The organism is Kosakonia oryziphila, assembly GCF_900094795.1.
Taxonomy (GTDB): domain Bacteria; phylum Pseudomonadota; class Gammaproteobacteria; order Enterobacterales; family Enterobacteriaceae; genus Kosakonia; species Kosakonia oryziphila.
The window spans coordinates 56311-276900 of the sequence record NZ_FMBC01000001.1 but is presented as its reverse complement, the minus strand read 5'-3'; the positions used below and the strand labels follow the sequence as shown (position 1 = coordinate 276900).

The 220590-nt window shown below is 53.3% G+C and carries 194 protein-coding genes, 1 rRNA gene, 2 pseudogenes, 1 riboswitch and 1 other annotated feature (1 of these 199 only partly in view); of the genes and pseudogenes, 72 read left to right on the top strand and 125 right to left on the bottom strand.

Annotated elements, in window-relative coordinates:
* Nucleotides 1–97: ribosomal RNA gene (locus GA0061070_RS01330) — 16S ribosomal RNA — on the bottom strand; the annotation flags it as partial.
* Between the two features lie 369 nt (nucleotides 98–466).
* Nucleotides 467–1033, bottom strand: a complete 567-nt coding sequence (gmhB, locus tag GA0061070_RS01325) for a D-glycero-beta-D-manno-heptose 1,7-bisphosphate 7-phosphatase (protein ID WP_090132971.1) — start codon at nucleotides 1031–1033, stop codon at nucleotides 467–469.
* Between the two features lie 187 nt (nucleotides 1034–1220).
* On the opposite strand from gmhB, the gene metN reads away from it, so the two are divergent.
* The 6 genes from metN (at nucleotide 1221) to proS (ending at nucleotide 6806) form a co-directional block, all read left to right on the top strand.
* Nucleotides 1221–2252, top strand: coding sequence for a methionine ABC transporter ATP-binding protein MetN (gene metN, locus GA0061070_RS01320; RefSeq protein WP_090132969.1), 1032 nt, complete (start codon nucleotides 1221–1223; stop codon nucleotides 2250–2252).
* On the top strand, nucleotides 2245–2898 hold the full coding sequence (locus GA0061070_RS01315) for a methionine ABC transporter permease MetI (protein WP_090132968.1): 654 nt from the start codon (nucleotides 2245–2247) through the stop codon (nucleotides 2896–2898). Before metN ends, GA0061070_RS01315 begins: the two co-directional genes overlap by 8 nt.
* A gap of 39 nt (nucleotides 2899–2937) precedes the next feature.
* Nucleotides 2938–3753 carry a methionine ABC transporter substrate-binding lipoprotein MetQ gene (gene metQ, locus GA0061070_RS01310; protein WP_090132966.1) on the top strand — a complete coding sequence of 272 codons (816 nt, stop codon included), beginning with the start codon at nucleotides 2938–2940 and terminating at the stop codon, nucleotides 3751–3753.
* A 108-nt stretch (nucleotides 3754–3861) separates the two neighbouring features.
* Entirely contained in the window at nucleotides 3862–4269 is a 408-nt protein-coding gene (gene rcsF / locus GA0061070_RS01305; protein ID WP_090132964.1) for an Rcs stress response system protein RcsF, read from the top strand.
* Complete coding sequence (tsaA, locus tag GA0061070_RS01300) at nucleotides 4266–4976, top strand: tRNA (N6-threonylcarbamoyladenosine(37)-N6)-methyltransferase TrmO (RefSeq protein WP_090132962.1); 711 nt, start codon at nucleotides 4266–4268, stop codon at nucleotides 4974–4976. Before rcsF ends, tsaA begins: the two co-directional genes overlap by 4 nt.
* Nucleotides 4977–5087: 111 nt before the next feature.
* On the top strand, nucleotides 5088–6806 hold the full coding sequence (gene proS, locus GA0061070_RS01295; protein WP_090132960.1) for a proline--tRNA ligase: 1719 nt from the start codon (nucleotides 5088–5090) through the stop codon (nucleotides 6804–6806).
* An 85-nt stretch (nucleotides 6807–6891) separates the two neighbouring features.
* Here proS and nlpE read toward each other — a convergent pair whose 3' ends face one another.
* The 3 genes from nlpE to GA0061070_RS01280 are packed head-to-tail and all read right to left on the bottom strand — an operon-like array spanning nucleotide 6892 to nucleotide 8587.
* The gene (gene nlpE, locus GA0061070_RS01290; RefSeq protein WP_090132958.1) at nucleotides 6892–7587 is read right to left on the bottom strand and encodes an envelope stress response activation lipoprotein NlpE; all 696 of its coding nucleotides are present in this window, start codon (nucleotides 7585–7587) and stop codon (nucleotides 6892–6894) included.
* A gap of 35 nt (nucleotides 7588–7622) precedes the next feature.
* Nucleotides 7623–8045, bottom strand: coding sequence for an alternative ribosome rescue aminoacyl-tRNA hydrolase ArfB (gene arfB, locus GA0061070_RS01285; protein WP_090132956.1), 423 nt, complete (start codon nucleotides 8043–8045; stop codon nucleotides 7623–7625).
* Nucleotides 8042–8587: a YaeQ family protein gene (locus GA0061070_RS01280; RefSeq protein WP_090132954.1), complete on the bottom strand. Its 546-nt coding sequence runs from the start codon at nucleotides 8585–8587 to the stop codon at nucleotides 8042–8044. Before GA0061070_RS01280 ends, arfB begins: the two co-directional genes overlap by 4 nt.
* A gap of 195 nt (nucleotides 8588–8782) precedes the next feature.
* Here GA0061070_RS01280 and GA0061070_RS01275 point away from each other — a divergent pair, with 195 nt between their 5' ends.
* Together GA0061070_RS01275 and rof are read left to right on the top strand one after the other, a co-directional pair.
* Nucleotides 8783–8983, top strand: a complete 201-nt coding sequence (locus tag GA0061070_RS01275) for a YaeP family protein (protein ID WP_007373244.1) — start codon at nucleotides 8783–8785, stop codon at nucleotides 8981–8983.
* Nucleotides 8970–9230: a Rho-binding antiterminator gene (gene rof, locus GA0061070_RS01270; protein WP_007373243.1), complete on the top strand. Its 261-nt coding sequence runs from the start codon at nucleotides 8970–8972 to the stop codon at nucleotides 9228–9230. Before GA0061070_RS01275 ends, rof begins: the two co-directional genes overlap by 14 nt.
* A gap of 27 nt (nucleotides 9231–9257) precedes the next feature.
* On the opposite strand, the gene tilS is transcribed toward rof, so the two are convergent.
* From tilS to rpsB, 20 genes are all read right to left on the bottom strand, one after another.
* Nucleotides 9258–10553 (bottom strand): tRNA lysidine(34) synthetase TilS, encoded by a 1296-nt coding sequence (tilS, locus tag GA0061070_RS01265; RefSeq protein ID WP_090132999.1) that lies wholly within the window; start codon nucleotides 10551–10553, stop codon nucleotides 9258–9260.
* Nucleotides 10554–10616: 63 nt separating this feature from the next.
* Nucleotides 10617–11006: a VOC family protein gene (locus tag GA0061070_RS01260; RefSeq protein ID WP_090132953.1), complete on the bottom strand. Its 390-nt coding sequence runs from the start codon at nucleotides 11004–11006 to the stop codon at nucleotides 10617–10619.
* Nucleotides 11007–11064: 58 nt separating this feature from the next.
* Nucleotides 11065–13203 carry a lysine decarboxylase LdcC gene (locus GA0061070_RS01255; RefSeq protein WP_090132951.1) on the bottom strand — a complete coding sequence of 713 codons (2139 nt, stop codon included), beginning with the start codon at nucleotides 13201–13203 and terminating at the stop codon, nucleotides 11065–11067.
* Between the two features lie 112 nt (nucleotides 13204–13315).
* On the bottom strand, nucleotides 13316–14275 hold the full coding sequence (gene accA, locus GA0061070_RS01250; RefSeq protein ID WP_090132949.1) for an acetyl-CoA carboxylase carboxyl transferase subunit alpha: 960 nt from the start codon (nucleotides 14273–14275) through the stop codon (nucleotides 13316–13318).
* A 12-nt stretch (nucleotides 14276–14287) separates the two neighbouring features.
* On the bottom strand, nucleotides 14288–17770 hold the full coding sequence (gene dnaE, locus GA0061070_RS01245) for a DNA polymerase III subunit alpha (protein WP_090132947.1): 3483 nt from the start codon (nucleotides 17768–17770) through the stop codon (nucleotides 14288–14290).
* Nucleotides 17771–17808: 38 nt separating this feature from the next.
* Nucleotides 17809–18405, bottom strand: a complete 597-nt coding sequence (gene rnhB, locus GA0061070_RS01240) for a ribonuclease HII (protein ID WP_090132945.1) — start codon at nucleotides 18403–18405, stop codon at nucleotides 17809–17811.
* A complete protein-coding gene (lpxB, locus tag GA0061070_RS01235; protein WP_090132943.1) occupies nucleotides 18402–19550 on the bottom strand; it encodes a lipid-A-disaccharide synthase in 1149 nt (382 codons plus the stop codon). The genes rnhB and lpxB overlap by 4 nt, the downstream gene beginning before the upstream one ends.
* Complete coding sequence (lpxA, locus tag GA0061070_RS01230; protein WP_090132941.1) at nucleotides 19550–20338, bottom strand: acyl-ACP--UDP-N-acetylglucosamine O-acyltransferase; 789 nt, start codon at nucleotides 20336–20338, stop codon at nucleotides 19550–19552. Before lpxA ends, lpxB begins: the two co-directional genes overlap by 1 nt.
* Before the next feature lie 3 nt (nucleotides 20339–20341).
* Nucleotides 20342–20797, bottom strand: a complete 456-nt coding sequence (fabZ, locus tag GA0061070_RS01225; protein WP_090132939.1) for a 3-hydroxyacyl-ACP dehydratase FabZ — start codon at nucleotides 20795–20797, stop codon at nucleotides 20342–20344.
* A 170-nt stretch (nucleotides 20798–20967) separates the two neighbouring features.
* On the bottom strand, nucleotides 20968–21996 hold the full coding sequence (gene lpxD / locus GA0061070_RS01220) for a UDP-3-O-(3-hydroxymyristoyl)glucosamine N-acyltransferase (protein ID WP_090132937.1): 1029 nt from the start codon (nucleotides 21994–21996) through the stop codon (nucleotides 20968–20970).
* A gap of 3 nt (nucleotides 21997–21999) precedes the next feature.
* Nucleotides 22000–22494: a molecular chaperone Skp gene (gene skp / locus GA0061070_RS01215; protein WP_090132935.1), complete on the bottom strand. Its 495-nt coding sequence runs from the start codon at nucleotides 22492–22494 to the stop codon at nucleotides 22000–22002.
* A 117-nt stretch (nucleotides 22495–22611) separates the two neighbouring features.
* On the bottom strand, nucleotides 22612–25026 hold the full coding sequence (gene bamA / locus GA0061070_RS01210) for an outer membrane protein assembly factor BamA (protein WP_090132933.1): 2415 nt from the start codon (nucleotides 25024–25026) through the stop codon (nucleotides 22612–22614).
* A 31-nt stretch (nucleotides 25027–25057) separates the two neighbouring features.
* A complete protein-coding gene (gene rseP / locus GA0061070_RS01205; protein WP_090132930.1) occupies nucleotides 25058–26407 on the bottom strand; it encodes a sigma E protease regulator RseP in 1350 nt (449 codons plus the stop codon).
* An 11-nt stretch (nucleotides 26408–26418) separates the two neighbouring features.
* Nucleotides 26419–27276, bottom strand: coding sequence for a phosphatidate cytidylyltransferase (gene cdsA, locus GA0061070_RS01200; RefSeq protein ID WP_090132929.1), 858 nt, complete (start codon nucleotides 27274–27276; stop codon nucleotides 26419–26421).
* 12 nt (nucleotides 27277–27288) lie between these two features.
* Nucleotides 27289–28047: a (2E,6E)-farnesyl-diphosphate-specific ditrans,polycis-undecaprenyl-diphosphate synthase gene (ispU, locus tag GA0061070_RS01195; RefSeq protein WP_090132927.1), complete on the bottom strand. Its 759-nt coding sequence runs from the start codon at nucleotides 28045–28047 to the stop codon at nucleotides 27289–27291.
* 182 nt (nucleotides 28048–28229) lie between these two features.
* Complete coding sequence (gene ispC, locus GA0061070_RS01190; RefSeq protein ID WP_090132925.1) at nucleotides 28230–29429, bottom strand: 1-deoxy-D-xylulose-5-phosphate reductoisomerase; 1200 nt, start codon at nucleotides 29427–29429, stop codon at nucleotides 28230–28232.
* 95 nt (nucleotides 29430–29524) lie between these two features.
* Nucleotides 29525–30082 carry a ribosome recycling factor gene (gene frr / locus GA0061070_RS01185; RefSeq protein ID WP_090122655.1) on the bottom strand — a complete coding sequence of 186 codons (558 nt, stop codon included), beginning with the start codon at nucleotides 30080–30082 and terminating at the stop codon, nucleotides 29525–29527.
* 149 nt (nucleotides 30083–30231) lie between these two features.
* Nucleotides 30232–30957, bottom strand: coding sequence for a UMP kinase (pyrH, locus tag GA0061070_RS01180; protein WP_090122653.1), 726 nt, complete (start codon nucleotides 30955–30957; stop codon nucleotides 30232–30234).
* A gap of 145 nt (nucleotides 30958–31102) precedes the next feature.
* Nucleotides 31103–31954 carry a translation elongation factor Ts gene (gene tsf / locus GA0061070_RS01175; RefSeq protein WP_090132923.1) on the bottom strand — a complete coding sequence of 284 codons (852 nt, stop codon included), beginning with the start codon at nucleotides 31952–31954 and terminating at the stop codon, nucleotides 31103–31105.
* 140 nt (nucleotides 31955–32094) lie between these two features.
* Complete coding sequence (rpsB, locus tag GA0061070_RS01170) at nucleotides 32095–32820, bottom strand: 30S ribosomal protein S2 (RefSeq protein WP_043954939.1); 726 nt, start codon at nucleotides 32818–32820, stop codon at nucleotides 32095–32097.
* A gap of 309 nt (nucleotides 32821–33129) precedes the next feature.
* Here rpsB and map point away from each other — a divergent pair, with 309 nt between their 5' ends.
* The 4 genes from map to GA0061070_RS01150 all read left to right on the top strand — a co-directional run bounded on the left by map (nucleotide 33130) and on the right by GA0061070_RS01150 (nucleotide 38118).
* Nucleotides 33130–33921, top strand: a complete 792-nt coding sequence (gene map / locus GA0061070_RS01165; protein WP_090132921.1) for a type I methionyl aminopeptidase — start codon at nucleotides 33130–33132, stop codon at nucleotides 33919–33921.
* Between the two features lie 153 nt (nucleotides 33922–34074).
* Nucleotides 34075–36750: a bifunctional uridylyltransferase/uridylyl-removing protein GlnD gene (gene glnD / locus GA0061070_RS01160; protein ID WP_090132919.1), complete on the top strand. Its 2676-nt coding sequence runs from the start codon at nucleotides 34075–34077 to the stop codon at nucleotides 36748–36750.
* A 32-nt stretch (nucleotides 36751–36782) separates the two neighbouring features.
* A complete protein-coding gene (gene dapD, locus GA0061070_RS01155; protein WP_090132917.1) occupies nucleotides 36783–37607 on the top strand; it encodes a 2,3,4,5-tetrahydropyridine-2,6-dicarboxylate N-succinyltransferase in 825 nt (274 codons plus the stop codon).
* Nucleotides 37608–37728: 121 nt separating this feature from the next.
* Nucleotides 37729–38118: a DUF3461 family protein gene (locus GA0061070_RS01150; RefSeq protein WP_090122642.1), complete on the top strand. Its 390-nt coding sequence runs from the start codon at nucleotides 37729–37731 to the stop codon at nucleotides 38116–38118.
* Between the two features lie 42 nt (nucleotides 38119–38160).
* Here the strand turns inward: GA0061070_RS01150 and cdaR are convergent, their stop codons facing one another.
* The 3 genes from cdaR to dgt form a co-directional block, all read right to left on the bottom strand.
* Nucleotides 38161–39318: a DNA-binding transcriptional regulator CdaR gene (cdaR, locus tag GA0061070_RS01145; protein WP_007373218.1), complete on the bottom strand. Its 1158-nt coding sequence runs from the start codon at nucleotides 39316–39318 to the stop codon at nucleotides 38161–38163.
* 159 nt (nucleotides 39319–39477) lie between these two features.
* Complete coding sequence (degP, locus tag GA0061070_RS01135) at nucleotides 39478–40911, bottom strand: serine endoprotease DegP (protein WP_090132913.1); 1434 nt, start codon at nucleotides 40909–40911, stop codon at nucleotides 39478–39480.
* Nucleotides 40912–41046: 135 nt separating this feature from the next.
* Nucleotides 41047–42561, bottom strand: coding sequence for a dGTPase (gene dgt / locus GA0061070_RS01125; RefSeq protein WP_090132911.1), 1515 nt, complete (start codon nucleotides 42559–42561; stop codon nucleotides 41047–41049).
* Between the two features lie 107 nt (nucleotides 42562–42668).
* Between dgt and mtnN the strand changes: the two genes are divergently transcribed.
* Genes mtnN through GA0061070_RS01110 form a run of 3 tightly spaced genes read left to right on the top strand, consistent with a single transcriptional unit; the run spans nucleotide 42669 to nucleotide 44798 of the window.
* The gene (gene mtnN / locus GA0061070_RS01120; protein ID WP_090132909.1) at nucleotides 42669–43367 is read left to right on the top strand and encodes a 5'-methylthioadenosine/S-adenosylhomocysteine nucleosidase; all 699 of its coding nucleotides are present in this window, start codon (nucleotides 42669–42671) and stop codon (nucleotides 43365–43367) included.
* Nucleotides 43360–44160, top strand: coding sequence for a vitamin B12 ABC transporter substrate-binding protein BtuF (btuF, locus tag GA0061070_RS01115; protein ID WP_090132907.1), 801 nt, complete (start codon nucleotides 43360–43362; stop codon nucleotides 44158–44160). Before mtnN ends, btuF begins: the two co-directional genes overlap by 8 nt.
* Before the next feature lie 14 nt (nucleotides 44161–44174).
* Entirely contained in the window at nucleotides 44175–44798 is a 624-nt protein-coding gene (locus GA0061070_RS01110) for a TRIC cation channel family protein (RefSeq protein WP_090132905.1), read from the top strand.
* Between the two features lie 159 nt (nucleotides 44799–44957).
* On the opposite strand, the gene erpA is transcribed toward GA0061070_RS01110, so the two are convergent.
* Together erpA and clcA are read right to left on the bottom strand one after the other, a co-directional pair.
* A complete protein-coding gene (gene erpA, locus GA0061070_RS01105; protein ID WP_007373210.1) occupies nucleotides 44958–45302 on the bottom strand; it encodes an iron-sulfur cluster insertion protein ErpA in 345 nt (114 codons plus the stop codon).
* Between the two features lie 82 nt (nucleotides 45303–45384).
* The gene (clcA, locus tag GA0061070_RS01100) at nucleotides 45385–46791 is read right to left on the bottom strand and encodes a H(+)/Cl(-) exchange transporter ClcA (protein WP_090132903.1); all 1407 of its coding nucleotides are present in this window, start codon (nucleotides 46789–46791) and stop codon (nucleotides 45385–45387) included.
* 169 nt (nucleotides 46792–46960) lie between these two features.
* Between clcA and hemL the strand changes: the two genes are divergently transcribed.
* Nucleotides 46961–48241 carry a glutamate-1-semialdehyde 2,1-aminomutase gene (hemL, locus tag GA0061070_RS01095; RefSeq protein ID WP_090132901.1) on the top strand — a complete coding sequence of 427 codons (1281 nt, stop codon included), beginning with the start codon at nucleotides 46961–46963 and terminating at the stop codon, nucleotides 48239–48241.
* Between the two features lie 74 nt (nucleotides 48242–48315).
* Here hemL and fhuB read toward each other — a convergent pair whose 3' ends face one another.
* The 6 genes and pseudogenes from fhuB to hrpB form a co-directional block, all read right to left on the bottom strand.
* Nucleotides 48316–50292 carry a Fe(3+)-hydroxamate ABC transporter permease FhuB gene (gene fhuB / locus GA0061070_RS01090; protein ID WP_090132899.1) on the bottom strand — a complete coding sequence of 659 codons (1977 nt, stop codon included), beginning with the start codon at nucleotides 50290–50292 and terminating at the stop codon, nucleotides 48316–48318.
* Nucleotides 50289–51179 (bottom strand): Fe(3+)-hydroxamate ABC transporter substrate-binding protein FhuD, encoded by an 891-nt coding sequence (gene fhuD / locus GA0061070_RS01085; protein WP_090132897.1) that lies wholly within the window; start codon nucleotides 51177–51179, stop codon nucleotides 50289–50291. The genes fhuB and fhuD overlap by 4 nt, the downstream gene beginning before the upstream one ends.
* Nucleotides 51179–51976 carry a Fe3+-hydroxamate ABC transporter ATP-binding protein FhuC gene (gene fhuC / locus GA0061070_RS01080; protein ID WP_090132998.1) on the bottom strand — a complete coding sequence of 266 codons (798 nt, stop codon included), beginning with the start codon at nucleotides 51974–51976 and terminating at the stop codon, nucleotides 51179–51181. Before fhuC ends, fhuD begins: the two co-directional genes overlap by 1 nt.
* A 47-nt stretch (nucleotides 51977–52023) precedes the next feature.
* Nucleotides 52024–52359 (bottom strand): annotated as a pseudogene (locus GA0061070_RS01075) (TonB-dependent receptor domain-containing protein); the annotation flags it as partial.
* A 270-nt stretch (nucleotides 52360–52629) separates the two neighbouring features.
* Nucleotides 52630–55161 carry a bifunctional glycosyl transferase/transpeptidase gene (gene mrcB / locus GA0061070_RS01070; RefSeq protein WP_090132895.1) on the bottom strand — a complete coding sequence of 844 codons (2532 nt, stop codon included), beginning with the start codon at nucleotides 55159–55161 and terminating at the stop codon, nucleotides 52630–52632.
* Between the two features lie 110 nt (nucleotides 55162–55271).
* A complete protein-coding gene (gene hrpB / locus GA0061070_RS01060; RefSeq protein WP_090132893.1) occupies nucleotides 55272–57701 on the bottom strand; it encodes an ATP-dependent helicase HrpB in 2430 nt (809 codons plus the stop codon).
* 73 nt (nucleotides 57702–57774) lie between these two features.
* Between hrpB and thpR the strand changes: the two genes are divergently transcribed.
* The 9 genes from thpR to panD all read left to right on the top strand — a co-directional run bounded on the left by thpR (nucleotide 57775) and on the right by panD (nucleotide 64852).
* On the top strand, nucleotides 57775–58308 hold the full coding sequence (gene thpR, locus GA0061070_RS01055) for an RNA 2',3'-cyclic phosphodiesterase (RefSeq protein WP_090132891.1): 534 nt from the start codon (nucleotides 57775–57777) through the stop codon (nucleotides 58306–58308).
* A gap of 12 nt (nucleotides 58309–58320) precedes the next feature.
* Nucleotides 58321–59025 carry a DNA/RNA nuclease SfsA gene (gene sfsA, locus GA0061070_RS01050; protein WP_090132888.1) on the top strand — a complete coding sequence of 235 codons (705 nt, stop codon included), beginning with the start codon at nucleotides 58321–58323 and terminating at the stop codon, nucleotides 59023–59025.
* A 174-nt stretch (nucleotides 59026–59199) separates the two neighbouring features.
* The gene (gene dksA, locus GA0061070_RS01045) at nucleotides 59200–59655 is read left to right on the top strand and encodes an RNA polymerase-binding protein DksA (protein ID WP_007373199.1); all 456 of its coding nucleotides are present in this window, start codon (nucleotides 59200–59202) and stop codon (nucleotides 59653–59655) included.
* A gap of 91 nt (nucleotides 59656–59746) precedes the next feature.
* Entirely contained in the window at nucleotides 59747–60649 is a 903-nt protein-coding gene (gluQRS, locus tag GA0061070_RS01040; protein ID WP_139109717.1) for a tRNA glutamyl-Q(34) synthetase GluQRS, read from the top strand.
* A gap of 48 nt (nucleotides 60650–60697) precedes the next feature.
* Entirely contained in the window at nucleotides 60698–62095 is a 1398-nt protein-coding gene (gene pcnB, locus GA0061070_RS01035; RefSeq protein WP_208598142.1) for a polynucleotide adenylyltransferase PcnB, read from the top strand.
* Nucleotides 62092–62571, top strand: coding sequence for a 2-amino-4-hydroxy-6-hydroxymethyldihydropteridine diphosphokinase (gene folK / locus GA0061070_RS01030; protein WP_090132885.1), 480 nt, complete (start codon nucleotides 62092–62094; stop codon nucleotides 62569–62571). Before pcnB ends, folK begins: the two co-directional genes overlap by 4 nt.
* A 100-nt stretch (nucleotides 62572–62671) precedes the next feature.
* Complete coding sequence (gene panB / locus GA0061070_RS01025) at nucleotides 62672–63463, top strand: 3-methyl-2-oxobutanoate hydroxymethyltransferase (RefSeq protein WP_090132883.1); 792 nt, start codon at nucleotides 62672–62674, stop codon at nucleotides 63461–63463.
* 11 nt (nucleotides 63464–63474) lie between these two features.
* Nucleotides 63475–64338 carry a pantoate--beta-alanine ligase gene (gene panC / locus GA0061070_RS01020; RefSeq protein ID WP_090132881.1) on the top strand — a complete coding sequence of 288 codons (864 nt, stop codon included), beginning with the start codon at nucleotides 63475–63477 and terminating at the stop codon, nucleotides 64336–64338.
* 133 nt (nucleotides 64339–64471) lie between these two features.
* Nucleotides 64472–64852 (top strand): aspartate 1-decarboxylase, encoded by a 381-nt coding sequence (gene panD / locus GA0061070_RS01015; protein WP_020456583.1) that lies wholly within the window; start codon nucleotides 64472–64474, stop codon nucleotides 64850–64852.
* Between the two features lie 5 nt (nucleotides 64853–64857).
* On the opposite strand, the gene GA0061070_RS01010 is transcribed toward panD, so the two are convergent.
* From GA0061070_RS01010 to GA0061070_RS01000, 3 genes are all read right to left on the bottom strand, one after another.
* The gene (locus tag GA0061070_RS01010; RefSeq protein ID WP_090132880.1) at nucleotides 64858–66102 is read right to left on the bottom strand and encodes a polysaccharide deacetylase family protein; all 1245 of its coding nucleotides are present in this window, start codon (nucleotides 66100–66102) and stop codon (nucleotides 64858–64860) included.
* 129 nt (nucleotides 66103–66231) lie between these two features.
* A complete protein-coding gene (locus GA0061070_RS01005; RefSeq protein ID WP_090132878.1) occupies nucleotides 66232–67002 on the bottom strand; it encodes an ABC transporter permease in 771 nt (256 codons plus the stop codon).
* Nucleotides 66999–67925 (bottom strand): ABC transporter ATP-binding protein, encoded by a 927-nt coding sequence (locus tag GA0061070_RS01000; RefSeq protein WP_090132876.1) that lies wholly within the window; start codon nucleotides 67923–67925, stop codon nucleotides 66999–67001. The genes GA0061070_RS01005 and GA0061070_RS01000 overlap by 4 nt, the downstream gene beginning before the upstream one ends.
* Nucleotides 67926–68027: 102 nt before the next feature.
* On the opposite strand from GA0061070_RS01000, the gene can reads away from it, so the two are divergent.
* Nucleotides 68028–68690, top strand: a complete 663-nt coding sequence (can, locus tag GA0061070_RS00995) for a carbonate dehydratase (RefSeq protein WP_090132874.1) — start codon at nucleotides 68028–68030, stop codon at nucleotides 68688–68690.
* Nucleotides 68691–68717: 27 nt separating this feature from the next.
* Here the strand turns inward: can and hpt are convergent, their stop codons facing one another.
* Nucleotides 68718–69254 carry a hypoxanthine phosphoribosyltransferase gene (gene hpt, locus GA0061070_RS00990; protein WP_051643997.1) on the bottom strand — a complete coding sequence of 179 codons (537 nt, stop codon included), beginning with the start codon at nucleotides 69252–69254 and terminating at the stop codon, nucleotides 68718–68720.
* A 204-nt stretch (nucleotides 69255–69458) separates the two neighbouring features.
* Here hpt and GA0061070_RS00985 point away from each other — a divergent pair, with 204 nt between their 5' ends.
* Nucleotides 69459–71849, top strand: coding sequence for a glucose/quinate/shikimate family membrane-bound PQQ-dependent dehydrogenase (locus GA0061070_RS00985; RefSeq protein WP_090132872.1), 2391 nt, complete (start codon nucleotides 69459–69461; stop codon nucleotides 71847–71849).
* Between the two features lie 136 nt (nucleotides 71850–71985).
* Here the strand turns inward: GA0061070_RS00985 and cueO are convergent, their stop codons facing one another.
* Nucleotides 71986–73572, bottom strand: coding sequence for a multicopper oxidase CueO (gene cueO / locus GA0061070_RS00980; RefSeq protein ID WP_090132871.1), 1587 nt, complete (start codon nucleotides 73570–73572; stop codon nucleotides 71986–71988).
* 140 nt (nucleotides 73573–73712) lie between these two features.
* On the opposite strand from cueO, the gene GA0061070_RS00975 reads away from it, so the two are divergent.
* The 3 genes from GA0061070_RS00975 (at nucleotide 73713) to speD (ending at nucleotide 75830) form a co-directional block, all read left to right on the top strand.
* A complete protein-coding gene (locus GA0061070_RS00975; protein ID WP_090132996.1) occupies nucleotides 73713–74060 on the top strand; it encodes a YacC family pilotin-like protein in 348 nt (115 codons plus the stop codon).
* A 94-nt stretch (nucleotides 74061–74154) separates the two neighbouring features.
* Nucleotides 74155–75015 carry a polyamine aminopropyltransferase gene (speE, locus tag GA0061070_RS00970; protein WP_090132869.1) on the top strand — a complete coding sequence of 287 codons (861 nt, stop codon included), beginning with the start codon at nucleotides 74155–74157 and terminating at the stop codon, nucleotides 75013–75015.
* A gap of 20 nt (nucleotides 75016–75035) precedes the next feature.
* Entirely contained in the window at nucleotides 75036–75830 is a 795-nt protein-coding gene (gene speD, locus GA0061070_RS00965; RefSeq protein WP_090132867.1) for an adenosylmethionine decarboxylase, read from the top strand.
* A 28-nt stretch (nucleotides 75831–75858) separates the two neighbouring features.
* Here the strand turns inward: speD and yacL are convergent, their stop codons facing one another.
* From yacL to pdhR, 7 genes are all read right to left on the bottom strand, one after another.
* Nucleotides 75859–76221, bottom strand: a complete 363-nt coding sequence (yacL, locus tag GA0061070_RS00960; RefSeq protein WP_090132865.1) for a protein YacL — start codon at nucleotides 76219–76221, stop codon at nucleotides 75859–75861.
* Between the two features lie 316 nt (nucleotides 76222–76537).
* Nucleotides 76538–79135, bottom strand: coding sequence for a bifunctional aconitate hydratase 2/2-methylisocitrate dehydratase (gene acnB, locus GA0061070_RS00955; protein ID WP_090132863.1), 2598 nt, complete (start codon nucleotides 79133–79135; stop codon nucleotides 76538–76540).
* 272 nt (nucleotides 79136–79407) lie between these two features.
* Nucleotides 79408–80820, bottom strand: coding sequence for a hypothetical protein (locus GA0061070_RS00945; RefSeq protein ID WP_244153020.1), 1413 nt, complete (start codon nucleotides 80818–80820; stop codon nucleotides 79408–79410).
* 157 nt (nucleotides 80821–80977) lie between these two features.
* Entirely contained in the window at nucleotides 80978–82402 is a 1425-nt protein-coding gene (gene lpdA, locus GA0061070_RS00940) for a dihydrolipoyl dehydrogenase (protein WP_090132993.1), read from the bottom strand.
* A gap of 203 nt (nucleotides 82403–82605) precedes the next feature.
* Nucleotides 82606–84495, bottom strand: a complete 1890-nt coding sequence (gene aceF, locus GA0061070_RS00935; RefSeq protein ID WP_090132861.1) for a pyruvate dehydrogenase complex dihydrolipoyllysine-residue acetyltransferase — start codon at nucleotides 84493–84495, stop codon at nucleotides 82606–82608.
* Nucleotides 84496–84509: 14 nt separating this feature from the next.
* The gene (gene aceE / locus GA0061070_RS00930) at nucleotides 84510–87173 is read right to left on the bottom strand and encodes a pyruvate dehydrogenase (acetyl-transferring), homodimeric type (RefSeq protein ID WP_090132859.1); all 2664 of its coding nucleotides are present in this window, start codon (nucleotides 87171–87173) and stop codon (nucleotides 84510–84512) included.
* A 162-nt stretch (nucleotides 87174–87335) separates the two neighbouring features.
* Nucleotides 87336–88100 (bottom strand): pyruvate dehydrogenase complex transcriptional repressor PdhR, encoded by a 765-nt coding sequence (gene pdhR / locus GA0061070_RS00925; RefSeq protein WP_090132857.1) that lies wholly within the window; start codon nucleotides 88098–88100, stop codon nucleotides 87336–87338.
* A gap of 531 nt (nucleotides 88101–88631) precedes the next feature.
* Between pdhR and aroP the strand changes: the two genes are divergently transcribed.
* Entirely contained in the window at nucleotides 88632–90005 is a 1374-nt protein-coding gene (gene aroP, locus GA0061070_RS00920) for an aromatic amino acid transporter AroP (protein ID WP_090132991.1), read from the top strand.
* A gap of 224 nt (nucleotides 90006–90229) precedes the next feature.
* Here the strand turns inward: aroP and ampE are convergent, their stop codons facing one another.
* Nucleotides 90230–91084, bottom strand: coding sequence for a beta-lactamase regulator AmpE (ampE, locus tag GA0061070_RS00915; protein ID WP_090132856.1), 855 nt, complete (start codon nucleotides 91082–91084; stop codon nucleotides 90230–90232).
* Entirely contained in the window at nucleotides 91081–91644 is a 564-nt protein-coding gene (ampD, locus tag GA0061070_RS00910) for a 1,6-anhydro-N-acetylmuramyl-L-alanine amidase AmpD (RefSeq protein ID WP_090132854.1), read from the bottom strand. The genes ampE and ampD overlap by 4 nt, the downstream gene beginning before the upstream one ends.
* Nucleotides 91645–91773: 129 nt before the next feature.
* On the opposite strand from ampD, the gene nadC reads away from it, so the two are divergent.
* From nadC to hofC, 4 genes are all read left to right on the top strand, one after another.
* Complete coding sequence (nadC, locus tag GA0061070_RS00905) at nucleotides 91774–92667, top strand: carboxylating nicotinate-nucleotide diphosphorylase (RefSeq protein WP_090132852.1); 894 nt, start codon at nucleotides 91774–91776, stop codon at nucleotides 92665–92667.
* A gap of 179 nt (nucleotides 92668–92846) precedes the next feature.
* Nucleotides 92847–93281: a prepilin peptidase-dependent pilin gene (gene ppdD, locus GA0061070_RS00900; RefSeq protein WP_090132850.1), complete on the top strand. Its 435-nt coding sequence runs from the start codon at nucleotides 92847–92849 to the stop codon at nucleotides 93279–93281.
* A 9-nt stretch (nucleotides 93282–93290) separates the two neighbouring features.
* The gene (gene gspE / locus GA0061070_RS00895; RefSeq protein ID WP_090132847.1) at nucleotides 93291–94679 is read left to right on the top strand and encodes a type II secretion system protein GspE; all 1389 of its coding nucleotides are present in this window, start codon (nucleotides 93291–93293) and stop codon (nucleotides 94677–94679) included.
* Nucleotides 94669–95871 carry a protein transport protein HofC gene (gene hofC / locus GA0061070_RS00890; protein WP_090132845.1) on the top strand — a complete coding sequence of 401 codons (1203 nt, stop codon included), beginning with the start codon at nucleotides 94669–94671 and terminating at the stop codon, nucleotides 95869–95871. The genes gspE and hofC overlap by 11 nt, the downstream gene beginning before the upstream one ends.
* Nucleotides 95872–95907: 36 nt before the next feature.
* On the opposite strand, the gene GA0061070_RS00885 is transcribed toward hofC, so the two are convergent.
* Entirely contained in the window at nucleotides 95908–96951 is a 1044-nt protein-coding gene (locus tag GA0061070_RS00885) for a GMP reductase (RefSeq protein WP_090132843.1), read from the bottom strand.
* A gap of 323 nt (nucleotides 96952–97274) precedes the next feature.
* Here GA0061070_RS00885 and coaE point away from each other — a divergent pair, with 323 nt between their 5' ends.
* Genes coaE through yacG form a run of 3 tightly spaced genes read left to right on the top strand, consistent with a single transcriptional unit; the run spans nucleotide 97275 to nucleotide 98842 of the window.
* The gene (coaE, locus tag GA0061070_RS00880; protein WP_090132841.1) at nucleotides 97275–97895 is read left to right on the top strand and encodes a dephospho-CoA kinase; all 621 of its coding nucleotides are present in this window, start codon (nucleotides 97275–97277) and stop codon (nucleotides 97893–97895) included.
* A complete protein-coding gene (gene zapD, locus GA0061070_RS00875) occupies nucleotides 97895–98638 on the top strand; it encodes a cell division protein ZapD (protein ID WP_090132839.1) in 744 nt (247 codons plus the stop codon). The genes coaE and zapD overlap by 1 nt, the downstream gene beginning before the upstream one ends.
* A gap of 9 nt (nucleotides 98639–98647) precedes the next feature.
* Nucleotides 98648–98842, top strand: a complete 195-nt coding sequence (gene yacG / locus GA0061070_RS00870) for a DNA gyrase inhibitor YacG (protein WP_090132838.1) — start codon at nucleotides 98648–98650, stop codon at nucleotides 98840–98842.
* A gap of 28 nt (nucleotides 98843–98870) precedes the next feature.
* On the opposite strand, the gene mutT is transcribed toward yacG, so the two are convergent.
* The 23 genes from mutT to leuO form a co-directional block, all read right to left on the bottom strand.
* Complete coding sequence (mutT, locus tag GA0061070_RS00865) at nucleotides 98871–99260, bottom strand: 8-oxo-dGTP diphosphatase MutT (protein ID WP_090132837.1); 390 nt, start codon at nucleotides 99258–99260, stop codon at nucleotides 98871–98873.
* Nucleotides 99261–99319: 59 nt separating this feature from the next.
* Nucleotides 99320–102025 carry a preprotein translocase subunit SecA gene (gene secA, locus GA0061070_RS00860; RefSeq protein WP_090132836.1) on the bottom strand — a complete coding sequence of 902 codons (2706 nt, stop codon included), beginning with the start codon at nucleotides 102023–102025 and terminating at the stop codon, nucleotides 99320–99322.
* 60 nt (nucleotides 102026–102085) lie between these two features.
* Complete coding sequence (gene secM / locus GA0061070_RS00855) at nucleotides 102086–102592, bottom strand: secA translation cis-regulator SecM (protein ID WP_167353517.1); 507 nt, start codon at nucleotides 102590–102592, stop codon at nucleotides 102086–102088.
* 279 nt (nucleotides 102593–102871) lie between these two features.
* The gene (gene lpxC, locus GA0061070_RS00845; protein WP_090132833.1) at nucleotides 102872–103789 is read right to left on the bottom strand and encodes a UDP-3-O-acyl-N-acetylglucosamine deacetylase; all 918 of its coding nucleotides are present in this window, start codon (nucleotides 103787–103789) and stop codon (nucleotides 102872–102874) included.
* 100 nt (nucleotides 103790–103889) lie between these two features.
* The gene (gene ftsZ / locus GA0061070_RS00840; RefSeq protein ID WP_090132831.1) at nucleotides 103890–105038 is read right to left on the bottom strand and encodes a cell division protein FtsZ; all 1149 of its coding nucleotides are present in this window, start codon (nucleotides 105036–105038) and stop codon (nucleotides 103890–103892) included.
* Nucleotides 105039–105101: 63 nt separating this feature from the next.
* Nucleotides 105102–106358, bottom strand: a complete 1257-nt coding sequence (gene ftsA, locus GA0061070_RS00835) for a cell division protein FtsA (RefSeq protein ID WP_007373152.1) — start codon at nucleotides 106356–106358, stop codon at nucleotides 105102–105104.
* The gene (gene ftsQ, locus GA0061070_RS00830) at nucleotides 106355–107203 is read right to left on the bottom strand and encodes a cell division protein FtsQ (RefSeq protein ID WP_090132829.1); all 849 of its coding nucleotides are present in this window, start codon (nucleotides 107201–107203) and stop codon (nucleotides 106355–106357) included. The genes ftsA and ftsQ overlap by 4 nt, the downstream gene beginning before the upstream one ends.
* 1 nt (nucleotide 107204) lies before the next feature.
* Nucleotides 107205–108125 carry a D-alanine--D-alanine ligase gene (locus GA0061070_RS00825; RefSeq protein WP_090132827.1) on the bottom strand — a complete coding sequence of 307 codons (921 nt, stop codon included), beginning with the start codon at nucleotides 108123–108125 and terminating at the stop codon, nucleotides 107205–107207.
* On the bottom strand, nucleotides 108118–109593 hold the full coding sequence (gene murC / locus GA0061070_RS00820) for a UDP-N-acetylmuramate--L-alanine ligase (protein ID WP_090132825.1): 1476 nt from the start codon (nucleotides 109591–109593) through the stop codon (nucleotides 108118–108120). Before murC ends, GA0061070_RS00825 begins: the two co-directional genes overlap by 8 nt.
* 54 nt (nucleotides 109594–109647) lie before the next feature.
* The gene (gene murG / locus GA0061070_RS00815; protein WP_090132824.1) at nucleotides 109648–110715 is read right to left on the bottom strand and encodes an undecaprenyldiphospho-muramoylpentapeptide beta-N-acetylglucosaminyltransferase; all 1068 of its coding nucleotides are present in this window, start codon (nucleotides 110713–110715) and stop codon (nucleotides 109648–109650) included.
* Nucleotides 110715–111956, bottom strand: coding sequence for a cell division protein FtsW (ftsW, locus tag GA0061070_RS00810; protein ID WP_090132822.1), 1242 nt, complete (start codon nucleotides 111954–111956; stop codon nucleotides 110715–110717). Before ftsW ends, murG begins: the two co-directional genes overlap by 1 nt.
* Nucleotides 111956–113272 carry a UDP-N-acetylmuramoyl-L-alanine--D-glutamate ligase gene (gene murD / locus GA0061070_RS00805; RefSeq protein ID WP_090132820.1) on the bottom strand — a complete coding sequence of 439 codons (1317 nt, stop codon included), beginning with the start codon at nucleotides 113270–113272 and terminating at the stop codon, nucleotides 111956–111958. Before murD ends, ftsW begins: the two co-directional genes overlap by 1 nt.
* A 2-nt stretch (nucleotides 113273–113274) precedes the next feature.
* A complete protein-coding gene (gene mraY, locus GA0061070_RS00800; RefSeq protein WP_090132818.1) occupies nucleotides 113275–114357 on the bottom strand; it encodes a phospho-N-acetylmuramoyl-pentapeptide-transferase in 1083 nt (360 codons plus the stop codon).
* Nucleotides 114351–115709 carry a UDP-N-acetylmuramoyl-tripeptide--D-alanyl-D-alanine ligase gene (murF, locus tag GA0061070_RS00795; protein ID WP_090132816.1) on the bottom strand — a complete coding sequence of 453 codons (1359 nt, stop codon included), beginning with the start codon at nucleotides 115707–115709 and terminating at the stop codon, nucleotides 114351–114353. Before murF ends, mraY begins: the two co-directional genes overlap by 7 nt.
* Nucleotides 115706–117193 (bottom strand): UDP-N-acetylmuramoyl-L-alanyl-D-glutamate--2,6-diaminopimelate ligase, encoded by a 1488-nt coding sequence (gene murE, locus GA0061070_RS00790; protein ID WP_090132815.1) that lies wholly within the window; start codon nucleotides 117191–117193, stop codon nucleotides 115706–115708. The genes murF and murE overlap by 4 nt, the downstream gene beginning before the upstream one ends.
* Nucleotides 117180–118946, bottom strand: a complete 1767-nt coding sequence (locus GA0061070_RS00785) for a peptidoglycan glycosyltransferase FtsI (protein ID WP_090132813.1) — start codon at nucleotides 118944–118946, stop codon at nucleotides 117180–117182. Before GA0061070_RS00785 ends, murE begins: the two co-directional genes overlap by 14 nt.
* A gap of 25 nt (nucleotides 118947–118971) precedes the next feature.
* Nucleotides 118972–119337, bottom strand: coding sequence for a cell division protein FtsL (ftsL, locus tag GA0061070_RS00780; protein WP_007373141.1), 366 nt, complete (start codon nucleotides 119335–119337; stop codon nucleotides 118972–118974).
* Nucleotides 119334–120275 carry a 16S rRNA (cytosine(1402)-N(4))-methyltransferase RsmH gene (rsmH, locus tag GA0061070_RS00775; protein ID WP_090132987.1) on the bottom strand — a complete coding sequence of 314 codons (942 nt, stop codon included), beginning with the start codon at nucleotides 120273–120275 and terminating at the stop codon, nucleotides 119334–119336. The genes ftsL and rsmH overlap by 4 nt, the downstream gene beginning before the upstream one ends.
* Before the next feature lie 2 nt (nucleotides 120276–120277).
* Nucleotides 120278–120736: a division/cell wall cluster transcriptional repressor MraZ gene (gene mraZ, locus GA0061070_RS00770; RefSeq protein ID WP_090132811.1), complete on the bottom strand. Its 459-nt coding sequence runs from the start codon at nucleotides 120734–120736 to the stop codon at nucleotides 120278–120280.
* Nucleotides 120737–121355: 619 nt separating this feature from the next.
* On the bottom strand, nucleotides 121356–122360 hold the full coding sequence (cra, locus tag GA0061070_RS00765; RefSeq protein ID WP_090132809.1) for a catabolite repressor/activator: 1005 nt from the start codon (nucleotides 122358–122360) through the stop codon (nucleotides 121356–121358).
* Between the two features lie 180 nt (nucleotides 122361–122540).
* Nucleotides 122541–123032: an acetolactate synthase small subunit gene (ilvN, locus tag GA0061070_RS00760; RefSeq protein ID WP_007373137.1), complete on the bottom strand. Its 492-nt coding sequence runs from the start codon at nucleotides 123030–123032 to the stop codon at nucleotides 122541–122543.
* A gap of 2 nt (nucleotides 123033–123034) precedes the next feature.
* Nucleotides 123035–124759, bottom strand: a complete 1725-nt coding sequence (gene ilvI, locus GA0061070_RS00755; protein WP_090132807.1) for an acetolactate synthase 3 large subunit — start codon at nucleotides 124757–124759, stop codon at nucleotides 123035–123037.
* A 384-nt stretch (nucleotides 124760–125143) separates the two neighbouring features.
* A complete protein-coding gene (gene leuO, locus GA0061070_RS00750) occupies nucleotides 125144–126106 on the bottom strand; it encodes a transcriptional regulator LeuO (RefSeq protein ID WP_090132806.1) in 963 nt (320 codons plus the stop codon).
* A 462-nt stretch (nucleotides 126107–126568) separates the two neighbouring features.
* Here leuO and leuL point away from each other — a divergent pair, with 462 nt between their 5' ends.
* The 5 genes from leuL (at nucleotide 126569) to leuD (ending at nucleotide 131426) form a co-directional block, all read left to right on the top strand.
* Nucleotides 126569–126655 carry a leu operon leader peptide gene (gene leuL / locus GA0061070_RS25915; RefSeq protein ID WP_139109718.1) on the top strand — a complete coding sequence of 29 codons (87 nt, stop codon included), beginning with the start codon at nucleotides 126569–126571 and terminating at the stop codon, nucleotides 126653–126655.
* Between the two features lie 92 nt (nucleotides 126656–126747).
* Nucleotides 126748–128319: a 2-isopropylmalate synthase gene (leuA, locus tag GA0061070_RS00745; protein ID WP_090132804.1), complete on the top strand. Its 1572-nt coding sequence runs from the start codon at nucleotides 126748–126750 to the stop codon at nucleotides 128317–128319.
* Entirely contained in the window at nucleotides 128319–129410 is a 1092-nt protein-coding gene (leuB, locus tag GA0061070_RS00740; protein ID WP_090132802.1) for a 3-isopropylmalate dehydrogenase, read from the top strand. Before leuA ends, leuB begins: the two co-directional genes overlap by 1 nt.
* 2 nt (nucleotides 129411–129412) lie before the next feature.
* On the top strand, nucleotides 129413–130810 hold the full coding sequence (gene leuC, locus GA0061070_RS00735; protein WP_090132800.1) for a 3-isopropylmalate dehydratase large subunit: 1398 nt from the start codon (nucleotides 129413–129415) through the stop codon (nucleotides 130808–130810).
* 10 nt (nucleotides 130811–130820) lie between these two features.
* A complete protein-coding gene (leuD, locus tag GA0061070_RS00730; RefSeq protein ID WP_090132798.1) occupies nucleotides 130821–131426 on the top strand; it encodes a 3-isopropylmalate dehydratase small subunit in 606 nt (201 codons plus the stop codon).
* 88 nt (nucleotides 131427–131514) lie between these two features.
* On the opposite strand, the gene GA0061070_RS00725 is transcribed toward leuD, so the two are convergent.
* Nucleotides 131515–132690, bottom strand: a complete 1176-nt coding sequence (locus GA0061070_RS00725; protein ID WP_090132796.1) for a sugar efflux transporter — start codon at nucleotides 132688–132690, stop codon at nucleotides 131515–131517.
* Nucleotides 132691–132813: 123 nt separating this feature from the next.
* On the bottom strand, nucleotides 132814–132966 hold the full coding sequence (gene sgrT, locus GA0061070_RS00720) for a glucose uptake inhibitor SgrT (protein ID WP_090132794.1): 153 nt from the start codon (nucleotides 132964–132966) through the stop codon (nucleotides 132814–132816).
* An 87-nt stretch (nucleotides 132967–133053) separates the two neighbouring features.
* Here sgrT and sgrR point away from each other — a divergent pair, with 87 nt between their 5' ends.
* The 4 genes from sgrR (at nucleotide 133054) to thiQ (ending at nucleotide 138133) form a co-directional block, all read left to right on the top strand.
* On the top strand, nucleotides 133054–134709 hold the full coding sequence (sgrR, locus tag GA0061070_RS00715; protein ID WP_090132792.1) for an HTH-type transcriptional regulator SgrR: 1656 nt from the start codon (nucleotides 133054–133056) through the stop codon (nucleotides 134707–134709).
* Between the two features lie 36 nt (nucleotides 134710–134745).
* A riboswitch (TPP riboswitch) is annotated at nucleotides 134746–134846 on the top strand.
* Nucleotides 134847–134878: 32 nt separating this feature from the next.
* Complete coding sequence (thiB, locus tag GA0061070_RS00710; RefSeq protein WP_090132790.1) at nucleotides 134879–135862, top strand: thiamine ABC transporter substrate binding subunit; 984 nt, start codon at nucleotides 134879–134881, stop codon at nucleotides 135860–135862.
* The gene (gene thiP, locus GA0061070_RS00705) at nucleotides 135838–137448 is read left to right on the top strand and encodes a thiamine/thiamine pyrophosphate ABC transporter permease ThiP (RefSeq protein ID WP_090132788.1); all 1611 of its coding nucleotides are present in this window, start codon (nucleotides 135838–135840) and stop codon (nucleotides 137446–137448) included. Before thiB ends, thiP begins: the two co-directional genes overlap by 25 nt.
* A complete protein-coding gene (gene thiQ / locus GA0061070_RS00700) occupies nucleotides 137432–138133 on the top strand; it encodes a thiamine ABC transporter ATP-binding protein ThiQ (RefSeq protein WP_090132786.1) in 702 nt (233 codons plus the stop codon). Before thiP ends, thiQ begins: the two co-directional genes overlap by 17 nt.
* 7 nt (nucleotides 138134–138140) lie before the next feature.
* On the opposite strand, the gene GA0061070_RS00695 is transcribed toward thiQ, so the two are convergent.
* Together GA0061070_RS00695 and araC are read right to left on the bottom strand one after the other, a co-directional pair.
* A complete protein-coding gene (locus GA0061070_RS00695) occupies nucleotides 138141–138899 on the bottom strand; it encodes a DedA family protein (RefSeq protein WP_090132784.1) in 759 nt (252 codons plus the stop codon).
* Between the two features lie 252 nt (nucleotides 138900–139151).
* Complete coding sequence (gene araC, locus GA0061070_RS00685) at nucleotides 139152–139997, bottom strand: arabinose operon transcriptional regulator AraC (RefSeq protein WP_090132782.1); 846 nt, start codon at nucleotides 139995–139997, stop codon at nucleotides 139152–139154.
* 338 nt (nucleotides 139998–140335) lie between these two features.
* On the opposite strand from araC, the gene araB reads away from it, so the two are divergent.
* The 6 genes from araB to rluA all read left to right on the top strand — a co-directional run bounded on the left by araB (nucleotide 140336) and on the right by rluA (nucleotide 150770).
* Complete coding sequence (araB, locus tag GA0061070_RS00680) at nucleotides 140336–142027, top strand: ribulokinase (RefSeq protein ID WP_090132780.1); 1692 nt, start codon at nucleotides 140336–140338, stop codon at nucleotides 142025–142027.
* 10 nt (nucleotides 142028–142037) lie between these two features.
* Nucleotides 142038–143540 (top strand): L-arabinose isomerase, encoded by a 1503-nt coding sequence (araA, locus tag GA0061070_RS00675; protein WP_090132778.1) that lies wholly within the window; start codon nucleotides 142038–142040, stop codon nucleotides 143538–143540.
* Between the two features lie 99 nt (nucleotides 143541–143639).
* A complete protein-coding gene (araD, locus tag GA0061070_RS00670; protein ID WP_090132776.1) occupies nucleotides 143640–144335 on the top strand; it encodes an L-ribulose-5-phosphate 4-epimerase in 696 nt (231 codons plus the stop codon).
* A gap of 80 nt (nucleotides 144336–144415) precedes the next feature.
* Entirely contained in the window at nucleotides 144416–146773 is a 2358-nt protein-coding gene (gene polB / locus GA0061070_RS00665; RefSeq protein WP_090132774.1) for a DNA polymerase II, read from the top strand.
* A gap of 419 nt (nucleotides 146774–147192) precedes the next feature.
* Nucleotides 147193–150099: an RNA polymerase-associated protein RapA gene (gene rapA / locus GA0061070_RS00660; RefSeq protein WP_090132772.1), complete on the top strand. Its 2907-nt coding sequence runs from the start codon at nucleotides 147193–147195 to the stop codon at nucleotides 150097–150099.
* Nucleotides 150100–150110: 11 nt separating this feature from the next.
* Nucleotides 150111–150770 (top strand): bifunctional tRNA pseudouridine(32) synthase/23S rRNA pseudouridine(746) synthase RluA, encoded by a 660-nt coding sequence (gene rluA / locus GA0061070_RS00655; protein WP_090132770.1) that lies wholly within the window; start codon nucleotides 150111–150113, stop codon nucleotides 150768–150770.
* A 37-nt stretch (nucleotides 150771–150807) separates the two neighbouring features.
* On the opposite strand, the gene djlA is transcribed toward rluA, so the two are convergent.
* Nucleotides 150808–151632, bottom strand: coding sequence for a co-chaperone DjlA (gene djlA, locus GA0061070_RS00650; RefSeq protein WP_090132768.1), 825 nt, complete (start codon nucleotides 151630–151632; stop codon nucleotides 150808–150810).
* Nucleotides 151633–151828: 196 nt separating this feature from the next.
* On the opposite strand from djlA, the gene lptD reads away from it, so the two are divergent.
* The 6 genes from lptD to apaH are packed head-to-tail and all read left to right on the top strand — an operon-like array spanning nucleotide 151829 to nucleotide 158550.
* On the top strand, nucleotides 151829–154171 hold the full coding sequence (lptD, locus tag GA0061070_RS00645; RefSeq protein ID WP_090132766.1) for an LPS assembly protein LptD: 2343 nt from the start codon (nucleotides 151829–151831) through the stop codon (nucleotides 154169–154171).
* Between the two features lie 53 nt (nucleotides 154172–154224).
* On the top strand, nucleotides 154225–155511 hold the full coding sequence (gene surA, locus GA0061070_RS00640) for a peptidylprolyl isomerase SurA (protein WP_090132764.1): 1287 nt from the start codon (nucleotides 154225–154227) through the stop codon (nucleotides 155509–155511).
* Complete coding sequence (pdxA, locus tag GA0061070_RS00635; protein ID WP_090132762.1) at nucleotides 155512–156498, top strand: 4-hydroxythreonine-4-phosphate dehydrogenase PdxA; 987 nt, start codon at nucleotides 155512–155514, stop codon at nucleotides 156496–156498.
* Nucleotides 156495–157316: a 16S rRNA (adenine(1518)-N(6)/adenine(1519)-N(6))-dimethyltransferase RsmA gene (gene rsmA / locus GA0061070_RS00630; RefSeq protein WP_090132760.1), complete on the top strand. Its 822-nt coding sequence runs from the start codon at nucleotides 156495–156497 to the stop codon at nucleotides 157314–157316. Before pdxA ends, rsmA begins: the two co-directional genes overlap by 4 nt.
* A gap of 3 nt (nucleotides 157317–157319) precedes the next feature.
* Nucleotides 157320–157697, top strand: a complete 378-nt coding sequence (gene apaG / locus GA0061070_RS00625) for a Co2+/Mg2+ efflux protein ApaG (protein WP_035886540.1) — start codon at nucleotides 157320–157322, stop codon at nucleotides 157695–157697.
* Between the two features lie 4 nt (nucleotides 157698–157701).
* A complete protein-coding gene (apaH, locus tag GA0061070_RS00620) occupies nucleotides 157702–158550 on the top strand; it encodes a bis(5'-nucleosyl)-tetraphosphatase (symmetrical) ApaH (RefSeq protein WP_090132758.1) in 849 nt (282 codons plus the stop codon).
* Nucleotides 158551–158584: 34 nt separating this feature from the next.
* On the opposite strand, the gene folA is transcribed toward apaH, so the two are convergent.
* The 13 genes from folA to ribF form a co-directional block, all read right to left on the bottom strand.
* Nucleotides 158585–159064 carry a type 3 dihydrofolate reductase gene (folA, locus tag GA0061070_RS00615; RefSeq protein ID WP_064568456.1) on the bottom strand — a complete coding sequence of 160 codons (480 nt, stop codon included), beginning with the start codon at nucleotides 159062–159064 and terminating at the stop codon, nucleotides 158585–158587.
* A gap of 188 nt (nucleotides 159065–159252) precedes the next feature.
* Nucleotides 159253–161115 (bottom strand): glutathione-regulated potassium-efflux system protein KefC, encoded by a 1863-nt coding sequence (kefC, locus tag GA0061070_RS00610; RefSeq protein ID WP_090132756.1) that lies wholly within the window; start codon nucleotides 161113–161115, stop codon nucleotides 159253–159255.
* On the bottom strand, nucleotides 161108–161638 hold the full coding sequence (kefF, locus tag GA0061070_RS00605) for a glutathione-regulated potassium-efflux system oxidoreductase KefF (protein WP_090132753.1): 531 nt from the start codon (nucleotides 161636–161638) through the stop codon (nucleotides 161108–161110). The genes kefC and kefF overlap by 8 nt, the downstream gene beginning before the upstream one ends.
* Before the next feature lie 195 nt (nucleotides 161639–161833).
* Nucleotides 161834–162064 (bottom strand): YgdI/YgdR family lipoprotein, encoded by a 231-nt coding sequence (locus GA0061070_RS00600; protein ID WP_090132985.1) that lies wholly within the window; start codon nucleotides 162062–162064, stop codon nucleotides 161834–161836.
* Nucleotides 162065–162335: 271 nt separating this feature from the next.
* Entirely contained in the window at nucleotides 162336–165560 is a 3225-nt protein-coding gene (carB, locus tag GA0061070_RS00595; protein WP_090132750.1) for a carbamoyl-phosphate synthase large subunit, read from the bottom strand.
* Between the two features lie 17 nt (nucleotides 165561–165577).
* On the bottom strand, nucleotides 165578–166726 hold the full coding sequence (carA, locus tag GA0061070_RS00590) for a glutamine-hydrolyzing carbamoyl-phosphate synthase small subunit (RefSeq protein ID WP_090132748.1): 1149 nt from the start codon (nucleotides 166724–166726) through the stop codon (nucleotides 165578–165580).
* Between the two features lie 455 nt (nucleotides 166727–167181).
* On the bottom strand, nucleotides 167182–168003 hold the full coding sequence (dapB, locus tag GA0061070_RS00580) for a 4-hydroxy-tetrahydrodipicolinate reductase (RefSeq protein ID WP_090132744.1): 822 nt from the start codon (nucleotides 168001–168003) through the stop codon (nucleotides 167182–167184).
* 138 nt (nucleotides 168004–168141) lie between these two features.
* A complete protein-coding gene (gene rihC / locus GA0061070_RS00575) occupies nucleotides 168142–169056 on the bottom strand; it encodes a ribonucleoside hydrolase RihC (RefSeq protein WP_090132742.1) in 915 nt (304 codons plus the stop codon).
* A gap of 76 nt (nucleotides 169057–169132) precedes the next feature.
* Nucleotides 169133–170083, bottom strand: coding sequence for a 4-hydroxy-3-methylbut-2-enyl diphosphate reductase (ispH, locus tag GA0061070_RS00570; RefSeq protein WP_090132739.1), 951 nt, complete (start codon nucleotides 170081–170083; stop codon nucleotides 169133–169135).
* Nucleotides 170064–170534: an FKBP-type peptidyl-prolyl cis-trans isomerase gene (gene fkpB, locus GA0061070_RS00565; protein ID WP_043955073.1), complete on the bottom strand. Its 471-nt coding sequence runs from the start codon at nucleotides 170532–170534 to the stop codon at nucleotides 170064–170066. The genes ispH and fkpB overlap by 20 nt, the downstream gene beginning before the upstream one ends.
* A 117-nt stretch (nucleotides 170535–170651) precedes the next feature.
* Nucleotides 170652–171152: a signal peptidase II gene (lspA, locus tag GA0061070_RS00560; protein WP_090132738.1), complete on the bottom strand. Its 501-nt coding sequence runs from the start codon at nucleotides 171150–171152 to the stop codon at nucleotides 170652–170654.
* A complete protein-coding gene (ileS, locus tag GA0061070_RS00555) occupies nucleotides 171152–174010 on the bottom strand; it encodes an isoleucine--tRNA ligase (protein WP_090132737.1) in 2859 nt (952 codons plus the stop codon). The genes lspA and ileS overlap by 1 nt, the downstream gene beginning before the upstream one ends.
* 45 nt (nucleotides 174011–174055) lie before the next feature.
* Nucleotides 174056–174997 carry a bifunctional riboflavin kinase/FAD synthetase gene (gene ribF / locus GA0061070_RS00550; protein WP_090132736.1) on the bottom strand — a complete coding sequence of 314 codons (942 nt, stop codon included), beginning with the start codon at nucleotides 174995–174997 and terminating at the stop codon, nucleotides 174056–174058.
* Between the two features lie 327 nt (nucleotides 174998–175324).
* Here ribF and rpsT point away from each other — a divergent pair, with 327 nt between their 5' ends.
* Entirely contained in the window at nucleotides 175325–175588 is a 264-nt protein-coding gene (gene rpsT, locus GA0061070_RS00540; RefSeq protein ID WP_044182016.1) for a 30S ribosomal protein S20, read from the top strand.
* Between the two features lie 48 nt (nucleotides 175589–175636).
* Here rpsT and nhaR read toward each other — a convergent pair whose 3' ends face one another.
* From nhaR to dnaK, 4 genes are all read right to left on the bottom strand, one after another.
* Entirely contained in the window at nucleotides 175637–176536 is a 900-nt protein-coding gene (gene nhaR / locus GA0061070_RS00535; RefSeq protein ID WP_090132735.1) for a transcriptional activator NhaR, read from the bottom strand.
* A 21-nt stretch (nucleotides 176537–176557) separates the two neighbouring features.
* On the bottom strand, nucleotides 176558–177721 hold the full coding sequence (nhaA, locus tag GA0061070_RS00530; protein WP_090132733.1) for a Na+/H+ antiporter NhaA: 1164 nt from the start codon (nucleotides 177719–177721) through the stop codon (nucleotides 176558–176560).
* Nucleotides 177722–177887: 166 nt separating this feature from the next.
* Entirely contained in the window at nucleotides 177888–179033 is a 1146-nt protein-coding gene (gene dnaJ / locus GA0061070_RS00525) for a molecular chaperone DnaJ (protein ID WP_090132731.1), read from the bottom strand.
* A gap of 85 nt (nucleotides 179034–179118) precedes the next feature.
* Complete coding sequence (dnaK, locus tag GA0061070_RS00520; protein ID WP_090132728.1) at nucleotides 179119–181032, bottom strand: molecular chaperone DnaK; 1914 nt, start codon at nucleotides 181030–181032, stop codon at nucleotides 179119–179121.
* A gap of 635 nt (nucleotides 181033–181667) precedes the next feature.
* Here dnaK and GA0061070_RS00515 point away from each other — a divergent pair.
* Complete coding sequence (locus GA0061070_RS00515; RefSeq protein WP_090132726.1) at nucleotides 181668–182462, top strand: DUF4225 domain-containing protein; 795 nt, start codon at nucleotides 181668–181670, stop codon at nucleotides 182460–182462.
* On the opposite strand, the gene GA0061070_RS00510 is transcribed toward GA0061070_RS00515, so the two are convergent.
* The 3 genes from GA0061070_RS00510 to GA0061070_RS25410 all read right to left on the bottom strand — a co-directional run bounded on the left by GA0061070_RS00510 (nucleotide 182459) and on the right by GA0061070_RS25410 (nucleotide 183856).
* Nucleotides 182459–182773 carry a hypothetical protein gene (locus GA0061070_RS00510; protein WP_090132725.1) on the bottom strand — a complete coding sequence of 105 codons (315 nt, stop codon included), beginning with the start codon at nucleotides 182771–182773 and terminating at the stop codon, nucleotides 182459–182461. The genes GA0061070_RS00515 and GA0061070_RS00510 overlap by 4 nt on opposite strands.
* A gap of 502 nt (nucleotides 182774–183275) precedes the next feature.
* Nucleotides 183276–183560: a hypothetical protein gene (locus tag GA0061070_RS25415; RefSeq protein ID WP_244153019.1), complete on the bottom strand. Its 285-nt coding sequence runs from the start codon at nucleotides 183558–183560 to the stop codon at nucleotides 183276–183278.
* A gap of 14 nt (nucleotides 183561–183574) precedes the next feature.
* Nucleotides 183575–183856, bottom strand: a complete 282-nt coding sequence (locus GA0061070_RS25410; protein WP_244153018.1) for a recombinase family protein — start codon at nucleotides 183854–183856, stop codon at nucleotides 183575–183577.
* Nucleotides 183857–183880: 24 nt separating this feature from the next.
* Here GA0061070_RS25410 and satP point away from each other — a divergent pair, with 24 nt between their 5' ends.
* Nucleotides 183881–184447, top strand: coding sequence for an acetate uptake transporter (satP, locus tag GA0061070_RS00500; RefSeq protein ID WP_090132983.1), 567 nt, complete (start codon nucleotides 183881–183883; stop codon nucleotides 184445–184447).
* 185 nt (nucleotides 184448–184632) lie between these two features.
* Here satP and GA0061070_RS00495 read toward each other — a convergent pair whose 3' ends face one another.
* The 3 genes from GA0061070_RS00495 to tal all read right to left on the bottom strand — a co-directional run bounded on the left by GA0061070_RS00495 (nucleotide 184633) and on the right by tal (nucleotide 187715).
* The gene (locus GA0061070_RS00495) at nucleotides 184633–185940 is read right to left on the bottom strand and encodes an MFS transporter (protein ID WP_090132723.1); all 1308 of its coding nucleotides are present in this window, start codon (nucleotides 185938–185940) and stop codon (nucleotides 184633–184635) included.
* Between the two features lie 126 nt (nucleotides 185941–186066).
* Nucleotides 186067–186654: a molybdopterin adenylyltransferase gene (gene mog, locus GA0061070_RS00490; RefSeq protein WP_007373070.1), complete on the bottom strand. Its 588-nt coding sequence runs from the start codon at nucleotides 186652–186654 to the stop codon at nucleotides 186067–186069.
* Nucleotides 186655–186761: 107 nt separating this feature from the next.
* Nucleotides 186762–187715, bottom strand: coding sequence for a transaldolase (tal, locus tag GA0061070_RS00485; RefSeq protein WP_090132721.1), 954 nt, complete (start codon nucleotides 187713–187715; stop codon nucleotides 186762–186764).
* A 296-nt stretch (nucleotides 187716–188011) separates the two neighbouring features.
* On the opposite strand from tal, the gene GA0061070_RS00480 reads away from it, so the two are divergent.
* Together GA0061070_RS00480 and yaaA are read left to right on the top strand one after the other, a co-directional pair.
* Nucleotides 188012–189442: an alanine/glycine:cation symporter family protein gene (locus GA0061070_RS00480; protein ID WP_090132719.1), complete on the top strand. Its 1431-nt coding sequence runs from the start codon at nucleotides 188012–188014 to the stop codon at nucleotides 189440–189442.
* Nucleotides 189443–189522: 80 nt separating this feature from the next.
* Nucleotides 189523–190296, top strand: coding sequence for a peroxide stress protein YaaA (yaaA, locus tag GA0061070_RS00475; RefSeq protein ID WP_090132717.1), 774 nt, complete (start codon nucleotides 189523–189525; stop codon nucleotides 190294–190296).
* Nucleotides 190297–190333: 37 nt separating this feature from the next.
* Here yaaA and GA0061070_RS00470 read toward each other — a convergent pair whose 3' ends face one another.
* From GA0061070_RS00470 to yjjY, 7 genes are all read right to left on the bottom strand, one after another.
* Nucleotides 190334–190621 (bottom strand): DUF2502 domain-containing protein, encoded by a 288-nt coding sequence (locus GA0061070_RS00470; RefSeq protein ID WP_090132715.1) that lies wholly within the window; start codon nucleotides 190619–190621, stop codon nucleotides 190334–190336.
* 195 nt (nucleotides 190622–190816) lie between these two features.
* Nucleotides 190817–192103: a threonine synthase gene (gene thrC / locus GA0061070_RS00465; RefSeq protein WP_090132713.1), complete on the bottom strand. Its 1287-nt coding sequence runs from the start codon at nucleotides 192101–192103 to the stop codon at nucleotides 190817–190819.
* Nucleotides 192104–192106: 3 nt separating this feature from the next.
* Nucleotides 192107–193036 (bottom strand): homoserine kinase, encoded by a 930-nt coding sequence (gene thrB, locus GA0061070_RS00460; protein ID WP_090132711.1) that lies wholly within the window; start codon nucleotides 193034–193036, stop codon nucleotides 192107–192109.
* Nucleotide 193037: 1 nt separating this feature from the next.
* Complete coding sequence (gene thrA / locus GA0061070_RS00455) at nucleotides 193038–195500, bottom strand: bifunctional aspartate kinase/homoserine dehydrogenase I (RefSeq protein ID WP_090132709.1); 2463 nt, start codon at nucleotides 195498–195500, stop codon at nucleotides 193038–193040.
* A 24-nt stretch (nucleotides 195501–195524) separates the two neighbouring features.
* Nucleotides 195525–195642: a sequence feature (Thr leader region), on the bottom strand.
* A complete protein-coding gene (thrL, locus tag GA0061070_RS24530; protein ID WP_071532065.1) occupies nucleotides 195581–195649 on the bottom strand; it encodes a thr operon leader peptide in 69 nt (22 codons plus the stop codon). It overlaps the preceding feature by 62 nt.
* 210 nt (nucleotides 195650–195859) lie before the next feature.
* Nucleotides 195860–196546 carry a tRNA/rRNA methyltransferase gene (locus GA0061070_RS00445; protein WP_090132707.1) on the bottom strand — a complete coding sequence of 229 codons (687 nt, stop codon included), beginning with the start codon at nucleotides 196544–196546 and terminating at the stop codon, nucleotides 195860–195862.
* Between the two features lie 397 nt (nucleotides 196547–196943).
* The gene (gene yjjY / locus GA0061070_RS00440; RefSeq protein ID WP_086870418.1) at nucleotides 196944–197084 is read right to left on the bottom strand and encodes a YjjY family protein; all 141 of its coding nucleotides are present in this window, start codon (nucleotides 197082–197084) and stop codon (nucleotides 196944–196946) included.
* 94 nt (nucleotides 197085–197178) lie between these two features.
* Here yjjY and arcA point away from each other — a divergent pair, with 94 nt between their 5' ends.
* Entirely contained in the window at nucleotides 197179–197895 is a 717-nt protein-coding gene (gene arcA / locus GA0061070_RS00435) for a two-component system response regulator ArcA (protein ID WP_090122438.1), read from the top strand.
* 59 nt (nucleotides 197896–197954) lie between these two features.
* On the opposite strand, the gene creA is transcribed toward arcA, so the two are convergent.
* Entirely contained in the window at nucleotides 197955–198428 is a 474-nt protein-coding gene (gene creA / locus GA0061070_RS00430) for a protein CreA (protein ID WP_090132705.1), read from the bottom strand.
* Between the two features lie 215 nt (nucleotides 198429–198643).
* Here creA and robA point away from each other — a divergent pair, with 215 nt between their 5' ends.
* Nucleotides 198644–199516, top strand: coding sequence for an MDR efflux pump AcrAB transcriptional activator RobA (robA, locus tag GA0061070_RS00425; protein ID WP_090132703.1), 873 nt, complete (start codon nucleotides 198644–198646; stop codon nucleotides 199514–199516).
* On the opposite strand, the gene gpmB is transcribed toward robA, so the two are convergent.
* Nucleotides 199513–200160, bottom strand: a complete 648-nt coding sequence (gene gpmB / locus GA0061070_RS00420; RefSeq protein WP_090132701.1) for a 2,3-diphosphoglycerate-dependent phosphoglycerate mutase GpmB — start codon at nucleotides 200158–200160, stop codon at nucleotides 199513–199515. The genes robA and gpmB overlap by 4 nt on opposite strands.
* 100 nt (nucleotides 200161–200260) lie before the next feature.
* Here gpmB and yjjX point away from each other — a divergent pair, with 100 nt between their 5' ends.
* On the top strand, nucleotides 200261–200776 hold the full coding sequence (gene yjjX / locus GA0061070_RS00415) for an inosine/xanthosine triphosphatase (protein ID WP_090132698.1): 516 nt from the start codon (nucleotides 200261–200263) through the stop codon (nucleotides 200774–200776).
* Here yjjX and trpR read toward each other — a convergent pair.
* Both trpR and sltY read right to left on the bottom strand, forming a co-directional pair.
* A complete protein-coding gene (gene trpR, locus GA0061070_RS00410) occupies nucleotides 200767–201096 on the bottom strand; it encodes a trp operon repressor (RefSeq protein WP_090132694.1) in 330 nt (109 codons plus the stop codon). The genes yjjX and trpR overlap by 10 nt on opposite strands.
* Before the next feature lie 97 nt (nucleotides 201097–201193).
* Nucleotides 201194–203134, bottom strand: coding sequence for a murein transglycosylase (sltY, locus tag GA0061070_RS00405; protein ID WP_090132691.1), 1941 nt, complete (start codon nucleotides 203132–203134; stop codon nucleotides 201194–201196).
* Nucleotides 203135–203348: 214 nt separating this feature from the next.
* Between sltY and ettA the strand changes: the two genes are divergently transcribed.
* Together ettA and GA0061070_RS25065 are read left to right on the top strand one after the other, a co-directional pair.
* On the top strand, nucleotides 203349–205016 hold the full coding sequence (gene ettA / locus GA0061070_RS00395) for an energy-dependent translational throttle protein EttA (protein ID WP_090122423.1): 1668 nt from the start codon (nucleotides 203349–203351) through the stop codon (nucleotides 205014–205016).
* A gap of 134 nt (nucleotides 205017–205150) precedes the next feature.
* Entirely contained in the window at nucleotides 205151–205327 is a 177-nt protein-coding gene (locus tag GA0061070_RS25065; RefSeq protein ID WP_167353516.1) for a hypothetical protein, read from the top strand.
* 28 nt (nucleotides 205328–205355) lie between these two features.
* On the opposite strand, the gene nadR is transcribed toward GA0061070_RS25065, so the two are convergent.
* From nadR to serB, 3 genes are read right to left on the bottom strand one after another with little or no spacing between them, the layout of a single operon-like run.
* The gene (gene nadR / locus GA0061070_RS00390; RefSeq protein ID WP_090122422.1) at nucleotides 205356–206582 is read right to left on the bottom strand and encodes a multifunctional transcriptional regulator/nicotinamide-nucleotide adenylyltransferase/ribosylnicotinamide kinase NadR; all 1227 of its coding nucleotides are present in this window, start codon (nucleotides 206580–206582) and stop codon (nucleotides 205356–205358) included.
* Nucleotides 206583–206611: 29 nt separating this feature from the next.
* Entirely contained in the window at nucleotides 206612–207994 is a 1383-nt protein-coding gene (gene radA, locus GA0061070_RS00385) for a DNA repair protein RadA (RefSeq protein WP_090132981.1), read from the bottom strand.
* Between the two features lie 8 nt (nucleotides 207995–208002).
* Nucleotides 208003–208974, bottom strand: coding sequence for a phosphoserine phosphatase (gene serB, locus GA0061070_RS00380; RefSeq protein ID WP_090132688.1), 972 nt, complete (start codon nucleotides 208972–208974; stop codon nucleotides 208003–208005).
* 118 nt (nucleotides 208975–209092) lie between these two features.
* On the opposite strand from serB, the gene GA0061070_RS24525 reads away from it, so the two are divergent.
* Nucleotides 209093–209737, top strand: a complete 645-nt coding sequence (locus GA0061070_RS24525) for a YtjB family periplasmic protein (protein WP_139109715.1) — start codon at nucleotides 209093–209095, stop codon at nucleotides 209735–209737.
* Nucleotides 209738–209788: 51 nt separating this feature from the next.
* A complete protein-coding gene (gene lplA, locus GA0061070_RS24520) occupies nucleotides 209789–210805 on the top strand; it encodes a lipoate--protein ligase (RefSeq protein ID WP_139109714.1) in 1017 nt (338 codons plus the stop codon).
* Nucleotides 210806–210890: 85 nt separating this feature from the next.
* Here the strand turns inward: lplA and deoD are convergent, their stop codons facing one another.
* The 4 genes from deoD to deoC form a co-directional block, all read right to left on the bottom strand.
* Entirely contained in the window at nucleotides 210891–211610 is a 720-nt protein-coding gene (gene deoD, locus GA0061070_RS00370; protein ID WP_090132685.1) for a purine-nucleoside phosphorylase, read from the bottom strand.
* Between the two features lie 57 nt (nucleotides 211611–211667).
* Nucleotides 211668–212891, bottom strand: coding sequence for a phosphopentomutase (gene deoB, locus GA0061070_RS00365; protein ID WP_090132682.1), 1224 nt, complete (start codon nucleotides 212889–212891; stop codon nucleotides 211668–211670).
* A 51-nt stretch (nucleotides 212892–212942) separates the two neighbouring features.
* Nucleotides 212943–214265: a thymidine phosphorylase gene (gene deoA / locus GA0061070_RS00360; RefSeq protein WP_090132679.1), complete on the bottom strand. Its 1323-nt coding sequence runs from the start codon at nucleotides 214263–214265 to the stop codon at nucleotides 212943–212945.
* A 138-nt stretch (nucleotides 214266–214403) separates the two neighbouring features.
* Complete coding sequence (gene deoC / locus GA0061070_RS00355; protein WP_072440101.1) at nucleotides 214404–215183, bottom strand: deoxyribose-phosphate aldolase; 780 nt, start codon at nucleotides 215181–215183, stop codon at nucleotides 214404–214406.
* A gap of 222 nt (nucleotides 215184–215405) precedes the next feature.
* Between deoC and GA0061070_RS00350 the strand changes: the two are divergent.
* Nucleotides 215406–216381 (top strand): annotated as a pseudogene (locus GA0061070_RS00350) (glycyl radical enzyme domain-containing protein); the annotation flags it as partial.
* A 62-nt stretch (nucleotides 216382–216443) separates the two neighbouring features.
* Here the strand turns inward: GA0061070_RS00350 and GA0061070_RS00345 are convergent.
* The 5 genes from GA0061070_RS00345 to prfC all read right to left on the bottom strand — a co-directional run.
* Nucleotides 216444–217226: a TatD family hydrolase gene (locus GA0061070_RS00345; protein WP_090132676.1), complete on the bottom strand. Its 783-nt coding sequence runs from the start codon at nucleotides 217224–217226 to the stop codon at nucleotides 216444–216446.
* The gene (locus GA0061070_RS00340) at nucleotides 217223–218332 is read right to left on the bottom strand and encodes a patatin-like phospholipase family protein (RefSeq protein ID WP_090132673.1); all 1110 of its coding nucleotides are present in this window, start codon (nucleotides 218330–218332) and stop codon (nucleotides 217223–217225) included. The genes GA0061070_RS00345 and GA0061070_RS00340 overlap by 4 nt, the downstream gene beginning before the upstream one ends.
* A 119-nt stretch (nucleotides 218333–218451) precedes the next feature.
* Entirely contained in the window at nucleotides 218452–218613 is a 162-nt protein-coding gene (locus GA0061070_RS00335) for a DUF1328 domain-containing protein (RefSeq protein ID WP_023480205.1), read from the bottom strand.
* Nucleotides 218614–218740: 127 nt separating this feature from the next.
* Nucleotides 218741–219358, bottom strand: a complete 618-nt coding sequence (gene osmY, locus GA0061070_RS00330; RefSeq protein WP_090132668.1) for a molecular chaperone OsmY — start codon at nucleotides 219356–219358, stop codon at nucleotides 218741–218743.
* A gap of 385 nt (nucleotides 219359–219743) precedes the next feature.
* On the bottom strand, nucleotides 219744–220590 hold the 3' portion of the coding sequence (gene prfC, locus GA0061070_RS00325; protein ID WP_090132666.1) for a peptide chain release factor 3. Its footprint extends 743 nt past the window's final position; only the last 847 of its 1590 coding nucleotides appear in the window; its start codon lies beyond the right edge, outside the window; the stop codon is at nucleotides 219744–219746.

The following is a 220590-nucleotide window of genomic DNA, read 5'->3' as shown; positions in this document are numbered from 1 at the left end:
GTCACCCGAGAGCAAGCTCTCTGTGCTACCGTTCGACTTGCATGTGTTAGGCCTGCCGCCAGCGTTCAATCTGAGCCATGATCAAACTCTTCAATTTAAAGTTTGATGCTCATCGAATTAAACTTCGTAATGAATTACGTGTTCACCCGAGAGACCTGGTATTCATTTTTTGTCCGAAGACATCAAGAATCCATGTCACCTGAGTGCCCACACAGATTGTCTGATAAATTGTTAAAGAGCAGTTGCGACGCGGCTTTCAGCGCTTCGTCGCGAGGTGGCGTATATTACGCTTTCCTCTTTCAGAGTCAACCCTGATTTTCAGGATTTTTTCTCTTTCGTCGCTAGACTATCTCGTGAAGTGATTCACGTTGTCGTGTCAACGGAGGCGCATTATAGGGAGCCGGAGAGGAATGACAAGCGGAAAAATGCATTTTTATTTCAACCGCTCATCTTTTCGTCATAACGGTTATTTTTGGTGCTTTTTGATAGCTAAAGGCAGATCCGCAAGGCTATTAATCACCCAATCAGCGCTTTTTTCCGCTTCCGGTGTGATCGGTTTTCCCGTGCGTACTAAAACTTTCGTTCCTACTTGAGCAGCCTGTGCCGCCTGCATGTCTTCTATTTTATCGCCTACCATATAAGAAGCAGACATATCGATGTGCAGGAAATCGCGGGCAGAGATCAACATCCCCGGATGCGGCTTACGGCAATCACACACCTGACGAAACTCTTCAACGGTTCCCTGCGGGTGATGCGGACAATAATAGATGCCGTCCAGATCCACACCACGATCGGCCAGCGACCAGTCCATCCACTCGGTCAGCGTTTCAAACTGCGCTTCGGTAAATTTACCGCGAGCAATACCAGACTGGTTCGTTACCAACACCAGCGCATAACCCATCTCTTTAAGTTCGCGCATGGCCTCAATAACGCCATCAATAAATTCGAAGTTATCGATCTCATGCACGTAGCCATGATCAACATTAATCGTGCCATCACGATCGAGGAAAATAGCAGGTACTGACTTTGCCACGGGTTTACTCCTGAAAAAGGCATAGAAGCTTAGTATCTCATGTTTCGCAACGCAGGAAAGTGCTCATCATTGCGAGCGACATTGATTTAGACGTCTGGATGCCTTACCATCCGCTCTGTTTACGGGTACGCCCGTAACCGGCAGAACAAAATGCCACGGCTAACTCTTATACGATAAAAATAATCTAATGATTAAACTTTCGAATATTACCAAAGTGTTCCAGCAGGGGAACCGTAGTATACAGGCGCTGAATAACGTCAGCCTGCATGTTCCCGCTGGTCAAATTTATGGCGTTATTGGCGCATCAGGTGCGGGGAAAAGTACGCTTATCCGTTGCGTTAACCTGCTTGAGCGTCCGACGCAAGGCAGTGTGCTGGTCGATAGCCAGGAACTGACCAAACTCTCTGAAGCGGAATTAACTAAAGCTCGCCGCCAAATTGGCATGATCTTCCAGCACTTTAATCTGCTGGCATCGCGCACCGTTTTCGGTAACGTCGCGTTACCGCTGGAGCTGGATAATACCCCGCGTGACGAGATCAATCGTCGGGTAAAAGAACTGCTTGATCTGGTCGGTCTTGGCGATAAACATGACAGCTATCCGGCCAACCTCTCCGGAGGGCAAAAACAGCGAGTGGCGATCGCCCGTGCGCTGGCCAGCAACCCGAAAGTGCTGCTGTGCGATGAAGCCACCAGCGCACTGGATCCGGCAACAACCCGTTCCATTCTTGAATTGCTGAAAGATATCAACCGTCGCCTTGGTCTGACTATTCTGCTGATCACCCACGAGATGGATGTGGTTAAGCGCATTTGCGACTGCGTGGCCGTTATCAGCAATGGTGAATTGATTGAGCAGGATACAGTGAGCGAAGTCTTTTCCCATCCGAAAACGCCGCTTGCGCAGCAGTTTATTCAGTCCACGCTGCATCTCGATATTCCGGAAGATTATGCACAACGCTTGCAGCAGAAACCGCAGGCTGACAGCGTACCTATGCTACGTATGGAGTTTACCGGTCAGTCGGTGGATGCACCGCTGTTGTCTGAAACCGCGCGTCGTTTCAACGTGAACAACAATATTATTAGCGCGCAGATGGATTACGCGGGCGGCGTGAAGTTCGGCATTATGCTGACGGAAATGCACGGCACTCAGCAGGATACCCAGGCAGCCATCGCCTGGTTGCAGGAACACCATGTAAAAATAGAGGTACTCGGTTATGTCTGAGGCAATGATGTGGCTCTTTGCCCGCAGCATCTGGGAAACACTGTTTATGACCTTTGCCTCCGGTCTGCTGGGGTTTGTCGTGGGTCTGCCGTTTGGCGTGCTGCTGTATGTCACCCGCCCGGGTCAGATCATGCAGAACCCGAGCCTGTATCGGGTGATTTCTGCGCTGGTAAACATTTTCCGTTCCATACCGTTTATTATTTTGCTGGTCTGGATGATTCCTTTCACACGCGTGATCGTCGGCACTTCAATTGGTCTGTACGCCGTCATTGTGCCGCTGACGGTTGGTGCCGCGCCGTTTATCGCCCGTATGGTGGAAAACACCCTGCTGGAGTTGCCGGCAGGCTTGATTGAAGCGTCCCGTGCGATGGGCGCAACCCCGATGCAGATCATCCGCAAAGTGCTGTTGCCGGAAGCGCTACCGGGACTCATTAATGCAGCGACCATTACGCTAATTACCCTCGTTGGTTATTCCGCAATGGGCGGTGCCGTCGGCGCCGGCGGTCTGGGGCAATTGGGGATCCAGTATGGCTATGTGACCTATAACCCATTAGTGATGAATACCGTACTGATATTACTCGTGGTTCTGGTTTACTTAATTCAGTTCGCGGGCGATCGTATCGTCCGGGCTGTGACGCACAAATAACGTTACACAACATAACGACTCTGAGAGAAGGGAAATAACATGGCTTTTAAATTCAAGACCTTTGCAGCCGTAGGTGCTCTGCTTGGTTCTCTGGCGCTGGTTGGATGCGGCCAGGATGAAAAGGATCCAAATCACATCAAAGTCGGTGTGATTGTTGGTGCTGAACAGCAGGTTGCAGAAGTCGCACAGAAAGTGGCGAAAGAGAAATATGGCCTCAACGTGGAGCTGGTGACTTTTAACGACTACGTACTGCCAAACGAAGCACTGAGCAAAGGCGATATCGATGCAAACGCCTTCCAGCACAAACCATACCTTGATCAGCAGATCAAAGATCGCGGTTTCAAACTGGTTCCGGTCGGCAACACTTTTGTTTATCCGATTGCGGGCTACTCCAAAAAAATCAAATCGCTGTCTGAATTGCAGGATGGTTCTCAGGTTGCCGTACCAAACGATCCGACTAACCTTGGCCGTTCCCTGCTGCTGTTGCAGAAACAGGGTCTGATCAAACTGAAAGACGGCGTGGGCTTGATGCCGACCGTACTGGATATCACCGAAAACCCGAAAAACCTGAAAATTGTTGAGCTGGAAGCGCCGCAGTTGCCGCGCTCTCTGGATGACGCACAGATTGCACTGGCAGTGATCAACACCACTTACGCCAGCCAGATCGGCCTGACCCCGGCCAAAGACGGTATCTTCGTTGAAGATAAAGACTCTCCATATGTGAACCTGATCGTTGCCCGTGAAGATAATAAAGACGCGGAAAATGTGAAAAAATTCGTTCAGGCTTACCAGTCAGATGAAGTGAACGAAGCAGCGAACAAAGTCTTCAATGGCGGCGCGGTTAAAGGCTGGTAATCTCCTCAGTCTGTAATATCATTCAGGGCGGGCGAAAGCCCGCCTTGTCATTTGTGCACGTCCCTGATTCAATAAGCGGCATTAAGAAAATCACTTTGAGGAAAGATTATGCGTGCTTTACCGATCTGTTTATTAGCACTCATGTTGAGCGGTTGCTCCCTGCTAAGCAGATCCCCTGTCGAACCGGTACAAAGTAGCGCTGTCACGCCAAAATCAGAGCCGGTAAAACCGAAAGTGACACACCCAGCCCCGGTACGCATCATCACTGATGCACAAGATTTAGTGGGTAAACCGTTCCGCGATCTGGGTGAAGTAACCGGTGAATCCTGCCAGGCCAGCAACCAGGATTCCCCACCGAACATTCCGACCGCCCGCAAACGCATGCAGATTAATGCTGCGAAAAAAGCCAGAGCCAATGCCGTTCTACTGCATAGCTGTGAAGTGACCAGCGGTACGCCAGGCTGCTACCGCCAGGCCATTTGTGTGGGTTCCGCCCTCGACGTTTCGACAAAATGAGTAGCACCTTTGCTTTCGAGCAAATAGGTGTCATCCATTCACCGTATAAAGAGAAGTTTGCCGTGCCGCGCCAGCCGGGTCTGGTGAAGCATGGTGACGGCGAACTTCACTTGCTTCCTCCCTATAACCAACCCGATGCAGTGCGCGGCCTTGAAGGGTTCAGCCATTTGTGGGTGCTTTTCGTTTTTCATCAAACGATGGAAGGCGGATGGCGTCCTACCGTGCGCCCGCCGCGGCTCGGGGGCAATGCAAGAATGGGCGTGTTCGCCACACGATCAACGTTTCGCCCCAATCCGATCGGCATGTCGCTGGTCGAATTAAAAGGGATCCGCTGCCATAAAGATCAGGTGATTTTACAGCTCGGTAGCCTGGACCTGGTCGATGGCACACCAGTGGTGGATATCAAACCTTATCTGCCCTTTGCCGAAGCCGTGCCCAATGCACAGGCCAGCTATGCGCAGCAGGCGCCGGTTGCCAGTATCCCGGTTAGCTTTACACCCGAGGTGGAGTCACAGCTTGGCGGGCTAGAAAAGCGTTATCCCCATTTCAAAGCCTTTTTACTGGAAGTGCTGGCACAGGATCCGCGTCCGGCCTACCGGAAAGAGGAAGAGCAAGGGAAAACTTATGCCGTCTGGCTGCTGGATTTTAATGTGCGCTGGCGCGTAACGGCGGCGGGATTTGAAGTCTTTGCGCTGGAAGCGCGCTAATTTTATTCCCCTCTCTTTTGGCATCTCTGCCAGGCTGATAAACTAAACCACTTTTTTGTGTCAGGCCTGATTTCGGGCCTGTTCCGATTGTCCAAATGGAACCGTAACAACATGCGTACTAGCCAATACTTGCTCTCCACACTGAAGGAGACGCCTGCCGACGCCGAAGTCATCAGCCACCAGCTGATGCTGCGCGCCGGGATGATCCGCAAACTGGCCTCCGGGTTATACACCTGGCTGCCGACCGGTCTGCGCGTCCTGAAAAAAGTCGAAAATATCGTGCGTGAAGAGATGAATAACGCCGGTGCGATTGAGGTGTCCATGCCAGTGGTGCAGCCAGCCGATCTGTGGCAGGAAAGCGGCCGCTGGGAGCAGTATGGCCCGGAACTGCTGCGTTTTGTTGATCGCGGCGATCGCCCGTTCGTCCTTGGCCCGACTCACGAAGAAGTCATCACCGATCTGATCCGTAACGAACTGAATTCCTACAAACAGTTACCACTGAACTTCTTCCAGATCCAGACTAAGTTTCGCGATGAAGTGCGCCCGCGCTTTGGCGTTATGCGTTCCCGCGAATTCCTGATGAAAGATGCTTATTCTTTCCATACCTCTCAGGAATCTTTGCAGGAAACCTATGATGCAATGTACGCCGCCTACAGCAAAATTTTCAGCCGTATGGGGCTGGATTTCCGCGCTGTACAGGCCGATACCGGTTCGATCGGCGGTAGCGCATCCCATGAATTCCAGGTGCTGGCGCAGAGCGGTGAAGATGATGTTATTTTCTCTGACTCCTCCGATTTCGCCGCCAACATCGAGTTTGCCGAAGCGCTGGCACCAAAAGAACCGCGCGCTGCCGCCACGCAGGAAATGACGCTGGTTGATACGCCAAACGCTAAAACCATCGCCGAGCTGGTTGAACAGTTCAATCTGCCAATTGAGAAAACGGTAAAAACGCTGCTGGTGAAAGCCGTGGAAGGCAGCAGCTACCCGCTGGTCGCGCTACTAGTACGTGGCGACCACGAGCTGAACGAAGTGAAAGCGGAAAAACTGCCGCAGGTTGCTGCACCGTTAACTTTCGCCACCGAAGCGGAAATTCGCGCCGTGGTCAACGCTGGCCCAGGCTCCCTTGGCCCGGTTAATATGCCAATTCCGCTGGTGATCGACCGTACCGTTGCCGCGATGAGCGACTTCTCTGCAGGTGCGAATATCGACGGTAAACACTACTTCGGCATCAACTGGGATCGCGATGTAGTAACGCCGGAAGTGGCGGATATCCGTAACGTCGTCGCTGGCGATCCTAGCCCGGACGGTAAAGGTACGCTGCTGATTAAACGCGGTATCGAAGTGGGTCATATTTTCCAGCTCGGCACCAAATATTCCCAGGCGCTGAACGCGGCGGTACAGGGTGAAGATGGCCGCAACCAGATCCTGACCATGGGCTGCTACGGTATCGGTGTAACGCGCGTGGTAGCAGCAGCGATTGAGCAAAACAACGACGAGCGCGGGATCATCTGGCCTGACGCTATTGCGCCGTTCCAGGTTGCGCTGCTGCCGATGAATATGCACAAATCCTACCGAGTGCAGGAGCTGGCGGAAAAACTCTACGCCGAACTACGCGCGCAGGGCATTGAAGTGCTGATGGATGACCGTAAAGAGCGTCCGGGTGTGATGTTTGCTGATATGGAACTGATCGGTATCCCGCACACGGTGGTGATCGGCGATCGCAACCTCGACAACGACGATATTGAATACAAATATCGTCGCAACGGCGAGAAGCAACTCATCAAAACCGGCGACATCCTTGATTACCTGGTGAAAGCCATTAAAGGCTAAGCCGACAAAAAGCTCCGCTCATGGACTGCACCCCAAAAGTTGGATACCAACTGAGTAAGGTGCAGTTTTTTATGGTGCCGGTGGTTTAATCATCACAGTCTTTATTGGCGCTGAACCGCCCTTTCTTATTAATAACCAGCACTTTCTGTGGTGCACCGGTATCGGGGTTCGGTTCAAAGGCAAAGTGCCCTTCCACCACCAGAAGAATCGGTTTACTTTCGGTACCGCGCGCAACTGCATAATCACGCTCAAGCTGAGCATTGCTTGCCACAGCGACCTGCTTCCCGGTTACACAGTCCGTAAAGACTGCCGCATCGGCCATATACCTGTACATACCGCGCATCGCCATCGGCGTAGCCGGAAGCGACGCGTTCACCGGTTGCAGCGTGTAGTTCAGTTGAGAGTGAATCGGATTACCTTCCCGATCCAGCATCTCCAGTGCATCGCCTTTCGCACGGAACCAGGTTTTTTCACCCTGCGTGTCAGTAAGAATCAGTTTATCGGCCGTGCGCGCCCAGTTACCGTAAGAGCCAAAGGCCACCGGGCCTTTTCCGCCCAGGTAGCGCTGATTCATCACCCAACTGCCATCCTTTTCCAGAAACAGCGACGTTTCGATACCTTCACAATCGGCACAGGGTAAAACGCCGCGCCAGCTCTGATGCATCGGTTTCAGCTCTTCAATTTGCGTCGGCTGCACCATCTCGGTGTCACCCCGATTATTACAGCCGAAAAGGGCAAACAGCGTACACCCGGCCAACAGAGATAAAATCGCTTTTTTCACACTCGATTCCTTATGCACAATTCTATTGTTGACCGTCAGCCATCATGGCGACGGACTTTCCCACGCAACGCTTTTACCGATGACGTTTGCGCCTTACTCGTTAACCGCCGCTCTTTCGATGCGCGGGTCGGGCGCGTTGCACGACGGCTTTTTGGCACTGCGGTCAATTCTTTGATCAATGCCACCAGACGCGCGATCGCCGCTTCACGGTTCATCTCCTGGCTGCGATATTCCTGCGCTTTTATCACAATCCAGCCATCACTACTGATCAGATGATGCGAAGCCTCCAGTAAATGCGTCTTATAATACTCAGGCAGGCTTGACGCCCGAATATCAAAACGCAGGTGGATAGCAGTCGAACTTTTATTCACATGTTGGCCACCCGCACCCTGCGCCCGCACAGCAGTGATCTCCAGTTCATGCTCAGCAATGGAGACAGTGCGGGAGATCGTAATCATGGCTGCTGCCAGGCTTCAAGGTGAATTTCCCGATTCTGCGTATCATCGGAAAGCCAGATGGCGCCATCTTGCAAGGTAGCCTGTAGCGTCATAGTGCGATCGTTGGCAAACGCGCTGAGCGCCGCCAGTTGCTCATCATCCAGGTACCAGATGCTTAAGTTACCGAAGCTTGCACAGCGGTTTTGATTCTGCTGCCACCAGATCTGCGCCGCCCGGGAATTATAGGCAAATAACGCCACGTCTTTCGCCTGTGTACAGGCTTTCTTCAACCGTTTTTCGTCCGGCAACCCCAGCTCGATCCACAAATCAATTCCCAGATAATCATTACGCAACCAGGCTTCCGGCTCATCTTCAGCGCTCAGGCCGCGGGTGAATTGCAGCCGCTCATCGGCGTATTTTATCCACGCCAGCAGGCGCAACATCATGCGTTCCTGGGTTTCGGAAGGATGGCGAGCCAGCGTCAGCGTCGCATCTAAAAACTGATTACGATCCAGATCGGCAACATTCACCATCGCTTTATAAATAGTCGCTTTTAACGCCATAACACCACTCCTGCATAAAATGGTCGCTATTGTAGCGAATTCAGGGTTAAAGCGCTGTTATCTCTTGTGCGCATCATTCGCCATCACGCTGATAATGACGGGTAAGCTATGTTATAGTCGCCTTGCTAAACAGTATTAATCTTCGTAGGCTTAGTGTTATCTCACAGTAAAGTCAGGTAGCTGACAGGAGGAGATGTGAACAATTATTGTGAGTTAGTACGCAAACGGTATGCGGAAATCGCCAGCGGAGATTTGGGGTATATCCCGGATGCGCTGGGGTGCGTGTTGAAAGTGCTGAATGAAATGGCGTCGGATGACACCCTTTCAGAGTCGGTCAGGGAAAAGGCGGCATATGCGGCCGCGAACTTACTGGTGAGCGATTATGTCAATGAATGATGCCTATCAACCCATCAACTGTGATGACTATGACAATCTTGAACTCGCCTGCCAGCATCATCTTTTATTGGCGCTGGAATTGAAAGACGGCGAGGTGCTCAGCGCCAAAGCCAATGATTTAGTCTCACGTAAAAACGTGGAGTATCTGGTAGTTGATGTCGCAGGCGTCTCACGCGAAGTGCGTCTCGATAAAATTGCCAGCTTCAGCCATCCTGAAATCGGCACCGTCGTGGTGAGCGAGTCCTGATATTCAACGGGCAGCACTGGCTGCCCTCTACTTTTTCCACAACAACTTCACACCTTCCTGTCCGGTCGTTTCAAGCCCTTGCTGTGTAGCAAAAACGCCCGCCGCTGCAATTAACGTTTCGCCATAAAACAGCAGCGGCGTCGTGTCGCGCCGCCAGGGCGCCACGCCAAGCTCCTGCCAGATTTTTTTCAGTTTACGTCCGCCATGACGACCAGCGATATATAACAAACCAGACGCCTGAAAACGCACAGAAACCCTCTCTTCCGCAGATGGCACCCGTAATTCTCCCCCGGCGATCAGCGACAGTTCTCCCAGCCCGTCCGGTAACAACAGCGGTGCAAAAGGTGCTGGCCAGTTCAGTTGTGTATTGCGCTGGCTGAACTGCGTTTTAATCCAGTAGAGATTGCCCTGAAAACGACGCACTTCATACTCGCCCAGCCGCAAGCAGGGCTCCGCATCGTCACGCGCCAGCGCCACTTCAAGCCACAAGCGGTTAAGCATTGCGCGGGATGGCATCACCGCACCCTGCTGCGCCAGCCAGCGGCGTAGCAGGGCGTTACGTCGAACTTCGCTCAACGTCTGCAATGCCGCAATGTTCAGCGCGCCTTCCTCTGTGGTCGCCGCAGCCAGTTCGCCAGCCAGCAGTTCATCCAGCAATTGCTCCTGCTCCCCACAAAGCGCAGCGCTACGCGCGACGGCATCGGCGAAATGCGGCCAGCGCACCGTCAGTAGCGGCAGCACCTGCAAGCGCAAAAAGTTGCGGTCAAAACGGACATCAGCATTACTTTCATCCTCAATCCAGCGTAAATCATGCAGTTGCGCCCATTGATGCAGGGTGTCACGCGAAAAGTTGAGCAGCGGACGGATAAGCTGCGTTCCGGCAAAGGGTAAGCTTTGCGGCATCGCGGCAAGCCCGGCCGGCCCACTGCCGCGCTTAAGCGCCAGCAGCATGGTTTCGCACTGATCATCCAGATGCTGCGCGGTAAGCAGCACTTCGCCAGGCTTCAATGCCAGACGAAATGCCTGATAGCGCGCTTTCCGCGCCTGAGCTTCAATACCCTCGCCATTATCGACCAGCGTCACGTATTGCACTATTAGCGGAATCTGCCAGAGCTCGCAAAGCGACTGGCAATGCTCAGCCCACGTATTCGCATGCGGACTAAGCCCATGATGGATATGGATTGCCCGGAGCCGGATGTCAGGCTGTTGCTCGCGCCAGAGCATCATTTGGTGCAGCAGCACGGTCGAATCCAGCCCACCGCTGAAGGCCACCAGAAAATGGCGTGATGCAGTGGGTAATGGCGCGAAAAGTGGCATGGTCATAGTAGTTTTCAAAACGGAAGCGATGCCCGGCACGTTACCGGGCATCATATTGTGTGGCAAGTATTACTGCTGGTAAAGCTCCAGCGGCAGGCCATCGGGATCGTTAAAGAAGGTGAAACGTTTATCGGTGCAGGGATCAACACGTATCGCTTCACACTCCACGCCGTGCGATTCCAGATGCGCTACCGCCTGGTCGATGTCATCAACGCTGAACGCCAGATGGCGCAGGCCGCAAGCTTCCGGGCGGCTGGGACGCGCAGGCGGAAACGGAAAGGAGAACAGTTCAATCACATACTGCCCGTTCAGTGCAAGATCGCCTTTCCACGAATCGCGCGCCTCGCGATAAACTTCATTCTGTAGCGTAAAACCAAGGATATCGCAGTAGAACGCTTTACTTGCAGAATAATCCGTGGCGATGATCGCAATGTGATGTACCTGTTTTAAACCCAGCATAGTTTCTCCTTTTCTCAATGCCTGAACGTTACCCCCGCCCACAGCAGGCCGCAACAGATTAGCGGGCTTTTAGGACTCGTACCCGATAAGTGCCCTCTTCATCCCGTTTCGCACCGTGAATATCGGTTTCAAAGCCCGGATAGTGGCGACCAATCGCGCATAGCATCAGCAGGAAATCAAGCACTGGTCGGCTGGCGTCAGTAATCATTTCACCGGGCATCACCAACGGTACACCAGGCGGGTAAGGCAGGATCATATTGGCTGAGATCCGCCCGATCAGTTTTTCCAGTTCTACCGTTTCCACTTCGCCCTGGATTTGCCGCTGCCATGCCTGATGCGGTGTCAACTTCATATCCGGCAGCACATCGAAAGCTTGCAACATCAAACGCGGTAGATCGTGCTGGCAAATAAGCTTATGGATCCCCTGCGCAAGATCCTGAATCCGCATATTGCGATAGAAATCAGGATCTTCGGCGTAGAGATCCGGTAACATGTTCTTCACCCGCAGATTAAGATCGTAGGCACGTTTGAACTCCATCAGCCCACGTAACAACCCCATTGCCCGGGTTTTATCGATGCCGATACTGAACAGGAACAGTAGGTTATACGGCCCGGTTTTTTCCACCACCACGCCGCGTTCATCAAGAAACTTCGCCACCAGCGCCGCCGGGATCCCTTCCTCGCTCATATTTCCCTGCTCGTCCATACCGGGCGTCAGGATGGTCACTTTGACCGGGTCAAGGAACATATGATTGGCATCCGCATCGCGAAAACCATGCCATGCTTCACCCGGTGCGACCGGCCAACAGTCAGCTTCATCAATCTCTTCCGGCTGCCAGATATCAAAGAACCAGCCGTCGGCTTCATCCTTCAACCGTTGCACCTCTTTACGAAAATACAACGCCCGTTCAACCGAGCGGTTAATTAAGCGCTTACCAGGGTTCCCACGTAGCATCGCTGCGGCCGTTTCGATCGATGCCACTAGCGGATAGCTCGGCGATGTGGTGGTGTGCATCATATAGGCTTCGTTAAACGTGTCCTCATCATATTCACCTTTAATATGAATCAACGATGCCTGCGATAATGCCGCCAACATTTTATGTGTCGACTGTGTTTCAAAGAAGACTTTCCCCGGCACCCGCTCGCCGCTCATGCCGCTTTTTCCAGCATAAATAGGGTGAAAATTGGTGTATGGCACCCAGGCAGAATCAAAATGGATCGACGGCACATCCAGCGTCTTTTTAATCCAGTCGGTGTTGTACAGCAATCCATCATATGTAGAGTTAGTAATTACCGCGTGTACTGGCCAGTGAGCTCCCGCTGTGGCCGCAACTTTTTGTTCTATGCTGGCATGGGTAAACTCACGGCGCGGTATTCCGCCCAGAATCCCCAGTGCGTTACGTCCCGGCTTCAGCCACAGCGGCGTGACATCGCTCATCATCAACAGATGCGCCAGCGATTTATGACAGTTACGGTCAATCAGCAGGGTGCTGCCCGCTGGGGCGGCATACATACCGACAATTTTGTTGGAGGTCGATGTGCCGTTGGTTACCATATAGCTCTGCTCGGCACCAAACGTACGGGCGATATACTCTTCAGCCTCCAGATGTGGGCCGGTATGATCCAGTAGCGATCCCAGCTCGGTCACAGAAATAGAAACATCCGCTTTCAGCGTATTGCCGCCGAAGAAATCGTAAAACAAACAGCCTACCGGACTTTTCTGGTACGCCGTTCCGGCCATATGTCCTGGCGTGCAGAAGGTGTATTTTCCCTCTTTTACATAGGTGAACAGTGCCCGGGTAAATGGCGGCGTGATGTTTTCCAGATACTCTTTGGTGTACTGGACAATTCGTGTGGCAATCTCATCCGCCACACTAAGGGCGTATTCAAAAAACCACAGCGCCATGCGCATATCCTGCGCGCTAACATCCATGGTGGAGTGGGTATTGATAAACGCATACAGCGGAAGATATTCATTTAGCTGATTAATCTCGCTGCACAGATCGAGAGAGTACTCATCCCAGTCAAAGATTACGCCGCAAATACGCGGGTTATGTTCGATAAACTTCAGTAAGTCGGTACTGTTTCGGGGCCAGATAATATGAAACCCTTGCGCCTGTAGCGCCTGTTCCAGTTCCTTGATGGGCTCATCTTTGTAGAAAACGCCATGGGGTCCCATGATGGCAATAATATTCACAGCTACCTCCGTTAAAAATCTAAGCTAAGCATAGCTGAGGTAAACCGCAGGTATAAAAAAAGCCGCACAACAATGCGGCTTTTCATAAATGTGATGAAAAATGCAATGAAACTCAGGCGTAGCCGTAGCTCATCAGACGTTGGTAACGGCGATTACGCAGGTCGTCTTTGCTCAGTACATCCAGATCGGCGAGATCGGCCAGCAGTTGCGCTTTCAGCGAAGCCGCCATCGCTTGCGGGTTGCGATGCGCACCACCCAGCGGTTCCGGAACGATCGAGTCGATCAGCTTCAGTTCTTTTAGGCGCGGCGCGATGATGCCCATCGCTTCTGCGGCCAGCGGCGCTTTGTCGGCGCTTTTCCACAGAATAGAAGCACACCCTTCCGGCGAGATAACAGAATAGGTGCTGTATTGCAGCATATTCACTTTATCGCCCACGCCAATCGCCAGCGCGCCGCCTGAGCCGCCTTCGCCGATCACGGTACAGATAACCGGTACGCTCAGGCGAGACATTTCACGCAGGTTGCGGGCGATCGCTTCCGACTGACCACGCTCTTCGGCACCCACGCCCGGGTAGGCACCGGGGGTGTCGATAAAGGTGATAATCGGCATGTTGAAACGTTCTGCCATTTCCATCAGACGCAGCGCTTTGCGATAACCTTCCGGCGCCGGCATACCAAAGTTACGGCGAATTTTCTCTTTGGTTTCACGGCCTTTCTGGTGGCCGATGATCATTACCGGACGACCGTCGAGACGCGCGATACCGCCAACAATGGCTTTATCGTCGGCATAAGCACGATCACCAGCCAGTTCGTCGAATTCATCGAACGCCAGGCGGACATAATCCAGGGTGTAAGGACGCAGCGGATGTCGCGCCAGTTGGGCTACCTGCCATGCGCCAAGATCAGCGAAAATTTTGCGCGTCAACTCTACGCTTTTTTCGCGCAGACGATGCACTTCTTCGTCGATATTTATATCCAGTTTTTCATCCTGACGGCCAACGGCAGTCAGGGAATCGATTTTCGCTTCCAGCTCAGCAATCGGCTGTTCGAAATCAAGGAAATTCAGACTCATAGTATTCCTGTATTAGTCAAACTCCAGTTCCACCTGCTCCGAACCTATGAGGCCACGCAGATCGTTGAGTAAACGATCGCTCGGAGAGACACGCCACGTTGCGCCGAAGCGTAACCGTGCGCGCGCATCCGCCCTCTGATAGTAGAGATGTACTGGAATAGTTCCCGAACGGTGGGGTTCCAGAGACTGACGGAGTCGGTTTAAAAGCTGGTCATCAATTTGCCTGTCTGTCAGCGAGATAGCAAGCCCACGGGCATATTTTTCCCGGGCTTCGTCAATGTCCATAACTTCGCGGGCGGTCATTTTAAGTCCCCCGCTAAAGTCATCAAAGCTGACCTGTCCGCTGACAATAAGTATGCGGTCTTTTTCCAGCAACTGCTGGTATTTATCCAGGGCATCAGTAAATAACATCACTTCCAGACGCCCGGAACGGTCATCTAACGTACAGATGCCAATACGATTGCCGCGCTTGGTGACCATAACCCGCGCGGCAATGACGAGCCCCGCCGCCGTGGTAACTTTCCCACGTTCAGTCGGATGCATGTCTTTCAGCCGGTAACCTCCGACATAGCGCTCAATTTCTTTCAAATACTGATTAATCGGATGACCCGTAAGGTAGAGACCTAACGTTTCACGCTCACCATCCAGCACCACCTGCTCCGGCCACGGCTGGCAACTGGCGTAAGACTGCTCTATCTGCTCTGGCTCTTCGGCCAGCACGCCGAACATATCGGCCTGACCAATCGCTTCTGCTTTCGAATGTTGATCGGCGGCTTTAAGCGCATCGCCCAGCGAGTTCATCAGCGCCGCACGATGCGGCCCAAGGCGATCAAATGCCCCGGACATAATCAGTTTTTCCAGCACCCGGCGATTAAGCTTTTTAATGTCGGTACGCGCGCACAGATCAAACAGTTCGCGGAAGTAACCGCCGTTATTACGCGCTTCGATGATCGCCTCAATCGGACCTTCACCGACGCCTTTAATCGCCCCGATGCCGTAAACAATTTCACCGTCATCGTTGACGTGAAAATGGTACAACCCGGAGTTAATATCCGGTGGCAGGATTTTCAGCCCCATGCGCCAGCACTCATCCACCAGACCGACGACTTTTTCGGTGTTGTCCATATCGGCAGTCATCACCGCCGCCATAAACTCAGCCGGATAGTGCGCTTTCAACCACAGCGTCTGGTATGAAACCAAAGCATAGGCGGCAGAGTGCGATTTATTAAATCCGTACCCGGCGAATTTTTCTACCAGGTCAAAGATTTTCATCGCCAGTTCGCCGTCGACACCATTTTTCTTCGCGCCCTCTTCAAAGGTGCCGCGCTGCTTGGCCATCTCTTCCGGCTTTTTCTTACCCATCGCACGACGCAGCATGTCCGCGCCGCCAAGGGTATAACCCGAAAGTACCTGGGCAATCTGCATCACCTGTTCCTGGTAGAGGATAATGCCGTAGGTCGGCTCCAGTACTGGTTTCAGACTTTCATGCTGCCACTGTACATCGGGATAGGAGATCTCTTCGCGCCCGTGTTTACGGTCGATGAAGTTATCTACCATGCCTGACTGCAACGGCCCCGGACGGAACAGGGCCACCAGCGCGATCATATCTTCGAAGCAGTCGGGTTGCAGGCGCTTAATCAAATCTTTCATGCCGCGGGATTCAAGCTGGAACACCGCAGTGGTCTCCGAGCGTTGCAGCATGTCGAAACTTTTCTTGTCATCCAGCGGAATAGCAGCGATATCCAGTGGAGGCTCGCCGTTCTTCTCGCGCCGGGCGTTGATCATCTCCAGCGCCCAGTTAATAATGGTCAGCGTGCGCAAACCAAGGAAGTCAAACTTCACCAGCCCGGCATATTCAACATCGTTTTTATCGAACTGGGTAACCGGGTGCTGACCGGCTTCATCGCAGTACAGCGGGGCAAAGTCGGTAATTTTGGTGGGTGCAATTACCACGCCGCCAGCGTGTTTACCCGCATTTCGCGTCACACCTTCCAGCTTACGCGCCATATCGATCAGCGCTTTAACTTCTTCGTCTGCTTCGTAGATTTCCGGCAACTGCGGCTCGGCCTCAAACGCTTTTGCCAGCGTCATGCCTGGATCCGGCGGCACCAGTTTAGAAATGCGGTCGACAAAACCGTACGGGTGACCCAGTACGCGACCCACATCGCGGATAACCGCTTTCGCCGCCATGGTTCCGAAGGTGATGATCTGCGATACCGCATCGCGCCCGTACATGTCCGCCACGTGCTCAATCACCTGGTCGCGCTTCTCCATACAGAAGTCAACATCAAAGTCGGGCATCGATACACGTTCCGGGTTAAGGAAACGTTCAAAGAGCAGGTCAAAGGCCAGCGGATCGAGGTCAGTAATTTTCAGCGCATAAGCCACCAGCGATCCAGCGCCCGAACCACGCCCCGGCCCTACCGGCACGCCGTTATCTTTAGACCACTGAATAAACTCCATCACGATCAGAAAGTAACCGGGGAACCCCATCTGGTTGATAACTTGCAGCTCGATATCAAGACGCTCGTCGTATGGCGGACGTCTCTCTGCACGCTCTTGCTCATCCGGGAAGAGGAACGCAAGGCGTTCTTCGAGGCCCACTTTCGATTTCTCAACGAGGAAGTCTTCAGTGGTCATATCACCGGTCGGGAACTGCGGCAGGAAGTATTCACCAAGGCGCACGGTCACATTGCAGCGTTTGGCGATTTCGACAGTGTTTTCCAGCGCTTCCGGGATATCGGAGAAGAGTTCGCACATCTCCTCTTCGCTGCGCATATATTGCTGCGCGGAGTAGTTGCGCGGACGTTTGGGATCGTCCAGGGTGAAACCGTCGTGGATGGCGACACGGATCTCATGTGCGTCAAAGTCGCCTGCATCAATAAAGCGCACATCGTTGGTCGCCACAACAGGCAAACCGTGCTCTTCCGCCAGTTGTACGGCTTCATGCAGGTAAGACTCTTCATCAGCGCGACCCGTGCGGATCAACTCAAGGTAGTAGCGATCGGGAAAATGCTCTTTGTAGAAATCAAGACACTGTTCAACCAGCACGCTGTTGCCACGCAACAGGCTTTTACCCACGTCGCCCATGCGTCCGCCGGAGAGCAGGATCAACCCTTCGCTGAACTCCTGCAGCCAGTCGCGATCGATCCACGGGCCCAGTGCGCCGTAGCCACGCTGGTAGGCACGCGAAATCAGCAATGTCAGGTTCTGGTAACCGATATTATTAGCCGCAAGAACGGTGAGCTGCGTCAGTTCGTCGCCTAACAGATCGCTCTGTACATGCAGATCGGCGCCAACGATCGGTTTCATCCCGGCTCCGTGCGCCGTTCCGTAGAACTTCACCAGACCACAGAGGTTCGTGAAATCGGTGATCGCCAGCGCAGGCATGCCGAGCGCGGCCGCCTTTTTTACCAGCGGCCCGGTTTTCGCCAACCCGTCAATCATGGAGTAGTCGCTATGCACCCGTAGGTGTACGAAACGTGGTTCAGCCATTTTCAGATCCCAGCCTGGTTATTTCACGTTCACAAAAATCAGGACACAAGGTCCAGCGCGCGTTTAACCGGCGCAAAGCTACGCCGATGATGCGCAGTTGCGCCATGTTCCGCCAGCTTCGCCAGATGGAAAGCCGTTGGGTAGCCTTTATGTTGCGCAAAACCATATTGCGGAAAAAGAAGATCAAGCTCAGCCATTTCAGCATCTCGCGTAACTTTCGCGATAATCGATGCCGCACTGATTTCCGCCACCCGGCTATCACCTTTTACTACTGCCAGAGAGGGCATTGGCAAGGCTGGGCAACGGTTGCCATCAATCAGTACAAATTCCGGGACGATAGAGAGCCCGGCAATTGCACGCTGCATCGCCAGCATAGTGGCATGCAGAATATTCAGTTTGTCAATTTCATGCGGTTCAGCGCGCCCCAGACTCCAGCACAGCGCTTTCTCTTTGATCTCTTCACTCAGCGCCAGTCGGCGTTTTTCGGAGAGTTTTTTCGAATCGTTCAGACCAATGATTGGACGCTCAGGATCGAGGATCACCGCCGCCGTCACTACCGCGCCAACTAAAGGCCCGCGCCCTACCTCATCCACACCGGCAACCAAATGCGTGTGTGGATAAATAAACTCCATCATTGTGCTAATTCCAGTACTGCGTCAGCCGCCTGTTCATCGGCATTACAGCGAATCTGCTGGTGCAGTTCGCGGAAAATGTCATGCATTTCGTGGCTGGTTTTACCGTTAGCCAACAGCGGCGCTAGTGCACCGGCCAGTGCATGCGGCTGGCACTCATCCTGCAATAATTCTTTCACCAGTTCACGTCCAGCCAGCAAATTTGGCAGCGAAACATAAGGCGTTTTCACCAGCCGCCTGGCCAGCCAGAACGTGAATGGCTTCATGCGATATCCCACGACCATTGGGCATTTCGCCAGCATGCACTCCAGCGCAGCGGTACCGGAAGCCAGCAAGGCCGCATCTGCGGCGATCATCGCCTCACGCGCCATACCATCCAGCATATGCACAGGCAGATCGGGAGCAACTTCCGTCTTAATCCGCTCAAACTGTTCGCGCCGTTTGGCGTTGACCAACGGTACAACCACTTCAAGATCGGGGTAGCGTTCACGCAGCAACTGCGCGGTACGCAGGAAATCGGCGCTCAGCATTTCCACCTCAGCGCCACGGCTACCTGGCAGTAACGCCAGACAGTGAACATCATGGGCAATTCCCAGATGGTTGCGCGCTGCGCCTTTATCCGGATCCAGCGGCATCGCATCCGCCATGGTATGACCGATAAAACGGCACGGCACGTTAAATTTGTCATAAAACGCTTTTTCGAAAGGCAGAAATGCAAGCACCAGATCGGTAGCTCTGCCAATTTTGAAAACGCGTTTTTGTCGCCATGCCCAGACGGACGGACTGACATAATGGATGGTTTTGATACCCTGCTTTTTCAGATTGCCTTCGAGGGTAATGTTGAAATCCGGCGCATCGATACCGACAAAGACATCCGGTCGCAGCTCACTAAAGCGATGTGTTAAATCAGCGCGGATATGCAACAGACGGCGCAGACGGCCCAGTACCTCAACGATACCCATCACCGCAAGCTCTTCCATCTCATACCAGGCTTCACACCCTTCAGCCTGCATACGCGGCCCTGCAACACCGACAAAACGGGCGTTGGGGACTCGCGATCTCAGCGCACGGATAAGACCAGCACCAAGAATATCGCCGGAGGTTTCTCCGGCGACGAGGGCTATCGTAAGAGGACGATTATCGATCATTACCGAATCAGGCCGCGCGTTGAGCGTTCGAAGAATTGCATAAACGCATCAACTTCCGGATACTTCGCAGCAAGCTCAGCAATCTCCGGTTTCGCCTCTTCCAGCGTTTTACCGCTGCGGTACAATAGTTTGTACGCATTGCGGATAGCCACTAACGCTTCTTTGCTGAAACCGCGACGTTTCAGGCCTTCAATGTTCACACCAAACGGTGTGGCATGGTTACCCTGAGCAATCACATAAGGCGGTACATCCTGCGCCACGCCGGAGCAGCCGCCAACCATCACGTGCGCGCCGATAATGCAGAACTGATGCACTGCGGTCATGCCACCGATGATAGCAAAGTCGTCGACGGAGACATGCCCCCCCAGCGTTGCGTTATTTGCAAGAATGCAGCGATCGCCAACAGTACAGTCATGCGCAATATGCGCATTGATCATCAGCAGGTTATCGCTGCCCACCTTCGTCAACCCTCCGCCCTGTACTGTGCCACGGTGGATAGTGACGCTTTCGCGGATGCGGTTGCGATCGCCAATTTCCACATGAGTCGGCTCGCCAGCATATTTCAGATCCTGGTTAACCTCGCCGATGGATGCGAACTGATAGATCTCGTTGTCGCGGCCAATCGTCGTATGACCATTCACCACAACGTGAGATTTCAGAACCGTACCCTCACCAATTTCAACGTGAGGGCCAACAATACAAAACGGGCCAATGTGAGCGTTGGCACCAATAACGGCACCGTCTTCAACAATAGCAGTTGGATGAATAAAGGCGGTTTTATCAATCACGTATCAGGCCTCCCGGCTACGTGCACACATCATAGTAGCTTCACAAACAACTTTACCGTCTACTAGCGCAACGCCTTTAAAGCGAGTCAGGCCGCGACGGGTTTTCTCGAAAGTGACTTCCATGATCATTTGATCGCCTGGCACAACGGGACGCTTAAAACGCGCTTCGTCGATACCGGCGAAGTAGTACAGCTCACCCGGTTCCAGTTTACCAACGCTTTTAAACGCCAGAATACCGGTAGCCTGCGCCATTGCTTCCAGAATCAGCACGCCCGGGAAAATCGGTTTGCCAGGGAAATGACCCTGGAAAAACGGCTCGTTTACCGAAACATTTTTTACTGCGCGCAGAAAATGACCTTCTTCAAAATCCAGCACACGGTCTACCAGTAAGAACGGGAAACGGTGCGGCAGAAGTTCCAGAATCTCTTCAATGTGCAGAGTATGAGTGTCAGTAGTCAAAATACTCTTCCTGTCTAAATATACTAAAAGGCAATAATAACACGGCCCGCGGCAATCATCAGAAAGCCAACAGGCCGGGAAGTATATACACTTTAGGCTTCTCGCCGCAGAGGCGTTTTGTCGCTTCTCTGACGCCGGGAGGCTTTGTGTACAAGCGTTATGCAGGTGAATTATTCGTCTTGTTGATTAACCTTGCGCTCGACGGCTTTCAGGCGCTTGCTCATATCATCAATATTCATCACCAGGGCTGCGGTTTTTCGCCACACTTTATTTGGCTGTAGTGGGATACCTGAGGAGTAGACTCCTGGCTCAGTGATAGGACGCATGACCATCCCCATCCCCGTTACGGTAACCTTGTCGCAAATTTCCATATGCCCATTGATTACGCTGGCGCCGCCGATCATGCAATAGCGGCCAATTTTCAAACTGCCCGCCATGATTACGCCACCGGCAACCGCCGTATTGTCGCCAATCACAACGTTATGTGCAATCTGACACTGGTTATCAATGATCACGCCGTTACCGATGCGGGTATCGTCAAGCGCGCCGCGATCAATTGTAGTACAGGCGCCAATCTCAACGTTGTTACCAATGATAACGCGGCCAAGTTGTGGGATTTTAACCCAATTTCCGCGGTCGTTGGCGTAACCGAAGCCATCAGAACCGATCACCGAACCCGATTGCACCAGGCAATTTTCGCCGATCTCAATCTCATGGTAAACGGTCACATTTGCCCACAAACGCGAACCCGCACCAATTTTTGTTTTTTTCCCAACAAAGCAACCCGCGCCAATAATAACGTTATCGCCCAGGATAACGCCGGATTCGATCACCGCATTCGCGCCGATTGCTACATTGCTACCCAGAGTGGCCGTCGCATCAATCACCGCACCAGGCGCGATGCTGCTCGCCGGCTGCGGCGTGGTATCAAGAATTTGGGCCATACGCGCGTAAGTCAGGTACGGATTTTTTACGACCAGCACTGCGCTTTTGGCAAAAGGAAGATCGTCTTGCGTCATGACGACAGCAGACGCCTGACATCCAGCCAGGTGTTCACGGTACTTAGGATTGACCATGAAAGTGATTTGGCCTGCTTCGGCAGATTGCATGGACGCAACGCCGGTGATGACGATATCGCCATCACCGTGTAACTCTGCATCCAACTGCTGAGCTAAATCAGCCAGTCGAATTGAAGGCATTACTTATTTAACCTGTTTCAGTACATCAGCAGTGATGTCTTTTACATCGTTGCTGTTGTAAATAACGGCGTTGGAAGGAAGAACCAGATCAACACCCTGATCGGCAGCGACTTTTTTCACTGCAGTCTGGATGCGAGTCACCAGCTTGCCACGTTCTTCATTAGAACGACGAGCCTGATCCTGCTCGAAAGCCTGAGCTTTCTGAGCAAACGCCTGACGACCTGACGTGATGTCTTTTTCCAGCTTGCTGCGATCGCTCGCCTTCATGGTAGAGCCATCACGTTGCAGACGCTGGGCTTTGGCTTGCAGGTCGGATTCCATGCTCTGCAGTTCGCTCGCGCGACCGCCGAATTCGTTTTTCATTGTCTGAGAAACGCCGGAACTCTGCGCAACCTGTTGCAACAGGCTACCCATGTCAACAATTGCAACCTTGTCAGCAGCTTGCGCTGACGCTGCCATTGCTAAACCGAAACCTGCAGCTAATAACAACTTTTTCACAATTAACTCCTTACCATCCCGTTCGTACCCGGAGGTACAGCTCTTTGCGTGGCCTGGCTTCCAGTTGAAAGCCACAGCCATCACTACACTGCGAATGCATTCCATTGCCACGCGGAATTACCAGGTTTTACCAATGTTAAACTGGAACTGTTCCGCTTTGTCTCCATCGTACTTTTTAAACGGCTGGGCGTAGGAGAATACCAACGGCCCTAATGGGGACATCCATTGTAATGCAATCCCAGCAGACATGCGGATATTACTCGGATCGCTATAATCCGGAATACCCAGCGCTTTCATTTCTGTGGTATTTTGCCAATTTGTATCCCATACGCTACCTGCATCCCAGAAGAATGAGGTACGTACAGAGTTAGCATATTTGTCGCTGATAAACGGCGTCGGCGTGATGAACTCAAGGCTGGCCACGCCCATAGCATTACCACCTACGGCATCACTGGACTTACAATATGCCAAAGCCGTTGTATTACAGTTGCTCAACCCACTACCGCCGTAATAAACAGCTTTCGGACCAATGTTGTTGGACCGGAAGCCACGAACAGTACTGGAACCACCGGCGTAGAAGTTCTCATAGAATGGCATCTCCTTGCCACCTAAACCGTCACCATAGCCCCAACGAGTACGACCCAGAATTACCCATTTGTGATCATCGTCAATCGGGAAGTAGGAAGCGGTATCTACCGTCACTTTGTAGAACTCGTTATTGGAGCCAGGAACCGTAACTTTGCCGTTCAGGTTGACGCGCGAGCCCTTCGTCGGGAAGTAGCCACGGTCGAGGTTGCTATACGTCCAACCATAGTTGAAGGTGAAGTCGTCCGCCGAGTAACCATTGTTATCATTAGTGGTGCTGGCGTTCTGACCTACAGAATCCAGATAACGCCACATCGCTATCTGAGGTTCCATTTTCGACAGGCTGTTATGGACATAACCTAAGCCCGCACGCAAGGTGTTGTACTCGTTGATCGGGAACCCGAGGGTACCATCCAGACCGTAACTCTTGTTGGTATAAGAAGAAAGGTCTGCATTGTCAGCTTTAAAGTCGTTATAGAAAATACGACCGCCGAGGCTAACGCCGTCAACCGTGAAGTACGGGTTGGTAACGGAGAATTCAGAGTAGGTCTGGTAGTTGTTTTTAGTCCCGCTGATACCCACAGAGTAGCCGGTACCTAACCAGTTATCCTGCTGGACGCCAACCTGGAAGCTTACGCCGCTCTCAGTACCATAGCCAACACCGAAGTTGAAGCTACCGGTATTACGCTCTTTCACCTTATAGACAACATCAACTTGATCCGGGCTGCCCGGAACACGCTGCGTTTCGGTATCAACCGTCTCGAAATAGCCCAGACGGTTCAGACGCTCTTTACCTTGATCTACCAGATCGCTACCCAACCACGCCCCTTCCATCTGGCGCATTTCGCGACGCAGAACGGCATCTTTCGAGGTGTCATTGCCTTCAAAGCGGATCTTGCGAACATAAAAACGGTTGCCAGCATCCACATTGATATGCAGCTTAACCGTTTTGTCCGTATCGTTGATTTCAGGTTGAGACTGTACACGCGGATAAGCGTAACCATAGCGACCGAGAAGCTTTTTAATATTATCTTCCATTTTGGTTACTTTGGTGCCGTTGTATAGTTCGCCCGGCTCGATCTTCGTCAGGCTCTCAATTTCTGCAGAGTGGCCAGCAAGGTTACCACTTACCTGTACGCTGGAGAGCTTGTACTGCTCGCCCTCGGTCACGTTGATGGTAATGTAAATACCTTTTTTATCCGGCGTCAGGCTAACCTGAGTCGAATCAATGTTAAAGCGGGCATAACCGCGATCCAGATAGTAGCTGCGTAAACTTTCCAGGTCGCCAGCCAGTTTCTGTTTCTGGTATTTGCGATCGCCAATCACGTTCCACCATGGCACCTCATCGCGCAGCTGGAAGCTGGAGATGAGCTGTTCGGTAGTAAAAGCGTGATTACCGACGATATTGATCTGTTGGATTTGCGCGGAAACGCCTTCCTGGAATACCAGTTTTAGGTCAACGCGGTTGCGCGGCAGCGGGGTCACAACAGCTTTAACGCTGGCGCTGTATTTACCCACGCTGTAGTAGAAATCTTCCAGTCCCTTTTCGATATCGGATAGAGTGGTGCGGTCCAGTGATTCACCGACACGCACGCCAGAAGCTTCAAGGTTCTGTTTCAGCATGTCATCTTTCACCGACTTGTTGCCGGAAAAAGTAATGCTGGCGATTGTCGGGCGTTCTTTTACCTGGACGAGCAGGGTATCACCATCACGTAGGACGCGAACATCCTCGAAGTTGCCGGTGGCAAACAACGCGCGAATGGTGTTACTGATATCTTCATCATTCACCGTATCACCAGGACGAACTGGCATACTGAGGAGGGCCGCACCAACGGCGACACGCTGCAGGCCTTCGAAATGAATGTCCTTCACTACGAACCCTTCAGCACCGTATACGGTGGCGCTGCTAAACAGCAGCGACGCTATGAGCAACTTTTTCATCGCCATCGTTATTATGCGTTCTTCCTAACAAACTCTCTTACAACCGAGAGAAATCATTGAAAAGTGCAAGCCCCATTAACAGCACCAGCAAAATAGAGCCAATGCGATAACTAAAGTCTTGAACTCGCTCGGATACCGGTCCGCCCTTCAGCTTCTCAATCGCCAAAAACAGCAGATGCCCACCATCAAGAACGGGTAATGGGAACAGGTTAATAATGCCTAAGTTCACGCTTATCAATGCGAGGAACATCAGGTAGTAAATCAACCCGAACTCCGCTGACATCCCAGCCCCCTGAGCAATTGAGATTGGCCCACTGAGGTTGTTCAGTTTTACATCACCGGTGATCAATTTCCCCAACATACTGACCGTCAGCTTCATCAATTGCCACGTTTTATCCGTGGCTTCAACGATGGCGCTAAATGGCCCGTACTGGCGTACTGTCTTATATTCATCTGGCAGTGGAATAACTTTAGGCACGACGCCCGCGAAACCCTCTGCTTTGCTACCGGGTTTTGTATCCGGTATCAGAGTCAAAGACAAGGGAACCCCCTGCCTTTCTACTTCCAACGCTAACGGTGTTCCCGGATTATCCCGCACCAGAGTAACGAACGTCATCCACTGAGTTAACTGCTGACCATCGACTTTAACGATCCTGTCGCCAGCTTGCAAACCTGCTTTACTGGCCGCTGATCCTACCTGCACCTCCGCGAGGACAGGCTCAAGCTGCGCAGCACGAGGCTGAATACCCAGCGCGGCTATCGGATCGTCTTTATCAGGTTGAAAAGCCCAGTGACGTAAATCTACGACCTTTTCCTGGCGATTGTTGCTGCCAAAAGGCGCTACGCTGACGGTCATCTGGCTATCGCCGATTTTTGACACCAACTGTAAGCGCACAGCATCCCAATCAGGCGTTTCGATGCCATCAATCGATTTAAGTTCCATCCCGGGCGCAATTTGCGCGTTTGCGGCAATGGAATTGGGTGTTATTTCACCAACCACCGGGCGAACACCGGGAACGCCGATGATAAACACCAACCAGTAGGCGAAGATGGCAAAGATAAAGTTAGCAATTGGACCTGCGGCAATAACAGCGGCACGCTGGCCAACTGTTTTATTGTTGAAGGCGTAGTGACGCATTTCCGGAGCAACCGGTTCGACGCGCTCATCCAGCATTTTGACGTAACCGCCCAGGGGAATCAGGGCAATCACAAATTCGGTACCGTGTTTGTCTGTACGACGACAAAGTGCTTTGCCAAAGCCAATGGAAAAACGCTCTACCCGTACGCCACAGCGGCGAGCAACCCAGAAATGGCCAAATTCATGCACGGTGATCAACACACCCAGCGCAACGACGAACGCCGCCAAATTCCAGAGAATGCTCAGCATAAAACCTTCCGTCAAATCGTCCTGAAAACCAGCAATAACAGGCAGGCAAATACGGGTACTGCCGCTGTCAGACTGTCAATGCGATCCAGTATACCGCCATGACCGGGAATAAGATGACCACTATCTTTAATACCGGCTTCACGCTTGAACATACTTTCGGTTAAATCACCCAGTACGGAGGCCAATGCAGCCACCACAGAGCAAATCAGCAAAGTAGATGGCGCTATCTCAAGATTCGCCCAGGCGCCGTAACCCCAGGATATTACCCCGGCAGTCAGCAGGCCACCGAAAAAGCCTTGCCAGGTTTTTCCGGGAGAGACTTTTGGCGCCAGTTTATGCTTGCCGAATAATTTACCAAACATGTACGCGCCGGAATCAGCACCCCAGACGAGGATCATGACATACAGCAACCACAGCGCGCCATCATAGTGGTTATCGTTATAGTGCCAGGCACGCAACACCAGCATGCCCCAAAAAAAAGGCACAATCGTTAATATGCCAAACACAAGACGCAAGACTCTGGAGTTGCGCCACAGCACAGCAGATGCCGGATAGCTCAGTACCAACAACAGAGCGCCTACCCACCAGGCCAGCGAGGCCCAAAGCGAGAATTTCACCAGCGGTTGATGGATATTATTATGATATTGTGGCAACAACAGCAACATGAGCGCCAATAGCAGCCCGCACAATACCGCCAGCCAAACCCGCTGAGAACGGTACGAAAAACCGCTTAGTTGCCCCCACTCCCACGCAGCAAGCATACAAACAGCGAGCGTAACGATCGCAAAACCCACCAGCGGCAACCAAAAAAGAGCTGCGATAACTATGGGAATTAATACAAAAGCAGAAATCAGGCGATACTTCAGCAAAAGCTACCCCCATCAGGCGTTTTCGCCACCAGGCTCGGTGCCGCCGAAACGACGCTCTCGATTAGCAAAGGCATGCAGCGCACCTTCAAAGTCTTGTTCATCAAAATCGGGCCAAAGAACATCAGTAAAGTAAAGTTCGGCATAGGCAATTTGCCAAAGTAAAAAGTTACTTATGCGATGTTCTCCACCAGTCCTAATCACTAAATCAACGGGAGCCAGCTCATGCATGCAGATTTGCTTATTAAGCGTTCCTTCATCAATTTGATCCGGGCGTAACAGCCCTTCCTGCACTTGCACGGCTAATTGCCGGACTCCCTGAACAATATCCCAGCGACCACCATAGTTCGCTGCGATATTCAGCGTCAGCCCAGTATTCTGGGCGGTCAACGCTTCTGCTTTGCGGATACGCTCCTGCAAACGCATATTAAAACGACTGGTATCACCAATGATACGCAAGCGCACATTGTGGCGGTGCAGGCTTTTTACTTCACTATCCAGCGCCCACACAAACAGCTCCATCAGCGCGCTCACTTCCTGCGCCGGGCGATTCCAGTTTTCACTACTAAAAGCATAAAGCGTCAGTGCATCGATACCATTGTTGGCGGCAAATGAGACAGCGCGGCGAACAGACTTTGCTCCAGCCCTGTGACCAAAGGCACGAAGTTTCCCCTGTCTTTTTGCCCAGCGACCATTGCCATCCATGATTATCGCAACATGGCGGCAGCCATGTGTTGGCAAATTTTCGCTTGTCGGTTGGTTGGCTGACAACATAACGCGTTTTAGTCCCTGAAAAGGATTTAGCGGCACTCAGGAATACAAAGCCCTTACGCAAAAAAGCCGCGTAAACCACGGCTTACTCAATCAGCCATATCGTAAACTGGCAATTTTGTGGCGCAGACTATATCACCGAAGCCCAACGCTAACAAATAGCACCGTTACTCATGACTGTAATATCACTTGCTTGCGAGGCGCATCACTTGTTTTTGCGCAACCTCACGAGCTTGCGCATCCACAGCAAGTACATCATCAATACTCTGCGGCTCTCGCAAATCCATCTGCTCAAGCACAGACAGATTAAGGGTAGCGATATCTGTAAAACAGATGGCAGATGCCAGGAATGCCGAGACAGTCACCTCGTTTGCTGCGTTCAGCACCGTTGTCGCAGCCTGCCCTTCATCGGAGGCATCAATAGCCAGTTTCAGACAAGGATAGCGATCGAAATCAGGCTCCGCGAAACTCAATGAACTCAGTTTGCAAAAATCGAGGGCATTGACGCCAGACAGCACACGCTCAGGCCACGCCATTGTATGCGCAATGGGTGTACGCATATCCGGCTCACCCAACTGCGCCAAAACACTGCCATCCTGATAGCGGACCATGGAGTGGATCACTGATTGCGGGTGAATCAGCACTTCCATCTGGCGGGCAGCGGCATTAAACAACCAGCGTGCTTCAATGTATTCCAGACCTTTATTCATCATGGTGGCGGAATCAACGGAGATTTTACGTCCCATTGACCAGTTCGGATGACGACATGCCTGATCCGGCGTCATTGCTGCCAAATCAGACAGCGGCGTCTCCCGGAACGGGCCACCAGACCCGGTAAGCAGAATAGACGAAACTCCATTCAACTCAAGATCAGCGTACCCCAGGTTCTGCTGAATTGTTTCCGGTAAACTCTGAAAAATCGCGTTATGCTCGCTATCAACCGGCAAAAGCCGCGCACCGCTCGCTTTCACCGCCTCCATAAACAGACGCCCGCAGGTAACCAGCGCCTCTTTATTGGCCAGTAACACGGTTTTACCGGCACGAATAGCGGCCAGTGTAGGCACCAGTCCGGCTGCGCCTACAATCGCTGCCATTACTTGATCGACGCCATTTAGCGCGGCCATTTCGCAGGCTGCTTGCTGACCACTGAGCAATTCAGTACGGCAACCATGCTCACGCAATGCCAGCTTCACTTGTTGTGCACTATGCGCGTCGTCCATTACGGCGAAACGAGGAGAGAATTCAAGACACTGCTCAATCATACGGGCAACGTTCTTACCCGCGACAAGCGCAGTAACCGAAAAGCGTTCAGGGTTATGGCGTACCACATCAAGTGTGCTGCAACCAATAGACCCCGTTGAGCCCAGAAGGGTTAAATGCTTCATTAAACGCTCACAATGTTGCGAGGATAAAAAGCAAAACGCCGCCAGCAAAGCCACCGGATTGGCTCTCTGTACGGCGTTTTAGTCGGTTTTTCGAATCAGAACTGCATCAGTTCTGCTTCTTTGTCCGCCAGCGCCGCTTCCACTTTTTTGATCGCAGCGTCGGTCAACTTCTGCACGTCATCCTGTGAACGACGATCGTCATCTTCACTGATTTCTTTATCTTTCAGCAACGCTTTTACTTTATCGTTCGCGTCACGGCGGACGTTACGTACTGCAACACGCGCCTGCTCAGCTTCACCGCGTACAACTTTAATCAGATCTTTACGACGTTCTTCCGTCAGCGCGGGCAGCGGAACACGGATATCGCTACCTGCGGAGCTTGGGTTCAGGCCAAGGTCAGAAGTCAGAATCGCTTTCTCAACAGCCGGGCTCATGGAACGATCGAACACGTTGATTTTCAGAGTACGGGAATCTTCCACCGTTACGCTGGCCAGCTGACGCAGCGGAGTCGGCGTACCGTAATATTCCACAACGATGCCATCCAGCAGGCTCGGGGAAGCGCGGCCAGTGCGCACTTTGCTGATTTGGGTTTTGAACGCTTCAACGCATTTTTCCATGCGTACTTCAGCATCTTTTCTGATATCACTAATCACGTTACGGATCCTTGAAATCTTGTCGCAGACAGGCCATACGGCGGGTGTGCTAAGTATAGTCTGTTCAATTAATGGCACCGCAAAGATGCCAGAAAGGACTGCTTAATAAATTAAAGCGGAATCTTACCTTTATTTATTGCTTACGGGAATTACTCCGTAATCAATGTGCCTTCTTTTTCGCCCATGACAACGCGACGCAGCGCGCCAGGTTTGTTCATGTTAAATACGCGAATAGGCAATTTGTGGTCGCGAGCCAGCGTAAAGGCTGCCAGATCCATCACTTTCAGTTCTTTGTCCAGCACTTCGGTATAGGTCAGTTGCTCACACAGGGTGGCAGTCGGATCCTGTACCGGATCGGCAGTGTACACACCGTCAACTTTCGTTGCTTTCAATACCACATCGGCTTCGATTTCGATGCCGCGCAGACACGCTGCGGAATCGGTAGTGAAGAACGGGTTACCAGTACCTGCACTAAAAATCACTACGCGATTATTACGCAACAGGCTGATCGCTTCTGCCCAACTGTAGTTATCACAGACGCCATTCAGCGGAAAAGCAGACATCAAACGCGCGTTCACATAGGCGCGATGTAACGCATCACGCATTGCCAGGCCATTCATAACCGTCGCCAGCATACCCATGTGGTCGCCCACAACACGGTTCATCCCCGCTTTCGCCAGACCAGCCCCACGAAACAGGTTACCACCACCAATCACTACACCAACCTGAATACCCAGTTCAACCAGCTCTTTAATTTCCTGCGCCATACGGTCGAGAATACTTGCGTCAATACCGAAGCCTTCTGCTCCCTGGAGCGCTTCGCCGCTAAGCTTAAGCAGAATGCGTTTGTAGACGGGTTTTGCATTGGTAGCCATGTTTCTTTCCTGAGACTGTCAACAATTGGACGGGTTTAATACTGGCGTATGATACGTCGCCTGCCAGCGCAAACACTAGTGTGCTGGCTGATTTTCAGATGAAGGGCATAAAAAGAAGCCGCCCTCAGGCGGCTCCTTTTTATGATTAAGACTGCCTGGACATGGCAGCAACTTCTGCTGCAAAGTCAGTCTCAACTTTCTCGATGCCTTCACCCACTTCGAAGCGAATGAAGCCAGTCACGTCAGCATTGTGCTCTTTCAGCAGCTGACCAACGGTTTTGCTCGGCTCCATAACAAAAGGCTGGCCAGTCAGAGAAACTTCGCCGGTGAATTTCTTCATGCGGCCTTCAACCATTTTCTCTGCGATTTCTTTCGGCTTGCCAGACTGCATGGCGATATCCAACTGAACCTGGTACTCTTTCTCTACCACTTCTGCGGACACGTCTTCCGGTTTAACGAATTCCGGCTTGCTTGCAGCGATGTGCATAGCCAGCTGTTTAACCAGCTCGTCGTCAGCGTTTTTAGCCGCAACCAGAACACCGATACGCGCGCCGTGCTGGTAAGAACCCAGAACATCACCTTCCAGAGAAGATACGCGACGGATGTTGATGTTCTCACCGATTTTAGCAACCAGCGCTACACGCTCTTCTTCGAACTGTGCTTTCAGAACTTCAACGTCAGTGATTTTGCCAGCAACAGCTGTGTCCAGAACTTTGTTCGCAAATGCCTGGAAACCGCTATCTTTAGCAACGAAGTCAGTCTGGCAGTTAACTTCCAGAATGATGCCGTAGGTGCCGTCGATTTTAGTGATGATCACGCCGTCAGCAGCAACGTTGCCTGCTTTTTTCGCCGCTTTGATCGCACCAGATTTACGCATGTTCTCGATCGCCAGCTCGATGTCGCCATTCGCTTCAGTCAGCGCTTTTTTGCAATCCATCATGCCTGCGCCAGTACGTTCGCGCAGCTCTTTTACCAGGGATGCGGTAATTTCAGCCATTCTTTAATCCTCGGGAGAGATATGACCTGCACGGTTACAGGAACCAAACAGGCTTAAAAGTGAAAAAGGGGGCCATAAACAGGCCCCCTAACCAAACTCGGTACTACCTGCTCAATAAGGGGCTCAGAGAGCGTGCCTTATTATTCAGCTTCTACGAAGCTTTCTTCCGCCTGAGTAGCCAGATCCGAAGAACGGCCTTCACGAACGGTAGCAGCAACGGCATTCAGGTACAGGCTAACAGCACGGATTGCGTCGTCGTTACCCGGGATAACGAAGTCAACGCCGTCCGGATCAGAGTTGGTATCAACGATAGCAAATACCGGAATACCCAGGTTGTTTGCTTCTTTGATTGCGATGTGCTCGTGATCAGCGTCGATAACGAACAGAGCGTCCGGCAGACCACCCATGTCTTTGATACCGCCCAGGCTGTTTTCCAGCTTGTCCAGTTCACGAGTGCGCATCAGCGCTTCTTTCTTGGTCAGCTTGTCGAAGGTACCGTCCTGAGACTGAGTTTCCAGGTCTTTCAGACGTTTGATGGACTGACGAACAGTTTTCCAGTTAGTCAGCATACCGCCCAGCCAGCGATGGTTCACGAAGAACTGATCGCAGTTCAGAGCAGCTTCTTTCACCGCTTCGCTTGCAGCGCGTTTAGTACCAACGAACAGAATTTTGCCTTTACGGGCAGCAATCTTGTTCAGCTCAGCCAGAGCTTCGTTGAACATCGGTACAGTTTTCTCAAGGTTGATGATGTGAACTTTGTTACGAGCACCGAAGATGAACGGCTTCATTTTCGGGTTCCAGTAACGGGTCTGGTGACCAAAGTGAACACCAGCCTTGAGCATATCGCGCATGGAAACAGTTGCCATGATTAAAACCTCTATATAAAAGTTGGGGTTATGCCTCCACGTATCCCATATTACCGACCCCGAAGGGCACCCCGGAATATGTGCCGATACGTGTGTGTTATTACACAAAGTGAGATTTGTGGCTCACGTCCCAAAAAACAGGAACGAAGTCCGGCGCGCTTTATACCACAAAATGCCGCAGGAAACCAATAGTTGTTGACGCAGCGTGCTGCTACCGATTCTCAATTTGGCACAAGCCGCACCTGACTGTTACCATTGACAGCACTAACCTGGTATAGTCGAAAAATTCGACACTGACGGACTCAATCCATGGCTATCTCTATTAAAACTCCTGAAGAAATCGAAAAAATGCGCGTCGCCGGCCGTCTCGCCGCCGAAGTGCTCGAAATGATCGCTCCGCATATTAAACCGGGCATCACCACTGGCGAGCTGGATCGCATCTGCAACGACTACATCGTTAACGAGCAGCATGCGATCTCCGCCTGCCTCGGTTATCACGGCTTCCCGAAATCCGTATGTATCTCTATTAATGAAGTGGTTTGCCACGGCATTCCGGATGACGAAAAACACCTGAAAGATGGCGATATCGTCAATATCGACGTGACCGTCATCAAAGATGAATATCACGGCGACACGTCCAAAATGTTTATTGTCGGCAAACCGAGCATTCTGGGCGAGCGCCTGTGCCACGTCACCCAAGAGAGCCTTTACCTGGCACTGCGTATGGTGAAACCGGGTATCCGTCTGCGTACGCTGGGCGCAGCGATCCAAAAATACGTTGAAGCGCAGGGCTTTTCCGTGGTGCGAGAATATTGCGGCCACGGTATTGGCCGAGTCTTCCACGAAGAGCCGCAGGTTCTGCACTATGACGCAGACGACGGCGGCGTTGTGTTGCAGGCCGGTATGACTTTCACAATTGAACCGATGGTCAATGCTGGTGATTACCGAATTCGCACCATGAAAGATGGCTGGACGGTAAAAACCAAAGACCGCAGCCTGTCGGCGCAATATGAACATACCATCGTGGTGACAGAAACTGGTTGTGAGATCCTGACGCTGCGTAAAGATGACACCATCGACGCGGTGCTGACTGCCGCCTGAGTTGGCGTGCTTCAGCTACCTCAACGGTCCGCTTTGCGGGCCGTTTTTTTTGCCCTTTTTCTGCCAGCGTCATAGATATAAACGACTTTTCATTTCTTACCATCTCTTTTAATTTGTCTCTACATAACCCCGCATGCCGAATGGGTGGCGATAATGAGTAATATCTCTTCCGAACAGTTTGTCAGTACAGTACAACCCACCCTCCCAGGCCAGCCGGCGTATCCAGGTACCTGGTCTCAAGACGAATTGCAGTGCGCCAGCATTAAAGCGCACATTGATACCTTTCAGCAGTGGCTGGGGCACGTTTTCGACGCGGGCATTTCCGCAGAACAACTGATTGAAGCCCGCACCGAATTTATCGATCAACTTTTGCAGCGCTTGTGGCTGGAGTATGGTTTCGGTGAAGTCGGCGATATCGCACTGGTTGCGGTAGGCGGTTACGGTCGGGGTGAATTGCACCCCTTATCGGATATCGACCTGCTGATACTCAGCCGTAGCAAGCTGCCCGATGAACAGGCACAGAAGATTGGCGAGCTACTGACGCTGCTGTGGGATGTGAAACTGGAAGTCGGCCATAGCGTACGCACGCTGAATGAGTGTTTGCAGGAGGGTTTATCAGACCTCACAATCGCCACAAACCTGATTGAATCTCGGCTGCTGATTGGCGATGTCGCGCTGTTCCTGGAACTGCAAAAGCACATCTTTAGCGATGACTTCTGGCCTTCCGAAACCTTCTTCCCGGCCAAAGTGGTGGAGCAAAATGAGCGCCACCAGCGCTATCACGGCACCAGCTATAATCTTGAGCCGGATATAAAAAGTAGCCCTGGCGGGTTGCGCGACATCCATACGTTGCAGTGGGTCGCTCGCCGTCATTTTGGCGCGACATCGCTGGATGAAATGGTCGGCTTCGGATTTTTGACCGAAGCCGAACGCAATGAGCTGAATGAGTGTTTGCATCTGCTGTGGCGGATCCGCTTTGCGCTACATCTGGAGCTAAATCGCTACGACAACCGTCTGCTTTTTGATCGGCAGCTCAGCGTTGCCCAACGTCTGAATTACGTAGGTGAAGGTAATCAGCCAGTTGAGCATATGATGAAAGATTTCTTCCGCGTCACGCGCCGCGTCAGCGAGCTGAATCAGATGCTGCTGCAACTCTTTGACGAAGCCATTCTGGCGCTGACTGCTGATGAAAAGCCGCGCGCGATTGATGATGAGTTCCAGTTGCGCGGTACGCTGATCGACCTGCGCGATGAGACGCTGTTCATTCGCGAGCCGCAGGCGATTTTACGCATGTTTTACATCATGGTACGCAACAGCACTATTACCGGGATCTACTCCACCACCCTGCGCCATCTGCGCCACGCGCGTCGCCATCTGACACAGCCGCTGTGCTATATCCCGGAAGCGCGCTCGATTTTTCTCAGTATGCTTCGCCACCCCGGTGCGGTCAGCCGCGGGCTGTTGCCTATGCACCGCCATAGCGTACTGTGGGCTTATATGCCGCAGTGGTCGCACATTGTGGGCCAGATGCAGTTTGACCTGTTCCACGCCTATACCGTGGATGAACATACCATCCGCGTGCTGCTGAAACTGGAGAGCTTCGGCAAAGAAGAGACGCGCAATAAACACCCCTTATGCGTGGAGCTGTGGCCTCGCCTGACGCACCCGGAGCTGATACTGATTGCAGCATTGTTCCATGATATCGCCAAAGGTCGCGGCGGAGATCACTCGGTGCTCGGCGCGCAGGATGTATTGAAATTTTCGGAATTACACGGACTGAATTCGCGGGAAACCCAGCTCGTTGCCTGGCTGGTACGTCATCACTTGCTGATGTCAGTCACCGCCCAGCGCCGCGACATTCAGGATCCGGAAGTGATCAAACAGTTCGCCGAAGTGGTGCAAACGGAGAACCGCCTGCGCTTTCTTGTCTGCCTGACCGTTGCGGACATTTGCGCCACCAATGAAACCCTGTGGAATAGCTGGAAACAGAGTCTGTTGCGCGAACTCTATTTCGCTACCGAAAAACAGCTTCGCCGTGGCATGCAAAACACGCCGGATATGCGCGAACGTGTGCGCCACCATCAGTTGCAGGCGCTGGCGCTGCTGCGGATGGACAATATTGATGAAGAACAACTGCATCAGATCTGGGCGCGCTGCCGCGCTAACTATTTTGTTCGCCACAGCCCAAATCAGCTTGCCTGGCATGCGCGACACTTGCTGCAACATGATCTGAGCAAACCGATGATTTTACTCAGCCCACAGGCCACGCGCGGCGGCACCGAGATTTTTATCTGGAGCCCGGACCGTCCCTATCTGTTTGCCGCCGTCTGCGCCGAACTCGACAGACGCAACCTCAGCGTCCATGACGCGCAAATATTTACCACGCGCGACGGCATGGCGATGGATACCTTCATTGTACTGGAACCGGACGGCAGCCCGCTCTCCGCCGATCGTCACGATGCTATCTGCTTCGGGCTTGAACAGGCGATTACCCAGCGCAGTTGGCAGCCGCCGCAACCGCGTCGCCAGCCGGCTAAACTACGCCATTTTACTGTAGATACTGAGGTGAATTTCCTGCCGACACACACCGACAGAAAATCGTTCCTGGAGTTGATTGCTCTTGATCAGCCAGGCCTATTGGCGCGGGTCGGTCAAGTGTTCGCGGATCTGGGAATTTCGCTACATGGCGCCAGAATTACAACCATTGGTGAGCGAGTAGAAGATTTATTCATAATCGCAACTGCCGACCGGCGTGGCCTTAATAATGTGCTGCAAAAGGAGGTACAACAACGGTTGACAGAGGCCCTCAATCCAAACGATAAAGGGTGATTGATTTTTTACACTGATGGAAAGAGTAAACAATGCAGCAGTTACAGAACGTTATTGAAGCGGCTTTCGAGCGTCGCGCAGAGATTACCCCGGCAAATGTGGATACCGTAACCCGTGAAGCGGTAAATCAGGTTATTGCCCTGCTCGATTCCGGCGCACTGCGTGTCGCAGAAAAAGTCGAAGGCCAGTGGGTCACTCATCAATGGCTGAAAAAAGCCGTTCTGCTCTCTTTTCGCATTAACGATAACCAGGTTATCGACGGTGCGGAAAGCCGCTACTTCGATAAAGTGCCGATGAAATTTGCCGACTATGACGAAGCGCGCTTCCAGAAAGAAGGTTTCCGCGTAGTTCCGCCAGCAGCGGTTCGTCAAGGCGCATTCATTGCCCGCAATACTGTGCTGATGCCGTCTTACGTGAACATCGGCGCATACGTTGATGAAGGTACGATGGTGGATACCTGGGCGACCGTAGGTTCCTGCGCGCAGATTGGTAAGAATGTTCACCTCTCTGGCGGCGTCGGTATTGGTGGTGTTCTGGAGCCATTACAGGCAAACCCGACTATCATTGAAGATAACTGCTTTATCGGTGCGCGTTCAGAAGTGGTGGAAGGCGTTATCGTTGAAGAAGGTTCGGTTATCTCGATGGGCGTTTATATCGGCCAGAGCACACGAATTTACGATCGTGAAACTGGCGAAGTGCATTACGGTCGTGTGCCGGCTGGCTCCGTGGTTGTTTCAGGCAACCTGCCGTCAAAAGATGGTAAATACAGCCTGTATTGCGCTGTAATCGTGAAAAAAGTTGATGCCAAAACTCGTGGCAAAGTAGGTATTAACGAATTGCTGCGCACTATCGACTAAGTCTTTCCCTCTCCCTGTTTGGGAGAGGGTGATATATCCCGCCTTTTTTGCATTTTCATGTGGCAAAAATAGATTTTTTCGTTAATTATTCATAGGTTATGTTGAGCTTAAGGGTACCGCTATGTACGATAATCTGAAAAGTTTAGGCATCACCAATCCTGATGAAATCGATCGCTATAGCCTCCGCCAGGAAGCGAACAACGATATTCTGAAAATCTATTTTCATAAGGACAAAGGCGAGTTTTTTGCAAAGAGCGTCAAATTCAAATACCCCCGCCAGCGCAAAACAGTCGTCGCCGACGGTATAGGACAGGGTTATAAAGAGGTGCAGGAGATCAGTCCTAACCTGCGCTATGTGATTGATGAGCTGGATCAAATCTGCCAGCGCGATCGCACTGAAGTCGATTTGAAACGTAAGATCCTTGACGATCTGCGCCATCTTGAAAGCGTAGTGACCAATAAGATTAATGAAATCGAATCCGATCTTGAGAAGCTGACCCGCAATAAATAAGTCCATTTCGCCGGGTGGAGTCTTCCCTCACTCGGCGAAATATCAATGTTGTTCATCCAGTTGCAGCGCCACGTACAGCAGCAACCTGTCATCGAAATTGCCTAAATCAAGTCCCGTCAGTTCAGAAATACGATTCAGACGATATTCCAGCGTGTTTCGGTGAATAAACAGCGCCTTCGATGTTGCCAGCGGTTGCACATTGTGACGAAACCAGGCCGCCAGCGTACGGCGTAGTAATCCGTTGTTGTCCATCGCTTTTAAACGAGACAATGGACGCGCCAGTTCATTAGCCTGCCAGCCGCCGCGCAAACTATCGAGCAATACCGGTAGCATTAAATCCTGGTAAAAGTAACTGCGGTTTTCCGGCATACGCTGTTTGCCCACCATCATGGTGGTACGCGCCGTGCGATACGATCGGGCGATGCTGCCCGGACCGGTGAAATAGTTGCCCAGCGCGACACGAAAGCGCAACTGGCCATTCTCTTTCATACGGGTAATCAACTGTTCTACACGTTTGCGGTGATCCTCCGCATCCCAGCGACCAAATTGATTAAGCGCCGGTTTCAGCACGACCATTTCAGTCAGCGAGACAATCGCAATCAGGTTGTTGCGTTCCGGTGTTGTCAGCGCATTTTGCAGTTGTTGTAGCTCAGCCATTGCGCTATCCACACCCAACTGGCCGCTGTCTACTTCAACCACCGCAACAACACGCGGTTGATTTAAATCTATGCCGAGGCGCTGCGCCCACTCAGTTAACGCCGGTGTGTGCTCTTCAGCCTGGATCAGATTCATCACCAGTTCTTCGCGCAGGCGACTATCCTGCGCCAGCAGATGCATCAGACGAGACTGTTCCAGCATCATTTCGGCAGTCATACAGACCAGTTCGCCATATTTGCGTAACGTTTCCGGCTCGCCGGTCAGACCGATAACGCCAACAATTTCGCCTTCAAGACGTAGCGGCAAGTTGATGCCCTGACGTACACCATGGAGATGGCGGGCGACCGCATCGTCAATATCGACAACACGCCCCTGGGAGAGAACCAATAGCGCACCTTCGTGCAATTCACCAATTCGTTCACGATCGCCACTCCCGATGATGCGACCACGTGCATCCATGACGTTAATGTTCGTATCGATGATACGCATCGTCCGCGCTACGATATCCTGTGCCATTTTAGTATCAAGATGCCAGCCAGCCATGTACCCCTCCCCTGTGCAGAGTCCAAGCATATGGGAGAAAGTCATGGCAATCACTGTGCAAATGCACAAAGCAACATTCGGAAGTATGGAGTTGTGGAAAGCTTCACAAAACGGAAGGAGGCCCCTCTTCCCCGACGCGGAGGAAGAGGGTCTGGCAGATTACTGCATCAACAAGTAAATGGAACTATCACCACGCTGAATGTTCAACGCCAGTACGGAAGGTTTGCTGTCGAGAATTTTGCGCAACTCGGCGATATTTTTCACCGGCTGCTGGTTAGCGCCAACAATGACATCACCTTTTTTCAGGCCAATCTGCGCCGCCTGGGAGTTGGCTTTCACCGTATTCACCACCACGCCACCATCTTTGCCTTTATTGCTCATTTCCGCGCCATTAATTCCGCTGAAAATAGTGCTGGAATCAACCTGGTTCTGGCTGCTCTGTTGCAGTTCCAGCGTAATGTTCACTGGTTTGCCATCACGCAACATGCCCAGATCAACTTTACTACCAATCGGCATTGACCCCACTTCAGCACGCAGTGCGGCAAAGCTGCTGATAGGCTTGCCGTTAAGCGAAGTAATCACGTCGCCTGCTTTCACCCCCGCTTTCGCGGCGGCAGAATTCGACATAACCTGGCTGACAAACGCCCCGCGCTGCGCATCAACTTTCATCGCTTTCGCCAGCTCAGAGTTTAGCTCGGTGCCCATAATACCCAGTTCACCACGGCGAACCTGACCGAACTGAACCATTTGTCCGGTGAGGTTTTTCACCATATTACTTGGGATGGCGAAACCAATACCGATATTACCGCCATCCGGCGCAAGGATTGCGGTGTTGATACCAATCAGCTCACCGTTCAGGTTCACCAGCGCACCGCCGGAGTTCCCGCGGTTGATCGCCGCATCGGTCTGGATAAAGTTTTCATAGTTTTCTGCATTCAGGCCGCTACGACCCAGTGCAGAAACAATCCCGGAAGTCACGGTTTCACCCAGGCCAAACGGGTTACCAATCGCCACGGTGTAATCGCCCACGCGCAACGCATCAGAATCGGCAATCTTAATCGCCGTCAGGTTTTTCGGATCCTGGATTTGAATCAGCGCGATATCAGAACGCGGATCTTTACCCACGACTTTGGCGTCAAATTTGCGCCCATCGCTCAGTTGTACCTTGATAGTATTCGCGTTATCCACGACGTGGTTGTTAGTAACGACATAGCCTTTCGCTGCGTCAATAATGACCCCGGAACCCAACGCCATAAATTTCTGCTGCTGGCTGTCGCCACCGCCCTGACCACCCTGACCGCCCTGGCAGAACGGAGAACCCTGGAACGGTGATCCATCCTGGCAGAATGGTGAATTATCACCAAAGAACTGCTGGAAGTTGCGTGGCATACGCGGTGTGTTTACCGTGGTGCTGCCTTCAACATTGATACTCACGACCGATGGCATAACTTTTTCCAGCATCGGCGCGAGGCTTGGCATTTGCTGCGATGTGGTGACTGAAGATGCCGTTTCCGCTGCCATAGCCGACAGAGGAGACAGCGCTAAACTTAAACTCAAAGCCAATGCACTCATTGCTAACGTGGTTTTTTTCATGTCTCTCAATCTCATTACAAATTAACTCAAACTGCTGTGTATGTATCACTCAGAGTCGATTTATAGCCTGAAGTTCAGAAATCAAGTGTCTGGAAAAAGTAAAAATTTATTGACGGCCTTTACAATTCAAACAGGTTATTCCACGGCCATCATCCGTCTATATTCGTCCCATGAATATAGATCTGTCATACCGCTAATATAGTCCTGAATTAACCGACAACGGTGATAATACTCCAGCACCGGATACGTCAAAGCATCGGGTGATAATTTGCTGACCGCCTCAACATATGCGAGCCGATGGCGCGTAGAAAGCTTATGAAACAGGCGTGATTCTATCGGGAAGCGACGCAAACGTTCTTTTTCCACCAGCTCGGTAAAATCCGCCAGTGATAATTGCAACAATGGGCGGTAAATTTCGAGAAGCCCACTAATCACGCGATACCCCTGTAATTCCAGTTGCTCGACATCCGGATGACTGAATACTTTTTTAATGGCGACATTTTTATATAATTCAAGTAGTTGGCTGAAGTCGCTATCATCCTCCAGCAAAGCATAGTTGAATTTTCCGCTGAAAATTTCCGGTAGATTATCAATGAATCGTTGTGCTGCATAAGGCACCAGTTTATTCAGTGTATTCACACGCAAATACATGAAGAACTGATCTTCTGCGCTGCGGCTCAGGGAATTAACACGGGATTTATCCCACGCATTTTCGACAACCTGAGCAAACAGCGAGCCTTTTTCATGTTGCCCCCAGGCATCATAAAGGTGTTGGTAAAGTTGCTCGGCAGTGAAAATACGTTTCTCAACGGCATCTTCCAGATCGGCGACACAGTAAGAGATATCGTCGGCGGCCTCCATTATCCACGTCAAAGGAAAGCGGCTGTAAATATCAAGATCTAATTCTTTACGTAAGCGCGCAACATACGCTTCCTCGGAAAAATAATAACCCGGTTTTTTCATTAAATAACTGTGCGAAACTGGCGGTTCTCCTACCCACCACGCCGGACGGGTATATTTTAAAATACAGCCCACCTGCGCCCAGGTCAGATTCATTCGCATTAATGTATGCACCAGACGAATACCCTGTGCATTACCTTCAAAATGACTTAAATCGTGACGTACCTTGCTGCGCAGCGCGTTAAGTTCATCTTCCCCTTCGCGCAGACGTAACGCCACCACTTCGCAGCGATCATCAGATGATGGCTGTCCAACAGCATCATCCGGTGACAAACGCTGGCGGAACCAGTCATTAATGGCCGCTTCGCCAAAATGACCGAATGGCGGGTTGCCGATATCGTGCATCAGACAGGCCATTTCGACGATACTCTCGAAGGGCCCGGTCAACTCATCCAGACCGTAAGTTTCCAGCAGGTGCTGCTCTTTCAGACGGCTAAGGATCTCTTTGGCGATATAGCGCCCCACTTGCTGTACTTCCAGAGAGTGCGTCAATCGCGTACGAACCGCCGCATTTCGCTCCAGCGGAAAAACCTGGGTTTTTTGCTGCAAGCGCCGGATAGCAGGAGAGTTGATAATCCGCCCGCGATCGCTTTCAAAAATACGCAGAATTTCACGTTCAGTTTTCACCCCCTGCGGCGAACGATAGCGGCGGCGCCAGTTTATCTTGTTGCGAAAATCGATCTCTGCCATTTCCTCTCCTGTGCGAAGCGTCACGGGATATCATTACAATCCTGTATGCCATGATAGACTATGCCCTGGAAACGTAATTCTGTCCTATCACATTAGCGAGTATCTCCATGAAAATTGGCATTATTGGTGCAATGGAAGAAGAAGTTACGCTGCTGCGTGACAAAATCGAAAACCGTCAAACGTTCAACGTTGGCGGCAGCGAAATCTACACCGGTACGCTGAATGGCACAGACATCGCGCTGCTGAAATCTGGCATTGGTAAAGTTGCCGCAGCGATGGGCGCGACCCTGCTGCTGGAACGTTGCCATCCGGACGTGATTATCAATACCGGTTCCGCTGGTGGCCTTGCATCGACGCTGAAAGTGGGCGATATCGTGGTATCTGACGAGGCGCGTTATCACGATGCCGATGTCACAGCATTCGGTTATGAGTATGGTCAGCTTCCTGGCTGCCCTGTAGGGTTTAAAGCCGATGACAAACTGATTGCTGCGGCGGAGGCCTGCATCAGTGAGCTGGATCTGCATGCTGTGCGCGGGCTGATTGTCAGTGGTGATGCCTTTATTAACGGCTCCGTTGGCCTGGCAAAAATCCGTCATAACTTCCCGCAGGCGATTGCCGTAGAAATGGAAGCCACCGCCATTGCTCACGTTTGCCACAACTATGGCATTCCGTTTGTTGTTGTGCGCGCCATCTCAGACGTTGCCGATCAGCAGTCTCATCTCAGCTTTGATGAATTCCTGGCTGTGGCGGCGAAGCAGTCCAGCCTGATGGTTGAAACTCTGGTGCAGAAACTGGCTCGTGGTTAATCACTTTTTCAGGGTGCTTGCCGCCCTGCTTGTTCTGATACCGGCGTGGTTGTTCGCCGCGCCGCGCGTCATTTCCCTCTCTCCGGCCAATACAGAACTTGCATTTGCCGCAGGCATCACTCCCGTAGCTGTCAGCAGCTATTCTGATTACCCCTCCACAGCGGCAAAAATTGAGCAGGTCGCCAGCTGGCAAGGCATCAACCTCGAACGTATTGTCGCGCTGAAGCCCGATCTGGTCCTGGCATGGCGCGGTGGCAATACGGAACGTCAGGTCAACCAGCTAAAACAGTTCGGTATCACCGTAATGTGGGTGGATAACATTACCATTGAGCAGGTGGCAGATACGCTGCATAAGCTGGCACTCTACAGCCCAAGGCCGCAACAGGCAGAACAAGCGGCTCAACATCTGCTTGCTGAATACCAGACGCTAAAATCCCGCTATGCCAGCCAGCCCAAAAAACGGGTCTTTCTGCAATTTGGCGCGCAACCGCTGTTTACCAGCGGAAAAGGGTCAATTCAGAACGAGGTTCTGGAGCTTTGCGGCGGGGAGAATATTTTCGCTGCCAGCCATGTGCCGTGGCCGCAGGTAAGCCGTGAACAGGTGCTTGCGCGGCAGCCTCAGGCGATTGTTGTGGCGGGAGAACCGGATGAAATCCCCAAAATTGAACAGTTCTGGCAAAAACAGCTGAATGTACCGATTATTTCTCTGCACGGTGACTGGTTTGAACGGGCAAGCCCGCGTATTATCCTTGCCGCTCAACAACTCTGTACTGCCCTTGCGCAGGTGAAATAACTGGGGAATCAACCATGCTGGTTTACTGGCTGGATATTATTGGCACCGCCGTGTTTGCGATCTCGGGCGTTTTGCTGGCCGGGAAATTACGTATGGACCCCTTCGGCGTGCTGGTGCTTGGCGTTGTGACGGCGGTTGGCGGCGGGACCATCCGCGATATGGCATTGGCGCACGGCCCGGTATTCTGGGTGAAAGATCCAACCGATCTCGTCGTCGCCATGGTGACCTGCATGTTGACGATTGTGCTTGTGCGTCAGCCCCGGCGTTTGCCCAAATGGATCCTGCCAGTACTGGATGCAGTGGGATTAGCGGTTTTTGTCGGTATTGGCGTCAACAAAGCCTTTATCGCCGAAACCGGACCGCTTATCGCTATCTGTATGGGCGTATTGACCGGCGTTGGCGGCGGGATTATTCGCGATGTACTGGCGCGCGAAGTGCCGATGATCCTGCGCACCGAAATCTACGCGACGGCCTGTATCGCCGGGGGGATTGTTCACGCCACGGCATTTTACTTCTTTGCCATACCGCTGGAAACCGCCAGTATGCTGGGCATGGTGGTGACGCTGGTTATTCGCCTGGCGGCAATTCGCTGGCACCTGAAGTTACCAACCTTTGCACTGGATGATTCCGGGCGCTGATTGGTAGCCTGATTAGCGCCTCAGTAGCAGATTGTTCTGCTATTGGCAGTTCGTTAATTAGTATGACGCGACGCAGAGCCAATGACAGGCACTCCAGAATTGGTGAAAACAAAAAGCCGCGTCGATAAACGCGGCTTTTCTACAGGCAACAAACGGTTCTCAGATACTGAAAGAGGAACCACAGCCGCAGGTGCTGGTTGCATTCGGGTTAGTTACCACGAAACGGGAACCTTCCAGGCCTTCGGTATAATCTACCGAGCCGCCTACCAGATATTGCAGGCTCATCGGGTCAACCACCAGGCCAACGCCCTGTTTCTCAATGGTCATATCACCATCATTGATTTGGTCATCAAAGGTAAAACCGTACTGGAAGCCGCTGCAACCACCACCGGTGATGTAGACACGCAGCTTCAGATTCGGGTTATCTTCGTCCGCAATCAGGTTCTTTACTTTGTTGGCTGCTGCGTCGGTAAACTCCAGCGGCAACGCTACGTCATCACTCATGTCTTACTCCCAATTGATACTGCGATCTGGGCAAATATTAACCCGATCTTTTCGGCTATTATCCAGTATGCAACTAAATCGTTCAAGTATTCTCCCGCTCCATATGATGCTCCGTGCTGGCAGATTGCCTGGCAAGCGTACGTGCCAGAATAGCGGAATAGAGCGGTTTACCGCCAAGAAACTGCGCTAACAGTGTCGCACCAAGGCAGGTAATGATCATTGGCAATATAAGCTGATAGTTGTCTGTCATTTCCAGAACCAGCACGATCCCGGTCAGCGGCGCGCGTAACGACGCCGCCAGTAATGCCCCCATGCCAGCAATGGCAAACGTCCCGGCATCTAGCTGATAATGCGGGAAGAAAATCGCGCTCGCACTGCCGAACGCCATCCCCAGCACCGTGCCCAGCGCCAGCATTGGCGCGAAAATACCGCCCGGTGCGCCGGAACTAAAACAGAGCAATGTAGTGACAACGCGGGCAAGGAAAATGAACAACAGCATGCCCATAGTATAATTGCCCGCCGTTGCTATCGGGATTAGGGCAAAACCGCCACCGAAAAGTGCCGGTGCAACCAGCCCCAAAACACCGCATGCGCCACCAACGATACCACCAATCAATACCCACATCCCGATGTGCCCGCCATGAAGCCGCAGAAACAGATCCTGGGTACGCAGCACTAAGGCATTAAACAGCGGCCCGACACAACCAAACACCATCCCCAACAGCAGATAGAGCCATAACGTGTTCACTGGCGCATTGCTGAGTTTGCCGACATCGATCACCGCCGCTTCACCGTTAAATAACCGGAACACAATGCTCGACATAATCACACCGGTAAACACCGCTTTAATCGAGATCAGGTTGTAGTGAAACTGCGAGCGCATCTCTTCAATGATAAACAGGATGCCCGCCAGCGGTGCGTTAAAGGCTGCTGAAAGTCCTGCTGCTGCACCGGTCGCCAGCAACGTATGGCGGGCTTCACCGCTGCGCAGGCGAAACAGATCGCCCACCATTCGTCCAATATTGCCACCGATCTGCACCGTCGGCCCTTCACGCCCCAGCACCATACCCGCACCCAGCGTTCCCATGCCACCGATGAATTTCACTGGCAGCACGCGCCACCAGCGCACCGGGCGTAGTTCTTCCAGTGCACCTTCAATTTCGGGGATACCGGAACCGCCCGCCTCCGGCGCAAAGCGCCGTACCAGCCAGTAGCCAATCATCGCCAGACACGCCGAACCGATAAACGCCATCGGCCAGACCAGCGCACTGTTCGCCACTTGCCCCAGCGCGCCGATACGTACGTTCAGCACCGTGTTGACAGCTTTCTCAAACGCTACGCCAACCAAACCCGTCAGCGCACCGGCTATTGCGGCCACCACTAAAATTGCCAGCGGCGTTTTATCGCGTTGCAGCATCTGGCGGACAATATTCCGTCGGCGGCGCAACTCAACTTGTTGTTGTTCGAATGAAGGGGTCTCTGCTTGCATCTGATTTTCTATAGATCATACAAAAGAAGTATTGTAACCAGCGACTGCCGCCGCGTCGCGGGGGAATGTCCTGCAAAATATGTCGTTTCATCCAGGCAAAACTTTCATAACATTCGCGTAATCACATAGAATGACCGGCATTGAATTTTCCACGAACCAGGAATGAAAGATGAGTAAGTCTGAAGAACTCTTTAACGCAGCGCGCGAACTGATCCCCGGCGGAGTCAATTCACCGGTACGCGCCTTTACCGGTGTCGGTGGTACGCCGCTGTTTATCGAGCATGCTGACGGTGCTTATTTGTATGACGCTGACGGTAAAGCTTATATCGATTATGTCGGTTCCTGGGGACCTATGGTGCTTGGACACAACCATCCGGCCATTCGCAACGCTGTTATTGAGGCTGCCAGTCGTGGTCTGAGCTTTGGCGCACCAACGGAGATGGAAGTCAAAATGGCCGCACTGGTGACCGAACTGGTACCCACCATGGATATGGTACGTATGGTGAACTCCGGTACGGAAGCCACCATGAGCGCCATCCGCCTGGCGCGCGGTTTTACCGGCCGCGACAAAATCATCAAATTCGAAGGTTGCTACCACGGCCATGCCGACTGCCTGCTGGTGAAAGCCGGTTCCGGCGCGTTAACCTTAGGCCAGCCGAACTCGCCGGGCGTTCCGGCCGATTTTGCCAAACACACGCTGACCTGCACCTATAACGATCTCGATTCCGTCCGCGCGGCTTTCGAACAGTATCCTAAGGATATCGCCTGTATCATCGTTGAGCCGGTTGCCGGCAACATGAACTGCGTACCGCCGCAGCCAGAATTTCTGCCGGGCCTGCGCGCGCTGTGCGATGAATTCGGCGCGCTGTTGATCATTGACGAAGTGATGACGGGTTTCCGCGTTGCGCTGGCAGGCGCACAGGCTTATTACGGCGTGGAGCCGGATCTGACCTGTCTGGGTAAAATTATCGGCGGCGGCATGCCTGTAGGTGCGTTTGGTGGTCGCCGTGAGGTGATGGACGTACTGGCGCCGACCGGCCCGGTCTATCAGGCCGGAACACTCTCTGGCAACCCGATTGCGATGGCAGCGGGCTATGCCTGCCTGACCGAAGTGGCGCAGCCGGGCGTTCACTCCACGCTAACCGAGCTGACCACGCAACTGGCCGACGGTCTGTTAGAAGCTGCGCAGCAGGCGGGCATTCCGCTGGTCGTTAACCACGTAGGCGGCATGTTTGGTGTGTTCTTTACCGATGCGCCAGCCGTTACCTGCTATCAGGATGTGGTGAAATGCGACGTTGAACGCTTTAAGCGTTTCTTCCATCTGATGCTGGAAGAAGGTGTCTATCTTGCGCCATCAGCGTTTGAAGCGGGCTTTATGTCTGTAGCGCACAGTGAAGAGGATATCGATAACACTATCGATGCCGCACGCCGCGTTTTCGCGAAGCTGTAATGTTTTTTGCCGGATGGCGGACGCGCCTTACCCGGCCTGTAACAGCCCTCTCCCCGGTGGGGAGAGGGAAAAGATTAGCGGCTCTGCTTTCTTAGCAAATAGATAAAGTACGGCGCGCCGATAAACGTCGACAGCAATCCCGCCGGGATCTGGAACGGAAACATCAGCATCCGTCCGCACCAGTCAGCAAACACCAGCAATATTCCCCCAACCAGCCCCGAAATAACGATATGCGGCATCGTACGACGGAATCCCATCATCCGCGCGATATGTGGCGCCATCAGCCCCACAAAACTCAACGGGCCTATGGTCATCGTCGCGGTAGCCGTCAATGCCGCAGCCAGCAACAACAACGCGATGCGTGAAGATGTCAGCGCCAGACCAACCGCGCGCGCCGTATCGCCGCCGAGCGGTAAAATCATCAGCCAGCGACGGCAAAGCGGTGTCAATGCCAGCAGGATCACCATCATCACGCCACTACGCAGCACTTGCTCGCCCGAGGCGTTATAAGTACTACCGGAAATCCACGTCAGGATCGCCGCCATACGCGGATCCCCGCTGGCCTGCAACATCATCAGCAGCATGGTGAAGGCGGTACTGAGCGCCATCCCCGCCAGCAGCATGCGGTGCGGCGAGAATCCGCCGCGCCCGGCGGCGATCATAATGATCAACAGCGTCAGCGCCGCGCCAAGGCTCCCGGCAGGCATCAACCAGCCAAACGCATTACCGGGAACGAAGAGCAGCATCAGCACCACGCCAAAGGCGGCACCAGAGCTGATCCCTAATACTTCCGGGCTGGCCATCGGGTTACCGGTCAGGCGCTGAATAATGCAACCGGCGACAGCCAGCATCACCCCAGCGGTCAGCGCGGCAATAATGCGCGGCCAGCGCCACGGCAGTAACTCCTGCAACAGCGTACCGCTGGCCCAGTGCCAGCCTTGCGCATCGCGACCAAAAGCCAGCGCCGCCCACATCACCAGCAACAGCACCACCAGCCCACCCAGCGCAAACCACTGCACCTGCTGACGTTCAGTCGCAACATTGTCCCAGGCATCCATGGCGGGCGTATTCATACTCCGCAGACGCGGCAACAGCCACAGCAGCAGTGGTGCGCCAATCAGCGCGGTGATCGAACCGGTGGAGACTTCCATCCACACCCGCGTCAACCACCAGATGATCTGATCGGAGAGCCAGAGGATCAGTGCGCCAATCAGCGGCGCTAATAACAGACGCGCCAGCAAACGACGTGCGCCGAACATTTTTGCCAGCAGCGGCGCGAACAGGCCGATAAAACCGATAATCCCCACCGCATTCACCAACAACGCGCTTAGAACAATCGCCAGCGTCAGTGCGGCCAGTCGCGCCATCGACAACGCAAGCCCCAGATTGTGCGCAACGCCATCGTCCAGTCCCATCAGTGTGAGCGGGCGCAGCAACAGCAACGTCAGCACAGTGCAGCCGACTAACTGCGGCCACAGACTTTGTGCCACGCGCCAGTCGGTTTGCGTCAGCGTTCCGGTGCTCCACAAAAACATGCTTTGCAATTGATCGTGGTGAAACAGCACCAGCAACTGGTTGATCGCGCCGCAATAGAGGCTGACTACCAGACCGGAGAGGATCAGCGTCACCGGCGACAAGCGTTTTCCCCAGGCCACGCCAAACACCAGCGCGCCCACGACGCCAGCGCCAATCAACGCGGCAAACTGCGAGGCGCCTGGAATTGTCCATAGCGTCGTAATCGTGATGCCCAACTGCGCGCCGGTCGCCACGCCCAGCGTGGTCGGTTCGGCCAGCGGGTTACGCAATACCTGCTGGAACAACACACCAACCAGCCCAAGCCCTGCACCTACCAACAGCGAGACGACCAGACGCGGCAACAGGCTGTAATGGAACAGCATCTGATCGATCAGATTAATATCGGGAGCATGAAACGCCTGCCTCCACTGCGCGTGCGGCAGTGCAACATTTAAGTTGCTCCAGGTCAGCCAGACGGCTGCGATAAACAGCAATGCCAACAAAAAGGCCGGTAAACGTGCAATACGCTGACTCATGCCCGGCCTCCCAGCGCGTTATCCAGCACGCGGGTGAAGTGCATCGCCGACAGTGTCGCGCCATAGAACCAGACCGCCGGAACGCGCTGGAATCGGCCAGCCCGGACAAACGGCATCGCCTGCCACAACGGCGTCGCCATCAGCTTGCGCATATCCTGTTCATTACCGTGATCGAAACAGAGCACATCCACATCTTTGTACGCCGCCAACCTGTCGATACCGACCGTCACGCTACCCCAGAAGGTGGTTTCCCCCTGCCAGGCATTGCGCACGCCCAGTTGATCAAGTACCGCCTGGAACAGGCAATTCTCGGCAAACACCAACACATGGCGTGGATCGAGCAGAGTAATCATCAATAACGGACGATCGCCGCGCCGGGCAAAATGCGGTTTTATCCCGTTAATTAGCGCATCAAACTGATCGAGATGTTTTTTTGCTGCGGCTTCCAGATTCAGCATTTGCGCCATTTCGTTCAGCGAACGTCGGGCCAGCGCCAACGGTTGTTTACCGTCGCTGAAGGTAAAACCGCGCCCAGGGGCGATCTTCGCCAGTTTGGCCTCATCCGGGCCGTACCCCGCCGACCAAACCAGTAGCGAGGGTTTCATCTGCGTGAGTAATTCGAGGTTCGGTTCGGTACGCAGACCGACGTCAATCACCGAAGCGGGCAGCGACGGTTCGTTAACCCATAGGTTGTAATTATGAACATCAGCAACACCATATGGCGTGATGCCCAGCGCCAACAGCAACTCCACCGGTAGCCATTCCAGCGCCACAATACGGTACGGATCAACGGTTGCCGCACGAGCGCTGCGCAAGTGCCACAGCAGAGGAGAGAGCGCCATCGCTGTCAGTAAGCGACGACGGCTAATCGAGTGTTGATCGGCCATTAGTAGACAAAACTCACTGGTGCCGCACCCGCCGGATGCAGCAGGATGCCCATCGGGATACCATAAATATGTTCAAGAGTATCAGCACGCATCAGCGCGTCCGGAGTCCCTTCGGCAATCATTTCACCACCACGCAGCGCCACCAGATAGTCACAGTAACGCGCCGCCATATTGATATCGTGCAGCACAGCAATCACCGTCAACCCACGCTGCTGGCTTAAGCAGTGCACCAGCGCCAGCACATCAACCTGATGTGCGACATCCAGCGCCGAGGTCGGTTCATCCAGCAACAGGCAGCGGCTGTCCTGTGCCACCAGCATCGCAATCCACGCCCGCTGACGCTCTCCGCCGGAGAGGCTATCCACCAGCCTGTGCGCCAGCGGCTTGAGCCCGACCAGCGCTACTGCCTCTTCCACTTTTTCTCTGTCGGCTACGCCAAAACGCCCCAGCGCACCGTGCCACGGGTAACGGCCAATCGCCACCAACTCACGCACCGTCATCCCTTCTGCCTGTGGCAGCAGCTGCGGCAGATAAGCCACTTTGCGGGCAAACGCCTTGCTGTTCCAGCTCTCCAGCGGTTGCCCATCGAGCAGAATGTCGCCAGCAGAAGGCGGCTGATGGCGGCCGAGCATTTTCAGCAGCGTGGATTTGCCCGAGCCATTATGGCCAATCAGGCCGGTGACTTTCCCCATCGGAAACGTCAGGGAGAGAGGATGCAGCAACGTACGTCCAGGCACGCTAAAAGCAACCTTGGTCAGTTGAAAGGTGGTATCGGGAAGCGATCTGTTTTCCTGCATGATTGCCAACTTATAAAAGAGCACGGCGAACCGTGCCCGATGAAAGATTAGAAGCGGAAGCTGGTGGTCGTCACCACCTGACGTTCTGCGCCCCAGAAGCAGCCGTACTTGCTGAAGCAACTGGCAACGCATTCATGATCGAGCAGATCATTCACGTGAAGCGCGACGTTGGAGCCCGCCAGGCTAACACGCGCCAAAGCGTAGCGCACCAGTGCATCAACAACCGTGTAGCTGCCCACCTTAAAGATGTTCGCCAGACCGCCACAGCTTGAACTGGTGAGGTATCTGCCGGTTCCTAATGTCAGACCAGATAACGCGCCGTTGTAGAAGGTGTAGTCGCCCCACAGTGACGCCATATGTTCAGGTACCTGCGCCGAAGTGTTGGCTAACTGAGCAGTTTTTAGACGCGCCATTGGTTTATCTCTGAATCAATGAATTAACGATAACGTAAACGATAATTATTATTATGAGCGAAACATAATATGTGAAGCATTGCGCGCATAGCAAGCAGTAAGCTGCGCGAGGACGCCAGGGGGATTAAGAAATAACCAGATAAAAAACACGGGGTTAAAAGGTGTTTAAGAGGTCGCTATCTGAACGTTTGCCATAGCGAAAATGAAAAAACCCCGGCCTTACGACCGGAGTTTTCAGGGTTAATTACTGCCAAACATCTCTTTGATCCAACCTGCGACGCCATCGCTTTTCTGCTGTTGCTGCGGCTGTTGCTGAGGTTGCTGTTGTTGCGGCTGCTGCGGCTGCGTTGACTGATCAAACGGATTGCCAGTTTGCGGCTGTACCTGATTCTGCTGGCACAGCGTATCCGGGCTGGTTGTCCAGACCGGCAGTGAACGCGAACCGCCACCGCCGCAGACAAAGTTGCCCATGTCGTCGACACCCATTGTGGTGATGTCTTCCGGCGGCGTCAGATCCAGCGGGATCGGCGACTGGTTTTCCAGGTAACGCTGATAAATCGCCATTGCACCGCTTGCACCATAAAGCTTCGTCGGCTGGTTATTATCGCGGCCAACCCAGGTAATGGTCACTTCGCGTCCGTCGATACCGGCAAACCAGGTATCAACGTTATTGTTAGTGGTACCGGTTTTGCCAGCCAGATGCAGACCCGGATATTTCGCGCCCAACTGGCGTCCCGTACCGCGCAGAACCACCTGTTGCATGGTCCACAGCGTCATGTAAGCCGCCTGTGCCGGAACTGCACGTTCGGCCTGCGGGAAGCTCTGATACAGCACCGTACCGTCTTCCGCAATCACTGAACGCAATGCGGAAAGCGGCGCGCGGTTACCGCCGCTGGCGATGGTCTGGAACGCCTGAGCCACTTCAATCGGCGTCAGGTTTAGCGCACCGAGCAGCATCGACGGCATTCCGGTGAGCTGATCTTTCGGCGCGCCCAGTTTCAGCCAGGTATCCGTTACCGCTGGCAGACCAACCGCCATCCCGAGGTTTACCGTCGGCACGTTCATCGAACGTGTCAGCGCATCCACCAGCATCACCTGGCCGCTGAAACGGCGATCATCGTTCTGCGGCGCCCAGACCTGTCCATTCGACAACCGCAAAGAGATTGGCGCATCGGCAATCCAGGTGTTGAGGCGGTACACATTCGGCTGGCTCAGCGCCGTCAGATAGGTTGCCGGTTTCGCCAGTGAACCAATAGAGCGGCGCGCCTGCATAGCACGGTTATAACCTGCGAATTGCGGCGTCGCGCCACCAACCATAGCCCGAACTTCGCCGGTATAGCGGTCTACCACCACCATTGCTGTTTCAAGATCGCTCAGTTTGCGCTGCTTGATCAGCGCCGGAATACCTTCCACAGCGGCTTTTTCTGCCGCATCCTGCGCAACAGAATCAAAGGTAGTGAAAATCTTCACGCCGGAGAGATCTTTCACTTTATCGCCGAGCTTCGCCTGCAACTCCTGACGCACCATCTGCATAAACGCCGGTTGAGGTGAAATCACCCCGCCACGCGGCTGTACGCCCAGCGGACGAGCGCTCAGCATGTCATACAGTTCCTGATCGATGACGTTTTGCTCTTGCAGCAGACGCAACACCAGGTTACGACGCTCCAGTGCCAGTTTCGGGTTACGCCACGGGTTATAAACCGACGCCCCTTTCACCATCCCCACCAGCAACGCCTGCTGATCGAGACTCAGCTCTTCCACCGGACGGCCAAAATAGTAGAGGCTCGCCAGTGGGAAGCCACGGATCTCATTGTCGCCGCTCTGACCGAGGTAAACCTCGTTCATATACAGTTCAAGAATACGATCCTTGCTGTAGCGGGCATCCATAATCAGCGCCATATAGGCTTCGTTGGCTTTACGCCAGTATGACCGTTCGCTACTGAGGAACAGGTTCTTCACCAACTGCTGCGTCAGCGTACTTGCCCCTTGCACCGTGCGTCCGGCGGTCAGGTTGGCTAGTACTGCACGGCCAATGGAATAGAAGCTGATACCGTCATGTTCATAGAAATGACGGTCTTCGGTCGCCAGCAACGTATCCACCAGCAGGTCCGGGAAACCGTTACGCGGCACGAACAGACGCTGCTCACCATTCGGTGAAGAGAGCATCGTAATAAGGCGCGGGTCGAGACGGAAGAAACCGAACTGGCGATTACTGTCCATGTTCTCGATGGTTTCCAGACGATCGCCGTCAAAGGTCAGCCGCGCGCGCACCTGCCCCTCTTTGCTGTCCGGGAAATCAAACGGGCGACGGATCATCTCAATGCTTTTCGCCTGCACGGTAAACTCGCCGGGACGCGTCATCTTCGTCACCTGGCGGTACTGCGTGGCTTCCAGCAGTTTTACCATTTCGTTCTTGCTGATCGCCATATCCGGCTCAAGGTTGACCATGCGACCATAAACCGCAGCCGGCAACTGCCACACTTTACCATCGATACGGGCGCGGATTTTTTGATCCAGATAAACGCCATAAATAGCGCACAGCACGGCTAAAATGATGAAAATTTTCAACAGCAGCCAGAACCAACCGCGTTTGCCGCGTGGCTTCCCGCCTTTGCCTTTACCTTTTTTCGGCATCGGTTCTTCATCCTCATCATCATCATCGTCGTAATCGTCGTACTCCTCTTCCCGGAGTCGGCGACGACTGATTTTTTCTTTCGCCGGACGCACAGGTTTCCCCTTACGTCCAATTGGCTCGCGGTCATTCCCCGCCATGCTTTACTCTCCGCAACATTCAGGCGCAAGGGCCTGATTCTCAGTTCTTTTGCCAGTGGGCAGAAGAAGAAATCTCTCAATTTTTAGCGCACCGCGCTGCTCAGCCGGGCTTACGAATACTTCTTCGTACGCCGGGTCGGCGCAGTATTCGCCGGATCGTCCGGCCAAACATGTTTCGGATAGCGCCCTTTCATCTCTTTTTGCACTTCACGATAAGCGCCGTTCCAGAATGCACTTAAATCACGCGTAATTTGCAACGGCCGCTGCGCCGGGGAAAGCAGCTCCAGCACCAGCGCGACGCGCCCTTGAGCAATCGTCGGTGTGGCCGCTTCGCCAAACATCTCCTGCATGCGCACCGCCAGCGCCGGTGGGTTATCTTCATGATAACGGATGGCAATCCGGCTTCCCGTCGGCACAGTGTAATGCCCCGGCAGTTCACTATCCAGCCGTTGACGTAATGACCATACCAGGGTGTTTTGTAATGCCTGCGTAACATCCAGCGCTTTTAAATCGCGCAGCGATCGGATACCGCCCATTTGCGGCAGTAACCACTGCTCCAGATTCTCCAGTAAAGAGGCCTCATCCACGGCTGGCCAGCCCTCTTCCGGCAGCCATTTCGCCGCGCAGTGTAAACGTAAACGGTACTGCATAGCCTCCGGCGTCCAGTTCAGAACCTGCAAACCTTTCTCGCGGATGCCGTTAAGCATCGCCTGATGCAGTTCATCTTCTGAGGGTTTAGCCAGCGGCTGCACTTTCACCGTTAACTGGCCAATCCGGCTGCGGCGAAAGGCTTTTAACGTGCCTTGCGCCTCGTCCCATTCGACGGTATCCGATTGCTGCAACAGTTGCGGGCAGCGGGCGATCAGCACCTCAATATCGAGCGGCAGGGCAAGTAAAATGCGCGCATCCGGTGACTGACTTCCCTGCAATAACAACGGTGCGAGCAGCCACTCATGGCGATTTAGTGCATCGTCGGCATCCAGCGTCGCCCCCATACCGTTCGCCAGTTGATAACGCCCTTCCTGCCCGCGCCTGCGCGCAATACGATCGGCAAACGCCCCGGCAAGCAGCGGTGCCACCGCGCTGATATCCACGTCTCCTCCGCGACTTTTCAGCCTACGAGCAAGCTGGTGCGCACGCTGCTGCCAGTTTGGCTGCGTGCGCGAAAAGGCCGCGCTCAAATCACTGTTTCCGCCACGAGGCGGTTCTTCAAGGATGGCGGCCAGCATTGACGCCGTCGCGATCTCGTCATCCCCTTCAGCCGTCGCCAGCATTGCGGCCAGGCGCGGATCGTTACCCAGCGCGGCCATCCGCTGACCAAACGCCGTTAAACGTCCCTCTTCCAGTGCCCGCAGTTGCGTGAGCAACGTGCGCGCCGCCGCCAGATTAGTCGCCGGAGGCAGATCCAGCCAACAAAGTTGCGCAGGATCCTGGCATCCCCAGAGTAATAATTCCATCAATAGACCGGATAAATCGCTGTGCAAAATTTCCGGGCTGCTTTGTGCCGCCGCACGTTCAGCCTGCTCTTTACTTAATAAATGTACGCAAATCCCCGCTTCCAGACGCCCGGCGCGACCGGCGCGCTGCGTCATCGACGCCACGCTAATACGCTGTGTCACCAACCGGGTTAAGCCGCTGCGGGGATCAAAACGCGCCACGCGCTCCTGCGCGCTGTCCACCACCAGGCGAATACCTTCGATGGTCAGACTGGTTTCGGCAATATTAGTGGCGAGCACCACTTTGCGCAGCCCGGCGGGCGCAGGCAGAATCGCCTTGCGTTGCTCGCTGAGCGACAATGCGCCATAGAGCGGGCAAAGCAGCACATCGCTGCCGACACGGGCAGACAGTTGCTCTTGCACGCGTTGGATCTCGCTCACGCCTGGTAAAAACAGTAATAAAGAGCCGCGTTCCTCGCGCAGCAATCCACTAACGACCTGCGCCACAGATTCATCAAAGCGCTGATGCGCTGCCAGTGCCTGATATCGTTGCTCGACCGGGAATGCCCGCCCGGCAGAAACGATAGCAGGCGCCTGCGGCAAAAGGGCTTGCAGACGTTCATTATCCAGCGTGGCGGACATCACCAACAGTTTAAGATCGTCGCGCAGCCCCTGCTGGAGATCCAGCAGCAACGCCAGCGCCAGATCCGCCTGCAAGCTGCGTTCATGGAATTCATCAAGGATCACCAGCCCAATTCCGGTCAGTTCCGGATCCTGCTGGATAAGGCGCGTTAGAATCCCTTCAGTGACCACTTCGAGGCGCGTGTTCGGCCCTACGCAGGTTTCTGCACGCATGCGGTAACCTACGGTCTCGCCGGGTTTCTCATTCAGTAGTTCCGCCAGCCGCTGCGCCACATTGCGCGCTGCAAGGCGACGCGGCTCAAGCAGCAAAATCCGCCCATTGACCTCCCCCTGCTGCAACAGTTGTAACGGCAGCCAGGTGGATTTCCCGGCACCGGTCGGCGCGCTCAATAATACCTGAGAAGAGGGACGTAACGCAGCAAGGATATCTGGCAGAACAGCAGCAACCGGCAGTGAGGACACAAAAGCTCCAGAGGATTCACATAAGAAGGCCAGCTAGTATACCATCGCCCTAATTCATTACCGAGAACACGCCATGGCCGAATCAAAAAGGCTGTTTTTCGCCATCGAACTGCCTGCTGACATCCAGACACAGATCATTCACTGGCGCGCGCAACACTTTCCGCCCGAAGCCGGACGTCCAGTGGCAGCAGCAAACCTGCATCTGACGCTGGCATTCCTCGGCGACATCAGCGCGGAAAAGCAACGCGCGCTGGAAGGACTGGCCGGGCGCATTCACCAGCCGGGTTTTACACTTCATCTGGATGACGCTGGCCAGTGGCTGCGCTCCAGAGTGATTTGGCTCGGCTCGCGCCAGCCGCCGCGCGGGTTGCTGCAACTGGCTGATATGCTACGCGCACAGGCTTCGCGCAGCGGGTGTTATCAAAGCCCCCAACCGTTTCATCCGCATATTACGCTGCTGCGTGACGCCAACCGTGCGGTGACGATCCCGCCACCGGGATTTCGCTGGTCTTTCCCGGTCAACGAATTTTCCCTGTATGAATCGCAGTTTATCCAGGGGCGCACGCGTTACACGCCACTGAACCGCTGGACGCTTAAAACAGAATAATAAGGATTTCCTATGGAATTTATGCCGCCGCTTAAATCCGCCACGCTGATCCAGCGCTATAAACGTTTTCTGGCGGACGTGATTACCCCGGAAGGAGAGACTCTGACATTGCATTGTCCTAATACCGGAGCGATGACGGGTTGCGCGACACCAGGCGATACGGTGTGGTATTCCACTTCGACAAATCTGAAGCGCAAATATGCCCATACCTGGGAATTGACTCAAACCCGGCAGGGTGCATTTATTTGCGTCAACACTCAGCAAGCCAATGCATTAACAAAAGAAGCCATTCTCGCCGATCGCCTTGCGGAACTGACGGGATATAGCTCGCTGAAAAGCGAAGTAAAATATGGTGCGGAGCGTAGCAGAATTGACTTTTTGTTACAGGCAGAGGATCGCCGCAACTGCTATATTGAAGTGAAGTCGGTCACGCTCGCCGAGCAGCAGTCAGGCTACTTTCCGGATGCCGTCACCCTGCGAGGACAAAAGCATCTGCGGGAGTTAATGAGCGTCGCGGCCAGCGGCGATCGTGCGGTAATTCTGTTTGCCGTCCTGCACTCTGCCGTTGAACATTTTTCTCCAGCACGCCATATTGACGAGGAATACGCACGATTATTGAGTGACGCACAACGTCAGGGGGTAGAAGTTATCGCTTATAAAGCGGAACTTTCTGCCGATAATATCACTCTTAGGTTGCCGCTACCTTTTACAGTATAAAGGGCAAGCAGTTGACGGGTCAGTGATTTGTTCGCGTGCGCAAATACGCTTTTCCTCACAGCCTTGTCAAGTGTTACGTTTAGATATTTGCCATCTGTAAAAGCATCTGTTATTTATAGCGGCCTGATTTTTCCCCGACACGGGGATCGATAGTGCGTGTTAAGGAGAAGCAACATGCAAGAAGGGCAAAACCGTAAAACATCGTCCCTGAGTATTCTCGCCATCGCTGGGGTGGAGCCGTATCAAGAGAAACCAGGCGAAGAGTATATGAACGAAGCCCAGCTGGCGCACTTCAAGCGAATTCTTGAAGCATGGCGTAATCAACTCAGGGATGAAGTCGATCGCACCGTTACGCATATGCAGGACGAAGCTGCTAACTTCCCGGATCCGGTTGACCGTGCCGCTCAGGAAGAAGAGTTCAGCCTCGAACTGCGTAACCGCGATCGCGAGCGCAAGCTGATTAAAAAGATCGAGAAGACGTTGAAAAAAGTAGAAGACGAAGATTTCGGCTTCTGTGAATCCTGCGGCGTGGAAATTGGTATCCGTCGTCTGGAAGCGCGTCCGACCGCCGATCTGTGTATCGACTGTAAAACGCTGGCGGAAATCCGCGAAAAACAGATGGCGGGTTAATACCCCGCTATCACTGACGACGCATCGCTTAGGCGTGATGCGTCTTATACGGCGGGAGTGACTCCCGCCCTATATTCTTTTGCCTGTCGATATGCCTGAATCACACTATATTGGGCGCTTTGCGCCATCTCCTTCCGGTGAACTGCACTTTGGTTCATTGATTGCTGCACTTGGCAGCTACCTACAAGCCCGCGCCAATCAGGGCGTCTGGCTCGTCCGTATCGAAGATATTGATCCCCCTCGTGAGGTTCCCGGCGCAGCAGCGACGATTTTGCGTCAGCTAGAACACTATGGTCTGCTCTGGGACGGTGAGGTGTTGTGGCAATCGCAACGATATGATGCCTACCGTGAAGTGCTCGCCACTTTGCAACGTGACGGTTTAAGTTACTTCTGTACCTGCACCCGCGCGCGTATCCAGAGTATCGGCGGCATCTATGATGGTTATTGCCGCACCCGCCACAACGGCCCGGAAAATGCTGCACTACGTCTATTGCAACATCAGCCGGTGCTACATTTTGACGATCGGTTACGTGGCCGCATTATGGCCAATGAAAAACTGGCGCGGGAAGATTTCATTATTCATCGTCGTGATGGGTTATTCGCTTACAACCTGGCCGTCGTGGTTGACGATCATTTCCAGGGCGTAACGGAGATCGTTCGCGGCGCGGATCTGATTGAACCGACTGTACGGCAAATATCGCTCTACCAGCAGCTTGGCTGGCCTGTTCCAGGGTATATTCATCTACCGCTGGCGCTTAACGAGCAAGGGAATAAGCTCTCCAAGCAAAACCATGCCCCTGCCTTGTCTGGCGGCGATCCTCGCCCCATAATAATCAGGGCTTTACAATTTCTGAACCAGGATGTAACAAATGAGTGGCAGGATCTCAGCAGCGAAGCGTTGCTGAACCGGGCGGTCGAAAATTGGTCACTTTCCCGCGTGCCAGAGGGGCAGATGTTAATACATCATTCTCAAATGCGTCGCGCTGAGCTATGATTAGCCGCTATTTTTTTGTCCTGACGTTTGACACTACCGAGGTGTACTATTTTTACCCGAGTCGCTAATTTTTGCCGCAAGGTGCTAAGCCGCGAAGAGAGCATCGCCGTCGAGGCGCTGGCTCAACCGCAGATGACGGTTATTCCGCGTGAGCAGCACGCTATTTCCCGCAAAGATATCAGTGAAAATGCGCTCAAGGTGCTCTATCGTCTGAATAAAGCGGGCTACGACGCTTACCTGGTAGGCGGCGGCGTGCGCGATTTATTGCTGGGCAAAAAACCAAAAGATTTTGACGTCACAACCAGCGCCACGCCGGATCAGGTACGCAAACTGTTCCGCAACTGCCGGCTGGTCGGCCGCCGTTTCCGTCTTGCACACGTTATGTTTGGCCCAGAAATCATTGAAGTCGCCACCTTCCGTGGACACCACGACGAACAGCAAACCGATCGCTCTATTTCCCAGCGCGGCCAGAACGGCATGCTGCTGCGCGACAATATCTTCGGTTCCATCGAAGAAGATGCCCAGCGTCGCGACTTCACCATTAATAGCCTTTATTACAGCGTTGCCGATTTTACCGTGCGCGATTACGTCGGTGGTATGCGCGATCTGGAAGAGGGCGTGATTCGCCTGATTGGCACCCCGGAAACCCGCTATCGTGAAGATCCTGTGCGCATGCTGCGCGCGGTGCGCTTCGCCGCCAAGCTGGGGATGCGCATCAGCGAAGAGACGTCCGAGCCGATCCCGCGTCTTGCCACATTAATTAACGATGTTCCGCCCGCGCGTCTGTTTGAGGAATCTCTCAAGCTATTGCAGGCGGGCTATGGTTACGACACCTACCGCTTGCTGCGCGAATATGGCCTGTTCCAGCCCCTGTTCCCGACCATCACCCGCTACTTCACCGAAAAAGGTGATAGCCCGATGGAGTGCATTATTGATCAGGTGCTGAAGAATACCGACAACCGTATCCACAATGATATGCGCGTCAACCCGGCGTTCCTGTTTGCCGCTATGTTCTGGTATCCGCTGCTGGAGGATGCGCAGCGCATTGCACAGGAAGGCGGGTTTGCCTATTACGATGCGTTCGCGCTGGCGATGAATGATGTGCTGGATGAAGCCTGCCGTTCGCTGGCCATTCCCAAACGCATTACGGCGCTTATCCGTGATATCTGGCAGCTTCAGTTGCGCATGTCTCGTCGCCAGGGCAAACGCGCCTGGAAGCTGATGGAGCATCCAAAATTCCGCGCCGCTTACGATCTGCTGGCGCTGCGCGCCGAAGCGGAAAACAACGGCGAGCTGCAACGTCTGGCGAAATGGTGGGGCGAATTCCAGGTTTCTGCGCCGCCCACACAAAAAGATATGCTGGATGATTTAGGCGAAGAGCCAGCCGAACGCCGCCGTCACCGTCGTCCTCGCAAACGTACGCCGCGCCGTGAGGGCAGTGCGTGACCCTCGCTTACATCGCGCTGGGCAGCAATCTCGCATCGCCGCTTGATCAAGTTAACGCGGCGATTGCCGCCCTCGGCGAAATCCCGCAAAGCCGCATTGTGGCGGTCTCTTCGCTCTATCGCACTCCCCCGCTCGGGCCGCCGGATCAACCGGATTATCTCAATGCGGCTGTGGCGCTGGAAACAACGCTTGCGCCGGAAGCGCTGCTCGATCACACCCAACGGATTGAGTTGCAACAGGGCCGCGTACGTAAAGCGGAGCGCTGGGGGCCACGCACACTCGATCTCGATATCATGCTGTTTGGTGCCTTAACACTGAATACGCAGCGCCTGACTGTTCCACATTACGATATGAAAAACCGAGGCTTTATGCTGTGGCCGCTGTTTGAAATCGCCCCCGATCTGCACTTCCCGGATGGCACTTCGTTGCGCGCCACGCTGGAACAGCTCAACGCGCCAAAACCCGACGCCTGGTAATTTTCTCCTGCCGCCTCTTTGGGATGGCCTAAAATCATTGCCCACCTGAGTGTTACTGATAGAATGCGCCAAAACACGCTTTGAACTATCAGGAAATACTATGAAACCTACCACCATCTCCTGGCTGCATAAGTGTAAACAGGATAAGAAACGCTTCGCGACAATCACCGCTTACGATTACAGCTTCGCCAAACTGTTTGCCGAAGAAGGGATCAACGTGATGTTGGTTGGCGATTCGTTAGGGATGACGGTACAAGGTCATGACTCCACCCTGCCCGTTACCGTGGCAGATATCGCTTATCACACACAAGCGGTACGCCGTGGTGCTCCGGCATGTCTGCTACTCGCCGATCTGCCGTTTATGGCGTATGCCACACCAGAACAGGCCTTTGAGAATTCCGCCATCGTAATGCGCGCAGGCGCCAATATGGTGAAAATCGAAGGCGGTCGTTGGCTGGCACCGACGGTAAAAATGCTCACCGAACGCGCGGTGCCGGTGTGCGGCCATCTCGGCCTGACGCCGCAATCCGTTAATATTTTCGGCGGCTACAAAGTTCAGGGTCGCGGCGACGCGGCTCAGGGACTGCTTGACGATGCGCTGGCGCTGGAAGCCGCAGGAGCGCAACTGCTGGTGCTGGAGTGTGTGCCGGTTGAGCTGGCGCAGCGCATTACCGCCGCATTAACCATTCCGGTGATTGGCATTGGCGCAGGCAATGTTACCGACGGGCAGATTCTGGTTATGCATGACGCTTTTGGTATCACTGGCGGCCATATTCCTAAATTTGCTAAAAATTTCCTCAATGAAGCAGGCGACATGCGCGCAGCGGTCAGGCAGTATGTTGCCGAAGTCGAGTCCGGTATCTATCCGGGCGAAGAACACAGTTTCCATTAAGGAGTCCTGTTGTGTTGATTATTGAAACCCTCCCGCTGCTGCGTCAGCATATTCGCCGACTACATCAGGAAGGGAAACGCATTGCACTGGTCCCGACCATGGGTAACCTGCACGATGGCCATATGAAGCTGGTCGATGAAGCGAAAGCCCGCGCCGACGTGGTAGTAGTGAGCATTTTTGTTAACCCGATGCAATTCGACCGCCCGGACGACCTGGTGCGTTACCCGCGGACCTTGCAGGATGATTGCGAGAAGCTGAACAAGCGCAAGGTGGATTTTGTCTTTGCGCCTGCACCTGCCGATATCTACCCGCAGGGCACCGAAGGTCAAACCTATGTTGACGTACCGGGACTCTCCACCATGCTGGAGGGTGCCAGCCGTCCGGGGCATTTCCGTGGCGTTTCCACCATCGTCAGTAAGTTGTTTAATCTGATACAGCCGGATATCGCCTGCTTCGGTGAGAAGGATTACCAACAGTTGCAACTGATCCGCAAAATGGTTGCCGATATGGGCTATGACATTGAGATCGTCGGCGTACCGACGGTGCGTGCGAAAGATGGTCTGGCACTGAGTTCACGTAACGGCTATCTCACCGCTGACGAGCGTAAAATAGCTCCGGCACTGAGCAAAGTGATGAATGCCCTTGCAGAGAAATTGCAGGCAGGCGAAAGCGACGAAGAAGAGCTGATCGCCATTGCAGCCCAGGAAATCAACGATGCGGGTCTGCGCGCTGACGATATTCAAATCCGCGACGCCGACACGCTGGAAGCGCTCTCAGCCAAAAGCCAGCGGGCAGTGATTTTAATGGCGGCATGGCTCGGCCAGGCGCGCCTTATCGACAATAAAGTGGTTGAACTTGCCCACCAGGCAGGGTAAAAATTTCGCCAGAGACTCCATTCTCGTTAAGGCTTTTACGGTCTGCGGGAGTGAAGTGAAATGAGCATGCGGGGGAAATGCAGGATGCCGCCCCTCATTTTTAGCTGACTTATCCGTAATGAAGGTTTAACTCATGATTCGCACAATGCTGCAAGGCAAGCTCCACCGCGTCAAAGTGACACAGGCCGACCTGCACTATGAAGGCTCCTGCGCCATTGACCAGGATTTCCTTGAGGCGGCTGGTATTCTCGAATATGAAGCCATCGATATCTATAACGTGACCAACGGCAAACGCTTCTCAACCTACGCGATTGCCGGGGAACGCGGTTCCAGAATTATTTCGGTTAACGGCGCAGCGGCGCACTGCGCTGATGTGGGCGATATACTGATTATTGCCAGCTACGTTACTGTACCGGATGAGGTTGCCCGTAGCTGGCAGCCGAAAGTGGCCTATTTTGACGGCGACAACGAAATGAAACGCACTGCGAAAGCCGTGCCGGTTCAGGTTGCCTGATTCCCCTACCCTTGCGGCTGGTTACTGATCAGCCGCGCCATCGTTTCCAGCGAATCCGTTCTTAGCACATACAAACGCTTCAGCAAGAATGGGTTATCGCCCGGCTTCACTTTCCCGCGTACGGTCGTTACCGCCAGATGAAAACCAGCGTCATCGGCCGCTTTTATCGCGATGTCGTTATAACTGCCAAACGGGTATGAAAGATAGAGCACATGCGGGTTGAACTGCGCCAGCGCCCGGCGGGAGCGTTTAAAATCAAACAGAATGTTGTGGTAATTACGGCTGAGCAATATCGGGTGCATACCATCATCCACCCGATGCAGGAAGTGCGTATGCGACTGCACGTCAAACACGTCGTGCATGCTGTTCAGTTCCGACACACTCATAAACTGTAACGACTTTGGATCCCATTTCTGCGGCTTCAGTTTGATGCGCGATGAGATAATAAATGCTGTCGCTTTAAAACCGTATTCGCGCAGGATCGGATAAGCATAACGGTTGACCGATTTCAGGCCGTCATCAAAGGTGATCACCACCGAACGTGCGGGCAGGTTCATCCGGTTACGCACATAGCCTTCCAGCTGATACATCGACAACGTGGTATATCTTTGATCACGTAGCCAGTTCATCTGGTTAGTAAAAGCGCGCACCGACGTGGTAGTGGAGGTATGGCGAAAACGGATATTTTCCTCGTCGCGCAGAATGTGATGGTAGGTCAGCACAGGAATACCACTGTCTTCCTGTGCATCCAGGCTGCTTACCCAGGCCAGTCGGTTGCCGATGCGGATCTGGAACCAGGTCTGATTCAGGCGATCTTTCAGTTTATCAATAATCGGATAACGCAGATTTTCCGCCAGCGTACCAAACTGTTCGCTGCGGTTATCCGGTGCCGTATATAGCGGCGTATCCTGCCACGTGACCAAATTCTGGTTACTCAGCGGCTTATCAAGATCGCCAAGGCTGTCCTCAACGCGCTGATTACCTTTCACCTCGCTCAGATGGCCTTTATCGATAAATCCGCTGCCAAAGCCGAAGCGAAAGGCATAGTAATCCTCTGCGCCCGGCACTACCGCCAGAATTTGCCCGGCGCGAATATTTCCGACCGTCACCACTTTGTCGCCGACCTGCGCCCAGATATTGGCATCTTCGGTGGTTTGCATATAGTGTGCAGGAATGCGCTGTTCACTGACAATGCTGGCAGAAGTGCTACAGGTAATCAGCAGCAGCAGAAGGGTAATCAAGCGCGACATGAGACGAACCGGGTTGAGAGACTGTCATTAGTGTAACAAAACTACACATATTCAAAGGCCGGAATAAAACAAAAAATAGCCCGTTAAGACAAGCTGGCTCTCTTGTGCAGGAGAGCCAGCCCGAAGAGATTAACTGCGTAGCCCGCGGCCGCGATCAATCAAGTACCAGCAAATCAAATAGAAAGCGATGATAAATACCACCAGCACGGCAACAGTGGTGAACAGCGGAACGTCGGTAATGCCGAGGAAGCCAAAACGGAAGCCGCTAATCATATAGACTATCGGGTTCAGGTGTGACAGCGCCTGCCAGAACGGTGGCAGCAGCGTCAGGGAGTAAAATACCCCACCCAGATAGGTCAACGGTGTCAGCACAAAGGTTGGGATCAGGCTGATGTCGTCAAAGGTTTTGGCAAACACCGCATTCAGCAGACCCGCCAGCGAAAACAGCACAGCGGTCAGCAACAGCGTTAAACCGACAAACAGCCATGAATGCACCTGAAACGGCACGAAAAACAGCGAAACAGCAGTAACCAGAATACCGACACACAGCCCGCGCGCCACACCGCCGCCAACATAGCCTGCAATAATCACATGTGTCGGAACCGGCGCGACCAGCAGTTCTTCAATATTGCGCTGAAACTTGGCGCTGAAGAACGACGATGCGACGTTGGCATAAGCATTGGTGATCACCGCCATCATGATAAGCCCCGGCACAATAAACTGCATGTAGGTGAAACCGTGCATTTCACCAATCCGCGAACCGATCAGATTGCCGAAAATAATAAAATAGAGCGTCATGGTGATCACTGGCGGCACCAGCGTTTGCACCCAGATCCGCATGAAACGCTGGATCTCTTTGTACCAAATACTCTTCAGAGCCACCCAATAGAGCTGCATCATGCGAGTTCTCCTTTTCTGTCATGAACCAGCGTGACAAACAACTCTTCGAGACGGTTGGCTTTGTTACGCATACTCAGCACCTGTATCCCCTGTGCGCTGAGCTGACTGAAGACGCTGTTCACCCCCTGCTCGCGCAGCACTTCGACTTCCAGCGTGGAAGTATCCACCAGACGGTACTGGTACCCATCCAGCTTCGGCAACGGGCTCTTCGGCGCCAAATCGAGAATAAAAGTTTCCGATTTCAGTTTGGAGAGCAGCGCTTTCATCGAGGTGTTTTCGATCAAATCACCGCGCTGAATGATGCCGATATTGCGGCACAGCATCTCCGCCTCTTCCAGATAGTGGGTGGTGAGGATAATGGTGGTGCCTTTATCGTTCAGATCTTTCAGAAAGCCCCACATGGAACGACGCAGTTCAATATCCACGCCTGCCGTCGGCTCATCGAGAATCAGCAGTTTCGGTTCATGCATCAGTGCGCGGGCGATCATCAGGCGACGCTTCATACCGCCGGAGAGCATCCGCGCGCGTTCATTGCGTTTTTCCCACAAATCGAGCTGGTTCAGGTATTTTTCGCTGCGCACCAGCGCTTCTTTGCGATCCACACCGTAGTAGCCCGCCTGGTTCACCACGATCTGCTGGACGGTTTCAAACGGGTTAAAGTTAAACTCCTGCGGGACCAGCCCCAGCTGGCGTTTGGCGTTGACCACGTCTTTTTCCAGGTCATAGCCAAAGACACTGACGCGTCCAGACGTTTTATTGACCAGAGAACTGATGATGCCGATGGTAGTGGATTTCCCTGCGCCATTTGGCCCAAGAAGTGCATAGAAATCCCCGGCTTCTACTTTCAGGTCAATACCGCGCAGCGCCTGAACGCCGCCCGGATAAGTTTTTTTAAGCTGCTCAAGCTCCAGTGCAATGGTCATGAAATATCGCTTACCTTTTTTACACTCGATGTGTAGTTTTAAAAGAGGAAGAGTTCACCTATATTAGCGCAACGCGTCAACCGTTACAGGTCATCCACTTCCATGAAAGACATAGATACACTCATCAGCAATAACGCACTATGGTCAAAAATGCTGGTGGAAGAAGATCCCGGTTTTTTTGCCACACTGGCACAAGCGCAAAAACCGCGTTTCCTCTGGATTGGATGCTCCGATTCCCGCGTACCGGCCGAGCGACTTACCGGCCTCGAACCTGGCGAACTGTTTGTTCACCGTAATGTCGCCAACCTGGTGATTCATACCGATCTGAACTGCCTCTCCGTTGTGCAGTACGCGGTGGACGTGCTGGAAGTCGAACACATCATCATCTGCGGGCACTACGGCTGCGGCGGCGTGCAGGCGGCGGTTGAAAATCCTGAGCTTGGGCTTATCGACAACTGGCTGCTACACATCCGCGATATCTGGTTTAAACATAGCTCGCTGCTCGGCGAGATACCGGCAGAGCGCCGCTTCGATACCCTATGCGAACTGAACGTCATGGAACAGGTTTACAACTTGGGGCATTCAACGATCATGCGATCCGCCTGGAAACGCGGTCAGAAAGTGACAATTCACGGCTGGGCCTACGGCATTCACGACGGCCTGCTGCGCGATCTGGAAGTGAGCGCCACCAACCGCGAATTGCTGGAGCAGCGTTATCGCCAGGGCGTTTCCAACCTCAGCAAGAAACACAACAACCACAAATAATCATTCGGGGCCAGTGGCCCCGACTTTTTATTCGTCCAGCAGAACCACTTTGCCGACATACGGCAGATGGCGGTAGCGCTGGGCGTAATCAATCCCGTAGCCCACTACAAACTCGTCCGGAATCGCAAAGCCGACGAACTCCACCGGCACGTCCACTTCACGGCGGGAAGGTTTATCCAGCAGCGTACAGATCGCCAGCGATTTCGGTTCGCGCAGGCTAAGAATTTCACGCACTTTCGACAGTGTATTGCCGGAGTCAATAATATCTTCGACGATCAACACATCTTTACCACGAATATCTTCATCAAGATCTTTCAGGATTTTCACATCACGCGTGGTGGACATACCGCTGCCGTAGCTGGAGGCGGTCATAAAATCGACTTCGTGAGAAACCTGCACTTCACGGCACAAATCCGCCATGAACATAAATGATCCGCGCAGCAGACCCACCAGCACCATTTCGCTGCCGCTATCTTTGTAACGCTCAGTGATTTGACGACCCAGCTCAGCGATACGCGCTTTGATCTCCGCTTCCGGGATCATCACTTCCACAGTGTGTTTCATTTTACTAACCATTTGATTTAAAGGGTAAATCACTCAACCCCAGGTAATTACCCGAAGTATTGAAAATTAAGATGCAAAGTATACCAGCAAATTGATTTCCATTGGCTATCGAACAAGAAAGCGCATTTTGTGACAACGATCACATTTGTTAATGACTATAATTAATTGCTATCAAAAATTTAACAATCTGGATGAGTGTCTTTTATGGCAGAAACAAAAAATCAACAGTCACGGCCTCTGATTACGCTGACAACACTGTTTGCAGCGCTTTGCGGGCTGTACCTGCTAATCGGCGGCGCCTGGCTTGTCGCTGTTGGTGGCTCCTGGTACTACCCGATCGCCGGTCTGGTGATGCTGAGTATCACCTGGCTTCTGTGGAAAGGTAAACGCGCTGCGCTGTGGCTGTATGCCGCGCTGCTGCTTGCCACCATGATCTGGGGCGTGTGGGAAGTCGGTTTCGATTTCTGGGCGCTGACGCCGCGAAGCGATATCCTCGTCTTCTTTGGCATCTGGCTGATTCTTCCCTTTGTCTGGCGGCGACTGGTTATTCCTTCCGGCGGGGCCGTCGCAGCGCTGGTGGTTGCCCTGCTGATTAGCGGCGGGCTCCTCACCTGGGCGGGCTTTAACGATCCGCAAGAAGTGAATGGCACCCTGAGCGCCGATTCAACGCCAGCCGCACCTATTTCGCAGGTAGCGGATGGCGACTGGCCTGCCTATGGCCGCAACCAGGAAGGTCAGCGTTACTCGCCGCTGAAGCAGATCAACGCCGAAAACGTGAAGAACCTGAAGGAAGCCTGGGTGTTCCGTACTGGCGACCTGAAGCTGCCAACCGATCCGGGCGAACTGACCAATGAAGTGACGCCAATTAAAGTCGGCGACACGTTGTATCTGTGTACTGCGCACCAGCGTCTGTTTGCCATTGATGCCGCAACCGGTAAAGAGAAGTGGCATTTCGATCCGCAACTTAATGCCAATCAATCATTCCAGCATGTCACTTGCCGCGGCGTTTCTTACCATGAAGCGCGTGCCGATAATGCCAGCCCGGAGGTGATCGCCGATTGTCCACGCCGTATTATCCTGCCAGTGAACGATGGCCGTCTGTTTGCCCTCAACGCTGACAACGGTAAGCCGTGTGAAACCTTTGCCAACAAAGGCATCCTGAATCTGCAAACCAACATGCCGGACACCACGCCTGGCCTGTATGAGCCAACCTCACCGCCGATCATCACGGATAAAACTATCGTGATTGCCGGCTCGGTGACCGACAACTACTCTACCCGTGAAACCTCTGGTGTTATCCGTGGTTTCGATGTCAACACCGGCAAACTGCTGTGGGCCTTCGACCCGGGCGCGAAAGATCCGAACGCGATTCCGTCGGACGAACATACCTTCACCTTTAACTCGCCGAACTCCTGGGCACCTGCGGCCTATGACGCAAAACTGGATTTAGTCTATCTGCCGATGGGTGTTACCACGCCGGATATCTGGGGCGGTAACCGCACGCCAGATCAGGAACGCTACGCCAGTGCAATCGTGGCGCTAAATGCCACCACCGGCAAGCTGGTGTGGAGCTACCAGACGGTTCACCACGATTTGTGGGATATGGATATGCCGTCGCAGCCGACGCTGGCGGATATTACCGTTAACGGCAAAACCATTCCGGTCATCTACGCGCCAGCGAAAACTGGTAACATCTTTGTGCTGGATCGTACCAACGGCAAGTTGGTTGTTCCGGCACCGGAAAAACCAGTGCCGCAAGGCGCGGCGAAAGGTGATTACGTCAGCAAAACGCAGCCTTTCTCTGATCTGAGCTTCCGTCCGAAGAAAAACCTGAGCGGCGCGGACATGTGGGGCGCCACCATGTTCGACCAGTTGGTGTGCCGCGTGATGTTCCAGCAACTGCGCTATGAAGGTATCTTCACTCCGCCGTCTGAACAGGGCACGCTGGTCTTCCCGGGTAACCTGGGTATGTTCGAATGGGGCGGCATCTCTGTCGATCCAGACCGTCAGGTCGCCATTGCTAACCCGATGGCGCTGCCGTTTGTGTCGAAGCTGATCCCACGCGGCCCCGGTAACCCGATGGAACCGCCTAAAGATGCAAAAGGAACTGGTACGGAATCAGGTATTCAGCCGCAGTATGGCGTTCCATTTGGCGTGACGTTGAATCCTTTCCTGTCACCGTTTGGTCTGCCGTGTAAACAACCGGCATGGGGCTACATTTCTGCCCTGGATCTGAAAACCAACCAGGTAGTATGGAAAAAACGTATTGGTACGCCGCAAGACAGTATGCCGTTCCCGATGCCGATTCCTGTACCGTTCAATATGGGGATGCCGATGCTGGGCGGCCCAATCTCCACTGCCGGTAACGTGCTGTTTATCGCTGCAACCGCAGATAACTACCTGCGCGCATACAATATGAGCAACGGTGAGAGACTGTGGCAAGGCCGGTTACCGGCCGGTGGCCAGGCAACACCAATGACCTATGAAGTGAATGGCAAGCAATATGTTGTCATTTCCGCAGGCGGTCACGGTTCGTTCGGCACGAAGATGGGCGACTATATCGTGGCCTATGCGCTGCCGGATGACGCAAAGTAAGTGAAAATGCCGGATGAGATTACGCATCCGGCATGCTGATTGTAGAAGCCCGGTAAGCTATAAGCTTCCGGGCTTTTTGCTTGATGGCGCTGCCGCTTATCTGGCCGACAGATCGGATGTTTGAAGGTATGGATTTTTACACCGTAAACCCTAACATCATGCCGGTATCTTCATGCTCCAGCAGATGGCAGTGCGCCATATAAGCATGCTCTTTCGGTGCATCATGCTGAAAACGGACTAACACTTCACTGCGCGCGCCATAGACATTAACGGTGTCTTTCCAGCCTGCACGATGTGCGACCGGTGGTTTGCCGTTCTCCGATAAAATACGGAACTGAGTGCCGTGAATATGGAAGGGATGCAACATCATGTCGCCCACGCCGGAAATCACCCAGCGCTCATCCTCCCCTTTTTTTGCCGCGAAAGCGGGCGTATTCATATCGAAAGCCTTACCGTTGATGCGGTTGGCACTGTGGAAATCAAACTCCTGCGAGCCGTGATTCATCTGACCATGGTCCATATTCATCATCTTCCCATGATCCATGTTCATCATCTGACCATGTCCCATTTGCCCGCTCCCCATCATCATCCCGGCCATCGCGCTATCGCCATATCTCTTCTGCAGCGCCTGCATGCCCATCATGTCGAGCATCGGATCCATCGATAACTGCAACGTCCGCTGCGTTAAGCCTGTCAGCGCAGGTAAACCCGGCACTGAGACCAGTGAATCCGGCAAAGTACCAGAAGCGGTAATCTGTAGCGGTTGAATATGTAATACCGGCTGCGGTTTATCGAACGGTACGACCGTCATCCCCATCTGCTGCACCGGCAGCGTCACAATATCAAAGGGTTTACCATCGCGCGTATCCACCAGCACTTCAAAACGCTCACCCATTAACATTGGCAGTTCGCTCACTTTAACCGGTTCACTTAATAAACCGCCATCGCTCGCCACTACATACAACGGGCGCTTATCACTGGTCGAGAAGTTCAGCGAGCACGCGTTACACCCATTCAGCAAGCGCAGACGCAGCCAGCCGCGCGGAGCGGCATGTTGTGGGTTGATAGCACCATTGGTTAGCAGCGTATCGCCGAACCAGCCGACTGCGGCACTCATCACATCTAACTGATAATCGATCTGCCCCTGCGTGGTAAACTTCTTGTCCTGCACAATGACCGGTACATCATCAATGCCCCACTGCGTCGGTAGCCGCAACTGGCGAATAGCGTCATCTTCTATTAGCACCAGCCCCGCCAGCCCCATTGCGACCTGATGGCCAGTTTTGCCATGCTGATGCGGATGGAACCAGCAGGTCGCGGCCTGCTGCGTGGGTGTAAAAGTAACAGAACGACGACCTCCAGCTTTGATGACTCCCTGAGGCCCACCGTCAATATCGCCAGGCACTATCAACCCGTGCCAGTGCACGGTCGTCTCTTCTGCGAGGGTGTTACTAATATCAACCGTCACCTGTTGCCCCTGACGCAATTGCAACGCTGGCCCTAACAGTGCGCCGTTGTACCCCCAGGTGGTGGCTTTGTTGGTGCCAAACAGCGTTTCTCCTGATTGCACCGTCAGCGCGATACGCCCTTGCGCATCGGGACTGAGCAAGGGGGGTATAGGCAATGCTGGACGTTCTGCGGCAAACAGCGGGCGGCTCCACAACGGTAGTGCGCTTAGCACGCCCAGCGTGGCGGAATATTTCAAAAAATCTCGGCGTTGCATGGCATTTCCTTATCTGTTGCAGACGATATTTTGAGCATAAACCTTTCCCCTGCCGGAAGGTCAAGAAAAGAGATAATAAATATCGTCGCCTTATGCGGACTGTGCTAACGTTTAAATTCCGTTACACCGTGGTAGAAATAATGAAGACGTTTTTCAGAACAATACTCCTTGGCAGCCTGCTGGCTGTCTCCGTGAACAGTTATGCGCTAAGCGAATCCGAAGCCGAGGACATGGCCGATCTCACGGCAGTGTTTGTCTTTCTGAAAAATGACTGTGGTTATAACAACTTACCCAACGGGCAGATCCGCCGTGCGCTGGTATTTTTCGCTCAGCAAAACCAGTGGGATCTCAGCAACTACGATGCATGGGATATGAAGTCGCTTGGCGAAGATAGCTACCGCGATTTGAGCGGTATTGACATTCCCACCGCCAAAAAATGCAAAGCGCTGGCCCGCGACTCCTTAAGCCTGCTCGCCTACGTGAAGTAAGCTGTCGACATGGTTAAACTCTGACCGTGCAACCACGAGCAGAGTTAGCTATTATGTTGCCCCCGTTTCGCGGGTGTTAACAAAGGAGCAACCAATGGCCGACAAAACGATGTGGCAAGAGACGCTGCATGACCATTTTGGTCAGTACTTCGCCGTGGATAAGGTGCTTTATCACGAAAAGACCGATCATCAGGATCTGATCATTTTCGAGAACGCCGCCTTTGGCCGCGTAATGGCACTGGATGGTGTGGTGCAAACCACTGAACGCGACGAATTTATCTACCACGAAATGATGACCCATGTTCCTCTGCTGGCGCACGGCCACGCAAAACATGTGCTGATCATCGGCGGCGGCGACGGCGCAATGTTGCGTGAAGTGACCCGCCACAAAAACATCGAAACCATCACCATGGTGGAAATCGACGCGGGCGTCGTCTCTTTCTGTCGCCAGTATCTGCCGAAGCACAACGCGGGCGCGTATGATGATCCGCGTTTCCAGTTAGTGATCGATGACGGCGTCAATTTTGTTAATCAGACCGACAAGACGTTCGACGTGATCATTTCTGACTGTACCGATCCTATTGGTCCCGGCGAGAGTCTGTTTACTTCAGCGTTCTACGCAGGCTGCAAACGCTGTCTGAATGCTGGCGGGATCTTTGTCGCGCAAAATGGCGTCAGCTTCCTGCAACAGGACGAAGCCGTCGGTAGCCACCGCAAGCTGCGCCACTATTTTAGCGACGTCAGCTTCTACCAGGCCGCAGTACCGACCTATTACGGCGGTATTATGACCTTCGCCTGGGCCACGGATAACGAGGTATTGCGCCATCTTTCAACCGAGATCATCGCCGCCCGTTTCCACAATGCCGCACTCACCTGCCGTTACTACAATCCGGCGATTCATACCGCAGCATTCGCTCTGCCACAATATCTGCAAGACGCGCTGTCTGCACAGTGACTCTAAGGGGGTGATAAAAATTGAAAAAGCTTAAACTACATGGCTTTAACAACCTGACCAAAAGCCTGAGTTTTTGTATCTACGACATCTGCTACGCCAAAACCACAGAAGAGCGTGACGGCTATATTGCTTACATTGATGAACTCTATAATGCCAATCGTTTGACCGAGATCCTGACGGAAACCTGTAACATTATCGGTGCCAATATTCTGAATATTGCCCGTCAGGATTACGAACCGCAGGGCGCAAGTGTCACCATACTGGTGAGCGAAGAACCGGTCGATCCGCAGTCGATAGACAAAACAGAGCACCCCGGTCCGCTGCCGGAAGCAGTGGTGGCGCATCTGGATAAGAGCCACATCTGCGTACATACCTACCCGGAAAGCCACCCGGAAGGCGGCTTGTGTACGTTCCGCGCCGACATAGAAGTGTCTACTTGCGGCGTGATTTCACCGCTGAAAGCGCTGAATTACCTGATCCACCAGCTTGAGTCCGATATTGTTACCGTCGATTATCGCGTTCGCGGGTTTACGCGTGACGTTAACGGTATGAAGCACTTTATCGATCACGAGATTAATTCGATTCAGAACTTTATGTCTGATGACATAAAATCTCTGTATGACATGGTGGACGTTAACGTTTATCAGGAAAACATCTTCCATACCAAAATGTTGCTGAAGGAGTTCGACCTGAAGCACTATATGTTCCATACCAGGCCGGAAGATCTGACACCCGAAGAGCGCAAAGAGATCACCGAAGCACTTTGGAAAGAGATGCGCGAGATCTACTATGGCCGAAATATCCCGGCCGTGTAACGCGCGAAGGGAGCAAGGAGGCTCCCGGTTAGCGTTGTTTCAGAAACTGACGATAGGCTGCGACCACCTGCAAAAAGTCTTCCACGCCGCACAGTGAGAGACTCTCTTCATCGTAGTAGCTCATTCCCTCTTCTATCTCATCGCCGGAAAACTCCAGTTGGTTGGCACGCACCATCACTTCTTCGCCATCCAGCCACAGCGTGTATTCATGCCCGGCACGCTGCCAGGATCGCTCGCTGCCTTTTACCGTTTTTGCCGCCTGCTCAACTTCGTCCAGCAGAGCCAGGTTCTCTTTCACTTCTTCATTGAACCAATGCCCAACTGCCTCATGCCCCATCGACATGCGCACCTTAATGGTTCCGGTGACATCGCGCAGAAATTCGTAATCCATAGTTGCTTCCTCTTGCAGGCCTGAAACCGCCTATGCAGTAATTATCGCAGCACAATACAAGAAAAACAGCGTAGCGACCTGAAGCGTTGCAAAATATCCGGCTGTCTGCGCAGAAATCGCTCGTCGGGCCGACACCCGATGGCCAATCGGTTTGAGACGGGCAAACATCGTCCCCGCGCCCGGTTAATGCGGCACGTAAGCAGCCTGGTTTTTTTATGAAAATGGCAAGGTTTGAGAAACTTTTTCTGCGCTTAAATGAAACTTATTTGCGCAGTGAGGCGGGGAGTAAAAGCCACCCCAAAGGGTGGCTTGTCACTCAGACGGCAGTCTGGAAAATCACACCGTCGGCTTTTTCGGTGTACTGATTAAGCTTGTCGAAGTTCAGATAACGATAGGTATCCACCGCCGTCTTATCAACCTGAGCAATATAGGTCTGGTACTCTTCCGGCGTCGGCAGTTTACCAATCAACGCTGCAACCGCAGCCAGTTCCGCAGAGGCCAGGTAGACATTTGCACCGGTACCTAAACGGTTCGGGAAGTTACGCGTCGAGGTCGAAACCACCGTTGCGCCATCGGCCACACGCGCCTGGTTACCCATGCACAGGGAACAACCCGGGATCTCGATACGCGCGCCGCTCTTACCGAACACGCTGTAGTAGCCCTCTTCCGTCAGTTGCGCAGCATCCATACGGGTTGGCGGTGCCACCCACAGCCGGGTCGGCAACTGACCTTTATGGCTGTCCAGCAGCTTACCGGCGGCACGGAAGTGTCCGATGTTGGTCATGCAGGAACCGATGAACACTTCATCAATGCTGGCACCCTGCACGTCAGACAGCAGACGCGCATCATCCGGATCGTTCGGCGCACAGAGGATCGGCTCTTTGATTTCCGCCAGATCGATGTCAATCACCGCCGCATATTCTGCGTCAGCATCGGCTTCCAGCAGTTGCGGATTTGCCAGCCATTTTTCCATGCCCTGGACACGACGTTCCAGCGTACGACGGTCGCCGTAGCCTTCTGCAATCATCCACTTCAACAGCACAATGTTGGAGCTCAGGTACTCAACAATCGGCTCTTTGTTCAGCTTGATGGTACAACCAGCAGCGGAACGTTCAGCGGACGCATCGGTAAGCTCAAACGCCTGCTCGACTTTCAGATCCGGCAGGCCTTCGATTTCCAGAATGCGGCCGGAGAAGATGTTTTTCTTGCCTTTCTTCTCAACGGTCAGCAGACCCTGTTTGATGGCATACAGCGGGATAGCATGCACCAGATCGCGCAGCGTGATGCCCGGCTGCATTTTACCTTTAAAGCGCACCAGCACCGATTCCGGCATATCCAGCGGCATGACGCCGGTCGCGGCGGCAAACGCTACCAGGCCGGAACCCGCCGGGAAAGAGATGCCGATCGGGAAACGGGTGTGGGAGTCACCACCGGTACCGACCGTATCCGGCAGCAGCATGCGGTTAAGCCAGGAGTGGATCACGCCATCGCCCGGACGCAGGGAAACACCGCCACGGTTCATAATGAAGTCCGGCAGCGTATGGTGCGTAGTGACGTCAACCGGCTTCGGATACGCAGCGGTATGGCAGAAGGACTGCATCACCAGATCGGAAGAGAAGCCCAGGCACGCCAGATCTTTCAGTTCATCACGGGTCATCGGGCCGGTGGTGTCCTGGGAGCCGACAGAGGTCATTTTCGGTTCGCAATAAGCTCCCGGACGGACACCCGCAACGCCACAGGCACGGCCCACCATTTTCTGCGCCAGCGAGTAACCGCGGTTACTTTCTGCCACATCTTTTGCCTGGCGGAATACGTCGCTGTGCGGCAGCCCCAGCGCTTCACGCGCTTTGGTGGTCAGGCCACGGCCAATAATCAGCGGAATACGGCCACCAGCACGTACTTCATCGATCAGCACATCGGTTTTCAGTTCGAAACTGGCCAGCAGTTCACCGGTTTCATGGTTGCGCACTTCACCTTTGAACGGGTAAACGTCAATCACGTCGCCCATGTTCAGTCTGCTGACATCCACTTCGATCGGCAGCGCACCGGCATCTTCCATAGTATTGAAGAAGATAGGCGCGATTTTGCCGCCCAGCACCAGGCCGCCGCCGCGTTTGTTCGGCACATGAGGAATGTCGTCGCCCATAAACCACAGTACGGAGTTGGTGGCAGATTTACGGGAAGAACCGGTACCCACGACGTCACCAACGTACGCCAGCGGGAAACCTTTTTTCGCCAGTTGCTCGATCTGTTTGATCGGGCCAACAACACCTGGTTGATCCGGTTCAATGCCTTCGCGGGCATTTTTCAGCATCGCCAGCGCGTGCAGCGGGATATCCGGACGCGACCAGGCGTCTGGTGCCGGAGAGAGATCGTCGGTGTTGGTTTCGCCCGTCACTTTGAAGACGGTAACGGTAATTTTTTCCGCCAGAGCTGGACGGTTAAGGAACCACTCGGCGTCGGCCCAGGATTGCATTACTTGTTTCGCCCAGGCATTGCCTGCTTTGGCTTTCTCTTCCACATCGTAGAAGTTATCGAACATCAGCAGCGTATGGGACAGCGCTTTGGCAGCAATCGGCGCCAGTTTATTGTTATCCAGCGCATCAATCAGCGGATGGATGTTGTAACCCCCTTGCATGGTGCCCAGCAGTTCGATGGCTTTTTCAGGGGTAACCAGTGGGGAGGTGGCTTCGCCTTTGGCGACAGCGGCAAGGAAACCCGCTTTTACATAAGCGGCTTCATCAACGCCCGGCGGGACACGGTTAGTCAGCAGATCAATCAGGAATTCTTCTTCGCCAGCAGGCGGGCTTTTCAGCAGCTCGACAAGGCCTGCCATCTGGGTTGCATCTAATGGTTTTGGCGCAATCCCCTCAGCGGCACGTTCAGCTACGTGCTTACGGTATTCTTCTAGCACGACGGTTCTCCTCGCTCTCATTGTCATAATGCGGCAGGCGTTTCTCTTCACGCTCCTGTGAGACAGCAGTTTGTAGGGTAAATCCGCGAACCGCGTCGGGCAGCATAGCAGGATTTTCAGGGGGTGTTAATCTGTTTACAAAAAAGCAACATTAAATACTTGCTGAATCGTTAAGGACGGAATAATGCAGGCTACAGAGGGTTTTAACGAAACAGAATCGACGCTAAAAACCATGAAAAACGGCTCCGCTGAGCCGTTTTGTTATGACAGGGTTATGCGGACTTCAGCAGCGAAAGCACGTTACTACGCGCATATTGCACCGGCATGATCGTTTGATCCACCAGCTCGCCGCGCACATATTTTTTCACCGTTTCACGGTTGTTTACTTGTTCGTTGTGCCCCACTGAAGCAAGCATCCCATGGCTGTTATAATTCAGCGTGGTAGAACTCTCTTCATCATTCTCCAGCAGATGATAGGTGTAGTTCTGTGACGACTTCATCTTATTCAGCGCCAGCGGAATCGAGGGATCAAGCGCTTCATGCCAGGCTGCGCTAATGTGGCTACGCGAGGTCTGTTTTACGCTTTTTGAACCGTCGCTGAGCACGTTTTGTGTCGTCGACTGGGATGCCTCATAAGAGAAACGATCTTTTTCATCTTCGCGCGCAGGGTTGGTCGATTTATCACTCTGCGTCAGCGACAGCGAGAAATCGTTCAACCCGCTCAGTCGCGACTGCCCGCTGTTATCAACGCGAATATCAGCACCAACCGTAAGTGCGGTACGCTCAGCGCTGGCGGTGGTGTTTAACGCGCGGAATACCGACTTCAGTGCCGCCATCTGATCGCGATCGCCATGCCCGGTCGAGCGAGCCTTATCAAACTTAGTATCGTAGGCGCTTAACGTGGCCTGCTGCTGAGCATAGTCACCAGCCAATGTTGGATTTGACAGGTCGCTGCTCACTTTCAGCGAGAAATCCTTATCCTGATAGGCGACATAGCGTTCGGTAGTGCTGGCATGGAAATTCAGCGACTGTACTGAAGTATCATCAGCGCGAACATCCGTTTTTAAATCCACAGATTTCAACACATTGCTGTCAAAGTTAGTTAGCCCGGAAATATCGATTTTCGGCGGATTTTGCCCCAGTCCGCTTAGCGCTTTCTCAAGCGATGCGCCCAGGTTCGCGACGGCTGCGGCTTCATCGTCATTCAGTGCTTCGCCGTCGGTTTTTAGCTCCGCCACAACACCATCATTTTTCTGCGCAATACTGAGGTGCAAGGTAGACCCCGATTGCGTCACAATATCCAGCGAAACCGCAGATTGCTGACCTGCCGCTCCCACAGTGACGCTGGCAACGGCGTGGGTGGCATCGGTACGACTCTCTTTCAGATTGTTTAGCAATGTGCTGCCAATACTGCCTAAAGGGGATAATGAGTTACTGTCGACGGCGGCCTGCAATAACCCCTTCATCACGGAATCTTGTGGTGAAGTCGCGCTGATTTTTTTCGGCGACAGGCTGTAGACTGCTGCAATATCAGACGTCTGGCTGCCAAACATCACTTTTGTCGAAGAGGGTGTTTCGACAGACGTGGCGGCACTGGAAGTTGTACGCACCGTGGTGCTCGCCAGGGAAGTTGACGCCACTCCCATTGCTGATGAGAGCGATGAGAGATTAAGTCCGGTGATCATGACGATAGAACTCCTTATCTCGCCAGGAATGGCTATAGTCGTTACTATCGGCAAAATCTGCGTAATATTTATACCATTGGCAGTGAAAAAAGCTGTCACCTGACAAAATTAGCGCAAAAAAAACGCCTCCGAAGAGGCGTCTATTGTCTGCGAAAACTTATTTCTTTTTCGCTTTCGGGTTCGGCAGATCGGTGATGCTTCCTTCGAACACTTCTGCGGCCAGGCCAACAGATTCATGCAGCGTCGGGTGCGCGTGAATGGTCAGCGCGATATCTTCCGCGTCGCAACCCATTTCGATCGCCAGACCGATTTCACCCAGCAGCTCGCCGCCATTGGTGCCGACAATCGCGCCACCGATAACGCGGTGAGTCTCTTTGTCGAAAATCAGTTTGGTCATACCGTCCGCGCAATCGGAAGCGATAGCACGACCAGAAGCAGCCCACGGGAAGGTGGCGGTTTCGTAGCTAATGCCTTTCTCTTTCGCTTCTTTCTCAGTCAGACCAACCCATGCAACTTCTGGCTCGGTGTAAGCGATAGACGGGATAACTTTCGGATCAAAGTAGTGTTTTTTACCGGCGATAACTTCAGCGGCCACATGACCTTCATGCACGCCTTTGTGCGCCAGCATCGGCTGACCGACGATATCGCCGATAGCAAAGATGTGCGGCACGTTGGTGCGTAGCTGTTTGTCAACGCGGATGAAGCCACGATCGTCCACTTCAACGCCTGCTTTGCCAGCATCGAGGTTTTTACCGTTCGGTACACGACCGATAGCCACCAGCACGGCGTCATAACGCTGCGCTTCAGCAGGCGCTTTTTTGCCTTCCATGGAAACGTAAATGCCGTCTTCTTTCGCTTCAACGGCAGTCACTTTGGTTTCCAGCATCAGGTTGAATTTCTTGCTGACGCGTTTGGTGAAGACTTTAACGATATCTTTATCTGCTGCCGGGATAACCTGGTCGAACATTTCAACCACGTCGATCTCTGAACCCAGCGCATGGTACACGGTACCCATTTCCAGGCCGATGATACCGCCGCCCATAACCAGCATACGTTTCGGTACGGATTTCAGCTCCAGCGCATCGGTGGAATCCCATACGCGTGGATCTTCGTGCGGAATGAACGGCAACTGAATCGGACGGGAACCCGCCGCGATAATAGCGTTGTCAAAGTTGATCACGGTTTTGCCGTTTTCGCCTTCAACTTCCAGCGTGTTCGCTCCGGTGAATTTACCCAGACCGTTGACCACTTTGACTTTACGGCCTTTCGCCATACCCGACAGACCACCGGTCAGTTGGGTGATCACTTTCTCTTTCCAGGTACGAATTTTGTCGATATCAGTTTTCGGCTCGCCGAAAACAATACCGTGCTCAGCCAGCGCTTTGGCTTCTTCGATAACTTTTGCTACATGCAGCAGCGCTTTAGAAGGGATACAACCTACATTCAGACAAACACCGCCGAGGGTGCTGTAACGTTCAACGATGACGGTTTCCAGACCTAAATCAGCGCAACGGAAGGCAGCAGAGTAACCTGCCGGGCCTGCCCCAAGTACCACGACCTGAGTTTTGATTTCAGTACTCATCATGACCTCTTATTGATTTCCGGCGGTCAGGGGTACTTCGTGTCGCCCTTCATCCACCGGGACGTTCTATCCGCCCGCAGTTTACAAAAATGTTAACAAATTTGAAACAACAAACGGCAAACGATTTGTCCTTTGCCCCTGATAACCCCAAAAGCCCAATGAGATTATCAGAAAAAAGCCGGCCGTCTGGCCGGCTTTCTCGATTACATCACCAGACGGCGGATGTCCGACAGCATATTGTTGATGATGGTGATAAAGCGCGCACCATCAGCACCGTCAATCACACGGTGGTCGAAGGAGAGCGAAATCGGCATCATCAGGCGCGGCATGAACTCTTTACCGTTCCAGACCGGCTCCATTGCAGATTTGGAGACGCCCAGGATAGCGACTTCCGGCGCATTCACAATCGGCGCGAAGTGGGTGGTGCCCAGGCCGCCGATGCTGGAGATGGTGAAGCAACCACCCTGCATTTCGCCAGCGGTCAGCTTGCCATCACGCGCTTTTTTGGAGATGACAGTCAGCTCGCGGGAGAGTTCGGTAATGCTCTTCTTGTTCACGTCTTTAAAGACTGGAACAACCAGACCATTCGGCGTATCCACCGCAACACCGATGTTGATGTATTTTTTCAGCGTCAGCTTCTGACCATCTTCAGACAGAGAGCTGTTGAAGCGTGGCATTTGCTCAAGCGCCGCAGCAACGGCTTTCATGATGAAGACAACCGGGGTGAATTTCACGTCCAGTTTGCGCTTCTCAGCTTCAGCGTTTTGCTGTTTACGGAAGGCTTCCAGATCGGTGATATCAGTTTTATCGAAATGCGTAACGTGCGGGATCATCACCCAGTTACGGCTCAGGTTAGCACCAGAAATTTTCTGGATGCGGCCCAGCTCCACTTCTTCAATTTCACCAAACTTGCTGAAATCCACTTTCGGCCACGGCAGCAGGCCCGGCAGAGAACCACCGGTTGCGCCAGCGGCAGGCGCGGATTCAGCGCGTTTGATCGCATCTTTCACGTAAGCCTGAACATCTTCGCGCAGAATGCGACCTTTACGGCCGGTGCCTTTCACTTTCGCCAGGTTAACGCCGAATTCACGCGCCAGGCGGCGGATCAGCGGCGTCGCGTGGACGTAAGCGTCGTTTTCAGCAAAGTCGGATTTGCCTTCAGCTTTCGCCGGAGCCGGTGCAGCAGCCGGTTTTGCCGCCTGAGGAGCCGGAGCCGCAGCAGCAGCCGGAGCGGCGGCAGGTGCCGCGCCTTCCACTTCAAACACCATGATAAGAGAGCCGGTGGAGACTTTATCGCCCACGTTCACTTTCAGCTCTTTCACCGTACCGGCGAACGGAGCCGGAACTTCCATAGACGCTTTGTCGCCTTCTACGGTGATCAATGACTGTTCAGCAGAGACTTTGTCACCCACTTTGACCAGTACTTCGGTCACTTCAACTTCGTCACCGCCGATATCCGGTACATTAACCTCTTTCGGGCCAGAAGCTGCTGCCGGCGCGCTTGCCGCAGCCGGTGCAGCCGCCTGTGCCGGAGCCGCTGCCGGAGCAGCGCCTGCAACTTCGAAGATCATGATCAAGGAACCAGTGGAGACTTTGTCGCCAGTATTGATTTTGATCTCTTTAACAGTTCCGGCAAACGGCGCCGGAACTTCCATAGAGGCTTTGTCGCCTTCTACGGTGATCAGAGACTGTTCAGCCGCAACGGTGTCGCCTACTTTGACCAGGATCTCGGTCACTTCAACTTCGTCGCCGCCAATATCAGGTACGTTAACTTCTTTGGCAGCCGCAGCGGCCAGAGCAGCAGCCGGGGCCGCGTCTTTCTTCTCTTCTGCCTTAGCAGGTGCAGCGGCTGCTGCACCATCGGCGGAATCGAAAATCATGATCAGTTTGCCGGTCTCGGTTTTATCGCCAACAGAGACTTTGATCTCTTTAACGATACCAGCCTGCGGAGACGGGACTTCCATAGAGGCTTTATCGCCTTCTACGGTGATCAGCGACTGTTCAGCGGAAACGGTGTCGCCCACTTTGACCAGGATCTCGGTGATTTCAACTTCATCAGACCCGATGTCCGGTACATTGATTTCGATAGCCATTATCTCTTTACCTCTTACGCCAGACGCGGGTTAACTTTTTCTGCATCGATGTTGAATTTGGTGATTGCTTCCGCCACCACTTTCTTGTCGATTTCGCCACGTTTAGCCAGTTCGCCCAGCGCTGCTACCACCACGTAAGAAGCATCAACTTCGAAGTGGTGACGCAGGTTTTCACGGCTGTCAGAGCGACCGAAGCCGTCAGTACCCAGTACGCGGTAATCATCAGCCGGTACATAAGTACGAACCTGCTCAGCGAACAGTTTCATATAGTCAGTCGATGCCACTGCCGGAGCGTCGTTCATCACCTGAGCGATGTACGGAACGCGCGGAGTTTCCAGCGGGTGCAGCATGTTCCAGCGCTCGCAATCCTGGCCATCACGCGCCAGTTCAGTGAAGGAAGTGACGCTGTACACGTCAGAGCCCACGCCGTAGTCGTTCGCCAGGATCTGCGCTGCTTCACGCACGTGACGCAGGATAGAACCGGAGCCCAGCAACTGAACTTTACCTTTGCTACCTGCAACGGTTTCGAGTTTGTAGATACCCTTACGGATACCTTCCTCAGCACCTTCCGGCATTGCCGGCATGTGGTAGTTTTCGTTCAGCGTGGTGATGTAATAGTAAACGTTCTCTTGTTTCTCGCCGTACATACGCTCCAGACCGTCATGCATGATGACAGCAACTTCGTACGCGTAAGCCGGATCGTAAGAGATACAGTTCGGGATAGTCAGCGACTGAATGTGGCTGTGGCCATCTTCGTGTTGCAGACCTTCGCCGTTCAGCGTTGTACGACCGGAAGTCCCCCCTACCAGGAAGCCACGAGCCTGCTGGTCGCCAGCCTGCCAGCACAGGTCGCCGATACGCTGGAACCCGAACATGGAGTAGTAAATGTAGAACGGGATCATCGGCAGGTTGTTGGTGCTGTAAGAGGTCGCAGCCGCCAGCCAGGATGCGCCAGCACCCAGTTCGTTGATACCTTCCTGCAGAATCTGACCTTTTTCGTCTTCTTTGTAGTAAGCAACCTGCTCACGGTCCTGCGGGGTGTACTGCTGGCCGTTCGGGCTGTAAATACCAATCTGACGGAACAGACCTTCCATACCGAAAGTACGCGCTTCGTCGGCGATGATCGGCACCAGGCGATCTTTGATCGATTTGTTCTTCAGCATCACGTTCAAGGCACGAACGAAAGCGATAGTGGTAGAGATCTCTTTGTTCTGCTCTTCCAGCAGTTGGGAGAAATCAGCCAGCGCAGGCAGTTCCAGCTTCTCGGTGAAGTTCGGCTGACGAGACGGCAGGTAACCTTTCAGCGCCTGGCGACGTTCATGTAGGTATTTATACTCTTCAGAACCTTCCGGGAAGGTCAGGTAAGAGAGGTTTTCAACCTGCTCATCGGTTGCCGGAACATTGAAACGGTCGCGGATATAACGCACACCGTCCATGTTCATTTTCTTAACCTGGTGGGCAATGTTTTTACCTTCAGCGGTATCACCCATGCCGTAACCTTTAATGGTATGGGCCAGGATAACAGTCGCTTTACCTTTGGTTTCCTGCGCTTTTTTCAGTGCAGCGTAGATTTTTTTCGGATCGTGACCACCACGGTTCAGCGCCCAGATCTGCTCGTCAGTCCAGTCTGCGACCAGCGCTGCAGTTTCCGGATATTTACCGAAGAAGTGCTCACGAACGTAGGCGCCGTCTTTGGATTTGAAGGTCTGGTAGTCACCATCAACGGTTTCGTTCATCAGTTGGATCAGTTTACCGCTGGTATCTTTACGCAGCAGCTCGTCCCAACGGGAACCCCACATCACCTTGATCACGTTCCAGCCAGCACCAGCAAAGATGCCTTCCAGTTCGTTGATGATTTTACCGTTACCAGTGACCGGGCCATCCAGACGTTGCAAGTTACAGTTGATGATGAAGCACAGGTTGTCCAGTTTTTCACGGGTGGCGATAGTGATCGCACCTTTGGATTCCGGCTCATCCATCTCGCCATCGCCAAGGAAAGCGTAAACGGTTTGTTCAGAGGTATCTTTCAGACCGCGGTGTTCCAGATATTTCAGGAACTTCGCCTGGTAGATCGCACCAATTGGGCCCAGACCCATGGATACGGTCGGGAACTGCCAGAATTCCGGCATCAGTTTCGGGTGCGGATAAGATGACAGGCCCTTGCCGTGCACTTCCTGACGGAAGTTGTTCATCTGCTCTTCAGTCAAACGACCTTCGACGAACGCACGCGCGTAGATACCCGGAGAGATGTGGCCCTGGAAGTAAACCAGATCGCCGCCATCTTTCTCGTTACGGGCGCGGAAGAAGTGGTTGAAGCAAACTTCATATACGGTCGCAGAAGACTGGAAGGAAGCCATGTGGCCGCCCAACTCAAGGTCTTTTTTAGAGGCACGCAGAACCGTCATGATTGCGTTCCAGCGGATAGCTGAACGAATACGTCGTTCCAGTTCCAGATTGCCAGGGTATTCCGGCTCATCTTCAACGGCAATAGTGTTTATATAGTTGCTCGCCCCTGTGCCAGCTGCCACTTTCACACCGCCTTTGCGGGCTTCAGAAAGGAGCTGGTCAATCAGATACTGAGCACGCTCAACACCTTCTTCACGGATGACCGATTCGATCGCCTGTTGCCAGTCGCGAGTTTCGATCGGATCCACGTCATTTTGGAAACGTTCTGACATGGGGGGTATTCCTTATCTATCTAATACGTTGATTTGTCTGGAACCTGTCCCATTGAGCCCTTCGAAAAAGACACAATAAGACAGGTTCTGCGTTTAGTTGCCGCGCTCTAAAGTTTGGCGCTGGTGTTACAACTCTTCCGGCACAAATTGCACCAGAAAATCTTAATTCTTTCTCTGCTCTAACCGACGCAGCGAGCGTTCACGACGGCTCTGCTCACGGCTTCTGTCCAGCAAAATCTCTTCGATAAATGCCAGGTGGCGGTGCGACGCTTCACGCGCCTCTTCCGGCTGCCCGGCCATGATCGCCGCAAAAATACTTGAGCGGTGATTACTGACCAGCGGGAGCATCTCCCGGCGTGCGTACAGCAATTCGAAGTTCTGCCGGACGTTTTGCGCCAACATGGGCTCCATGCAGCGTAGCAAATGAAGCAGCACGACATTGTGCGCCGCTTCGGTTACGGCAATTTGATACTGCACGACAGCGCTGGACTCCGCGTCTAAATCCCCGGACTGCTGCGCCAGTTCAATCGCCTGGTGCAACTCGCCAATACGCGCCTTGTCTTCATCTGTGCTGCGCAGCGCTGCGTAATAAGCCGCTATGCCTTCTAGCGCATGGCGGGTTTCAAGCAGGTCAAATTGGGATTCGGGATGATCGTTGAGCAGTTCTACCAGCGGATCGCTGAAGCTCTGCCACAGACTGCTCTGGACAAAAGTCCCGCCACCCTGGCGACGAAGGAGCAGACCTTTCGCTTCGAGGCGCTGAATGGCCTCGCGCAGTGAAGGACGAGAAACATCGAACTGTTTCGCCAGTTCGCGCTCTGGAGGAAGTTTTTCACCGGGACGTAAAGTCCCCTCGAGAATCAAAAACTCCAGTTGCTGCTCAATCACATCGGATAGTTTTGGTTGGCGGATTTTGCTGTAGGCCATGGTTCCCTGTCTCTGCCATTCGCCGGAGTAAATTGGTCTTACCAATTTCACGTTCTTGACGCTAAAGTAACAAAGTATTCACCTCATGTCCATACAGGTTTTGATTGAAATCAGGAAACCACGCACATTTTAACGATCGTACAGAAATAACGTTTCAAAAATGTAACCTTGCACAAATATCTCATTTACCTCGAAAGAGGCAGTTTTAACTTTCCCGAAACGCTGACTAAGACATATGAACCGATTCAGTTGGTTCATTTTTGATTTTTTATGCATTTAATTTGCATAATAATAAAATAAGCGTTCGAGAAGGGAGTAGTTGGAGTAGTGGCAAACGGTTTCTTTTTCATCAGTCGTCATCATCGCTTCATAAAGCAGATGCATTCACGCGCACTTACCACTATTCTTGGCACTACGAAAGAGTCAGGCGAAAAATTACGCCAGCAATTCGTAAACAATAAAATACAAAAATGGAATTTATTTATTACACGCAAACGACAGCGTAAACATAATAACCACACACGAGGTTTCATGATGGAAGGTCAACAGCACGGCGATCAGCTAAAGCGCGGCCTTAAGAACCGCCATATTCAGCTTATTGCGCTGGGTGGCGCTATTGGGACCGGCCTTTTTCTGGGCAGCGCATCGGTCATTCAATCTGCCGGTCCCGGTATTATTCTGGGCTACGCCATTGCAGGTTTTATCGCCTTTCTGATCATGCGTCAGTTGGGCGAAATGGTCGTAGAAGAGCCAGTAGCCGGTTCATTTAGCCACTTTGCTTATAAATATTGGGGTAGCTTTGCCGGTTTTGCTTCTGGCTGGAACTACTGGGTGCTGTATGTACTGGTGGCGATGGCGGAACTGACTGCGGTCGGGAAGTATATTCAATTCTGGTGGCCGGAAATCCCGACCTGGGTCTCTGCTGCGGCCTTCTTTGTCATCATTAACGCCATCAACCTGACCAACGTGAAAGTGTTTGGTGAGATGGAGTTCTGGTTTGCCATTATTAAGGTATTCGCGGTCGTCGCCATGATCATTTTCGGCGGTTGGCTGCTGTTCAGCGGTAGCGCTGGCCCGCAGGCGACCGTACGTAACCTGTGGGAACAGGGCGGCTTCCTGCCGCATGGTATCGGTGGACTGGTGATGATGATGGCGATCATTATGTTCTCGTTTGGTGGCCTTGAGCTGGTAGGGATCACCGCCGCAGAGGCCGATAACCCGGAACAGAGCATTCCAAAAGCCACCAACCAGGTTATCTATCGTATCCTGATTTTCTATGTTGGCTCATTGGCGGTGCTGCTCTCGCTGATGCCGTGGACCCGTGTAACGGCAGATACCAGCCCGTTTGTGCTAATTTTCCACGAACTGGGCGATACCTTCGTCGCCAATGCGCTGAACATTGTGGTGCTGACTGCCGCCCTCTCTGTTTATAACAGTTGCGTTTACTGCAATAGCCGTATGCTGTTTGGCCTGGCAAAGCAGGGCAATGCGCCCAAGGTACTGCAAAAAGTTGATAAACGCGGCGTACCGGTAAACACCATCCTGACTTCCGCGCTCTTTACCGCGTTGTGTGTGCTGATCAACTACTTCGCACCGGAATCGGCATTCGGTCTGCTGATGGCGCTGGTAGTTTCCGCACTGGTAATCAACTGGGCGATGATCAGCCTGGCGCATATGCGTTTCCGTCGTGCGAAACAGTTGCAGGGCGTGACGCCTCGCTTCCCGGCGTTGTTCTATCCGCTGGGTAACTGGATCTGCCTACTGTTTATGGCCGCAGTGCTGGTGATCATGCTGATGACGCCTGGCATGGGAATTTCGGTCTATCTGATCCCGGTATGGATTGCTGTACTGGGTGTCGGCTATCTGTTCAAACAGAAAAGTGCAAAAACCGTAAAAGCCAGTTAATCCTTGTCTGAACACCCCTTTCTCTGCTCGGGAGAGGGGTATTATCCAACGTTACCTTGGTTTCGCTCCGGCGCTGGTCGGCATAGATTGATGCGGTTACCGACCCGCTGATGGGCGCAATCCTGATCGCTATAACTCGTCTGAAAACGATTCGCTGACAAGAACACGGGATACCTGATTTCGGCATCCCGGCTGCGGATAATCAGTAAAATTCTGGCACGCTATCAGATCAGTGTGCCGTAAATCGTCAACAACGCGACCACAACGACCAGCACCAGCGAGGTTTTTTTCGCCATCGACACTGCGGCTTTCGGCGTCTCGACTTTGTCCAGATGCGGCTCGCGCGCCAGTGAGAACTGTGCGAGGCGCGTCAGCACCTGGTATTGCGATGTATGGCCGTCCCCAAGGGAAGCAAACCAGGCAGGCAACGCCTTTTCGCCGTGCCCAACCAGCGCATACACCACGCCAGCCAGCCTGACAGGCACCCAGTCCAGCACATGTAAAATGGCATCAATGCCTGACTGCTGACGTTCGTTAGGTGTCTGGTAACGCGCCAACCACGACTGCCAGGCACGCAAAAACGCATAACCTACCAACAGTACCGGCCCCCAGTATGCGCCGACAATAAACCAGAACAGCGGGGCCAGATAAAAGCGGAAGTTGATCCAGACCAGCGCGTTTTGCAGTTCGCGTAAAAACTCATGCTCATTGCATCCCGGCGGCACGCCGTGTATCAGTGTTAGCTCATTCGCCATTGCTTTATGGGCATGGCTGTCATTATGTACCGCCGCCTTCAGGTAAGCGTGGTAATGCAGACGCACCTTACCCGCGCCAATACATAGCACGCCAATCAGGATCCAGACCACCAGCAACGGTACGTTGAAAAACATCCCCTGCAACGCACGCAGGATCAAGAAAGTCACCAGCATCGCCAGCACTGTCATCAACAACGTACGGAACATCGAGTAACACTTAACCCGCCGGAACAGCACTTCCAGCCGGTGATCCAGTTGCCAGTGCTCTCCCAGTTTAAACAGCCGTTCTGCTGCCAGCACCAGCAGCATGGTGAATAACGTCATGGCATCTCCTTTTCTGACGAGTCGGCGACCAGCGCACGGAATCTGGCCCAGTCGAAAGCGGGTCCGGGATCGGTTTTCCGTTGCGGCGCAATATCGCTGTGGCCGGTCATATTGTTGGCAATCGACGGATAAAGCTCAATCAGCTTTCGCGTCACCGCCGCCAGTTGCTGATACTGCGCGTCGGTATACGGCAGATTATCGGTGCCTTCAAGCTCGATCCCAATCGAGAAATCATTGCAGCATTCCCGACCATGATAAGAGGATACGCCTGCATGCCAGGCTCGTTTATCAAAAGGCACATATTGCACAACCTCGCCATCACGGCGGATCAGGCAATGCGAGGAAACTCGCAGATGAACAATTTCGGCGAAAAAGGGATCGGCACCGGGATCGAGCGTACCGGTGAACAACGCGTCTATCCACGGGCCGCCAAATTTGCCGGGCGGCAGGCTAATATTATGTACCACCAGCAGTGAAGGCTGTTCATCGTCCGGGCGGCAATCAAAATGGGGAGACGGCACATGCCGCGCTCCCATCAGCCAGCCCTTGCGTAACGGCATAAGGAACTCCTTTAAGAGGATGGTGCTGAAACACGCTTCAGAGTAGCATGTCCGGGCGATGCCCCATAATGGTCTCCCGAACAGGGCATCGCCTAACTTTGTGATTCGTTACCCTTTTTGGAGTTTATCATGCCGCCTCGCCGCTATAACCCCGATCTTCGACGTGACGCGCTGCAAAAACGCATCGAACTGGATATCCCCACTGCTGTCGCCCAGGCGCTGCGGGAAGATTTGGGCGGAGAAGTTGACGCTAACAATGACATTACCGCGCAATTATTACCGCCAGAGAACCGCTCTCATGCGGTGGTCATTACCCGCGAAGACGGCGTATTTTGCGGTAAACGCTGGGTTGAAGAAGTTTTTATCCAGCTAGCTGGCGACGACGTGACGCTGACCTGGCTCGTTGCCGATGGCGACACGATCCGCGCCAATCAACCGCTGTTTGAACTGGAAGGCCCTTCCCGCGTACTGCTGACCGGCGAGCGTACAGCGTTAAACTTTGTGCAAACGCTCTCCGGCGTAGCCAGCGAAGTACGGCGCTATGTGGATTTGCTCAGCGGAACCAAAACCCAGCTCCTCGATACACGTAAAACGCTGCCGGGCCTGCGCACTGCACTGAAATATGCGGTGCTGTGCGGCGGCGGCAGCAACCATCGTCTGGGTCTTTCCGACGCTTTTCTGATCAAAGAAAACCATATCATTGCTGCTGGCTCCGTTCGTCAGGCGGTAGAAAAAGCGTTCTGGCTGCACCCGGATGTCCCGGTGGAAGTAGAAGTTGAAACGCTGGAAGAGCTGGACGACGCGCTGAAAGCAGGTGCTGACATCATCATGCTGGATAACTTCGAAACCGACCAAATGCGCGAAGCGGTCAAACGCACCAACGGCCAGGCGCGGCTTGAAGTTTCCGGCAATGTGACGAGCAAAACGCTGCGTGAATTCGCCGAAACCGGCGTCGATTATATCTCCGTTGGCGCGCTGACCAAGCATGTGCACGCCCTCGATTTATCAATGCGTTTTCGCTGAATCACCTCTACAGAGAGACGGGCCCACAGGCCCGTTTTTGCGAACGCCCTTCCATAAATAATACGACACTTTGCAAAAGCGTTAAAAATGCCGGAATTCATTATCACAAAATCATTTTTGCCCCTCGTCTACCGATTCATGTGCTGACACAGTGACGGCTCTGCATAAGGAGCTGTTTAATGAAACGACAACAAGGATTTACTTTAATCGAATTGATGGTGGTGATTGGCATCATTGCGATCCTGAGCGCCATCGGCATTCCTGCCTACCAAAACTACCTGCGTAAAGCCGCCCTCACCGACATGCTGCAAACGTTTATTCCGTACCGTACTGCCGTTGAACTTTGTGCGCTGGATCGTGGTGGCGTGGATAGCTGCGATGCCAGCAGCAACGGTATACCGTCCCCTACTACTACCCGCTATGTTTCGACGATGAGCGTAACAAAAGGCGTGGTCTCGCTGACCGGGCAAGAGAGCCTGAATGGGCTGAGCGTGGTGATGACGCCGCAGTGGAGCAACGCCGATGGAATGCAGGGTTGGGCGCGCAGTTGCAACATTCAGGCAGATAGCTCGCTCCAGCAGGCTTGTGAAGATATTTTCCGGACCGGCAAGTAAGGAGCGCCAATGCAGCCCGATAAACTCAGTGCGTTATGCCAGCGCCATAATGCGGTCATACTTAAAAGCGAAAACGATCTCTTAACGATTGCTGTGGTTGAAACACCCAGCACCGAATTAATGGAATCACTCACTTTTGCTGCTCAGAAGCGTGTCGATATTCGCTGCTGGACGCCAGAGCAAATGGATAAACATTTGCAGATGAAAGCGCAAACCGTGGTACCGGTAGTACAGGAAGAGAGCGGTACTGCCGCGATGGAGATCGTGGAACATACGCTTCAACAAGCGCTGATGTTATGCGCTTCAGATATCCATTTTGAACCCGGTGAAACACACTATACCATTCGCCTGCGCGTCGATGGCGTGCTGCATCCACTTTCGCCTCTGCCCTGCACGCTCGCCAGCACACTGACCGCAAGGCTAAAAGTACTCGGCAATCTCGACATCGCCGAGCACCGTCTACCACAAGATGGGCAGTTTAGTCAGGAAATTTGTGGGCAATCGATCTCGTTTCGCATTGCCACACTCCCCTGTCGTCACGGAGAGAAAGTGGTCCTGCGCCTGCTGCATCAGGTTAAGCAATCGCTGGAACTGGAAGTGCTGGGAATGACCGACCAACAGCGGGTGCTGTTTAACGCCGCACTGGCGCAGCCGCAAGGATTGTTGCTGGTTACTGGCCCAACAGGCAGCGGTAAAACCGTCACACTGTACAGCGCATTGCAGGCGCGAAATAAACCAGAAGTTAACATTGCCAGCGTGGAAGATCCCGTAGAGATCCCGCTCGCCGGACTAACACAGACACAAATCAATCCGCGCAGCGGGTTGACCTTTCAGAGTGTATTGCGCGCGCTGTTACGCCAGGATCCGGACATCATCATGATTGGCGAAATTCGCGATGGTGAAACCGCAGAAATCGCGATAAAAGCCTCCCAGACTGGCCATCTGGTACTGTCAACACTGCACACCAACTCCACCTGCGAAACGCTGGTACGCATTCAACAAATGGGCGTTGCCCGCTGGATGATCTCCTCGGCACTGTCGCTGGTGGTGTCGCAACGACTGGTGCGAAAACTCTGCCCGCACTGCCGAAAACTTGCTATGGAGAACATTCATCTTCCCGGTACGCTGTGGCCTCGTCCGCTACCGCACTGGCGGGCCGAAGGCTGTGAACAGTGCTATCACGGTTTTTACGGGCGACTGGCACTGTTTGAAGTCCTCGCCATCACACCGGAAATACGTCAGGCCATCGCGGACAATATGAGTACGGCAGAGATCGGGCTACGGGCGCGGCAGAGTGGCATGACCACGCTGTTTGAACATGGTTGCCAGGCCGTGGAACAAGGGTTGACCACCTTTGACGAACTGATACGCATCCTGGGCTTCCCTGATGGCGAGTAAACATCTGTGGCTGTGGTCCGGGCTTGATAACAGCGGCGCCCTGCAAAACGGTACGCACTGGAACGAAAATCGCGACAACGTGGTGTTGCTGTTGCATCAGCGGCAAATCCATCTGCTGACGTTGAAACGCTGTCCGGTACGTCGCGGGCTCTGGCAAGCGGAGCATGGATGCTCTGTTTTGCAGCAACTTGCCACTCTTCTGCAAGCCGGTCTGACATTACCGGAAGGGTTACAACTGCTGGCGGGGCAACACCCTGCCAGACAGTGGCAGGCGCTGTTGCTTCAGATTGCGCAAACGCTGGAGCAGGGGGAAACATTTTCGGCTGCGCTACGTCAGTGGCCTGATGTATTTCCTCCGCTCTGGCTGGCGATGATTCGCACTGGCGAGTTAACCGGTAAACTGGATGAGTGCTGTTTCAAGCTGGTGAGCCAACAGCAAGCGCAAAGGGAGCTGGCGTTGAAAGTGAAAAAAGCGCTTCGCTATCCGCTAATTATCCTCTCTCTGACGGCAGCAGTGGTGCTGGCAATGATATACCTGGTATTACCTGAGTTCTCAGCCATCTACCAGACATTTAACACACCACTTCCGGCGCTCACGCGGGGTGTCATTGCCACCGCTGACGTTATGAAACGCTGCGCCCTGCCGTTGATAGTATTCACGGCGATGCTACTCGGCGTCATGAGATCGCTACGTAATCACACCAGTTGGCTTCGTTACCGACAGCGGCTGCTACTGGCCACGCCAGTAATGGGTCAGTTGATACGCGGGCAGAGACTCAGCCAGATATTTACCGTCCTGTCGCTGACGCAGCGTGCGGGTATCGCCTTTTTGCAGGGGCTGGAAAGTGTTCAGGAGACGCTTACCTGCCCTTACTGGCGCGATATCCTGCAACGTGCACATCAGGAGATAACTCAGGGCATGTCGATAGCTGCCGCCCTGAAAGAGAGCGGTGAATTCCCGACGCTGTGTATTCAGTTGATTCATACAGGCGAGGTTTCCGGCGCGCTGGATACGATGTTGCACAACCTGGCGCAGCATCATAGCGAACAAACTCAGCATCAGGCGGATGGTCTGGCAGCCGTGCTTGAGCCGTTGTTACTGGTAGTGACAGGGTTGATAATCGGGGTGCTGGTTGTGGCAATGTACCTGCCCATCTTCCATCTTGGGGATGCGATGAGCAGTGCGGGGTGAGCGCAGGCGCGGCATAACGCGGCGCCTGTTTAGCGATTACAGGCTATTGAAAACGCGGTTTTCCTGTTCCTGAACGCGAATAAAGGTAGTACGTTTGGTCAGCTCTTTCAGACGAGAGGCGCCAACGTAGGTACAGGCTGAGCGCAGACCGCCCAAAATGTCGCGCGCAGTATTATCTACGGGCCCTCGTAGCGCCAGCTTGACGGTTTTACCTTCTGCAGCACGGTAACCGGCAACGCCGCCAACGTGGCGATTCATTGCAGATTCAGAGCTCATGCCATAGAACAGCATGAATTTTTCACCGTTCTCTTCAACCACTGTGCCGCCACTCTCTTCATGTCCTGCCAACATACCGCCCAACATCACGAAATCTGCGCCGCCACCGAAGGCTTTCGCTACGTCGCCAGGAACGGTGCAGCCGCCATCGCTGACAATCTGGCCGCCCAGTCCATGCGCAGCATCAGCACATTCGATTACCGCAGAAAGTTGCGGATAGCCAACGCCAGTTTTCACGCGCGTGGTGCAGACAGAACCCGGACCAATACCCACTTTGACGATATCGGCGCCGGAGAGTATCAGTTCTTCACACATTTCACCCGTCACAACGTTACCGGCACAGATAGTTTTATTCGGCCAGGCTTCACGCACTTTCGCAACAAACTGTACAAAATGTTCTGAATAGCCGTTCGCCACATCAATGCAGACAAAATTCAGCGAGGAATGTAGCGCAAGGATCTGTTTTGTCTTATCAAAATCAGCGTCAGATGTTCCGGTGGAAACCATTATATGGCGCAGCACATCCGCAGATTCGCGCTCAGTAAAATCCTTCCAGTCTTCGACGGAATAATGTTTATGCACGGCAGTGAGAATGTCGAATGAGGCCAGCGCTTTTGCCATCATAAAAGTGCCAACCGTGTCCATATTTGCGGCAATAATGGGTACGCCGGACCAGTTCATTCCAGAATGCTTGAAGGTAAACTCGCGCTCCAGCTCAACATCGGAACGACTTTTAAGGGTAGAGCGTTTAGGGCGGATAAGAACGTCTTTGAAACCTAACTTCAGATCTTCTTCGATACGCATGTGCGGATTCCTGGGGTTAATGGCGGAAATACAAACTCACAACTCCAGTGACGCTATCATACGCGCTAATAAGGGCTGCGCAAGACTGCGAATTTCTCTTTTTTTACGCTACAATCCTATAAATTTACCTGGTGAATCGGCAAGTTCAGGTTAATCGATTTCCTTGTCGCTTGATTAACTCACAACACATTGATTATCCTGGTAAATAGATTCGATCTTTTACGTTTTTCTTCCCTTTTGCAGGTGATAAAAAAGCGCCATGAATATGGCGAAAGAGAACGTGGATAGTGATGTCAGGCAGACCCATTTTGGGATGAGGTATTATGGGGTATACGGTCGCGTTAACCGGCGGCATCGGCAGTGGGAAAAGTACCGTAGCGGATGCTTTCGCACAGCTTGGGGTTAACGTTGTCGATGCGGATATTATTGCGCGTCAGGTCGTGGAACCGGGTTCGCAAGCATTAAGTGCCATTACAGCACGTTTTGGTGCAGAAATACTCCTTGCCGACGGCTCACTAAACCGCCGGGCATTACGTGAACGTATTTTTGCTTCCCCGGCTGATAAAGAGTGGCTCAATGGTCTGCTCCATCCGTTAATTCATCAACAGACCCAGCGTGAGATCGCGCAGGCAACATCGCCTTATGTACTGTGGGTTGTTCCCCTGCTGGTGGAAAACCAGCTGTATCGTAAAGCCGACCGGGTTTTGGTGGTGGATGTCCCGGTTGAGACTCAAATTGCACGCACCACGCAGCGTGATGGCGTTAGCCGCGAACATGCAGAACATATTCTTGCAGCTCAGGCCACACGCGAAGCGCGACTTGCCGTCGCTGACGATGTTATTGACAATAATGGTACACCAGGTGCGATAGCATCGGATGTTGCCCGCCTGCACTCCGCGTATCTGGAATATGCTTCGCAGGCCGTATCACAGGAAAAACAGTAATGCACACCCACATCCTTTTTGAACACCCGCTTAACGAGAAGATGCGTACCTGGCTGCGTGTCGAATTTCTGCTTCAGCAACTCACCGTCCGTTTACCGCTGAGCGACCATGCTGATGCGCTGCACTTTTTCCGTAATGTCGGTGATTTACTGGATGTGTTCGAACGCGGCGATACGCGTACGGAACTATTGAAAGAACTGGAACGCCAGCAGCGAAAATTGCGCGCCTGGAGCGAAGTGGATGGAGTGGATCTTAACCGTATTGAATCCCTGCGCCAGCAACTGAAAGAGAGCAGCAATATCCTGATGGCCGCGCCACGTATCGGCCAGCTTTTACGTGAAGACCGATTAATTGCGCTGGTACGCCAGCGTCTGAGTATCCCTGGCGGGTGTTGCAGCTTTGATCTGCCTACGCTGCACATGTGGCTGCATTTGCCGCAGGAGCAACGTGATGCGCAGGTCGCGGTCTGGCTGGAAAGCCTCGATCCGCTCAAAGCAACGTTACATTTAATCCTTGATCTGATCCGCAACGCCGCGCCATTCCGCCATCAGACCAGCCTGAATGGTTTTTACCAGGATAATGGCGAAGATGCCGATTTACTGCGTCTGAAACTGATGCTGCGAGATCGGCTGTATCCGCAAATTTCCGGGCATAAGAGCCGTTTTGCTATCCGCTTTTTACCCCTCGACAGCGAAAACGGGATCGTCCCGGAACGGCTGGATTTTGAACTGGCCTGTTGTTAAGGAGCCAATATGACTGAAGCAACCATTGTTAACTGCCCAACCTGCGGGAAATCTGTTGTCTGGGGCGAAATCAGCCCGTTTCGCCCCTTCTGTTCCAAACGCTGCCAGCTCATCGATCTGGGAGAATGGGCTGCGGAAGAGAAACGCATCGCCAGCTCTGGCGAACTGTCAGACAGCGATGAATGGAGCGAAGAGCAACAGTAATGTTTTTACCGCTGGCGCACAGCACCGATTAACGCTGCGCCAGCCGGGTAATAATGGGTTCGTTAGCTGGCGGGAAATCTTCCGCTTTCAGCATCTGTTGTGCTATCCACTCTCCCGGCTGTCCCTCTTTTCCCCACGGCTCCCCTTCCCAGCACTCAACCAGCCAGAACCACAGCGTGATATGGCGATCAGGAAACTGATACTCCAGCTTATCAAACAGTGTTGCACTCAGCGGTGTAATACCGACTTCTTCTTGTAATTCACGGCTCATCGCCTGTTCTGGCGTTTCGCCCGCTTCGATTTTACCGCCCGGAAACTCTAGTTTATTGGCCATGTGAGCATCCGCAGCACGGCGCGTAATAAAGATTTCTCCTTGCGGGTTGCGAATGATCCCAACAGCAATGTTGAGTATTTTCATTAGGCTGGCTCCATAAAAAAGGCGCAGATATCTGCGCCTTTTAGATTTTTATCAAAAAGTTACGCTAAACGGCCGTGGCACTGTTTGTATTTTTTACCCGAACCGCAAGGGCATGGATCGTTACGACCCACTTTACGCTCGCCCGTCTGTGCAGCAAGTTCTGCGGCCGCTGCGGATTCATCATCCTGATGGCTCAACTGTTGCATTTGCGCCAGACGCTCAGCCTCCTGGCGACGCTGCTCCTCCATCGCTTCCACTTCTTCCGGCATACGCACCTGCACCTTGCTCAGCGTACTGATAACTTCATATTTCAGCGACTCCAGCATCGCTGCAAACATAGAGAAGGATTCGCGTTTGTACTCCTGCTTCGGATCTTTTTGCGCGTAACCACGCAGGTGGATACCCTGGCGCAGGTAATCCATGGCTGCCAGATGCTCTTTCCACAAGGAGTCCAACGTCTGCAACATCACGCCTTTTTCAAAGTGGCGCATCATTTCCGCACCTACCACGTCTTCTTTGCGCTGGTAAGTTTCAACAGCGTTCTGCAGGATGCGCTCGCGAAGCGTCTCTTCATGCAGATCCGGCTCTTTATCCAGCCATTCCGCAATCGGCAGATCGAGATCGAAGTCATTTTTCAGGCGCTCCTGCAGGCCCGGAACATCCCACATCTCTTCCAGAGACTGCGGCGGAATATGCGCGTCGATGGTAGCTTTGAAAACGTCCTCGCGAATGCTGTTGATGGTTTCACTTACGTCAGATACATCCAGCAGTTCGTTACGCTGAGTATAAATAGCACGGCGCTGATCGTTGGCAACATCATCATATTCCAGCAGTTGCTTACGAATATCGAAGTTGCGGCTTTCCACTTTACGCTGCGCGTTGGCAATCGCCTTGGTGACCCACGGATGCTCAATCGCTTCGCCCGGTTTCATCCCCAGCTTACGCATCATGCCGGAAACACGATCGGAGGCGAAAATACGCATTAGCGCATCTTCCATAGAAAGGTAGAAACGGGAAGAGCCGGCATCGCCCTGACGACCGGAACGACCACGCAACTGGTTATCGATACGACGAGATTCGTGACGCTCGGTACCGATAATATGCAGACCGCCAGAGGCCAGCACAGCATCATGACGTACCTGCCAGTCCGCTTTCACTTTTGCGATTTGCTCTTCGGTCGGATTTTCAATCTCAGCCAGTTCTGCCTGCCAGCTACCGCCCAGCACGATATCCGTACCACGGCCCGCCATGTTGGTGGCAATGGTTACCGTGGCAGGGTAACCCGCCTGGGCAACGATATCCGCCTCTTTGGCGTGGAATTTGGCGTTCAGCACGTTGTGCTCGATACCCGCTTTGGTCAGCTCCTGAGAGACAACTTCTGATTTTTCAATGGAGATAGTCCCTACCAGCACTGGCTGGCCTTTGGCAGTACGCTCTTTAATATCTTCGATAATAGCCTGGATTTTTTCCGCTTCGGTCATGTAGACCAGATCCGCCATATCTTTACGAATCATCGGACGGTTTGTCGGCACAACAACCGTATCCAGTTTGTAGATCGAGCTGAATTCAAATGCTTCGGTATCTGCCGTACCGGTCATACCGGCCAGTTTTTCATACAGACGGAAATAGTTCTGGAAGGTAATGGAAGCCAGCGTCTGGTTTTCATTCTGGATTTCCACGCCTTCTTTGGCTTCAACCGCCTGATGCAGACCATCAGACCAGCGACGCCCCTGCATGGTACGACCGGTGTGTTCATCAACGATGATCACTTCACCATCTTTAACAATATAGTCCACGTCGCGGGTGAACAGTGCATGGGCACGCAGTGCCGCGGTGACGTGGTGCATCAGCATAATGTTGGCCGGGGAGTAGAGCGACTCGCCCTCGTCCATGATGCCTTCTTTTACCAGCAGCTCTTCAATCAGCACCAGGCCGCGTTCGGTCAGCGTTACCTGACGCGCTTTCTCATCCACCGAGAAGTGGCCTTCGCCCTGGAAAGTGTCAGAATCCTCTTTCTCCTGGCGAACCAGGTAAGGAATGATTTTGTTCACTTTTTTGTAGAGTTCAGAGCTGTCTTCCGCAGGCCCTGAGATGATCAGCGGGGTGCGCGCTTCATCGATGAGGATGGAGTCAACCTCATCCACTAGTGCATAGTGCAGTTTACGCTGTACGCGCTCTTCAGGGCTGAATGCCATGTTATCGCGCAGGTAGTCAAAACCGTATTCATTGTTGGTGCCGTAGGTAATATCGGCAGCATAAGCTTCACGCTTGGCAACAGAAGGCATACCTGGCAGGTTAATACCGACTGTCAAACCGAGGAACTCAAACAATGGACGGTTGTTTTCGGCATCGCGCTGCGCCAGATAATCGTTCACCGTCACAACGTGAACGCCTTTACCACTCAGGGCATTCAGGTAGGCTGGCAGGGTCGCTGTCAGGGTTTTACCTTCACCAGTACGCATTTCCGCGATGCAGCGATCGTTCAGTACCATACCGCCCAATAACTGCACATCAAAGTGGCGCATGCCAAACACGCGCTTGCTCGCTTCGCGAACCACTGCAAAAGCTTCAGGCAACAGATTATCTACCGCCTCGCCCTTTTCCAGACGGGCGCGAAACTCTGCGGTTTTACCTTTCAGTTCTTCATCACTTAGCTGCTCCATGGCCGGTTCCATGGCATTGATCTGAGTGACAACTTTACGCATGCGACGCAGTGTACGATCGTTGCGGCTACCGAATACTTTTGTTAATAACTTGATTAGCATAATAAAAATCTCAAACGCTCCGCGCGGCGGAACTAAAAAATGGATGAAAGGCTCTTTTTTTTAGCTGAAGCGTTGAGGGCCTGCGCGAATGCCCTGCACCTGGCTCACCCAGGCGGGCACGCTAAACGCAGCAAGCGGCGTAGAAGGGATATAAACAGGCACCCGGACAATCGTCGGCGGCTTGCTTTCGAGCATCAGCAGTGAGCTGAGCGAATCCAGCAATGCCAGATGATGAGCCTGAATGGGCAATGACTCTTCCGTTGCTACAGGTAGCGCCTGAGGCACCATAGCGAACGAAAGATGGCGAATCACAGTACGAATGGCGTGTTGATGCCAGTAATCTACAGTAAAGTTCGGGCGCCGCTTCGCTTCCAGCAAGGAAAAACTGGTAAAATTGACGTTGTTGACGCCATCGTGATTACGAGTCGTTTCACGCGCAGGCTGGTGTGACTCAGCGCTACAGGCAAATGCAGGCAAGCCAAAACTCGCCGCGACCATCCCTAATAAGAGATGCGGCCAGAAATAGCGTCTACCAAATTGTCTCCAGCACGTCAGTATTCCGTTCACCTGCTCCACCCAAAAAATCACGCTTGTCCGATTTTGCTTCTGTCGGTGTCGTTTTGCGCCCAAATATTACCACTAAAGCCGCCAGCACCGCAGTAGTATTCAGGCTTCAGAAGGGCGAAATTGACCAGGAAAGCAGCAAACACACCGCTTAAAGCGGAAAAAAAGATAATTCTGCACAGAAGCAGGAAAATACGTGGCGGGAGAAGAAGCAATAAAAACGACTGGTTCCCCTGACCGGAGAGAGTGCCAGGTTAACCAGTCGATTTTGTGGTTATGGTGTTATGCCAGAACCATTGACGGTGCTTTAAATGCCAGCGGCAATTCGGCGTCGTCTTCGAAAGTCACATATTCCCAGGCTTCCTGTTTTGCCAGAACAGCCTGCAATAGTTTGTTGTTTAATGCGTGGCCCGATTTATATGCGGTAAACGCACCAATGATATTGTGACCACACATGAACAAGTCACCAATAGCATCCAGCATTTTATGGCGAACAAATTCATCTTCGAAACGAAGTCCGTCTTCGTTCAGTACGCGATAATCGTCAACAACGATGGCACAATCGAAGCTACCGCCCAGGCACAGTCCACGAGACTGGAGGTATTCGATATCACGCATGAAACCGAAAGTACGCGCACGACTAATCTGGCGCATAAATGCGTCGGCAGAGAAGTTCATTGCGTAGCGTTGAGTGCTTGCATCAATCGCCGGGTGGTGAAAATCGATGGTAAAGTCGAGAGTGAAACCATTGTGAGGTCTGAACTCAGCCCATTTATCACCGTCTTCAACACGCACCGTATCTTTGATACGAACGAATTTTTTGGCGCTGTTAAGCTCTTCGAGCCCTGCATCCATTAGCAGATAAACGAAAGGTGCAGCACTGCCATCCATAATGGGAATTTCCGGCGCATCGACTTCTACAATAATGTTGTCGATACCCAGCCCCGCCAAAGCAGCATTTAAGTGCTCTACGGTAGAAATCCGCACGTCATGCTCGTTGACCAGACAAGTACAGAGCATAGTATCACGCACAGATTTAGCATCAGCCGGAAAATCTACCGGTGGATTCAAGTCAGTGCGACGATAGATGACCCCGGTATTTGCCGGCGCAGGGCGCAACGTCAGTGTGACTTTCTTGCCGGTATGTAAACCGACACCAGTCGCCTGAACGATACGTTTAAGTGTCCTTTGTTTGATCATCGTATAATCTCGCCTTATTACCAATCCATCCGAAGTGTATAACACAATCGGTGGGGCAGTTTAGCACAAAGAGCGACGAAGCCCAACTTCCAGTATATTCTTAGTCCGCTTGCTTGCGCAGGAACGCCGGAATATCCAGATAATCAGGTTCTTTAGTGGTTTGCGGTGTATTGTCGTTAACCACTTTCGCCGATTTCTGCTCCTGTTGCATTGGCTGCATGCCGTGCTGCTGATAGCGATCCATCACTGGCTGCTGCGTCTGTTTGTTGGTCACCAGCGTAATTTCTGGACGTTTGTCCATGCCGATACCTGTCGCAACGACGGTCACACGCAGTTCATCATTCATATCCGGATCAAGGGACGTCCCGATAACCACTGTCGCGTTATCAGATGCGAAGGCACGGATAGTGTTACCCACCGTTTCGAACTCATCCAGACGCAGGTCGAAGCCAGCAGTAATGTTAACCAGCACACCGCGAGCGCCAGAAAGATCAATATCTTCCAGCAGCGGGCTGGAGATCGCCATTTCTGCCGCTTCTTCCGCACGATCTTCACCGCTGGCCACACCGGAACCCATCATCGCGTAGCCCATTTCGGACATTACGGTGCGCACGTCAGCGAAGTCAACGTTCATCAGGCCCGGACGCGTAATCAGTTCAGCGATACCCTGCACAGCGCCTTTCAGCACATCGTTCGCTGCACCGAATGCATCGAGCAGAGAAATACCACGGCCAAGCACTTTCAATAACTTGTCGTTCGGGATAGTGATCAGCGAGTCCACATGTTTGGACAGCTCAGTGATACCCTGTTCAGCAAATGCCATGCGCTTCTTGCCTTCAAAATTGAAAGGCTTGGTCACCACAGCTACCGTCAGGATACCTAAATCTTTAGCGACTTCAGCCACGACAGGAGCCGCACCCGTACCGGTACCACCACCCATACCTGCTGCGATAAAGACCATATCAGCACCTTCGAGCGCAGCGCGCAGGGCTTCACGATCTTCTTCAGCCGCATTGCGACCAACTTCAGGGTTTGCTCCAGCGCCCAGACCTTTGGTGATGCCACCGCCGATCTGAATGGTTTGCCCCACCGCTGTTTTACGCAACGCCTGCGCGTCGGTATTTACGGCAAAGAATTCAACACCCTCAATGCGCTCGCGCACCATATGCTCTACGGCGTTGCCACCGCCGCCACCGACGCCGATGACTTTAATCACCGCGTCGTTGGTTAATTCCATCGGTTCAAACATAATTTCTCTCCGTTTTGTGCCTGTCGCCTGAGACCGCTAATTTTCTGCGCTCTCTGAAAAAAATTAAAACTCTTTTCGCAGCCAGCTATTGATTCGTTTGAACCATGAGCCTACTGACGCGCGTTTTTCCACTTCTGCTTCACCACTAAGATGCGTCTCTTTTCCGTAGTGCAGCAACCCTACCGCCGTTGAGTAATACGGTTCCTGGGCATAATCAGTTAAGCCAGTAATGTTGAGCGGCGCACCAATACGCACCTGCGTATGGAAAACGCGCTGCGCACAGGCCGCCAGGCCTTCCATTTGTGCAGCGCCGCCGGTCAACACAATCCCCGCCGCCAGGTGGTGCTTTACCCCCTGCTGGCGAAGCTGTTCCTGCAACTGCAAAATCTCATCGTTAACCAGATTGAGCAACTCGGTATAGCGAGGCTCAATCACGTCTGCCAGCGTCTGACGCTGCAAACTGCGAGGTGGGCGACCGCCCACGCTGGGTACTTCAACGCTCTCGTCTTTACCGACTAACGACCCCAGTGCACAACCGTGGCGAACTTTGATCGCTTCAGCATCACTGGGCGGTGTACCGAAAGCGTAAGCAATATCGCTGGTGACCACATTCCCTGCATAAGGGATCACTTTCGTGTGGCGCAGCGCGCCGCCGGTATAGACCGCCATGTCCATTGTACCACCACCGATGTCAACAACGCAGACACCCAGCTCTCGTTCGTCTTCCGTCAACACCGAATAACTGGAGGCCAGTCCGGCGAAAATAAGTTGGTCCACTTTCAACCCACATCGTTCAACGGCTTTAACGATGTTTTTTGCCATATCGTTATGGCAAGTAATCAAATGTACTTTTGCCTGCATACGCACGCCAGACAGCCCAACCGGGTTTTTGATTCCTTCCTGGTAGTCAATGGCGTACTCCTGCGGAATCACATGCAGAACCCGGTGTTCATCGCGTACACGCACCGATTTGGCGGTATGCACAACGTTCTCCACATCTTCCTGCGTTACTTCTTCTTCCGAAATCGGCACCATCCCAATTTCGTTCTGGCAGCTAATATGTTTCCCCGAAAGCGCCAGGTAGACAGAAGATATCTGGCAATCTGCCATCAATTCAGCCTGATCGATAGCGCGCTGTACGCATTTCACTACCGACTCCAGATCATTTACTCCACCTTTATCCATACCACGGGACGGGCAACTGCCCACGCCAATGATATTAACAATACCGTCGGGCAGAACTTCCCCTACTAAAGCGGCTACCTTTGCGGTGCCAATCTCCAGTCCAACCACCAGTTTTCTGTCCGTCGCCTTGATCATTGTTGCTCTGCCTGTGCCTGATTCTGTTGTGCCTGATTTTGCTGCTGATTCGGTTCCTGAACAGGAGCTGCTTTCCAGCCTACAGCCGCGCCTGAGTCATAGCGTAAATCCACGTAACTGATCGTTTTACCGTCCGTTTGCGCCTGTTGCTGCAGAACCGGGTAGAGTTCCACAAAGCGCGCCAGACGTTTCATTGTATCGCCACGACCCAGGTTAAGCCTGATGTCGTTAGTCAGCGTGACCTGCCATGAACGTCGCGCCGTCATCGCCGCTTCTTTTAACGTGAATTTATCCTTCGCCAACAATTGCCCCATGTCGCGGTAGCCTTGCAATACTTCGCTTTCACTGCCTTCAGGGCCATACAGCATGGGCAAAACCTGCTTACTGGTTCGTTCGGACGGCACGCTGAACTCATTACCGTCGGCATCGACCATATGCTGATCATTCCATCGCGCAATCGGCACGTATTCAACCAGATGAATCTTCAATTCGTCTGGCCACTGCTTTCTAACGCTCGCCTGCTTTATCCAGGGCAGACGCTCGATCTGACTCTGAATAATATTAACATCCTGCGTCATGAAGGTACCGGGTGCCCCCAGCGCCAGAATAGACTGACGAATATCATCATTACGGGTGTAATGACGATCGCCCGTCACTACCAGCTTTGACAACGGCAAGCGTTGTGCATCCTCCATCCAACCCAAAACCACCCAGCCGCTAGCAAACACGGTGCACAGCACCGCCAACAGGAACAAAATCCCTGCAAGACGCGTTCCATTGTTGCGGCGAGAGGTGGTTACGACCTCCGCTTCGCGGTTTCGCGTGTTCAGCGCAGCCTGTGACATATCACTCCGCCAGATCCAGAATGCGAACAACAAGTTGTGAGAAGCTCAAACCCGCCTGGCGAGCAGCCATCGGCACGAGGCTATGGCTCGTCATCCCTGGTGATGTGTTCGCTTCCAACAAATAAAACTGACCGTCGCTATCCAGCATGGCATCAATTCGTCCCCAGCCACGGCAACCTAAAAGGTGCCATGCTTTCAATACCAGGGACTGTAATACCGCCTCTCGTTCCACTTCCAGACCTGAAGGGCAGAAATATTTTGTCTCATCAGAGAGATACTTTGCCTCATAATCATAGAAGATTCCTGCTGGCTGGATACGAATTGACGGTAAAATTTCGTTCCCAAGCATCGCTACAGTAAATTCCGGGCCACTTAGCCATTTTTCGATCAGAACTTCATCATCATGTTGAAACGCAAGCGCTAACGCTGCCTGCAGATCTTCACTTTTCTCTACCTTCGACATTCCAACACTGGAGCCTTCACGACTGGGCTTGACAATAACAGGTAACCCCAGTTCATCAATGCGTTGAATATCATCAAAAGTTAGGCCTGATTCAAACTCACTGCGTTCAAATGCGACCCACGGTGCAACCGGTAATCCGGCGCCCTGCCACAACAATTTGCTGCGCAGTTTATCCATGGAGATAGCAGATGCCATAACACCGCTACCGGTATACGGCATATCGATCAGTTCAAGCAGCCCCTGTAGGGTGCCGTCTTCGCCACCGCGACCATGCAACGCAATAAATACTTTGCTAAATCCCATCTCTTTCAGGCGGGTGACATCCACATCACGCGGATCCACGCCGTGCGCGTCCACTCCGCCTTCCCGCAAACCCACCAGCACCGCTGCACCGGAATTAAGCGAAACTTCACGCTCGGCGGAGGTTCCGCCCAGCAGAACCGCTACTTTCTCAGCCACGGCGCTCCTCCTCTGTGCTCTGCGGTTTCAGTTTGCACTCAGCCAGGCTGCGGGCAATCTTGCCGATATTCCCTGCGCCCTGAATCAGGATCAGGTCATTACCAGTCAGTACCGGTGCCAACATCGCCGCAACCTGTGCCGGATCGGACACGAGGATCGGATCAATTTTGCCGCGTCCGCGAATAGTACGGCACAGCGAACGGCTGTCAGCACCCGGGATAGCTGCTTCGCCAGCCGGATAAACCTCCAGCATCAGCAGAGAATCGACCTGCATCAACACATTGGCGAAATCGTCGTACAAGTCGCGAGTACGGGTAAAACGGTGCGGCTGAAACAGCATGACCAGGTTTTTATCCGGCCAGCCCGCTCGCGCTGCTTTAATCGTGGCATCCACTTCTGTCGGGTGATGACCATAGTCATCCACCAGCATAGCTGTACCACTTTTGCCATTCACCGCTTCCAGCGGGAATTCGCCAAGGAAATCAAAACGGCGCCCGGTGCCCTGGAAACTTTCCAGTGCGCGAAGGATCGCGTCATCTTCGATCCCCTCTTCCGTCGCTACTGCTACCGCCGCTGCCGCGTTCAGCGCATTGTGGCGACCAGGTGCATTCAGCGTGACACGCAGTTCCGGTTTATCCTGACGTACCAAAGTGAAGTGCCCCTGCGGACCGACCTGGCGATAATTTTCTACCCGAACATCCGCATCATCACTAAATCCGTACGTTGTCGTCTGACGCCCCACGCGCGGCAGCAATTCGCGGATAACCGGATCGTCTACACACACTACCGCACGACCATAGAACGGCAGGTTGTGCAGAAAATTGATAAACGTTGTTTTTAAATTCTCGAAGTCGCCCTGGTAAGTATCCATATGATCGGCTTCGATATTAGTGACAATCGCCACCATCGGTTGCAGATGCAGGAAGGAGGCGTCACTTTCATCGGCTTCTGCAATCAGATAACGGCTGTGCCCCAGGCGCGCATGCACCCCGGCAGCTTTCACCAGACCACCGTTAACAAAAGTCGGGTCCAGCCCGGCTTCTGCATAAATACTGGCCACCATCGCAGTCGTGGTAGTTTTGCCATGTGTACCGGCAATCGCGATGCCATGACGGAAACGCATCAGTTCAGCCAGCATTTCCGCGCGGCGGATAACCGGAATACGCGCTTCATGCGCCGCAACAATTTCAGGGTTATCGGCAGAAATGGCGCTGGAGACCACAACAACACTGGCATCGCTCACATTTTCCGGGCGATGATTGAAATAAATAGTGGCGCCGAGCGACGCCAGTTGCTGCGTCACTGGGTTTGGCGCCAGGTCGGAACCGCTAATCTGGTAGCCTTCATTGGCCAGCACTTCGGCAATACCGCCCATGCCAGCACCACCAATGCCGACAAAGTGAATGTGCCGGACACGTCGCATCTCGGGCACGATTAAACGCAGTTTCGCCAGTTCTTGTGTATTCATTATCTAAACGCCATCGACTACTTAAATTGCGCGACGTCAACGCGCCGCCAGTATTTACGCCTGAGCTGCCAGGCTGACTTCATTCGCCACACGCTCGGTGGCATCCGGGATGGCCACCGCGCGTGCACGTTCCGCCATCGCCAGTAATGCTTCACGATCCCAGCCCGCCAGCGTCGCGGCTACCGCATCAACAGTGAACTGTGGCTGTTCGAGGATCTTCGCAGCACCCGCTTTTTCCAGCGGTAATGCATTCCAGTACTGCTGACGATCTTTGTGCTGGAAAGGCACAAATAGCGCCGGTAAACCTGCGGCTGCGATTTCGCTGACCGTCAGTGCGCCTGAACGGCACACCACCACGTCCGCCCACGCGTAGGCTTGCGCCATATCGTCAATAAATTCCGTCACTTTATGCTGCGGTTCGCCAGCGGCAGCATACGCCTGCTCGACATCCTGTTGCGCGCCTTTGCCGCTCTGATGCCAGATAGTTACAGCACTGCCCAGTTTCGCCGCGACCTGCGGCATTGTCTGGTTCAGCACGCGCGCCCCCTGGGAGCCACCAATGACCAGCACGCGAACCGGACCTTCACGGCCAGGTAAACGCTCCTGCGGTAGTGGCAGCGCCAGCACATCAACACGCACTGGGTTTCCAACGACTTCCGCTTTTGGAAACGCGCCGGGGAATGCCTGCATCACTTTGGTAGCGATTTTCGCCAGCCATTTATTGGTTAATCCGGCAATTCCGTTCTGCTCATGGAGCACTACCGGAATACCGAGCGACCAGGCCGCCAGCCCGCCGGGACCAGAAACATAACCGCCCATCCCCAGCACCACATCCGGCTTAAAGCGCTGCATGATGGCGCGAGCCTGTCGCCAGGCGTTAAAAATACGCATCGGGGCCATCAACTGCGCTTTGATCCCTTTGCCACGCAGGCCGGAGATACGGATAAAATCGATCTCGATACCGTGTTTGGGCACCAGATCGGCCTCCATGCGATCAGCGGTTCCGAGCCAGCGCACTTGCCAGCCCTGATCCATCAAATGGTGCGCAACCGCCAGCCCGGGGAAGACATGCCCGCCGGTACCGCCCGCCATCACCATTAACCGCTTTGGTTGACCACTCATCACAAACCTCGTGTAAACGCCTGGGCTTTTTCCAGACGCGTTTCATAATCTATGCGTAGCAGCAGCGTAATCGCCACTGACATAATCAGTAAGCTGGAACCACCGTAACTGATAAGCGGCAGAGTCAGCCCTTTGGTCGGCAACATACCTGCTGCGGCACCGACGTTAACCAGAGCCTGGAAACTAAACCAGATACCAATCGAGCAGGCCAGGAAACCAGAGAAACGATGATCGATTTCCAGCGCTTTTCGCCCGATGGACATGGCGCGGAAAGCGACGAAGAATACCATTAAAAGCGCCACTACCACACCGATATAACCGAGTTCCTCCCCGATAATGGAGAAGATAAAGTCCGTATGTGCTTCAGGCAGATACTCCAGCTTCTGTACTGAGTTTCCAAGTCCCTGGCCCCATAGCTCACCGCGACCAAATGCCATCAGCGACTGCGTTAACTGATAACCGCTACCAAATGGATCTTCCCACGGATTCCAGAACGAGGTTACGCGGCGAATACGATACGGTTCGGCGAGGATCAGCAGCACAACCGCTGAAATTCCCATACCGATGATGGCGATGAACTGCCACAGTTTCGCCCCGGCGAGGAACAGCATCGCCAGAGTGGTGATAAACAGCACCACCACCGTACCGAGGTCTGGCTGCGCCAGCAACAGCACCGCCAACACCAGAATCACGCCCATTGGTTTGAGGAAGCCACGCAGGTTATTACGCACTTCATCCACCTTACGCACCAGGTAGTTAGCCAGGTAACAGAACAGCGACAGCTTGGTGAACTCCGCAGGCTGGAAGCGCATGACACCGAGATCGATCCAGCGAGATGCCCCATTGATCGAGCTACCCACTACTAATACCACCAGCAGCATAATGATCGCGGCGATCAACATCGCCGAGCTGTATTTCTGCCAGAAATCCATCGGCAAACGCAGCGTGATCATCGACATACAAAACGCCAGGAACAGATACAGCGCATGACGCTTGGCAAAGAAGAAAGGATCGTCCGTCAGGCGTTGCCCTACCGGCATCGAAGCCGAGGTCACCATAATGAAACCGATCGCCGCCAGGCCCAGCGTCAACCACAATAATGTGCGGTCGTACATCACCAGGCTGTCGGAATCTTTTTGCCGAGATCCCATAACCCAGCCTTTCAATGCCGTAAATAACCATGCCAGGAGGCTAAATCCCGGCAGGCGCGGCATTCTCGGGCGTGGGAGCGTTAAACGCATCAGCCTAACTCCTGCGCCAGACGGGTAAAGACATCACCCCGTTGTTCGAAATTCTTGAACTGATCGAGGCTGGCGCAGGCAGGCGACAGCAGCACCATATCGCCCGGCTGGACGCGCGTGGCGATCAGACGCATCGCCTCTTCCATCGTTTCTACCTGATCGGCGATTTCCGGACGTAAACCCGCCAGCTCGCCGCCATCGCGACCAAAGCAATAAAGACGAATATGATCGCCACCGAGATAGCGCTTCAGCGGTGAGAAATCGGCAGATTTACCGTGTCCACCCAACAGAAGGTGCAGCGTACCATCAACCTGCAAACCGTTCAGCGCCGCCTCAGTGCTGCCGACGTTGGTCGCTTTCGAGTCGTTGATCCAGCGCACGCCGTTATGATCCAGCGCCAACTGGAAACGGTGCGCCAGCCCGCTAAAGGTTGTCAGCGCCTTCAGGCTGCTGGCCTGCGGTATACCCGCAGCATCCGCCAGCGCCAGCGCCGCCAGCGCGTTGGTATAGTTGTGCTGGCCGCTCAGCTTCATCTCTTGAACATTCAGAACCTTTTCACCTTTTACACGCAGCCAGGTTTCGCCCTGCTGTCGGTTCAGATGATAGTCTCCAACGTCAACGCCAAAACTCACGCAGCGCTCATCAGCACCCCGCACCGGCATGGTCAGTGCGTCGTCCGCATTTACTACACAAACTTTCGCGTTTTCGTAAACGCGCAGTTTTGCGGCGCGATACTGTTGCAACCCGAACGGATAGCGATCCATATGATCTTCCGTCACGTTCAGGATGGTTGCCGCCGCAGCGTGCAGACTGAAAGTGGTTTCCAGTTGGAAACTGGAAAGCTCCAGCACATAAAGTTCACGAGCTTCATCAAGCAACATCAGCGCGGGCAGGCCAATATTGCCGCCAACACCCACATTAACGCCTGCCGCTTCCGCCATTTCTCCCACCAGTTTGGTGACGGTGCTTTTACCGTTTGAACCGGTAATCGCAATGACTGGCGCTTGCGCTTCGCGGCAGAAGAGTTCGATATCGCCAACGATCTCAACGCCAGCATCGGCTGCCGCGCTCAGAGAAGGATGAGCCAGTGCGATTCCGGGGCTTGCGACAATCAGGTCAGCCGCCAGTAACCAGTCATCATTGAGGCTACCAAGATGGCGCTCTACCGCCTCCGGCAGCTTATCCAGCCCTGGTGGCGAAACGCGCGTGTCCATAACGCGTGGCGTAACGCCGCGCGCGAGGAAAAAGTCAACGCAGGAAAGACCTGTCAGCCCCAGACCGATAATGACGACTTTTTTACCCTGGTAATCTGCCATGATTAACGTACCTTCAGCGTTGCCAGGCCAATCAGCACCAGCATCAGCGAAATAATCCAGAAGCGCACGATCACGCGTGGTTCTGGCCAGCCTTTCAGTTCATAGTGATGGTGAATCGGTGCCATGCGGAAAATACGCTGGCCACGCAATTTAAACGACCCTACCTGCAAAATCACCGACAGGGTTTCCACCACGAACACCCCGCCCATAATCACCAGCAAGAATTCCTGGCGCAGCAGCACGGCGATAATCCCCAATGCACCGCCGAGAGCCAGTGACCCCACATCCCCCATGAAAACCTGTGCCGGATAAGTGTTGAACCACAAAAAACCCAGCCCGGCACCGACAATCGCTGTGCAGACGATCACCAGCTCGCCCGCGTGACGCAAATAAGGAATATGCAGGTAATTAGCAAAATTCATGTTACCGGTAGCCCAGGCCACCAGCGCAAAGCCCGCAGCGACAAACACCGTCGGCATAATCGCCAGACCATCAAGACCGTCCGTCAGGTTCACGGCGTTGCCAGTACCAACAATCACAAAGTAGGCCAGCAGAATGTAGAAAATGCCCAGTTGTGGCATCACATCTTTAAAAAACGGCACCACCAGTTCTGTCGCTGGCGTATCTTTCCCCGCCAGGTAAAGCGCAAACGCAACGCCCAGTGCAATCAGTGACATCCAGAAATATTTCCAGCGAGCAATCAAGCCTTTGGTATCTTTACGCACTACTTTGCGGTAGTCGTCAACAAAACCAATCACCCCGTAACCTACCAGTACAACCAGCACGCACCAGACATACGGGTTAGAGGGATAAGCCCACAGCAATACGGAAACCACGATTGCCGTGAGGATCATAATTCCCCCCATCGTTGGCGTACCGCGTTTACTGAAATGCGACTCCGGACCGTCATTACGCACAACCTGGCCGAACGAGAGTTTTTGCAGACGGGCAATCATGCGCGGCCCCATCCACAGAGAGATGAAGAGCGCGGTCAGCAGGCTGACAATGGCGCGAAACGTCAGATAGGAAAAGACGTTAAAGCCGGAATAATATTTGACCAGATGTTCGGCCAGCCACACTAACATGTTCCGTTCTCCTGTAATTCGCGAACCACCTCTTCCATGGCGGAACTACGTGAACCTTTCACTAAAATGGTAACAATCTGCTGTTCAGCAATCAGCGCCTTTAAACGCGCCACCACTGCCGCTTTATCGTTAAAATGTTCGCCAACACCACTGGCGGCGCTCAGAGCCTTGCTCAGCCTGCCGACACTCAGCACTTTATCGATGCCGACGCCCTTCGCCGCTTCACCCACCTGAATGTGGCAGGCTTCGCTCTCATCACCTAACTCTGCCATATCGCCCACTACCATCACCCGGTAGCCCGGCATTTCCGCCAGCACATGCGCGGCGGCGGTCATTGAACCGACGTTGGCGTTATATGTGTCATCGAGCAGCAGTTTATTTTCGCCAAGTTGCACCGGAAACAGACGCCCTGGCACCGCTTTCAAGTTTGCCAACCCTTTTTTCACTGCCGCCAGGCTGGCGCCCACAGCCATCGCCAACGAGGTCGCTGCCAGCGAATTGGCAATATTGTGTCGTCCCGGCAACGGTAGCGTCACATCCACATTGCCCATGGGGGTTTGCAGCGTGAACTCAGTCCCGTGAGAGGTCACATGAATGTTGGTAGCCGTAAAATCGCTGTTCACCGCATTTGGTGAGAAACGCCACACTTTGCGATCGCCAATAATGCTCTGCCAGTTCAGCCAGTCATTATTGTCAGCGTTCATGATTGCCACACCGTTGGCAGGTAAGCCGGTGTAGATTTCACCTTTGGCTTTCGCCACGCCAGCAAGTGATCCGAAACCTTCAAGGTGCGCCGCCGCCAGGTTATTGACCAGAGCAGCTTCCGGACGGGCAAGCCCGACGGTCCAGGCAATTTCCCCCTGGTGATTCGCGCCCAGCTCAATCACCGCGTATTGATGTTCTTTGGTTAAACGCAGGAGCGTCATCGGCACGCCGATGTCATTATTCAGGTTTCCTGCGGTATAGAGCGTGTTGCCACATTCACTCAAAATGGCGGCCGTCATCTCTTTCACCGAGGTTTTACCGGAAGAACCGGTTAACGCCACCACACGCGTCGGCACCTGCTGACGTACCCAGGCGCCCAGCTCGCCAAACGCCTGGCGAGTGTCTTTGACCAGCAGTTGCGGCAGATCGCAATCCAGCTTACGGCTAACCAACAGCGCACCCGCGCCGCCCGTTTTGGCTTGTTCGGCAAAATCATGGGCGTCGAATCGCTCGCCTTTCAGCGCCACAAACAGGCAACCCGGCGTGAGTTTGCGGGTATCGCTGGTTACCGCATCAATCGTCACATCCTGACCATGTAATTCACCATGCAGAATGTCGGCAAGCTGGCTTAGGGTTACGTTAATCATGCCACTACTCCCAGCAAACGTGCCGCAGTGAGGCGATCGGAGTAATCCAGACGGTGCGTTCCGACAATCTGATAATCTTCATGGCCTTTGCCAGCCAGCAAAACCACATCATTCTCTTTCGCTTGCATAATGGTATTGGTCACAGCTTCCGCACGGCCTTCGACCACATGCACACGTCCCACATCCAGCATACCGGCGAGAATATCGTCGATAATGGCGCGCGGCTCTTCAGTACGCGGGTTATCGTCCGTCACCACTGGTACATCGGCGAACTGCTCGGCAATTGCGCCCATGAGCGGACGTTTACCTTTATCGCGATCGCCGCCGCAGCCAAACACGCACCACAGTTGACCGGTGCAGTGCAGGCGTGCAGCCTGTAAGGCTTTTTCCAGCGCATCCGGCGTATGGGCATAATCCACCACCACCGTCGGTTTACCCGGTGCACTAAATACTTCCATGCGTCCACAAACTGGCTGCAACCGGGAAGCGGTTTTCAGCAAATCGCTTAACGGATAACCCAGCGCCAGTAGTGTGGCCAGCGCCAATAGCAGGTTACTGACATTAAACGCGCCCATCAGACGGCTTTCTATTTCACCTTGACCCCATGAAGAGTCAAAATGAATAGTCGCGCCGCTATCGTGGTACTCGACACCAGTAGCCTTGAGCCAGCGGCCGTGACAATCTGGGTTGATATGGTCTTCCATTGATACCGCAACCGCATCCGGCAAATTCGCTAACCAGCGGCGGCCCACTTCGTCATCGGCATTGATAATTGCCTGTCCGTAGTGGTGAGAGGAGAACAGCAGCCATTTTGCCGCTTCGTAGTGCGCCATATCGCCGTGATAATCGAGATGATCGCGGCTTAAATTGGTAAATACGCCAGCGGCAAACTTCAGCGCCGCAACGCGATGCTGCACCAGACCGTGGGAAGAGACTTCCATGGCGGCAAATGTCGCTTTCTGCGCAGCCAGCCCGGCAATCACATGCTGAACATCCACCGCAGAGCCAGTGGTATTTTCCGTCGGGATGATTTTACCCAACAGACCATTTCCAACCGTCCCCATTACTGCGCTGGTTTCGCCCACCAACTGGCTCCACTGCGCCAGTAACTGCGTGGTCGTTGTTTTGCCGTTAGTGCCGGTTACGCCAATCAGGCGCAATTGTTCAGATGGTTCACCGTAAAAACGGCCCGCCAGCGCGGAAAGGCGCTCATTCAACTGGCTGAGGTAAATGACCGGAACGCCGTGCATTTCACGAATTTCACCGTCATTTGCTTCGTCTTTTGCTTCAGCAATAATGGCAGCAACACCTTGCGCAATCGCCTGCGGGATATATCGACGCCCGTCCGCCTGATGACCGACCACCGCCACAAAGAGATCACCCGATGCAGCCGCACGGCTGTCGAGTGTCATCTCCCGCAGTGCTCGCTCCGGTGCGCCAGGCACCCACGGAGCGAGAAGGTCGCGCAAATTACGATCTGCCACCTGTACCCCCGCCTTGATTAATTACAAATTCACTTTTTTCGCCCGTGGTCAGCGCGTCCGGCTCAATGTTCATGGTGCGCAGAACACCGCCCATGATGGCACCGAAGACCGGTGCGGACACGGCACCACCGTAGTATTTACCCGCTTGCGGATCGTTAATCACCACCACCAGCGCAAAGCGCGGGCGGCTGGCAGGCGCGACGCCAGCGGTGTAAGCAATATATTTGTTGATATAACGACCATCCGGGCCGACTTTTTTCGCCGTCCCGGTTTTGATAGCAATGCGATAGCCTTTGATGGCTGCTTTCACCCCACCACCGCCAGGTAGCGCAACGCTCTCCATCATATGCACCACAGTGCGCACGATAGACTCATTGAAAATGCGTTCGCCCGGCACGGGCGGGTCAACTTTGGTAATCGACAGCGGACGGTAGATACCGTAACTACCAATCGTTGCGTAGACTCGCGCTAACTGTAACGGCGTTACCATTAGCCCATAGCCGAAAGAGAAGGTGGCCCTCTCTATGTCAGACCACCGTTGTTTTTGAGGAAATAAGCCACTGCGTTCCCCGACCATCCCCAAATTGGTCGTTTTTCCCAATCCAAAACGTGAGTAAGTATCTACTAACGCTGAGGAGGGCATCGCTAACGCCAACTTCGAAACACCGACGTTACTCGACTTTTGTAGCACCCCGGTAAGGGTCAATTCGCTGTAGCGCGCCACGTCTTTGATTTCGTGGCCGTTAATTCGGTAAGGCACCGTGTTCAGCACCGTATTTGGTGTGACGACGCCGCGCTGCAGCGCCGTCATTACCACCATAGGTTTCACCGTCGAACCCGGTTCAAAAACGTCGGTGATCGCGCGGTTACGCATGGCATCTTTCGATGTACCGGTGAAGTTGTTCGGGTTGTAGGAAGGGCTGTTGGCCATTGCCAACACTTCGCCGGTGTTTACATCGACCAGCACGGCGCTTCCTGATTCTGCCTTGTTAAACGCCACCGCGTTATTCAGCTCACGATAAACCAGCGCCTGCAAGCGTTCATCAATGCTCAGCGCCAGGTTATGCGCAGCCTGGCTGTCGGTGGAAGAGATATCTTCAATAACACGCCCGTAGCGATCTTTACGCACGATACGTTCGCCAGGTTGACCGGTAAGCCATTTGTCAAAGCTCTTCTCAACACCTTCGATCCCCTGACTATCTACGTTAGTAAAACCGATAAGGTGAGCGGTCACTTCCCCGGAAGGGTAGTAACGACGGGATTCTTCACGCAGGTGAATCCCCGGCAACTTAAGCTTTTTAATGTAATCGCCGAGATCGGGGTTAACCTGACGCGCCAGATAGATAAAACGCATCTTCGGATTGGCGTTAATACGGGAAGCCAGCTGATCCAGCGGCATGTTCAGCGCATCAGAGAGCGCTTTCCAGCGATTATCCAGTGTGACGCCGCCAGCATCGTGTAACTCTTTTGGATCGGCCCAAATCGCTTTCACCGGCACACTTACTGCCAGCGGACGCCCGGAGCGGTCGGTAATCATTCCACGCGACGTTGCGACTTCCTGCACACGCAAAGAACGCATATCCCCTTCACGTACCAGCATCTCCGGATTGATAACCTGTAGCCAGGCGACACGCCCAAGCAGAAACGCCATCGCCAGCAGGATGCAACCGCAAAGCAACGCAAAACGCCAACTCACAAAGTTGGCCTGTTCTTCCTGGCGTTTCGGTTTAAGCGTTTTCGCCGCTGCTTTCATGCGTCGCGTAATTCCTTATTCATTTCTATTTCTGCACTACGATATTTTCCTGAGAGGGATCCACGTGCTGCATTTGCAGCTTTTCTGTCGCAATCCGTTCAACCCGGCTGTGATCGCCGAGCGCATTCTCTTCAAGAATCAGGTTGCGCCATTCGATATCTAGCGCGTCGCGCTCGAGAACCAGTTGTTCGCGCTGCGCGGTTAATAAGCGTGTGTGGTGAGAGGTAGTGACAACAGTCACTGCCGTCATGATGATGCAAATGAACAGACAGAGTGGCAGTTTCCCAAATCGCAAAAGATCGTCGCCGATCACGCCAGGCAAGGCATGGCGCTCGTTGCTTCCTAACGATCCTTTCACTTTGCTTAGGGTTTCTGTCACTCTGCCGATCATGCGTTCGTCCTCTCTGCAATACGCAGAACTGAACTACGGGCACGTGGATTTTCAGCCACTTCTTCTTCACCCGGCATCAACTTTCCTAAGGCTCGCAACTGACGGCCACCCAGTTTCCTGAGTTGCTCTTCGGTCATCGGCAACCCGGCAGGAACCTGCGGGCCGCGGCTTTGCTCACGCATGAAGCGTTTCACAATGCGATCTTCCAGAGAATGGAAGCTGATTATCGAAAGCCGCCCTCCCGGGGCAAGCACGCCGAGCGAGTTTTTTAGCGCCAGCTCTATTTCCTCCAGTTCACTGTTTACCCAAATGCGCACCGCCTGGAAGGTACGGGTCGCGGGATGTTTGAACTTGTCTTTCACCGGTGTTGCCGCCGCAACGACTTCCGCCAGCTCTTTAGTGCGGGTCATCGGGTTGAGACGGTTACGCTCTACAATGGCGCGTGCAATACGTTTAGCAAAACGCTCCTCGCCAAAGGTTTTCAGCACCCAGACGATATCTGCCTCTTCGGCTGTTTGCAGCCATTCGGCAGCAGACTGACCGCGAGTGGGATCCATCCGCATATCAAGCGGACCATCGCGCATAAAGGAGAAACCGCGCTCAGGATCGTCGAGCTGCGGTGAAGAGACCCCAAGATCGAGAAGAATACCGTCAATCTTGCCAACAAGTTCTCGCTCACTGACATAATCAGCAAGCGCAGAGAAAGGACCATGAATGATGGAGAAGCGCGGGTCATCAATGGTTTGGGCGACAGCAATTGCCTGTGGATCGCGATCGATGGCCAACAAGCGTCCTTCCGCACCCAAATGGGAGAGGATCAGGCGCGAGTGACCACCGCGACCAAAAGTACCATCGATGTAGATGCCATCCGGACGAATATTCAGGCCGTTAACGGCCTCATCCAGCAGCACCGTCGTGTGTTTAAAATTTTCCATCATCATTACAGAGACAAATCCTGCAACCGATCTGAAAGTGCTTCAGAACCCGATTGCTCAGCGTCGATATCTTCCTTGACCTGTTGATACCAGGTCGTTTCATCCCACAGCTCAAATTTATTGAACTGCCCGACCAGCATCACTTCTTTGGTTAGCCCGGCATGCTGCCGTAAAACAGGCGAAATCAATAAACGCCCGGCGCTATCCATCTGGCACTCGCTGGCATGCCCCAGCAATAAACGTTGTACGCGTCGCTCAAGCGGGTTCATGCTCGACAGGCGCGCCAGTTTTTGCTCAATAATTTCCCATTCAGGAAGGGGATAAAGCAGCAGGCATGAATGGCGAATGTCGATGGTACATACCATCTGACCAGAGGCATTCTCCAGCAGCAAATCCCGATAACGGGTCGGAACGGCTAACCGCCCTTTGCTGTCGAGATTGACTAACGTCGCGCCACGGAACATGTCCGATTCACCCCCAAGTGACCATTTTCACCACTTTATCCCACAAATCCCCACCAAGGGAGTTTACGGAGCGGAGGAAAAGCTTGTCAAGCCAGCACAAAGGCTAACCAGAACAAAAGATCTCTTATTTGCAGCGAATATCTGCAAAGGTGAATTAGTGCTCAACTTACGAGGCAAATTAACGTCATGAATATTTGCAAGAAAAAAAACAGAATATGCGTATCCGCGTTTAAAACCATTTGCTTCCTGCGTGCGAAATATAAAGTGTCAGTTTGCGACGCGGGCGGCATTTTAAGACATATCACCCCAACTGAACAGCACCAGTTGCATCCCTTCATACGGAGCGCAACGGCCGAATCACCAGGAAATAGCCCTACACTCATAACGTGTGCTAATAGGAGAAAGGCGATACTTTTCTGAGATGTAACAATTTAAGACAGAAATCATAATTGCTGCTTTAAAAATATCCTTTTAAAACGCTATTTAAAAAAGCCACTGGAATTAACTTTATACGTCCCGTATAAAAATTAAGGATTTATCTTAGAAGCCAGCAGGGAATAATTTGATTAAAGGTAAGATAACAAACAAAAAAGGCAGCTTACGCTGCCTTTAGCTGAACTTATACGCGACTTAATATCCCGCGACGGTAAAGATTACGCCGGATACGGCTAAGACCTGGTTTCGGCTTACGCGGTTCGTCGAGGCTTGCCAACACAATTTCCAGAACCCGCTCCGCAACATCGCGATGACGCTGCGCCACTGCCAGAACCGGGCATTGTAAGAAATCGAGTAGTTCGTGATCGCCAAAAGTCGCGATCGCCAGATCCGACGGCAATTTACCGTCGCGACGTAACGTAACGTCAAGTACACCCTGCAATAACGCAAACGACGTTATAAACATCGCCTGCGGCATAGGATTGGTTTCCAGCCATTTATCAAATAGCTGAGCAGCGGCTTCACGCTCGTAGCTATTGGCATAGAGATATTGCACTTCACGCGGATCATCTTTCCACGCGGTACGAAAGCCCTGCTCGCGCAGGAAACTGACAGATAGCTCCGGTAACGCTCCAAGATAAAGCACGCGCTCCGCCGGAAACTTACGGAGTTCTGCGGCCAGCATCTCCGAATCATCCTGATCGGCACCAACAACACTGGTGAAGTGTTCACGGTCCAGCGCGCGATCAAGCGCGACAATCGGGAAGGAATCATTGGCCCAGCGCTGATAAAACGGATGCTCTGGCGGTAATGAGGTGGAGACAATAATAGCGTCCACCTGCCGCTGCAACAGGTGCTCGATACAGCGCATTTCATTATCAGGTTGATCTTCCGAACAGGCGATCAGTAACTGATAGCCGCGCTGGCGAGCCTGGCGCTCCAGATAATTGGCAATGCGGGTGTAGCTCGTGTTTTCAAGATCCGGGATCACCAGCCCAATCGAACGTGTGCGTCCTGCGCGCAGGCCAGCCGCCACCGCATTTGGGTGGTAGTTATGCTCACGAACAACCGCCATGACTTTCTCAACGGTTTTGTCGCTGACACGATACTGCTTCGCCTTACCATTAATGACGTAGCTTGCCGTGGTTCGTGAGACGCCGGCTAGCCGGGCGATTTCATCCAGTTTCACAATTGCCCCTTAAATTAATGTACTCCATAACCTTTTTAGGGATATAGGTTAAAATCCTTAACATCTAAGCGCAGAATACTCACTCCGGCAACCGCTTTCATCTCTGGTTCCGGCAAATTTCGCAAAAAAAAGCCCAGCGTAGAACACCGGGCCAGTAAAAAATATGGAAAATTATTCTTTTCAGCGCATGATTTTGTCGCCGCGCGATAACCCCACCACGCCGGAGCGCGCAACTTCAACAATTTTCGCCACATCACGAATCGTGGCTAAAAACGCATCCAGTTTGTCACTGGTACCCGCGAGCTGAACTGTGTAAATGGACGGCGTAACGTCAATGATCTGTCCGCGGAAAATCTCGGCATTACGTTTCACCTCTTCGCGACCATAACCGCTGGCCTGAATTTTCACCAACATGATTTCACGTTCAACATATGCCCCCTGCCCCAGCTCGTTTACGCGTAATACATCAACCAGTTTGTGCAGTTGCTTTTCGATCTGCTCGAGAACTTTTTGATCGCCGACAGTCTGGATCGTCATCCGCGATAAGGTGGGATCGTCAGTCGGCGCAACGGTCAGGCTTTCTATGTTGTAACCGCGCTGAGAGAACAGACCAATCACGCGCGATAACGCGCCCGATTCATTTTCCAGTAGTACAGACAGTATCCGGCGCATAATCAGGTTCTCTCCGTTTTGCTTAACCACATCTCATCCATGCCGCCACCGCGGATCTGCATCGGATAAACGTGTTCACTACCATCAACGGTAACATCAACAAACACCAGGCGATTGTTTTTCACCTGCTCCAGAGCTTCCGCCAGCTTCGCCTCCAGCTCATCCGGACGCGTAATACGAATTCCCACATGGCCGTAAGCTTCCGCCAGGCGCGCAAAATCAGGCAACGACTCCATATAAGATTGTGAATGGCGGCCAGAATAGATCATGTCCTGCCACTGTTTCACCATCCCCAGATAGCGGTTATTGAGGTTCAATACCAGCACCGGCAGCTCATACTGCAACGCCGTGGAAAGTTCCTGAATATTCATCTGGATACTGCCATCGCCGGTCACGCAGACAACCGTCTCCTCGGGCAACGCCATCTTCACACCGAGCGCGGCGGGCAAGCCAAAACCCATAGTGCCCAGCCCGCCGGAGTTGATCCAGCGACGCGGTTTATCAAAACGGTAGTATAGCGCGGCAAACATCTGATGCTGGCCAACATCAGAAGTAACGTAAGCATCGCCATTCGTCAGACGCCAGATAGCTTCAATGACGGCCTGCGGTTTGATCTTTTCACTCTGGGTGTCATATTTCAGGCACTGACGTGCGCGCCACTGTTCAATGCGCAACCACCAGTCACGGATATCATCCAGCAGCTGTGGCTGCTCTTCCTGCTCCAGCAGCTCAAGCATTTGTTCCAGAACCAGCCGCGCGTCGCCGACAATTGGCACATCCGCCTGTACGGTTTTGGAAATGGAAGTGGGGTCTATATCGATATGCAGGACCGTCGCATCCGGACAGTACTTCGCCAGGTTATTGGTGGTGCGATCGTCAAAACGCACGCCAACCGCGAAAATAACATCGGAATGGTGCATCGTCATATTGGCTTCATAAGTGCCGTGCATGCCCAGCATACCCAGCGCCTGTCGATGCGACGCCGGAAACGCGCCCAACCCCATTAAGGACGAGACCACGGGCAAATTCAGTTTTTCAGCCAATTGGCGCAACTGAGTTTCGCATGCGGAGTTAATCGCACCGCCTCCCACGTAAACCACCGGCCTCTTCGCCGACACCAGTGTTTGCAAAGCACGCTTGATTTGGCCTTTGTGCCCCTGCGTCGTCGGGTTATAAGATCGCATGCTGACCGATTCCGGCCAGAAATAGGGCAGCTTGTTGGCCGGGTTCATAATATCTTTCGGCAGATCCACCACCACCGGCCCCGGACGCCCACTGGCAGCCAGCCAGAATGCTTTCTTTAATACACCGGGAATGTCTTCGGTTTGTTTGACCAGGAAACTATGCTTCACCACCGGACGGGAAATCCCCACCATGTCGCATTCCTGAAACGCGTCATAACCAATCAGCGATGTTGCAACCTGCCCGGAAAGCACCACCAGTGGGATGGAATCCATATAAGCGGTAGCGATACCCGTGATCGCATTCGTCGCACCAGGGCCAGACGTGACCAGTACCACTCCAACCTCACCCGTTGCCCGCGCCAGCCCATCGGCCATATGCACCGCCGCCTGCTCATGACGTACCAATACATGTTCAATACCGCCAACAGTATGCAGGGCATCGTAGATATCCAGGACTGCACCTCCTGGGTAGCCGAATACTTTCTTTACGCCTTGATCGATAAGCGATCGGACGACCATCTCGGCTCCAGACAACATCTCCATGCTTTGCCTCCAGGCTTATATTTGTCGACTGACGGCGGAACTCATTTCCACTCTGTCGCTCTGTTCAGAGCAGGAAACCCTGAATTCTGATTATGAATGGCAGTTACCATAACCGCTCAAAATCTGGCAGGCAATTAGCAAACCACTGACGTCAACGGCATACAAAAGAGGAAAAACAACGCGAGAGCATCAGATTTGGTGGAAACCTCTGTGATAAGGAAAGACGATGACCATTCATCATCCAAATGGCAGGTTGTACAGAAAATCATGCATTTTTAGCACCATGCGGGAAGGCGCTGACGACCAAAATTGAAATAAAATACTGCTAATGCATGATTAAGCAGAATAAACCGGATAACCAAGCCGGCCTATTCTGTCACCACATTACAGAGTACAAACTGAGATCAGTAGCTCTTCCATCCACTGATGGCCTTTATCGCGGCCTGCCGCTTCATGCCATGAGAGATAACAAGTACGTGTATTAAGCATCAGCGGTAAAGGCAATACCTGCAAAGGTAGGCCAAGAGCAAAGCGTTCAACCAACCAACGCGGCGCAATCGTCACCAAATGCGTTTGCGCGACAATGTTTAATACGCTGGTGACGGCCATCCCTTGATAGGCAATACGGCTCTTCTTTTCCGCCGTATCATACCAGGGCTCACTAAAGGAAGCATAATGGTCCAGCAAGACCACAGCATGTTGTTCATTGAATATACTGGCTTCGGTAACAAGGTTCTCAGTGCGTGGATGTTCTTTACTGGTTACCAGTACCATTTCGTCTTTAAATAATGGAACGCAAGAGAATTCAGGACGGTGAAATTCTTCGTAGCCGATCACAAATTCAATTTCCTGGTAACGCAATTGATGCTCTGTACTGTGATTAAGGCCTGTTTTAAACACCAGATTAATATTAGGTGCAGTCTTTTCAACACTATTGTAAATAATTGACGTTAAGAGGTTATCCAGCGGACAGCATACGCAAAGATTAAATGCACGTTCACTGCTCCGTGGATCAAATCCCGGACCGGGCAACTCATTTTGTACCAACTGTAATGCCTGACGGATTGAACCAAACAGTTGATATGAACGCGCAGTGGGTTGAATTCCACGTCCATAGCGGATAAAAAGCTCGTCGTTAAACATGATTTTAAGCCGCGCAACGGCATTACTCACAGCGGGTTGTGACATTCCCAGCACATGCGCCGCACGGGTAATGTTTTGTTCCTGCATCACCACATCAAAAACGGTAAGCAAATTAAGATCTACTGAACGCAACTGTGGTTTACCCACCTCGACAATCTCATGGTTGCCAATAGATTCCCCAGAAACATTGCAATCCGTCGTCATGATAAAACTCCCTTGACTGTGTAATAATAATATTCAGAAAGATGATTTATCATGCCTATAGCATTAATAGAAGCATAGCGTGAAAAATTAGGAACTTTTAATTTTCCAAATGGGTGACGTGACGATAAATAATACTATAATCAATAAAGAATTAATATATTTTTACTTTATCAAACATTCAGAAACTCATCGGGTGATAAAGATAACAGCCGTCCATCCCATAACGCAAAGCGTAAAAGGGTTGTTCTGTATAATTTACCTTAAAACTAGTAGCCGTCTATTAAAAAATACCCAATAGCGATTCGCACGAAATACGCATTTCATTCCAGGGAACAGGATAATTAACTGAAAAGCGGCCATACAATTTACCTGTTCTGAAGATGGTTTTCAGTAGCAGGGGTTGACTTTAACTAGCGTATCCAGTACCACTAAAAGCATAACGTTTTTCCTGGAGCTTGATTCATGATTCGTAACGTCGGTTTTGCTGGTCTACTACTACTAAACGCATCTCTTGTGCGCGGTAGACCGGTGGACGACATTCAGAATTGAATTGTCTGCCAGTTAAGACAGAAAACCCGCGCCTTGGCGCGGGTTTTTTTATGCTCGTAGCGAGGCGACCTCAGATAACAAGGATCTAAACCATGAGCCAGCAAGTCGTTATTTTCGATACTACATTACGTGATGGTGAACAGGCGTTACAGGCGAGCCTGAGCGTGAAAGAGAAGCTGCAAATCGCCCTGGCGCTGGAACGTATGGGCGTCGATGTGATGGAAGTCGGCTTTCCGGTGTCGTCCCCGGGTGATTTTGAATCCGTACAAACCATCGCACGCAATGTGAAAAACAGCCGCGTTTGCGCTCTCGCACGCTGTGTTGAAAAAGATATTGATGTCGCCGCGGAATCCCTGAAAGTCGCTGAAGCGTTCCGCATCCACACGTTTATCGCCACCTCACCGATGCATATCGCCACCAAGTTGCGCAGTACGCTGGATGAAGTGATTGAACGTGCAACTTACATGATCAAACGCGCGCGTAACTATACCGATGATGTGGAGTTCTCTTGCGAAGATGCGGGCCGTACGCCAATCGACGATCTGGCGCGAGTGGTCGAAGCCGCCATCAACGCCGGGGCAAAAACCATCAACATCCCGGATACCGTCGGCTACACCATGCCGTTTGAATTCGCCAATATCATCACCGGCTTGTATGACCGCGTACCGAACATCGATAAAGCCATTATCTCCGTACATACCCATGATGATTTAGGTCTGGCCGTTGGCAATGCCATCGCAGCGGTACACGCCGGTGCGCGCCAGGTTGAAGGAGCGATGAACGGTATCGGTGAACGTGCCGGTAACTGCTCGCTGGAAGAGGTGATCATGGCGATTAAGGTGCGCAAAGATATTATGAACGTGCACACCCGCATCAATCACAATGAAATCTGGCGCACCAGCCAGACCGTTAGCCAGATCTGCAATATGCCGATTCCGGCGAACAAAGCGATTGTCGGCACCGGCGCTTTCGCCCACTCCTCCGGTATTCACCAGGATGGCGTACTGAAAAACCGCGAAAACTACGAAATCATGACTCCAGAATCTATTGGTCTGAATCAGGTACAGTTAAACCTGACCTCCCGTTCCGGCCGTGCGGCGGTAAAACATCGGATGGAAGAGATGGGTTACCAGGAAGCCGATTACAACCTGGATAACCTGTACGAAGCGTTCCTGAAACTGGCAGATAAAAAAGGCCAGGTATTCGATTACGACCTGGAAGCGCTGGCGTTCATTAACAAACAGCAGGAAGAGCCAGAACATTTCCGCCTGGACTACTTCAGTGTGCAGTCCGGCTCCAACGACATCGCAACAGCCTCCATCAAGCTGGCCTGCGGTGATGAAATTAAAACTGAAGCCGCCAATGGTAACGGCCCGGTTGATGCCATCTACCAGGCTATTAACCGCGTCACCGAGTACGACATTGAGCTGGTGAAATATGGTCTCAGTGCCAAAGGCCACGGCAAAGATGCGCTGGGGCAGGTTGATATCGTCGCCAATTACAATGGCCGCCGCTTTCACGGTGTGGGTCTGGCGACCGATATCGTTGAGTCCTCAGCCAAAGCCATGGTGCATGTGCTGAACAATATCTGGCGCGCCGCCGAAGTCGAAAAAGAGTTGCAACGCAAAGCGCAGAACAAAGAGAACAACAAGGAAACCGTGTGATGTCGAAGAATTATCATATTGCTGTGTTACCGGGTGACGGTATCGGTCCGGAAGTCATGGCGCAAGCCCTGAAAGTACTGGACGCCGTGCGTTGCCGTTTCGGTATGCACATTACCACCAGCCATTATGACGTGGGCGGTATCGCTATCGACCGCCACGGCAACCCGCTGCCGCAGGCAACCATTGAAGGCTGTGAGCAGGCAGACGCCATTCTGTTTGGCTCCGTCGGCGGCCCCAAATGGGAAAATCTACCGCCAGCGCAGCAACCGGAGCGCGGTGCGCTGCTGCCGCTGCGTAAGCACTTTAAATTGTTCAGTAACCTGCGCCCGGCCAAACTGTATCAGGGGCTGGAAGCTTTCTGCCCGCTGCGTGAAGATATCGCCGCTAATGGCTTCGATATTCTGTGTGTGCGTGAACTGACTGGCGGTATTTACTTCGGCCAGCCGAAAGGCCGTGAAGGCAGCGGCCAGCATGAGAAGGCCTTCGATACCGAGGTCTATCATCGGTTTGAAATCGAGCGTATCTCGCGTATTGCGTTTGAATCAGCGCGTAAACGCCGTAAAAAAGTGCACTCGATTGATAAAGCCAACGTTCTGCAAACCTCTCTGCTCTGGCGCGAAATCGTCAACGAAATTGCCAGCGAATATCCGGATGTTGAACTGGTGCATATGTATATCGACAACGCAACTATGCAGCTGATTAAAGATCCGTCCCAGTTTGACGTGCTGCTGTGCTCTAACCTCTTCGGCGACATCCTCTCCGATGAGTGTGCGATGATCACCGGTTCAATGGGTATGCTGCCTTCAGCGAGCCTGAACGAACAGGGTTTTGGTCTGTACGAACCGGCGGGTGGCTCAGCCCCGGATATCGCCGGTAAAAATATTGCTAACCCAATTGCACAAATCCTGTCGCTGGCGCTGCTGCTGCGTTACAGCCTGGACGCTGGTGAAGCGGCTTCCGCTATTGAAAGCGCAATCAACCGAGCATTAGAAGAAGGCGTGCGTACCGGTGATTTAGCCCGTGGCGCTGCGGCTGTCAGTACCGATGAAATGGGTGATATTATTGCCCGTTATGTCGCCGAAGGGGTGTAATCATGGCTAAGAGTTTGTACGAAAAATTGTTTGATGCGCACGTTGTGTATGAAGCGCCAAACGAAACCCCATTGCTGTATATCGATCGCCATCTGGTGCACGAAGTGACCTCACCGCAGGCGTTTGACGGCCTGCGTGCGCACAACCGTCCGGTGCGCCAGCCGGGTAAAACCTTCGCCACCATGGATCATAACGTCTCTACACAGACCAAAGACATTAACGCTTCCGGCGAAATGGCGCGTATCCAGATGCAGGAATTGATCAAAAACTGCAACGAATTCGGCGTTGAGCTGTATGACCTGAATCACCCGTACCAGGGAATTGTCCACGTGATGGGGCCAGAACAGGGCATCACCTTGCCGGGTATGACCATTGTTTGTGGCGATTCGCACACCGCAACCCACGGCGCGTTTGGCGCGCTGGCCTTCGGTATCGGCACATCGGAAGTTGAGCATGTTCTGGCAACGCAGACACTGAAACAGGGTCGCGCTAAGACCATGAAAATCGAAGTGAAGGGTACCGCAGCACCGGGGATCACTGCCAAAGATATCGTATTAGCGATCATCGGCAAAACCGGTAGCGCAGGCGGCACCGGTCATGTGGTGGAATTCTGCGGTGATGCAATTCGTGCGTTGAGCATGGAAGGTCGCATGACGCTGTGCAATATGGCGATTGAGATGGGCGCGAAAGCCGGTCTTGTCGCACCGGACGACACCACCTTTAACTACGTGAAAGGCCGTCTGCACGCGCCGAAAGGCAAAGATTTTGATGATGCTGTCGCTTACTGGAAAACGTTGCACACCGACGAAGGGGCAACTTTCGACACCGTTGTGACCTTGCAGGCAGAAGAGATCGCGCCGCAGGTAACCTGGGGCACCAACCCGGGCCAGGTGATTTCGGTAACGGATATCATCCCCGATCCGGCATCGTTCGCCGATCCGGTTGAGCGCGCCTCCGCGGAAAAAGCGCTGGCTTACATGGGCCTGAAACCGGGCGTCCCACTGACTGAAGTGACGATTGATAAAGTGTTTATCGGTTCCTGCACAAACTCGCGTATCGAAGATTTACGCGCCGCTGCGGAGATCGCGAAAGGCCGCAAAGTCGCGCCTGGCGTACAGGCGCTGGTGGTGCCAGGTTCAGGTCCGGTGAAAGCACAGGCGGAAGCAGAAGGGCTGGATAAGATCTTTATCGAAGCCGGTTTCGAATGGCGTTTGCCTGGCTGCTCTATGTGCCTGGCAATGAATAACGACCGCCTGAACCCCGGCGAGCGTTGCGCCTCCACCAGTAACCGTAACTTTGAAGGCCGTCAGGGCCGCGGCGGACGCACGCATCTGGTCAGCCCGGCAATGGCTGCCGCTGCGGCGGTAACCGGTCATTTCGCCGATATTCGTAGCCTGTAAGGAGCTCACCATGGCAGAGAAATTTACCCAACACACCGGCCTGGTTGTTCCGCTGGATGCCGCCAACGTCGATACGGACGCTATTATCCCGAAACAGTTCCTGCAGAAGGTTACACGTACTGGTTTTGGCGCCCATCTGTTTAATGACTGGCGCTTCCTCGATGATAAAGGCGAGCAGCCGAACCCGGAGTTCGTGCTGAACTTTCCGCAATACAAAGGTGCCTCCATTTTGCTGGCACGCGAAAACTTTGGCTGCGGTTCCTCACGCGAGCATGCGCCGTGGGCGCTGACCGACTACGGCTTCAAAGTGGTGATTGCGCCGAGCTTCGCCGACATCTTCTATGGCAACAGCTTTAACAACCAGTTGCTGCCGGTAACGCTGGGCGAAGAGGATGTCGATGCGTTGTTCACGCTGGTGCAGAACAACCCGGGTACGACCTTTGAGGTGGATCTCGAAGAGCAGGTGGTCAAAGCGGGCGGGAAATCCTATAGCTTTAACATTGATGCCTTCCGCCGCCACTGCATGCTGAACGGTCTGGACAGCATTGGCCTGACGCTTCAGCATGAAGACGCGATTGCCGCTTACGAAAGCAAGCAACCGGCGTTTATGAGCTAACAGAAGCAGACTCCTTGCCGGATGGCGTTAGCGCTTATCCGGCAAGCAAATCGGTGCGATCGCCGCCATACATCTGGCAAACAAAAAGTTATGCCTCCCTCACGCGGCTGGTCAGCAGCAGCGACACCACGGAAATAACCGCAATCCCCACGTACACCGCCCCGTGACTAAAACTTTGCGCCAGCGCGCCCTGAATCACCCCGGCAAGAATCACTCCGGTTGAAATACTATTGGTAAACAGCGTTGTCGCCGAACCGACACGCCCCGGCATTAAATCCTGAAACCACAGCATACCGATACCGGCGACAATGCCGATAAAGATTGCGTTGAACAATTGCAGCACCAGCAGCGCTGTCTGGCTGTGAAAGAAGATCAGCCCCAGATAAAACACCACACCTGCGGCGACGGCTGTCACCATCATCCGTCGCTTGCCCAGATGTTTAACAAAATACCCGGCCAGGATCATCGCCGGGATCTCCAGGCCAGCAGCAGTACCCATCAGGATCCCGGCGAGTTTATCCGGCAGCCCCAGCTCCTGGCTAATCCACAGTGGCATGTCGATGATGTACATGGTGTTGCAGGTCCACATCAGCGTTGAGGCGATAAACAGCATGCGCACGTTCCTATCGCCCCAGCCGCTCACTTCCGTCACGGCGACGGTGGGCTGCGCCACACGCGGCACCGAGGGCAGCCAGAATGCAATCATCAACAGGCTTATAACAAAAAGCCCCGCAGCAATGATGAACATAGCGGTAAAACCGTAATTGAGTGCTAGCATAAATGCCAGCGGCGGGCCAATCACCCACGCCAGCGAGAGCTGCGCACGCATCACCGAACTGAACATCACCACTTCCCGCGCGGAACTGTCAGCATACTCGCGCGCCAGCGCAAAGAGCTGCGGCATTGCGGTATTGGCGAGCGAGGCCAGCAGCACGCCACAGGTGATAAGCGTCAGATAGTGACGGTTGAAGGCAAACAGCAGTGCGTTACCCACCGCCATCAGACAGCAAAAGAGGATCAGCTTGCGACGATCGCCCTGGTTATCAGAACGTTTTGCCAGCCACAGGCTGACCAGGATCCCAGCTACCGCGTTGACGGTATAAAACAACCCAATCCAGAAAGGCTGAGCCCCCACTTCACGACTGAGAAACAGGCTCAGCGTCGGCGCCTGCACCGCACCAGCAACCCCCATCATAAACGCAACGATCATAAAAGCGACGTAAACACCGTTGAGACGGCGTCCCATCGTCATTAACCAGAGCATGAACGTTTCCTTTCCAAAAGCGGCAAAAACCGCAGAAATCATAAACGAAAAAAGCCAGCAAAAATATTTTGCTGGCGTAGGCGGATTTGCGCCTAATACTCAGTCACACATGATGGCCGCGATTCAGTCCTTCGAGATCGGCGTTGTCACTTCCCACTGCATCAGTTCTTCCAGCATTTTCAGGCGCTGCCCTGCACTCTGATGGGCGAGCCAGCACACATCCTGTGTGGCGCGAAAATAAGCCAGATAAAACCGTCGTATGGATGATCTCTGCATAGCACCTCCTCGCTTTCATCGAAGAGAAGTATTGGCTTAATATAGGGATAAATAAATTGCTGAGTTTTTACCAGGAGTTCCTCTTTTATGTCCTCTGGCCGCCTGCAACAGCAGTTCATCCGTTTGTGGCAATGCTGCGACGGAAAATCTCAGGAAACCACACTTAATGAGCTGGCCGATCTGCTCAGTTGCTCGCGCCGTCATATGCGCACGCTGCTGAATACGATGCAGGAACGCGGCTGGCTAAAATGGGATGCGGAAGCGGGGCGTGGCAAGCGTTCGCGTCTAACGTTCCTCTATACCGGGCTGGCGCTCCAGCAGCAGCGGGCGGAAGATCTGCTGGAGCAGGATCGTATCGATCAGCTGGTTCAGTTAGTGGGCGATAAAGAAGCCGTCCGCCAGATGCTCGTCTCCCATCTCGGACGGACCTTTCGCCAGGGGCGACATATCCTGCGAGTGCTCTATTATCGCCCGCTGCGCAACCTGCTGCCTGGCACGCCATTACGACGTTCCGAAACCCATATGGCGCGGCAAATATTTAGTGCGTTGACGCGAATAAATGAGGAAAATGGGGAACTGGAAGCGGATATTGCTCATCACTGGAAAGCGATTTCCCCTTTACACTGGCGCTTTTATTTACGTCCAGGCATCCGCTTTCATAATGGCCGCGAGCTGGAAATGAGTGATGTGATCGTTTCCCTGCAACGAGCGACCGCCCTGCCGCTCTATTCGCACATCCGCGAGGTCGTCTCCCCAACCCCCTGGACGTTGGATATTCATCTCTGGCAGCCAGATAACTGGCTCCCTTGGTTGATGGGGCATGTGCCTTCCATGATCCTGCCGCGAGAGTGGAACACCCTGCCCCATTTCTCCAGCCAGCCGATTGGCACCGGCCCGTATGCCGTGGTGCGCAATAACAATAACCAATTGAAGATTCATGCTTTTGATGACTATTTCGGCTTCCGCGCCCTGATTGATGAAGTGAATGTCTGGGTGCTACCGGATCTCAGCGACGATCCGATCTGCGGGCTGACGCTCGAAGGGCCGACTGGCGATGAAAAAGAAGTCGAAAGCCGCCTGGAAGAGGGCTGCTATTATTTGCTATTTGACGCGCGTTCCAGTTGTGGTGCCAGCCCGGCGGTTAGAGAGTGGGTAAGCCAGATCCTCTCCCCCGCCAGCCTGTTATGGCATGCCGACGAGCGCTATCAACGTTACTGGTTCCCGGCCTATGGCTTGTTGCCGCGCTGGCATCATGCCCGACCTGGCGTCGGCGAGAAGCCTGCCGGGCTGGAATCCCTGACGCTCACCTTCTACCGCGAACATAACGAGCACGAGGCGCTCTCCCGTATCATGAGCGATTTACTGGCAGAACAGGGAGTAAGGCTTCACATACAAAGGGTGGAGTACGCCGAGTGGTACCGGGGTGAAGCGACCAGTGATCTGTGGCTTAACAGCGCCAACTTTACGCTGCCGCTCAACTTCTCGGTCTTTGCCAACTTGTATGAAGTGCCGTTGTTGCAGCACTGTATTCCTGGCGACTGGCAGGTCGCCGCCACCGAGTGGCGCGCCGGAAAGATGAACCTTGCCGCCTGGTCTCAGCAGTTACTGGCCAGTAAAGCGATGGTACCGTTAATCCATCACTGGCTTAGGATCCAGGGGCAACGCAGTATGCGCGGGTTGCGTATGAATACGCTGGGCTGGTTTGACTTTAAATCGGCCTGGTATGCGCCGCCCGATCCATAACGCTTTCGCATTTTTTACCAAATCATTACAATAGCGGCGTTCTCAACGGGGTGCTGCGCCAACGGCGTGTGCTGAGAAAATACCCGTCGAACCTGATCCGGATAACGCCGGCGAAGGGATTTGAGGCTGCCTCTCAAAATCCTTTGCCACCCATTTTTTGAGGTGCAAAGTGTTAAAAAAATCATTGCTATTACTGCTGTTGGTTGCCGCTCCTGTTTTTGCCAAACCTGTATTAACCGTCTACACCTACGACTCCTTCTCCGCTGACTGGGGCCCCGGCCCGGCAGTGAAGAAAGCCTTTGAAGGCGATTGCAACTGCGAACTGAAATTTGTGGCGCTGGAGGATGGCGTCTCGCTACTCAACCGTCTGCGTATGGAAGGCAAAAACAGCAAAGCGGATGTGGTACTTGGGTTGGATAACAATCTGCTGGAAGCGGCAACGCAAACCAAACTGTTCGCCAAAAGCGGCGTAGCGACGGATGCCGTCAAGGTGCCTGGCGGCTGGAAAAACGACACTTTTGTGCCGTTCGACTACGGCTGGTTCGCCTTCGTTTACGATAAAAACAAACTGAAAAACCCGCCGAAAAGCCTGAAAGAACTGGTGGAAAGCGACCAAAAATGGCGCGTGATCTATGAAGATCCCCGCACCAGCACACCCGGCCTAGGCCTGCTGTTGTGGATGCAAAAAGTGTACGGCGACAAAGCCCCGGACGCCTGGCAGAAGCTGGCAGCCAAAACGGTGACTGTCACCAAAGGCTGGAGCGAAGCCTACGGTCTGTTCCTGAAAGGGGAAAGCGATCTGGTGCTGAGTTACACCACATCGCCCGCCTACCATCTGATTGAAGAGAAAAAAGACAACTATGCAGCGGCGAATTTCAGCGAAGGGCATTATTTGCAGGTTGAAGTCGCCGCCCGCACTGCTGCCAGCAAACAGCCGGAACTGGCGGAAAAGTTTTTGAAATTTATGGTGTCTCCGGCATTCCAGAACACTATCGCCACCGGCAACTGGATGTACCCGGTCAGCAATGTACCGCTACCGACCGGGTTTGATACGCTGCAAAAACCGCAAACCTCGCTTGAATTCACCCCGCAAGAAGTCGCGGCTCAACGTGCATCATGGATTAATGCATGGCAACGCGCCGTCAGCCGCTGATTGCCGGCTGGCTGCTTCCCGGCCTCACCGCCGCCGCGCTGATGGTGGCGGTGGCACTGTCCGCCTTCCTGGCACTGTGGCAAAGCGCGCCGCTAACCGACCTGCCGGCCTTCTGGCACGACAGCTATCTGTGGCATGTGGTGCGTTTCTCTTTCTGGCAGGCCTTTCTCTCTGCCCTGCTCTCCGTTTTCCCGGCGATATTTCTTGCCCGTGCCCTGTATCGACGGCGTTTTGCGGGCCGCCTCGCGCTACTGCGTCTGTGCGCCATGACGCTGATTCTGCCAGTGCTGGTGGCAGTGTTCGGCATTCTCAGCGTGTATGGCCGCCAGGGCTGGCTGGCCTCGCTCTGGCATATTTTCGGGCTGGAGTGGCATTTCTCGCCCTATGGCCTGCAAGGCATCTTGCTGGCACATGTGTTCTTTAACCTGCCGATGGCGGCGCGATTGCTGCTGCAAGCACTGGAGCAGATCCCCGGCGAACAGCGCCAGCTTGCCGCGCAGTTAGGCATGCGCGGCTGGGCGTTTTTCCGCTTTGTTGAATGGCCGTGGCTGCGCCGCCAGATTCCGCTAACCGCAGCGCTAATCTTTATGCTCTGTTTCGCCAGCTTCGCCACGGTGCTGTCGTTAGGCGGCGGACCTCAGGCCACCACCATTGAGCTGGCGATCTATCAGGCGCTGAGTTTTGATTTTGATCCGGCCCGCGCCGCGCTGCTGGCGCTGATGCAGATGATCTGCTGCCTCGGCCTGGTGCTGTTAAGCCAGCGCATGAGTAAAGCCATTGCCGTCGGTAGCCATCAGATCCAGGGCTGGCGTAATCCGGAAGATCACTTATTCAGCCGAATAACAGATATCGCCCTGATTGTGCTGGCGCTGCTGTTACTGCTGCCGCCGCTGCTGGCGGTGATCGTTGATGGCTTCAATTTGAGTCTGTTGAAAGTGCTGAGCAGACCGATTCTCTGGCAGGCAACGGCTACATCGCTGCGCATTGCACTGGCCGCCGGGTTGCTGTGTGTCGTGTTGACAATGATGCTACTGTGGAGCAGCCGCGAACTGCGCGCTCGCCAGCAAACAATGGCCGGACAGGCGCTGGAGTTGAGCGGTATGCTTATCCTTGCGATGCCGGGGATTGTGCTGGCAACCGGCTTCTTCCTGCTGCTCAATAACAGTATCGGGTTGCCCGCTTCCGCCGACGGTATCGTGATTTTCACCAATGCGCTGATGGCCATCCCTTACGCATTAAAAGTGCTGGAAAACCCGATGCGCGACCTTACCGCCCGCTATAGCATGCTGTGTCAGTCGCTCGGAATGCAGGGCTTCCGCCGTCTTTGGGTGGTGGAGCTACGCGCGCTGCAACGCCCGCTGGCGCAGGCGCTGGCATTCGCCTGCGTATTGTCGATTGGCGATTTCGGTGTGGTGGCGCTATTTGGTAATGACGACTTTCGTACGCTACCGTTTTATCTTTATCAGCAAATTGGTTCCTATCGCAGCCAGGATGGCGCGGTAACGGCGCTGATCCTGCTGTTGCTCTGCTTTATCTTATTCACTGTGATTGAAAAACTTCCGGGCCGCCATGTTAAGACTGATTGATGTCACCTGGCTTTATCAGCATCTGCCGATGCGTTTCACCCTGACGGTAAAAGCGGGTGAACAGATAGCCATTCTCGGGCCGAGCGGCGCGGGGAAAAGCACCTTGCTGAATCTGATTGCCGGTTTTCTTACCCCGGCGAGAGGCACATTAACCATTGCAGGCAACGATCATACCCACACGCCGCCATCGCAGCGCCCGGTATCCATGCTGTTTCAGGAGAACAATCTGTTCACGCATCTTACGGTATGGCAGAACATTGGGCTGGGGCTTAATCCGGGACTGAAGTTAAACAGCGAACAACAACAAACATTGCACCAAATCGCCGATACCATGGGGCTGAAAGAATTACTGCATCGCCTGCCAGAACAGTTGTCCGGTGGTCAGCGCCAGCGTGTCGCCCTCGCCCGCTGCCTGGTGCGCGAGCAGCCGGTGTTACTGCTGGATGAACCGTTCTCCGCGCTCGACCCGGCGCTGCGCCAGGAGATGTTATTGCTGGTGCAGGAGGTGTGCCGCCGCCAGCACCTGACATTATTGATGGTTTCGCACAACGTTGAGGATGCGTCGCGCATTGCAGAACGCTCGCTGGTGGTTGCCGATGGACGAATTGCCTGGGACGGAAAAACAGATGACCTGCTGAGCGGCAAATCATCGGCCTCTGCGCTGCTGGGTATCCGCGGTCAGTGACCGCGGATCACTTTCCCCAGAATCGAGAGATATACACTGGCATCAATGGGTGATCGATCAGCGCGACCGCAGCCGCGATGCTCGCCACCAGCATTCCCGGTGCCAACAAAAGCAAACGCGGACGCGGCAGATAACGGGTTAACTTATCCACCCCCGCCTTGCCGGAACGCCACAGACGCCAGCACAGCCAGCACGCCAGCCACAACAGCACAGCAGTCAGCAGCAACAGCCATTTGAAGTTGCCGCTTTGCATATCGGCAGGAATATCAATCGCCGCACCAGCCAGAATACCAGGCAGGAAATAGAACGGCGGCCAGAGCAGGCAGCCAATAATGTTCGGCAGAAGGAATTTGCGTACCGGCAGATCGAGCATACCTGCAACCATTGGCACCAGCGGACGGGTTGGCCCAACAAAACGCCCAACCAGAATGGTAAACATGCTGTGCTGATGCAACGCGTGCTCGGTCTTATCCAGCAGCGCTTTGTTCTTTTTCATAAAAGACAAGCGGTGCAGCGGAGCTTTAAAGCGCCAGCCCAGCCAGAACGAGATCCAGTCGCCCAGCAGGCAACCGATAATCCCCGCCAGCCACGCCTGCCAGAAATTAACTTCGCCGCTACCAATCAGCGCGCCCAGCCCGGCCATCATCACCGTTCCGGGCAGAATTAACCCGACCAGCGCCAGCGATTCAAAAAATGCCACCAACGCAATGGCCGCCAGCGAGTATATTGCCGATTGCGTAATAAAATGTTCCAGCAGTGCTTCCATAACCCGTCCTGTTCAGCATGAAGGCTGGATTCTCCGGAGTGACTCCGTGAGCGTCAACCTTTCAATTATCTGAAATTTTTACAGGCTATACCCGTCATACTTCAAGCTGCATGTGCGTTGGCTTTCCTCGCTCACCCCAGTCACTTACTGAAGTAAGCTCCTGGGGATTCACTGCGTCGCCGCCTTCCCGCAACTCGAATTATTTAGGGTATCTGTCGCATTGCCGAACCTTTTATTGCCAAACTTTACGTTTTATTCGCACCCCGCACGGAATTCGCTGGGGCTGGCACCGGTGCATTTTTTAAATACCCGGGAAAAATAGAGCTGATCATCAAAGCCAACATTACGCCCAACACTGGCTATCGGCATCCGCGTGGTGCTAAGCAGCAATTTTGCCTGACTAATGCGCTGATCCTCGCGCCAGCTCAGCACACTCACGCCCAGTTGCTGACGAAAAAGGTGCGACAGCCGCGACGGTGACAGACAAACATGTTGTGCCACGCTGGCGATATCAAAATGGTTGTCCGCCAGGTGATCGCTAATGTACTGGCAAGCGTCGCGCACGCGGTTATCCAGCGGTGGATGCAACGATTCGTTGATCGCCTCCATGCGCCGCAGCAATAACTGCTCCAGCAGGTTGATCGCCAGCAGTTCAGCATAACGACCGCCACTTTGCCCGGCATCAATAATTTGTGCAAAAAGCTCACGAAAACGCTGCATGTTGCCGTCATCAGGACGGTAAAATCCCGTCTGGGAAAACAATGTCGGCCAGTTAAGCCACTCATGCCAGTAGGCGCGCGGGCGGAAGTAAACCCACTGGTGATACCACTCCGACGCATCGGGATGACGACCGTAGTGGTGAATTTCCCCCGGCGGAAACAGCAAAATATCCCCAGGACGGCAGATAAACTGCTTACCGCTGTTTTTTACCACCCCTTCTCCCTTCACTGTCAGGTTGAGAATATAACCCTTCATCCCCAGAGGCCGATCGATGAAAAAGTCGAGATAGCCTTCCGAATCAATCGGCGTTAACCCCGCAACCAGATGCGCGTTAAACGAGTACCCAGGCAACAGTGGATCGTTTTGTGATTCAGCCATAAACGCAATACTCCCATACCCGGTAAGGAAACCAATTGTCCATATTGATAAACCCTTTATCCTGCGGCGTCCCGCCGCCCTGAGGCGCAGCATACTGGTACGGATCAATCCCGCCAGACAAAAGCAATTACGCCTCTTTTTCGCTCTGAAATGGACTCAAAAGGGATAACGAAAGTGTCTATAAAGGTGGCAGAAATGTCCACATCGAATTTTTGCACGGCGTCACACTTTGCATTGCCATAGCATTTTTATCCATAAGATTAGCGAATCCTGCCTGACGGTTTTAAGCGCCGCTCACTATGGTTTTCCTAACGGTTATTCTTCTTGGAGCAACATACATGGCAATCACAATTGGCCTCGATTTCGGCAGCGATTCAGTACGTGCGCTGGCGGTAGACTGCACATCCGGGGCGGAGATCGCCACCAGCGTTGAGTGGTATCCGCGCTGGCAGGAGGGGCGTTATTGCGATGCGCCGAACAATCAATTTCGCCACCACCCACGCGACTACATCGAGTCGATGGAAGCCGCACTGAAAAGTGTGCTGGCGGAACTCAGCGCCGAACAGCGCGCAGCGATTAAAGGCATCGGTGTGGACAGCACCGGCTCGACACCTGCGCCAATCGACGCGGAAGGGCGCGTTCTGGCTTTACGTCCGGAGTTCGCCGACAACCCGAATGCCATGTTTGTGCTGTGGAAAGACCACACCGCCGTCGAAGAGGCAGAAGCCATCACCCGCCTGTGCCATAGCGCCGGTAAAACTGACTACTCACGCTACATTGGCGGCATTTATTCCAGCGAATGGTTCTGGGCCAAGATCCTGCATGTCACCCGCGCTGACAGCGCCGTTGCTCAGGCAGCCGTTTCCTGGATTGAACTGTGCGACTGGGTACCGGCTCTGCTCTCGGGAACGACGCGTCCGGAGTCGATCCGTCGCGGACGTTGCAGCGCCGGGCATAAATCACTGTGGCATGAAAGCTGGGGCGGCTTGCCACCGGCAGCATTCTTTGACGATCTGGATCCAATTATCAATAAACACCTGCGCTGGCCGTTGTTTACCGACACGTACACCGCAGACCTGCCGGTCGGCACGCTGACCGCCGAATGGGCGCAGCGCCTGGGGCTTTCCGAATCCGTGGTGATTTCAGGCGGCGCATTCGACTGCCATATGGGTGCTGTCGGCGCGGGCGCACAGCCCAACACGCTAGTGAAAGTGATTGGTACCTCTACCTGCGACATTCTGATTGCCGACAAGCAGAGCGTCGGTAATCGCACGGTGAAAGGGATCTGCGGTCAGGTGGATGGCAGTGTAGTGCCCGATTTTATCGGCCTCGAAGCCGGGCAATCTGCCTTTGGCGATATCTATGCCTGGTTTGGCCGCATCCTCGGCTGGCCACTGGAGCAACTGGCGCAGCAGCACCCGGAACTGAAAGCACAAATTAAAGTGCAGCAGAAACAGTTGCTACCCGCCCTGACTGATGCATGGGTTAAAAACCCGTCGCTCGAACATCTGCCGGTGGTGCTCGACTGGTTTAACGGCCGCCGCACACCAAACGCCAACCAGCGTCTGAAAGGGGTGATCACCGATCTGAATCTGGCTACCGATGCGCCCGCGCTGTTTGGCGGCCTGATTGCCGCCACCGCCTTTGGTGCACGCGCCATTATGGAGTGCTTCACCGAGCAGGGTATCGCCGTGGATAACGTGATGGCACTCGGCGGTATTGCCCGCAAAAACCTCGGCGTGATGCAGGCCTGCTGCGACGTACTTAACCGTCCATTGCAGGTGGTGGCTTCTGAACAGTGCTGCGCGCTGGGCGCCGCGATTTTCGCCGCCGTAGCCGCAGAGATACATGCGGATATCCCGGCAGCACAGCGCTTGATGGCCAGCGCCATCGAGAAAACCCTACAGCCTTCGGCACAGGCGCAACAGTTTGAACGGCTCTACCGCCGCTACCAACAGTGGGCGAAAAGCGCCGAGCAGCACTATCTCCCTTCCGCCGCGACAACCTCACAAGCCGCGTTAACTCATTAAGGACAAGATCATGACTATTTTTGACAATTATGAAGTGTGGTTCGTTATTGGCAGCCAGCACCTGTACGGCCCGGAAGCCCTGAAACAGGTGACAAAGCATGCCGAGCAGGTGGTCAACGCCCTTAATGCGGAAGCGAAATTGCCCTGTAAGTTGGTGCTGAAGCCACTGGGAACCTCGCCGGATGAGATCACCGCAATCTGCCGCGACGCTAACTACGATGACAAATGCGCCGGGATGGTGGTGTGGCTGCATACCTTCTCCCCGGCAAAAATGTGGATTAACGGCCTGACCATCCTCAATAAGCCGTTGCTGCAATTCCATACCCAGTTCAACGCGTCCCTGCCGTGGGACAGCATCGATATGGACTTTATGAACCTGAACCAGACTGCGCACGGCGGCCGCGAGTTCGGCTTTATCGGCGCACGCATGCGTCTGCAACACAGCGTGGTAACCGGCCACTGGCAGGATAGCCATGCTCATGCGCGCATTGGCGCGTGGATGCGTCAGGCAGTTTCAAAACAGGATACCCGCCATCTGAAAGTGGTGCGCTTTGGCGATAACATGCGCGAAGTGGCGGTGACCGACGGCGATAAAGTCTCCGCACAGATCAAGTTTGGCTTCTCTGTGAACACCTGGGGTGTTGGCGATCTGGTGCAGGTAGTGAACGCAGTTAGCGATGGTGATATCAACGCGTTGGTGGACGAGTACGAGAGCAGCTACCGCCTGGCACCTGCGGCACAAGTTCACGGCGACAAACGGCAGAACGTGCTGGATGCCGCGCGCATCGAACTGGGGATAAAACACTTCCTTGAAGAAGGCGGTTTCCATGCCTTTACCACCACCTTCGAAGATCTGCACGGCCTGAAACAACTGCCGGGTCTGGCGGTACAGCGTCTGATGCAGCAAGGATATGGCTTTGCTGGTGAAGGTGACTGGAAGACCGCCGCGCTGCTGCGCATCATGAAAGTGATGTCCGGGGGTTTAAGCGGTGGCACCTCCTTTATGGAGGATTACACCTACCACTTTGAGAAAGGCAACGACCTGGTACTTGGTTCTCACATGCTGGAAGTGTGCCCGTCTATCGCTACTGATGAGAAACCGACGCTGGATGTGCAATACCTGGGTATCGGCGGCAAAGCCGATCCGGCACGGTTGATTTTCTCGACCAAAACAGGACCGGCGATCAATGCCAGCCTGATCGACCTGGGCGATCGCTTCCGCCTGCTGGTGAACTGCATCGATGCGGTCAAGACCCCGCACGATCTGCCGAAACTGCCGGTGGCGAATGCACTGTGGAAAGCACAGCCGGATTTACCGACCGCTTCTGAAGCCTGGATCCTGGCGGGCGGCGCGCACCACACTGTCTTTAGCCATGCTCTGACGCTGGATGACATGCGCCAGTTCAGCGAACTGCATGACATCGAACTGACGGTTATCGACAACGATACCCGCCTGTCGGCATTTAAAGATACGCTGCGCTGGAACGAAGTCTATTACGGTTCAAAACGCTAAGCGCAGATGTTCGCGCCGGGTGGCGCTTCGTTTATCGGCCTGTGGGTTTCCGTAGGCCGGATAAACGCTAGCACCATCCGGCAATAGCAGGAGAAAGAAATGCTCGAAGATCTTAAACGTCAGGTGCTGGAAGCCAACCTGGCGCTGCCGAAACACAATCTGGTGACGCTGACCTGGGGCAATGTCAGTGCGGTTGATCGCGCACGAGACGTGCTGGTGATCAAACCTTCTGGCGTTGATTACAGCGTAATGACCGCCGACGATATGGTGGTCGTCAATATCACTACCGGAGAAGTGGTTGAAGGCAACAAAAAACCATCGTCGGATACCCCAACGCACCGCCTGTTGTACCAGGCTTTTCCTGGCGTTGGCGGCATCGTGCATACCCATTCCCGCCATGCCACCATCTGGGCGCAGGCCGGCCAGCCGATTCCGGCAATCGGCACCACGCATGCGGACTATTTTTACGGCGAGATCCCCTGCACCCGTAAGATGAGCGATGACGAAATCAACGGGGAATACGAGTGGGAAACCGGCAATGTAATTGTCGAAACCTTTGAAAAACAGGGTATCGATTCCACCCAAATGCCCGGCGTGCTGGTGCATTCTCACGGGCCTTTCGCCTGGGGAAAAAGCGCCGATGACGCGGTACACAACGCGATTGTGCTGGAAGAAGTGGCTTATATGGGCATCTTCTGTCGCCAGCTCGACCCGCGTCTGCCTGCCATGCAGCAAACGCTGCTGGATAAACACTACCTGCGTAAACACGGCGCCAAAGCTTACTACGGACAATAGCCAATAACTGTATAAAACCACAGCATAACTGTGTAAGCCAGGCTATAATCTCACCTGGTTTTATTTTATGAGAGAACGCTGTGGCGCAGGCGCAAGAAGGCTTTTTATTAACCCGGCACTGGCGGGATACCCCTGGCGGCACCGAGGTGGAATTCTGGCTGGCGACAGATAACGGCCCGCTGCGCGTTGTGCTGCCGCCGCAGGAGTCGGTGGCCTTTATCCCCGCTGCACAGGTGGAAATGGCCCGCCGCCTGTTAAGCAATGAAAAACAGTGGCGGCTCACACCACTCGAACTGTGCGATTTCCACCGCCAGCCTGTGTTCGGCCTCTATTGCCGCGCTCATCGCCAGTTGCTGCGCCTGGAAAAGCTGTTGCGCGAAGGCGGCGTAACACTCTACGAAGCCGATGTTCGCCCGCCGGAGCGCTTTCTGATGGAGCGCTTTATCACCGCGCCGGTATGGGTAGATGGCGAACCGCAGGGCGACGCGCTGATCAATGCACGCCTCAAACCCAATCCCCACTATCGTCCGCCGCTGAAATGGGTGTCGCTGGATATCGAAACCAGCCGCCACGGCGAGCTTTACTGTATCGGTCTGGAAGGCTGCGGACAGCGTACGGTCTATATGCTGGGGCCGGAAAACGGCAGCGCACAGGGGCTGGATTTTGAGCTGGAGTATGTCGCCAGCCGCCCACAACTGCTGGAAAAACTCAACGCCTGGTTCGCCACTCACGACCCGGATGTCATCATCGGCTGGAACGTGGTGCAGTTCGATCTGCGCGTACTGCAAAAAAGCGCCGAGCGTTACCGTGTGCCGCTCAGCCTTGGACGGCGCGGTAGCGAGCTGGAGTGGCGCGAACACGGTTTTAAAAACGGCGTCTTCTTCGCACAGGCCACCGGTCGGCTGATTATCGACGGCATTGAAGCGCTGAAGTCCGCTTTCTGGAATTTCTCCTCTTTTTCACTGGAAGCGGTATCGCAGGAGCTACTCGGCGAAGGCAAAGCCATCGACAACCCGTGGGATCGAATGGACGAGATCGATCGTCGGTTCGCCGAAAATAAACCAGCGCTCGCCACCTATAACCTGAAGGATTGCGAGCTGGTGACGCGCATCTTCCATAAAACGGAGATTATGCCGTTTCTGCTGGAGCGCGCCACGGTCAACGGATTGCCGGTAGACCGACACGGTGGTTCGGTCGCCGCTTTTAGTCATCTCTATTTTCCACGCATGCACCGCGCAGGTTTCGTGGCGCCGAATCTCGGTGATGTGCCTCCGCAGGCAAGTCCTGGCGGCTACGTGATGGATTCTCGTCCGGGGCTTTACGATTCGGTGCTGGTGCTGGATTACAAAAGTCTTTATCCCTCGATTATCCGTACCTTCCTCATCGATCCGGTCGGTCTGGTGGAAGGCATGGCGCAGCCGGAACCCGCGTACAGCACCGAAGGCTTCCTTGGTGCGTGGTTTTCCCGTGAGAAACATTGCCTGCCGGAGATTGTCGGCCAAATCTGGAACGGGCGCGATGATGCCAAACGACAGGGTAATAAACCGCTATCGCAGGCATTAAAGATCATCATGAACGCCTTTTACGGCGTGCTCGGCACCAGCGCATGCCGCTTTTTCGATCCCCGACTGGCGTCATCAATCACCATGCGCGGCCATCAAATCATGCGCCAGACCAAAGCGCTGATTGAAGAACAGGGCTTTAATGTCATTTACGGTGATACCGATTCAACCTTCGTCTGGCTGAAGAGGGCGCACAGCGAAGAAGAGGCGGCGCGCATCGGTAAATCACTGGTGGAGCATGTCAACGCATGGTGGGCGGCGCATTTACAAAATGAGGGGCTGAAGAGCGTGCTGGAGCTGGAGTTTGAAACCCACTTCTGCCGTTTTCTGATGCCGACCATTCGAGGCACGGAACAGGGCAGTAAAAAACGCTACGCCGGGCTGATTCAGGAAGGTGATAACCAACGCATGGTGTTTAAGGGGCTGGAAACGGTGCGCACCGACTGGACGCCACTGGCGCAGCAGTTTCAGCAAACGCTCTATCTGCGCGTATTTCGTAACGAACCGTATCAGGATTACGTACGGGAGACGATCGCCAGTCTGATGGCGGGCGAACTGGATGAGCAACTGGTCTACCGTAAGCGTCTTCGCCGTGCGCTGGGCGAGTATGAACGTAATGTACCGCCACATGTGCGCGCTGCCCGCCTGGCCGATGAAGAGAACGTAAAACGCGGCCGCCCGGCACAATATCAGAATCGCGGCACCATTAAATACGTCTGGACCACCAGCGGCCCTGAGCCGGTGGATTATCAGCGCTCGCCGCTCGATTACGATCACTATCTCAGTAAACAGTTACAGCCGGTCGCCGATGGAATTCTCCCTTTCATCGACGACGATTTTGCTACACTCCTTACGGGGCAACTGGGGCTGTTTTAATGGCGCATTTGCATTAATCAGGCTATACCCTAAATAATGCGAGTTGCAGGAAGACGGCGACGCAGTGACAAATTCGTCGGGAACGAATTTGCCCAACCGAAGGTTGGCCTCCGGTGAGAGACAGGATGTCTCTCAGTAATCCCCAGGAGCTTACATAAGTAAGTGACTGGGGTGAGCGACAAATCTGCCGGGAGCAGATTTGAACGCGGTAAGCAGCGGCCCCGAAGGGGTAAGGCTCAGGGATGAGCCGAATAGGAAAGCCAACACACATGCAACTTGAAGTATGACGGGTATATACGAATGTAACGTCATCCAGTACCATAGCGCCCTTCCTTTTTCTGGTCCCAATTCTGTTCGCGCCCGCCTCCCTTCAGGCGGCGACGAGCTATTGCCTGCAATTTGAGATATAGAGTTCATTTATGCCCTTTACACTTGGTCAACGCTGGATTAGCGACACGGAAAGCGAACTCGGACTTGGTACAGTTGTTGCCATTGATGCACGCACGGTTACGCTCCTTTTCCCCGCCACCGGAGAAAATCGCCTCTATGCCCGTAGCGATTCCCCGGTTACCCGCGTCATGTTCAACCCCGGTGATACGGTGACCAGCCATGAAGGCTGGCAGTTAACGATTGAAGACGTAAAAGAAGAAAACGGACTGCTTGCCTACACCGGAACGCGTCTGGATACCCAGGAAAACGACGTTATCCTGCGCGAAGTGCTGCTCGACAGTAAACTGGTATTCAGCAAACCACAGGATCGCCTGTTTGCCGGGCAGATTGACCGTATGGACCGTTTTGCGCTGCGTTTTCGCGCCCGCAGCTATCAAAGCGCGCAATACCGTATGCCGTGGAGCGGCCTGCGCGGCCAGCGTACTAACCTGATCCCTCATCAACTGCACATCGCTCACGATGTGGGTCGCCGCTATGCGCCACGCGTGCTGCTGGCGGATGAGGTCGGTCTCGGGAAAACCATTGAAGCCGGGATGATCCTGCATCAACAACTGCTCTCTGGCGCAGCGGAACGTGTGCTGATTGTGGTGCCGGAGACCCTGCAACACCAGTGGCTGGTGGAGATGCTGCGTCGCTTCAATCTGCGCTTCTCCCTGTTCGACGATGAACGCTATGCCGAAGCGCAACACGATGCAGACAACCCGTTTGAGACCGAACAGTTGGTGATCTGCTCCCTCGATTTTGTACGCCGCAGCAAGCAGCGTCTTGAGCATCTTTGCAATGCAGAGTGGGACCTGCTGGTAGTGGACGAAGCGCATCACCTGGTGTGGAGCGAAAACGAAGCCAGCCGCGAATATCTGGCTATCGAACAACTGGCCGGACGCGTACCGGGCATTTTACTGCTGACCGCCACACCGGAACAGTTGGGCATGGAGAGCCACTTTGCCCGTCTGCGCCTGCTTGATCCAAACCGTTTCCATGACTTCGCCCAGTTTGTCGAAGAGCAGAAAAACTATCGCCCTGTCGCCGATGCAGTGGCGCTACTGCTGGCAGGCGAACGGCTTAGTAATGACGATCTGAATACGCTGAGCGATCTGGTGGGCGAGCAGGATATCGAGCCGCTGCTGCAAACCGCCAACAGCGACCGCGACGGTGCAGCCGCTGCGCGCCAAGAACTGATCACTATGCTGATGGACAGACACGGCACCAGCCGCGTGCTGTTCCGTAACACCCGCAACGGTGTGAAAGGCTTCCCGAAACGCGAACTGCATACGGTTAAATTGCCGCTGCCGGCGCAGTATCAAACCGCCATTAAAGTTTCCGGCATTATGGGTGCGCGCAAGAGTCTGGAAGAACGCGCCCGCGACATGCTCTATCCAGAACAGATTTATCAGGAATTCGAAGGCGATAGCGGCACCTGGTGGAACTTCGACCCTCGCGTAGAGTGGTTAATGGGCCATCTGACCAGCCATCGCTCCCAGAAAGTACTGGTGATCTGCGCCAAAGCGGCGACCGCACTGCAACTGGAACAGGTTCTGCGCGAACGCGAAGGTATTCGCGCGGCAGTGTTCCATGAAGGCATGTCGATTATCGAACGCGACCGTGCAGCCGCGTGGTTTGGCGAAGAAGACAGCGGTGCGCAGGTACTGCTGTGCTCGGAGATCGGCTCTGAAGGCCGTAACTTCCAGTTCGCCAGCCATCTGGTGATGTTCGATCTGCCGTTTAACCCGGATCTGCTGGAGCAGCGTATCGGTCGTCTGGATCGTATCGGCCAGGCGCATGATATTCAGATCCATGTGCCGTATCTGGAGAAAACCGCGCAGTCCGTACTGGTTCGCTGGTATCACGAAGGGTTGGATGCCTTTGAACATACCTGCCCGACCGGCCGCACGATTTACGACAGCGTCCACGGAGAGCTGATTAACTATTTGGCCGCGCCGGAAAACATCGACGGGTTTGAGCAATTGATCAAATCCTGCCGAGAGCAGCATGACGTACTGAAAGCGCAGCTGGAACAAGGGCGTGACCGTCTGCTGGAGATCCACTCTAACGGTGGCGAAAAAGCGCAAGCCCTGGCAGAAAGTATTGCAGAGCAAGATGATGACACCGCGCTTATCACCTTCGCCATGAACCTGTTTGATATTGTCGGTATTAACCAGGATGATCGCGGCGAAAACATGATCGTCCTGACGCCATCCGATCATATGCTGGTGCCGGATTTCCCTGGCCTGCCGGAAGATGGTTGCACCATCACTTTCGATCGCGATGTCGCGCTCTCCCGCGAGGATGCACAGTTCATCACGTGGGAACATCCGCTGATCCGCAACGGTCTGGATCTGATCCTCTCCGGCGACACTGGCAGCAGTACCATTTCGCTGCTGAAAAACAAAGCGCTGCCGGTCGGTACGCTGTTGCTGGAGTTGATCTATGTCGTAGAAGCGCAGGCGCCGAAACAGCTACAGCTTAACCGCTTCCTGCCGCCAACGCCGATCCGCCTGCTGGTGGATAAAAATGGCACCAACCTGGCCGGACAGGTTGAGTTTGAGAGTTTCAACCGTCAGCTCAGCGCCGTGAACCGCCATACTGGCAGTAAGCTGGTAAATGCGGTGCATCAGGATGTACACAACATCCTGCAAAAAGGTGAAATGCAGGTTGAGCGCGCAGCGCGTACGCTGATTGATGCCGCCCGCAGCGAAGCAGACGAGAAACTCTCTGCTGAACTGTCGCGTCTGGAAGCGCTACGTGCGGTTAACCCGAACATTCGTGACGATGAACTGGCCGCTATTGAAAGTAATCGCCAGCAAGTGCTGGAAAGCCTGGATCAGGCGGGCTGGCGACTGGACGCGCTGCGTCTGATCGTTGTGACACATCAATAACGGAGCTGTTTATGGTGATGGAGCCTTACAATCCGCCGCAGGATCCCTGGCTGGTTATTCTCTATCAGGATCAGCATATTATGGTCGTCAACAAGCCCAGCGGCTTGTTGTCGGTTCCGGGTCGTCTTGATGAGCACAAAGACAGTGTGATGACGCGTATTCAACGCGACTTTCCGCAGGCTGAATCCGTGCATCGTCTGGATATGGCCACCAGCGGCGTGATTGTGGTGGCTCTGACCAAAAATGCCGAACGTGAACTAAAGCGTCAGTTCCGCGAGCGCGAGCCGAAAAAGCAGTATCTGGCGCGCATCTGGGGCCACCCGGAGAAAGCGGAAGGATTGGTGGATTTACCGCTGATTTGCGACTGGCCGAATCGCCCGAAGCAGAAAGTGTGTTACGAAACCGGCAAAGCGGCACAGACTGAGTATGAGGTGTTGTCGCTGGACGACGATGGCAACGCCCGCGTACGGCTAAAGCCGATCACGGGTCGCTCGCATCAATTGCGAGTCCATATGCTGGCCATTGGTCACCCGATTCTCGGCGACCGCTTTTATGCGCCGCCGCAAGCGCTGGCGCTGGCGCCTCGTTTACAGTTGCATGCAGAAACACTGACGATTACCCATCCGGAATTCGGCAATAGCATGACGTTCAAAGCACCGGTAGATTTTTAATACACTCCCCCGACCGCGCGTCGGGGGAGTATTACGCTTAGCGAAAACCCTTCTGCTCGCGAATCAGCTCGTAAGCTTTCTGAATTTCCTGCGCTTTTTGTTTTGCCATCTCCATCATCTCCGGCGGCAAACCTTTTGCCACCAGCTTGTCCGGATGGTGCTCGCCCATCAATTTACGATAAGCGCGCTTGATGGTTGTCGCATCGTCTGTCGGTTTAACGCCCAGCACATTACAGGCATCTTCCAGCGTCGGGCCACGCTGCGCCTGCTGCCAGCCGCCGTTACCGCCTGCCTGCTGTTGATAATGGTAACCGCCGCCAAACTGTGCACCGCCTTGCATCATGCGCAGGAACTGATCGAATTGCAGGCGCGAGATGCCCAGCTCCTCAGCAATCACGTACAACACTTCGCGTTCGCTGGGGTGCAGGGATCCATCGGCAAAGGCGGCCTGAATTTGAATTTCCAGAAACATCCGAATCAAATCGAAGCGGCCAAAACAGACGCTGCGGAACTGACGCATCTTGTCGCGAAGCGGGTAATTATCTGCTTTACCGTCGCGAAACGCGCGTTGTGCCGCCGTACGCGACTCGCCATGCAGATTCATACGATCCATAAAAAGGCTGGCGATCTGGATATCAGCTTCGGTGACACGGCCTTTCGATTTGGTCAGATGCCCCATCACCTCAAAGGTGGTGGCGAAGAACAGCGACTGACGTTCACGCTGGTTAGCAAACCAGGCCATTTTACGGCTGCGCGCCTTATCAAACATATGACCGATAATCAGCCCCAGAACCGCGCCCCAAAAGCCGCCGCCCATGAAAAGAGCGACGACCACACCAACCACTTTTCCCCAATACTGCATATACTCCCCAAATCGTCATGCCGTCGGCTAAAATTTGCTTTATCATACCCGTCATTCTATGCCATGCACAGGCGCAGTCTTCTCTCCCTGGCTCGAACGCGGGCAGGATTAAAACTAGCGTTGCAAAGGCGAGTAAGTTAGTCTCAGACCGTTTGCCAGCGTAAAGCCACAGATGACGGAACAACAAATACAACGTATGAAAAAACGTATCCCCACCCTCCTGGCCACCATGATTGGCTCCGCCCTTTATAGTCAGCAGGGAATGGCAGCCGATCTTGCCTCGCAGTGTATGCTTGGTATCCCCAGCTACAACCGCCCGCTGGTACAAGGTGATACCAATAACCTGCCGGTGACGATTAATGCCGATCACGCCAAAGGTAATTATCCTGACGACGCCGTGTTTACCGGCAATGTAGATATCAATCAGGGTAATAGCCGCTTACAGGCCGATGAAGTTCAGCTTCACCAGTTGCAGCCGGAAGGCCAGACAGAGCCGGTACGCACAGTGGATGCACTGGGTAATGTGCACTATGACGATAACCAGGTCATCCTGAAAGGTCCTAAAGCCTGGTCAAACCTGAATACCAAAGACACCAACGTCTGGCAGGGCGATTACCAGATGGTGGGTCGCCAGGGGCGTGGCACCGCCGACCTGATGAAACAGCGCGGGCAAAACCGCTATACGATTCTGGATAACGGCTCCTTTACCTCCTGCTTGCCGGGTTCTGACACCTGGAGCGTCGTGGGTAGCGAAGTGATTCAGGATCGCCAGGAGCAGGTTGCGGAGATCTGGAATGCGCGCTTTAAACTCGGCCCCGTGCCGGTGTTCTATAGCCCGTACTTGCAGTTGCCGATCGGTGACAAACGCCGTTCCGGTTTCTTGATCCCGAATGCCAAGTACAGCACCAGTAACTACTTTGAGTTTTACCTGCCGTACTACTGGAACATTGCGCCAAATATGGATGCGACCATCACGCCGCACTACATCCATAAACGTGGCAATATTCAGTGGCAAAACGAATTTCGCTATCTGACGCAGGCCGGGAGTGGGCTGGTTGAATTTGACTATCTGCCATCTGACAACGTCTACTCAAATGAGTATCCGGCGGAGAGCAACCGCCACCGCTGGTTATTCTATTGGCAGCACTCTGGTGTAATGGATCAGGTGTGGCGTTTTAATGCCAACTACACCAAAGTCAGCGATCCTTACTACTTTAATGATTTCACATCAAACTACGGTTCCAGTACCGATGGTTACGCGACCCAGACCTTTAGTGTGGGTTACGGGGTGGAAAACTTTGACGCCACGGTATCGGCTAAACAGTTCCAGGTATTTAACCGCGAAAGCAGTAACTCCTACTCGGCCCTGCCGCAGCTGGATGTGAACTGGTACCACAATGACCTTGGGCCGTTCGACTTTAGGGTGTATGGCCAGGCGGTTCATTTCACAAATACTAACACTAACAATCCGGAAGCGACGCGTGTTCATCTGGAGCCGACGTTAAGTCTGCCCGTCTCCAATGACTGGAGCAGCCTGAATACCGAAGTGAAAATGCTGGCGACCCACTACCAGCAGAGCAATCTGGATAAGTACAACGCAAGTAATAACACGGATTACAAAGAGACGGTCAACCGCGTCATGCCGCAATTTAAAATGGACGGCAAGATGGTGTTTGAACGTGATATGAACTGGGCGGAAGGTTATACCCAGACGCTGGAGCCACGTGCGCAGTATCTGTATGTGCCGTATCGCGATCAGAGCTATATCAACAACTACGACTCAACGCTCTTACAATCCGACTACAGCGGGTTATTCCGCGATCGCACCTACGGCGGGCTTGACCGTATCGCCTCTGCAAACCAGGTTACCTCCGGCGTCACAACCCGCATTTATGATGATGCGGCAGTTGAACGTTTTAACGTTTCTGTTGGTCAAATCTACTATTTCACCGAGTCCCGCACCGGTGATGACAACATTAACTGGGAGAAAGGCAACAAAACGGGGTCGTTGGTTTGGGCGGGTGATACCTACTGGCGTATTTCGGATCGTTGGGGCCTGCGCGGCGGCGTGCAGTATGACACGCGTCTGAATGCCATCGCCAACAGCAGCTCGTCACTGGAATACCGCCGTGATGAAAACCGTATGCTGCAACTGAGCTACCGTTACGCCAGCCCGGAATACATTCAGGCAATGCTGCCAAGCTACGCGACTTCCGCGCAGTATAAAGATGGTATTTCGCAGGTGGGTACAGCAGGAAGCTGGCCGATTGCCGACCGCTGGTCGATCGTCGGGGCTTACTATTTCGACACCAATACACACAAATCCGCCGACCAGATGGTTGGCTTGCAGTACAACTCCTGCTGTTATGCTCTCCGCGTCGGCTATGAGCGGAAAATTAACGGCTGGCAAAATAACCAAAGCAAGTATGACAACGTCATCGGTTTCAACATTGAGCTGCGCGGTCTGAGTTCAAACTACGGTTTGGGTACACCACAAATGCTGCGTTCAAACATTCTGCCGTATCGTAGTTCAATGTGATCTGTTTGATTTGCAACGTAATCCGCATTGCGGTTAATTGAAATGGAAAAGCTATGAAGAACTGGAAAACGCTGCTTCTCGGTATCGCTATGGTTGCGAATACCAGTTTTGCTGCGCCTCAGGTTGTTGATAAAGTCGCTGCCGTCGTCAATAACGGCGTAGTGCTTGAAAGTGACGTTGATAGCATGATGCAGTCCGTAAAGGCCAATGCAGGCCAGGCGGGTCAGCAGTTGCCGGATGACGCCACACTGCGCCATCAGATCCTTGAACGTCTGATCATGGACCAAATCATTCTGCAGATGGGCACCAAAATGGGTGTCAAAGTGACGGACGAGCAGCTTGATGCCGCTATCGCCGACATTGCCAAACAGAATAATATGTCTATGGATCAATTGCGCAGCCGTCTGGCTTACGATGGGGTCAATTACAATACCTATCGCAACCAGATCCGCAAAGAGATGATCATTTCTGAAGTGCGCAATGGCGAAGTGCGCCGTCGTGTGACTGTGCTGCCGCAGGAAGTGGATGCCCTGGCGCAGCAGGTGGGAAACCAGAACGATGGCGGCACCGAGCTGAACCTGAGCCACATCCTCATCCCGTTGCCGGAAAACCCGACGTCGGACCAAGTTAACGAAGCTGAAAGCCAGGCGCGTTCGATTGTCGATCAAGCGCGTAAAGGCAGTGATTTCGGCAAGCTGGCGATCACCTACTCTGCCGATCAACAGGCGCTGAAAGGCGGCCAGATGGGTTGGGGACGCATTCAGGAGTTGCCAAGCATCTTCGCTCAGGCGCTGAGCACGGCGAAAAAAGGCGATATTATCGGGCCGATTCGTTCCGGCGTTGGTTTCCATATCCTGAAAGTTAACGATCTGCGCGGCCAGTCTCAGAACATTTCTGTGACGGAAGTTCACGCTCGTCACATCCTGCTGAAACCGTCACCCATCATGAGTGACGATCAGGCTCGCGTGAAACTGGAAGAGATCGCGGCGAACATTAAGAGCGGTAAAACCACGTTTGCTAACGCAGCGAAAGAGTTCTCCCAGGATCCGGGTTCTGCAAACCAGGGTGGCGATCTGGGCTGGGCGGCTGCGGATATTTACGATCCAGCATTCCGTGATGCGCTGATGAAGCTGAAGCGTGGCCAAATGAGCGGCCCGGTACACTCCTCCTTCGGTTGGCATCTGATCGAAATGCTCGATTCGCGTAACGTTGATAAAACAGACGCCGCGCAGAAAGACAAAGCGTATCGCATGCTGATGAACCGCAAATTCTCTGAAGAGGCAGCAACCTGGATGCAGGAACAACGCGCCAGCGCCTACGTGAAAATCCTGAGCAACTAAATGAAAACACAGCGTGTCGTTATCACTCCCGGCGAGCCAGCCGGGATTGGTCCGGATCTGGTGGTTCAGCTCGCCCAGCGCGACTGGCCGGTTGAGCTGGTTATCTGTGCAGACGCGACGCTGTTAGCAAACCGGGCAGCCCTGCTCGGTCTGCCGTTGCAGCTACGGGATTACGATCCTGCAGCTGCTGCGGTTGCGCAGCAAGCCGGTACGTTAACCGTGCTGTCCCTCCCGCTGCATGCACCCGTGACGCCGGGCGTACTCAACCCTCTTAACGGCCCTTATGTTGTGGAAACCCTTGCCCGCGCCTGCGACGGCTGCCTGAATGGTGAATTTGCTGCGCTGGTAACCGGCCCGGTGCATAAAGGGGTAATCAACGACGCGGGTACGCCCTTTACCGGGCATACAGAGTTTTTCGAGGAGCGTTCGCACGCCGCCAAAGTGGTGATGATGTTGGCCACCGAAGAGCTACGCGTTGCGCTGGCGACCACCCATTTGCCGCTCAAAGACGTAGCACAGGCCATTACGCCAGCACTGTTGCGCGAGGTTATTCGCATTCTGCACGGGGATTTACAGCAGAAATTTGGTATCCCCCATCCGCATATCCTGGTCTGCGGGCTGAATCCACACGCAGGTGAAGGCGGGCACATGGGGACAGAAGAGATCGATACGATCATTCCGGTGCTGGGAGAAATGCGGGCCAGCGGTATGAATTTGAGCGGTCCGCTACCTGCCGATACGCTATTTCAGCCGAAATACCTTGATAATGCTGACGCCGTACTGGCGATGTACCACGATCAGGGTCTGCCCGTGCTAAAATACCAGGGCTTTGGCCGCGGCGTGAATATCACTCTCGGTCTACCTTTTATTCGCACATCCGTTGACCACGGTACCGCGCTGGAACTGGCGGGCCATGGAACAGCAGATGTCGGCAGTTTTATTACGGCGCTTAACCTCGCCATCAAAATGATTGTTAATACTCAATGACTAATCGAGTCCATCAGGGCCACTTAGCCCGTAAACGCTTCGGGCAAAACTTTCTCCACGACCAGTTCGTGATCGACAGCATAGTATCGGCCATCAACCCGCAAAAGGGTCAGGCAATGGTTGAAATCGGTCCAGGACTTGGCGCGCTAACCGAACCGGTTGGCGAACGACTGGATAAGCTGACAGTTATCGAACTTGACCGCGATCTGGCTGCGCGCCTGCAAACACACTCGTTCCTCGCGCCAAAACTGACAATTTATCAGCAAGATGCGATGACCATGAATTTTGGCGAGCTGTCGCAGACGCTCGGTCAGCCGCTGCGTGTTTTCGGCAACCTGCCGTATAATATCTCCACGCCATTGATGTTCCATCTGTTTAGCTATACTGATGCCATTGCCGATATGCACTTTATGTTGCAGAGAGAGGTGGTAAATCGTCTGGTTGCAGGACCAAACAGTAAGGCGTATGGTCGGTTAAGCGTGATGGCGCAGTACTACTGTCAGATTATTCCGGTGCTGGAAGTGCCGCCGACAGCTTTCGCGCCGCCGCCGAAGGTGGATTCTGCCGTGGTTCGCCTGGTGCCGCATACTACGTTGCCGCATCCGGTCAAAGAGATTCGCACGCTGAGCCGCATTACCACCGAAGCCTTTAACCAGCGTCGTAAAACCATCCGCAATAGCCTCGGCAATATATTTACAGTTGAGGTGCTGTCATCGCTGGGAATCGACCCGACGATGCGCGCGGAAAATATCTCTGTTGCGCAGTACTGTCAGTTAGCTAACTACCTGACGGAAAATGCGCCGCCGAAGGAGAGCTAACTCATGATCAATTCGCCCCGAGTTTGTGTTCAGGTACAAAGCGTCTACATTGAATCTCAGTCAACCCCCGACGATGAACGTTATGTGTTTGCTTACACCATTACCATCCGGAACCTGGGGCGAACCCCTGTCCAGTTGTTGAAACGCTACTGGCTTATCACTAATGGAAACGGCCGCGAAACGGAAGTTCAGGGCGAAGGTGTAGTCGGTGAACAGCCGCACATTGAGCCGGGCGGCGAATACCAATACACCAGCGGCGCGGTTATTGAGACGCCGATGGGCACCATGCAGGGCCACTACGAAATGATCGACGCGCAGGGCACTGCGTTTCGCATCGCCGTCCCGGTCTTCCGACTCGCTGTTCCAATACTGATTCATTAATCCAATGGCTACATATCTGATTGGTGACGTTCATGGTTGCTATGATGAACTGATCGCGCTGTTAAAACAGGTTGAATTTTCACCACAGCAAGACACCCTGTGGCTTACCGGCGATTTAGTCGCCCGTGGGCCGGGGTCGCTGGATGTACTGCGTTACGTCAAATCACTGGGCGATAGCGTACGCCTCGTACTGGGCAATCACGATCTGCATCTACTGGCCGTCTTTTCCGGTATCAGCCGCAATAAACCCAAAGATCGGCTCAATTTGTTGTTGGAAGCGCCCGACGCCGACGAGCTGATCAACTGGCTGCGTCGTCAGCCGCTGCTGCAAATCGACGAAGAGAAAAAGCTGGTAATGGCGCATGCCGGGATCACTCCCCAGTGGGATTTGCCGACGGCGATACACTGCGCGCGCGATATCGAAGCGGTGCTCTCCAGCGATTCCTATCCACTATTCCTCGATGCCATGTACGGCGATCTGCCAAACCACTGGACACCGGAACTCAGTGGACTTGCCCGCCTGCGCTTTATTACTAACGCCTTCACGCGTATGCGTTACTGCTTTCCGAACGGGCAGTTGGATATGTACTGCAAAGATATTCCCGAGCGAGCGCCTGCACCGCTTAAACCATGGTTCTCGATTCCAGGACCGATTTCGCAGGAGTACAGCATCGCCTTTGGTCACTGGGCATCGCTGGAGGGTGCTGGCACACCGGAAGGGATTTACGCGCTGGATACAGGCTGCTGCTGGGGCGGCGTACTGACCTGCCTGCGCTGGGAAGACAAAATGTACTTCACACAACCGTCAAATCGCCAGATAGATTTAGGGGATGGTGAGGCGATAGCCTCTTAAAGGACTCCCCGGCGGCAACCCGCCGGGGGACAACTTAGCGGCGTTCGAGGATCTCAAAGCAGTAGCTATGCGAGTTCTGCGCATCAGCATCATGGAATTCGCTAAATACCGATTCCCAGTCGTCCGGTTCGTAATCCGGGAAGTGGGTATCCCCCTCCACTTCAGCATCAATGTGCGTCAGGTAGAGGCGCTGTGCCTTCGGCAGACACTGTTCGTAAACACGCCCACCGCCGATCACCATGATCTCTTCCACATCGCCGCAAGCGGCAATCGCTTCATCCACGGATTTTACCCATTCGACACGATCATCGGTACCCGGCTGGCTGCTGATCACAATGTTCTTGCGCCCCGGTAACGGGCGGCCGATGGATTCCCATGTCAGGCGCCCCATCACCACCGGTTTGTTTAAGGTATTGCGCTTAAACCAGGCGAGATCGGCCGGCAAATTCCACGGCATGGCGTTCTCCATACCAATCACGCGATCCACGGCTAGCGCGGCAATCAGACTGATCATTCATTCATTCCCGGATGCAAAAAAAATTGTCGCCACTATACGGAAAGCGCAATCTTTCGTCGATGGGGCGCAAGGCAAAGGATGAGAAAATTTTTCATTCTGCTGGCGATACCGCAACCTGTTACTGCATCGCCAACTTTCAATTCACTTTAATTCAAAAGGTTACCTGTAAACCTGCCTGAACAGGTTCACACCTGCGGTTTCACCGCCGGTTCGTCTGTCGGATCGTCCGTATGCCGTCCCTCTTCCGTTCCCTGCCAGCCATGACGCTGCGTTAACGAAAGATGGGCGCGATCCTCTAAGATGATCTCCGTCAACATGGCGCTGGTGCGCTTAAACACGGCAGCGCGCGCCTGCGCATCATTCTCGACCTGCGCCATCTCTTCTACCATTGCCGTATTGAAACGGCGGAAATGGTCGGCGCGTTCGCGAGCTTCATAGGGGCCTAATCCTAACCCTTCCAGCGCCAGACGCCCGGTTTTCAGCGCTGCTTCGAAGGTTTCACGTTCCGGTCTGTCGACGCCCGCTTGACGCAGGCGGATATAGTGATCGACATCGCGGGCGCGGGCAATAATGTACAGATCCGGGAAGTGCTCTTTTGCCAGCTCAGTCAATTGCAGGCTGGCCTGTGGATCGTCAATCGCATTAATCAATACTTCAGCACGCCCGGCACCAGCGGACTCCAGCAGATCGACACGTGTAGCGTCACCGTAGAAAACTTTCATGCCGAATTTACGCAGCGTTTCGATATGATCGGGATCGTGGTCAAGAACCACCATTTTCACACCGCTGGAAAGCAGCAGACGCCCGGCTATCTGACCAAAACGACCAAACCCGGCGATGATCACCCGCGCCTCTTCTTCATCGATCTCATCAGCTTCTCTCTCCTGCTGTGAACCGACAGTCTCCAGCCGCGCCAGCAGCACCAACAGAACTGGCGTCGCTGCCATTGATAACGCAACCGTCAGTGTTAGCGCTTTTGCCCATTCCGGATCGAGCACCTGCGCGGTTTGCGCGGCGCCAAACACCACAAAGGCGAATTCACTCCCCTGCCCCAGTAACGCGGCAAACCACATCCGCTGTTTACCCGGCACGCGTAACGGGCGGGCGATCAGCCACAGCACCACGCTTTTAATCACCAGGAAACCAACCAGCAACAACAAAATGCGCAACGGGTGCGTCACCAACGTACCAAAGTCAATGGACATGCCGACACCAATAAAGAACAACCCAAGCAACAGGCCTTTAAACGGTTCGATGTCGCTTTCCAGCGCATGGCGATATTCAGAGCTGGCCAGTAACACCCCGGCAAGGAAAGCGCCCATCGCCATAGACAATCCCGCCTCTTCCAGCAACAACCCAAAGCCGAACACCAGAAACAGCGCTACGGCGCAAAACACTTCCCGCAACCCGGAGCGAGCAACAAAGCGTAGCGCCGGACGCGCGACATAACGCCCAATCAGCACCACTAGAGCCAGCGCACCCACTACTTTCAGCGCCGAAAGGGTAAAAGCGCTCAATGTCATCGCACCGCCGCTGGCCGCCAGCAGCGGAATCATCGCCACCAGCGGGATCGCAGCAATATCCTGGAACAGCAGCACCGAGAAGGCGCTGCGCCCCATCTGCGAAACCGTCAGGTTACGTTCATTCATCGCCTGCATGGCGATCGCGGTGGAAGAGAGCGCCAGCGTCAGACCAATCAGCAACGCCACTGGCCAGGCCAGCCCCTGCAAGGCGCAAAACAGGCCAAGCAGCAGGCCACAACTCACCATTTGCAACGCGCCGCCGCCAAACACCGAAGCGCGCAACTTCCACAGTCGTTGCGGATCCAGTTCAAGGCCAATCACGAAAAGCATCAGCACCACGCCTATTTCGGCGAAATGGAGAATGGATTCAGCATCAGTCACCAATCGCAATCCCCACGGCCCAATAATGCCGCCAGCGATCAGGTAACCAAGCACCGACCCCAGTCCCAACCGTACGGCGATGGGAACCACCAGCGCGGCCGAACCCAGGTAGATCAGCGCCTGTATTAATGCATGGCTATCCATGTGCCGCCTCCTGCCACTCCAGCAAACGTTGTTTGTAATGATGCGCCTGAGCCTGCAGGGTTTCATCGTCGCAAATAAAAGTACAGTGCACAGCAAAAGGCGGTAACCAGTTCATCCCGCAGTAAATAGCTGTTGCTTGTAACGGCTGGGAAAGCACATCAAAGCCGGGGTACGATCCAATATCAAAATGGTGGTCGCCGCCACCAGTGGTCACAGCCCACATCACATTTTTGCCCCTAAGCGCGGTGCCCTCGTGACCATAGGCCCAGCCATGCGACAACACTTTATCCAGCCAGAGTTTCAACAACGGTGGAACGCTGTACCACTGCATAGGATGCTGCCAGATAACCAGCGAAGCGCGGGTAAGCGCCTCCTGCTCAGCGGCCACATCAATATTAAAGTCAGGGTATAGCTCATAGAGAGAACGGATTTCGACGCCTTCCAGCGCCCTTGCCTGCTCAATCATTCGCTTATTCGCATGCGAATGCTGCGGATAAGGATGGGCATAAATTATAAGGATCATCGATCAGCCTGTTTTTCACTGCACTCTTTTTCTTGAGAGTGTAGACAGTTAATCATCTGGCTTAAAGCGACAATCTGTGTGGGAATAGCAGGCGCAATATAAGCCACCACCCCATCTTCACGTAGCAATACCGAAGTCAGAAGTGCGGCCTGAAGGCTCCCACCGGGGCGGGACTCCTTCTCACAGCACGCTGGATCAATTATCCAGCTCACTCATGTTTTTTACCTGGTCGCGGTTAATCTGCTCGGTTTTACCGGTTTCTGCATTTTTATAGGAAACCATCCCGGTATCATCATCCACTTTCGGTTTACCATCCGTCACAATGGTACGTCCATCCGTGGTGCGTACAGCCTGATTTGAAGTACAACCAGCAGCGGTAAACAGCGCTGCAGCAGTAAAAATCGATGTCATCAGAAGTTTATTCATTTGCATGGTTATCTCCTGCTTTTCAGTGAGTTTCGTTAGCCTGTTAACCTATTTTAAGTTAACGCTCTGTAATAGAGAGAAAATGCGGAACACTCTGAAGATTGGCAGTAACAGAAGGTGTTGTCGGTCGGATAAGGCAACACCGCCATCCGACGACCAACCGCAACGCGGGAGCAGGATCATACCTGATGGCGCTTCGCTTATCAGGCCAACAAAACCGGGTGACAGGCAGGAAAAAAAAACGGCCCGCGAAACGGGCCGGAGGTAAGTCTTACTTGCTGATTTGCGCGTGCATTTCCTGCACGGAAATTACTTTCTCAGTAGCGTCCGCATTCAGCGCCATCGCGGTGGCGAAGCCGCCGTTCAGCGTGGTGTCGTAATGCACTTTGTATTGCAGCGCGCTGCGGCGAATCAGTTTGGAATCTTCAATCGCCTGACGGCCTGCCGTGGTGTTGATGATGTAGGTGTACTCGCCATTCTTGATACGATCCTGAATGTGCGGGCGGCCTTCATGCACTTTGTTCACCAGGCGCGGATTGATACCGGCTTCGCCCAGCACAATCGCTGTGCCGTGGGTTGCATCCAGTTCAAAGCCCTGTTTCAGCAGTTTAGCTGCCAGATCCACCACACGCTCTTTATCGCCTTCGCGAACAGAGAGCAACGCGCGACCGTATTTCTTCATCGTCGAGTTGCTGCCGAGCTGTGCTTTGGCAAATGCTTCAGCGAAGGTGCGCCCAACGCCCATCACCTCACCAGTAGAGCGCATTTCTGGCCCTAACAGTGGGTCAACGCCAGGGAATTTGTTAAACGGCAGCACCACTTCTTTCACTGAGTAATACGGCGGGATGATCTCTTTGGTATGCCCCTGCTGCGCCAGCGTTTTGCCGGTCATCACGCGTGCCGCCACTTTCGCTAACTGCACGCCGGTAGCTTTGGAGACGAACGGTACGGTACGCGCCGCGCGCGGGTTCACCTCAATCAGGTAAACCTCGTTGTCTTTCACCGCGAACTGTACGTTCATCAGACCGCGAACCTGCAACTCGAACGCCAGTTTCTGCACCTGCTGGCGCATGACGTCCTGAATTTCCTGGCTCAGCGTGTAAGCCGGCAGAGAGCAGGCAGAGTCGCCAGAGTGGACACCCGCCTGTTCGATGTGCTCCATGATGCCGCCAATCAGCACCATTTCACCATCGCAGATAGCATCAACATCCACTTCCACCGCATCATCGAGGAAACGATCGAGCAGAACCGGCGCATCGTTGGAAACGCTCACCGCCGTCATAAAGTAGCGACGCAGATCGACTTCGTCGTAGACGATTTCCATCGCGCGGCCGCCCAGCACGTAGGACGGGCGCACCACCAGCGGATAACCAATCTCTTTCGCCTTTTCTATAGCCTGCTCAATCGCCGTGACGGTGGCGTTAGCCGGTTGTTTCAGCTTCAGACGGTCAACAGCCTGCTGGAAGCGCTCACGGTCTTCTGCACGGTCAATCGCATCCGGGCTGGTACCGATAACCGGTACACCCGCAGCTTCCAGCGCACGCGCCAGTTTCAGCGGTGTCTGGCCGCCATACTGCACAATGACGCCTTTCGGCTTCTCAACGCGAACGATTTCCAGCACGTCTTCGAAGGTCACAGGCTCAAAGTAGAGGCGGTCAGAGGTGTCGTAATCGGTCGAAACCGTTTCCGGGTTACAGTTAACCATGATGGTTTCGTAACCGTCTTCACGCAGCGCCAGCGACGCATGTACGCAGCAGTAGTCGAATTCAATGCCCTGTCCGATACGGTTTGGACCGCCGCCCAGCACCATGATTTTTTCGCGATCCTGGCTCGGGTTAGCTTCACACTCATCTTCATAAGTGGAGTACATATAGACTGTATCCGTAGCGAACTCTGCCGCACAGGTATCCACACGTTTGTAGACTGGATGCAGATCATACTGATCACGCAGTTTGCGGATTTCCGCTTCACGTACACCAACCAGTTTCGCCAGACGCGCATCGGCAAAGCCTTTACGTTTCAGGACGCGCAGGAAGTCCGCGTCCAGACCGTTAATGCCCACCGCAGCCACCTTCTCTTCCAGACGCACCAGCTCTTCAATCTGCACCAGGAACCAGCGGTCAATATTGGTCAGGTTGAACACGCCATCAATGGAGAGACCAGCACGGAATGCATCGGCGATGTACCAGATACGCTCTGCGCCTGCGTCTTTCAGCTCGCGGCGGATTTTGGTCAACGCTTCCGGATCGTCGAGACTCACTTTTGGATCGAAACCGGTCGCGCCCACTTCCAGACCACGCAGCGCTTTCTGCATCGATTCCTGCTGCGTGCGGCCAATTGCCATTACTTCACCGACTGATTTCATCTGTGTGGTCAGACGGTCATTAGCGCCGACAAATTTCTCGAAGTTGAAGCGCGGAATCTTGGTCACAACGTAGTCGATGGACGGTTCGAACGACGCCGGAGTACGGCCGCCGGTGATATCGTTCATCAATTCATCCAGCGTATAACCCACCGCCAGCTTGGCTGCCACTTTGGCAATCGGGAAGCCGGTCGCTTTTGAGGCCAGCGCAGAAGAGCGGGATACGCGAGGGTTCATTTCAATCACAATCAGACGACCGTTTTTCGGGTTCACCGCGAACTGTACGTTAGAGCCGCCGGTTTCCACCCCGATTTCACGCAGTACCGCCATCGAGGCGTTACGCATGATTTGGTACTCTTTATCGGTCAGGGTCTGTGCTGGCGCCACGGTGATGGAGTCACCAGTGTGGATCCCCATGGCATCGAAGTTTTCAATGGAGCAGACAATGATGCAGTTGTCATTTTTATCACGCACCACTTCCATCTCGTACTCTTTCCAGCCAATCAGCGATTCATCAATCAGCAGTTCATTGGTTGGCGAGAGATCCAGCCCACGGGCGCAAATCTCTTCAAACTCTTCACGGTTATAGGCGATACCACCACCGGTGCCGCCCATAGTAAAGGAAGGACGGATAATGCAGGGGAAACCAACGTCAGCTGCGACAGCCAGCGCTTCGTCCATGGTATGAGCGATACCGGAACGCGCGGTGTCGAGACCGATTTTCTTCATCGCGATGTCGAAACGGCGGCGATCCTCTGCTTTATCAATCGCATTAGCGGTCGCGCCAATCATGGTGACGCCAAACTCTTCCAGCACGCCCTGACGTTCCAGTTCAAGTGCACAGTTCAGCGCGGTTTGACCGCCCATGGTTGGCAGTACGGCATCCGGACGCTCTTTTTCGATGATTTTGCGTACCACTTCCCAGTGGATAGGCTCGATATAAGTCGCATCCGCCATCTCCGGGTCGGTCATGATCGTCGCCGGGTTGGAGTTCACCAGGATAACGCGGTAACCCTCTTCGCGCAGCGCTTTACACGCCTGTGCCCCGGAATAATCAAACTCACACGCCTGGCCGATAACAATCGGGCCAGCGCCAAGGATCAGGATACTTTTTATGTCTGTACGTTTTGGCATGGCTCTTCTTCTCCTGATTATTTGGCGGTGTTGCGATACTGCTCAATGAGCTCAATAAAGTGGTCAAACAGCGGTGCGGCATCATGCGGCCCCGGGCTGGCTTCAGGGTGCCCCTGGAAACTGAACGCCGGTTTGTCAGTGCGATGGATGCCTTGCAGTGTGCCGTCGAACAGCGATTTGTGCGTCACCCGCAAATTGGCAGGCATTGAGGCTTCATCAACGGCAAAACCGTGGTTCTGCGCGGTGATCATCACGGTATTGTTATCAATATCTTTTACCGGATGGTTGCCGCCGTGATGGCCGAATTTCATCTTCATGGTTTTGGCGCCACTCGCCAACGCAAGCAGTTGGTGGCCAAGACAGATGCCGAACACCGGAATATCCGTTTCCAGGAAGGTTTTAATCGCTTCAATCGCGTAATCACACGGTGCCGGGTCACCAGGACCGTTGGAAAGGAAGATACCGTCCGGATTGAGCTTCAGTACGTCCGCCGCCGATGTTTTCGCCGGTACGACCGTTAAACGGCAACCGCGATCGACCAGCATACGCAGGATATTACGTTTCGCGCCATAGTCGTAAGCGACAACGTGGAACGGTAATTCGTTCGCCGCTTTCGCCTGCGGCAGTTCTCCAGCCAGCGTCCAGCTGCCTTGCGTCCAGCTGTAGGTTTCCGCTGTCGTCACTTCTTTTGCCAGATCCATTCCATTCAGACCCGGGAACGCTTTCGCTTTCTCCAGCGCCACTGCGGCATCGACATTATCGCCAGCAATGATGCAGCCGTTTTGCGCGCCTTTTTCGCGCAGCAAACGCGTCAACTTACGGGTATCGATATCGGCAATCGCCACAATGTTATGGCGCTTCAGGTAAGAAGAGAGGTCTTCGGTATTGCGGTAGTTGCTGGCAATCAGCGGCAGGTCGCGAATGACCAGGCCTTGCGCATGTACCTGAGAGGATTCTTCGTCAGCGGAGTTGGTGCCGACATTGCCGATATGAGGATAAGTAAGAGTAACGATTTGGCGGGAATAGGAAGGATCAGTGAGGATTTCTTGATAACCGGTCATTGAAGTATTGAAAACGACTTCCCCAACTGCCGTGCCCGTTGCCCCAATGGCCCGACCGTGAAACTGGGTTCCGTCTTCCAGAACCAATAGCGCTGACTTAATCAAAACGTCCTCCAGAGAATATTCACTCACTTTATTTGCATATTAATTCATATCGAGATGATCAATCAATGCAAATTTGCTGGCCGTGGATTTTTGGCAAACGGCGGCATTCTGGAGAGATGTCGGTTAAAAGTCAACTTTTCTCACATATTTTTCTTATTCTTTTACGCCACTGCTCTTCATTACTGGATTTAACAGATAAAAAGATCAAAAAAAACCAGCCACGAAAACGATTTCGTGGCAAGAAAACTTAGAGAGAGACAATCCTGTCACAAGAAAGTGGACCAAATGGTCAAAATTTATATTTCATCGCGAAAAAAACAGGACATAAATGAAGATTAGACCATTCTGGCCTAATAAACTGAGGAAAAAAGAGAAAATAAAAGGGCAATAAAATACTGCCCTTTGCAATCAATTAATTACGACTGCAACAACCACATCACGATGGGTAATAACTCTTACAAATTGTTGAGATCAAGCACATCTCGCATATCAAAAAGTCCATTATGCTTTCCTTTTAGCCACAAAGCGGAACGCACGGCACCATTGGCGAAAGTCATACGGCTGGAGGCTTTATGCGTAATTTCTACACGTTCGCCAATATCGGCGAACATAGCCGTATGTTCACCGACGATGTCACCTGCACGGACCGTGGCAAAGCCAATCGTGCCAGGGACGCGCTCACCGGTATGCCCTTCACGTGAATAAACTGCACATTCTTTTAAATCTTTATTCAGTGACTTCGCGATCGCTTCGCCCATCGCCAGCGCCGTGCCCGACGGCGCATCGACTTTGTAGCGGTGATGCGCTTCAACGATCTCGATATCGGTGTAATCGCCCATCACTTTCGCCGTTTTCTCCAGCAACTTCAGCATCACATTTACGCCAACGCTAAAGTTCGCCGCGAAGACAATCGCAATGTCTTGCGAGGCATCGCTAATCGCCTGTTTGCCCGCGTCGTCAAATCCAGTGGTACCAATTACCATGCCTTTTCGCTGCTGGCGGCAAAAGGCCAGGTGTGCCAGCGTTCCTTCCGGGCGAGTAAAGTCGATAAATACGTCGAAATCGTTTTTTACTGCCTCAAGGCTGCTTTGTACCGTAACACCGGTTTTCGCCGTACCGGCCAGTTCTCCCGCGTCAACGCCTAACAGAGAAGACCCTTCACGTTCCAGTGCTGCGCCAAGCGCCACGCCTTCCATAGCCAATGTGGCCTGGATCAATTGACGGCCCATACGCCCGCCAGCCCCCGCGATGGCTACGCGGATTGGTGCATCATGCATAGTTGTACTCTTTTGTTAAAAAAATGCGTGAGAATCGTTTCCAGATTAACCAGCCCACCTCAGGGCCACCAGCCGAAAACACCGATAATTAGAAATTAATGATATACAGCCGAAAATATCAGTAAAAGGCATGATTCATCAGGGTGCGATCGCCAGTACTTCTGCCACCCAGTGACGAAACCCCTCAACGTCAATATCCAGCGCGACCTGCGCATTCGGTTTCTGCTTCAATTTACCGTCGATATCCACCACCGTCGTACCAGAGGTGTATTGCCCCTGCGTCTCCACCGCCACAAAACACGATTTCAACGTAAACAGTTCGGGGCGGGCCAGCCAGGCAATTGCACAGAGATCGTGCATGCGCAGCCCCGTTGCCATGCTGCCGCTACGATAGTGACTAAACAACGCATGCAGCATATGACCGGTTTTGTTGAGCGCGGGTAGTGTCGCGACGAACTCTGGCGTCAGTGTTGCCCGGTTCGTGACATCCAGCCCGCACATCACGATCTCAAGTCCGCTGTGAAACACGCGGGCGGCGGCTTCAGGATCGATAGCGATATTGAATTCGGCATTTGGTGTGAAGTTACCCCGTCCGGCGGAGCCGCCCATCATCACCAGACGACGAATATTGAACTGGCACTCCGGGTAGTGAGACAGCAACAACGCTATATTGGTCAACGGGCCAATGGTCACCAGCGTAACAGGCTCAACGGAGGCCATCAGCGTATCGCGTATTGCCTGAAATGCCGGTTTAGCCAGCGGCTGGCGCTGATGCTCGACAAAATCATAGCCATCCATGCCAGACTCCCCGTGCACTTCGGCGGCGCTGTGCAGCGGGCGCAATAAGGGTGTCGCCGCACCTTGCGCCAGCGGGATATCGGCCTGCCAGAAGTTGAGCAGTTGCAGGGCGTTGCGAGTGGTTTTTTCCAGCGAGACATTCCCGGCGACGGTGGTAATCAGTTTAAGTTCACACTGTGGCGCATACAGCGCGGCGGCAATGGCAATGGCATCATCAATACCCGGATCGGTGTCGAGAATCATTGGCAAACGCATAGTGCCTCCTGAAGTGAAATCCATAAAAAATGCCAGACTCAGTCTGGCATCTTCGCACAAAGTTTAGGGCAAAATGTTATTCGACTTCGCGAACATCAACCCTTAGCTCTTTTGGCACTTCAAAGACAATGTTTTCTTCGCGCCCTTCCAGTGGGATAGCTTCACCACCGCCCAACTCCTGCAGGCGGGCAATCACGTTCTGCACCAGAATATCCGGTGCCGAGGCTCCGGCGGTTACGCCTACACATTTAATATCTTTAACCCAGGCTTCCTGGATATCAGAAGCGTCATCGATCAAATAAGCGCTTTTGCCCATCCGCTGTGCCAGTTCAGCCAGACGGTTAGAGTTGGATGAGTTTTTCGACCCGACCACCAGCACCACTTCCGCCTGTTCGGCCAGCACCCGCACCGCTTCCTGGCGGTTGGTGGTGGCGTAACAGATGTCATCTTTACGCGGGCCAACTATCTGCGGGAAACGGGCGCGCAGTGCGTCAATGACATCAGAAGTATCGTCCACCGAGAGCGTGGTCTGCGTCATAAATGACAGTTTGCCCGCATCTTTGATGTTGAGCGTAGCAACATCGGCAGGCGATTCGACCAAGTACATTCCCCCTTTCGGGTTGCTGTACTGCCCCATGGTACCTTCCACTTCCGGATGCCCGGCGTGACCGATCAGGATCGCTTCCTCACCACGTCGGCTGGCGCGAGCCACTTCCATATGCACTTTTGTCACCAACGGACAGGTGGCATCGAAAATCGTCAGGTCGCGGCTTTTCGCTTCATTACGTACCGCCTGGGAAACACCGTGGGCAGAGAAGATCAGGATGGCGCCATCCGGCACTTCACTTAACTGCTCAATGAAAATAGCCCCGCGCTCGCGCAGGCTATCAACAACATAACGGTTGTGTACCACTTCGTGACGCACATAAATTGGCGCGCCGTACAAAGCCAGCGCGTTTTCAACAATGCTGATAGCGCGGTCAACGCCGGCGCAAAAACCGCGCGGGTTAGCCAACAGGATCTGCATTCGTTTCCTCCAGTACCGGATCGACTTCCAGTACATCGATATCAAAATGGACGGTTCTGCCCGCCAGCGGATGGTTGAAATCGACGGTGATAGAGTCGCCGTTAATTTCACGGATCACGCCCGGCATTTCGCTGCCATCCATTGCGGTAAAGAGCATAATCGCCCCGATTTCAGGCTCCCCGGCATCCATAAACTCACGGCGGGAAAAGTACTGAATCAGGTCCGGGCTCGGCGTACCGAATGCGGCATCCGGTTCGAGAGAGAAAACCTTTTTCTCGCCAGCTTTCAGACCCAGCAGGTGTTGCTCCAGTCCCTCAGAGAGCGAACCATCGCCCAGACGAAACAGCGCCGGTTTGCCATTGTTGCGGGTTGACTCGGCAAGAGAGCCATCTTCGAGCTTGAGCGTGAAGTGCACCAGCACTGCGCTATCGCTCTGTACGGATTTAGACATGCAGGTTGCTCGCTTGTTTTGACTCACCTGTTTGCCCGGTGGCGCTTTGCTTACCGGGCCTATGGGCAGCCACAAATTCTGTAGGCCGGGCAAGCAAAGGCCGCCCGGCATTTACATTTATACCTGCTCTTTCGCTGCAGGTTTAGGCAAAAAGCCTTCCAGCACAATCAGCGCCGCGCCAATACAAATTGCGCTATCGGCAAGGTTAAAGGTAGCAAAATGCCAGTCACCGACGTAGAAATCGATCATATCGACGACGAAGCCATGCCATAAGCGGTCGAAGAGATTACCGAGCGCGCCGCCGATAATCAGCGCATACGCGATGTTATTCAGCTTTTGCGTGGCTTTTCCACGGTACATCAGCACCGTTAGCACCACGCAGATACCGATAGCGATACCGGCAAAGAACCAGCGCTGCCAGCCGCCGCTGTCTGCCATAAAACTGAATGCCGCGCCATAGTTACGCGCATAGTGCAGATTGAGCGATGGGAACAGCGACACCGTATCCCCCAGAGCAAAGTTCTGGAGGATCAGGTATTTACTGCCCAGATCGATAATCAGCACAACCACAACCAGCCACAGCCAGCGCAGTCCTGTAGAACAGAGAGGCTTACTCATCAGGCAAACTTACGTTTTTCGCCGTCACCGGCGACGTTGCTCACACAGCGTCCGCAGATGTCTGCGTGTTCCGCCACCTGGCCGACATCATTGGTGTAATGCCAGCAGCGCGGGCATTTGTCACCGTCGGCTTTGCTAACCAAAGGCCGTACAATGGTTTGAATTGCACTGGCATCATCTCCGGGTACATTTACAATTGTTACATCATCCGGAAAGAGGATGTTCATATCCGTTGGCTCATTTTCAATCTGAAAACCTGATGTCAGAAAAATAAATCTTGCTTCCTCACCTAACCCACGAAGTTTTGTTATGGTGTCCGTTTCTTGTGAAAAACGAAGTAAAACTTTTGTCTCAAGACCAGATTTAAGACCACTTGCTTTCTGATCTTCTATCGCTTTATTCACCTGAGCCCTGATACCGCGAACATCTTTCCAAAAATCATCATTTAGCTGCTCGCTTTCCGCCAGGCCGAACAGGCCTTCGTACCACTCGCCGGTAAAGACATACTTCTCGCGAGCGCCCGGCAGGTAGCCCCAGATTTCATCGGCGGTAAAGGACATGATCGGCGCCATCCAGCGCACCAGCGCTTCCGCAATGTGGTACAGCGCGGTCTGGCAGCTACGACGCGCCACGCTGTCCGCTTTCGCAGTGTATTGGCGGTCTTTGATAATGTCGAGGTAGAACGACCCCATTTCGATGGAGCAGAAACGCATCAGGCGTTGCACCACTTCGTGGAAATCATAGGAATCATAGGCCTGAACAATATCTTCCTGAGCCGCTTTCGCACAGCCCACCGCCCAGCGATCCAGCACCACCATCTCTTCCGGTTTCACCATGTCTTTCGCCGGATCGAAGCCGTTAAGGTTCGCCAGCAGGAAGCGCGCGGTGTTACGGATACGGCGATAGCTGTCCGCTGCGCGTTTCAGGATCTCGTCAGAAACCGCCATTTCACCAGTGTAATCCGTGGAAGCAACCCACAGGCGCAGGATATCCGCGCCCAGTTTGTTCATCACATCCTGCGGGGAAACGGTGTTGCCGATGGATTTAGACATCTTGCGGCCCTGACCATCCACGGTGAAACCGTGAGTCAGCACCTGACGGTACGGCGCTTTGCCCTTCATCGCCGTGGAGATCATCAGCGAGGACATAAACCAGCCGCGATGCTGATCCGAACCTTCCAGATACATATCCGCCGCGTGACCGGCAAACTCCGGACGCACATCAACCACGGAAGCGTGAGTTGAACCGGAATCGAACCAGACGTCCAGCGTATCAGGCACTTTGACATAGTTGTCAGCGTCATCGCCCATGATGTCGCGCGGGTCGAGATCCCACCATGCCTGAATACCGTCGGCTTCAACGCGTTTAGCAACGGCTTCGATCAGCTCCAGCGTGCGCGGATGCAGCTCTTCGGTGTCTTTGTGCACGAACAGCGACATTGGAACGCCCCAGGTACGCTGGCGGGAGATACACCAGTCAGGACGGTTGGCGACCATCGATTCGATACGCGCCTGGCCCCAGTCCGGGATCCACTGCACGCCTTTGATTTCGCTCAGCGACTGCGCACGCAGACCTTTCTGGTCCATGCTGACAAACCACTGCGGCGTCGCACGGAAGATAATCGGCGATTTATGACGCCAGCAGCACGGATAGCTGTGCTGCATTTTTTCAACGTGCAGCAGCGCGCCTTTTTCCGTCAGCAGCGCCACGATGATGTCGTTGGCTTTGAACACATTTACGCCATCCAGCGTCGGGTAAGTACCCGGCAGATAGGCGCCGTCCGGACCAACCGGGTTGGCGATTTCCAGACCGTATTTCAGGCTGATGGTGTAGTCGTCCGGGCCGTGACCGCCAGCGGTATGAACCGCACCGGTACCGGCTTCCAGCGTAACGTGATCGCCGAGGATCGCAGGGACATCAAAATCCAGGAACGGATGTTTAAAGCGCATCAGTTCCAGCTCTGCGCCTTTTACTGTACCCAGCACGTTGTATTCTGCGGTACCGATGCGTTTCATCACGCTCTCGACCAGATCTTTCGCCAGGATCAGTGCCTGACCATCAATCTGCACCAGCACATACTCAAATTCCGGCGCGAGAGAAATTGCGCGGTTAGCGGGCAGTGTCCACGGCGTGGTAGTCCAGATAACCAGAGAAACCGGGCCGTTAACCGTTGCAACACCAAATTTGGCTTTTACTGCATCCTGGTCAACAGCGTGGAACGCCACGTCGATGGACGGCGACGTTTTGTCGTAGTACTCCACTTCTGCTTCCGCCAATGCGGAGCGGCAGTCGACACACCAGTGCACTGGCTTGGCACCTTTAAGCAGGTGACCATTGCCGATGATTTTGCCCAGCGCTCGGATAATATTGGCTTCGGTTTTAAAATCCATGGTCAGATACGGATGCGACCAGTCGCCCAACACACCGAGACGGATAAAGTCTTTGCGCTGCCCATCAACCTGCGTTGCGGCATATTCACGGCATTTGGCGCGAAACTCCGCGGCGGTGAATTTCTCACCCGGCTTACCGAACTCCTGCTCCACTTTCAGCTCAATAGGCAAACCGTGGCAGTCCCAGCCCGGGACATAGGGAGAGTCATAACCTGCGAGCCCTTTGGACTTCACAATAATGTCTTTCAGAATCTTGTTAACCGAGTGACCAATATGAATGCTGCCATTCGCATATGGAGGGCCATCATGCAGAATGAAGGTTTTTTTGCCTTTTTTCGCTGCACGGATGATGCCGTACAGGTCATCATCAGTCCAACGCGCCAGCATTCCCGGCTCACGCCTGGCGAGATCGCCGCGCATCGGGAACCCTGTTTCAGGCAAATTCAGGGTAGATTTATAGTCACTCATCAGATTCTCGGTTCCGTATTTCGGTTTGATTAATACCACCAGGCCTTAAGAAGCCGGTTTAGATAGCCCAAAAAACTCGCGGGCCGCTACCTCATCGCGGGCGATTTGCGCTTTCAGCTCATCGAGCGAGGCAAATCGCTGTTCATTGCGTAATTTTTTACGCAACACTACATCTATATGGCGCCCGTAGAGGTCCATTACAACATCCAACAGATGCACTTCCAGCTGCTGGCGCACACCTGCAACCGTCGGGCGGGTGCCGATATTGGCAACGCCCGGGTAAAGCGTATCGCCCAGTCCAGCCACTTCCACCGCATATACCCCTTTTACCGGAGAGACCTGACGGCGCAGCGGTAAATTTGCCGTCGGGAAACCAATGGTGCGCCCCAGTTCATCACCGTGCACGACGCGCCCGGAGATGCTAAACGGATGGCCAAGCAATTGTTCAGCCAGCTCAAGATTGTCGTCAGCCAATGCCTGACGCACCGCCGTACTGCTCACACGAACATTGCCATCAAAGAAAGTTTGCGTACTGGTGACGTCAAAGCCATATTTCTGACCGGCCTTCTGTAATAACAAGAAATCCCCCTGACGACCAGCGCCAAAACGGAAATCGTCCCCCACTGCGAGAAATTTCACACCAAGACGGTCAACCAGCAGTTCGCTGACAAAGGTTTGTGCGGTGAGCGCCGCAAAACGGCGGTCAAAACGAACACACAGCACGTAATCCACGCCGCAACCTGCCAACCAGCGCAGCTTTTCACGCAGTCTGGTAAGGCGTGCAGGGGCTTTCTGCCCGGCGAACAATTCCAGCGGTTGCGGTTCAAAAATCATCACCACCACCGGCAAACTACGCGCCCGGCCTTCCGCGCCAAGCCCTTGTAAAAGCGCCTGATGGCCACGATGCACGCCATCGAAATTACCAATCGTCAGCACACACCCGTGGGGGGCCTGGCTGAGGTTATGTATGCCGCGTATCAGCTTCATGTCTGGCTCAAAACAGTGAAAATCGTCGGATTATACCTTGTACAACGGGCAACGTTAACCGACGATTGCCTTCACACAGCAGATAAGGAGAAGGATTTCATCAGGCTGCCCGCCGCTGGCATGAAAATCTGGTATCGCAAGCGATTTTTCTGGTGGAAAAGCTGTATTCGTGACAAGCAAGCTGTTAGAATCTTGCGCCATCACTACGTAACGAGCGTTGTATCTTAACGGCGCTTATTTGCACAAATCCATTGACAAAAGAAGGCGAAAAGGGCATATTCCCCGGCCTTTGAATTGTCCATAAAGATCATATTTGGGAGTTGGACCTTGGCTAATATCAAATCAGCTAAGAAGCGTGCCGTTCAGTCTGAGAAGGCCCGCAAGCACAACGCAAGCCGTCGCTCAATGATGCGTACTTTCATCAAGAAAGTATACGCAGCAATTGAAGCTGGCGACAAAGCGGCTGCGCAGAAAGCATTTAACGACATGCAACCGATCGTGGATCGTCAGGCCGCTAAAGGTCTGATCCACAAAAACAAAGCAGCGCGTCATAAGGCTAACCTGACCGCGCAGATCAACAAACTGGCTTAATCGCTGCGTTTCCTGGCTTTGTGAAAAAAACCCGCTTCGGCGGGTTTTTTATTTTTGCGGCAGGCCGAAAAGCGCCGAGTAATCCTGATTGCAAATGCGCTGCACGGCAGGATGCTGAATCATCCTCTCAGCAAAAATTGCATGATACTCCTCCATCACATTATCCACCCGGCCAATTTCAGTCATGCTTTCATCGGCAAAAAGATCGTGAGCATAGCGCGTCGGGGCAACAAAAATAGCATTGTGCACGGCACCAAACGCCTTCATCAGCGCGGCATCATCAAACTCCCCGAGAATCTCCACCTGCAAATCTTGCGCATTAAACCAGTTCAACAGCTTGCGCCCAAGCATTGAACGTCGCCCTGGAATCAATAAGCGCCGCTCCTGCAGACAAAACGGAAAAGGCGTTTGCGGCAGTGGATTACTGCTCCAGAAACTGACGCTGCATTCGCCAATTTTCACCGAAAAAAGCCCCTCTTGCTGCGTGGAATCGATTGGGCAGTCAGAGATAATCATGTCGAGCTTATGCTGGCTTAGCTGCTCCAGCAGGAGTTCATGCGTCGATTCAAAACAGCGCAAATGGATCGGCTCGCCCTCACTTACCGCCACGCTGAGGATATTACTGACCAGCCGCTTGGAGAGCGCATCCGCCACGCCGACATCAAATAACAGGCTGGACTCTTTGCGATAGTTGATAATGTCGAGCATCTCCTGACTGAGCGTGAACATTTTATCCGCGTAACGAAATACCAGTTCGCCCAGTTCTGTCGGTTCCAGCCCCCGGCCCTTACGTTTGAAGAGCTTGCCTTGTAGTTGCTCCTCGAGGGATTTTATTTGCCCGGTGATGGTCTGCGGAGTGAGAAAGAGCGACTCCGCCGCACCAACGACGGAGCCTTCACGGTAGACGTGCCAGAAGTAATACAAGTGGTTGTAATTGATATACGACATAGCCTCTACTAACTTCTGTCGCTAAGCGCGAACGATACGAGTACGCAGCAAGCAATATCCCGCCACTGCCGAGATAATCGAGCCGGTGAGGATCCCCAATTTACTCCAGGCAATCATCTCCTCATGGGCATCGCCAAAGGCCAGCGAGGCGATAAAAATCGACATAGTAAAGCCAATGCCGCACAACACGCCTACCGACATAATCTGTTTAAATGCAGCGCCCTGCGGTAACTTCGCCAGCTTTAAACGTAACGCCAGCCAGCAGAAGATTGTGATACCCAGCGGCTTACCAAGAACCAGCCCGGCAATAATGCCTAACGGCAGCACATCGCCCAGCCCGGATATAGACATCCCGCTCAGCGATACGCCAGCATTCGCAAAAGCAAATAATGGCAGAATCAGCCATGCAACCCACGGATGAATCGCATCAACCAGTTGGCGAGCCGGAGAAACACCGTTCTGCTCACGCAGCGGAACAAAGAAACCGACAACCACTCCAGCGAGCGTCGCGTGGACACCGGATTTTAGCACTGCCGTCCACAACACTATCCCAACCAGCATATAAATGCCGATGCGCCGAACATTACAGGCATTCAGTATCGCCAGTACGGTAATGGATGCCGCCGCCACCCCCAGCGCAGTGGTTGAGAGACCGCTGGTGTAGAACAAGGCAATAATGATAATCGCACCCAGATCGTCAATGATCGCCAGCGCCATCAGGAACACTTTTAGCACCACAGGCACGCGATTGCCCAGCAAAGCAAGGACACCGAGAGCAAAGGCAATATCCGTCGCGGTTGGAATAGCCCAACCGTGTCGCGCCAGTGGATTATGGAAATTGAACAGCAGGAAGATCAGCGCTGGCGCAACCATACCACCAAGGGCAGCAATCACTGGAAATACGGCCTGATGGCGGCTGGCAAGTGCGCCCTGTACCAGTTCATATTTCACTTCCAGGCCAATCATCAGGAAAAATACGGCCATCAACGCATCGTTGATCCATAGCAGCATGTTTTTATTGATTTCCAGTGAACCGAACTTGAATTCGACGGGCGTCGACAGGAAATTGTGGTAAAGATCCTGCGTGACTCCAAGATTGGCACACAGCATTGCGAGCGCTGCCGCAATGATAAGTACGATGCCCCCAGCGGCATCGCTGCTAAAGAAACGCTGTAAAAGCTTCATGTTATTCTCTCGTTCACTCTTCCGTTGTGCGGGCTATCTTACCCCCCGCGAATCCTCGATAAAAACAGATTATAATTGGGTTTATATTCTCTTTTTCCGAATAGTGCCAAAAACGATAAAAAAAGCCCGGCATAAAGCCGGGCCTGATATACGCGATGCGGAAGACTTAGCGCGTCAAATCGTCGAAAAATTTTTTCACGCCGTCGAAGAAGCTCTTGGAGCGCGGGCTGTTGTGCTCGCCCGTCGGCCCGCCAAAGCTGTCCTGCAGATCTTTCAGTAGTTGCTTCTGCTTTTCGTTCAGACCAACCGGTGTCTCAACAACGACTCGGCACAACAGATCGCCCTGCGCGCCGCCACGGACGGATTTCACGCCCTTGCTGCGCATGCGGAACAGTTTGCCGGTCTGGGTTTCGCTGGGTACTTTCAGCTTCACACGACCATCCAGCGTCGGTACTTCGATTTCACCGCCCAGCGCCGCCATGGCAAAGTTGATCGGCACTTCGCAGTACAAGTTATTGCCTTCACGCTCAAAGATAGGGTGCTGTTTCACCTGCACCTGAACGTACAGATCGCCTGCCGGTGCACCATGCTCACCCGCTTCGCCTTCGCCGCTCAGGCGGATGCGATCGCCGGTATCCACGCCTGCCGGGATTTTTACGGACAGGGTTTTAGATTTCTCCACGCGGCCATGACCGTGACATTTGTTGCACGGATCTTTAATCAGCGTACCGCGGCCCTGACAGTGCGGACAGGTCTGCTGTACGGCGAAGAACCCCTGGCGCATCTGCACCTGGCCGGAACCGTGACAGGTCGGGCAGGTTTGCGGCTGAGTGCCGGGTTTAGCGCCACTGCCATGGCAAACGTCGCACTCTTCCAGCGTTGGAATGCGGATCTCTTTGGTCACGCCGCGTACCGCTTCTTCCAGCGTCAGATCCATGTTATAGCGCAGGTCAGCGCCACGTGCCGCGCGCTGGCGACCACGACCACCGCCGAAGATATCGCCGAACACATCACCGAAAATGTCACTGAAGTCAGCGCCACCGCCAAAGCCGCCGCCGCCGAATCCACCGCCGCCCATTCCGCCCTGCTCAAATGCTGCATGACCATACTGATCATAAGCCGCACGTTTCTGGGCATCAGTCAGGACTTCGTAGGCTTCTTTTATCTCTTTAAATTTGGCTTCGGCCTCTTTATCGCCCTGGTTACGATCCGGGTGATATTTCATGGCCAGGCGTTTGTACGCCTTTTTGATTTCACGCTCTTCCGCTGTTTTCGGAACGCCTAAAATCTCGTAATAATCTTGCTTCGCCATCGGTTTATCTGCCCCTTAACATACGAGCACGGGCGTGGAGAAAACTCCGACGCCCGTGCTGGTTATCTACCCTGCATCAGGGCGATTATTTTTTGTCTTTGACTTCTTCGAACTCGGCGTCGACAACATCATCATCTTTCGCGTTGTTCGCGGAAGTATCAGCGCCCGCTTGCTGCTGTGCGTGCTGCTGTTGTGCGATTTCCAGCAGTTTCTGGGAAACCTGTGCCAGTGCCTGCATTTTCGCTTCGATTTCAGCTTTGTCTTCGCCTTTCAGCGCAACTTCCAGCTCGCTCAGCGCAGACTCGATAGCCGTTTTGTCTTCTGCCGGCAGTTTATCGCCTGCTTCCTGAACCTGCTTACGCGTGCTGTGCAGCAGATGGTCGCCCTGGTTACGGGTTTGCACCAGTTCTTCGAACTTACGGTCAGATTCCGCATTCGCTTCTGCTTCACGAACCATTTTCGCGATTTCTTCTTCATTCAGACCAGAAGAAGCCTTGATGGTGATCTTCTGCTCTTTACCGCTGTTTTTGTCTTTCGCGGAAACGTGCAGGATACCGTCAGCATCGATATCAAAGGTGACTTCGATTTGCGGCATACCGCGCGGCGCCGGATTGATACCATCCAGGTTGAACTGACCCAGAGATTTGTTATCGGACGCACGTTTACGTTCACCCTGCAGCACATGGATGGTTACAGCGGACTGGTTATCTTCCGCAGTAGAGAATACCTGGCTGTGCTTGGTCGGGATGGTGGTGTTTTTGTTGATCAGCGCAGTCATCACGCCGCCCATGGTTTCGATACCCAGCGACAGCGGGGTAACGTCCAGCAGCAGAACGTCTTTAACTTCACCAGTCAGAACACCGCCCTGAACCGCAGCACCGATAGCAACGGCTTCATCCGGGTTAACGTCTTTACGCGGCTCTTTACCGAAGAACTCAGCCACTTTTTTCTGCACCATCGGCATACGAGTCTGGCCGCCGACCAGGATCACGTCGTTGATGTCGGATACGGACAGGCCAGCATCCTGTAGTGCAACTTTCAGCGGCTCGATAGAACGGTTAACCAGATCTTCCACCAGGCTTTCCAGTTTCGCGCGAGTCACTTTAATGTTCATGTGTTTCGGACCGGTCGCATCTGCGGTAATGTACGGCAGGTTCACGTCGGTCTGCTGTGCGGAAGAGAGTTCGATTTTCGCTTTTTCTGCCGCTTCTTTCAGACGCTGCATCGCCAGCGGATCATTACGCAGATCGATACCCTGCTCTTTCTTGAACTCTTCCACCAGGTAGTTGATCAGGCGGCTGTCAAAGTCTTCACCACCCAGGTGGGTATCACCATTGGTAGCCAGTACTTCGAAGGTTTTTTCGCCGTCAACTTCATCGATTTCGATGATAGAGATATCAAACGTACCGCCACCCAGGTCGTAAACCGCAATAGTGCGGTTACCGGTTTCTTTATCCAGACCGTAGGCCAGCGCTGCCGCTGTCGGTTCGTTAATGATACGTTTCACTTCAAGACCTGCGATACGGCCAGCATCTTTGGTTGCCTGACGCTGAGCATCGTTAAAGTAAGCAGGTACAGTGATAACCGCTTCAGTTACCGGCTCACCCAGGTAATCTTCAGCCGTTTTCTTCATTTTTTTCAGCACTTCGGCAGAGATCTGCGGCGGTGCCATTTTGGTGCCTTTTACATCAAGCCATGCATCGCCGTTATCAGCAGCAATGATTTTGTACGGCATGATAGCTTCGTCACGCTGGACTTCTTCATCCTGGAAGCGACGGCCGATCAGGCGTTTGATCGCAAACAGGGTGTTTTGCGGGTTCGTCACGGCCTGACGTTTAGCCGGCTGACCTACCAGAGTTTCACCATCCTGTGTGTAAGCAATGATAGAAGGAGTGGTGCGATCGCCTTCAGCATTCTCCAGCACACGAGCCTGATTGCCATCCATAATGGCTACACAAGAGTTGGTTGTCCCAAGGTCGATACCAATAATTTTACCCATCTAAACGTCTCCACTAAAAATTCGTCATCATGTGGTTGTGAACCTGTAATAAGGGCGAAACGTGCTGTTTCAACCACCCTGTATCTTTTTTTTCAGGCCCACACACTGCGGTTGACTACAAGATGGGGTCGCTAAGCGGCTCATCAAGGGGCAAACGATAAAAAAATTTTTAATTTACACCTGTTCAGATCATAGACAGGCCTATTACCGCTAATTATGATGCCGCACCCCGCCAGTTCAACAGGGTGCGGGGGCTTCATTTATTCCTTTTCGTATTGATTTATTTTGAGGAATTATGGGCAAGCCCATTTTTATTTAGACAAACAATATTGCTTATCACAACCTATTGGTAAAGTATCCTTTGTGATAAATAACTTATGAGAGAATGCATTGTGCCGTTACATTCCACCAGTATTTAACACATCATCCACAGAGACAGCCCCCCGGTCTAAACACTGCCCGTATAGCAAGAGCTTTGACACATCGACGATGACAAATAGGGAAATTACCGTGTGGGATCCCAGAGTTTGCCCATGTGTTCGTTCCGCTAAAATCAGACTCTGAGAAAGCATTTCATGTTGCCCATGACCATATTGCACGTAAAATGACCAGACACATTTGGGAAAGAAGTCTTTATGGATATCCCGCTGCTCAACAGGGGCTGGAACAGAACATGGTCAGATACCATGGTGAATCTGGAAGCCCGGAAACTCGTCGAAACAGCAAATCTGCTGTCAGCATTCCATCTGCATGACGGCCTGACACGGATCAAGTTCGTTGAGGAGATAAAGCAGGTCGTAGAAAAGGAGTTCGCGGCAGCACGGCGAGCCAAAACAGACGAAGAATGCATTGCATGCATTAAAAATCTGCGTGCCGAAACGGATAATCTGCAAGAACAGGATCGCCTGTTAAGAACCAGAGCCGCACAACTTTATGCAAAGGTCGAGTTTGTCAGGGAAAATAACAAGATAGTCGGGTATGTGATTTCGGCTGTAAATATTGTTATATCAGGGATGACGGCTATTGGTGGGGCAATAATGATTTCGACGGGAACGCCAATAGGAGTATTGGCAGGAGCAATGCTTGTTGTTGATGGTGCAAATGGCATAACAAAAGAAGTTGATAAACTGCTTAATGGTCAACAATCAAAGTCGGAAGGTATCTTTGCTGATGGTGTAATGGAAACTGCCAGTTTTATGGGCTTCAAACCTGAAGCTGGACTTGCAGCTTACAAAGCGATTTCCCTGAGTGCAAGTATTTACACTATTTTTGGCTTGTCAAGGAAAGCAGAAACCTGGAGACTTTTTCGTTATATTCCAAAAGATTACTATCGAAAGGTTACAGCAATGAGTAAACCAAAGCTAACTATGAAAATCGTGGGTTACGGAATCAAAGCTAAGGTTATTTTCGATCTTATCAGTACAGATTAACCCTTGTTTTCTCTACAAAACCGCCAAGATTTATATGAAATCACTGGCGGTTGTATAAAGATTAAGATAATTGAAGTTATTAACAAGCCGATACTTCCTGATATTAGCTTGCCGACACTGGAATAAATAGCCAAAAAGACCACTGACAGCAAGAAAAAAAACAATATAACAATCAGCACATTAAATCTTTTTGCTAGATCGTGGACTACCTCATCAAGATCCCCACCAAAACTCTTGATGTTATTTTTTAAAATTCGTATTTCTTTGTGAGTAAATCCCGAATGCAGCAAAGAGTCTTCTGTAATGCCCATCCTCCCTCCTTTGTTCAAAAAAATGCACTTCCAAAGTGGGGGGATCATACTAATGAACGTTAACGTATTCCAGCCGAAGCTGCTTCTTCGATTCTGAAACGGACTATTGTTTCCCGAAAAAGTCACTATCATTAAGGCCAGAAATTAGCGTACTCACTTTTTTCAGATCGCCTTGTGGCATTTTGTTGTTGCTGGCGACATCCTGAAGCCTCGCAAACTCAGCAGGCGTGCATTCCGGGGGGAAAAGAGTTCTCCAGATGATGAGTAACATTGTTCAATGTTAAGACCTTTCCCCCATCAGCGCCCGATTTAACCGCATTTTTTTGATATTCGGTACAGTCCAACGAACTTCTTTCTTTTCGTTTTGTGTCTTTTTACCCGGCTACGGCGGGTAAATATCGCTATTTTCGTTGAGGTAATTCGCTACCCGATAGTTACCCCAACCCGAGAGCAACAATCTGGCAGCCTCTTTCGCGGCTTTAAAGTGGATTGGATGCGGGCTTTATCGCCTCAGTATTTGGCCCTGTTGCATCAATCCAGAAAGGAGTTGAGCCTGCGTTCGTAGGTTGCCCGATTTATGTCGCCCAATCAGTTTCAATGTGGTTTCAAAGGCACGTTTCTGCTTAGTCAGTGACTCTTCATTTTCCCGGCTGAACAAGAACAATGACATCATTAAATCGTGAACGTTGTTACTAACACTCTCCTCTGTATAGGTTTTCCCATCCATGCCAGTAACGATTGTTAAACCCAATTTTAACAAGCTTGTGAACAGATTCAGGGCCGTCATGACATCCTGTCTGGTTAAGCGGTCGAGGTTCTCAACATACAGCCACGAATCAGATGGAATACCCCAGCTTTCACAGCGTTAATGAATCCATAAAATTCACCTCGTGTGGTATTCTTGCCGCGAAACGCAGAGACGCCCGCATCAAGGATCTGGACGTACTCCAAACCATGAATTGCAGCGTATTGTTTCGCTTTTTCAGTCTGACGCACCAGGGATGTGTTCCCTGTCTGTTTGTCAGTAGACCAACGTATATAGGAATAAAGTTTTTCATGGCTAACACAGAAAATAATAAACATTCTGAGGGTATCATCTTTTCGAACTTGGGCAGCACTAAGTTGGCTAATCCGGCTCCGCTGGGCTTAATGGGTTTCGGCATGACCACTATTCTGCTTAACCTGCACAATATTGGTTTATTCCCAATGGATGGCATTATTCTGGCGATGGGCATCTTCTATGGCGGTATCGCACAAATTCTCGCGGGCCTGCTTGAATATAAAAAGGGCAACACCTTTGGTTTGACTGCATTCACCTCTTACGGTTCTTTCTGGTTAACACTGGTGGCGATTCTGTTGTTCCCGAAGATGGGCCTTGCAGATGCGACAAACGGCCACTTCCTTGGCATTTATCTGGGGATTTGGGGCGTCTTCACCCTATTTATGTTCTTCGGCACGCTAAAAGGCGCGCGTGCGCTGCAGTTTGTTTTTCTGAGCCTGACCGTACTGTTTGCCCTGCTGGCAGTAGGTCATCTGGTTGATAACGAAAGCATCGTACATGTCGCGGGTTGGATCGGTCTGGTTTGCGGCGCGAGCGCCATCTACCTGGCGATGGGCGAAGTGCTGAACGAACAGTTTGAACGTACCGTTCTGCCAATTGGTGAAAAGCATTAATTTCTGCGCTGACTGCTAAAATGCGAAGCCCGGCTTCGCATTTCTTCTCTATCCCTATTTCTGATATTTTCCTGCCCTCAGTCGTTACAGTCTTTTATTAACCTGCTGCATAAAAGCAGAACTTTTCGCTGTTAATTATCCCCGGCCCACTCAAACTGAAAACGGAGCCTGTGGTTCCATAATGTTTATGCTTGCTCTACCGGCTGCTCTGCTACGCTATCCTGGTGATGGAGATCCTGGCGCAGCCAGATCCCCAGCGCTAAACCGATAAGCGACAGCGCCAGCACATACCAGGCAGGCGCCATCGGCGAAACGCCCATTAGCATAGTCACCGCAATCGGCGTCAGGCCACCGAAAATAGCGTATGAGACGTTATACGAGAATGAAATTCCCGTGAAGCGAACCTCCGCCGGAAACGCCCGCACCATTACGTAAGGAACCGCGCCGACCACACCAACGCACAGCCCCACGAGGCCATAGAGGACAAAAAGCTGCTCAGGGTGTGTTCCCACCAGGTGGTAGAAAAACCAACTGGCACAGGCAAGCAGCACGCTGCCAATAATAAAGGTGCGACTGGCGCCAAATTTATCGACCAACAGCCCGGCGGCCAGACAACCGAAGCACAGCATAATGGTCGCGATGCTGTTGGCCTGCAACGTCAGGGCCGGAGCAAAACCATACTGTTTTTGCAGCCATACCGGCGACATCAGAATGACCACCACAATCCCGGCGGAAAGCAGCCAGGTCAGCAGCATGGAAATCACCACTGCTTTTTTATGTTTCAGCACGACCGATTTAACAGGTAATTCCTGCGCCAGCGCTTTACGTTGCTGCATCTCAAGAAAAATCGGTGTTTCTTGTAACCAACGGCGCAGATACATCGCCACCAGGCCAAATGCGCCGCCCAGCAGAAACGGAATACGCCAGCCGCCATCATGAATAGCCTGCTGCGTCATGCTGGTATTAACCAGCGTCGCTACCACCGAACCGAGCAAAATCCCTACGGTCAGTCCCGCGGTCAACGTACCACAAGCAATACCGATACGACGCGCCGGAACATGTTCCGCCACAAACACCCACGCGCCTGGCACTTCACCACCGATAGCCGCCCCCTGTAAAACGCGCATCAAGAGCAGCAACAGCGGCGCCATAATGCCTGTTGAGGCATACGTTGGCAGCAAGCCAATCGCCAGCGTCGGCAACGCCATCAGCAGAATGCTCAGGGTAAACATCTTCTTGCGTCCGACTAGATCGCCGAAGTGCGCCATGACAATGCCACCAAGCGGACGCGCCAGATAACCGGCGGCAAAAATGCCAAAGGTTTGCACCTGACGCAGCCATTCCGGAATATCGGCCGGGAAGAAAAGCTCGCCAACCACGGCGGCGAAGAAGACGAAAATGATGAAATCGTAAAACTCCAGCGCACCACCGAGGGCAGCAAGCGTCAGCGTTTTATAATCCTGTTTGTTCAGAGGACGAGTGGCATTTGACATAGCGAACCATTTGTAAATAGAGAGTGCTGATTTAACTATTACGAAGTGTGTAAATTAAAAATTACTATACCGTAAATGAATCAACACGCCATGGTTCGCCGTCTTTATTTCAGAAAAGGCTAACTTTTAGGATAATGTTTCACGTCTTGCATTTTTTGGCCGGAAAGATGCTACGACTTGCGGATTGGTTTCAACATAAGGCCCGTCAAGCAACTGTACACAATACGGAACACTGGCAAAAATACCGGGCACTTTCACTTCGCCGTCAGCGCTTTTCAGACCTTCCAGCGTCTCTTTGATCGATTTAGGCTGGCCGGGCAAATTCAGGATCAATGCTTGTTTGCGGATGACACCAACCTGGCGGGAGAGGATCGCCGTCGGTACAAAATTGAGGCTTATTTGCCGCATCTGTTCACCAAACCCCGGCATTTCGCGATCGGCTACAGCCAGCGTCGCGTCCGGCGTTACGTCACGCCGCGCAGGCCCAGTGCCTCCAGTCGTTAGTACCAGGTGGCAACTCATCTCATCCACCAGCTCGCACAGTGTTTGTTCAATGATGCTTTGCTCGTCCGGGATCAATCGGGTCTCTATCTGAAACGGGGTTGTCAGCGCGCTCGCCAGCCACTCCTCGAGCGCAGGAATACCTTTGTCCTGGTAAATACCGCTGGATGCGCGATCGGAAACCGAAACTAAACCAATGCGTAGTGTGTCCATATTCATTCCGTTCAAAAAAACTATTTAACGAAATGATACACGCTGAGGGGAAAGGCAGACAGTAGGGAGAGAAGAAGCGTGACCGGAAAACCGGCCACGCCTGAGGATTACAGCAGATCGCCGATCATTTTTTCCAGTTTTTCCTGGTCAACGGCAAACTTACGGATACCATCAGCCAGTTTATCCACCGCCATCGGATCCTGGTTATGCTGCCACAGGAACTCCGCTTCGGTGATACGTTCCGGACGAGCTTTCACTTCACCGGTATACGCCAGTTTGCGCTCGATGGTGCCAGCACTTTCAGACAGCTCTTTCAGCAACGCCGGGGCGATAGTCAGACGGTCGCAGCCAGCCAGTTCGGTGATCTCACCCGTATTACGGAAGCTGGCGCCCATCACCACGGTTTCATAACCGTGCTGTTTGTAGTACTGGTAAATTTCGGTTACGGAAACCACACCTGGATCTTCTGCCGGCGCGTACTCTTTCTTGTCGGTGTTGGCTTTGTACCAGTCGAGGATACGACCTACAAACGGGGAGATCAGGAATACGCCCGCTTCGGCACATGCACGCGCCTGCGCGAAGGAGAACAGCAGAGTCAGGTTACAGTTGATGCCCTCTTTCTCCAGTTGTTCGGCCGCGCGAATACCCTGCCAGGTAGAGGCCAGTTTGATCAGGATACGATCGTTGCTGATACCAGCATCGTTATACATCTTGATCAGGCGTTTCGCTTTGGCGATAGAGGCTTCGGTGTCGTAAGAGAGACGAGCATCAACCTCAGTAGAGATACGGCCAGGGATCAGTTTGAGGATTTCCAGACCAATGTTCACCGCCAGGCGATCTGTCGCGTCAACAACCTGCTGCGCGTGATTGCTGCTCTGAGCACGAGCCCATGTTACGGCATCATCGATCAGCTTACGGTATTCCGGGATTTGGGCGGCGCCAAGGATCAGAGAAGGGTTCGTTGTTGCATCCTGCGGCTGGTACAGTTTCATTGCCGCAATATCTCCGGTATCAGCCACGACTGTTGTGTACTGACGCAGGGAGGTCAATTTATCCGTCATGATAATGTTTCTCTTTAAACGATACCCTGAATAATTCATGTTTGGCCCACGACACATTTGCACTCCTGGAGCACAAACGCGGCCAGCGCACCTGAACGTGAAGTATGACGAGTATACTTGTTAGGGGGATGTAACCGGTCTGCCCTGATGATAACACGACGCCCTGCCAGCGCAACCGCAGACAATGCTGTGTCAATAGTATGGTAAACTCTGCTAATTAATTGCCTGCGAAGTGATGTGCTCCCACCAGCAGCCTCGTCACAGGTCATAACCCGGCATCAACAAGAGGAATGTTAATGCCAGAATTTTTCTCATTTATCAGTGAAATACTTTGGGGTTCATTCATGGTGTACTTGCTGGCAGCGGCAGGTATCTGGTTTGCTGTACGCAGTCAGTTTGTCCCCTTTCGTTTTCTGCGTGACTTTGGCAAAAGCCTTAAAAGTAGCCGCTCACCACAACCCAACGCGATCACCGCTTACCAGGCACTCTGTCTGAGCCTGGCAACACGGCTGGGCAGCGGCAACCTGGCGGGCGTGGCTTTTGCTTTAACCTCCGGCGGGCCAGGCGCTGTTTTCTGGATGTGGATCGCCGCGCTCATCGGTATGGTAATCAGCTTTGCAGAATGCTCACTGGCACAGCTCTATAAAGAGCGTGATACAGAAAATCAGTTTCGCGGCGGCCCGGCATGGTACATGGCGCGCGGTTTAGGTATGCGCTGGATGGGCGTGCTTTTCTCAGTGTTCCCGCTGCTCACGTATGGTCTGGTGTTTAATACTATTCAGTCCAGCGCCGTCGCACGGGCCATGCACTTTGCGTGGGGCGTGCCGGGAATCGCCAGCGGCATGGCACTGGCGCTCTGCATTCTCTTTTTCATCGTTAGGGGATTAAAACCTACCGCCCGGCTGATGCAGTGGTTGGTGCCAGTGGTAGGGCTTGCCTGGATTCTGGTCGGTTTGAGCCTTAGTCTTTGGCATGCCAACTTACTGCCAGGGATTTTTACTACCATCATTAAAAGCGCTTTCGGCTGGCAGGAAGCGGCGACAGGCACGATGGCATACACCCTGAGTCAGGCAATGACCAGCGGTTTTCAGCGCAGTATATTTGCCAACGAAGCCGGGCTGGGATCCTCGCCTAACGCCGCCGCTATGGCCGCCTCATGGCCGCCGCACCCGGTAGCACAGGGAATTGTGCAAATGATCGGCGTGCTGGTGGATACCTTCCTGGTTTGCACCGCCAGCGCGCTGGTATTGTTGCTGCCGAGTACGATTCCACTAAGCGATGCATTTGGTGGCATCCAACAATTGCAGCAAGCCATGACCTCATTGATCGGTGGCTGGGGCGCGGGATTTGTCGCCTGTATCGTCCTGTTCTTCGCATTTACTTCGATCGTCACGAATTATATTTATGCGGAAAATAATCTGATCTTTTTACGCTGCCACAGTAATCGAAACCTCTGGCTGCTGCGCATCGGTATTTTATCGATGGTAGTGGCAGGCCCCATATTCAGCGTACCGCTTATCTGGCACATTGCCGATGTTGTGATGGCGCTGATGGCGATGATCAACCTGACCGCCATTTTGCTGCTTTCACCGGTGGTCAGATTGCTGGCTCGTGACTATCTGCGCCAGCGCAAACTGGGAGTCATGCCGCTCTTCGACCCGCAGCGTTATCCGGAAATAAAGCGTCAACTGGCGCCAGGCAGTTGGGATGACATTCCCCGCTCATAGCGCTAATCGCAACTATCGATCAAGTCTGTCGGTTTTTTTGCTAAAGTCAGCGGAAATTTCTCGCACAGCAAGGACTGAGTATGCTGATTCTTATTTCACCTGCCAAAACCCTCGATTACCAGAGTCCGCTGGCGACCACGCGTTTTACCCGGCCGGAACTGCTGGATCACTCACAGCAACTGATTAACAGCGCGCGTAAGCTCTCCGCGCCGCAAATCAAAGCGCTAATGGGGATCAGCGACAAGCTGGCCGATCTGAACGCCACGCGTTTTCACGACTGGCAACCTGATTTCAACCCGGAAAATGCACGCCAGGCCATTCTGGCATTTAAAGGGGATGTCTATACCGGCTTACAGGCAGAAACCTTTAGCGATGCGGATTTCGATTTCGCGCAGCAACATTTGCGTATGCTTTCCGGTTTATACGGCGTGCTGCGTCCACTGGATCTGATGCAGCCGTACCGGCTGGAGATGGGTATTCGCCTGGAAAATGCCAAAGGAAAAGATCTCTACCAGTTCTGGGGCGACGAGATCACTCACAAGCTCAACGAAGCCATTGCGGCACAAGGCGATGAGATCGTTATCAACCTGGCCTCTGATGAGTATTTCAAATCGGTCAAAACGCAAAAGCTGAACGCCCGGATCATTAAACCTGTGTTTCTTGACGAGAAAAACGGCAAGTTCAAAGTCATCAGCTTCTACGCCAAAAAAGCACGCGGTCTGATGAGCCGTTTTATTATTGAGAATCGCCTGACGAAACCGGAGCAATTAACTGGGTTTAACAGCGAAGGCTATTTCTTTGATCGGGAAGTTTCATCGCAGGAAGAGTTGGTGTTTAAGCGGCACGAACAGTAAGAAAAACCCTCTCCAGGTCGTGAGAGGGTCAGAAAAGTTATGGATGGCGATGCCAGTCATCATCTGGCCCGCCACGATGATCGTCATGGTGATCACCATGCCGGTCGTCAAAATGGCCGTGCGGCTGCCAGCGGTTCTCACGCCATTCGTAGTGTCTCTGCCACCAGTCATGATCGCGCCAGTGGCCACCGTCCCAGTAGTTACCACTGTGGTCACGATCGCCGATTTGCAGTTTCACTGCCGGCACAAGGGTGATTTCTGCGGCCTGCACCGCCAGAGGAGCCACCAACATCATGGAAAGCGCTAACATTACAGGTTTCAACATAGGTTACTCCTTTGCATCATCTTGCCCGTTATGGGCCGATGTCAGGAGATTACGCGCCCCCAGAGGATGGCGTTATTGTCCGCAATCCTAATATTTTAACCCCCGCATTTATTGGGAATTCATCCGTTTTCTCTGCCATTTTTCTACATAATTTCTCCCTGATTCCCCCGCTTGCAGGCAGGGGAAGCAGAGAAATTACGCGTTACGCATCATCAACTGACGTAATGCAGCAAAATCCGCAGGCAAGTGGTGGGAAAGCAGCAGCAGATCCGCGCGGTCTGCCAGCTCTTTCGGCAGCGGCAACGATTCGCCCAAAATCTCTTCTACGCTCTCTTTGAATTTCGCAGGATGAGCCGTACCGAGGAACAGACCGTACTCGCCCGGATTAAGCTGATCGCGCAGAGCGCGCCAGGCGATCGCGGCATGCGGCTCTGAAACATAGCCTTTATCCTTCAGCTCGCGCATGGCTGCTTTCGTCGTTTCATCGTCCACAGCAGCATAACCCAGCTCATTCAGACGCCAGATTTTACGGCGGAACAGCTCTTCAACACGCGGCCAGTTATTCGGCTGGCTAACATCCATGGCATTTGAGAGCGTCGCTTGCGTCGCTTTTGGCTGCCATTGCCCCTCTTTGAGGAAACGTGGCACGGTATCGTTGGCATTGGTCGCTGCGATAAAGCGTTTGATCGGCAGTCCCAGCGATTTCGCCAGCAAACCAGCGGTCAAATCGCCGAAGTTACCGCTCGGTACGGAAACCACCAGTTGGTTGCGCGCTTCCTGCGGCAGCTGTGCGACTGCTTCGAAGTAGTAACAAATCTGCGCCAGCAATCGGCTGATATTGATCGAGTTCGCCGAGTTCAGCCCCAGCGCAGCTTTCAGTTCTTCATCGTCGAAGGCCTGTTTCACCAACGCCTGGCAGGCATCGAAGTCAGCATCGATCGCCACAGTTTCGATGTTACCACCCAGCGTACAGAACAGTTTTTCCTGCAACGGGCTGATTTTGCCTTGCGGATAGAGGATCACCACGCGCACATTTTTCATGCCGTAGAAGGCATGTGCTACTGCAGCGCCGGTATCACCCGAGGTAGCAGTCAGAATGGTCACCGGTTTGTCGCCGCTGATGGTGCTCAGCATCTGCGCCATAAAACGTCCGCCGAAATCTTTAAACGCCAGCGTCGGCCCATGGAACAGCTCCAGACAGCCGATATCACTCTCTACCGGTTTAACCGGCGCCGGGAAAGCAAACGCGGCGCGTACCCGCGCTTCCAGTTCATCCTGCGGAATTTCATCGCCAATAAAAGCGGCAAGGATCTTCGCGCTACGGCTGACGAAATCCTGCTCCAGCATGGCGTCGATTTCCGTCAGGTTAAATTCCGGCAGCTCGTGCGGGAAAAACAGGCCCTGATTTTTGCCAAGCCCCTGCGTTACGGCCTGCGCAAAGCTGACCTGCTCGTTGTGATCTTTTAAATTGTAGAGTTTCATTGGTTATCCCACTACTCGTGCGCCCGCCGTATCCAGCCGGCAAATATGAACAAAGCCTTCTTGATTTTGCAGATAGTGTTTGCCAAGCCAGTCGGCTACGCGCTGGGCGGTATCCGGCTTATCACACAGAGCAAACAACGTTGGCCCGGAACCGGAGATCCCACAGGCCAACGCGCCAATATCAGCCACTGCTTGACGCGCTTCGCCAAAGCCCGGCAGCAATTTCATGCGGTACGGCTCGGCAATAACGTCTTTCATCAATTTTGCCGCCAGCGCGGGCTGGCGGGTGTAGCAGGCGTGAATAAAGCCCGCCAGATGCCGGCCGTGAGCGATGCAATCCTGACGGCGATATTGTGCGGGCAAAATAGCGCGCGCTTCCGCCGTTGAGACTTTAATACCCGGATAAGCCAGCACCCACAACCATTCATCAAAACCTGGCACCTGCTGGCTGATAATGCCGCTTTCCTCGATCATCAACTGCATACCGCCGAGGAAACAGGGTGCGACGTTATCGTAATGCACGCTGCCTGAAATGCGCCCTTCCAGCTCGCCCATCAGCGCCAGCATGCGCGTATCGTCCAGCGGTTTACCGCAGTACTCGTTCATCGCCACCAGAGCGGCGACAACAGAACAAGCGCTGGAACCGAGCCCCGATCCAATCGGCATGTTTTTTTCCAGCGTCATTGCCACCGGAACCTGTTTACCAATCGTCTGGCAGAACAGTTCCCAGCACTGATAAACAATATTTTCATGCGGTTCAGTCGGTAATTTACTGGCAAAACGGCCAATATTTTTCAGGCTGAAATGCTTTGCGGCTTCCACCGAAACATTATCGCCCAGCAAAGTTCCATCTACCGGCGTTACCGCCGCGCCCAGCACATCAAAGCCAACACTCATATTGGCACTTGAAGCCGGAGCATACACCTTCACCATGTCAGACTCCTAACTTCCAGGACAGGGTACGCAGCAGGTCGGCAAAGACGCCAGCCGCTGTTACATCGTTACCCGCGCCGTAACCACGTAATACCAACGGCAGCGGCTGATAATAGTGGCTGTAGAACGCCAACGCATTCTCACCATTTTTCACTTTGTAGAGTGGATCATTACCGTCAACAGCGGCGATCTTCACACGACAAGTGCCATCTTCCTCAATATTACCAACATAACGCAGCACTTTTCCTTCATCGCGGGCTTGCGCCACGCGAGAGGCGAACTCGTCATCCAGTTGCGGCAGGCGCGCCATTAAGCTCTCAACATCGCCGGACGCATCAAACGTTGCGGGTAAGACGGGCTCAATGACGATATCAGAAAGCTCCAGTTCTCGCCCGGTTTCACGGGCCAGAATCAGCAGCTTACGTGCGACATCCATCCCGGAGAGATCGTCTCGCGGGTCCGGTTCGGTGTAACCCAACTCGCGTGCCAGCGCTGTGGCTTCAGAGAGGTTCATTCCCTCATCCAGTTTGCCGAAAATAAACGACAGTGAGCCAGAAAGGATCCCGGAAAAATGTTGTAACTCATCACCGGCGTTGAGCAGGTTTTGCAGGTTTTCAATCACCGGCAGGCCTGCACCAACGTTGGTGTCATAAAGGAACTTACGGCGAGATTTCTCCGCTGCACGACGCAACTGGTGATAGTAATCCAGTGACGAAGTGTTGGCTTTCTTATTCGGCGTGACAACGTGGAAACCTTCCCGCAGGAAATCCGCGTACTGATCGGCCACCGCCTGACTGGAAGTACAGTCAACAATCACCGGGTTAAGCAGATGATACTCTTTTACCAGACGGATCAAGCGCCCCAGATTGAAAGGCTCTTTCGCCTCCGCCATTTCAGCCTGCCAGTTTTCCAGATTCAGGCCATGCACATTGGTCATCAGCGCTTTTGAATTCGCCACGCCGCAGACGCGCAGATCGATATGCTTGTTTTTCAACCAGCCTTGTTGACGTTTTAACTGCTCCAGCAACGCGCCGCCGACACCGCCAACACCAATGACAAAAACTTCAATCACCTGGTCGGTATTAAACAGCATCTGGTGAGTAACGCGTACCCCAGTCGTCACATCATCATTGCTCACCACAACTGAGATAGAGCGTTCAGAAGAGCCCTGAGCAATCGCCACAATATTGATATTCGCGCGTGCCAGAGCGGCGAAGAATTTTGCCGAGATACCACGCAAGGTACGCATGCCGTCGCCGACCACGGAGATAATCGCCAAACGCTCCATCACCGCCAGTGGTTCCAGCAGCCCCTCTTTGAGTTCCAGATAGAACTCCTCATTCATCGCTTTCTGAGCGCGAACACAATCGGACTGCGGCACACAGAAACTGATGCTGTATTCCGAAGAGGATTGGGTAATCAAGACGACGGAAATCCCTGAGCGCGACATCGCCGCAAATACGCGGGCGGCCATGCCGACCATGCCTTTCATGCCCGGGCCTGAAACGCTAAACATCGCCATGTTGTTCAGGTTGGAGATCCCTTTCACCGGCAGGTCATCTTCATCTGACGTTGCGCCAATGAGAGTGCCGGGGGCTTGCGGGTTGCCGGTATTTTTAATCAGGCACGGGATCTGGAACTGAGCAATCGGGGTAATCGTGCGGGGGTGAAGAACTTTTGCGCCGAAATAGGAAAGCTCCATGGCCTCCTGATACGACATTGACTTCAGTAACCTGGCGTCCGGTACCTGCCTTGGGTCGCAAGTATAGACACCATCGACATCCGTCCAGATCTCACAACAATCGGCGCGTAAACAGGCGGCCAGCACGGCGGCAGAGTAATCCGAACCGTTGCGCCCCAGCACGACCAGCTCACCTTTTTCGTTACCGGCAGTGAAACCGGCCATCAGCACCATATGATCCTGCGGGATGCGGCTGGCAGCAATACGGCGAGTTGATTCGGCAATATCGACCGTCGATTCCAGATAGTGACCGACGGCGAGTAATTTTTCCACCGGATCGATAACGCTGACTTTATGACCACGCGCTTCCAGCAGACCGGCCATAATGGCGATGGAGAGTTTTTCGCCACGGCAGATGAGCGCCGCATTGATACTGTCCGGGCACTGCCCCAGCAGGCTGATACCATGCAGGACATGTTTGATCTGTGCAAATTCTTGTTCGACAAAGTTTTTTAACTGTGCGAGGGGAAACCCAGGTTGTGCATCGGCCAGACCTTGCAGCAGGTCGGCGAAAATACGTTCTGCATCGCTAATATTCGGTACTGCATCCTGGCCACTGATGGTCTTTTCGATCATCGCCACCAGGTGGTTGGTGATTTTCGCCGGGGCAGAAAGTACGGTCGCTACCTGCCCTTGCCTGGCATTGCTTTCCAGAATGTCGGCAACACGCAGAAAACGTTCTGCATTTGCCACTGATGTACCGCCGAACTTCAACACTCGCATGGTTTTACCCCTTGATCTTTGGTCGAAAAAAAAACCCGCACTGTTCAGGTGCGGGCTTTTTTCTGTGTTTCCTGTACGCGTCAGCCCGCACCGTTACCTGTGGTAATGGTGATGGTTGTAATAATGGTAATGGTGCTGATGCGTGTCATAGATATTGTGTGCTCTGTAATATTATCTGTCTGTGCTGTATGCCTATATTGGTTAAAGTATCTGCCCGATTAAGTCAATTTATTTTTATTTTTTACGTTTTTATTCGCCTTCCCGGCTGCGCTGAAACGACAGTTGCTTTCAGCGCGACAGGGTCATTACGATAATATATTTCAGCAGTTTTAACTATAAAACAAAGTTATAGTAGTGACTTACTCGGAGAGTTTTTTTTCAATATCGTGCAGCAATCGGTGCAACATTGCTGTATCCCGCTGTTCAAGTAGACCAAGACGCTGATCCAGCCAGTCTGCCATTTTGATATCGTCCGCAACACAGAGTTTTTCCAGTAATTCACGGGCTCGCAAACGCAATGCACACAACTGGTTACCATCAACCGGAGCCACTTGTTGAGGTGCCTGTTGCATTAATGAGGCTAATTGATAGCAAAAAACCATTACTGCCTGCCCGAGATTCAGCGATGGATAATCAGCAGCCATCGGCACGCCGGTTAAGATATCTGCCAGCGCCAACTCTTCATTAGTTAAACCGGAATCTTCGCGACCAAATACCAGCGCGGCGCTGCCAAGCCACGTGCGTTTCTCTTGCAATAGTGGCACCAGTTCTGCTGGCGTCGCGTAATAGTGGAACTTCGCCCGACTACGCGCCGTAGTCGCAATGGTGAACTGAACGTCCGCCAGCGCGTCGGCAAGCGTCGCATAAGTTTTAGCATTATCAAGGACATCGCCGGAACCGTGAGCAACACGGCGCGCACCATCCTGCAAATGCGCATCGCTATCGACGATGCGCAAGTCATGAAACCCCATGGTTTTCATCGCCCGGGCAGCAGCCCCAACATTTTCGGGCCTCGCGGGGCAAACAAGCACTACAATCAATTGCATTTTACTTTCTCTTCCTACTGATTCCGCAGGAGAATGTGACATATATCAACATACTACGCAGAGCGAATTTACAATTTTCTAACACAAGCCATTGATTTTCGGATTACACACAATTAAAAAAGCTAAACTGTCTATCAGTAATCGTACCTGCTAAGATGTTAACAGAAAGGGCTTATCCCTATGTTTATACATAGTATTTCATTACTGTATTTCTTTCTTGCATTGGATTCATCATATCTATCAATTAATATGCGCAACTAATTGGTTTATTGATAAATAGTCGCAAACGTGGGCATTTGGTTGTGAGGATTTCGCCAGACTGTTAACGTGCTACAATTGAACTTGATATATGTCAACGAAGCGTAGTTTTATTGGGTGTCATTTACGTCTTAGCCTGTTATGTTGCTGTTAAAATGGTTAGGATGACTGCCGTTTTTGACACTGTCGGGTTCAGAGGGAAAGTGCCCACGACCAAGCTAATGATGTTGTTGACGTTGATGGAAAGTGCATCAAGAACGCAATTACGTACTTTAGTCATGGTATGCCGTCATGTTAATTTTCGACATGCACCAGGCTGGTCAGGGACTTTTGTACTTCCTGTTTCGATTTAGTTGGCAATTTAGGTAGCAAACATGCAGACCCCGCACATTCTTATTGTTGAAGACGAGTTGGTAACACGCAACACGTTAAAAAGCATTTTCGAAGCAGAAGGCTACGATGTCTTTGAAGCGACTGATGGCGCTGAAATGCATCAGATTCTTTCTGAAAATGATATCAACCTGGTGATTATGGATATTAACCTGCCAGGTAAAAACGGTCTTTTGCTGGCGCGTGAACTGCGCGAGCAGGCAGACGTAGCACTGATGTTCCTGACCGGACGTGATAACGAAGTTGATAAGATTTTGGGCCTCGAAATTGGTGCCGACGACTACATCACGAAGCCGTTCAACCCACGTGAACTGACTATCCGCGCCCGCAATCTGCTCTCTCGCACCATGAACCTGGGCACGGTCAGTGAAGAACGCCGCAGCGTTGACAGCTACAAGTTCAACGGGTGGGAACTGGATATCAACAGCCGCTCACTGGTCAGCCCAAACGGCGAACAGTATAAGCTGCCGCGCAGTGAATTCCGCGCGATGTTGCACTTCTGCGAAAATCCGGGGAAAATCCAGTCCCGTGCCGAACTGTTGAAAAAAATGACTGGCCGCGAGCTGAAGCCGCACGATCGCACCGTGGACGTAACGATTCGCCGCATTCGCAAACATTTTGAATCCACGCCGGACACGCCGGAAATCATCGCCACTATTCACGGCGAAGGCTATCGTTTCTGCGGCGATCTGCAGGAATAAGCGAAGTTTGATAAATTTGATAAAAAAGGCGGCGCTCAGGCGCCGCTTTTTGATTTCCGCTATTTGCTCCATGGAATGATGGGAACTGCACTCAAAGCATTCTTCGGCGAACCTTCAACGACTTTGTCGGAGTAGGCTAAATATGCCAAAGTGTTACGTTTTGCGTCATAGAAACGCACGACCTGCAATTTTTTAAATACCAGTGAAGTCCGTTTCTGGAAGACCACATCGCCTTGCGCCTTGCCGTTTTTAATTTTATCGCTCAATTCAACCGGCCCAACCTGCTGGCAAGAAATGGCGGCATCCGAAGTGTCCTCTGCCAGCCCCAGCCCGCCCTTGATACCACCGGTTTTCGCCCGGCTGATATAACAGGTCACGTTGTTAACGTCCGGGTCGTCAAACGCCTCAACGACAATTTTGTGATCCGGACCAAACATTTTAAAGACCGTATCCACAGAACCAATCTGTTCCGCATGGGCTGAACTCCACGCCATCAACATCAATGCAGAGATGCATAACTTTGTATATTTCATATTGTTACCATTTTTGAATATTACCTTTAGCAACTATTCAGTTTTCATATGAGAAACTGTTTACAGATCACCGCTTTACAAAATTTATGATGAAAATCAGTCACAATGCGAATTGTTGCATAAAAAAAACACCGAATGCTAACGCCTTAAAAACCCGCTATTATCCGTCCCCTGGTATCAGGTGTTCATCGCTGTATTAAGGAAGAGGATATTGTATGGATCAGGCTGGGATCATTCGCGACCTACTCGCCTGGCTGGAAAGCCATCTGGATCAGCCGCTCTCACTAGATAATGTGGCGGCAAAAGCGGGCTATTCCAAGTGGCATTTGCAACGGATGTTCAAAGACGTCACCGGCCATGCCATTGGCGCTTACATCCGCGCTCGTCGTCTATCAAAATCCGCAGTCGCATTAAGGCTTACCGCCCGTCCAATTCTTGATATTGCACTACAATATCGTTTCGATTCACAGCAAACGTTCACCCGGGCTTTCAAAAAACAGTTTACCGTCACGCCTGCGCTCTATCGTCGTTCACCGGACTGGAGCGCCTTTGGTATCCGCCCGCCGCTGCGGCCAGGCAAGTTTACATTGCCCAAACATGAATTTGTAACGCTGCCACAGATGCACCTGATCGGCACAACGCAGAGCTACACCTGTTCGCTTGAGGAGATTTCTGATTTCCGTAACCAAATGCGCATTCAGTTCTGGCGTGAATTTTTAAGCAATTCGCCGACGCTTCCTCAGGAATTGTACGGGCTGCACGAACCGCGCCCCAGCCTCGAGAAAGACGATGAACAGGAGGTGTTTTATACTACGGCGCTGACGCCGGAAATGGCGAATGGTTATTTGAGCAATGCACTGCCGGTATTACTGGAGGGCGGTGATTACGTGGCCTTCTCTTTTGAAGGCTCCCCGGACGGATTACAGGATTTTATACTGACCGTTTATGGCACGTGTATGCCGATGCTCAACCTTACACGCCGCAAGGGCCAGGATATTGAGCATTTCTACCCGCAGCATGACGACTCACGCGACCGTGAGCCGCCATTACACATTCGCTGCGAATATCTGGTACCAATTCGTCGTTAACGCTGTAATTCATCCAGCGCAGGAGCGTCGAGATGCGAAACATCGCCTGCGGTTTCCACCACCCAGCCGGATGCCAACCACGGGCTGTGCTGGTAATCGATGCGGGAGATGGAGCAGTTACGCAGACGCAGACGGCGTTCTGCATAAGCCGGAAGCCCGAGAATGGTACTCACCAGACAGCCCAGCGCCATACCGTGACTGATCAGCATAGGGCGACTTCCTTCAGGTAGATCCAGACAAGTAGCCAGCGCAGCGTGCATACGCTCGCTCAGCTCCTGCATCGACTCACCATCAGGAATGCGGCCATCTGCCGTACCATTCACTAACTGGCGACGCCAGCTCTCCTCTTCTTCCGTCAGGGAATCGATATGACGGCGTTCGAGAACGCCCATATCCAGTTCGCGCAAACGCGGCTCAAGCGTAATTTCGCAACCGCAGGCATCAGCGATGATCTCCGCCGTGCGACGGGTACGCCCCAGATCGCTGGCAATAATATGGGTGATGCCCAGCGCTTTTGCGCGTTCAGCCACCTGCCACGCCTGTGTTTCCCCTTTGTCGGTTAACGGGCTGTCTGACTGGCCTTGAATACGACGCTCGGCGTTCCACTGCGTTTCACCGTGGCGAACAAGGTATACCTGTAACATGCTTTTCTTATCCATTATACTGCGATGAATTTATTATCTGAGGAAGGAATCTGTCCGGGATAAAGAACGCGTCTCGTTTCGGACAAGCCAATTATAGATTATGCACCATGTTGTCTCAGCTACCACAAATCCCGCGAAAATTCGGGCTATTCTGCACGCTTTTAACGAGATCTTCGGCGAAGGATCCTGCCATATAGAATCGGTCTCCGTCGATAGCGGCGTGCCTGAACAGCCGTTTGGCAGTCAGGAAACGCGGGCTGGCGCACGTAATCGCGTTGAAAATGCCCGCAAGCTAAGGCCTGACGCCGATTTCTGGGTTGCCATTGAAGCAGGAATTGATGAAGGCAGTACGTTTAGCTGGGTAGTCATCGAAAGCCCAGAAATGCAGGGCGAAGCGCGCTCAGCCACGCTGCCGCTGCCAGAAATTATTTTGCAGAAAGTACGCGCCGGTGAAGCGCTCGGACCAGTGATGTCACACCACACCGGAATTGATGAAATTGGCCGTAAAGAGGGCGCGATTGGGGTTTTCACTGCGGGTAAACTCACCCGCGAGAGCGTTTACCATCAGGCGGTGATTCTGGCACTAAGTCCGTTTCATAACGCGGTTTACCGCTGATCGTTCAGTAGCGTCTGCTCCAGCCACAGGCGCAAATCGGCAGGTGCCGCTTTCAGGCTATTTGAGCCGCGGGTAATGGTCGCAATACCCGCGCCCAGTTCGCTTTTCAGCTCGCGCTGGCTCATCTCGCCGCGCAACAACTCTTCGATAATTCGCACCCGCGTCCCCAACGACTCGCGCTCATCCGGCGTAAGCATCAAATTAAATAACGAAAGATGCAGATCCTTTTCATATGACTGCCTGACCAACTCGACAAAGCGTCGCCACTCCTGGTCGCGCTGTTCGGCCATTGCTGCTGAATAAGGAGATTGCTGAGTCATAGTATTCCGCCATTCGTTGGTTTCGGAAGCCTGTTTAAAGGCTGCCGAAAAGAGTGTACTCGTTAAAGAGTACACAGCATAGCATAAACCTTCGAAATCAGTAACGGCGCTGCCATTCGGCGTCAGTAAAGATGACCGGTTTGCCACCATCAAGGAAATAACGGTAGTAGGCATCGTAAGTGAGGACGTTTTTCACGTAGCTACGGGTTTCCGAGAATGGAATACTCTCCACAAACGCCACTGCATCCAGTTTTCCGGCGCTGTTGTTCAACCAACTACGAACCCTGCCCGGCCCGGCGTTATACGCCGCTGAAGAGAAAATCCTGTTGTTACCGAACTGCTGGTAAACATATTGCAGGTAGCTGGTGCCAACATTGATGTTGGTTTCCGGATCGAAAAGCTGGCCGGCATTGCGGTAACTGGCAATGTTAAACACCTTCACTGTATGGGTAGCAGTGCCAGGCATAATCTGCATTAACCCACTCGCGCCGACCGGCGAACGCGCCGCTGGATTCCACGCGCTCTCCTGACGAGAAATCGCCATCGCATAGCTCTGGTTAATGGCTTTACCGTTGGTATAACGCGCATACAAATCGCGGTAGGCCAGCGGGAATCGCTCTTCAAGATGATCCCACAATTTACCGGCAATAGTGGACTGTACGCTAAGATCCCACCAGTGTTGGTTGAATGCATAGCGCGCCAGTTGCGCCTGTTCGTGCTGCGAGCGGCTGGTGACCAGATTAGCCCATTCACTACGAGCGGTATTATCCAGCCCCCAGTACATCAATTCGCGCACCCGAGCCATTTCAGCGCCTTGAACCAACGCCGGATCGGGGTTACCTTGCACTTTATCAATCTGCAGGTGGTAATCTTCCCCTAAGCGCTGTGCTGCTACCATCGGGTAAAAGCCACGCTGCTGCATCAACGCATGCAGGATCGATTTAGCCTCTTCATCGCGGCCGCGCTCCAGCAACAAATCAGCCTGCCAGTAACGCCACTCATCTTTCTCTTTTGCCTCCATCGGCAAACGGGAAAGCCAGGTATTGAGGCCGCGACGATCGCCAGCGCCGATTGCCATCCGCACCCGCCGCTCCAGAAGCGATGTGGATTGCGAACGCATCACCGCATCATCGCGCCAACGCGCCTGTTCGCTGGTGACGTCATTCCCCATCAAACGCCAGGCGACAATATCACGCAACGTCTGGATTTGATCCTCCGTCAGTTGCTGCGCCTGCGCCAGCGAAGGGATCAGCAAACGGGCATTTTCCACATCCTGCCGGGCAACGCTTGCAAACGCTTCCGCCGCCATTTGCCGGGTGAAGTCGGTCGCGCCGGTGGTGGTGGCAAACGTCATGACGCTGTTGGGGTTGTTGGCAAGGTTAATGATGGCCTGAGAGATAGTTTGATAATCAGCGGGCATCTGCCCGGCCAGCAGCGTCACCAGTTGCGTATTACCGGCTTTCATGGCCAGCCGGATGCGTTCAAGAAATGCCAGCGGATCCTGCTTCCCGGAAGCGCGCCAGGCACCAAACAGCCGGTCACAGGCATTCGGTTGGCTCTTACCGCTCAACCAGAGTTCTTTTGCTCCCGCCCACGCCTCGTCTGCCTGCCCGGTATTCCACTTGGCGAAATAGTAGTTACATTGCGCTTCGGTAGTGGCAGGTTTCTCCGGGCTGAAAGCCAGCAGCCCGCGCCAGTCTTCACGCCGCGCCAGTTCGTTAACAAAACGGGATTTCAGTGTGCGTGCTGGCGGCAACGTCGGGTTCTGCTGCACGAAGTTAGTCACCGTGATGGCCGGTTGATTCATCAGATCGTCGGTAATCTGGCGATATTGCAAATAGGGATACAGCGGATAATCAGTCAGCGTGGGCAGCAGTTGCTGCACGACATCCATTTGCTTGTTATCCCATGCGCTTTTGATCTGCGCATAACGGTTACGTTGTTCATCCAGTGAATCTGCGCGCGCCATATTGCTGAAGGACAGCAAACAAACGCAGGCCGCCGCAAATCGCCAGGCGGCATGTTTAGCTCTCTGCACAGCTATTTCCTCTTTCTGTCACGTTATTGGCAGCCTCATGCCGTATAATGAGTTAATGCTAACCGGGCATGCCGCTACGCGCCATGTTCTGCACACTTTTTTACCTTTTTATGGTGATTTAACAGTGTGGACGCTGCTGGCTGGGATTAAGCGTCGAAAACCGCTACACTTCGCTGTTGAATACTACTCTCATAACAAAGAGGCGAAGTCCAACGTGGCTCAATTCGTATATACCATGCATCGTGTCGGCAAAGTTGTCCCGCCGAAACGTCATATTCTGAAAAATATCTCACTAAGCTTCTTCCCGGGCGCAAAAATCGGCGTGTTGGGTCTTAACGGTGCCGGTAAATCTACCCTGCTGCGCATCATGGCCGGCATCGATACAGACATCGAAGGTGAAGCCCGCCCGCAACCCGGCATCAAAATTGGTTATCTGCCGCAGGAACCACAACTGAACCCGGAACATACTGTCCGAGAATCGGTTGAAGAAGCTGTTTCCGAAGTGGTTAACGCACTGAAAGGCCTGGATGAAGTGTACGCGAAGTACGCGGAACCCGATGCGGACTTCGACAAGTTGGCCGCCCAGCAAGGTAAGTTTGAAGAGATTATCCAGGCGCACGACGGTCACAACCTGAACGTGCAACTGGAGCGCGCTGCTGATGCCCTGCGTCTGCCAGACTGGGACGCCAAAGTGGCTAACCTTTCAGGTGGTGAACGACGCCGTGTCGCGCTGTGCCGCCTGCTGCTCGAAAAGCCGGACATGCTGCTGCTCGACGAACCTACTAACCACCTTGATGCTGAATCCGTTGCGTGGCTGGAACGCTTCCTGCACGACTTCGAAGGCACTGTGGTGGCGATCACCCACGACCGTTACTTCCTTGATAACGTCGCAGGCTGGATCCTCGAGCTTGACCGTGGCGAAGGCATTCCGTGGGAAGGCAACTACTCCTCCTGGCTGGAACAAAAAGATCAGCGTCTGGCGCAGGAAGCCTCTCAGGAAGCGGCTCGCCGTAAATCTATTGAGAAAGAGCTGGAGTGGGTTCGTCAGGGTGCAAAAGGCCGTCAGTCAAAGGGCAAAGCCCGTCTGGCGCGCTTTGAAGAACTTAACAACACGGAATACCAGAAACGTAACGAAACCAACGAACTGTTTATTCCGCCTGGAGCACGCCTGGGTGACAAAGTGGTTGAAGTCAGCAACCTCAGCAAATCCTATGGCGATCGCCAGTTGATTGACAATCTGTCCTTCTCCGTACCGAAAGGCGCTATTGTCGGCATCATCGGTCCGAACGGCGCGGGTAAATCGACGCTGTTCCGTATGATGTCCGGTCAGGAGCAGCCGGATAGCGGTACTATTACCTTAGGTGATACCGTGAAACTGGCCTCGGTTGACCAGTTCCGTGACGCGATGGATAACAGCAAAACTGTGTGGGAAGAAGTTTCCGGCGGGCTGGATATCATGCGTATCGGCAATACCGAAATGCCGAGCCGTGCCTATGTTGGCCGCTTTAACTTTAAAGGCACCGATCAGGGTAAACGCGTTGGCGAACTCTCCGGCGGTGAGCGCGGTCGTCTGCATCTGGCGAAGCTGCTGCAAGTAGGCGGCAACGTGTTGCTGCTCGATGAACCAACCAACGACCTGGATATCGAAACGCTGCGCGCGCTGGAAAACGCCCTGCTCGAATTCCCGGGTTGCGCGATGGTTATCTCGCATGACCGTTGGTTCCTTGACCGTATCGCCACCCACATTCTGGATTACCAGGATGAAGGGAAAGTCGAGTTCTTCGAAGGTAACTTCACCGAATACGAAGAGTATAAAAAACGTACGCTTGGCGCTGAAGCGCTGGAGCCAAAACGTATTAAATACAAACGTATCGCCAAATAAGTATCGCCAAAGCGGATGGATTCCCCATCCGCTTTTTCCTCTTTCCCCACCACTCGTTCCCCGAAATGTGCGGAGAATTCACCGCCTACGGCAAATCATTACGTGGTTATATTCAATGCAGATCATTACGGAAAATGCATATTTACAATGTGCTTATTCAGCAGTACACGATAAAACTGAATGCGGATGATGTGATGATAGATGTTGATAATCACCTGCTTGTTATCAACATTTTGACGACGCTGAATCCGGTTTACTATCACCGGGAAAGTTTATACAACCAGCCAACCGGTTATCCGCTGGCCGGGTAAAGTGAAAATACCCGGCCAGCAGCCGCACTTATGCGCCCATCAATTTCTTAACCAATTCAACACACTGCAGAAACCGCGAATCATAATCAGCCGATTCAACGCGGACAAAATCAATATGGTTCTCCTGTAACATGGAAACCAACAGATCCTGAAACTCTTTGCGGTCAACCGAACTGCCCAGACTTCTTAAGCCATCATTCACCCACGGTGTATTATTTTCCAACAGGATCACTAAATCGAAGCGATATTCATCAATTAACGCCTGTACGAAGGGATGTTCACGTCCCTCATATTTTTTGCAAAATGCCTGTGTGGTGACAAAATCAGTATCGATAAAAGCCACTTTATTCGCATATTTCACCGCAAAATCGATATATTGCGCATGGCCTAAAGCAATTTTATCATAATCAGAATATTGCAACGCAATCTCATCGCCGCCGAGATGAGAAAAAACATAATCCCGTCCATATTCCCACGCACTGGTCGTATTAAAAATATTGGCGAGTTTATTCACCAGCGTCGATTTACCGCTGGATTCACCGCCCAGAATAGCCACCGTGCGGACAAAGAAAGGTTTTACTTCCGTCGGAATATAATCCCAATAGCGGAATGGGTTTTCGCGGATCTGCGAACCACTGATATTCATAAACGTACGCTGCGGATCCACCAGAACGGCCTCAATCCCCAAATGCTGCAGATACTGCGGCGCATCAGCCTCTTCCGAGGTGTAGATCCAGTTTGGCGTGATGCCTTTCTCTGTCATAAACGCTTTGATGCCTTTACTCCAGACATCCCAGCCGTGCGGATACGGCTCCATGCCCTCTTCATTAAAAGCATGAATACGAATATTTTTCTGGTACTTAAAAGTTTGCAGTAGCCAGCGCAACCGATCGCTGACCGTAGGCTGCTGCGACATCGCACTGTCTTCAAACAGCTCGCGATCGCGCGTTTCGTCGTAGCCGAGGATAATGTGCAATTCGTCAACCTGGCTACAGGCTCGCTGGATCAAATAGATATGGCCGGTATGCAGCGGATAAAACTTACCGAATACCACGCCAATATTTTTCTGCCTCCGGGGAAACTCAAGATCGAGGAAGCGGTGCAATGCCTCCAGCTTCTGCGCGCTGGGGCTTTTAATCTTCGCATTCAGCAGTTGGCTTAAATAGCCTTTGGTCATACCGCTGGCATCTGCCACTTGTTGTAATGTGCAGCCCTTCTGGCGAATAGCGGTTTTTAAATAATCAAATGACGACATTGTTGCCTCCTGCAAAAATCTTTAGCCAATTATAAGTCGTCAAAGACGGTTAGCGCATCTGAGAGCTTCTTCACGCCGAAAATCTGCATTCCTTCCGGCACTTTTTTCGGCACGTTTGCCGCCGGAACAATCGCGCGGCGGAAACCGTGTTTGGCCGCCTCAGAAATACGTTCCTGACCACTCGGCACTGGACGGATCTCACCGGCCAGTCCCACTTCGCCAAACACCACCAGATCCTGTGGCAGCGGTCTGTCGCGCAGGCTGGAAACCATCGCCAGCAGTAGTGCCAAATCTGCACTGGTTTCGGTCACTTTCACCCCGCCGACGACGTTCACGAACACATCCTGATCCGCCATCTGCAAGCCGCCGTGGCGATGCAACACCGCCAGCAGAATCGCCAGGCGGTTCTGCTCCAGACCAACTGCCACGCGGCGCGGGTTCGACATCATTGAGTGATCCACCAGCGCCTGGATCTCAACCAGTAGCGGGCGCGTCCCTTCCCATACCACCATCACAGAGCTACCGGAGGTCACTTCATCCCCACGGCTAAGAAAAATGGCCGAAGGGTTGCTGACTTCGCGCAGCCCCTGCTCAGTCATCGCAAACACGCCCAGCTCATTCACGGCACCAAAGCGGTTTTTGTGGCTACGCAAGGTACGAAAACGGGAATCGGCATCGCCGTCAAGCAGCACCGAGCAATCGATACAGTGCTCCAGCACTTTTGGCCCCGCCAGCGAACCATCTTTCGTGACATGGCCGACCATAACAATCGCCACACCGCGGGTTTTCGCGAACCGCGTCAGGTAGGCCGCCGTCTCGCGCACCTGAGCGACGCTGCCGGGTGACGACTGAATATCCGCCATATGCATCACCTGAATCGAGTCGATCACCATCAATTTGGGCTGCTCTTCATCGGCAATCATACAGATTTGCTCGATGCTGGTTTCCGAAAGCATATTCAGGTTGCCCGTCGGCAGCCCCAGGCGATGGGCGCGCATCGCAACCTGTTGCAACGACTCTTCGCCGGTGACATACAGGGTTTTCATCTGTTCAGCGAGCTTACACAGCGTCTGCAACAGCAACGTTGACTTCCCTGCGCCGGGGTTACCGCCAATCAGAATGGCGCTTCCCGGCACCACGCCGCCGCCGAGCACGCGGTCAAACTCTTTAAAACCAGTCGAAAAACGCGGCAGCTCTTCCAGACTGATTTCCGAAAGTTTCTGCACTTTCGAGACGCCCGCGCTCCCGGCATAGCCGGAGAGCCGCTCATTACGCGCCACGGTGGGCGAAGCGGCCACACGTATTTCAGTAATGGTGTTCCATGCATGGCAGGCGCTACACTGCCCCTGCCAGCGCGGATAATCCGCGCCGCATTCATTACAGACAAACGCACGTTTGGGAGCTTTCGCCACAATCACCTCTACTTCTTATTGATACTACCGGAAAGAATACAAAATACGCCCATCAGATCGGCGTGACGGATGCTGACCTCCGCTTTCTCATTCACTTTGGGCTTAGCGTGGAAGGCGATCCCCAGTCCGGCAGCTTTGATCATGAGCAGGTCATTCGCGCCATCGCCAATGGCGACAGTTTGCGTGGCCGGAATCTCGTACTTCTCAGCGAGCGCTTGCAACGTGTTGGCTTTGTACCGGGCATCGACGATATCGCCCAATACATGTCCGGTGAATTTGCCGTCCATGATTTCCAGCTCATTAGCCACTGCCGCCGTGAGGTGTAGCTTGTCGCGCAGGTAATCCGCAAAAAAGGTAAAGCCGCCGGAGACAATTGCCACTTTCCAGCCCAAGGTCTCCAGCTTCAACACCAGTTGCACCAGACCCGGCATCAGCGGTAACGATTCGCGCACCTGCATCAGAATGTTGGCATCCGCTCCTTTCAATGTTGCCACACGACTGCGCAAGCTGGCGATGAAATCAAGCTCGCCGCGCATCGCACGTTCGGTCACTTCCGCCACCATCTCGCCCGTACCGGCAAGCTTCGCAATCTCGTCAATGCACTCGATCTGAATCGCGGTGGAATCCATATCCATCACCAGCAGCCCTGGCGAGCGTAAATGCGGAATTTTACCCAGCGGCGCAACATCCATGCCTTCGTCATGCGCCAGCCGCGAAGCACGCGGCGTTAACGAACCCGCCAGGCGGATCACCTGATAATCATCAACGCACCAGGCAGCCACTATCACCATTGCTGCACCCAGTTTTCGCTGGTAGGCCGTCAGGCTCGTTTTATCAAGATTGCGCCCATACAGGAGCCAGCCGCTTCGACCGGCGTGATAGTCCAGAGGCATTACCTCATCACCACTTAAAGAGAGTGGCAACCCTGGCCACAGAGAAACATCGTCGGGCAGATCGCACCAGGTCAAACTGTTAAGCATTAAAGCTCCTGTAAAAACATTCGCGCCAGAAAGCATCGGAGGGGAAAATAACGCATGAGGCTACCTTGTAACCAGCGCTTCTGGCAACATTAAGCCTCAAATTTTTAACAGGTGGAATATGGCTCGCGAAAAACTTAAATTTCGGCTGCATCGCGCCGTAATCGTCCTCATCTGTCTGGCATTGCTGGTCGCGCTGATGCAGGGCGCATCATGGTTCAGCCAGAGCCATCAACGCCAGCGCAATCCACAGTTTGAAGAGCTGGCCAGAACCCTGGCACGCCAGGTGACGCTCAACCTTACTCCGCTGATGCGTACCGAAGCGCCGGATGCAAAACGCATTGATGTCGTGTTACGCCAGCTTACGGAAGGGAGCCGGATCCTCGATGTCGGCGTGTATGACGCACAGGGCGATCTCATCGCACGTTCGGGCGAGAGCATTAACGTTCGCGATCGGCTGGCGCTCGATGGCAAGAAAGCCGGCGGCTATTTCAGTCAACAAATTGTCGAACCCATTCAAGGGAAAAGCGGCCCGCTGGGTTATCTGCGCCTGACGCTGGATACCCACACGCTGGCGACGGAAGCCCGCCAGGTGGATAACACCACCAATATTCTGCGCCTGATGCTGCTGCTGTCGCTGGCCATTGGCGTTGTGCTGACGCGTACACTTTTGCAGGGCAAACGCACTCGCTGGCAACAATCGCCGTTCCTGCTAACAGCTAACAAATCTGTGCCGGAAGAAGAAGAGCACGAAAAGAAAGAGTAGCGGTTACCGTTAGTGGCAATCTATTGAAAAATCAAAGAAAGGAAATCGGCTATGTCGACACTTCGTCTGCTTATCTCTGAATCTTACGATCCGTGGTTCAACCTGGCAGTGGAAGAGTGTATTTTCCGCCAGATGCCCGCAACCCAGCGCGTACTGTTTTTATGGCGTAACGCCGATACCGTGGTTATTGGCCGGGCGCAGAACCCATGGAAAGAGTGCAATACACGACGCATGGAAGAAGACAATGTGCGACTGGCCCGGCGCAGCAGCGGTGGCGGCGCGGTTTTCCACGATCTCGGCAACACCTGTTTTACCTTTATGGCCGGGAAACCCGAATACGACAAAACCATCTCTACGAGTATTGTGCTCACGGCGCTCAATGTGCTCGGCGTAACGGCAGAAGCCTCCGGGCGTAACGACCTGGTCGTGAAGACCGCAGAAGGCGACCGCAAAGTGTCTGGCTCGGCCTACCGGGAAACCCGCGATCGCGGCTTCCACCACGGTACGCTACTGTTAAATGCCGATCTTAGCCGTCTGGCTAACTACCTCAATCCTGACAAGAAAAAACTGCAAGCGAAGGGCATTACCTCTGTGCGAGGACGTGTCGCCAACCTAGTGGAATTATTGCCGGGCATCACCCACGAGAAGATTTGCCTGGCGGTAACAGAGGCCTTCTTCAGCCACTACGGCGAACGCGTTAAAGCCGAAATTATCTCGCCGGAGAAAACGCCGGATCTGCCTGGTTTCGCCGAAACCTTTGCCCGCCAGAGCAGTTGGGAGTGGAACTTCGGTCAGGCACCAGCCTTCAGCCATTTGCTGGATGAGCGCTTTACCTGGGGCGGAGTGGAGCTGCATTTCGACGTTGAGAAAGGCCATATTACCCGCACGCAGGTATTTACCGACAGCCTGAACCCGGCACCGCTCGAAGCACTGGCGGCACGTTTGCAGGGCTGCCTGTACCGGGCGGATATGCTGGCGCAGGAGTGCGATGCGCTACGGGTGGATTTTCCGCATCAGGAACAGGAGCTGCGCGAGCTGTCGGCGTGGATTGTCAAAGCGGTGCGTTAACGGCAAGGCCTGATGGCGCTGCTTTTATCAGGCCGGGGGAATGCAGGCCGGGTAGGGCATCGCCTCCACCCGGCACAACAAAACGTTACGCTTTATCGCCCAGCAGGACAGATTCCAGCGCAATTTTGATCATGTCATTAAACGTCGTCTGACGCTCAGCCGAGGTGGTCTGCTCGTGGGTGCGGATATGGTCAGAAACAGTGCAGATAGTCAGCGCTTTCGCACCGAATTCTGCCGCCACACCATAGATACCAGCCGCTTCCATTTCCACGCCGAGAACACCGTATTTCTCCATCACATCGAACATTTCGCCGTCCGGAGAATAGAACAGATCGGCAGAGAACAGATTCCCCACGCGCGCGTCAACACCCAGCGTTTTCGCCGCATCGACCGCGTTACGCACCATGTCGAAATCAGCAATCGCCGCAAAGTCATGATCTTTAAAACGCATACGGTTTACTTTGGAATCGGTGCAGGCACCCATACCAATCACGATATCACGCAGTTTCACATCCATACGCACCGCACCGCAGGAACCGACGCGAATGATTTTCTTCACGCCAAAATCGGTGATCAGCTCTTTGCTATAGATGGAGCAGGACGGAATGCCCATGCCGTGGCCCATTACCGAGATTTTGCGGCCTTTGTAAGTACCGGTATAACCCAGCATACCGCGCACGCTGTTCACTTCGCGGTAATCTTCGAGGAAAGTTTCGGCAATATGCTTCGCACGTAGCGGATCGCCCGGCATCAGCACAACATCCGCAAAATCGCCCATTTCTGCATTAATATGTGGGGTAGCCATCGTTAATTCCTTTATGTTGTCAGAACAGAAAGGGCGGAAAACCCCCGCCCAAAATCATCAGAACATGGCTTTGCCATAGTCCATATCAGAAACGCCAAAGTGTTTCGCCAGCGTCTGACCAATGTCCGCGAACGTTTCACGGTGACCAAGCGAACCGGGTTTCACTTTCGGGCCGTAAACCAGCACCGGAATGTGCTCACGGGTATGATCGGTGCCCTTCCAGGTCGGATCGCAGCCGTGATCGGCGGTAAGGATCAGGATATCGTCCTCTCCCACCAGCGCCATTAGTTCCGGCAGACGACGATCAAACAGCTCCAGCCCGCCCGCATAACCGGCGACATCGCGGCGATGACCCCATGATGAGTCAAAATCAACGAAGTTGGTAAAGACAATGGTCTTATCGCCCGCTTCTTTCATCTCTTTCACAGTGGCGTCAAACAGCGCATCCAGCCCGGTGGCTTTCACTTTTTTGGTGATACCGCAGTTGGCATAGATATCGGCAATTTTGCCCACGGAAACTACATGACCGTCTTTCTCTTCCACCAGTTTTTGCAGCACGGTTGCTGACGGCGGTTCAACGGCCAGGTCATGGCGGTTACCGGTGCGCTGGAAATTACCCGCTTTATCACCGACAAACGGACGCGCAATCACGCGGCCAATGTTGTAACCACCTTCGGTCAGTTCTTCGCGCGCGATTTCGCATAGTTCATACAGCTTATCAAGACCAAACGTCTCTTCATGACAGGCGATCTGGAAGACAGAGTCCGCAGAGGTGTAGAAAATCGGCTTACCGGTTTTCATATGCTCTTCGCCCAGTTGGTCAAGGATCACCGTCCCGGAAGAGTGGCAGTTACCGAGATAACCCGGCAGATTTGCGCGTTCTACCAGTTTATCCAGCAGCGCTTGCGGGAAGCTGTTTTCGATATCGCTAAAATAGCCCCAATCGAACAGCACCGGAACGCCGGCGATTTCCCAGTGGCCTGATGGCGTATCTTTACCGGAAGAGAGCTCATGCGCCCACGCGTAAGCACCGGTGATGTCTGCGTTACCGTCCATCCCGGCCGGGATAAAACCGGTCGCACCTTCATGGGCTTTCGCCAACCCAAGACGGGTCAGATTAGGGAGATGCAACGGCCCTTTACGCCCGGTATCGGCCTCACCTTTTGCACAGACTTCAGCGATATGGCCGAGAGTGTCGGAACCCACGTCGCCGAAGCGCTCCGCGTCTTCAGTCGCGCCGATGCCGAAAGAGTCCAGCACCATAATAAATGCACGTTTCATATGTTCTCCGTACCTTGTGCTTTGTAAAAAAGCGATCAGATCAGTATACCGTTATTCAGTAATGCGTCGATAGACCGTTGGTGTCTCTTTTGCGGCGATGTGGTCCACAACGAGGGCAGCCTTCACCGCCTGCGCGGCATCCTGCCAACTGGCTTCATCCTTCGCGTGAATGACTGCCAACGGGCGCTGCCCATCCACGCGATCGCCCAGACGCACCATATCGGTAAAGCCAACGCTGTAATCGATGCTGTCTGTCGCCTGGCGACGGCCTCCTCCCATCGACACCACCGCCATACCCAGCGCGCGGGTATCCATTGCGGTAATAAAGCCTTCGTCGTCGGCATAAACGGCTTTGCTCAACGTGGCGGAGGGCAGATAGTTGGCATAGTTCTCGACAAAATCCGTCGGCCCTTTCTGCGCCGCGACCATGCGGCCAAAGATCTCTGCCGCTTTTCCGTTATCCAGCACCGCTTGCAGTTTCGCCCGGGCTTCCGCGTCATCTTTCGCCAGTTTGCCGGAAATCAACATCTCCACGCACAGCGCCATCGTGACATCAAACAGGCGCGGATTGCGGTATTCACCAGTAAGGAATTGCACCGCTTCACGCACTTCCACCGCATTGCCCGCGCTGGAAGCCAGTACCTGATTCATATCGGTCAGCAGCGCAGTCGTGCGAACGCCTGCGCCATTCGCCACGCCCACAATCGCCTCCGCCAGTTGTTCGGAGAGTGCATAAGTCGGCATAAACGCACCGCTGCCGACTTTAACGTCCATCACTAACGCATCAAGGCCTTCAGCCAGTTTTTTCGCCAGAATAGAAGCCGTGATCAGGGGGATCGAGTCCACCGTTGCGGTGATATCGCGGGTGGCATAGAAACGTTTATCGGCGGGTGCCAGTGAGTTGGTCTGGCCGATAATCGCCACGCCAACATCCTTAATAATATCGCGGAAGCGGCTATCATCCGGGAAGATGTCGAAGCCAGGAATAGCTTCCAGTTTATCGAGTGTGCCGCCGGTATGTCCCAGACCGCGCCCGGAAATCATCGGAATATAGCCACCACAGGCAGCAACCATCGGGCCAAGCATCAATGAGGTCACATCCCCGACGCCACCAGTAGAGTGTTTATCAACAATTGGGCCGTTGAGATTAAGGTGTTTCCAGTCCAGAACCGTACCGGAATCGCGCATTGCCATGGTCAACGACACGCGTTCTGGCATCGTCATGTCATGGAAAAAGATGGTCATGGCAAGCGCGGCGATCTGGCCTTCAGAAACGGTGTTATCGCGAATTCCGTTAATAAAGAAACGGATCTCTTCATCACTCAGTGCGAGACCATCGCGTTTTTTACGAATAATTTCTTGAGCGAGAAACAAGGTAACCCCCTTGCGGAATGATACGACCGGGCTACCAACGTAACCCGGCAAAACATGGTGTCATCAACCTGTACCGCCGGATGGCGGCGATACCTTACCCGACCTGCGGGTAGAGGTGCAGGCCCGGTAATGCAATCATCAGTAGCTGCTTGCGCTCTTGCCGTCGCCGTGTCCCAGCGCTTTCAGCAGGCTTGCCAGCAGGCTGGATGCGCCAAAGCGATAGTGACGGGCATCGGCCCAGTCCGCGCCAAACAGTTCATCGGCAATCGCCAGATAGTGCTGCGCGTCTTCCGCGCTGCGCACGCCACCCGCCGGTTTAAAGCCCACGGTTTTCTCAACGCCCATATCGCGGATCACTTCCAGCATGATGCGCGCGCTTTCCGGCGTGGCATTAACCGGTACTTTCCCGGTTGAGGTCTTGATAAAGTCAGCGCCCGCTTTAATTGCGATTTCTGACGCCTTACGGATCAGCGCTTCTTCTTTCAGTTCGCCAGTTTCGATGATCACTTTCAACAGCACATTGGCTGCGGCACACGCCTCTTTACAGGCTTTGACCAGATCAAAACCGACCTGCTCGTTACCAGCGATCAGCGCCCGGTATGGGAATACCACGTCAACTTCATCAGCACCATAGGCAATCGCTGCGCGGGTTTCAGCCAACGCAATGTCGATATCATCATTACCGTGCGGGAAGTTGGTTACTGTCGCAATACGCACATCCGGTGTTCCCTGTGCGTTCAGCGTCTTACGCGCAATCGGGATGAAACGCGGATAGATACAAACGGCGGCGGTGTTCCCCACCGGGGTTTTGGCCTGATGGCACAGCGCAATGACTTTCTCGTTGGTGTCATCGTCGTTCAGGGTGGTCAGATCCATTAATTGCAACGCACGCAGGCTGCTTGCCGTTAAATCACTCATATTATCTCCGACGGCATAATGCCGATTTTCTGTTCGGGCTTGTTAATATTTTAACATCAACCCACGATTACACTTCGACACTCATCACAGTTAATGAAAACTTAATTCACGCTTGCAAAACCATAATGAGATATCCATCAAACTTTAAAACGCAAAAATGGTCGTGATTACCGCTAAGGTGCGTGTGAATCAAAAGTGATAATTCGCCGGTGGCTTACACTCCTCACCCTGAACGCACGGGAGGCGCTCAACGAAGGAGCAATTTGCGATATGCTTGAAGAGCACACGCCCTACAAACCGCGCTACGTCCTGCCGGATTACGCCAAGTTTCTGGCTAACGGATCCGCGAGGCTGAAGCTGGAAGGCGCAAAGGATCTGGACGATGCGCTCTCTTTGCTGACCATTATTTATCACCATGTTCGTTACCGGCATGCCGGTTTACCTTGGGCAACTGGATGCGTTACTGCAACCATATGTTAGAATTCTAACACAATAAGAAATCGATATTCGAATAAAATGCTTCTGGCGCTATCTCGACAGAACCTTGTCAGATGCCTTTGTCCACGCCACTATCGGCCCTTATGATACGCCAGTCATCCGCGCTATCTTGCGCGCCAATGCTGAATTAAAGCAGGTCGCGCCGAATCTGACGTTTATATATGATCCGCAGATTACGCCGGATGATCTGCTGCTGGAAGTTGCCCGTAACATCTGCGCGTACAGCAAGCCGCATATCGCCAACGGCCCACTACATGATAATATTTTCACAAAAGGCGGTTATGGCATTGTCAGTTGTTACAACTCGCTGCCACTGGGCGGCGGCGGCAGTACGCTGGTACGGCTGAACCTGAAAGCCATCGCTGAAGGCAGCCGTTCTCTGGAGGAGTTTTTTACCCAGCGGCTGCCACATTATTGCCAGCAACAGTTGGCCATTATCGATGCGCGCTGCGACTTCCTGTATCAACACTCCGGTTTCTTTGAGCATAGCGCCCTTGTGCAGGAGGGGCTGATCGCCGCCGATCGTTTTGCGCCAATGTTCGGTATGTATGGGCTTGCTGAAGCGGCCAATATCCTGTGCGATAAAGCGAATATCGCGGGGCGCTACGGCAAAGATGAGCAGGCCAATGTCCTCGGCTACCGCATCAGCGAGCAACTGGTGACATTTATTGAGAATACGCCGATCAAATACGGCTGGAAGCTATTGAACCGCTGGCGGAAGCACTGCAACAACGCGGCGTCACCACCGTGCTGCGCCCGGTGCTATACCTGTAAAGCGAAAAGCTGCTGCGTATTCTCCAGTAACGTTTGGGCGATCACATCCGGGGCTTCAGGGCGCAGTTCACACAGCGTGGCAAAAACCCGCGCCGCCTGCTCCGGCCGATTAGGCTGTCCCTGGAAGCCATTCAGCGGCATATCCGGCGCATCAGTCTCCAGCAACAATGCGGATAGCGGCAACTGCGCCATTACATCACGGGTTTTACTGGCGCGTGGATAAGTGATCGTTCCGCCGACGCCAATGTAATACCCCAGTTCAATAAAACGCTGCGCCTGTTGCAGGCTACCGGAAAAACCGTGAACCACGCCGGTGCGCGACAAAGCCTGCTTTTTCAGGTGCAACGCCAGTTTGTCATGTGTACGCCGCGAATGAAGGATCACAGGCAAATCAAAGCGTTTCGCCAGTTTTAGCTGCGCATCCAGCACCTGCTGCTGGCGTTCAAACTGTGGGTTATCGCGATAAAGATCAAGGCCAATCTCGCCAATCGCCACCACCTTCTCCGGCCTGGCAGTCAGCACCTGCTCAAGCTGCTCAAGGCTTTGCACCGTATGTTCTTCAATCACTATCGGATGCAGACCCAGCGCGGCATACAGCGCAGAATGCTCGCGCGCCAGAGAGCAAACGCGATCGAAATAGCGCGCAGCGATGGCCGGTACGATAATGCTCCCGACGCCAGCGTCTGCCGCGTGGGCAATACTGGCGGCTTCATCCCCCGTAAAGGGCGGAAAATCAAAATGGCAGTGTGTATCGATAAAGCGGAAACTCACGCCGTATCCTCTTTATTAATGGGTAAGTCGTTGGCTTGTAATCCATTAACCGGCGGCGCATCCAGCACATCGTTGGCGACAGCTGCAGGCGGTACCACGCGGGTGGCAGGAACGGGGGCGGCAACGACTGCGGGCGGCACAACAAGGGGAGCCGACACCGGAGTATGGCGAATCAGCGGCGGGGTTTCCGCCAGCAGTTTTCCTACCGTCGCCAGAAAATAACGTCCACACAGACGGCCGATTTTATAATCATCGCGTAGCGCCGGTAATCGGCTGCCCAACGCCATGCTATTCAAAAGTTTTGGCGGATAGATTTCAAGTATGCGTAGTTTTCCCGGCGGAGTTTCGATAAACCGCTGAATCGCTGAATAACTTTTCTCGTGGTGCTGCACCAGGTTAACCAGCGGCTGCAAGCTGCTGTCGCCCAGCCAACGTTCCATACGTTTAAACCACTGTGGCGTGTAGTACATCTGAGAAGGCACGGTGCGGATCACCACGATGGTTTTCGCTCCACGCTTAGCCGCTTCCTGAACCGGGATCGCATCGCTGACGCCGCCATCAAGATATTTCACGCCATTGAGCGACACCCCGGAACGGTAAAAACCCGGAATTGCGCTGGAAGCGCGGATCTGATCCAGCCACGTCTGGTGGGTTGGCGAAAAATATTCCGCAGTGTAATCATCCTGGCGGCAGGCGCACATATAGAACGCTTTACCGGCATCAAAAGAACGCGCGGCAAAATCCATCGCCAGCGGCATCTGGCGGGATGTCGAATCAACCAACCAGTCGAGATCGATAAGGTTACCGCCGCGCACGAAGCGCACCGGGTCAAAAAAGTCACGCGTGGTGGTGTAGCGCATGATCACTTTGCGGGCATAGCCGGGCTGGTTGCAAACATAAGCCGAGAGGTTTTGCGCGCCCGCAGAGGTACCAAAGTAAAGATCGAAGGGGTTAAAGTCCGCCTGCATAAACTCGTCCAGTACCCCGGCGGTGAAAATGCCACGCTGGCCTCCGCCTTCGCACACCAGCGCGAGGCGGCCCGGACGAAACGGTTTTAACGCCAAAGGCGCAATATTGCCCAGCGTTATTGGAATATATTGCCCCACCCTGCTTTCCTTTTGGCTGCGTGTATCAATCAAAGTAACGCAATTTCTGCCGGGCCGAAATAGTAAAGCCAGTCACGAAGACTGGCTTTACTGTAAGCGAAATTTAAGTGCTAACTACGCTATGGACGCCGACGGCCCATAAACAGGCTGACCAGGAACAGGACGATACCGACGATAAAGACGATTTTCGCCGCACCTGCAGCCGTCCCCGCCAGACCACCAAAGCCCAGAGCGGCGGCAATTAACGCGATAACCAGAAATATAATGCCCCAACGAAACATAAGAGTCTCCTTTACCATAGTTAATGTCGACCGCCTACGATGAGCGCTCAGGCTGCCCATCTGCGATATCTTCCCGGCACGTATTCGTCGCGCCCGTCCACGCGAGCGCTGACGTTTTCAGGAATTGTTACTTCACTTTTAGATCGTTTTTGACACTTTTAACGCCCTCAATCGCTTTCGCGATACTTTCGGCGCGTTCACTTTGGGCCTGAGAATCAACCGTACCGGACAACTGCACGACGCCGTCGGTGGTTTCAACTTTCACCTTACGAGACGGTACAATGTCATCGGCCAGCAATTTAGCTTTGATTTCACTGGTTGTAGCGGTATCACCCGCATAACCTTTCATTGACTGGTTTTTCCCGTCACGGACATGCAGTTTGTCGCTGACCGAAGCAACGCCTTCCACACCTTTGGCCACAGAGACAGCCTGTTCGGCTTGTGCCTGGCTTTCAACGAAGCCGCTCAGCGTGACTACCTTGTTGTCCGTTTTGACAGAAATATCGGTGCTCTTAATATTTTCATGATCCACCAGCGCCGCTTTCACTTTTGCAGTGATGGAGCTGTCATCCATGAATCCACCGACTTTAGTCATCGAGCTGTCGATTTTTTCCCCCGCGCCGGATGCAGCGTTTTGCGCTTTGTCGGTGGTCGTGTTTGCCGCAAAAGCGGAACCACTTGCCACTACAGAGCCCAGCACGACGGCCAGCAGAGTTTTAGAAATCTTCAGTTTTGTCATAGTCATCGATGTCGTTCCTGTTGGTTTGCCCACAATTTGGGCCGCTTGCAGCAACTCGGGCTGCTTAACTGCCAGGGCGAAAGCTCGCCCAATCCAGCGTCGATCAGTGGCGAAGACAATGCCGCTACTTATCTGGCTGAGGCAGTTATTAATCTCCTTTAGCAATGACGACTTAGAATAAAAGGCCACTAAACACACAATTAATAGGATTTTTGTCCACCATAAATGTCATCACTTTGTTAAATATAGAACACTATCGACAAAAATCCCGGCCAACAGGTTAAAAAACGAGCAGAGAGGAAAAAAAGGGTGGGTTTTAAGAACATTCCGCAAGAGGCTAAAAAGACAGGAAAAGTGCCGGAGCACGGCGAATACCGTGCTCCGTGGGGGATTAATGCTCGCGAGTTTTATGGAAAGTGACTTCCGGATAGCGTTCCTGTGTCAGGTTCAGGTTCACCATCGTCGGCGCGATATAGGTCAGGTTATCCCCACCATCCAGCGCCAACTGGATTTCATTCTTACGCTTAAACTCTTCGAATTTCTTCACGTCACTGCTTTCAACCCAGCGCGCCGTCGCCACGTTAACGGATTCATACACCGCTTCTACGTTGTACTCGCTCTTCAGGCGCGACACGACCACGTCAAACTGCAACACACCTACTGCGCCCACGATCAGATCGTTGTTGGCGATGGGGCGGAATACCTGCACCGCGCCCTCTTCCGAAAGCTGCACCAGGCCTTTCAGCAACTGTTTTTGCTTCAGCGGATCGCGCAGACGAATACGGCGGAACAGCTCCGGGGCGAAGTTCGGAATACCGGTGAACTTCATCATTTCGCCCTGAGTAAAGGTATCACCAATCTGAATGGTGCCGTGGTTGTGCAGCCCGATAATGTCACCAGGATAAGCTTCTTCAACGTGAGAACGGTCGCCAGCCATAAAAGTCAGCGCGTCAGAGATAACCACATCTTTGCCGGTGCGCACCTGACGCAGCTTCATCCCTTTTTCATATTTACCTGACACCACGCGCATAAATGCCACGCGGTCGCGGTGTTTCGGATCCATGTTCGCCTGGATCTTAAAGACGAAACCGGTAAACTTGCTGTCGTCTGCTTTCACTTCGCGCAGATCCGTTTGACGCGGCATTGGCGCTGGCGCCCACTCAACCAGGCCGTCCAGCATATGGTCAACGCCGAAGTTACCCAGCGCGGTGCCGAAGAAGACCGGGGTGATTTCACCG

What these genes read in the sequence shown, in the direction of transcription:
- metN (WP_090132969.1), top strand. Translation starts at nt 1,221, where the DNA reads ATGATTAAACTTTCGAATATTACCAAAGTGTTCCAGCAGGGGAACCGT.
- GA0061070_RS01315 (WP_090132968.1), top strand. Translation starts at nt 2,245, where the DNA reads ATGTCTGAGGCAATGATGTGGCTCTTTGCCCGCAGCATCTGGGAAACA.
- metQ (WP_090132966.1), top strand. Translation starts at nt 2,938, where the DNA reads ATGGCTTTTAAATTCAAGACCTTTGCAGCCGTAGGTGCTCTGCTTGGT.
- rcsF (WP_090132964.1), top strand. Translation starts at nt 3,862, where the DNA reads ATGCGTGCTTTACCGATCTGTTTATTAGCACTCATGTTGAGCGGTTGC.
- tsaA (WP_090132962.1), top strand. Translation starts at nt 4,266, where the DNA reads ATGAGTAGCACCTTTGCTTTCGAGCAAATAGGTGTCATCCATTCACCG.
- proS (WP_090132960.1), top strand. Translation starts at nt 5,088, where the DNA reads ATGCGTACTAGCCAATACTTGCTCTCCACACTGAAGGAGACGCCTGCC.
- arfB (WP_090132956.1), bottom strand. Translation starts at nt 8,045, where the DNA reads ATGATTACGATCTCCCGCACTGTCTCCATTGCTGAGCATGAACTGGAG.
- GA0061070_RS01280 (WP_090132954.1), bottom strand. Translation starts at nt 8,587, where the DNA reads ATGGCGTTAAAAGCGACTATTTATAAAGCGATGGTGAATGTTGCCGAT.
- rof (WP_007373243.1), top strand. Translation starts at nt 8,970, where the DNA reads ATGTCAATGAATGATGCCTATCAACCCATCAACTGTGATGACTATGAC.
- tilS (WP_090132999.1), bottom strand. Translation starts at nt 10,553, where the DNA reads ATGACCATGCCACTTTTCGCGCCATTACCCACTGCATCACGCCATTTT.
- GA0061070_RS01260 (WP_090132953.1), bottom strand. Translation starts at nt 11,006, where the DNA reads ATGCTGGGTTTAAAACAGGTACATCACATTGCGATCATCGCCACGGAT.
- accA (WP_090132949.1), bottom strand. Translation starts at nt 14,275, where the DNA reads ATGAGTCTGAATTTCCTTGATTTCGAACAGCCGATTGCTGAGCTGGAA.
- dnaE (WP_090132947.1), bottom strand. Translation starts at nt 17,770, where the DNA reads ATGGCTGAACCACGTTTCGTACACCTACGGGTGCATAGCGACTACTCC.
- rnhB (WP_090132945.1), bottom strand. Translation starts at nt 18,405, where the DNA reads ATGATGGAGTTTATTTATCCACACACGCATTTGGTTGCCGGTGTGGAT.
- lpxB (WP_090132943.1), bottom strand. Translation starts at nt 19,550, where the DNA reads ATGATCGATAATCGTCCTCTTACGATAGCCCTCGTCGCCGGAGAAACC.
- lpxD (WP_090132937.1), bottom strand. Translation starts at nt 21,996, where the DNA reads ATGCCTTCAATTCGACTGGCTGATTTAGCTCAGCAGTTGGATGCAGAG.
- bamA (WP_090132933.1), bottom strand. Translation starts at nt 25,026, where the DNA reads ATGGCGATGAAAAAGTTGCTCATAGCGTCGCTGCTGTTTAGCAGCGCC.
- rseP (WP_090132930.1), bottom strand. Translation starts at nt 26,407, where the DNA reads ATGCTGAGCATTCTCTGGAATTTGGCGGCGTTCGTCGTTGCGCTGGGT.
- ispU (WP_090132927.1), bottom strand. Translation starts at nt 28,047, where the DNA reads ATGTTGTCAGCCAACCAACCGACAAGCGAAAATTTGCCAACACATGGC.
- ispC (WP_090132925.1), bottom strand. Translation starts at nt 29,429, where the DNA reads ATGAAGCATTTAACCCTTCTGGGCTCAACGGGGTCTATTGGTTGCAGC.
- pyrH (WP_090122653.1), bottom strand. Translation starts at nt 30,957, where the DNA reads ATGGCTACCAATGCAAAACCCGTCTACAAACGCATTCTGCTTAAGCTT.
- tsf (WP_090132923.1), bottom strand. Translation starts at nt 31,954, where the DNA reads ATGGCTGAAATTACCGCATCCCTGGTAAAAGAGCTGCGCGAACGTACT.
- rpsB (WP_043954939.1), bottom strand. Translation starts at nt 32,820, where the DNA reads ATGGCAACTGTTTCCATGCGCGATATGCTCAAGGCTGGTGTTCACTTT.
- map (WP_090132921.1), top strand. Translation starts at nt 33,130, where the DNA reads ATGGCTATCTCTATTAAAACTCCTGAAGAAATCGAAAAAATGCGCGTC.
- glnD (WP_090132919.1), top strand. Translation starts at nt 34,075, where the DNA reads ATGAGTAATATCTCTTCCGAACAGTTTGTCAGTACAGTACAACCCACC.
- dapD (WP_090132917.1), top strand. Translation starts at nt 36,783, where the DNA reads ATGCAGCAGTTACAGAACGTTATTGAAGCGGCTTTCGAGCGTCGCGCA.
- GA0061070_RS01150 (WP_090122642.1), top strand. Translation starts at nt 37,729, where the DNA reads ATGTACGATAATCTGAAAAGTTTAGGCATCACCAATCCTGATGAAATC.
- cdaR (WP_007373218.1), bottom strand. Translation starts at nt 39,318, where the DNA reads ATGGCTGGCTGGCATCTTGATACTAAAATGGCACAGGATATCGTAGCG.
- degP (WP_090132913.1), bottom strand. Translation starts at nt 40,911, where the DNA reads ATGAAAAAAACCACGTTAGCAATGAGTGCATTGGCTTTGAGTTTAAGT.
- dgt (WP_090132911.1), bottom strand. Translation starts at nt 42,561, where the DNA reads ATGGCAGAGATCGATTTTCGCAACAAGATAAACTGGCGCCGCCGCTAT.
- mtnN (WP_090132909.1), top strand. Translation starts at nt 42,669, where the DNA reads ATGAAAATTGGCATTATTGGTGCAATGGAAGAAGAAGTTACGCTGCTG.
- GA0061070_RS01110 (WP_090132905.1), top strand. Translation starts at nt 44,175, where the DNA reads ATGCTGGTTTACTGGCTGGATATTATTGGCACCGCCGTGTTTGCGATC.
- erpA (WP_007373210.1), bottom strand. Translation starts at nt 45,302, where the DNA reads ATGAGTGATGACGTAGCGTTGCCGCTGGAGTTTACCGACGCAGCAGCC.
- clcA (WP_090132903.1), bottom strand. Translation starts at nt 46,791, where the DNA reads ATGCAAGCAGAGACCCCTTCATTCGAACAACAACAAGTTGAGTTGCGC.
- hemL (WP_090132901.1), top strand. Translation starts at nt 46,961, where the DNA reads ATGAGTAAGTCTGAAGAACTCTTTAACGCAGCGCGCGAACTGATCCCC.
- fhuB (WP_090132899.1), bottom strand. Translation starts at nt 50,292, where the DNA reads ATGAGTCAGCGTATTGCACGTTTACCGGCCTTTTTGTTGGCATTGCTG.
- fhuD (WP_090132897.1), bottom strand. Translation starts at nt 51,179, where the DNA reads ATGGCCGATCAACACTCGATTAGCCGTCGTCGCTTACTGACAGCGATG.
- fhuC (WP_090132998.1), bottom strand. Translation starts at nt 51,976, where the DNA reads ATGCAGGAAAACAGATCGCTTCCCGATACCACCTTTCAACTGACCAAG.
- mrcB (WP_090132895.1), bottom strand. Translation starts at nt 55,161, where the DNA reads ATGGCGGGGAATGACCGCGAGCCAATTGGACGTAAGGGGAAACCTGTG.
- thpR (WP_090132891.1), top strand. Translation starts at nt 57,775, where the DNA reads ATGGCCGAATCAAAAAGGCTGTTTTTCGCCATCGAACTGCCTGCTGAC.
- sfsA (WP_090132888.1), top strand. Translation starts at nt 58,321, where the DNA reads ATGGAATTTATGCCGCCGCTTAAATCCGCCACGCTGATCCAGCGCTAT.
- dksA (WP_007373199.1), top strand. Translation starts at nt 59,200, where the DNA reads ATGCAAGAAGGGCAAAACCGTAAAACATCGTCCCTGAGTATTCTCGCC.
- gluQRS (WP_139109717.1), top strand. Translation starts at nt 59,747, where the DNA reads ATGCCTGAATCACACTATATTGGGCGCTTTGCGCCATCTCCTTCCGGT.
- panB (WP_090132883.1), top strand. Translation starts at nt 62,672, where the DNA reads ATGAAACCTACCACCATCTCCTGGCTGCATAAGTGTAAACAGGATAAG.
- panD (WP_020456583.1), top strand. Translation starts at nt 64,472, where the DNA reads ATGATTCGCACAATGCTGCAAGGCAAGCTCCACCGCGTCAAAGTGACA.
- GA0061070_RS01010 (WP_090132880.1), bottom strand. Translation starts at nt 66,102, where the DNA reads ATGTCGCGCTTGATTACCCTTCTGCTGCTGCTGATTACCTGTAGCACT.
- GA0061070_RS01005 (WP_090132878.1), bottom strand. Translation starts at nt 67,002, where the DNA reads ATGATGCAGCTCTATTGGGTGGCTCTGAAGAGTATTTGGTACAAAGAG.
- GA0061070_RS01000 (WP_090132876.1), bottom strand. Translation starts at nt 67,925, where the DNA reads ATGACCATTGCACTGGAGCTTGAGCAGCTTAAAAAAACTTATCCGGGC.
- can (WP_090132874.1), top strand. Translation starts at nt 68,028, where the DNA reads ATGAAAGACATAGATACACTCATCAGCAATAACGCACTATGGTCAAAA.
- hpt (WP_051643997.1), bottom strand. Translation starts at nt 69,254, where the DNA reads ATGAAACACACTGTGGAAGTGATGATCCCGGAAGCGGAGATCAAAGCG.
- GA0061070_RS00985 (WP_090132872.1), top strand. Translation starts at nt 69,459, where the DNA reads ATGGCAGAAACAAAAAATCAACAGTCACGGCCTCTGATTACGCTGACA.
- cueO (WP_090132871.1), bottom strand. Translation starts at nt 73,572, where the DNA reads ATGCAACGCCGAGATTTTTTGAAATATTCCGCCACGCTGGGCGTGCTA.
- GA0061070_RS00975 (WP_090132996.1), top strand. Translation starts at nt 73,713, where the DNA reads ATGAAGACGTTTTTCAGAACAATACTCCTTGGCAGCCTGCTGGCTGTC.
- speE (WP_090132869.1), top strand. Translation starts at nt 74,155, where the DNA reads ATGGCCGACAAAACGATGTGGCAAGAGACGCTGCATGACCATTTTGGT.
- yacL (WP_090132865.1), bottom strand. Translation starts at nt 76,221, where the DNA reads ATGGATTACGAATTTCTGCGCGATGTCACCGGAACCATTAAGGTGCGC.
- GA0061070_RS00945 (WP_244153020.1), bottom strand. Translation starts at nt 80,820, where the DNA reads ATGATCACCGGACTTAATCTCTCATCGCTCTCATCAGCAATGGGAGTG.
- lpdA (WP_090132993.1), bottom strand. Translation starts at nt 82,402, where the DNA reads ATGAGTACTGAAATCAAAACTCAGGTCGTGGTACTTGGGGCAGGCCCG.
- aceF (WP_090132861.1), bottom strand. Translation starts at nt 84,495, where the DNA reads ATGGCTATCGAAATCAATGTACCGGACATCGGGTCTGATGAAGTTGAA.
- aceE (WP_090132859.1), bottom strand. Translation starts at nt 87,173, where the DNA reads ATGTCAGAACGTTTCCAAAATGACGTGGATCCGATCGAAACTCGCGAC.
- pdhR (WP_090132857.1), bottom strand. Translation starts at nt 88,100, where the DNA reads ATGGCCTACAGCAAAATCCGCCAACCAAAACTATCCGATGTGATTGAG.
- aroP (WP_090132991.1), top strand. Translation starts at nt 88,632, where the DNA reads ATGATGGAAGGTCAACAGCACGGCGATCAGCTAAAGCGCGGCCTTAAG.
- ampE (WP_090132856.1), bottom strand. Translation starts at nt 91,084, where the DNA reads ATGACGTTATTCACCATGCTGCTGGTGCTGGCAGCAGAACGGCTGTTT.
- ampD (WP_090132854.1), bottom strand. Translation starts at nt 91,644, where the DNA reads ATGCCGTTACGCAAGGGCTGGCTGATGGGAGCGCGGCATGTGCCGTCT.
- nadC (WP_090132852.1), top strand. Translation starts at nt 91,774, where the DNA reads ATGCCGCCTCGCCGCTATAACCCCGATCTTCGACGTGACGCGCTGCAA.
- ppdD (WP_090132850.1), top strand. Translation starts at nt 92,847, where the DNA reads ATGAAACGACAACAAGGATTTACTTTAATCGAATTGATGGTGGTGATT.
- gspE (WP_090132847.1), top strand. Translation starts at nt 93,291, where the DNA reads ATGCAGCCCGATAAACTCAGTGCGTTATGCCAGCGCCATAATGCGGTC.
- hofC (WP_090132845.1), top strand. Translation starts at nt 94,669, where the DNA reads ATGGCGAGTAAACATCTGTGGCTGTGGTCCGGGCTTGATAACAGCGGC.
- GA0061070_RS00885 (WP_090132843.1), bottom strand. Translation starts at nt 96,951, where the DNA reads ATGCGTATCGAAGAAGATCTGAAGTTAGGTTTCAAAGACGTTCTTATC.
- coaE (WP_090132841.1), top strand. Translation starts at nt 97,275, where the DNA reads ATGGGGTATACGGTCGCGTTAACCGGCGGCATCGGCAGTGGGAAAAGT.
- zapD (WP_090132839.1), top strand. Translation starts at nt 97,895, where the DNA reads ATGCACACCCACATCCTTTTTGAACACCCGCTTAACGAGAAGATGCGT.
- yacG (WP_090132838.1), top strand. Translation starts at nt 98,648, where the DNA reads ATGACTGAAGCAACCATTGTTAACTGCCCAACCTGCGGGAAATCTGTT.
- mutT (WP_090132837.1), bottom strand. Translation starts at nt 99,260, where the DNA reads ATGAAAATACTCAACATTGCTGTTGGGATCATTCGCAACCCGCAAGGA.
- secA (WP_090132836.1), bottom strand. Translation starts at nt 102,025, where the DNA reads ATGCTAATCAAGTTATTAACAAAAGTATTCGGTAGCCGCAACGATCGT.
- lpxC (WP_090132833.1), bottom strand. Translation starts at nt 103,789, where the DNA reads ATGATCAAACAAAGGACACTTAAACGTATCGTTCAGGCGACTGGTGTC.
- ftsZ (WP_090132831.1), bottom strand. Translation starts at nt 105,038, where the DNA reads ATGTTTGAACCGATGGAATTAACCAACGACGCGGTGATTAAAGTCATC.
- ftsA (WP_007373152.1), bottom strand. Translation starts at nt 106,358, where the DNA reads ATGATCAAGGCGACGGACAGAAAACTGGTGGTTGGACTGGAGATTGGC.
- ftsQ (WP_090132829.1), bottom strand. Translation starts at nt 107,203, where the DNA reads ATGTCACAGGCTGCGCTGAACACGCGAAACCGCGAAGCGGAGGTCGTA.
- murC (WP_090132825.1), bottom strand. Translation starts at nt 109,593, where the DNA reads ATGAATACACAAGAACTGGCGAAACTGCGTTTAATCGTGCCCGAGATG.
- murG (WP_090132824.1), bottom strand. Translation starts at nt 110,715, where the DNA reads ATGAGTGGTCAACCAAAGCGGTTAATGGTGATGGCGGGCGGTACCGGC.
- ftsW (WP_090132822.1), bottom strand. Translation starts at nt 111,956, where the DNA reads ATGCGTTTAACGCTCCCACGCCCGAGAATGCCGCGCCTGCCGGGATTT.
- murD (WP_090132820.1), bottom strand. Translation starts at nt 113,272, where the DNA reads ATGGCAGATTACCAGGGTAAAAAAGTCGTCATTATCGGTCTGGGGCTG.
- mraY (WP_090132818.1), bottom strand. Translation starts at nt 114,357, where the DNA reads ATGTTAGTGTGGCTGGCCGAACATCTGGTCAAATATTATTCCGGCTTT.
- murF (WP_090132816.1), bottom strand. Translation starts at nt 115,709, where the DNA reads ATGATTAACGTAACCCTAAGCCAGCTTGCCGACATTCTGCATGGTGAA.
- GA0061070_RS00785 (WP_090132813.1), bottom strand. Translation starts at nt 118,946, where the DNA reads ATGAAAGCAGCGGCGAAAACGCTTAAACCGAAACGCCAGGAAGAACAG.
- ftsL (WP_007373141.1), bottom strand. Translation starts at nt 119,337, where the DNA reads ATGATCGGCAGAGTGACAGAAACCCTAAGCAAAGTGAAAGGATCGTTA.
- rsmH (WP_090132987.1), bottom strand. Translation starts at nt 120,275, where the DNA reads ATGATGGAAAATTTTAAACACACGACGGTGCTGCTGGATGAGGCCGTT.
- mraZ (WP_090132811.1), bottom strand. Translation starts at nt 120,736, where the DNA reads ATGTTCCGTGGCGCGACGTTAGTCAATCTCGACAGCAAAGGGCGGTTA.
- ilvN (WP_007373137.1), bottom strand. Translation starts at nt 123,032, where the DNA reads ATGCGCCGGATACTGTCTGTACTACTGGAAAATGAATCGGGCGCGTTA.
- ilvI (WP_090132807.1), bottom strand. Translation starts at nt 124,759, where the DNA reads ATGGAGATGTTGTCTGGAGCCGAGATGGTCGTCCGATCGCTTATCGAT.
- leuO (WP_090132806.1), bottom strand. Translation starts at nt 126,106, where the DNA reads ATGACGACGGATTGCAATGTTTCTGGGGAATCTATTGGCAACCATGAG.
- leuL (WP_139109718.1), top strand. Translation starts at nt 126,569, where the DNA reads ATGATTCGTAACGTCGGTTTTGCTGGTCTACTACTACTAAACGCATCT.
- leuA (WP_090132804.1), top strand. Translation starts at nt 126,748, where the DNA reads ATGAGCCAGCAAGTCGTTATTTTCGATACTACATTACGTGATGGTGAA.
- leuB (WP_090132802.1), top strand. Translation starts at nt 128,319, where the DNA reads ATGTCGAAGAATTATCATATTGCTGTGTTACCGGGTGACGGTATCGGT.
- leuC (WP_090132800.1), top strand. Translation starts at nt 129,413, where the DNA reads ATGGCTAAGAGTTTGTACGAAAAATTGTTTGATGCGCACGTTGTGTAT.
- leuD (WP_090132798.1), top strand. Translation starts at nt 130,821, where the DNA reads ATGGCAGAGAAATTTACCCAACACACCGGCCTGGTTGTTCCGCTGGAT.
- GA0061070_RS00725 (WP_090132796.1), bottom strand. Translation starts at nt 132,690, where the DNA reads ATGCTCTGGTTAATGACGATGGGACGCCGTCTCAACGGTGTTTACGTC.
- sgrT (WP_090132794.1), bottom strand. Translation starts at nt 132,966, where the DNA reads ATGCAGAGATCATCCATACGACGGTTTTATCTGGCTTATTTTCGCGCC.
- sgrR (WP_090132792.1), top strand. Translation starts at nt 133,054, where the DNA reads ATGTCCTCTGGCCGCCTGCAACAGCAGTTCATCCGTTTGTGGCAATGC.
- thiP (WP_090132788.1), top strand. Translation starts at nt 135,838, where the DNA reads ATGGCAACGCGCCGTCAGCCGCTGATTGCCGGCTGGCTGCTTCCCGGC.
- thiQ (WP_090132786.1), top strand. Translation starts at nt 137,432, where the DNA reads ATGTTAAGACTGATTGATGTCACCTGGCTTTATCAGCATCTGCCGATG.
- GA0061070_RS00695 (WP_090132784.1), bottom strand. Translation starts at nt 138,899, where the DNA reads ATGGAAGCACTGCTGGAACATTTTATTACGCAATCGGCAATATACTCG.
- araC (WP_090132782.1), bottom strand. Translation starts at nt 139,997, where the DNA reads ATGGCTGAATCACAAAACGATCCACTGTTGCCTGGGTACTCGTTTAAC.
- araB (WP_090132780.1), top strand. Translation starts at nt 140,336, where the DNA reads ATGGCAATCACAATTGGCCTCGATTTCGGCAGCGATTCAGTACGTGCG.
- araA (WP_090132778.1), top strand. Translation starts at nt 142,038, where the DNA reads ATGACTATTTTTGACAATTATGAAGTGTGGTTCGTTATTGGCAGCCAG.
- araD (WP_090132776.1), top strand. Translation starts at nt 143,640, where the DNA reads ATGCTCGAAGATCTTAAACGTCAGGTGCTGGAAGCCAACCTGGCGCTG.
- rapA (WP_090132772.1), top strand. Translation starts at nt 147,193, where the DNA reads ATGCCCTTTACACTTGGTCAACGCTGGATTAGCGACACGGAAAGCGAA.
- rluA (WP_090132770.1), top strand. Translation starts at nt 150,111, where the DNA reads ATGGTGATGGAGCCTTACAATCCGCCGCAGGATCCCTGGCTGGTTATT.
- djlA (WP_090132768.1), bottom strand. Translation starts at nt 151,632, where the DNA reads ATGCAGTATTGGGGAAAAGTGGTTGGTGTGGTCGTCGCTCTTTTCATG.
- lptD (WP_090132766.1), top strand. Translation starts at nt 151,829, where the DNA reads ATGAAAAAACGTATCCCCACCCTCCTGGCCACCATGATTGGCTCCGCC.
- surA (WP_090132764.1), top strand. Translation starts at nt 154,225, where the DNA reads ATGAAGAACTGGAAAACGCTGCTTCTCGGTATCGCTATGGTTGCGAAT.
- pdxA (WP_090132762.1), top strand. Translation starts at nt 155,512, where the DNA reads ATGAAAACACAGCGTGTCGTTATCACTCCCGGCGAGCCAGCCGGGATT.
- rsmA (WP_090132760.1), top strand. Translation starts at nt 156,495, where the DNA reads ATGACTAATCGAGTCCATCAGGGCCACTTAGCCCGTAAACGCTTCGGG.
- apaG (WP_035886540.1), top strand. Translation starts at nt 157,320, where the DNA reads ATGATCAATTCGCCCCGAGTTTGTGTTCAGGTACAAAGCGTCTACATT.
- apaH (WP_090132758.1), top strand. Translation starts at nt 157,702, where the DNA reads ATGGCTACATATCTGATTGGTGACGTTCATGGTTGCTATGATGAACTG.
- folA (WP_064568456.1), bottom strand. Translation starts at nt 159,064, where the DNA reads ATGATCAGTCTGATTGCCGCGCTAGCCGTGGATCGCGTGATTGGTATG.
- kefC (WP_090132756.1), bottom strand. Translation starts at nt 161,115, where the DNA reads ATGGATAGCCATGCATTAATACAGGCGCTGATCTACCTGGGTTCGGCC.
- kefF (WP_090132753.1), bottom strand. Translation starts at nt 161,638, where the DNA reads ATGATCCTTATAATTTATGCCCATCCTTATCCGCAGCATTCGCATGCG.
- GA0061070_RS00600 (WP_090132985.1), bottom strand. Translation starts at nt 162,064, where the DNA reads ATGAATAAACTTCTGATGACATCGATTTTTACTGCTGCAGCGCTGTTT.
- carB (WP_090132750.1), bottom strand. Translation starts at nt 165,560, where the DNA reads ATGCCAAAACGTACAGACATAAAAAGTATCCTGATCCTTGGCGCTGGC.
- dapB (WP_090132744.1), bottom strand. Translation starts at nt 168,003, where the DNA reads ATGCATGATGCACCAATCCGCGTAGCCATCGCGGGGGCTGGCGGGCGT.
- rihC (WP_090132742.1), bottom strand. Translation starts at nt 169,056, where the DNA reads ATGCGTTTGCCAATGATTCTCGACACCGATCCGGGTATTGATGATGCC.
- ispH (WP_090132739.1), bottom strand. Translation starts at nt 170,083, where the DNA reads ATGCAGATCCTGTTGGCTAACCCGCGCGGTTTTTGCGCCGGCGTTGAC.
- fkpB (WP_043955073.1), bottom strand. Translation starts at nt 170,534, where the DNA reads ATGTCTAAATCCGTACAGAGCGATAGCGCAGTGCTGGTGCACTTCACG.
- lspA (WP_090132738.1), bottom strand. Translation starts at nt 171,152, where the DNA reads ATGAGTAAGCCTCTCTGTTCTACAGGACTGCGCTGGCTGTGGCTGGTT.
- ileS (WP_090132737.1), bottom strand. Translation starts at nt 174,010, where the DNA reads ATGAGTGACTATAAATCTACCCTGAATTTGCCTGAAACAGGGTTCCCG.
- ribF (WP_090132736.1), bottom strand. Translation starts at nt 174,997, where the DNA reads ATGAAGCTGATACGCGGCATACATAACCTCAGCCAGGCCCCCCACGGG.
- nhaR (WP_090132735.1), bottom strand. Translation starts at nt 176,536, where the DNA reads ATGTCGTATATCAATTACAACCACTTGTATTACTTCTGGCACGTCTAC.
- nhaA (WP_090132733.1), bottom strand. Translation starts at nt 177,721, where the DNA reads ATGAAGCTTTTACAGCGTTTCTTTAGCAGCGATGCCGCTGGGGGCATC.
- dnaJ (WP_090132731.1), bottom strand. Translation starts at nt 179,033, where the DNA reads ATGGCGAAGCAAGATTATTACGAGATTTTAGGCGTTCCGAAAACAGCG.
- dnaK (WP_090132728.1), bottom strand. Translation starts at nt 181,032, where the DNA reads ATGGGTAAAATTATTGGTATCGACCTTGGGACAACCAACTCTTGTGTA.
- GA0061070_RS00515 (WP_090132726.1), top strand. Translation starts at nt 181,668, where the DNA reads ATGGATATCCCGCTGCTCAACAGGGGCTGGAACAGAACATGGTCAGAT.
- GA0061070_RS00510 (WP_090132725.1), bottom strand. Translation starts at nt 182,773, where the DNA reads ATGGGCATTACAGAAGACTCTTTGCTGCATTCGGGATTTACTCACAAA.
- GA0061070_RS25415 (WP_244153019.1), bottom strand. Translation starts at nt 183,560, where the DNA reads ATGACGGCCCTGAATCTGTTCACAAGCTTGTTAAAATTGGGTTTAACA.
- GA0061070_RS25410 (WP_244153018.1), bottom strand. Translation starts at nt 183,856, where the DNA reads ATGTTTATTATTTTCTGTGTTAGCCATGAAAAACTTTATTCCTATATA.
- GA0061070_RS00495 (WP_090132723.1), bottom strand. Translation starts at nt 185,940, where the DNA reads ATGTCAAATGCCACTCGTCCTCTGAACAAACAGGATTATAAAACGCTG.
- mog (WP_007373070.1), bottom strand. Translation starts at nt 186,654, where the DNA reads ATGGACACACTACGCATTGGTTTAGTTTCGGTTTCCGATCGCGCATCC.
- tal (WP_090132721.1), bottom strand. Translation starts at nt 187,715, where the DNA reads ATGACGGATAAATTGACCTCCCTGCGTCAGTACACAACAGTCGTGGCT.
- GA0061070_RS00480 (WP_090132719.1), top strand. Translation starts at nt 188,012, where the DNA reads ATGCCAGAATTTTTCTCATTTATCAGTGAAATACTTTGGGGTTCATTC.
- yaaA (WP_090132717.1), top strand. Translation starts at nt 189,523, where the DNA reads ATGCTGATTCTTATTTCACCTGCCAAAACCCTCGATTACCAGAGTCCG.
- GA0061070_RS00470 (WP_090132715.1), bottom strand. Translation starts at nt 190,621, where the DNA reads ATGTTGAAACCTGTAATGTTAGCGCTTTCCATGATGTTGGTGGCTCCT.
- thrC (WP_090132713.1), bottom strand. Translation starts at nt 192,103, where the DNA reads ATGAAACTCTACAATTTAAAAGATCACAACGAGCAGGTCAGCTTTGCG.
- thrB (WP_090132711.1), bottom strand. Translation starts at nt 193,036, where the DNA reads ATGGTGAAGGTGTATGCTCCGGCTTCAAGTGCCAATATGAGTGTTGGC.
- thrA (WP_090132709.1), bottom strand. Translation starts at nt 195,500, where the DNA reads ATGCGAGTGTTGAAGTTCGGCGGTACATCAGTGGCAAATGCAGAACGT.
- GA0061070_RS00445 (WP_090132707.1), bottom strand. Translation starts at nt 196,546, where the DNA reads ATGCAATTGATTGTAGTGCTTGTTTGCCCCGCGAGGCCCGAAAATGTT.
- yjjY (WP_086870418.1), bottom strand. Translation starts at nt 197,084, where the DNA reads ATGACTAAAGTACGTAATTGCGTTCTTGATGCACTTTCCATCAACGTC.
- arcA (WP_090122438.1), top strand. Translation starts at nt 197,179, where the DNA reads ATGCAGACCCCGCACATTCTTATTGTTGAAGACGAGTTGGTAACACGC.
- creA (WP_090132705.1), bottom strand. Translation starts at nt 198,428, where the DNA reads ATGAAATATACAAAGTTATGCATCTCTGCATTGATGTTGATGGCGTGG.
- robA (WP_090132703.1), top strand. Translation starts at nt 198,644, where the DNA reads ATGGATCAGGCTGGGATCATTCGCGACCTACTCGCCTGGCTGGAAAGC.
- gpmB (WP_090132701.1), bottom strand. Translation starts at nt 200,160, where the DNA reads ATGTTACAGGTATACCTTGTTCGCCACGGTGAAACGCAGTGGAACGCC.
- yjjX (WP_090132698.1), top strand. Translation starts at nt 200,261, where the DNA reads ATGCACCATGTTGTCTCAGCTACCACAAATCCCGCGAAAATTCGGGCT.
- trpR (WP_090132694.1), bottom strand. Translation starts at nt 201,096, where the DNA reads ATGACTCAGCAATCTCCTTATTCAGCAGCAATGGCCGAACAGCGCGAC.
- GA0061070_RS25065 (WP_167353516.1), top strand. Translation starts at nt 205,151, where the DNA reads ATGCATATTTACAATGTGCTTATTCAGCAGTACACGATAAAACTGAAT.
- nadR (WP_090122422.1), bottom strand. Translation starts at nt 206,582, where the DNA reads ATGTCGTCATTTGATTATTTAAAAACCGCTATTCGCCAGAAGGGCTGC.
- serB (WP_090132688.1), bottom strand. Translation starts at nt 208,974, where the DNA reads ATGCTTAACAGTTTGACCTGGTGCGATCTGCCCGACGATGTTTCTCTG.
- GA0061070_RS24525 (WP_139109715.1), top strand. Translation starts at nt 209,093, where the DNA reads ATGGCTCGCGAAAAACTTAAATTTCGGCTGCATCGCGCCGTAATCGTC.
- lplA (WP_139109714.1), top strand. Translation starts at nt 209,789, where the DNA reads ATGTCGACACTTCGTCTGCTTATCTCTGAATCTTACGATCCGTGGTTC.
- deoD (WP_090132685.1), bottom strand. Translation starts at nt 211,610, where the DNA reads ATGGCTACCCCACATATTAATGCAGAAATGGGCGATTTTGCGGATGTT.
- deoB (WP_090132682.1), bottom strand. Translation starts at nt 212,891, where the DNA reads ATGAAACGTGCATTTATTATGGTGCTGGACTCTTTCGGCATCGGCGCG.
- deoC (WP_072440101.1), bottom strand. Translation starts at nt 215,183, where the DNA reads ATGAGTGATTTAACGGCAAGCAGCCTGCGTGCGTTGCAATTAATGGAT.
- GA0061070_RS00335 (WP_023480205.1), bottom strand. Translation starts at nt 218,613, where the DNA reads ATGTTTCGTTGGGGCATTATATTTCTGGTTATCGCGTTAATTGCCGCC.
- osmY (WP_090132668.1), bottom strand. Translation starts at nt 219,358, where the DNA reads ATGACTATGACAAAACTGAAGATTTCTAAAACTCTGCTGGCCGTCGTG.